The organism is Campylobacter concisus (assembly GCF_002913045.1).
Classification (GTDB): domain Bacteria; phylum Campylobacterota; class Campylobacteria; order Campylobacterales; family Campylobacteraceae; genus Campylobacter_A; species Campylobacter_A concisus_AP.
In genome coordinates, this window is sequence record NZ_PPAF01000041.1 from 1 (window position 1) to 181,955 (window position 181,955).

Annotated in this window: 177 protein-coding genes, 4 tRNA genes and 2 pseudogenes; 118 read left to right on the forward strand and 65 right to left on the reverse strand. The window is 37.2% G+C overall.

From position 1 onward, the window contains the following. Nucleotides 1-47 precede the first annotated feature (47 nt). The 3 genes from CYP43_RS08290 to CYP43_RS08300 all read left to right on the forward strand — a co-directional run bounded on the left by CYP43_RS08290 (nucleotide 48) and on the right by CYP43_RS08300 (nucleotide 397). A tRNA-Asp gene (locus tag CYP43_RS08290) sits at nucleotides 48-124 on the forward strand. A gap of 114 nt (nucleotides 125-238) precedes the next feature. Continuing rightward, nucleotides 239-314: transfer RNA gene (locus CYP43_RS08295), tRNA-Lys, on the forward strand. Between the two features lie 8 nt (nucleotides 315-322). After that, a tRNA-Glu gene (locus tag CYP43_RS08300) sits at nucleotides 323-397 on the forward strand. Nucleotides 398-952: 555 nt separating this feature from the next. On the opposite strand, the gene CYP43_RS08305 is transcribed toward CYP43_RS08300, so the two are convergent. From CYP43_RS08305 to rpsU, 26 genes are all read right to left on the reverse strand, one after another. Continuing rightward, on the reverse strand, nucleotides 953-3,328 hold the full coding sequence (locus CYP43_RS08305) for a tetratricopeptide repeat protein (RefSeq protein WP_103583351.1): 2,376 nt from the start codon (nucleotides 3,326-3,328) through the stop codon (nucleotides 953-955). Between the two features lie 22 nt (nucleotides 3,329-3,350). Next, nucleotides 3,351-4,841, reverse strand: a complete 1,491-nt coding sequence (gene nuoN, locus CYP43_RS08310; protein WP_103583224.1) for an NADH-quinone oxidoreductase subunit NuoN — start codon at nucleotides 4,839-4,841, stop codon at nucleotides 3,351-3,353. After that, complete coding sequence (locus tag CYP43_RS08315) at nucleotides 4,838-6,349, reverse strand: NADH-quinone oxidoreductase subunit M (protein WP_103583225.1); 1,512 nt, start codon at nucleotides 6,347-6,349, stop codon at nucleotides 4,838-4,840. The genes nuoN and CYP43_RS08315 overlap by 4 nt, the downstream gene beginning before the upstream one ends. Beyond that, nucleotides 6,349-8,187 (reverse strand): NADH-quinone oxidoreductase subunit L, encoded by a 1,839-nt coding sequence (gene nuoL / locus CYP43_RS08320; RefSeq protein WP_103583226.1) that lies wholly within the window; start codon nucleotides 8,185-8,187, stop codon nucleotides 6,349-6,351. The genes CYP43_RS08315 and nuoL overlap by 1 nt, the downstream gene beginning before the upstream one ends. A 3-nt stretch (nucleotides 8,188-8,190) precedes the next feature. Next, a complete protein-coding gene (gene nuoK, locus CYP43_RS08325; RefSeq protein ID WP_085657926.1) occupies nucleotides 8,191-8,493 on the reverse strand; it encodes an NADH-quinone oxidoreductase subunit NuoK in 303 nt (100 codons plus the stop codon). Next, a complete protein-coding gene (locus tag CYP43_RS08330) occupies nucleotides 8,490-9,026 on the reverse strand; it encodes an NADH-quinone oxidoreductase subunit J (protein ID WP_103583227.1) in 537 nt (178 codons plus the stop codon). The genes nuoK and CYP43_RS08330 overlap by 4 nt, the downstream gene beginning before the upstream one ends. Beyond that, on the reverse strand, nucleotides 9,019-9,666 hold the full coding sequence (gene nuoI / locus CYP43_RS08335) for an NADH-quinone oxidoreductase subunit NuoI (RefSeq protein WP_103583228.1): 648 nt from the start codon (nucleotides 9,664-9,666) through the stop codon (nucleotides 9,019-9,021). The genes CYP43_RS08330 and nuoI overlap by 8 nt, the downstream gene beginning before the upstream one ends. A gap of 8 nt (nucleotides 9,667-9,674) precedes the next feature. Beyond that, nucleotides 9,675-10,670, reverse strand: coding sequence for an NADH-quinone oxidoreductase subunit NuoH (gene nuoH, locus CYP43_RS08340; protein WP_103583229.1), 996 nt, complete (start codon nucleotides 10,668-10,670; stop codon nucleotides 9,675-9,677). After that, on the reverse strand, nucleotides 10,663-12,966 hold the full coding sequence (locus tag CYP43_RS08345) for an NADH-quinone oxidoreductase subunit G (protein ID WP_103583230.1): 2,304 nt from the start codon (nucleotides 12,964-12,966) through the stop codon (nucleotides 10,663-10,665). Before CYP43_RS08345 ends, nuoH begins: the two co-directional genes overlap by 8 nt. Beyond that, nucleotides 12,963-13,673: a hypothetical protein gene (locus CYP43_RS08350; RefSeq protein ID WP_103583231.1), complete on the reverse strand. Its 711-nt coding sequence runs from the start codon at nucleotides 13,671-13,673 to the stop codon at nucleotides 12,963-12,965. The genes CYP43_RS08345 and CYP43_RS08350 overlap by 4 nt, the downstream gene beginning before the upstream one ends. Beyond that, nucleotides 13,670-13,900, reverse strand: a complete 231-nt coding sequence (locus CYP43_RS08355) for an NADH-ubiquinone oxidoreductase subunit E family protein (RefSeq protein ID WP_072593998.1) — start codon at nucleotides 13,898-13,900, stop codon at nucleotides 13,670-13,672. The genes CYP43_RS08350 and CYP43_RS08355 overlap by 4 nt, the downstream gene beginning before the upstream one ends. Further along, the gene (nuoD, locus tag CYP43_RS08360; protein WP_103583232.1) at nucleotides 13,897-15,126 is read right to left on the reverse strand and encodes an NADH dehydrogenase (quinone) subunit D; all 1,230 of its coding nucleotides are present in this window, start codon (nucleotides 15,124-15,126) and stop codon (nucleotides 13,897-13,899) included. The genes CYP43_RS08355 and nuoD overlap by 4 nt, the downstream gene beginning before the upstream one ends. After that, nucleotides 15,123-15,881, reverse strand: coding sequence for an NADH-quinone oxidoreductase subunit C (locus tag CYP43_RS08365; protein ID WP_103583233.1), 759 nt, complete (start codon nucleotides 15,879-15,881; stop codon nucleotides 15,123-15,125). The genes nuoD and CYP43_RS08365 overlap by 4 nt, the downstream gene beginning before the upstream one ends. Continuing rightward, the gene (locus CYP43_RS08370; RefSeq protein WP_103583234.1) at nucleotides 15,878-16,390 is read right to left on the reverse strand and encodes a NuoB/complex I 20 kDa subunit family protein; all 513 of its coding nucleotides are present in this window, start codon (nucleotides 16,388-16,390) and stop codon (nucleotides 15,878-15,880) included. The genes CYP43_RS08365 and CYP43_RS08370 overlap by 4 nt, the downstream gene beginning before the upstream one ends. Then, nucleotides 16,372-16,761: an NAD(P)H-quinone oxidoreductase subunit 3 gene (locus CYP43_RS08375; RefSeq protein WP_103583235.1), complete on the reverse strand. Its 390-nt coding sequence runs from the start codon at nucleotides 16,759-16,761 to the stop codon at nucleotides 16,372-16,374. The genes CYP43_RS08370 and CYP43_RS08375 overlap by 19 nt, the downstream gene beginning before the upstream one ends. 105 nt (nucleotides 16,762-16,866) lie before the next feature. Continuing rightward, nucleotides 16,867-18,501, reverse strand: a complete 1,635-nt coding sequence (locus tag CYP43_RS08380) for a cyclic peptide export ABC transporter (protein WP_103583236.1) — start codon at nucleotides 18,499-18,501, stop codon at nucleotides 16,867-16,869. After that, nucleotides 18,501-19,865 carry a coproporphyrinogen III oxidase family protein gene (locus tag CYP43_RS08385; RefSeq protein ID WP_103583237.1) on the reverse strand — a complete coding sequence of 455 codons (1,365 nt, stop codon included), beginning with the start codon at nucleotides 19,863-19,865 and terminating at the stop codon, nucleotides 18,501-18,503. The genes CYP43_RS08380 and CYP43_RS08385 overlap by 1 nt, the downstream gene beginning before the upstream one ends. Before the next feature lie 184 nt (nucleotides 19,866-20,049). Then, entirely contained in the window at nucleotides 20,050-21,060 is a 1,011-nt protein-coding gene (locus CYP43_RS09410) for a hypothetical protein (protein WP_141089846.1), read from the reverse strand. Between the two features lie 29 nt (nucleotides 21,061-21,089). Continuing rightward, the gene (locus CYP43_RS08395) at nucleotides 21,090-21,881 is read right to left on the reverse strand and encodes a YegJ family protein (RefSeq protein ID WP_103583239.1); all 792 of its coding nucleotides are present in this window, start codon (nucleotides 21,879-21,881) and stop codon (nucleotides 21,090-21,092) included. Nucleotides 21,882-22,210: 329 nt separating this feature from the next. Continuing rightward, nucleotides 22,211-22,708, reverse strand: coding sequence for a YajQ family cyclic di-GMP-binding protein (locus tag CYP43_RS08400; RefSeq protein WP_103583240.1), 498 nt, complete (start codon nucleotides 22,706-22,708; stop codon nucleotides 22,211-22,213). A gap of 17 nt (nucleotides 22,709-22,725) precedes the next feature. Further along, complete coding sequence (locus CYP43_RS08405; protein WP_103583241.1) at nucleotides 22,726-23,484, reverse strand: hypothetical protein; 759 nt, start codon at nucleotides 23,482-23,484, stop codon at nucleotides 22,726-22,728. Continuing rightward, complete coding sequence (locus CYP43_RS08410) at nucleotides 23,484-24,419, reverse strand: D-2-hydroxyacid dehydrogenase (RefSeq protein WP_103583242.1); 936 nt, start codon at nucleotides 24,417-24,419, stop codon at nucleotides 23,484-23,486. The genes CYP43_RS08405 and CYP43_RS08410 overlap by 1 nt, the downstream gene beginning before the upstream one ends. Before the next feature lie 2 nt (nucleotides 24,420-24,421). Then, nucleotides 24,422-25,603, reverse strand: coding sequence for a glutathionylspermidine synthase family protein (locus CYP43_RS08415; RefSeq protein ID WP_103583243.1), 1,182 nt, complete (start codon nucleotides 25,601-25,603; stop codon nucleotides 24,422-24,424). Nucleotides 25,604-25,606: 3 nt separating this feature from the next. Further along, entirely contained in the window at nucleotides 25,607-26,224 is a 618-nt protein-coding gene (locus tag CYP43_RS08420) for a UPF0323 family lipoprotein (protein WP_103583244.1), read from the reverse strand. Continuing rightward, nucleotides 26,221-26,853, reverse strand: coding sequence for a DNA-binding protein (locus CYP43_RS08425; RefSeq protein WP_103583245.1), 633 nt, complete (start codon nucleotides 26,851-26,853; stop codon nucleotides 26,221-26,223). Before CYP43_RS08425 ends, CYP43_RS08420 begins: the two co-directional genes overlap by 4 nt. A 103-nt stretch (nucleotides 26,854-26,956) precedes the next feature. Continuing rightward, nucleotides 26,957-27,169, reverse strand: coding sequence for a 30S ribosomal protein S21 (gene rpsU, locus CYP43_RS08430; protein ID WP_009294994.1), 213 nt, complete (start codon nucleotides 27,167-27,169; stop codon nucleotides 26,957-26,959). Nucleotides 27,170-27,307: 138 nt separating this feature from the next. Between rpsU and ccoG the strand changes: the two genes are divergently transcribed. The 12 genes from ccoG (at nucleotide 27,308) to CYP43_RS08490 (ending at nucleotide 47,313) form a co-directional block, all read left to right on the forward strand. Beyond that, complete coding sequence (ccoG, locus tag CYP43_RS08435) at nucleotides 27,308-28,633, forward strand: cytochrome c oxidase accessory protein CcoG (protein WP_103583246.1); 1,326 nt, start codon at nucleotides 27,308-27,310, stop codon at nucleotides 28,631-28,633. 30 nt (nucleotides 28,634-28,663) lie between these two features. Next, nucleotides 28,664-29,290, forward strand: coding sequence for a TetR/AcrR family transcriptional regulator (locus tag CYP43_RS08440; protein WP_103583247.1), 627 nt, complete (start codon nucleotides 28,664-28,666; stop codon nucleotides 29,288-29,290). Between the two features lie 108 nt (nucleotides 29,291-29,398). Next, a complete protein-coding gene (locus tag CYP43_RS08445; protein WP_103583248.1) occupies nucleotides 29,399-30,559 on the forward strand; it encodes an efflux RND transporter periplasmic adaptor subunit in 1,161 nt (386 codons plus the stop codon). A 10-nt stretch (nucleotides 30,560-30,569) separates the two neighbouring features. Further along, on the forward strand, nucleotides 30,570-33,695 hold the full coding sequence (locus tag CYP43_RS08450) for an efflux RND transporter permease subunit (RefSeq protein WP_103583249.1): 3,126 nt from the start codon (nucleotides 30,570-30,572) through the stop codon (nucleotides 33,693-33,695). Beyond that, entirely contained in the window at nucleotides 33,685-35,067 is a 1,383-nt protein-coding gene (locus CYP43_RS08455; protein ID WP_103583250.1) for an efflux transporter outer membrane subunit, read from the forward strand. The genes CYP43_RS08450 and CYP43_RS08455 overlap by 11 nt, the downstream gene beginning before the upstream one ends. 16 nt (nucleotides 35,068-35,083) lie before the next feature. Next, nucleotides 35,084-35,311, forward strand: a complete 228-nt coding sequence (locus CYP43_RS08460; protein WP_021090435.1) for a hypothetical protein — start codon at nucleotides 35,084-35,086, stop codon at nucleotides 35,309-35,311. 93 nt (nucleotides 35,312-35,404) lie between these two features. After that, complete coding sequence (locus tag CYP43_RS08465; RefSeq protein WP_180998674.1) at nucleotides 35,405-36,058, forward strand: tRNA 2-selenouridine synthase; 654 nt, start codon at nucleotides 35,405-35,407, stop codon at nucleotides 36,056-36,058. Then, a complete protein-coding gene (locus tag CYP43_RS09575) occupies nucleotides 36,059-39,589 on the forward strand; it encodes an Mbeg1-like protein (RefSeq protein WP_180998675.1) in 3,531 nt (1,176 codons plus the stop codon). A gap of 2 nt (nucleotides 39,590-39,591) precedes the next feature. Further along, nucleotides 39,592-43,344 carry a hypothetical protein gene (locus CYP43_RS08475; RefSeq protein ID WP_103583252.1) on the forward strand — a complete coding sequence of 1,251 codons (3,753 nt, stop codon included), beginning with the start codon at nucleotides 39,592-39,594 and terminating at the stop codon, nucleotides 43,342-43,344. Between the two features lie 3 nt (nucleotides 43,345-43,347). Then, nucleotides 43,348-44,706: a thioredoxin reductase gene (locus CYP43_RS08480; protein WP_103583253.1), complete on the forward strand. Its 1,359-nt coding sequence runs from the start codon at nucleotides 43,348-43,350 to the stop codon at nucleotides 44,704-44,706. Between the two features lie 406 nt (nucleotides 44,707-45,112). Then, nucleotides 45,113-46,303, forward strand: coding sequence for a NifS family cysteine desulfurase (locus CYP43_RS08485; protein WP_103583254.1), 1,191 nt, complete (start codon nucleotides 45,113-45,115; stop codon nucleotides 46,301-46,303). A 17-nt stretch (nucleotides 46,304-46,320) separates the two neighbouring features. Further along, entirely contained in the window at nucleotides 46,321-47,313 is a 993-nt protein-coding gene (locus CYP43_RS08490) for an iron-sulfur cluster assembly scaffold protein (protein WP_103583255.1), read from the forward strand. A gap of 29 nt (nucleotides 47,314-47,342) precedes the next feature. Here the strand turns inward: CYP43_RS08490 and miaA are convergent, their stop codons facing one another. Beyond that, the gene (gene miaA / locus CYP43_RS08495) at nucleotides 47,343-48,218 is read right to left on the reverse strand and encodes a tRNA (adenosine(37)-N6)-dimethylallyltransferase MiaA (RefSeq protein ID WP_103583256.1); all 876 of its coding nucleotides are present in this window, start codon (nucleotides 48,216-48,218) and stop codon (nucleotides 47,343-47,345) included. Nucleotides 48,219-48,220: 2 nt separating this feature from the next. Continuing rightward, on the reverse strand, nucleotides 48,221-49,435 hold the full coding sequence (locus CYP43_RS08500; protein ID WP_103583257.1) for an FAD-dependent oxidoreductase: 1,215 nt from the start codon (nucleotides 49,433-49,435) through the stop codon (nucleotides 48,221-48,223). Nucleotides 49,436-49,537: 102 nt separating this feature from the next. Here CYP43_RS08500 and mqnP point away from each other — a divergent pair, with 102 nt between their 5' ends. The 24 genes from mqnP to CYP43_RS08620 all read left to right on the forward strand — a co-directional run bounded on the left by mqnP (nucleotide 49,538) and on the right by CYP43_RS08620 (nucleotide 66,571). After that, the gene (mqnP, locus tag CYP43_RS08505; RefSeq protein WP_430622342.1) at nucleotides 49,538-50,398 is read left to right on the forward strand and encodes a menaquinone biosynthesis prenyltransferase MqnP; all 861 of its coding nucleotides are present in this window, start codon (nucleotides 49,538-49,540) and stop codon (nucleotides 50,396-50,398) included. Continuing rightward, nucleotides 50,395-50,916, forward strand: a complete 522-nt coding sequence (locus CYP43_RS08510) for a hypothetical protein (RefSeq protein ID WP_103583259.1) — start codon at nucleotides 50,395-50,397, stop codon at nucleotides 50,914-50,916. The genes mqnP and CYP43_RS08510 overlap by 4 nt, the downstream gene beginning before the upstream one ends. A 9-nt stretch (nucleotides 50,917-50,925) precedes the next feature. After that, on the forward strand, nucleotides 50,926-51,432 hold the full coding sequence (locus CYP43_RS08515) for a DUF6115 domain-containing protein (protein ID WP_103583260.1): 507 nt from the start codon (nucleotides 50,926-50,928) through the stop codon (nucleotides 51,430-51,432). 138 nt (nucleotides 51,433-51,570) lie between these two features. Next, nucleotides 51,571-52,539: a GTP 3',8-cyclase MoaA gene (moaA, locus tag CYP43_RS08520; protein WP_103583261.1), complete on the forward strand. Its 969-nt coding sequence runs from the start codon at nucleotides 51,571-51,573 to the stop codon at nucleotides 52,537-52,539. Beyond that, the gene (locus tag CYP43_RS08525) at nucleotides 52,539-53,294 is read left to right on the forward strand and encodes a 7-carboxy-7-deazaguanine synthase QueE (RefSeq protein ID WP_103583262.1); all 756 of its coding nucleotides are present in this window, start codon (nucleotides 52,539-52,541) and stop codon (nucleotides 53,292-53,294) included. Before moaA ends, CYP43_RS08525 begins: the two co-directional genes overlap by 1 nt. Beyond that, entirely contained in the window at nucleotides 53,294-53,875 is a 582-nt protein-coding gene (locus tag CYP43_RS08530; RefSeq protein WP_103583263.1) for a 6-pyruvoyl trahydropterin synthase family protein, read from the forward strand. The genes CYP43_RS08525 and CYP43_RS08530 overlap by 1 nt, the downstream gene beginning before the upstream one ends. Continuing rightward, nucleotides 53,875-54,078 (forward strand): hypothetical protein, encoded by a 204-nt coding sequence (locus CYP43_RS08535; RefSeq protein WP_021090529.1) that lies wholly within the window; start codon nucleotides 53,875-53,877, stop codon nucleotides 54,076-54,078. Before CYP43_RS08530 ends, CYP43_RS08535 begins: the two co-directional genes overlap by 1 nt. A 161-nt stretch (nucleotides 54,079-54,239) precedes the next feature. Beyond that, entirely contained in the window at nucleotides 54,240-54,476 is a 237-nt protein-coding gene (locus CYP43_RS09580; protein ID WP_180998676.1) for a hypothetical protein, read from the forward strand. Further along, a complete protein-coding gene (locus tag CYP43_RS08545; protein ID WP_103583265.1) occupies nucleotides 54,477-55,133 on the forward strand; it encodes a 16S rRNA (uracil(1498)-N(3))-methyltransferase in 657 nt (218 codons plus the stop codon). It abuts the gene before it with no gap. 83 nt (nucleotides 55,134-55,216) lie between these two features. Next, a complete protein-coding gene (rpmE, locus tag CYP43_RS08550) occupies nucleotides 55,217-55,417 on the forward strand; it encodes a 50S ribosomal protein L31 (protein WP_002942443.1) in 201 nt (66 codons plus the stop codon). Nucleotides 55,418-55,420: 3 nt separating this feature from the next. Then, nucleotides 55,421-56,236, forward strand: coding sequence for a 16S rRNA (cytidine(1402)-2'-O)-methyltransferase (gene rsmI, locus CYP43_RS08555; protein WP_103583266.1), 816 nt, complete (start codon nucleotides 55,421-55,423; stop codon nucleotides 56,234-56,236). Between the two features lie 111 nt (nucleotides 56,237-56,347). After that, nucleotides 56,348-57,028: a TrmH family RNA methyltransferase gene (locus tag CYP43_RS08560; RefSeq protein WP_103583267.1), complete on the forward strand. Its 681-nt coding sequence runs from the start codon at nucleotides 56,348-56,350 to the stop codon at nucleotides 57,026-57,028. Further along, nucleotides 57,021-57,962 carry a phosphatidylglycerophosphate synthase gene (locus CYP43_RS08565; protein WP_103583268.1) on the forward strand — a complete coding sequence of 314 codons (942 nt, stop codon included), beginning with the start codon at nucleotides 57,021-57,023 and terminating at the stop codon, nucleotides 57,960-57,962. Before CYP43_RS08560 ends, CYP43_RS08565 begins: the two co-directional genes overlap by 8 nt. Then, nucleotides 57,956-58,738, forward strand: coding sequence for a hypothetical protein (locus tag CYP43_RS08570; protein WP_103583269.1), 783 nt, complete (start codon nucleotides 57,956-57,958; stop codon nucleotides 58,736-58,738). The genes CYP43_RS08565 and CYP43_RS08570 overlap by 7 nt, the downstream gene beginning before the upstream one ends. A gap of 9 nt (nucleotides 58,739-58,747) precedes the next feature. Beyond that, complete coding sequence (locus tag CYP43_RS08575) at nucleotides 58,748-59,956, forward strand: LL-diaminopimelate aminotransferase (RefSeq protein ID WP_103583270.1); 1,209 nt, start codon at nucleotides 58,748-58,750, stop codon at nucleotides 59,954-59,956. After that, entirely contained in the window at nucleotides 59,953-61,215 is a 1,263-nt protein-coding gene (locus CYP43_RS08580; RefSeq protein ID WP_103583271.1) for a homoserine dehydrogenase, read from the forward strand. The genes CYP43_RS08575 and CYP43_RS08580 overlap by 4 nt, the downstream gene beginning before the upstream one ends. A 1-nt stretch (nucleotide 61,216) precedes the next feature. Then, a complete protein-coding gene (locus CYP43_RS08585) occupies nucleotides 61,217-61,558 on the forward strand; it encodes a YraN family protein (protein WP_103583272.1) in 342 nt (113 codons plus the stop codon). 72 nt (nucleotides 61,559-61,630) lie between these two features. Next, a complete protein-coding gene (trxA, locus tag CYP43_RS08590) occupies nucleotides 61,631-61,945 on the forward strand; it encodes a thioredoxin (RefSeq protein ID WP_012001054.1) in 315 nt (104 codons plus the stop codon). Next, a complete protein-coding gene (locus CYP43_RS08595; protein WP_103583273.1) occupies nucleotides 61,945-62,391 on the forward strand; it encodes a hypothetical protein in 447 nt (148 codons plus the stop codon). The genes trxA and CYP43_RS08595 overlap by 1 nt, the downstream gene beginning before the upstream one ends. Before the next feature lie 9 nt (nucleotides 62,392-62,400). After that, entirely contained in the window at nucleotides 62,401-63,339 is a 939-nt protein-coding gene (locus tag CYP43_RS08600) for an NAD(P)/FAD-dependent oxidoreductase (protein WP_103583274.1), read from the forward strand. Between the two features lie 146 nt (nucleotides 63,340-63,485). Continuing rightward, nucleotides 63,486-64,256, forward strand: a complete 771-nt coding sequence (gene dapB, locus CYP43_RS08605) for a 4-hydroxy-tetrahydrodipicolinate reductase (protein WP_103583275.1) — start codon at nucleotides 63,486-63,488, stop codon at nucleotides 64,254-64,256. Beyond that, entirely contained in the window at nucleotides 64,249-64,467 is a 219-nt protein-coding gene (locus CYP43_RS08610) for a hypothetical protein (RefSeq protein ID WP_103583276.1), read from the forward strand. Before dapB ends, CYP43_RS08610 begins: the two co-directional genes overlap by 8 nt. Nucleotides 64,468-64,574: 107 nt before the next feature. Then, the gene (gene purF / locus CYP43_RS08615) at nucleotides 64,575-65,912 is read left to right on the forward strand and encodes an amidophosphoribosyltransferase (protein WP_103583277.1); all 1,338 of its coding nucleotides are present in this window, start codon (nucleotides 64,575-64,577) and stop codon (nucleotides 65,910-65,912) included. After that, nucleotides 65,909-66,571, forward strand: coding sequence for a hypothetical protein (locus CYP43_RS08620; RefSeq protein ID WP_103583278.1), 663 nt, complete (start codon nucleotides 65,909-65,911; stop codon nucleotides 66,569-66,571). The genes purF and CYP43_RS08620 overlap by 4 nt, the downstream gene beginning before the upstream one ends. Nucleotides 66,572-66,691: 120 nt before the next feature. On the opposite strand, the gene CYP43_RS08625 is transcribed toward CYP43_RS08620, so the two are convergent. The 8 genes from CYP43_RS08625 to CYP43_RS08660 form a co-directional block, all read right to left on the reverse strand. Then, complete coding sequence (locus CYP43_RS08625; RefSeq protein ID WP_103583279.1) at nucleotides 66,692-67,243, reverse strand: DUF2393 family protein; 552 nt, start codon at nucleotides 67,241-67,243, stop codon at nucleotides 66,692-66,694. Then, a complete protein-coding gene (locus tag CYP43_RS08630; RefSeq protein ID WP_103583280.1) occupies nucleotides 67,243-67,773 on the reverse strand; it encodes a DUF2393 family protein in 531 nt (176 codons plus the stop codon). The genes CYP43_RS08625 and CYP43_RS08630 overlap by 1 nt, the downstream gene beginning before the upstream one ends. Continuing rightward, the gene (gene hisIE / locus CYP43_RS08635; RefSeq protein WP_103583281.1) at nucleotides 67,763-68,497 is read right to left on the reverse strand and encodes a bifunctional phosphoribosyl-AMP cyclohydrolase/phosphoribosyl-ATP diphosphatase HisIE; all 735 of its coding nucleotides are present in this window, start codon (nucleotides 68,495-68,497) and stop codon (nucleotides 67,763-67,765) included. Before hisIE ends, CYP43_RS08630 begins: the two co-directional genes overlap by 11 nt. A 2-nt stretch (nucleotides 68,498-68,499) precedes the next feature. After that, nucleotides 68,500-69,612: a prohibitin family protein gene (locus tag CYP43_RS08640; protein WP_103583282.1), complete on the reverse strand. Its 1,113-nt coding sequence runs from the start codon at nucleotides 69,610-69,612 to the stop codon at nucleotides 68,500-68,502. A 16-nt stretch (nucleotides 69,613-69,628) separates the two neighbouring features. Continuing rightward, nucleotides 69,629-70,543 carry a branched-chain amino acid transaminase gene (locus CYP43_RS08645; protein WP_103583283.1) on the reverse strand — a complete coding sequence of 305 codons (915 nt, stop codon included), beginning with the start codon at nucleotides 70,541-70,543 and terminating at the stop codon, nucleotides 69,629-69,631. 105 nt (nucleotides 70,544-70,648) lie between these two features. Continuing rightward, nucleotides 70,649-71,290 carry a thiol:disulfide interchange protein DsbA/DsbL gene (locus CYP43_RS08650; protein WP_103583284.1) on the reverse strand — a complete coding sequence of 214 codons (642 nt, stop codon included), beginning with the start codon at nucleotides 71,288-71,290 and terminating at the stop codon, nucleotides 70,649-70,651. A 9-nt stretch (nucleotides 71,291-71,299) separates the two neighbouring features. Beyond that, nucleotides 71,300-71,797, reverse strand: a complete 498-nt coding sequence (gene bcp, locus CYP43_RS08655; protein ID WP_103583285.1) for a thioredoxin-dependent thiol peroxidase — start codon at nucleotides 71,795-71,797, stop codon at nucleotides 71,300-71,302. Next, the gene (locus tag CYP43_RS08660; RefSeq protein WP_021090801.1) at nucleotides 71,794-71,997 is read right to left on the reverse strand and encodes a tautomerase family protein; all 204 of its coding nucleotides are present in this window, start codon (nucleotides 71,995-71,997) and stop codon (nucleotides 71,794-71,796) included. Before CYP43_RS08660 ends, bcp begins: the two co-directional genes overlap by 4 nt. Nucleotides 71,998-72,111: 114 nt before the next feature. Between CYP43_RS08660 and CYP43_RS08665 the strand changes: the two genes are divergently transcribed. Beyond that, nucleotides 72,112-72,516 (forward strand): hypothetical protein, encoded by a 405-nt coding sequence (locus CYP43_RS08665; protein ID WP_103583286.1) that lies wholly within the window; start codon nucleotides 72,112-72,114, stop codon nucleotides 72,514-72,516. Here the strand turns inward: CYP43_RS08665 and CYP43_RS08670 are convergent. Continuing rightward, on the reverse strand, nucleotides 72,513-75,821 hold the full coding sequence (locus tag CYP43_RS08670) for a DUF748 domain-containing protein (RefSeq protein WP_103583287.1): 3,309 nt from the start codon (nucleotides 75,819-75,821) through the stop codon (nucleotides 72,513-72,515). The two genes, CYP43_RS08665 and CYP43_RS08670, sit on opposite strands and share 4 nt — an antisense overlap. A 172-nt stretch (nucleotides 75,822-75,993) precedes the next feature. Between CYP43_RS08670 and CYP43_RS08675 the strand changes: the two genes are divergently transcribed. The 24 genes from CYP43_RS08675 (at nucleotide 75,994) to CYP43_RS08790 (ending at nucleotide 97,910) form a co-directional block, all read left to right on the forward strand. Next, the gene (locus tag CYP43_RS08675; RefSeq protein ID WP_103583288.1) at nucleotides 75,994-77,526 is read left to right on the forward strand and encodes an ABC transporter substrate-binding protein; all 1,533 of its coding nucleotides are present in this window, start codon (nucleotides 75,994-75,996) and stop codon (nucleotides 77,524-77,526) included. A 12-nt stretch (nucleotides 77,527-77,538) separates the two neighbouring features. Continuing rightward, the gene (locus CYP43_RS08680) at nucleotides 77,539-78,477 is read left to right on the forward strand and encodes an ABC transporter permease (RefSeq protein WP_103583289.1); all 939 of its coding nucleotides are present in this window, start codon (nucleotides 77,539-77,541) and stop codon (nucleotides 78,475-78,477) included. Then, on the forward strand, nucleotides 78,474-79,274 hold the full coding sequence (locus CYP43_RS08685; protein ID WP_103583290.1) for an ABC transporter permease: 801 nt from the start codon (nucleotides 78,474-78,476) through the stop codon (nucleotides 79,272-79,274). The genes CYP43_RS08680 and CYP43_RS08685 overlap by 4 nt, the downstream gene beginning before the upstream one ends. Then, entirely contained in the window at nucleotides 79,271-79,942 is a 672-nt protein-coding gene (locus CYP43_RS08690) for an ATP-binding cassette domain-containing protein (RefSeq protein ID WP_103583291.1), read from the forward strand. Before CYP43_RS08685 ends, CYP43_RS08690 begins: the two co-directional genes overlap by 4 nt. Then, nucleotides 79,906-80,697: an ATP-binding cassette domain-containing protein gene (locus CYP43_RS08695; protein ID WP_180998677.1), complete on the forward strand. Its 792-nt coding sequence runs from the start codon at nucleotides 79,906-79,908 to the stop codon at nucleotides 80,695-80,697. The genes CYP43_RS08690 and CYP43_RS08695 overlap by 37 nt, the downstream gene beginning before the upstream one ends. 28 nt (nucleotides 80,698-80,725) lie before the next feature. Then, nucleotides 80,726-81,799, forward strand: coding sequence for an epoxyqueuosine reductase QueH (locus CYP43_RS08700; RefSeq protein ID WP_103583292.1), 1,074 nt, complete (start codon nucleotides 80,726-80,728; stop codon nucleotides 81,797-81,799). A gap of 150 nt (nucleotides 81,800-81,949) precedes the next feature. Then, entirely contained in the window at nucleotides 81,950-82,396 is a 447-nt protein-coding gene (gene fabZ, locus CYP43_RS08705) for a 3-hydroxyacyl-ACP dehydratase FabZ (RefSeq protein ID WP_021091063.1), read from the forward strand. Nucleotides 82,397-82,416: 20 nt separating this feature from the next. Then, nucleotides 82,417-83,205: an acyl-ACP--UDP-N-acetylglucosamine O-acyltransferase gene (gene lpxA, locus CYP43_RS08710; protein ID WP_084041622.1), complete on the forward strand. Its 789-nt coding sequence runs from the start codon at nucleotides 82,417-82,419 to the stop codon at nucleotides 83,203-83,205. After that, the gene (clpX, locus tag CYP43_RS08715) at nucleotides 83,205-84,437 is read left to right on the forward strand and encodes an ATP-dependent Clp protease ATP-binding subunit ClpX (protein WP_021090629.1); all 1,233 of its coding nucleotides are present in this window, start codon (nucleotides 83,205-83,207) and stop codon (nucleotides 84,435-84,437) included. The genes lpxA and clpX overlap by 1 nt, the downstream gene beginning before the upstream one ends. Nucleotides 84,438-84,446: 9 nt before the next feature. Continuing rightward, on the forward strand, nucleotides 84,447-85,484 hold the full coding sequence (locus tag CYP43_RS08720; RefSeq protein WP_021090637.1) for a rod shape-determining protein: 1,038 nt from the start codon (nucleotides 84,447-84,449) through the stop codon (nucleotides 85,482-85,484). Continuing rightward, the gene (gene mreC / locus CYP43_RS08725) at nucleotides 85,474-86,229 is read left to right on the forward strand and encodes a rod shape-determining protein MreC (protein ID WP_084109149.1); all 756 of its coding nucleotides are present in this window, start codon (nucleotides 85,474-85,476) and stop codon (nucleotides 86,227-86,229) included. Before CYP43_RS08720 ends, mreC begins: the two co-directional genes overlap by 11 nt. After that, nucleotides 86,229-89,489 carry a carbamoyl-phosphate synthase large subunit gene (carB, locus tag CYP43_RS08730; protein WP_103583293.1) on the forward strand — a complete coding sequence of 1,087 codons (3,261 nt, stop codon included), beginning with the start codon at nucleotides 86,229-86,231 and terminating at the stop codon, nucleotides 89,487-89,489. The genes mreC and carB overlap by 1 nt, the downstream gene beginning before the upstream one ends. Nucleotides 89,490-89,652: 163 nt before the next feature. Continuing rightward, entirely contained in the window at nucleotides 89,653-90,093 is a 441-nt protein-coding gene (locus tag CYP43_RS08735) for an isoleucyl-tRNA synthetase (RefSeq protein ID WP_085657831.1), read from the forward strand. A gap of 49 nt (nucleotides 90,094-90,142) precedes the next feature. After that, nucleotides 90,143-90,694, forward strand: a complete 552-nt coding sequence (locus CYP43_RS08740; protein WP_087578297.1) for a DUF507 family protein — start codon at nucleotides 90,143-90,145, stop codon at nucleotides 90,692-90,694. After that, nucleotides 90,694-91,812 carry a glutamine-hydrolyzing carbamoyl-phosphate synthase small subunit gene (gene carA, locus CYP43_RS08745; protein WP_103583294.1) on the forward strand — a complete coding sequence of 373 codons (1,119 nt, stop codon included), beginning with the start codon at nucleotides 90,694-90,696 and terminating at the stop codon, nucleotides 91,810-91,812. The genes CYP43_RS08740 and carA overlap by 1 nt, the downstream gene beginning before the upstream one ends. 1 nt (nucleotide 91,813) lies before the next feature. After that, on the forward strand, nucleotides 91,814-92,479 hold the full coding sequence (locus CYP43_RS08750) for a sulfite exporter TauE/SafE family protein (RefSeq protein ID WP_258032194.1): 666 nt from the start codon (nucleotides 91,814-91,816) through the stop codon (nucleotides 92,477-92,479). 81 nt (nucleotides 92,480-92,560) lie between these two features. Continuing rightward, complete coding sequence (locus CYP43_RS08755) at nucleotides 92,561-93,244, forward strand: response regulator transcription factor (RefSeq protein WP_021090989.1); 684 nt, start codon at nucleotides 92,561-92,563, stop codon at nucleotides 93,242-93,244. A 92-nt stretch (nucleotides 93,245-93,336) separates the two neighbouring features. Further along, the gene (gene ccoN / locus CYP43_RS08760; protein ID WP_035167282.1) at nucleotides 93,337-94,824 is read left to right on the forward strand and encodes a cytochrome-c oxidase, cbb3-type subunit I; all 1,488 of its coding nucleotides are present in this window, start codon (nucleotides 93,337-93,339) and stop codon (nucleotides 94,822-94,824) included. Next, nucleotides 94,824-95,489 carry a cytochrome-c oxidase, cbb3-type subunit II gene (gene ccoO, locus CYP43_RS08765; protein WP_103583295.1) on the forward strand — a complete coding sequence of 222 codons (666 nt, stop codon included), beginning with the start codon at nucleotides 94,824-94,826 and terminating at the stop codon, nucleotides 95,487-95,489. The genes ccoN and ccoO overlap by 1 nt, the downstream gene beginning before the upstream one ends. A 9-nt stretch (nucleotides 95,490-95,498) precedes the next feature. Then, nucleotides 95,499-95,708, forward strand: coding sequence for a cytochrome c oxidase, cbb3-type, CcoQ subunit (locus CYP43_RS08770; protein ID WP_021090915.1), 210 nt, complete (start codon nucleotides 95,499-95,501; stop codon nucleotides 95,706-95,708). After that, nucleotides 95,696-96,559, forward strand: coding sequence for a cbb3-type cytochrome c oxidase N-terminal domain-containing protein (locus tag CYP43_RS08775; protein WP_103583296.1), 864 nt, complete (start codon nucleotides 95,696-95,698; stop codon nucleotides 96,557-96,559). The genes CYP43_RS08770 and CYP43_RS08775 overlap by 13 nt, the downstream gene beginning before the upstream one ends. Beyond that, nucleotides 96,559-96,771: a DUF4006 family protein gene (locus CYP43_RS08780; RefSeq protein WP_021090794.1), complete on the forward strand. Its 213-nt coding sequence runs from the start codon at nucleotides 96,559-96,561 to the stop codon at nucleotides 96,769-96,771. The genes CYP43_RS08775 and CYP43_RS08780 overlap by 1 nt, the downstream gene beginning before the upstream one ends. 106 nt (nucleotides 96,772-96,877) lie before the next feature. Beyond that, nucleotides 96,878-97,447 (forward strand): hypothetical protein, encoded by a 570-nt coding sequence (locus CYP43_RS08785; protein WP_103583297.1) that lies wholly within the window; start codon nucleotides 96,878-96,880, stop codon nucleotides 97,445-97,447. Then, on the forward strand, nucleotides 97,440-97,910 hold the full coding sequence (locus tag CYP43_RS08790) for a FixH family protein (RefSeq protein WP_103583298.1): 471 nt from the start codon (nucleotides 97,440-97,442) through the stop codon (nucleotides 97,908-97,910). Before CYP43_RS08785 ends, CYP43_RS08790 begins: the two co-directional genes overlap by 8 nt. Nucleotides 97,911-98,032: 122 nt before the next feature. Here the strand turns inward: CYP43_RS08790 and CYP43_RS08795 are convergent, their stop codons facing one another. Beyond that, on the reverse strand, nucleotides 98,033-98,620 hold the full coding sequence (locus tag CYP43_RS08795) for a flavin reductase (protein WP_103583299.1): 588 nt from the start codon (nucleotides 98,618-98,620) through the stop codon (nucleotides 98,033-98,035). Between the two features lie 150 nt (nucleotides 98,621-98,770). Between CYP43_RS08795 and CYP43_RS08800 the strand changes: the two genes are divergently transcribed. The 6 genes from CYP43_RS08800 to CYP43_RS08825 all read left to right on the forward strand — a co-directional run bounded on the left by CYP43_RS08800 (nucleotide 98,771) and on the right by CYP43_RS08825 (nucleotide 106,716). After that, complete coding sequence (locus CYP43_RS08800; protein ID WP_103583300.1) at nucleotides 98,771-101,116, forward strand: PD-(D/E)XK nuclease family protein; 2,346 nt, start codon at nucleotides 98,771-98,773, stop codon at nucleotides 101,114-101,116. Continuing rightward, nucleotides 101,113-103,932 carry a RecB-like helicase gene (locus CYP43_RS08805; protein ID WP_103583301.1) on the forward strand — a complete coding sequence of 940 codons (2,820 nt, stop codon included), beginning with the start codon at nucleotides 101,113-101,115 and terminating at the stop codon, nucleotides 103,930-103,932. Before CYP43_RS08800 ends, CYP43_RS08805 begins: the two co-directional genes overlap by 4 nt. Nucleotides 103,933-104,012: 80 nt before the next feature. After that, nucleotides 104,013-104,441: a 50S ribosomal protein L13 gene (rplM, locus tag CYP43_RS08810; protein WP_002939292.1), complete on the forward strand. Its 429-nt coding sequence runs from the start codon at nucleotides 104,013-104,015 to the stop codon at nucleotides 104,439-104,441. A 2-nt stretch (nucleotides 104,442-104,443) separates the two neighbouring features. Further along, on the forward strand, nucleotides 104,444-104,833 hold the full coding sequence (rpsI, locus tag CYP43_RS08815) for a 30S ribosomal protein S9 (protein WP_021084780.1): 390 nt from the start codon (nucleotides 104,444-104,446) through the stop codon (nucleotides 104,831-104,833). Nucleotides 104,834-104,986: 153 nt separating this feature from the next. Next, complete coding sequence (locus CYP43_RS08820; protein ID WP_084041636.1) at nucleotides 104,987-106,003, forward strand: OmpA family protein; 1,017 nt, start codon at nucleotides 104,987-104,989, stop codon at nucleotides 106,001-106,003. A 74-nt stretch (nucleotides 106,004-106,077) separates the two neighbouring features. Then, entirely contained in the window at nucleotides 106,078-106,716 is a 639-nt protein-coding gene (locus tag CYP43_RS08825; protein WP_103583302.1) for an HAD family hydrolase, read from the forward strand. A gap of 212 nt (nucleotides 106,717-106,928) precedes the next feature. Here the strand turns inward: CYP43_RS08825 and CYP43_RS08830 are convergent, their stop codons facing one another. Next, nucleotides 106,929-108,053: an NAD(P)/FAD-dependent oxidoreductase gene (locus CYP43_RS08830; RefSeq protein ID WP_103583303.1), complete on the reverse strand. Its 1,125-nt coding sequence runs from the start codon at nucleotides 108,051-108,053 to the stop codon at nucleotides 106,929-106,931. Next, nucleotides 108,050-109,351, reverse strand: a complete 1,302-nt coding sequence (locus CYP43_RS08835) for an MFS transporter (RefSeq protein ID WP_103583304.1) — start codon at nucleotides 109,349-109,351, stop codon at nucleotides 108,050-108,052. The genes CYP43_RS08830 and CYP43_RS08835 overlap by 4 nt, the downstream gene beginning before the upstream one ends. Before the next feature lie 113 nt (nucleotides 109,352-109,464). On the opposite strand from CYP43_RS08835, the gene CYP43_RS08840 reads away from it, so the two are divergent. Further along, complete coding sequence (locus CYP43_RS08840) at nucleotides 109,465-110,106, forward strand: non-canonical purine NTP pyrophosphatase (protein WP_103583305.1); 642 nt, start codon at nucleotides 109,465-109,467, stop codon at nucleotides 110,104-110,106. On the opposite strand, the gene CYP43_RS08845 is transcribed toward CYP43_RS08840, so the two are convergent. Continuing rightward, the gene (locus CYP43_RS08845) at nucleotides 110,099-110,821 is read right to left on the reverse strand and encodes a tetratricopeptide repeat protein (protein ID WP_103583306.1); all 723 of its coding nucleotides are present in this window, start codon (nucleotides 110,819-110,821) and stop codon (nucleotides 110,099-110,101) included. The two genes, CYP43_RS08840 and CYP43_RS08845, sit on opposite strands and share 8 nt — an antisense overlap. A 102-nt stretch (nucleotides 110,822-110,923) precedes the next feature. Here CYP43_RS08845 and CYP43_RS08850 point away from each other — a divergent pair, with 102 nt between their 5' ends. The 4 genes from CYP43_RS08850 to CYP43_RS08860 all read left to right on the forward strand — a co-directional run bounded on the left by CYP43_RS08850 (nucleotide 110,924) and on the right by CYP43_RS08860 (nucleotide 116,336). Then, nucleotides 110,924-113,395, forward strand: a complete 2,472-nt coding sequence (locus tag CYP43_RS08850) for a DEAD/DEAH box helicase family protein (RefSeq protein WP_103583307.1) — start codon at nucleotides 110,924-110,926, stop codon at nucleotides 113,393-113,395. A 16-nt stretch (nucleotides 113,396-113,411) separates the two neighbouring features. Further along, complete coding sequence (locus tag CYP43_RS08855) at nucleotides 113,412-114,623, forward strand: saccharopine dehydrogenase family protein (RefSeq protein WP_103583308.1); 1,212 nt, start codon at nucleotides 113,412-113,414, stop codon at nucleotides 114,621-114,623. 535 nt (nucleotides 114,624-115,158) lie between these two features. Beyond that, nucleotides 115,159-115,359, forward strand: a complete 201-nt coding sequence (locus CYP43_RS09595; RefSeq protein WP_219808136.1) for a hypothetical protein — start codon at nucleotides 115,159-115,161, stop codon at nucleotides 115,357-115,359. 200 nt (nucleotides 115,360-115,559) lie between these two features. Continuing rightward, the gene (locus tag CYP43_RS08860; RefSeq protein WP_258032195.1) at nucleotides 115,560-116,336 is read left to right on the forward strand and encodes an MFS transporter; all 777 of its coding nucleotides are present in this window, start codon (nucleotides 115,560-115,562) and stop codon (nucleotides 116,334-116,336) included. 468 nt (nucleotides 116,337-116,804) lie between these two features. Here CYP43_RS08860 and CYP43_RS08870 read toward each other — a convergent pair whose 3' ends face one another. From CYP43_RS08870 to CYP43_RS08910, 10 genes are all read right to left on the reverse strand, one after another. Then, the gene (locus tag CYP43_RS08870) at nucleotides 116,805-117,350 is read right to left on the reverse strand and encodes a hypothetical protein (protein WP_103579711.1); all 546 of its coding nucleotides are present in this window, start codon (nucleotides 117,348-117,350) and stop codon (nucleotides 116,805-116,807) included. A 111-nt stretch (nucleotides 117,351-117,461) separates the two neighbouring features. Continuing rightward, the gene (locus tag CYP43_RS08875) at nucleotides 117,462-118,568 is read right to left on the reverse strand and encodes an NnrS family protein (RefSeq protein WP_103579766.1); all 1,107 of its coding nucleotides are present in this window, start codon (nucleotides 118,566-118,568) and stop codon (nucleotides 117,462-117,464) included. Then, complete coding sequence (locus CYP43_RS08880; protein WP_103583354.1) at nucleotides 118,561-119,250, reverse strand: ABC transporter ATP-binding protein; 690 nt, start codon at nucleotides 119,248-119,250, stop codon at nucleotides 118,561-118,563. Before CYP43_RS08880 ends, CYP43_RS08875 begins: the two co-directional genes overlap by 8 nt. Then, complete coding sequence (locus CYP43_RS08885; RefSeq protein WP_103583309.1) at nucleotides 119,250-120,047, reverse strand: ABC transporter permease; 798 nt, start codon at nucleotides 120,045-120,047, stop codon at nucleotides 119,250-119,252. Before CYP43_RS08885 ends, CYP43_RS08880 begins: the two co-directional genes overlap by 1 nt. Then, nucleotides 120,044-121,009: an ABC transporter substrate-binding protein gene (locus CYP43_RS08890; protein ID WP_103583310.1), complete on the reverse strand. Its 966-nt coding sequence runs from the start codon at nucleotides 121,007-121,009 to the stop codon at nucleotides 120,044-120,046. Before CYP43_RS08890 ends, CYP43_RS08885 begins: the two co-directional genes overlap by 4 nt. Before the next feature lie 11 nt (nucleotides 121,010-121,020). Then, a complete protein-coding gene (locus CYP43_RS09820) occupies nucleotides 121,021-121,203 on the reverse strand; it encodes a TonB-dependent receptor (RefSeq protein ID WP_234402266.1) in 183 nt (60 codons plus the stop codon). A 210-nt stretch (nucleotides 121,204-121,413) separates the two neighbouring features. Further along, complete coding sequence (locus CYP43_RS08895; protein WP_258032196.1) at nucleotides 121,414-122,874, reverse strand: TonB-dependent receptor; 1,461 nt, start codon at nucleotides 122,872-122,874, stop codon at nucleotides 121,414-121,416. Between the two features lie 240 nt (nucleotides 122,875-123,114). Beyond that, the gene (locus tag CYP43_RS08900; RefSeq protein WP_103583311.1) at nucleotides 123,115-123,576 is read right to left on the reverse strand and encodes a molybdate transport repressor; all 462 of its coding nucleotides are present in this window, start codon (nucleotides 123,574-123,576) and stop codon (nucleotides 123,115-123,117) included. 11 nt (nucleotides 123,577-123,587) lie between these two features. Beyond that, nucleotides 123,588-124,022: a molybdopterin synthase catalytic subunit gene (locus tag CYP43_RS08905; RefSeq protein ID WP_103583312.1), complete on the reverse strand. Its 435-nt coding sequence runs from the start codon at nucleotides 124,020-124,022 to the stop codon at nucleotides 123,588-123,590. A 1-nt stretch (nucleotide 124,023) separates the two neighbouring features. Next, the gene (locus tag CYP43_RS08910; protein ID WP_103583313.1) at nucleotides 124,024-124,245 is read right to left on the reverse strand and encodes a MoaD/ThiS family protein; all 222 of its coding nucleotides are present in this window, start codon (nucleotides 124,243-124,245) and stop codon (nucleotides 124,024-124,026) included. An 83-nt stretch (nucleotides 124,246-124,328) separates the two neighbouring features. On the opposite strand from CYP43_RS08910, the gene nspC reads away from it, so the two are divergent. Then, complete coding sequence (gene nspC, locus CYP43_RS08915) at nucleotides 124,329-125,468, forward strand: carboxynorspermidine decarboxylase (RefSeq protein WP_103583314.1); 1,140 nt, start codon at nucleotides 124,329-124,331, stop codon at nucleotides 125,466-125,468. Nucleotides 125,469-125,524: 56 nt separating this feature from the next. Here nspC and CYP43_RS09775 read toward each other — a convergent pair whose 3' ends face one another. Beyond that, entirely contained in the window at nucleotides 125,525-125,656 is a 132-nt protein-coding gene (locus tag CYP43_RS09775) for a hypothetical protein (protein ID WP_258032197.1), read from the reverse strand. A 150-nt stretch (nucleotides 125,657-125,806) separates the two neighbouring features. Beyond that, nucleotides 125,807-125,938: a hypothetical protein gene (locus tag CYP43_RS09780; RefSeq protein ID WP_258032198.1), complete on the reverse strand. Its 132-nt coding sequence runs from the start codon at nucleotides 125,936-125,938 to the stop codon at nucleotides 125,807-125,809. A gap of 290 nt (nucleotides 125,939-126,228) precedes the next feature. Here CYP43_RS09780 and CYP43_RS08925 point away from each other — a divergent pair, with 290 nt between their 5' ends. The 9 genes from CYP43_RS08925 (at nucleotide 126,229) to CYP43_RS08965 (ending at nucleotide 137,011) form a co-directional block, all read left to right on the forward strand. Then, nucleotides 126,229-127,176 (forward strand): formate dehydrogenase subunit gamma, encoded by a 948-nt coding sequence (locus CYP43_RS08925; RefSeq protein ID WP_103583315.1) that lies wholly within the window; start codon nucleotides 126,229-126,231, stop codon nucleotides 127,174-127,176. Between the two features lie 151 nt (nucleotides 127,177-127,327). Then, a complete protein-coding gene (gene yedF / locus CYP43_RS08930; RefSeq protein WP_084041655.1) occupies nucleotides 127,328-127,927 on the forward strand; it encodes a sulfurtransferase-like selenium metabolism protein YedF in 600 nt (199 codons plus the stop codon). Further along, nucleotides 127,924-128,946, forward strand: coding sequence for a selenide, water dikinase SelD (gene selD, locus CYP43_RS08935; protein WP_430622343.1), 1,023 nt, complete (start codon nucleotides 127,924-127,926; stop codon nucleotides 128,944-128,946). The genes yedF and selD overlap by 4 nt, the downstream gene beginning before the upstream one ends. A 93-nt stretch (nucleotides 128,947-129,039) precedes the next feature. Beyond that, nucleotides 129,040-129,669: an NAD(P)H-dependent oxidoreductase gene (locus CYP43_RS08940; RefSeq protein WP_103560518.1), complete on the forward strand. Its 630-nt coding sequence runs from the start codon at nucleotides 129,040-129,042 to the stop codon at nucleotides 129,667-129,669. A 146-nt stretch (nucleotides 129,670-129,815) separates the two neighbouring features. After that, nucleotides 129,816-133,910, forward strand: coding sequence for a diguanylate cyclase domain-containing protein (locus CYP43_RS08945; protein ID WP_103583316.1), 4,095 nt, complete (start codon nucleotides 129,816-129,818; stop codon nucleotides 133,908-133,910). Next, nucleotides 133,910-134,776 carry an ATP phosphoribosyltransferase regulatory subunit gene (locus CYP43_RS08950; RefSeq protein WP_021090725.1) on the forward strand — a complete coding sequence of 289 codons (867 nt, stop codon included), beginning with the start codon at nucleotides 133,910-133,912 and terminating at the stop codon, nucleotides 134,774-134,776. Before CYP43_RS08945 ends, CYP43_RS08950 begins: the two co-directional genes overlap by 1 nt. A 2-nt stretch (nucleotides 134,777-134,778) precedes the next feature. Then, complete coding sequence (locus CYP43_RS08955) at nucleotides 134,779-136,029, forward strand: adenylosuccinate synthase (RefSeq protein ID WP_103583317.1); 1,251 nt, start codon at nucleotides 134,779-134,781, stop codon at nucleotides 136,027-136,029. Beyond that, on the forward strand, nucleotides 136,026-136,448 hold the full coding sequence (locus CYP43_RS08960; RefSeq protein ID WP_103583318.1) for a flagellar export protein FliJ: 423 nt from the start codon (nucleotides 136,026-136,028) through the stop codon (nucleotides 136,446-136,448). Before CYP43_RS08955 ends, CYP43_RS08960 begins: the two co-directional genes overlap by 4 nt. Next, nucleotides 136,448-137,011 carry a MotE family protein gene (locus CYP43_RS08965; RefSeq protein ID WP_103583319.1) on the forward strand — a complete coding sequence of 188 codons (564 nt, stop codon included), beginning with the start codon at nucleotides 136,448-136,450 and terminating at the stop codon, nucleotides 137,009-137,011. The genes CYP43_RS08960 and CYP43_RS08965 overlap by 1 nt, the downstream gene beginning before the upstream one ends. 120 nt (nucleotides 137,012-137,131) lie before the next feature. On the opposite strand, the gene CYP43_RS08970 is transcribed toward CYP43_RS08965, so the two are convergent. Both CYP43_RS08970 and CYP43_RS08975 read right to left on the reverse strand, forming a co-directional pair. Next, on the reverse strand, nucleotides 137,132-138,133 hold the full coding sequence (locus CYP43_RS08970; RefSeq protein WP_103583320.1) for a TerC/Alx family metal homeostasis membrane protein: 1,002 nt from the start codon (nucleotides 138,131-138,133) through the stop codon (nucleotides 137,132-137,134). An 18-nt stretch (nucleotides 138,134-138,151) separates the two neighbouring features. Next, on the reverse strand, nucleotides 138,152-139,351 hold the full coding sequence (locus CYP43_RS08975; RefSeq protein ID WP_103583321.1) for a molybdopterin molybdotransferase MoeA: 1,200 nt from the start codon (nucleotides 139,349-139,351) through the stop codon (nucleotides 138,152-138,154). A gap of 135 nt (nucleotides 139,352-139,486) precedes the next feature. On the opposite strand from CYP43_RS08975, the gene yedE reads away from it, so the two are divergent. Further along, nucleotides 139,487-140,545 (forward strand): YedE family putative selenium transporter, encoded by a 1,059-nt coding sequence (yedE, locus tag CYP43_RS08980; protein ID WP_103583322.1) that lies wholly within the window; start codon nucleotides 139,487-139,489, stop codon nucleotides 140,543-140,545. Nucleotides 140,546-140,836: 291 nt separating this feature from the next. Continuing rightward, the gene (locus CYP43_RS08985; protein WP_103583323.1) at nucleotides 140,837-142,933 is read left to right on the forward strand and encodes a TonB-dependent receptor; all 2,097 of its coding nucleotides are present in this window, start codon (nucleotides 140,837-140,839) and stop codon (nucleotides 142,931-142,933) included. A gap of 87 nt (nucleotides 142,934-143,020) precedes the next feature. Here CYP43_RS08985 and CYP43_RS08990 read toward each other — a convergent pair whose 3' ends face one another. Further along, nucleotides 143,021-143,851: a peptidylprolyl isomerase gene (locus CYP43_RS08990; protein WP_103583324.1), complete on the reverse strand. Its 831-nt coding sequence runs from the start codon at nucleotides 143,849-143,851 to the stop codon at nucleotides 143,021-143,023. Nucleotides 143,852-143,921: 70 nt separating this feature from the next. On the opposite strand from CYP43_RS08990, the gene gltX reads away from it, so the two are divergent. From gltX to CYP43_RS09020, 6 genes are all read left to right on the forward strand, one after another. After that, entirely contained in the window at nucleotides 143,922-145,301 is a 1,380-nt protein-coding gene (gltX, locus tag CYP43_RS08995) for a glutamate--tRNA ligase (protein WP_103583356.1), read from the forward strand. After that, nucleotides 145,298-146,551: a malic enzyme-like NAD(P)-binding protein gene (locus tag CYP43_RS09000; RefSeq protein ID WP_087585442.1), complete on the forward strand. Its 1,254-nt coding sequence runs from the start codon at nucleotides 145,298-145,300 to the stop codon at nucleotides 146,549-146,551. The genes gltX and CYP43_RS09000 overlap by 4 nt, the downstream gene beginning before the upstream one ends. An 84-nt stretch (nucleotides 146,552-146,635) precedes the next feature. After that, entirely contained in the window at nucleotides 146,636-147,262 is a 627-nt protein-coding gene (gene upp / locus CYP43_RS09005) for a uracil phosphoribosyltransferase (protein ID WP_004317747.1), read from the forward strand. Between the two features lie 9 nt (nucleotides 147,263-147,271). Continuing rightward, entirely contained in the window at nucleotides 147,272-147,778 is a 507-nt protein-coding gene (locus tag CYP43_RS09010) for a ribonuclease domain-containing protein (protein ID WP_103583325.1), read from the forward strand. Beyond that, a complete protein-coding gene (locus tag CYP43_RS09015; protein ID WP_103583326.1) occupies nucleotides 147,775-148,047 on the forward strand; it encodes a barstar family protein in 273 nt (90 codons plus the stop codon). The genes CYP43_RS09010 and CYP43_RS09015 overlap by 4 nt, the downstream gene beginning before the upstream one ends. Next, complete coding sequence (locus tag CYP43_RS09020; protein WP_103583327.1) at nucleotides 148,044-148,733, forward strand: MqnA/MqnD/SBP family protein; 690 nt, start codon at nucleotides 148,044-148,046, stop codon at nucleotides 148,731-148,733. Before CYP43_RS09015 ends, CYP43_RS09020 begins: the two co-directional genes overlap by 4 nt. A gap of 31 nt (nucleotides 148,734-148,764) precedes the next feature. Here the strand turns inward: CYP43_RS09020 and CYP43_RS09025 are convergent, their stop codons facing one another. The 3 genes from CYP43_RS09025 to CYP43_RS09035 form a co-directional block, all read right to left on the reverse strand. Then, nucleotides 148,765-149,397, reverse strand: a complete 633-nt coding sequence (locus CYP43_RS09025) for a DUF6803 family protein (protein ID WP_072593896.1) — start codon at nucleotides 149,395-149,397, stop codon at nucleotides 148,765-148,767. Nucleotides 149,398-149,522: 125 nt separating this feature from the next. Further along, the gene (locus CYP43_RS09030; RefSeq protein ID WP_103583328.1) at nucleotides 149,523-150,236 is read right to left on the reverse strand and encodes a TorD/DmsD family molecular chaperone; all 714 of its coding nucleotides are present in this window, start codon (nucleotides 150,234-150,236) and stop codon (nucleotides 149,523-149,525) included. Further along, the gene (locus CYP43_RS09035; protein ID WP_103583329.1) at nucleotides 150,229-151,902 is read right to left on the reverse strand and encodes a 4Fe-4S binding protein; all 1,674 of its coding nucleotides are present in this window, start codon (nucleotides 151,900-151,902) and stop codon (nucleotides 150,229-150,231) included. Before CYP43_RS09035 ends, CYP43_RS09030 begins: the two co-directional genes overlap by 8 nt. Before the next feature lie 154 nt (nucleotides 151,903-152,056). Here CYP43_RS09035 and selA point away from each other — a divergent pair, with 154 nt between their 5' ends. From selA to CYP43_RS09115, 16 genes and pseudogenes are all read left to right on the forward strand, one after another. Then, nucleotides 152,057-153,382 carry an L-seryl-tRNA(Sec) selenium transferase gene (selA, locus tag CYP43_RS09040; protein WP_103583330.1) on the forward strand — a complete coding sequence of 442 codons (1,326 nt, stop codon included), beginning with the start codon at nucleotides 152,057-152,059 and terminating at the stop codon, nucleotides 153,380-153,382. Then, complete coding sequence (selB, locus tag CYP43_RS09045; RefSeq protein WP_103583331.1) at nucleotides 153,379-155,199, forward strand: selenocysteine-specific translation elongation factor; 1,821 nt, start codon at nucleotides 153,379-153,381, stop codon at nucleotides 155,197-155,199. Before selA ends, selB begins: the two co-directional genes overlap by 4 nt. Before the next feature lie 53 nt (nucleotides 155,200-155,252). Then, the gene (locus CYP43_RS09050; protein WP_103583332.1) at nucleotides 155,253-155,993 is read left to right on the forward strand and encodes a thioredoxin domain-containing protein; all 741 of its coding nucleotides are present in this window, start codon (nucleotides 155,253-155,255) and stop codon (nucleotides 155,991-155,993) included. Nucleotides 155,994-156,295: 302 nt separating this feature from the next. Continuing rightward, nucleotides 156,296-156,502 (forward strand): twin-arginine translocation signal domain-containing protein, encoded by a 207-nt coding sequence (locus CYP43_RS09055; protein WP_009294906.1) that lies wholly within the window; start codon nucleotides 156,296-156,298, stop codon nucleotides 156,500-156,502. A 77-nt stretch (nucleotides 156,503-156,579) separates the two neighbouring features. Further along, nucleotides 156,580-156,774 (forward strand): annotated as a pseudogene (locus CYP43_RS09905) (hypothetical protein); the annotation flags it as partial. A 60-nt stretch (nucleotides 156,775-156,834) separates the two neighbouring features. Beyond that, a complete protein-coding gene (locus tag CYP43_RS09065) occupies nucleotides 156,835-159,489 on the forward strand; it encodes a formate dehydrogenase subunit alpha (protein WP_430622344.1) in 2,655 nt (884 codons plus the stop codon). 11 nt (nucleotides 159,490-159,500) lie between these two features. Continuing rightward, nucleotides 159,501-160,061, forward strand: coding sequence for a formate dehydrogenase FDH3 subunit beta (fdh3B, locus tag CYP43_RS09070; RefSeq protein WP_103583334.1), 561 nt, complete (start codon nucleotides 159,501-159,503; stop codon nucleotides 160,059-160,061). Nucleotides 160,062-160,376: 315 nt separating this feature from the next. Next, nucleotides 160,377-162,317: an FTR1 family iron permease gene (locus tag CYP43_RS09075; protein ID WP_103583335.1), complete on the forward strand. Its 1,941-nt coding sequence runs from the start codon at nucleotides 160,377-160,379 to the stop codon at nucleotides 162,315-162,317. A gap of 20 nt (nucleotides 162,318-162,337) precedes the next feature. After that, entirely contained in the window at nucleotides 162,338-162,859 is a 522-nt protein-coding gene (locus CYP43_RS09080; protein ID WP_009294901.1) for an iron transporter, read from the forward strand. 51 nt (nucleotides 162,860-162,910) lie between these two features. Beyond that, on the forward strand, nucleotides 162,911-164,290 hold the full coding sequence (locus CYP43_RS09085; protein ID WP_103583336.1) for a Fe-S-containing protein: 1,380 nt from the start codon (nucleotides 162,911-162,913) through the stop codon (nucleotides 164,288-164,290). After that, the gene (locus tag CYP43_RS09090; RefSeq protein WP_103583337.1) at nucleotides 164,287-165,579 is read left to right on the forward strand and encodes an ABC transporter permease; all 1,293 of its coding nucleotides are present in this window, start codon (nucleotides 164,287-164,289) and stop codon (nucleotides 165,577-165,579) included. Before CYP43_RS09085 ends, CYP43_RS09090 begins: the two co-directional genes overlap by 4 nt. Continuing rightward, entirely contained in the window at nucleotides 165,566-166,708 is a 1,143-nt protein-coding gene (locus CYP43_RS09095; protein WP_103583338.1) for an ABC transporter permease, read from the forward strand. Before CYP43_RS09090 ends, CYP43_RS09095 begins: the two co-directional genes overlap by 14 nt. Before the next feature lies 1 nt (nucleotide 166,709). After that, nucleotides 166,710-167,399 carry an ABC transporter ATP-binding protein gene (locus CYP43_RS09100; RefSeq protein ID WP_103583339.1) on the forward strand — a complete coding sequence of 230 codons (690 nt, stop codon included), beginning with the start codon at nucleotides 166,710-166,712 and terminating at the stop codon, nucleotides 167,397-167,399. Continuing rightward, nucleotides 167,389-167,883 carry a TlpA family protein disulfide reductase gene (locus CYP43_RS09105; protein WP_021090806.1) on the forward strand — a complete coding sequence of 165 codons (495 nt, stop codon included), beginning with the start codon at nucleotides 167,389-167,391 and terminating at the stop codon, nucleotides 167,881-167,883. The genes CYP43_RS09100 and CYP43_RS09105 overlap by 11 nt, the downstream gene beginning before the upstream one ends. Nucleotides 167,884-167,891: 8 nt before the next feature. Beyond that, complete coding sequence (locus CYP43_RS09110) at nucleotides 167,892-168,470, forward strand: hypothetical protein (protein WP_103583340.1); 579 nt, start codon at nucleotides 167,892-167,894, stop codon at nucleotides 168,468-168,470. 29 nt (nucleotides 168,471-168,499) lie between these two features. After that, the gene (locus tag CYP43_RS09115; protein WP_103583341.1) at nucleotides 168,500-169,747 is read left to right on the forward strand and encodes a DUF2920 family protein; all 1,248 of its coding nucleotides are present in this window, start codon (nucleotides 168,500-168,502) and stop codon (nucleotides 169,745-169,747) included. A gap of 44 nt (nucleotides 169,748-169,791) precedes the next feature. On the opposite strand, the gene CYP43_RS09120 is transcribed toward CYP43_RS09115, so the two are convergent. From CYP43_RS09120 to der, 6 genes are all read right to left on the reverse strand, one after another. Beyond that, nucleotides 169,792-172,164 (reverse strand): tetratricopeptide repeat protein, encoded by a 2,373-nt coding sequence (locus CYP43_RS09120; RefSeq protein WP_103583342.1) that lies wholly within the window; start codon nucleotides 172,162-172,164, stop codon nucleotides 169,792-169,794. Next, a complete protein-coding gene (gene serS / locus CYP43_RS09125; RefSeq protein ID WP_103583343.1) occupies nucleotides 172,164-173,408 on the reverse strand; it encodes a serine--tRNA ligase in 1,245 nt (414 codons plus the stop codon). Before serS ends, CYP43_RS09120 begins: the two co-directional genes overlap by 1 nt. A 9-nt stretch (nucleotides 173,409-173,417) precedes the next feature. Continuing rightward, nucleotides 173,418-173,858, reverse strand: a complete 441-nt coding sequence (locus CYP43_RS09130) for a copper resistance protein CopD (RefSeq protein ID WP_103583344.1) — start codon at nucleotides 173,856-173,858, stop codon at nucleotides 173,418-173,420. Nucleotides 173,859-173,870: 12 nt separating this feature from the next. Continuing rightward, on the reverse strand, nucleotides 173,871-174,833 hold the full coding sequence (gene trpS / locus CYP43_RS09135; RefSeq protein ID WP_103583345.1) for a tryptophan--tRNA ligase: 963 nt from the start codon (nucleotides 174,831-174,833) through the stop codon (nucleotides 173,871-173,873). A 532-nt stretch (nucleotides 174,834-175,365) separates the two neighbouring features. Then, the gene (locus tag CYP43_RS09140) at nucleotides 175,366-175,887 is read right to left on the reverse strand and encodes a shikimate kinase (RefSeq protein WP_054196151.1); all 522 of its coding nucleotides are present in this window, start codon (nucleotides 175,885-175,887) and stop codon (nucleotides 175,366-175,368) included. Beyond that, nucleotides 175,868-177,256: a ribosome biogenesis GTPase Der gene (der, locus tag CYP43_RS09145; RefSeq protein ID WP_103583346.1), complete on the reverse strand. Its 1,389-nt coding sequence runs from the start codon at nucleotides 177,254-177,256 to the stop codon at nucleotides 175,868-175,870. The genes CYP43_RS09140 and der overlap by 20 nt, the downstream gene beginning before the upstream one ends. A 152-nt stretch (nucleotides 177,257-177,408) precedes the next feature. On the opposite strand from der, the gene CYP43_RS09150 reads away from it, so the two are divergent. The 9 genes and pseudogenes from CYP43_RS09150 to CYP43_RS09190 all read left to right on the forward strand — a co-directional run bounded on the left by CYP43_RS09150 (nucleotide 177,409) and on the right by CYP43_RS09190 (nucleotide 181,853). Beyond that, nucleotides 177,409-178,299 carry a DMT family transporter gene (locus CYP43_RS09150; RefSeq protein WP_103583347.1) on the forward strand — a complete coding sequence of 297 codons (891 nt, stop codon included), beginning with the start codon at nucleotides 177,409-177,411 and terminating at the stop codon, nucleotides 178,297-178,299. Between the two features lie 10 nt (nucleotides 178,300-178,309). Then, nucleotides 178,310-179,116: a 3-deoxy-8-phosphooctulonate synthase gene (gene kdsA / locus CYP43_RS09155; protein ID WP_103583348.1), complete on the forward strand. Its 807-nt coding sequence runs from the start codon at nucleotides 178,310-178,312 to the stop codon at nucleotides 179,114-179,116. Beyond that, nucleotides 179,106-179,435, forward strand: coding sequence for a DMT family transporter (locus CYP43_RS09160; protein WP_103583357.1), 330 nt, complete (start codon nucleotides 179,106-179,108; stop codon nucleotides 179,433-179,435). Before kdsA ends, CYP43_RS09160 begins: the two co-directional genes overlap by 11 nt. Next, on the forward strand, nucleotides 179,432-179,755 hold the full coding sequence (locus tag CYP43_RS09165) for a DMT family transporter (RefSeq protein WP_103583349.1): 324 nt from the start codon (nucleotides 179,432-179,434) through the stop codon (nucleotides 179,753-179,755). Before CYP43_RS09160 ends, CYP43_RS09165 begins: the two co-directional genes overlap by 4 nt. Nucleotides 179,756-179,765: 10 nt before the next feature. Then, nucleotides 179,766-180,236, forward strand: a complete 471-nt coding sequence (gene ribH / locus CYP43_RS09170) for a 6,7-dimethyl-8-ribityllumazine synthase (protein ID WP_103576413.1) — start codon at nucleotides 179,766-179,768, stop codon at nucleotides 180,234-180,236. Between the two features lies 1 nt (nucleotide 180,237). Beyond that, on the forward strand, nucleotides 180,238-180,633 hold the full coding sequence (gene nusB / locus CYP43_RS09175) for a transcription antitermination factor NusB (protein WP_021090843.1): 396 nt from the start codon (nucleotides 180,238-180,240) through the stop codon (nucleotides 180,631-180,633). Continuing rightward, on the forward strand, nucleotides 180,630-181,310 hold the full coding sequence (gene pyrF / locus CYP43_RS09180; RefSeq protein ID WP_103583350.1) for an orotidine-5'-phosphate decarboxylase: 681 nt from the start codon (nucleotides 180,630-180,632) through the stop codon (nucleotides 181,308-181,310). The genes nusB and pyrF overlap by 4 nt, the downstream gene beginning before the upstream one ends. 149 nt (nucleotides 181,311-181,459) lie before the next feature. Beyond that, nucleotides 181,460-181,656 (forward strand): annotated as a pseudogene (locus CYP43_RS09790) (helix-hairpin-helix domain-containing protein). Nucleotides 181,657-181,762: 106 nt separating this feature from the next. Continuing rightward, nucleotides 181,763-181,853, forward strand: a tRNA-Ser gene (locus CYP43_RS09190). Nucleotides 181,854-181,955 lie beyond the last annotated feature (102 nt).

Sequence of the window (181,955 nt, forward strand, 5' to 3'; positions counted from 1 at the left end):
AGGTGGATGTCATAAGTTCGAGTCTTATAGCGACCACCATTTTAGGTGCAGCGGTAGTTCAGTTGGTTAGAATGCCGCCCTGTCACGGCGGAGGTCGCGGGTTCGAGCCCCGTCCGCTGCGCCATCTCTAAACCTTAGTTTAAGGTTATTATAAATTTTCTTATTATTGAGTGATAAAATTTAGATTTTAAGATTATTAGTTCTAAAATTAGGCTTTATATTTTGTATTATGGTTTTTGCCTCGTTAGCTCAGTTGGTAGAGCATATCACTCTTAATGATGGGGTCGTAGGTTCGAGGCCTACACGGGGCACCATCCATTTTGGCCCATTCGTCTAGCGGTTAGGACACCAGCCTCTCACGTTGGTAACACGAGTTCGAGTCTCGTATGGGTCACCATTTTTCTAATCCTTTTTTCTTTTTAATTTGCTACACAGAAATTTTTATAGAAAATTTCTTAAAAATGTATACTTATTTGCTTGGCAAATTGCTATTAAAAACGTAAAAATCAATTTTTATAATATTGTGCTTAATGAGTGTGTATTAAGCGATAAATTCTAGAAGTTAGCTTGTAGTAAGCTAAAAAATCTTTATAAATATAATAAAAGTACATCATAGAAACGTGATTACATAGCGTTACAAGTTTTTTGCTTTGATCTACTGGGCAAAATTCATTAAGTATTTTTAATTTTTAAGCTTATAAATCGTAAAACAGCCTACATTTGTTAATAAAGAAAGGTGCTTAAAATTTAAGATCATACCAGCCAGGATTCATGCGTAAAAATATATTAGGGCTTAAGATAAAATATAGTTCTTTTTGTAATAAAGAGCATTTGATGGCAATATAGAAAATTAAATACGTAATTAAAGAAAGCTTGGCTTAAATAGCAAAAATAAAGCCTACTAATTTTAAACTTAAATATAAAACTAGCAAAACAAGCTATCTTTTTGTATTTAGTTTTTGCCTATCATATCAAGCTTAGCTTTGCAAGCATCTTTATACGGGCTTACAAAATTTGAGTCAGAGCACTCATTTAAATAAGGCCTAGCCAACTTAAACTGCTTTTGTCTTATATAAATTTCGCTTATCAAATTTAAAGCGTGTAAGCGATCTTCTGGCTCAAGCTTCATGTTTAGTATAAATTTCGCCTCGTCAAGTGCCTCACTTAGGTTATCTGTCTTTAGTGAAGCTTCTGAGTAGTTAAAATTTATCTTTGGTGAAAATGTATTTATCTTGGCTTTTGTTTGTAGTTCAAGAGCTTTTTTAGCATACGTTGTAGCGATGGCGTAGTCATTACTTTTCATCGCATAGTCACTTATAGCTGTATATGCTTCGATAATCTTAAAGTCTTGGCCTCTTAGCTGTTCGATAGCACTAATGGTTGAGATCGCCTCCGTAAAGCGTTTTAATGCAAGCAATGAGTAAAATCTGTCAAAAAGAGATGGTGTTGGATCTGAGTATTCGACTGATGAGCCAAGTGAAAGTGCGTCATTTGCAGCAATGATCGCATGCTCGTAGTCTTTATTTTTATATAAAATTTTGCTCAAATTTACCAGCCACTCGACTCTATCTTCTAAATTTTCATCTTTTGCATGAGCTTTTGCCAGCTCAAGTGCATCGTTGTAGCGGGCCGTTCTGTAATAGCAGTTAAAGAGCTTAAATTGCGGTAATGAGATTTTATTTATATCGTAGTTTTCAAGCAAATTTATAACAGCCGTGCAATCATCTTTCATAAAATACTCTTTTGTAAGCTCTAGCGCAGCCTCATTTATCAGCTCCATTGCCTTACTTAAATTTCCATCTTTTGCCATGGTTTTGTAAGATAGTGCATCGGAGAATTTACGCTCTTTAATATCCAGCTCAAGCTCGCTTATTAAAGCCTTTTGGCTAATATTTGTCCCAGCATATTTTTCAATTAGCTCTTTATATCTAGCATGAAGTGCAGTAGCATTTTTATCCTTTTCTTCAAAAAATAATCCATCTTTTGCTTTAGTCACATCATCGATATAATCACCATATTTAAACTCTGTCTCATATCTATTTAAGTATTCGTATGCTTTTTTCTCATCTTTTGTTTTGGCTAGATTTAGTGCTAAATTTTTTAAAGCAACTTCATAAAAATCTTTCGTCCTATCGCTATTATTTATCAAGATTTCATAAATTTTAGCAGCCACATCAGGCATATCTTTACTTGCAAATGTAGTTGCAAGATTCATTGACTTTGTTGGGTTGTTCATAAAAAATTTTTCATTCGCATTTGCGATTTTTAGTATGAATTTCTTTGCTTCATCAAATTTTTCTTTATCAATATTTGCATCAGCTAGGCTTAGTGCTGCTCTACTTGCAAGGTCGATGTCGTTTGTAGAGTAAAGCACTTTTTCATAGTCTTTTAGCGCTTCTTTTTGTCTGCCTATTTTATAGAGATAATCAGCGTAATCAAGCGCTGCAAGTTTCGTAAATTTTGAGTTTGCATGCTCTTCGTTTAAGATATCAAGCATATATTTTGCATCACTTGCAATGCTATCTTTTAGGTAGGCTCTAGCGATTAGATATAGCACTTCTGGATAGTTTTCATCAGATGGAAATTTTCTGATCCAAGCCCTACCTTCACTTACGATATCTTTTGGCTCAAGCTCTTCAAGCTCGCTTTTTGTTTCAAAAATTTTATCAAGCGCCCTTAGTCTGTAAAGTAAAAATTCGCTGGAAAAAAGACTCTTTGGGTGTCTTTTTATCGCAGTTTGAGTATCTTTTACTACGCTTTCAAAAGCGCCTTTTTCGTAGGCTCTTTTTATATTTATATAGATATCTATATCGTTGCTATCTAGTCCGGTAATGGGAGCTTTATTAAGATCTAGTGCCCCGATGCTGGGACTTAGCATATCTTTAAAGTCAGGGGCGAAGTTTAGCCCAGATCTCTTTTTGCTACTCTCTACCAAAGAGGTGTCGATGATGATGCTAAAGTGCTTTGAGATGCTGGTTCTTGGCGTGTCTTGCACGCTTGGATTGTTGTAAAGCTCAGTCTGAACGTTTAGTAACTTTGATGGTGCTTTTGGCATGATCACGATAAAGAGCTTGCCATCTTGCTTTTTGTACTTTATGTCCATTAGTGGTAGCGTCGTATCTTCGATGTTGGGCAAAATTCCATCATCGAGCATGCAGACATAACGCTTTGTATCATAGGCTAAAATTTGCTCCACACATTCAAATTCTTGCTCATCGCTTAGCTGAAGAACGCTATAAGGTTTATCGCCATTTGCGCCGCTATTTAGGCTAAGATTAAAAGCGGTTAGATAAAGCGGAAAAAATAAAATAATTAAGAGCTTTTTCATGCCGCAATTATAGTTAAATTTTCTAAAATCCTGAAGCAAAGACAAAATGCTCAATAAATTCCAAAATCGCCCCAGAAAACAAAAAAGCAAAGACTGTTCCGGCCACTGCGATGCCAACTATTACCTTTAGTGCCATCGAGATATTTGCGGTGTAGAGATTTTTATCTTTTACGATCGGCTCTTTTAGAAACATAAAGACGATTAGCTTTAAATAGTAATAAATCGCAATAGCAGAATTTATCATGATTATAACGCTAAGAACGACGTAATTAGACTTTATGAGCGATGAGATAAGCACCATCTTGCCCCAAAAGACGCTAAAAGGCGGAATGCCAGCAAGGGCGATCATGAAAATTCCCATTATCACGGCGTAGCTTGGCAAAATTTTAATAAGCCCTGAAAATTTCTCAAATGGATGCTTAAAACGCTTATCCCAGCAGACGACATCGTCGCACCTTGCCACCCAGAGCATAGAAAATGCGCCCAAATTTGCAAACAAAAACATGATCCAGTAGAAAAACAAGGCGACATTTGCCTCGTGAGAATTTGCCACAAGCGCGCAAAGCACGACACCAGCGTGAGCTATGGAGCTAAAGGCTAGCATCCTTTTAACGTCTTTTTGTACTAGAGCCATGATATTTGCAAGGCTCATCGTAAGCACGGCGATGATGTAAAGTAGGTCTTTTATCCACGAAATTTGCGAGGCTTCAAGCATGGCAAAGACGCGAAGTGCGACAATAAATGCCGCTACCTTTGGCACAATCGACATATAGCCTGCTAATGGGGCATTTGAACCCTCATAAACATCTGGTATCCACGTGTGAAATGGTATGAGTGAGAGCTTAAAACCAATGGCAGAGGCGATGAAAACGCAGCCTAATAAAATGATCAAATTTTGATTTAGGCTAAGATCTTTTATTATAACGCCGATACGAGCGATGTCTATTGAGTTTGTGGCTAGATAAAACATCGCTATTGCCATTGCAAAAAAGCCAGCTGAGAGCGAGCCCATAGCAAAGTATTTAATGGCAGCTTCTACGCTTTTTGCCTTGTTGTGAAGGGCGATTAGGGTGTAGAGGCAAAGCGAGCTGATCTCAAGGCCTAAAAAGATGATGAGTAGGTTATTTGAGCTCACCATAAATAAAAAGCCAGCGATCATAAACAAAAATAGAGCGTAATACTCATAAATTTTATACTCAAAATACTCTTTTGTGCTAAGTGCAAGCGGGATAAAAAGGGCTGAGGCGATTAGGATGATGACTTGAGAGATGACCGAAACTCCATCAACTAAAAGCATATCCCAAAAGCTAAGGCTAAGACCGTTAAAATCAAGTATTAGGCCCACATTTACAAATATTGCGATGATACAAAATACGCAGTAGAAATTTCTTGAGAGATCTTTTTTTATGGTGCCAACGATTAAGATAAAAAGCGAAAAGATTATCATACTAAGCATCGGAGCAACCGAAGATAAAGAAATTTCTTTAAGGTCTAAAAAGGCTATTTCGTTCATAGTTTGCTCCCGCCATTTAAAGATAAAATTTTATCCTTTGTGTCACTATTTATGGCTCTAGTTTGCATTTTGCTTATGATATTTTGCACGCTTGGCTCAAGCGGCTTTAGGATTAAATTTGGAGCGATACCAAGGGTGATGATGAGTAAGCAAAGTGGCACAAGAGTGGCTAACTCTTTAAAATTTAGATCCTTAAGGCTTAAATTTTTCTCCTTGCACTCGCCAAAAAAGACTCTTTTATAAAGTACCAGCATATAAACGGCGCCCACGATGATACTAAAACCACCAAGTAGCGCAAAGAACTTATTTAGCTTAAAGACGCCAAGAAGGCTCAAAAACTCACCCACAAAACCGATCGTTAGTGGAAGGCCGATACTTGCAAGCGTTGCTATAAAAAATATAAGCGCATACTTTGGCATCACCTTAGCAAGTCCGCCAAATTCGCAAATTTCTTTGGTATGAGCCCTCTCGTAGATGACGCCAACTAACAAAAATAGCGCGCCACTTACGATGCCGTGGCTTATCATCAAAAATATTGAGCCACCAAGGCCTATTAAATTTAGTGAAAAAATGCCAAGCATGATGACGCCCATGTGTGAAATGGAGCTATAAGCGATCACTTGCTTCATATCGCTTTGCGCGTAGGCAACAAGGGCTGCGTAGATGATCATAATGATGGCTATGACGCAGACAAAGCCGCTTAAAAGCAGGCTCGCATCTGGAAAAAGTGGAAGTGAAAATCTCACAAAGCCATAAGTACCCATCTTTAAAAGCACGCTAGCAAGCAGCACCGAGCCGATAGTCGGAGCCTGTCCGTGTGCGTAAGGTAGCCACGTGTGAAATGGAAATAATGGGGTTTTCACACCAAAGGCAAAGAAAAATGCTAAAAATAGCCAAATTTGAGCACTTTGCCCGATACCAAGCTTATACCAGTCAAGCAAGCTAAAGCTAAAAACGCCGCTTTTTTGATAGCACAAATAGCCGATAAAAATGATCGCTACTAGCATAAAGACAGAGCCCAAAAATGTATAGATGAAAAATTTGATCGCCGCGTAAATTCTATTTTTGCTACCAAATGCGCCGATGATGTAAAGTAGCGGTATGAGGCTAAGCTCCCAAAAGCTATAAAACAAGATCATATCAAGTGCGCTAAAGACGCCCATCATCGTGCTCTCTAAAAAGAGCACGCTAATAACAAGGTGCTTTAAATTTCCATCATCGCTAAGTGCGGCGATAGAGATGAAGCTCATAAATGCACTAAGTACGATAAGTGCTAGCGAAATGGTGTCGATGCCGACAAAATAGCTAATGTTAAAGCTTGGTATGAGTGGGACTTGATGCGTTAAAACAAAGTCATAACCCTGAAAATCAACATTGACGCAGATAAAAATGGCTAGTAAAAGCTCTATGAGAGCGATGCTTGCTCCATAAAATTTGATGCTTTTATTTTCTATCAAAAAGCCAAGTATTGCGCTTATTGCAGGGAAAAATATGATTACACTTAGCATTATTTGGCTCCGTTTAATAAAAATATAAAGCTTAAAAGCAAGGCAAATCCTGCAACCATAAATCTAAGCATGATGCTTAAGTCGCCACTTTGCATTTTGTTTGCTAAAAATGCAAATTTATTTAGCGCTGTTGCGACTAGATCGACACTACGATCGATTATCATCTCGTCAAATTTCTTACAAATTTGTGAAATTAACATATAGCCATTTATGAAAAATTTCTCGTAAAATTTTGGGATAAAGTAGGCATTTTGCAAAATTTTATAAATTCTGCTCTCACAAACACTCTCTTTAAAAATTTCTCTTTTATAGGCAAATATAGCAAAGCCAGCACTTGCTAGCACTAGGCTAAGTGTTAAAACGAGCAAGAAAATTTCACTACCGTGAGATAAATTTAGTGGAAAATCTTTTAAACTTTTTTCTAAAAACTTACTAAAGTTGCTCCAAAAAAAGCCACTTATGACTGAGAGAATTCCAAGTACGCCCATGCCAGCTAGCATATAGTTTTTAGCTTCATGCACGTGTTTCTCGCTCTTTGGCTTTGTAAAAAAGACGAGCATAACAAGCCTAAAGCTATAAAATGCCGTAAGTACAGCACCAAAGAGTAAAATGATCCATAAAAATTTATTTTCACTAAAGGCAACCTCTAAAATTTTATCTTTAGAGAAAAAGCCAGCAAATGGATAAAATCCAGCTAGCGCACAGCTTGCGATGATAGAAAGGAGTGCAGTTGGTTTCATAAATTTATAAAGTCCGCCCATTTTTTTGATATTTAGCTCATCATTCATCGCGTGCATGACGTTGCCAGCGCATAAAAAGAGAAGTGATTTGAAAAATGCGTGCGTGACAAGGTGAAAAAGTGCAATCTTATAAGCGCCAAGTCCAGCAGCTACGAACATATAGCCAAGCTGTGAGAGTGTCGAGTAGGCGACTATTTTTTTAAGGTCGTTATGCACAAGTGCGATGCTTGCTGCAAAAACCGCTACAAATGCACCAAGGCAGGCGATAAAGTGCGAGACTTCAGGCACGTTTGTAAAGATGAAATTTGCGCGTATGACTAGATAGACGCCAGCTGTTACCATGGTCGCAGCGTGGATGAGGGCAGAAACCGGCGTTGGGCCCTCCATGGCGTTTGCAAGCCAAGTGTGAAATGGAAACTGCGCGCTTTTACCCATAGCGCCTATAAAAAGAAGTGTGGCGATGATGCCTAAATTTAGCCCAGAAAGGTCGCTTCTAGCGTTAAAAACCTCGCTAAATTTAAGTGAGCCAAAGCTATAAAATATATAAAAAATGCCAACAAGCATGGCAAGGTCAGCCACTCTATTCATCACAAAGGCTTCGTTTGCAGCGACGTTTGCGCTAGGCCTTTTATACCAAAAGCCAATGAGTAACCACGAGCAAAGTCCAACACCCTCCCAGCCAATAAATAGCCCTATAAAGTTATCGCTTGAGACAAGGACGTTCATACAAAAGACAAAGAGCCCCAAGTAGCTAAAAAAGCGGTTAAAGCTCGCATCGTCTTTCATATAGCCAACCGAGTAGATATGCACGATGCTTGCGACCACGCCAACGGTGCTAAGCATAACAAGGCTAATGGCGTCGAGGTAGAAGCCAAAATTTAAATCCAAACCGCCAAAATTTATAAACTCTTTTAGTGATAAATTTAGAGGCTCATCTATGCCAAGACTGGCTGCTAGCATGAGTGAGGCAGTTGTGCTAATAACCATGAGAAGTGAGCAAAAAACACCAATTAGTAAATTTTTACTGCTATGCGAAAAAAGTCCAGAAACGATAAAGCTAAGAAGCGGGAAAAATAGTGAAATGCAAAATAAAGTCATCTCTTAGCCTTTCATATTTGTCATCGAATCTAGGCTAATGCTGCCAGTCTTTTTATACCAAAGCACGAGTAGCCCTAACCCCACAGCGACCTCGCTAGCAGCGATAGCCACTATAAAAAATGCAACTATTTGTCCAGTTAGATCAAAGTGGTATTTTGAGATAGCCGCGAGTGCGATATTTGCCGAGTTTAGTAAAATTTCACTTGAGAAAAATAGCATAATCAAATTTCTTCTTCGCATTATGCCAATTAGCCCTATGACAAAGACCAGACTTGCAAGGATGAGGTAGTGAGTAAGTCCTATCATAGCATCTCCTCTAGCGTATTTTGAGTATTTAGGTCTTTATGTATTAAGATAATGCCAGCAACCATTGCCACAAGAAGCATTACAGCACACATCTCAAAAGCGATCAAATACTTGCTAAAAAGTAAAATTCCAATAGCCTCGATATTGCCAAGCTCGCTAGCAATGGGACTTAATCCATCAAATTTTGCACCATAAATAGGTACTAAAAATATAAATATCAAAAGAAGCGCTATAAAGCTACTTAAAAGATAGATGGTGATCTTTGCTTTTTTGCTACTTTTTGGCTCACACTCTTTACTGCTATCAAAAAACATCATCGCAAATGCATATAAAACGACCACAGCACCTGTGTATACGATGATCTGCACTACGCCTAGAAATTCCGCTCCAAGTAAGAAAAATATAGCCGAGATAAAGACCATGCCAGCAGCCAAAGCTGAGACTGCGTTTAATGCGTTTTTACAAAATACGCTAAAAGAAAAGCTCACCAAAATCAAGGCACTAAAAAGATAAAATGCAAAGCTCTCATACATTTTTCACTCTTTGTAAATTTATATCGCTCATCGAATTTGTCTCATTTTCACTCTCGCTTATAAATGCATTTGGAGTCTTTTTGATTAAGCTGTCAGAATTTTCAGGAAGCGCTCCGTATCCTTCAAACTCGCTTTGATCTTTTAAAAATTTATCCTTTGTCAAAAACTCATCTTTTGTGCCAAATATAATCCTGCTCTCACTTGCGACTTCGTACTCTTGTCCGCAAACTATCGCAAGCTCAGGACAAACATCAGCGCAAAATCCACAATACACGCATCTACTTAAATTTATCGAGTAGCTTGCGACCTTTTTGCGCCCATCTTCGCCAAGTGAAGTCTTCATCGAAATGCAGTTGCTAACGCAAATTTTCTCACATAACCCGCACCCAATGCAACGTTCATTTTCACTTTCAACAAATTTTAAAAGCTTGTGAATACCCCTATATCTAGCGTTTAGCTGCATCTTTTGTATAGGGTATTTTAAAGTATGTGACTTACTAAAGAGCATCTGCTTTATCGTGACTTTTAGTCCGATCAAAAGATCAGGCTTAAATGTGATAGCGATGAAGTGCTTAAATTTATCAAACGTACTCTTTGGCTTTAACTTTTCATCTATTAAAATATATTTTTTCTCACTCATTTTTTGCCTTAGATTAGTAGTATAAAGCCAGTGATTACGATATTTAAAATTCCAAGCGGAAGCAAAAATTTCCAGCAAAATACACTTAACTGATCAACTCTTAAATGTGCCCATGAAGCCCTTACCCAAAGAAAAAAGAAAAAGACAATGCTTGATTTTAAGATGATCATCAAAGCACCTGGGATAAATAAAAATTCGTTAAATCCACCTAAAAATAAAATCGTAATGATGATGCTAGCAGCGATCATATTTGTGTACTCGCCGATGAAAAACATCGCCCATCTCATGCCGCTATACTCGGTGCCATAGCCTGCTACTATCTCTGTTTCGTTTTCTGTTAAGCAAAATGGCGTTCTATTGCACTCCACAAAGCTTGCTATTAAAAAGAGCAAAAAGGCAAGGGGCTGCTTGAATATAAGCCAGCCAAAAATTCCTTTTTGATAGTTGTTTATATCCACAAGTGAGAGTGAGCTAGTTACCATTACGACGCTTAAAAGAGCCATGCCAGCGACTATTTCGAAACTAAGAAGTGAGACTACTGCGCGAGCTGCGCTAATTAGAGCAAATTTATTATAGCTTGCAAGGCCAGCTGCAAGTGGCGAAAAGACGCAAACCGCTGCCACGCCAGCGATGTATAAAATACCAACATTTATATCTGAGAGAATCGGACGTAATGTATGTCCAAAAATTTCAAACTCAGGTAAAAATGGCACAGGCGCAAGCGCTGCAAATGCCGCGATAGCAGAGATGAGAGGCGCTATTAGAAAGATAAATTTATTTGCATTTGCTGGTACGATGTCCTCTTTTGTAAAGAGTTTTATCATGTCAGCTACTATCTGTAAAATTCCAGCTGGCCCTACCATATCAGGTCCAACGCGGCGCTGCATGTAGGCTAGTACCTTTCTCTCAGCATAAGTTGCTATTCCTGCAAGGCTTGCCATGACGGCTAAGATAACCACGGCTTTAATGATAGTGCTTAGCACAAAAAATAGTGTTTCACTCATTTTTTGCCTTTATGATTTTAACTGTGGCGTAGCTTTTGCCATTAAATATAATAACCCCCACATCAAGCTTATTGTCATAATCACCTAAATACGCACCAACTCCGCCAAGTTCGCTATCAAGCTCCACGCAAATGGCAAGCTTGTGCCCATCTTTTTCTAAAATAATCGCTTCATTTTGTGAAATTTCAAATTTAGCCATAAATTCGCTACTTGCATAAAGCTTCGCTCTTTTGGCTGTTTGCGTGGCATAGTTTGCAAAAAATGATGGCAAATTTATAGGATTTGCAAGACTTATAAGTACTTCGTCGCCTTTTAAATTTATACTCTTGCTATCTTTTAAAAGTGGCTCTATATCATCATTTGGCGTGAAATTTGAAATTTCAAGCTTATAGCCTCTGTGACTTGTGCCGTCATTTGCATAAAAATTTTCTAAATTATCAAATTTAATGCCTTTATAACCCTTTTCTTTTGGTAAATTTGGCGTGTAATCAATCGTATTTTTAGCCATTAACCCAAGTGCGTTTGCGATGTCGTTTAAAAAATATCCTTTGTGCGGTATCGCCACATTTGTTGGCACTAAGGCGTTATTTATGCTTGTAAATGTTCCTTCTTGCTGATTTAGCGCGCTAGCATCGATATCGCCTTCAAAAATACTAAATTTATAATCACCATTTTCGTTATAGCCAAGCGTCTTGCCAGGCTTTTTCTCGCTTGCAAGAGTGCAAATTTTAGCAACGCCAAGTGAGTTTGTGCGTGGTGGTATTAGCATCACACGAAACGGCGTAGCTCTAGTGATCACTCCAGTAAGTGCGGCTAGTAAATTCGCATTTTCATCCGTGTAAAAATCGCTTCCTAAAATGAGCGTAAAATTGCTTTTGCTATCACTTAAGGCCGGTACATCTAAGCCAAAATTTTCATCAAAATTTTCAAACTTTGATGTAAGTGTGCTAGGTAAATTTTCACCCCAGTTTTTAAGTATAAAAAGTAAAATTTGCTCTAATTTCCCAGCTTCATGCGTTACGCAAATAAAATTTTTAGAATATTTTTTAACGATCTCATCGGCTATGTGATGAAAGTAAATTCCAGCTGCTTTATTCATTTTTAAAGCGTTATTTAACTTAAAGCTTGTCACTGGGCTTTCGTGTCTTAAGAAACTACCAGCAGTGATGATAAAATCGCTATTTTTAATATCTTCATAGTCTGCGTTATATGAGCTAAGCCCACTAAATTCGCTAAATTTATTTAAAAATTTTTGATAATTTAGCGCCTCATTGTTTATTAGATTTAGATCAAATTTCTCTCTTAAACGCTCTAAAATAAGGGCCTCTTCGTTCGTGATAAAGCTATTAAATTTTATATTTTTGATCGCGCCATTTTTAATATTTAAAACAATCTCTTCAAATTTCTCTTCATTCTTACAGGCAAGCTCGTTGTGAAAGTCATAGCCAAACCTAACTGCTCCACTTATTTCGCCAAATGTAAAATCATTGCTGACGCGGTAAATTTGCTTACTTCTATCGCTAGTGCTCTTTTCTTTTACGTCATAGTAAATTAGCTCGCAATCGCTTTGATGTGGATTTGCTGCTGGGATAGGGTTTAGCTCCCAGATATTTGTGCTATATTGAAAATGCGAACTAATAAGCGCTCCAGTAGGGCAAACGCTGATACACTCGCCACAAAACGAGCAGTCAAGACTCTCGCCCACGCTTGGACCTATTAAGCTTTTTTGCATCTTGCTAAAGACCGCGTAGGCATCTTTTGGCATACTCTCTTTTAGCTCTTTTGGCACCTCAACGCCCCTTGGTACGGTCTTTAGTGCACTCTCTCCGATCCTATCCTTACAAACAGTGACACATCTTTCGCAGACTATGCAAAGAGCTGGATCGTAGTTGATTAGCCCCCATTTTTTATGCGGTTTGTGCGTGTCGGCGATGGCAAATTTTTGTTCATTTACCTTTAGATGTGTGGTTAAATTTTGTAGTTCACATTCGCCACTTTTGTCACAAACACCACATTGAATCGGATGATTTACGCAGTAAGTCTGCATGATTGCGTTTCGCTCAGCAATAATTTCTGGCGTGTTTGTGTAAATTTGCATATCCTCTTTTGCTTTGGCATTGCAGCTATAAACTACTTTGCCGTTTGTCTCGACCATGCAAAGCCTACAAGCAAGAGTTGGTGAGCAGCCGCTAAGATAGCAAAGAGCTGGGATATAAATTCCATTTGCTCTTGCGATATTTAGGATACTCTCGCCCTCATCTGCTTCTAAAATTTGATCATTTATGCTTATTTTCATTTACTAACTACTACTTGCTTAAATGCGTATCCATCAAACTCTTTTGCACCAAATATCGCAACTGTGCCTTTTAGCGAATGGTCTAGTTTAAATTTTGCCCTCACGCTAAAATCTTTTGCCTTAAGCTCTAATATATCGCCATCTTTTGCCTTTGCTACGATACCAAACTGCACACCGCCCACGATCTCATCGCTTGCGTTTTTGTTTAGATAAACGACCGCTCCGTCAAAATTTTCAAGCTCTTTTAGCTCGTCCACCTCTTTGATGTTTGCAAATTCTTTGACCTCGCTACCTGCTAAAACGACATTTTTGCCTAAAATTTCAAGTAACCAAAAGATCGCATCTTTATCTGGATGAGTAAAAAATGAATCATCAATAATGATATTTTTAACATCCTTTATCCACTCGCCAAGTTCCTCAAATTCCTCTTCACCAACATTGCACTCGCCACTTATCAGCCCATCATCAAGCTCGCTAAAAAACTCATCGCAAGATAAATTTGCGTATTTGCAAAGAAGAGCTAAGACGTAGCTTATTGAGCCTATTTCGCAGCGGATTAAATTTTCGCCGCCAAGCTCGCTATCTTCAATGCAAGAGATGTATTTAAACTCATGCTCTTTTATCTTTTTTGCTAAATTTTTATCGCTCAAGCTTAGTAAATTTGCAATGCTTAAGCTTTTGCCTGCTATTAAATCATTAAATTTCATATCTTGCCCTTTTTTATGGTTAATACCCAATCAACTTGGTTAAATTTAAGCGAGTTCATCACTTCGCAGTTTAGATTATAGGCTAAATTTACAGCCTTTGTCACACCACTAAAATCGCCTATCTCAAATAAAAATATAATCACTTCGCCAGCCTCGCTAGCCTTTATCTGCTGTCCAAGAGCGCTCAAAAACTCACTCTTTAAGTGTCTAAGATCGACCCTTCTCATCTATCGACTTCGCCTAAGATGATATTTGTGCTACCAATTATCGTAGCGACGTCAGCAACGTACTGGCCTACTAATAAATCTTCATAAATAGCGCAGTGCCAAAAGCTTGGCGTGCGAATTTTTAGACGATATGGGCTTGCGCTGCCATCTGAGTTTATATAAATTCCAAGCTCGCCCTTTGGCGACTCGCTAGCAAAGTAAATTTCACCTTTTGGTGGCTTTAGTCCCTGAGTTATTAGCACAAAATGCTGCATTAATGAGTAGTTTTGGCTCATTATCTGCTCTTTTGAAGCGCTTACGTAATCTGGCGCGTCGGCGATGATAGCGGGGCTGCTTGTTTGATACTTGCTAACGCACTGCTTTAAAATTTTCACGCACTCACGCATCTCTTTCATGTAAAGCAGATACCTTGCATAGCAGTCGCCATGTGTCGCATAAGGCACGTCAAAGTCTAGCTCGTCGTAGATGAGATATGGCTCCTCTTTTCTTATATCACGTGCGACGCCGCTTGCTCTTAGCATGACGCCAGAGCAGCCAGTACTAAGGGCTAGCTCTTTGCTAATTACGCCCACATCTACAAGCCTCGCTTGCCAAATTCTATTTTCGCTTAGCAGATCTTCGTAAAGCGTGATGTCGCTTGGAAATTTCTCACAAAATTTAAGCAGCTCCTCGCACCAGCCATCAGGCAGATCAAGCGGCACGCCACCAATCCTTATGGAGCTATGAGTTAGCCTTGCGCCGCAGTATTTTTCTATAAGATCAAGGACGTATTCGCGCTCTCTAAATGCGTATAAAAAGACGCTCATTGCCCCCACATCAAGGGCGTGCGTAGCTAAAAATAAAAGGTGTGAGCTGATGCGGTTTAGCTCCAAAAGCATCACTCTAATGATCTGTGCACGGCGAGGCACTTCGATACCGCAAAGCTTCTCCACGGCCGCGCAAAATGCGTAGTTATTCGCACTTGATGCGATGTAATCGACCCTGTCAGTTACTGGGATAAATTCCTGATAGGTCATATTTTCAGCCATTTTTTCAACGCCTCGGTGCATGAAGCCAACCTCTGGCATAGCGCGCACGACCTTTTCACCATCAAGCTCAAGCACAAGCTTTAACTGACCATGCGCGCTTGGGTGCTGTGGGCCAAAATTTAGTATCATCTTGCCGTCATTTTGCTCAAATTCTAAATTTTCAAAAAATGGTTTTAAGCGGTTTGGTGCCTGGCTCAAGGTCTTTCCTTTACTATCTGGCTCTGGTTAAATTTAGCCTTTTTGACAAATTTTACGCCACCTTCTTCTTGATACTCGTATTCTTCGCTAAACACCCTTGAAAATCCAAAGGTATCTTTCTCTTGAATATAAGCTGGATCGCGGTTCTCTTCGCCAATTTGCTCTCTAAGCTCGCGCCCAAAAATTTTATCCACCTCGTACCATTTGGCAGCCTCGTCGCCAACTAGCGGATAGCTTTTTAAGAGTGGGTGCGAGTGCCAGTCATCAGGCATGATGAGGCGCTTTAAATTTGGATGATCTTTAATGAGAACGCCGCTTAGATCATACATCTCGCGCTCAGCCCAGTTTGCGCTTTTATAAAGCTCGCAAACGCTTTTTAGCATTTCATCTTTTTTTACAAAGCATTTTACACGAGCGCGTCTATTTTTACTAATGCTAAGAAGCTGATAAAAGACTTCGTATCCACCTTTTTGATTTATGAAATCAAGTGCTGCAAGCTCACTAAGCTGTTCGTAACCAAAGCTTTTTAGTGTCTCAAGAGCTTTAAAATTTTCACTAGAATTTACATAAATTACAAGCTGATCAAACTCCACGTAGCTAGATAAAATTTGCACTCCGCTTTGCTCTAAAACAGCGAGTTCTTCGTCAAATTTAGAGCCACTTGCTGCTTCTTTTGGCGTCTGCTTGGCGATATAAAATTTCTCGCTATAGTACTGCTTTTTTTGCAGATCGTTTTTTGGCTTATACTCTCTCATATCTCAAGCTTTCTTGGCTTTTGTGCTCTAAATGCACTTTGTTTTCTTATCTTTTTTTGAAGCATCATAAGCGCGTATTGAAGCGTTTCTGGGCGAGGAGCACAGCCTGGGATGTAGATATCAACTGGTATTATTCTATCAACACCTTGAACGGTTGAATAGGTGTTAAACATGCCGCCAGTGTTTGCACAGCTACCCATTGAGATGACCCATTTTGGCTCAGGCATCTGATCATAAAGACGTCTTGTAAACTCAGCGTGTTTTTTAGTTAGCGTGCCAGCTATGATCATCACCTCTGAGTGTCTTGGACTTGCCCTAAAAATGGTGCCAAATCTATCAAAGTCATATCTACTAGCGCCACTTGCCATCATCTCGATCGCACAGCAAGCAAGCCCGTAGCTAAGTGCCCAAAGCGAGTTGCTCCTGCCCCACTGAACGAGCCTATCAACGGTTGTTAAAACGACTGGCAAGCCACCATTTGAAGCGTAATTTATCTGATGCTTTGCCATTTAAAGACTCCTTTTTGCCAAGCATAAGCAAAGCCGATAAGTAAAATCGCCACAAAAAGCAACATTTCGATTAGTCCAAAAATTCCAAGTAGCCTAAAATCCACCGCCCACGGATACATAAAGATGACTTCAACATCAAACAAAATAAATAAAATTCCATAAAAAAAGTAGTGGATATTTATCTTATTTGGCTGTTTTACGGTGGTTGGACCACACTCATAAAAGCTAAGTTTTAGACGCTGGGTATTGCGGTTGGCTAATTTTTTACTTATTTTTGAAGATAAGAATGTTATTAAACAAAATGAACAAGTCGCTAGTAAAAGTATGATAAATGCACCAAAATAGGTACTTTCAAGCTCTGAATGTGACATACTTTGCCTTTTTTAATTTTTAAGATTCTACTAAATTTAAATTTATTTGAGCTTGAAACGGCTTAAGAGTAGGGTGAGTATTGTGCTTTTGTGTAAAAATTACTCCTATTTTATCTTCTCAACTGCATCTTTTGCAGCACTTATTCGCTCACTCTCGTCTAGCTCACGCACAAAGCCATCTTTTACCAAGATGATCCTAGTTGCTACATCAAAATAGCTATCATCGTGGCTAACAGCGATTATGCTTATGCCCTTACTTTGTAAAAACGGCAAAATTTCTTTGTAAAATTTTCGTTTAAAGAGCGGATCTTGATCGGCCGCCCATTCATCTAGGATAAGGATAGAGCGGTGCTCTAATATGGCTATTAGTAGGCTTAGACGCTTTCGCTGGCCAGTTGAGAGTTGCGTGGTGCTAAGCTTATTATCTATGACACTTACTTTTTTGTCGATCTCAAGCAAGGTTAAAAGCTCGTCTATTTCGTTTTGGCTAGCAAAGCCATTATGAGAGAGCGTTTGCGAAAATAGATAAAAATCAGCAAAAATAGCGCTAATCTTTGCCTGGTAGCTTTGTAAATTTCCTTCATCTATCTTTGTGCTATCAAGGTAAATTTCGCCACTACTTGGGCGTATTAGCCCGCAAAGTAAATTTATAAGCGTACTTTTGCCACTGCCATTTTTACCGATGATAAATGTTATCTCACCGCGTTTGATCTCTAAATTTACATCTTTTAGGCTAAATTTGCCGTGAGCGTAATTAAAATTTATATCTTTTAACTTTATGTTTTGCCAATTATCGCTTAGGCTATCGTCAAATTTGAAGCCTTCCTTAAATTTATTTAGATTTAAACTCATGATCTTTTCTAAACTTACTTTTGCACTCAGCGCAGCCGGTATGGAGCCAACCATGCTCATAAATGAGCCTCTTAAAAATAGTATCGTTAGGCTAATGCTTAGTGCCGTTTGCAGGCTCGCCCAGTCAAATGCCACGCACAAAAATACACAAAGACCAACTGAGCCAAGAAGCATAATGTTTGTAAAATTATCACTTAATGCGTGATAAATATCGGCTTTTACCATATTTTGACGTTTTTTATCGCCTGTAAAATTTAACTCATCAAAGCAGACACTTGCCCTTGCCCTGTTTAAACTAAGCTCTCTATGTCCCTCTACGATATCGTCGTAGTGCTTTTGCAATGCGTCATCTTGAACTCTAGAATACTTGAAATAAAGATGAATTTTTTTCATAAAAAGCGTATTTATAAAAAGAGTCGCACCGATCCAAATGGATAAAAAGATAAAAATTTTTGGAGCGATTACACAAAGATAGATGCTAGCGCAGATGATAAAAACTAAGCTTTGTATAAAGCCAGTAGCACTCATAAAAGCAAATGTGATCGTTTTTATGTCATTGTTTAGACTAGCTATGATCTTTGCCTTGTCGATCTCATTTATCACGCTATTTGGCGTATCTAAAATTTGCTTTACACTTTGATATCTTAGCTCGTAGATAAATTTATGTCCAAAATTTGTAAGCGATATATTTGCGGCGATGGCGCTTATAAAAAATAAAAGTAAGACTGCTATAAATTTAATCGCAAGAATCGGATCAAATTCTTTTAAACTTACAAGTTCATTATTTATAAATGAAAGGGTCCAGACACCAAGTCCGCTAAATACGAGCGTTAATAACACTATTTTAGAAATTTGGTAGATATTTTTTTTGATTAAATTTGCAAGCATTACATCGCAGCTCGCGGCTGAATGATATTTGGCTCATACCTTTGTTCAGTATTTTCGCTCATTATGCGAAGCACCTTGCTTCTTTTTATCTTAGCGTCATCTTTAAATATCGCACGTACTTTGTCCATACCAGCGTAAAAATCACGCATAAGCACGATGCAGATATATTTGCCAAAAAATGTCGGCTTAATAATGCCATTTTCTTCATATACTGCATTTACAAGCTTAAGCAAGCTAAGCTCCATAAATAAGGCTTTGTTAATGTTTGTGCTATTTTCATCGTTATATCTTTTAATATCAACTCCGCCATCAAAAAGTCTTGTTAAAAACGTGTATTTAAGTCGCTCTTTCTTGCTAAAACCACATTTTGCGATGACCGGGCTTTGCCTATTTTTTATCCTTTTACCGTATTCAAGTAGATTAAACGCGTTTATTACAAGCTCACCGTTAAGAAAGCTAAATGCTCCGCTACCAACGCCAAGATACTCTAAATTTGAGCCAACATATTCGTCGCGAAGGTCAGCACTTTTTTCGTTTGAAAATGCCCAAGCATTGCTTTGTTTGTAGTTGCTTTTGCTAAATTCTTCAGTGATTATCTCATAGAATTCGCGCTCGTTATCGATGTTTGAGACGCCAAGCGAGCGAGCTATATTCTCTCTTGTTAGCTCTGATTTCATAAGTGGATAGAAGGTAATTTGTTGCGGAGAGATCGATTTTGCAGTATTTATGTCGTTTATTAGCTGCTCTTTTGTTTGATTTGGCAGGTTAAAGATGAGATCCAGGCTAATGACTGGGATCTTACCAAGAGCGAGCTCAAGTTTTCTTTTTACCTCCTTGGCTGAGCCAAATTTTTCATATCTGCCAACTCTTTTTAATGTTTCATCATCAAAGCTTTGTACACCCACGCTTAGTCGATCAATTAATCCATCAAATCTGGCTAAACTCTCGGGTGAGATGTGATTTGGATCGCTTTCTGCTGAAATTTCATCTATACTAAAAAGCTCTTTTGCAAGCTTAAGTGTTTTCTCAAGCTCAGGCTCATTTATAAGCGTCGTGCCACCGCCAACATAAAGTGAATCAAAGTCAAATCCAGCCTCTTTAACCTGCCTCATCTCCTCACGTAAATTTTCAAAGTAAATTTTTGCAAGCTCTTGTTCATAGTGGTACTTATGAAACGAGCAATATGGGCAGAATGTGTGACAAAATGGTACATGTGCATAGAGCATATACTTTTTGCCTTTTTTTGGAGTTTTGGTGTAGGTTGTGGTTAAAATGTCTATATTAAATTCATTATATAGTGATCTTTGAATAGAATTATGAGCGTAATTTACGGCAAAATTCTCGACAATATTTTTAAATATCATAACTAATCGCCTTAAATAAGTTTGGTTTTAAATTGATGTGTTAGGATAACTAACTTTTAATAAATTTAGCCTTGTGCTAAAGAAGATTTTGGCTTAGCCAGATAAATTTGGCCTATAAATTTTAATTTTTTGAATCCGCAAATTTCACGTATCGATCAAATTTTAGTCCCAAAACTTAAGGAAGTTACTCCTTGGCTCTTGAGATAATTTTGCTTGCATCAAGCTCAAATTTTACTCCATCTTTTGTCTGCAGATAATAAAATTTACCAAGAGTTGATAGGGCTTTTACATTATAAAGTTTTATAACTCCGTTTGTTTCGTTTTCATCATAATAAGTTTTACTATCATCACAATATATGCCATTTTTGCAAATTTTTTCTGGCAAAGCACCTGCTATACTTTTTTCAATAGATAAATATTTATATTCCATGTTAGTGATTTCAAATTTCTTTGCGATGTCATCCGCTAGATAAAAAAATATAACTATTGGACATAAAAACATTAAAATAAGTGAAATTTCCTTGTGCGTACCATCCTTATAAATACCTTCACAAAAACACAAAATACCTAAGCAAAAAAAGATATATGTAATGTAAATAAAAAATAGATTTACCACCAAAATAGAAATTAGATTAGTTTGAAAATTAGACAAAAATATTAAAATAAAAATATAAGCGAGCCACATTATCATGCAAAGAGCAAATACTCTTTCCAATATTTTTCCCTTGATCCATATTGTAATACACGATAACAAATATGATAATGCTAAAAAAACCATAAAAGTAAATAGTACGCCTTTTGCATCTATATAGAAAGCTATACTTATAATAAAAGTAGTTAATAGTGCTAGAGGAAATGATAAAGATAATAAAAAAAGTGAAAAATATTTACCATTTTTATATCTGAGGGAGTATCTTATATGTCCAGGATAAAGCATTATGGGCAATATAATAAAAATAGTAAAAATAGCTACAACAAAAAACAATAATGCTCCGACATGAAAAATATCAGAATTACTTAAAACTGGAAAATATCCAACAAAGAGACTAAAATATACAAAATAACAAATCATACTAGTTAAACTAACACCAGTTAGTATCAGTGGATGAAATTTTAAAAGAATTTCATTATGACTTTTTTGGTAAGTCTTACTAGCCCGCCTTTTTCTTTCATCTAAAATATCTTGATAACTCAATTTAAATCCTAAAATTTTATAAAAACTTGCTATTTAAGTACATTTTCGATTTCGCTCCAGCCCAAATTCTCAGCAAATTCAGCTGCCGTTTTACCACTTTTTGCGCGGGCATTTTTGTCAGCACCGTTTTCTAGTAAAAGATTTACAAGATTTAAATTTCCAGCGATCGCCTCGTTGTGAAGCTGCGTATAACCAAACTCATTAGCGTCTGTGACCATATTTGGGTGCTCTTTTATATATTGCTTTACTTGCTCATATGTATTTTTACTCATTGGATGCTCTATCAAATTTTCAGGGTGCTCCTTTTGCTCGTAAACTACCAAAATATCGTTAAAATCGCCAAAATCAAGCCCCCACGCTTTATCGTGCTCTTTTAGCTCTTTCTTTTGCATTCGTGAGCGCATCGCCTGCACGCTAAATCCGCCGTATGCGCGCCCGTCAATGGCAAAGAGCCAGTCGCTCATCTCATCTATCTTCGCGCTTACTTGATCGCCTACTTTCACGTTTTGCACGCTATCTGGCTCATTTACGAGCGTGCCATATATCGTTTCGCCGTCAAATTCCACATCGTCTATCCACATGTGTTCACCGACTTCTTCGCCATTTACGACATCTAGGAAGCAAATTTTTACCATTGCATAGTCAAGCATAGGTACGATCCTGTGGCGCTCCCAGTAAACCTCGCGCCAAAAATATCTAAAGCTCTCTCTGGCTTGCTCAAACGCACGCTGCATGTAGTCTTCGTCGCTACTTACAAAATAGATTGGCATTTGCTTGCCAAGATCTATTTGTTTACCGAGAATTTTCTTAAAAAAGCTCATTTTTTGTCCTTATTTTTAATTTTAGATAGATCAAATTTAAATAAAACGATAAGGCGAAATTTCACCCACAAATACGCCAAATTTTAGATACAAAAATCATGCGAAATTGCACAAATTTAGCCCAAAATACTGCGAAATTTTAAATGTAAAAGTCACGCAGCTATTTCACAAATTTAGCCTGCAAGTCTGCAAGATTTCACTATAAAAACCATACGATTATTTCGCAAAATTAGGCGAGGCGATTTAAATTTTTGTGACGGGAGTTACCGAGCTGGTAATGACCGAGCAAAAATTTAAATCAACGACGCATAATAAAGCGAAAAAGTGCGTTACTTTAGGTTTTTAAAGCTTATCGGAAGTTCTAAATTTAACCCCCTCACCAGCTTTATACACTCCTGTAGATCGTTTATGCTTTTGCTAGTCACTCTGATCTCTTCTCCTCTGATCTGTGCACTCACCTTGATCTTTGAGTCTTTGATGGCCTTGGTGATCTTTTTTGAGTTTTCACCATCAAGCGTGTCGTTTAGCTTTAGCGTCGCCTTTAAATTTCCACCACTCGCTGGCTCTCTTTTTGTCTCTGTGATCGCTACTGGCGGGATATTGCGCTTGATGAGTTTTGAGATAACTATATCTTTTAGTGCGTCGATCTTGTTATCGCTTGAGCTAAGAAGCGTGATAAATTTCTCTTTTTCATTTAGCTCGACTTCAGCCGCAAGCCCCTTAAAGTCATATCTTGCCGCGATCTCTTTTTTTGCCGTCTCAAGAGCGTTTTTAACCTCCATCATATCGACCTCAGCACTTATATCAAAGCTATGTTCGGTTGCCATTTTTATCCTTTCAAAATTTATTTAAATAGCCCTTTGATCTTCTCAAAAATTGACTTTTTGCCAGTCTCTTCTTGCCTTACTGCCTCTCCAATCTGCTGCACAGCAGTCTGTGCGTAGATGATAGCTCCCTTTGGATCGCAGTTAAAGAGGTTTGAATATGAGCTTGATTTGTTTAGATCAAGTGGATTTGGCTCCACGACCTCAGTGGCCTCGAGCAGGCCTGTTTCTAGCTCGCATGCGTAGTTTAGCGCATCTAAAAATGCAGGTAAATTTTGAGCGTAAAAGCCATCAATCGCCTCTTTTATTTCACCACCTGCTTCATAGTCAGCCTTTAGTTTAGCTACGTTTTTAGCGCTCACATAAGCGCCACAGCAGTAGTTTTCGGTGATCTCATTATAAATTTTGCCACTAAATTTATCCAAAAAATCGCTTGGTAAAATTTCTCGCCAGTTGCTGACGTAGTTTTTAAATTTCTCATTTTGCCGCGCCAAAGAGCTTAGCGATGTGCCACGAGTGTAGAAATACTTTCTAAAAAATCCTTGCGTGACAGCGATACAAAAGCCGTGAGTTTTGTTAAAAATTTCATCGTCTTTATATTGCAACGCAGCGTTTAGCGTATCTTTGTACTTTTGCGCGTAAAATTCCTCTACGCCAGCCTTGCTGGCAAGCGCTAAAACCTCGTCAAATTTACCAGCCCTTGCAAGCTCAAGTACCTCAAAATACCACTTTGAAATTTCATCTTCGCTAATGGCGTGATAGCTTATATCATAGCCCATTACTTGCTCTCATTGATGAAATTTTCGATGTTTGTGACAATCTTTGTGATGAGCGTCTTTCTAGCCTCCAAGCTACCCCATGCTACATGCGGCGTAATGAGTAGATTTTCTTTATTTTTTACATTTAAAAATGGGCTATTTTCACTCATTGGCTCGCTTTCTAAAACGTCGGTGCCAAAGCGTAAATTTCTCTCATCTATCGCCCTTGCCATCGCCGCTTCATCCACTATGCCGCCACGTCCTAAATTTAGCACTATTGCATCATCTTTTAGTAAATTTATCTCGTTTGCGCCTAGTAAATTTCTAGTTTTTTCATTTAGTGGTGCGTGGATGCTGATGATGTCGCTACTTCTTAGTAGCTCGTCTAAGCTTTTTTGCGCAAATTCGCTATTTTTATTTGCTCCGCTTGTCGAGTAGTAGCTCACATTTGCGCCAAATACACGTGCCACTGTCGCTACGCCGCGTCCTATCTCGCCAAGTCCGATGATGCCAAATTCTTTGCCAGCAATCTCGCTGATATCTGCGCCAAGATAGGTGAAAATTTCACTCTTCACCCACTCGCCACTTTTTACGTAGTGATCATAAAATTTGATGTGATTTGTTAGCTCAAAAAGCATCGCAAATGTGTGCTGCACGACGCTTGCGGTTGAGTAGCCAGCGACGTTTCTAACAGCTATATTTTTAGCTTTTGCATGCTCCAAATCGACATTATTCATCCCAGTTGCGCTTATGCAGATAAGCTTTAAATTTAGCACATCCATCACAGCTTTGTCGATGATGACCTTATTTGTAATGACGACATCAACGCCTTTTAGACGAGGTACGATCTCTTCGCTTTTTGTTTTTTGGTAGCTGATAAACTCGCCAAATTTCTTAAAAACACTAAGATCCACGTTTTCTCCCAGCGTTGCCGCGTCTAAACAAACGATCTTCATCTTTAGTCCTTAATGAAATGTCCTACAAATTTAGAGTAGTTATCTAAAATTTTGCCGCCCTTTCTATATCCAAGCGCACACGCTTCATAAGCGTAAAATACGCCTGCTTGGTAGTTATCGCCTCTCTCATCTTGGTTAAACTCGTAAAATTCTTGATAGATAGCTTTATTTGAGTCGTATTCGCCGTCATTACTTGCTATTTGTGCGCCGTTTTCATCGTGTATCGAGACGTTTGCGCCCTCTCTACCAAATACCGGCTTTTTCACATATTTTTTGCCTTTTAGTGGCTCATTTGATGTCTCAAGCAAGAGTGGATGATTTGGATAAAGGTCCCAAAGAATTTTTAAAATCCCCTTGCTTTGGAAAAGTAGCGTGTAGGCGGGATTTATGATGATGGCTTTTTGGTTTTTGATGATATTTGAAAGTATAAGTGCTAGCTCGCCTTCATCGATCGCTATGCTCTCCCAAGGTACGAGTTTAAACCAGTATTCGAAATTTTCATCATTTTTAAAAATACCCTCGTCATCGTTAAAAACGACCTCATCAACGTAAGCAAAGTCGGTTTTAAAGCCGGCCTCTTTTGCGATGTATTGTAGTAATTTCACGGTTTGCTCATCCTCGATACTGCCAGCGATAGAGCTAAAGAGTATTCCCCAGCCCTCGTAAACATCCTCGAAATTTACATTATCGTCGCCAAGCGTGATAAGGCGTTTAAAATTTTGTTTTAGAGCTTCGTAAAGGTTATTAAATTGCTCTGCTTCATCCATATGATTTAGCTTTAGCATCGCCCACTGAATGATCGCCGTCTCAAAGACTGCCGTTGGCGTATCGGCGTTAAATTCAATGAGCTTTATAGGCTTGCCATCAAGCCCGCCTGCAAGATCAAATCTACCATAAAGGTGCCAGTGAACGTCATTTTCCCAGCTTTTTTTGATACTATCAACGAGGTTAAATGGTATGCCTATCTCGTGAAAAAGGTTATTGTCAATGACGTACTGAGCGGCATTTACATACATATCGTATAACTCATTTGCCGCTTCATAGTAAGTATCCGCCTCGCTTGCTTTCACCTGTACGATCTCATCTGAGATGTATGAGCTGTTATCATTATCTGTATGCCACGCAAAGCCGATTTTTTCCATAAATTCGTTATTTAATGGCGTGATTTTTCTTAAATTTATCATTTTTCAGCCTCCAAAGCTTGATGAGCTAGAGCTTGATTTTGAGCCACCACCGAAAAATCCACTCTTGCCGCCACTGCTTCTTGCAGCAGAATTTGCTGCTTTTTGCTTGTTAAAGCTATCAACGCTTCTTGTGTATGCGCTTGGATTTTTGTAAGAATTTTGACGAGTAGCTTGGAAATTTTGATTTCCAAAAAGCTTGCTACCTATCCAGCTACCAAGTATCGCACCGGCTGCTGAGGCAAGTATCGTCTCACCAAGGCTTAGACCGCCACTACTTAGCTGTGCGTCGCTCGTTTTTGTTAAATTTGAAGTGCCATTGTCGATATTTGCGTTTGCTTGAGCTAGAAGTTTATCGATCTCGTCTTTGCTTAGCACACGCTCAGTGCCGTTGATATCTTTTAGCACAACTCTAGTTTCAGTACTTGGATACTCTTCTAAAATTTTATAAACTCCAGGTGCGCTCTCTTCGATGATGACAAAGGCACCATTTTTTTGTGCAACCTCATTTAATGCGTTTTCATCACCGCCATTGTCACTGCTGCAACCAGCAAGGCCAGCCATAACGATCGCACCAAATCCGCCTACCGCAGCATAAGTAGCTATCTTTTTAATGTGTTTCATATCTCTCCTATCAACTCTTTTAAATTTTTATGTCTTCTAACAAGTATCACGCCTCGTTTAAATTTTATAAATTTTGAGTGGTGTATCGCTTTTATTATCTTTTCACTGATTTTTTTTGTTGCCTTTGGCTTTAGATTTAGCTCCTTTAAAAATTCACTTAAATTTATCCATTTTGACTCATTTTCTATCTCGGCCTCTATCGCTTCATTATTTGGCATATCGTCATTTTTTTGTGTTAAAAGCGGCCTTTGCATAGCATTTAGAAACTGCATGAGTTTCTCATCTCTATCTTTATAAATTTGCAAAATCTCATTTTTTCGCTCGATTAGCATCTGCTCTTTTTCTTTAAAAAGCCTATCTTTATCGGCTTGCAAGTTTAAATTTAAGCTCTTTAGCTCGCTTAACTCATTTAGCAAATAATTTACAAACTCATCATTTTGGGATTTGGTTTTTATACTTTTTGGAGCGGATTTTGTGGCCTTTTCGCTACTTGGTTTTTCATCAAGGATGACAAATTTTGTGCCATTTTCAATGACTGTATTTATCGAACCACGGCGGATTCTATTATAGACTGCTTCTTTTGTTATGCCTAAAATTTCTGCAGCTTCGTTTATAGCTAGCTTTTGCATCGAATTTCCGTTTAAAATAAAATAAAAAATTTGCTTTGATTATAAAAAAATAAGGCTAAAAGAAGAGTTAAACAAAGAGAGCAAAGCCCTCTTTGTCTTGGTTTTAGAGTCTTGACTCGTAGCGTCTAAGCATATAAAGACGTTTAAGCATTTTCTTGCGAGCTGCAATTTTTTGTTTTTTGCGGATCTCAGTTTTAGGCTCAAAGAAGCGTCTAGCTCTTGCTTCAGTTACTACTAAGTTACGGTCAGTTTGTTTTTTAAACTTTCTGTAACCCTCGTCAAATGACTCGTTAGGATGTACCTTAATACCAGGCAACGTCCTCACCACCTTTCAGATTAAAATAAGCCGTGAGTATAGTTTAATTTTCATAAATTTAAGCTTTTAACTATTTTTTTTTAAAACTCTTTTAATGCCATAAGCTTTATAATCATAAAATTTCAAAAAAGGCTTATTATGTCAAAGGATTTTCATCTTAGCTACGCTAAGAGGCGTTACATTTTTTTCGCCTGTATTACGCTATTTGTCTTTGTTTTGCCATTTATCAGGATAAATGACGCGCAGCTATTTTTGCTAAGTTTTGATAAAAGTAGAGTTGATCTCTTTTTTACAAAATTTGATATGCAAGAGCTTTATTTGTTGCCATTTTTGTTTATCATTTTATTCTTAAGCATATTTTTTCTAACGACACTTGCAGGGCGCGTTTGGTGCGGTTGGAGCTGTCCGCAAACTATTTTTAGAATGATATTTCGTGACCTTTTGCAAACTAAAATTTTAAAGATCAGAAAAAATATCCAAAATAAGCAAAATGAGCCAAAAGGACAAATTTTAAAGCGTGCTTTAGCAGTTGGAATTTGGTGTGTTTTAGCTCTTGTTATTTCGGCAAATTTTTTATGGTATTTTGTGCCACCGCTTGATTTTTTTGCTTATTTAAAAGAGCCAAGCGAACATGGAGTTTTGCTTGCATTTTGGCTTGTTATCGCTATTTGGTTAGTTTATGATGTCATTATTTTAAAAGAAAATTTTTGCATTTATGTTTGTCCTTACGCTAGGGTGCAATCAGTGATGTTTGATAACGATACGATCCAAGTTATTTACAACCAAAAAAGAGGCGGCGTAATCTATAATGGAAAAGAAAAATTTAAAAAACCAAAAGAAGAGGGCGCGCTGTGTACTGGCTGCGAGGCATGCGTGAGGATATGTCCGACGCACATTGATATAAGAAAAGGTATGCAGCTTGAATGTATAAATTGTCTAGAGTGTAGCGATGCTTGCGCTAAAGTGATGAAGCATTTTGATGAAAGCTCGCTTATTGAGTGGAGAAGTATAAACTCTATAAAAGAGCAAAAAAGGGTCAAAATTTTACGCTTTAGAACGGTTGCTTATCTTGTCATTTTAGGCATTGTCTTAACAGCTGGGGTATTAATGAGTGGCAAAAAAGAAAGTATGCTTTTAAACATAAATAGAACAAGTGAGCTTTATAAAATTTTAGGCGAAAATGAAGTCGAAAATTCTTACGTATTTTTGGTGCAAAATACACAAAATAAAGAGCATGCCTTTTACTTTGAAGTAGATGATAAGAATATAGAAATTTCTCGTCCAAATAAGCCATTTATATTAAAAGCTGGCGCAAAACAACGAGTCATTGTCACGTTAAAATCAAAAAATGAAAATTTAAGCGATAAAGATCTTTTAAAACATATAAATATAAAAGCCTACGCCACTGACGAGCCAGCTATCAGCGTGCAAAGACAAAGTACTTTTATCTATCCTAAAAGATGATAAAATGGCAAAAATTTAATAGGAAGCAAGATGGCGATCTCAGAAAAGGGTAAAAAAAGATACAAACTTATCGTAAAAACAGCACTTGAGCTATTTTTAGAAAAAGGATACGAAAAGACAAGCTTAAGCGACATTGTAGCGATAAGTGGCGGATCGCTTTCTAGCATTTATACATTTTTTGAGAACAAAGAGGGGCTTTTTGAGGCGATCGTTGAGCAAGAGATAGATAGCCTTATAAAAGAGATCGATGAGAAAATAGATCTTAAAATTTCCCACAGCTTGGAGGAATTTTTAACCAAATTTGCAACCATAATATTTTCTATCGTTTGCAGCAAAAGGCATATCTCTCTTGGTAGGATAATGATGAGTGAGGGTTCTAAAAATGGCGGCAAACTTGGTAAGACATTTTTGGATCAAATTTTAAAAAAGATCGATCTTGTGCTTATAAATTTCTTTGAAAGAGATGAGATAAAAGCCAAGCTTGATTTAAAATTTTCAGCCAAATTTGCTGCAAAGTACTTTATACAAAGTGTGATTGGAGCTTATTACTATGATTCGCTTTTGATAAATGAAGAACCAAAGCTTAGTGAAAGAGAGCGTAAAAAGCATGTTGGCTTGTGTGTTGAGTTGTTTTTGAATGGAGTTAGTAAAAAATAAAATTGACTTTTTATTTGTTTTCTAATAGAATCGAGAACTTTAAATTTTTGTAACAATTATTATAAAAACTAAATATGATATTAAAATTTAAAATTAAGAGAGGTTTTTATGGCAAATTTTAAAAGTGCTCTTGTGCTTTCGGTTGCAGTTTTATTTCTAAGTGGTTGTTTTGAAAATAAAGAGAATAAAGCGGCAGCAGGTCGCCAGATGCCACTATCTCATGTGGATATTTTTATCGCACAAAAAACAGACATACCTATTAGTTTTGATTACACCGCAACGGTTGTAAGTAGTCAAGATGTTATTATCTATCCAAAAGTTGGCGGAACTATCATAAAGCAGTTTTTCAAGCCAGGAAGTAAAGTAAAAGCGGGTGATAAGTTATTTTTAATAGATCCAGAAAAATATCAAGCTAGCTTTGACTCGCTTGATGCCTCTGTTGGCGTAGCAAATGCAAATTTGAAAAATGCTGAGACTGAGTTTAAAAGAATTTCTGCCCTTTATAAGAAAAATGCAGTCTCTCAAAAAGACTATGACGCAGCAGTTGCAGCCTATGACATTGCAAATGCGAATTTAGTAAGCGCAAAAGCAAATTTAAAAAATGCAAAAATAGATCTTGGCTACACGACTATCATAGCGCCATTTGATGGCGTAGTGGGTGATAACCAAGTAGATGTTGGCTCGCTTGTCATAGCAAACCAAACAAAACTTGTAAGGCTTACAAAAATAAATCCTATTGAAGCAGAATTTTATATCGCTGATGTGGATAATCTAACTAGAAAGACAAATTTGGATAACGGCTCATGGCAGCAGCTAAATAGTGACGCTGTGTTAAGTGTCAATGGCGAAAATTTTAATGGTAAAGTAAATTTTATAGATAACGTCGTAAATACTGCAACTGGTAGCGTTTTGGCAAAGGCTAGTTTTGATAATAGTGAAGGTAAAATTTTACCAGGTGCGTTTGGTCATATAAAGATGAGCGGTTTTGTTCAAAAAAATGCCTTTAACATCCCGCAAGTTGCCCTTCAGCAAAGCGCTACAAACTCTTATGTTTTAGTCGTAAAAGATGGCAAAGTAAGCCAAAAAAATGTAAAAACAGGATATCAAACAAAAAATATGGTAGCAGTCACTGAAGGCCTTGAAGATGGTGATAAGATAATCGTTAATAACTTCCTTAAAATCGGAGTTGGTGCACCAGTTGAAACTGATAAAGACCTAAGTGCGGAATTTATAAACGGCAAAGATGTAAATGCTACAAGTAGCAAGTAAAGGCAGATAGATGTTTTCAAGATTTTTCATAAACCGCCCGATATTTGCAACTGTTATATCTATCATCATAGTTATAGCAGGTCTTATGGGTATCAAGGGGCTTCCTATAGAGGAGTATCCAAGTCTTACACCGCCTACTGTCTCTGTAAGTGCGACATATAGCGGTGCTGATGCGCAGACTATCGCCGACTCAGTCGCAAGTGCGATCGAAGATCAGATAAATGGCGTTGAAAATATGCTATATATGCAAAGTACCTCAAGCTCAGCAGGTACTATGAATATAAGCGTATATTTTAAGATCGGCTCATCGTCAAAACAAGCTACGATCGATGTAAATAACCGCGTACAAGCTGCTCTTTCAAGATTGCCTCAAGAAGTGCAAAATATGGGAGTAACGGTGCGTGAAAGAAGTGGCTCGATCCTTCAAGTTGTTGGCTTTACAAATCCAAATATGGATTTGATCGAATTATATAACTATGTAAATTTAAATATTGCTGATGAGATAAAAAGGGTTAGTGGTATCGGTGATACAGTATTGATAGGTACTAAAGAGTATTCTATGAGAATTTGGCTAAAGCCAGATAGACTAGCTCATTTTAAACTAACTCCAAGCGACGTTATCTCTCAAGTAAAAATTCAAAACTCACAATACGCCGCTGGTAAGATAGGCGAACAGCCATCGGATGGTGGTAATCCTTATGTTTATTCTGTTCGTACCGATGGACGTCTTAAAAATGCAGCTCAGTTTGGCGATATAATAATTAAAAGTTCCGATGGATCAGTGTTGAAGCTAAAAGATGTAGCTACCATAGAGCTTGGAGCAGCTAGCTATGCTAACGACGCGATGTTAAACGGCAAACCGGCTATTCCTCTTTTGCTATTTTTACAAAACGATGCGAATGCTCTTGCTACCGCAAATGCTGTAAAAGAAAAGCTTAACGAGCTAAAGAAAACTTATCCTGTTGGCCTAGAGCACACCATAGCTTACAATCCAACAGAATTTATAGATGTTTCAATTGATGAGGTTATAAAAACTTTCATTGAAGCGATGGTACTCGTCTTAATCGTAATGTACTTTTTCTTAAAAAGTTTTCGTGCGACTATCATTCCGATGCTTGCCGTGCCAGTATCTATCATAGGTACATTTGGCGGACTTTATGTGATGGATTTTAGTATAAATTTGATTACACTTTTTGCCTTAGTTCTTGCCATCGGTATCGTCGTAGATGACGCTATTATCGTCATAGAAAATGTCGAGAGAATTTTACATGAAGATAAAGAGATCAGCGTAAAAGACGCGACATTTAAGGCAATGGAGGAGGTGCAAACTCCGGTTATCTCTATCGTACTCGTGCTTTGCGCAGTTTTCGTGCCAGTCTCTTTCATGGAGGGCTTTGTAGGCGTTATACAAAAGCAGTTTGCGCTAACACTTGTTGTTTCTGTTTGTATCTCAGGCTTTGTTGCTCTTACACTTACGCCAGCACTTTGTGCGGTTATGCTTAAAAAGCAAGAGAGCAAGCCATTTTGGATAGTTCAGAAATTTAACGACTTCTTTGACTTTAGCACCAGACTCTTTACGGCCGGAGTGGCTAAAATTTTAAGGCATATTATTATTAGCTTTATTGTAATTGGTATTTTAGGATTTGCCACTTATAAGCTATTTGATGCTGTGCCAAAAGGGCTTGTGCCTTCAGAAGACAAGGGTGCTTTAATGGTTATCACCTCACTTCCACCTTCAACAAATATGCTAAAGACAAAAGAAGAAGTAGTCTCAATTAGCAACGCCATTTTAAGCAATCCAAATGTTGAGTTCACTATGGCTTTTGCAGGTTATGACATACTAGCTAGCTCGCTTAGAGAAAATTCAGCCGTTAGCTTTATAAAACTAAAAGATTGGAGTGAGAGAAAAGGCGCTAACAATGGAGCTGATACATTGGCTGGCCAGTTTAACGGTATGCTTTGGAGCTCAAAAAACTCAATGACATTCGTTGTAAATTTACCACCTATCATGGGTCTATCAATGACTGGTGGCTTTGAGATGTATCTGCAAAACAAAAGCGGCAAGAGCTACAATGAGATAGAAGCAGACGCTAGAAAAGTATCAGCAATAGCTAATGCAAGACCTGAACTAACAAATGTTAGAACCACGCTTGAGACAAATTATCGTCAGTTCAAGATAACAGTTGATAAAGAAAAAGCTAAATTATTTGGTGTAAGCGAGAGCGAAATTTTTAGCACGGTAGCAGCTACTTTTGGCTCTTACTATATAAATGACTTCAACCTTGCAGGCAAGTCCTACCGCGTATATGCAAGGGCAAGCGATAACTTTAGAAACAGCCCTGAGGATCTAAGAAAAATTTTTGTCCGCTCAAATGATGGCGGCATGGTGCCACTAAATTCAGTAGCAACACTTACAAGAACGATCGGACCTGATATCGTTGATAGATTTAACCTCTTTCCATCAGCTAAGATCATGGGTGATCCAAAACCTGGCTACACGTCAGGCGATGCGATAAGAGCGATCCAAGAGGTCGTAAATGATACGCTAAGCAGCGAGGACTACGCTATAAGCTGGGCTGGAACAGCGTATCAAGAGGTAAATTCTCAGGGAACTGGCACAGTCGCCTTTATCTTTGGTATGATCTTTGTCTTTTTGATCCTTGCTGCTCAGTACGAGAGATGGCTCATTCCACTTGCGGTTATCACAGCCGTACCATTTGCGGTATTTGGCTCATTGCTAGCAGTTTGGATAAGAGGCCTAACAAACGACATCTACTTTGAGATCGGACTCTTGTTGCTTATCGGTCTAGCGGCTAAAAACGCCATTTTGATCGTAGAGTTTGCAATGCAAGAGCGTGATAGCGGTAAGAGTATATTTGACTCAGCGATAAATGCGGCTAAACTTCGCTTTAGACCTATCGTAATGACATCAATTGCATTTACACTTGGCGTATTTCCTATGGTTATAAGCACAGGTGCTGGTGCAGCTTCTCGCCACTCACTAGGAACTGGCGTGGTTGGTGGTATGATTGCTTCTACTACGATAGCTATATTTTTCGTGCCAATGTTTTATTATTTGCTTGAAAATTTAAATGAAAAATACTGGAAAAAGGGAGCAAAAAAAGATGAAAAATAAAGCGTTTATACTTATAGCGGTGGCGTTTTTAACTGGTTGCTCATTTCGTCCAGATATGCCAAATGTAGATACAAATTTCACCTCAACATATACTTTCGAGACAAGCGATATAAGGGATCTTTGGTGGAGAGAATTTAACGATGAAAATTTAAATTCTCTAGTAGAAAATGCACTCGAGAAAAATACAAATTTACGTGTTGCTTATTTAAATTTAGAGAAAGCAAAGGCAAGCCTTGGCGTAGCTGAGGCAGATTTGCTTCCTGGTATAAATTTAAATGTAGGCTACGAAAAAGCAAAAAGTAGCGGTGAAACGTATACTAAACAACCACAAACTCGTTATAGAAAATCAGATATAAATTTAGGATTAAACTATGAGATTGATCTTTGGGGTAGAGTAAGAAATAATGTAGCTGCAGCTGAAGAAAGCCTAAATGCAACCAAATTTGACTACGATAGCGCGAGGCTAAGTATCAGCTCAAGTGTTGCAAAAAGCTACTTTGCGTTAGTTTCATTAAATATGCAAGAAGCTGTGCTAAGAGAGACTTTAAAAACTTATGAAGACACGCTAGCGCTTCGCAAAACACAGCTTGATCTTGGAAGCATAAATGAGATGACTTATTTGCAAAGCAAGGCAGCAGTAGAAAGCGCTAAGACCAATCTTACTTCTATATTAAATGCAAAGTCAAAAGCTATCACTTCACTAGCCATCTTGACTGGTAAAAGTAATAATGAAATTTTAAGTGGAGCTATTGCTAGCTCGCAAAATTTACCAGCTTCTCCCGAGATAAGTGCTGGCATTGGCTCTGAAATTTTGCTAAGAAGAAGCGACGTGGCAAAAGCACTGGCTGATTTAAAAGCTACAAATGCTCTTGTTGGTGTTGCAAGGGCTGAGTATTTTCCAAGCATTTCACTGACTGGACTTTTTGGCTTTTCAAGTATTGATTTTGAAAATATCTTTGTTGGAAATGCTAATACATGGAGTATAGGAGGCTCTTTAGCACAGAAAATTTTTGATTTTGGTAGGACAAAAAATAATGTCCGTGTTGCTGAAACAAATGAGCAAATCGCAGCTGTTAATTATGAAGCAGCGGTAAAATCGGCTCTTGGTGAAGTAAGAGATGCTCTTGTCTCAAGGCAAAATGCAAAAATTTCTTTGGAACAAGTGAAAAATTTGCTACAATCGCAGCAAAAAATTTATTCACTTGCCAAAGATCAGTATAACGCTGGCTACATTGGACATTTAGAGCTTCTTGATGCGGAGAGAAATTTGCTTCAAGCAAAATTACAAGACGTCTCAGCAAAGCTTGATGAGGTCGATAGTGCAGTCGAAGTTTATAGAGCTTTTGGCGGCGGTTTTAAGTTAGAAAAATAATTAAAAAGGAGAGCAATTGGGAACTAAGATATTAAATTTCTTGTTTTCTTGGGGTTTTTTTGTTTTTGCTATCGCTCTTGGCGTAGCATTATGGTTTGCGATAAATTACGTGGATACATTTAGGCTTGAGTCAAGCTTTTATGATATCGGCGAGATATTTATGATGGCAGCTGTTTTTTGTATTGCCTTTTATGTGATCGCAGCGATATTTGTTATTCCTATTAGAGCGATCAAAAAATCTTAATCTTTCATCTAAGGACAAAATCCTTAGATGAACTTCTTGACTTCATTATGTAAAATTCTTAGATTTTTGATTATTTATTTTAAAAATTTATTTATGAAATTTACCGCATTTATATTACTACTTCTAACAAGTATATTCTTAATAGCTTGCTCAGCTAATCAAGCAAACAAAAAGATAAGCAACTCTGAACTAGAAAACTTAGCTAAACAATATGGTGGAGTATATATATTTGATGAGAAATTTGAGAAAGAGATAGTGAGACAAGAACAAATAAGAGATAGTAAAAGAAAAGAAATTTTAGAGAGAATAAAGACAATACCTAATAAAAATGAAAGAAATCAAAAAATGAGAGAAATTTTAAAAACAGAGTTTTATGATAATCCAAAAATGGATCAAACCCTCTCAAATGGTAAAAAATACTACACTCGTTGGATAGATTATGAAAGAGATACTGGTAAAAAAGCAGAAGTACCTGAAAGCTATACGAATAAGATAAAAGAATTTATAGGAAATGATTTTTTAAAAGAAGAACCTAGAATTTACCCTAAATATATGTATTTTGATGGAAAAGAGATGAGAATTATAAAAATATATCTTTCATATACTTATATTGAAACCAAATATGGACTATTTGGTGATGAAGGTAGAGGTGTATCATTTACTAAAGAGTCTTTTGGTACAAAATCAGGAGATAATATTTTCTACTTAATAAACAACAAATTCATAAAAGCAAACAAGGACAAGTAAGTGCAAACTAAAAAATCAAATAAAGAGCTAATAAATTGCTTTAAAGACTATATTGATATAGCTGATGCAAGTTATGCAATGCTTCATAATGTATTTGAGAATGAAAGAAATGGACTTGATGAGCTTTATGATAAATTTGGTAAAGATAATGTTCCTGAAAATATTGTAAATTCTTATAGAGAAGATGAAAAGAAAAAGCCTATTTGGAGATATAAAGACAATATTAGAATAGGTGATATCTTGACTGAAGATGTTCGAGATAAAAATGATAATCTTATTAAAGAAGTCGGTAGCCCCACTGCTTATGCCCTTTGCATAGAAGCTAGATTTATGGCTGATAAAATAGTAAAAAAACCAATAGAAGAAGGAGATGAAAAAGAAGAAATTGTTGAGTTGTCAAATAATGTTAAGAATTTTATAAAAACATCTAAAACCAAGCCACCAAGAATTTTTTATACCCCCGAATCCCTCTCCCCTCGCACAAAACTTTTTGTTAATCGCTATGAGCTAGTAAAGCACATACCTAATCAAAAATCAGGTTTTAGCTCAACTATATTTTATGACACGCTTAAGTCAAACTATATCATAGGCTTTAGAGGAACAGAGATGAAAATGAATGATCTCTTAGATGATACCTTTATGGCTATCACATCAAGAGCGCTTATGCAAATATCTGCTTTAAAATCACTTCAATCCTCTATGCAAGAAGCTATAAATTCTCATAGTCAAAACTTAAGTGGTTTAGATAATGAAGGTGGTAATTCTTTAAATTTAGATAACACCGCCAAAGACATCATTCTATCAGGTCACTCATTAGGAGGTCATCTAGCTCAAATATATGCAGTAACCTTTAAAGATAGCGGAGTAAAAGAACTTTATACTTATAACGCTCCAGGAATTTATGGTGGTATATTAGCTTCAGCTTTTACTTGGAGCTTAAGGCTTCTTAGCTTTGTAGCTAAAGCCATAGCAAAAGGTGCAAGATGGATAGCAAGAGTCATAGACAAAGATGGCTTTATAGGAAAGATGGTAGGTTCGGTCTTTAACAAGATAAAAGGTATGTTTGGCTTTAAGGATGATAAGAGTAGCGTAGATGAATACGTAGATGTAGTTAAAAATAATGAACAAGCTCAAAAGACTCTTGCAGATAAAAAAGTAAGTTCTAATATAAATAAGGCGAGCAAAGAAAAAGATATAGACATAGAGATACATCACGTAGAGAGCGTTAAACAAAGTATCAATAGAGATGAAGATAGCTTTTCAAAAGATGTAGCTGTTTTAATAGAACCTACCTTTTCAGTCATATCTGATCTAGGCTATAAACTAGGCATAGATACAACTGGCGAAGTAAAGTATGAAAATACTGAGAATAGGCACTTGGTGAATATATTAATTAGATCTCACTTTTTAAAAGAGAGCGTTTTAGTTTTATATATGTTGTGCTATCTTTTAGAAAATAAAGAAAATGAAGTCAAGATAGAAGGCAAAGATATAGCTGAAGCACTTGATTATCTAAATGAATATATCCAGTCACTTAAATTTAAACTAAAATGCATAAGATCGAAGTTAAATTTAGATGTAAATATAGATGATATAAGCGATGCTTCTATGCTAGATACACCTTTATATATTTTTTATGCTTATTTAAATCTCTTTTACGAATATGGCAAATTTAGTGATGAAAATTTTAAGCAAGATATGGTTGGGTATATAATAGAAAATTTAGGCAGCAATATAGATAAAAATAGCAACAAAGAGGCACATCTAGTAAAGATACTAGATATAGATGATCTAGATAAACTAGATGCGACAAAGATAGTAAGTGATGCTAGAGCTGGCGATATAGATATGCTAGTGGCAATTTGTGCTTTGAATTTATTTGTATTTGAAAAAAAGATAGATGTAAATGAAATTGGCAAATACTTCTCTTATAGCAAAAACATCTATAAAAATATAACGATACTACGAGATAATAGAGTGGATATAGCAGAGGCTAGCATCTTTGTAAAAGATAGAATAGATATGCTAAAGAGCATAATAAATCTAAAATACGCGGATCTAGTAAAGCTAAAAGAAAATGAAAATTTTTTAGCTAGCATAGACTCTAAGGACATAAGCTCTAGCAATGAAGCCATAGTAATAGCTAATAATAAATCTGCTCAAAATAACGATGATGTAGCTTACAACAATAAAGTAGCAACCGATGATATAAAAGCTCTTATGAATGAGAGTGTAGGAAGTATCTTTTATAAAAACAACGATACCCTTAGTGTAAGTGCAGTGGATAAAAGTATAGTCGATGTTGAGGTATTAAAGGAGATATTTAAGCTAGATAGCAAAAATATGAATCAAAGAATATATCTAAACTCTGCTCTTTTATCTAAAGCCAATGAAGAGGAGGATTATCCACTTTATTTTAAAGACGAAAAATATAACAGTGATGAGAATATACCTCTAAATTTTACTCATCAGCCAAGAGATGAAGATAAAGATATAGGAAGGCTAAATGTTGCTTATAGAAATTCTCAAGCAAATATATTAAATTATTCACTATTAAATAAGAGTCTAAATATCGATCTAAAACCAATGAGCAAAAAGACTAAAGAGGCTCTTTCAAATTTAAATCAAAGGCAAAATTTACAAAAAGATAATCAATCTAAAGAAATTTCATCCACTGCAACTTCATGCCCTGTCATAGAAGACGACACTATCATTTGCCCACATGGTGGTCATGTGATCTTAAAAAGTAGGGCAGGCAGGAGCATAAGATCAGACGATCAAGGCGTGATACTCGATGTTGATTTTATAAACTCGCCGATAGTAGGCTGCTCGGCTAGGATTCCATGCGTCATAGTAGCTTATGTACCAAGATCAGCACTTAGTCTAAAAAGCATGAATGATCACTACGCTGTAATGCAAGATCTAGTGCCAAACTGCCTAAGCAACACCGGCTCTTTGCTAAGGTGCATAAAAAAAGAGAATAAACTAAAACTAGAGCATAGTTTAAGTAATCCTGGTATGCAAGATAGTAGCGAAGTAATAAAAGATATAAATTTAAATAATGCCTACATAAGGCTTCATATAAAATCAGCTCTTAATCAAACAGATAATCTTGCCGTTTGCATATATAAGTTAAATGATGTGGAATATAAAAACCAAGAGGGGTTTAAAGAAATGGAGCTAAATTTAGACGAAGGCTCTGATATAAAAGATAAGAAGCTAAAAGAGTATCTAAAGGCCCGATTTAGAGATGATAAATTTAGTATCTCATCATTTAACTTTAAATACTCGCTTATGAATAAAAATTTTATTTTTATTACCCCTAAATATACTGAGCCTATCTATAAAGATATGACGCTTCCTAAGAGCGGAATAGGATTTTTTCAATTTGTAGATGATATGAGTGACGATAACAATCTTATCTATATTACGCCAAGTAAGGCAAAAACAGTATGTATAAAATTTGCTTGTGGGTTAGATAGTGAATATAGCGATAATATAAATATAATTAAAACAGTAGTGGTGGCATAACGATGAATGATATAAATATAACCTACTCTTGCGAAGAGAGTTTAAAAAAGATAAAAGAGTACATGGCTGATGCAAAGAGCGTGACGCTTTATACGTCTAGTTTAAATTCTCTTGAGTCAAACTACTTTGGCAGTATGGCAGCCTTAATAAGAAATGAACTATCAACATTTCTAAATCCTCGTTCTTGGAAAGCAATTTTTTCTAAAGAAGATAGGACAATATCTATCGTTACTGATTTTTATATAGATAAAGAGAGTTTTAAAGATAACAATCTAGATAAATCAAGGGAATTTAAATATAGAGGAATTCCAGTAAAAGTAGTTCATAAAAAGAGTGCAGTTGATAAGTTCTTTGTAAATTTAAAGGAGAAGATCGATCCCATAAAAATTAAAACAGAAAAAATAAAGTATGGTCCAGGAAGAGAATATCAAGCTAGACCAGTAGAAAATTTTGCTGAAATGTTTGAATTTATAATATCTTATTACAACAAAAGCAAAGATGTTTTAAGAGAGTGTTTAAGTACTTTAAAAGACGATCTAATAAATGATGCAAAGCCTTTAATGTCTAATGAGGAGTTAAACGAAACTAAATTTGAAAGAAGCGTCAAAGAGTGTTTTGATGAGCTAGATAAAAATTTAAAAAATCTAAATGAGGATGATGGAGAATTTATTATAAAGCAGTTCATACTTTCTATATTAAGCCTTGTTGATTTGTCAGGTACAAAAGCAGTAGGAAAAAAATTAATAGGATGGGGTACTGTTGCTTGGGAACTTATTAATTTTTCCACTGAAGCATATAAGTATTATGACAATAAAGCATTTTATGGAGTATCTTTGCCTATACTAAGATTTTTTACATCTAGGTTTGCTTCTATTATAAATACCTTAAATATAAACTCAAATTGCAATGTATTGGTGTTCAAAAGTGATAAGAATTCTAAGGCTGGATTTTTTATAGACTTTACACATTTAAATTTAGACTATGTACCTTTTCAGATTAATTCAGTCGCAAAGGAGATAAACTGCAATGCAGATGAAGGATATAGCGTATATGGATATTTAGATGATGTATCAGTGTTTGAATATACTAAAGATGTTTGCTCTTACGATATCATAAATAAAAACTTAGGATTTGGCTCAAGTGATGATACGCTCTTTAATAGACTAAAAGAAGAGATAAAAAGTACAAATGCAAATTTAAATTTTATCTGTGCTTCAAATTTTAACTCTATAAAGTTAGCTAATCTAATAGCAGATAAATCCGATAAAAATAATACCTCAGTAAATGATGAGATGAATAGTAAAGACTTCTCAAATTTAAATAAAAACTATATCGTTCTTTCAAACTCCCCTTTTAGATCAAGTGCAGGATTAAGAGAGGAAGTTATTAGTAAAAGTCTTGATCAAACTATAAAAGATGATATAAATAGATCAAAAAGTAGCAACCTGGTAAAACAAAAATTTAGTGACATAAAGACTCTAAATCCAGTAAAAGACTATAGCAAATATAGTATAGATATAGATCAAAATAATGACAAATCAACTCTTTTGCTAAATTTATCTCCATTTGCAAGGATAGAAAAAAGCTATATAGATAACATTATAGAGAAAAAAGAAGCTAGTGATCGTAGAGCCAATCAAAGTTCTATTGGACTTTCACCAAATAAATCAAATAATGATGAGCTTTATAATGTGAATTTTTTACATATAAATGCTTATGCTAAGCAGCCAAACGATATGGAGAAGATAAAAGAAAATGAAAAAGCTTATATGGATAAGGTCACTCTAACTTTTAAAGATATTTTTGAAAAGATAAATAAAAATGTTTCTGAAAGAAGTTTTGACCCAAACTATCCTAGTGTAGATGATATGGTTAATATGAAAAAATACGAAGATGAAATGAATATAGAAGATGCTAAAGAACTTACAAGCGAAATAATCGATCGTATGCCAAAAGACCACTACTCTTTAACAGAAGTGCTCTCTATTGCCGTGGCTTACTTTATAATAACTAAAAGCTACCCAGGGGACCTGGTAAAGAAATCTGTTAGTAATGATGGGGAATATATAGAGATAGCAGAAAGAAAGATAAAGGTTATCCATAAAAACGCAACAATAAGACTTGGCGAAAAAGAGCAAGCTTTGTTTTTTTACAAAGATAGTATAAATGCAAATGTTGGTGAATATATTTGCATTGAAGAGTTAAGAGACTATATGGAATACTCAAAAAAAGGTAACGTAGCAAGTGTGGAAGAACTCTTAAAAGCAAATAATGAGAATAAACATGAGGTCATAGACACTTCTATCTTGGGGTTAAAGGAGCAAAAGCAGATAGAAGAGCTACTTGATAAACAAGCAAAAGAGATAGAGGATTGTTGGAAAAAGGACGATGCTATCTTGAAAAAGACTTTAAACATGCAAGATATCCCTTATGAAACCATAGAAAAAGATATGAAGAAGGAAGCTCCAACGCTTATAGTAAAAACCGCCATAGAAGGGCTATTTCCTTTTGCAGAGTACTTTAGTGAAGATGGTCAATCAAAAATTTATAATTCTATTGGTTCATTTATATTTGATCCAAATAAAAAAGAGGCAACAGATGAGCTTCTTGATGAGCTTGGTGTATTAAACATTGTAAGACAGTTATTTACTATGAATAATACTGAAAATGTGGATAAATTTATAAAGTATGTAACAAATTCTAAAACAAATGTTGAAATCCTAAGGAAATCAAAAGGAAATCTGCTTAAACAGGCTATTAACTCTGTAAAACTTCGTCTCCTAATAGGCCGCTATAACATAAGTATCATCTGGAATAGTATGAGAAGCTTTGCTTTTATGAAACAAACTTATATGTTTAACCCAAAAGATGTCGAAGCTATGAGAAATATGCTAAAAGGATATGGCAAATCACTAGGCAAAGATGTAGGAGTAGCTTTTCTTAAAGGTATGGTAGAACTTTATAAAACATCATATGAAAAACTAGAAGAGAACTACAACGAAATAATGCACACAAGATACACATATAAATTTAATGAAGCTTACGCACTAAATAATATCTCATATAAACCTATGTCTATAAAAGAAGCTTATGATAAAAATAGTACAAATAGCTATTGCTACTATCCAGTGATGATCTATCAAAACTATATAAGTCTAAATTTAAATAGACTATTTCTAGGAGCTAATATAAATAGTGGAGGATTAGACTATAACTCATTTATCTACTATGATATAAACAATAAACAAAGCAAACTCTCACATAACCTTGCTTCAAAGCTAGCACTAAATAACCTTAGTGCTTATCTATGTTTAGATGAACTAAGAGGAGCTGGCAATGAAGTAGATGCAAACTACTTTAATTATGCAAGAAGTAGATATATTAACTCTGATGTAGAGATAAGAGGATTAAATTTAGATGTTAAAGAGGAGAAAGAAATTTATAGTGTCTATAACAAAGATGACAACCAAGATGGATATAGTTTCTCTTCTGCTATAAAAGCCTATCAAAAAGCTGTTGAGATAATAAACAAATTTAAAAAAGGAATCTTTAACACCAGTGATGAAAACAATCATTCTAATCTCTCAAGAGATTTGGTAGAGGCTCTTGATACTATTGGCAACAATAACATAAAGGGTGTGTATGTGGGGTGTAAGGTCGATTTAAAAGATAAAGCTAAAGAAAATATCCCTCCTCGTCTAATCGGTCGTCTAGCCACCACCATAGTAATGGAAGATGGTCTATATATAGGATAAAAGATGAAGAAGATTATATTTACAGCTTTAGCTATCTTAGTAATAGCCATATCACTAATAGAAATAAATAAAAGAATAAATAAAGGAAATTTAATGGATAACAATAATACATATATAGTTATAGCTCCAAATGGAATGGAAATACCATTTGATAAAAATACAAATTTATCAGTCTCACCTCTTGATTATGGGAGTGAGACTATAGGTGTAAAAGAGCACTCCCAAATGCTCCTTCAAGCCCGCTCCATCCTAGACTCATCTCCATATAAAAACTATAAACCACTATACTATAACCCTAAACCAAACTCTCTAGGTCAAACAGACTATCTATCATTTAAACCATGGCTAGATATTAGCTATAAACCAAGCTCAACTAAACTATCTCCTTGGACTAAATCAGAAAAAGCTTACTATGAAAGCTTAAAAGATAAAAGAGATAGATATATCTATCTAGTAAAAAGAAGTAATCTAAAATGCACTATGATAGATATCCCTGAAGATGCAATAGCTAGAGTAGATAACAAAGGCAAACTAACTAAACCAGAATATGCTGAAATTTATGATGAAGTAAATGCTAATAAAGGTACATTAAAATCAATGCTCTTTTCTGCAGAGTGGGGAATATGTGCTGGCATACTTGGAAATCCTATGGGATTTTCACATGGAAATGAAGCAGGCTTTAAAGCAAGAGATTATCAAAGAATTTTCTTGGCAGCTCAGCTAGGAGTAGTAAAGGCTTTAGATTTTTTAGGTGATCTATTTGAATATCAAACTTACAATATAGGTCTAAACAAAAATTTACAAATGGCAGAAGAGTTTAGAAAACTATTTACTAATCCTCCACTAGATGAATATGGCATGATGCCTTATCTTGATGAAATAGTAGGTAATTACTTTGTAATGGATTTTAATAGGGACGGAGTAGCATTTGATCCAGAAGGAACAACACATAAATTTTTAAGAGAACTCGTAGAAGATAAAGGTGAGCTATTAGATCCTAGAGACTTTGACGCTAATAAAACAACGAGGGAGGAATTTATGTCATATCTCAAAAAGGAAATGCCACATTTTACAACTAGATTTGATAAAAAAGGCTTTCCAAATAAGATGACACAAAGAGACATAGACTTATACATCGACTCCACCCTTCTAGAAGCTAAAATAATGTCTCTAACTCCACCAGAAGGATATCCAAATGCACCATACTACAACACACCAGAAGAGCTAATAAGACTATATGAGGCTGGTAAATTAGATAAAAAGCTAAATCCTTTAATACCAGTAATGTATAGAGAAAGTTTTCCTGAAGATCTTAGGCAAAAGATATTAAGCTATGCTAAAGAGCATAATATAAAGGATTAAAGAATAAATTTAATATCTATGGCTCCAAACGGAGCCAAATATAAATATATTAAGCCACTACAATCAAAGATCTCTACGATAACCGGCCTAATAGAACTTTATAAAACCTCATATGAAAAACTAGAAGAAAACTATAAAGAGATAATGCATGTAGGCAATATGTTTGTCGCACTATTAACTTAAAAAAATAAATTAATTTTAGGAGATAATTGGACTTTTTTATAAGAAAAATCGCGAATAGCGATCTATACAAATTTTGATAAAGAATTTCAATATATTTTAATATCAAAATGAGCTAAATTTTGAAAAAATTAAAGCATATTTTTAAACTTGCTTTTAACTTTTTTGTTATAATATCCCATCAAAAATAAAAAGGATATTTTTTATCCTAATTAAGGTTTTAAATTTGAGAGTATATTTAGACAATAACGCTACAACAATGGTTGATCCTGAAGCTTTTGAGCTTATGAAGCCATATTTTTGTGAAAAATACGGTAATCCAAACTCGCTTCATAAATTTGGCTCTGAAACACATCCAGCTTTAAGAACAGCACTAGATCAGCTCTATGCCGGACTAAACGCAAAAGATAGCGATGACATCGTCGTTACCTCATGTGCAACTGAGAGCAACAACTGGGTAGTAAAAGGCATCTACTTCGATAAAATAGCAACTGGCGAGAAGAAGCGTATCGTAACAACCGCAGTTGAACATCCAGCTATTTTGGCAACTTGTAAATTTTTAGAAAAATATGGCGTAGAGCTTACTGTTTTAGATGTAAATAACGATGGCATAGTCACTCCGGAACAGCTAAGAGCTGTAATGGATGAGAATGTAGCACTTGTTTCTATAATGAGTGCAAATAACGAAACTGGCATGATCTTTCCTATAAAAGAGCTTGCTAGTATCGCTCATGAATACGGGGCTTTATTCCACACGGATGCGGTTCAGGCAGTTGGTAAGATAAAGATAAATGTCCAAGACCTTGACGTTGATTTTTTAAGCTTTTCTGCGCATAAATTTCACGGACCAAAGGGTGTTGGAGCACTATTTATAAAAAATAGTATGCCACTAAGTAGCTTACTTCATGGCGGCGAGCACATGGGTGGACGTAGAAGTGGCACGCTCGATGTTCCTGGCATCATCGGCATGGGTAAAGCACTTGAACTGGCAAATAAATTTATGGATTATGAGCACTCTCATGTTCGCCGTTTGCGTGATAAGCTTGAAGATGCAATTTTAAAAATTCCTGATGTTAGCGTTGTAGGAAAAAAAGAACAACGTGTGCCAAATACCATTTTGGCTTCTATAAAAGGCGTTGAAGGTGAAGCTATGCTTTGGGATCTAAACAAAGCTGGCATCGCAGCTTCAACTGGCTCAGCATGTGCAAGTGAAACATTAGAGAGTAACCCAATAATGGAGGCTATAGGGGCAGATAAAGAGCTAGCTCACACCGCACTTAGATTATCTCTTTCTAGATTTAATACAGAAGAAGAGATTGATTATGCGATCGAGCACATAACAAAAGCGGTAAATAGACTAAGAGATATCTCTAGTACATTTGCCTACGCCCCAGAATGGCATAAGAGCGGATTATAAAATTTAAAGGAAATAACATGGCAAAGAATAATTTGATCGGAGGCTCTATCTGGGATGAGTATTCTAAGGTAGTGCAAGATAGGATGAATAATCCTAAATTTATGGGAGAGATAACCGAAGAAGATGCTAAAAAGGCAAACGCAAAGCTTATTGTGGCTGATTTTGGTGCGGAAAGCTGCGGTGATGCGGTTAGGCTATACTGGCTTGTTGATGAAAAGACAGACAAAATAATAGATGCTAAATTTAAAAGCTTTGGCTGTGGCACAGCGATAGCTAGCTCTGATACGATGGCTGAGCTTTGTATCGGCAAAACAGTTGATCAAGCTGTCAAGATCACAAACCTTGATGTCGAAAAGGCTATGCGTGACAATCCAGAAACACCGGCTGTCCCGCCTCAAAAGATGCACTGCTCGGTTATGGCGTATGATGTTATAAAAGCAGCTGCGGCAAGCTATAAAGGCATAGATCCAGAGCATTTTGAAGATGAGATCATCGTTTGCGAGTGCGCTAGGGTAAGCCTTGGTACGATTAAAGAAGTGATAAGACTAAATGACCTTCACACAGTTGAGGAAATCACGCAATACACCAAAGCTGGTGCATTTTGCAAGTCTTGCGTAAAGCCTGGTGGCCATGAAAAAAGAGAATATTATTTGGTGGATATTTTGCGTGATACTAGGGCTGAGATGGAGCGTGAGAAGATCGAAGCTCAGGCAAATGCCCAAGCAAATCATACTTTAGGTGACATTAGCTTTGAAGATATGACGATGGTAGGGCAGTTAAAAGCGGTAGAGTCTGTCATAGATAAAGAAATTCGCCCAATGCTTGAGATGGATGGTGGAAATCTAGAAATTTTAGATATCAGAAATGATAACGGAGAAAATACTGATATTTATATCCGCTATCTTGGTGCTTGCTCGGGCTGTGCAAGTGGCTCAACTGGCACTCTTTATGCGATTGAAAATGTCTTACAAGAGAGCTTAAGCCCAAAAATTAGGGTAATGCCTATTTGATTTTATTAACTAGCCCTTGTGGGCTAGTTTTATTCTCTTAAGAATTTTAAAATTTCACTTCTAATTTGATTCAAATCACCCACAAATTTTTTTTCAAACTGCGAGCGATTAAAGGTTCGCTGACGTTTTGCTAACTGAGCCGTGTGCGTAGCTATGAGCTCTTTAAGCTCGTTTTGAGAAATTTCTTTATTTAAAAATTGCTTGCACTCTTTTAAACCTATTGATTTTAGTGGTTTTGGCTCACTTTTGTATTTATTAAACAAAAATTTCGCCTCATCTACGAGCCCGGCTTCAAGCATGCCTTTTGTTCTCTTTTTGATACGTTCTCTAAGCTCATCTTTATCCCATAAAATTTCAAATATCGCTAGCTCTTTTATGATGCTCTCTTTAGTATTTTCTCTTAGCCAAATGCTTGGGATTTGGCTACTAAATTTATAAATTTGATACCACTTTTCGAGACGATAAGAGTCGTTTTGGCTAAATTTACTTGCAAACTCAGGATCGATTTTTATAGCTAGTTTATAAATTTCTTCATTGCTTAAATTTAGCTCACATTTTGGCACATCTGGTGCAAGTCCGCTAAGCATTGATTTTAGATAAAAGCCGCTGCCTCCTGTAATGATGAGTGGGCAGTCTTGTGAGCGCGCAAAATTCTTTGCATTTTTATAAATTTCAAAAAATGCCCCAACGCTAAATTCTTCATCAGGATAAATTTCATCTACACCAAAGTGCTTTATAGTTTCAAGCTGCTCTTTATTTGGCTTTGCGCTGGCGATATCTATCTCTTTATAAAGTGCAAGCGAATCAAGACTTAAGATGACGCCATTAAGCTCCTTTGCAAGCTCAAATGCAAGATCGCTTTTGCCACTTGCCGTGGTGCCAATTATTGCAAATTCTTTAAACAAGTCTAGCCCTCGTAAAACGAGCTAAAGAGTAAAATTTCATCATTTTCCTTGTTATTTTTACCATCTTTTATAAGACTTGCCAAAACACCGGCAAAATACGGAGCAAAGCTAAGTTCATTTAGTCCATAAGCTTGGTTATAGATCAAGTTACTATATATGTTATCGCGTCCAAGAGCTGGCTTATCGTTTGAGCTAAGAAGCACGTAGTTTGCCCTAAAGCTAGGCTCTTTTAGCTCGCTTATGCCAAGATGTATCTTTAGCTCATTTAAAAATGCATTAATCTTTTCAGTTTTAACAAGCGTATCGATAGCGCCGACTTGTAAATTTGTAATAATCGTAACGCCATTTTTAGTTGGATAAATTTTGGCAAATAGATCATTTAAGATGATTGGTTTTTTAGGGATTTGTCCTTCGTTTAGGCTAAGATCAATGGTATAAAATTTAGCCAAAATCGCATTTATGCTCGTGCCTAGTTTATTTGAAAGCTCTAAATTTTTTGAAGCGATCACAAAGTTATCGGCCTCATATTCGCCGTTATTGCCGGTAGCTTTTTGCACTATTTGCCCTTGCGTTTTTAGCTCATAAATTTCATCATTTATAAATTTTGCTCCGAGAGAATTTAGCTCATTTATCAAAGCTTTTTTGAGCTCATTTGTGTCAATACTTGCGTTTTTGGCTAAATTTATAGCGCCTTTTATGTTTTTATTTATTAGCCCAAAATTTGTAAGCTCTTTATCTACGCTTAAAATTTCTTGCTCGCTATGGGCAACCTTTATCTCATCAAGCCTTTTTTTAAAGCTTTCGTCATTGCTAAAAAGTAGATAAACGCCGCTCTCATCGAAATTTATCTGCGGATATTTGTTGTTTAAATCTCTTAAAATTTCAAAGCTTTTCTTACCAAATTTTGAAAACAAAATTTGCATCTTTTTGTCGTGAGCTTTGGTTGATTTAAGTGTAAAATTTGTCATCCAAGCTCTAAAATTTTCATTTAAGCAAATACTTATATCAAGCTCGCTTTTTTTGCTAACTAGCCCCATAAATGAGCTAGATATCGCTCCATCTCTTGCAAGCGCTGTGGTGTTAAATGGGGTTAAAATTCCGCTTTCAAACTCATCTTTTTGGTTACTAATAACTAAAATTTCTTCGCCCTTTTTAGCTAGCTCAAGCGCCGTAAATAACGCACTAAAACCATCTCCGATAATCGCTATTTTACTCATCATAACCCTTCATTTTAAATTACTCTCGCAATGATAATATAAATTTAGATTTAAAGCAAAATGGTGTAAAATCAGGCACTTTTTAAAAAGATGGAAATTTATATGATTAAAAAGCTAAAAGATATCGCAGAACTCATCGTTTTTAAGCACTCGGTTTTTGCCCTGCCCTTTATCTTTGTGGCGATGATAGTTGCGAGCAAGATAGAAAATGGCTCGGCTTGGTTTGGCTTTAAACTGCTTATTTTAGGCACTATTTGCGCAGTCAGCGCTAGAAATTTCGCCATGGCGTTTAACAGATATCAAGACGAGGACATCGACAAGCTAAACCCACGCACCGCAAGCCGTCCAAGCGTAGATGGGCGCATCGGCAAGGGCAATATGCAGCTTTTCATCGCAGCAAACGCGCTTATCTTTATCATCTGCGCTTATTTTGTAAATTCGCTCGCATTTTGGCTAAGCTTCCCCATACTTGCCGTGCTTGGTGGATATTCGCTATTTAAGCGATTTAGCGAGCTAGCGCACTTGGTGCTAGGCCTTAGTCTTGGACTTGCTCCTATCGCTGGCGTGGTCGCAGTGAGCGCTGATATACCGCTTTGGAGCGTACTACTTTGCCTTGGTGTGACATTTTGGGTGGCTGGATTTGACCTGCTTTACTCGCTTCAGGATATTAAATTTGACCAAGAAAACAAGCTCTTTAGCATACCAGCCATTTATGGCGACAAGGCGACACTATTTTTATCAGCCATTTTTCACGCTCTAGCCTTTATACTTTGGCTACTTTTTGCTTGGGCGGCTGGGCTTGGAGCGATGGCATTTTTTGGCATTGTGGTAAGCGGCGTGATATTATTTTTCGAGCACAGGATCGTAAGGTGCGACTTTAGCAAGATAGATCGGGCGTTTTTCACGCTAAATGGCTACTTGGGAATTTTATTTTTCATCTTTGTTTGGATAAGTGTATTATGAGCGAAGTAAGGCTTTTTAAAGCGCCTCTTAGCATGGTTTATGAATGCGACAGAAGTGGGGATGAGAAATTTTTAAGAGAATTTAACTCTATCTTGCCAGGCGACGAGGATGCGCTTGGAGCGTGGCTAAAGCGTGCAAAATCACGCGGCGAGACCAAAGAGAGCGACCAAGTCTTGCTAACGCTTGTCATTGAGCTTCATAGAAAGATCGACGCGCTTAGTGATTATATAAAAAATGAGCACAAGCAGTATCTGTCACTAAAAGAGAGCGCAGATATCGATGAGATCGGCTTTACGCATATAAAAATAAGCGAAGATAAATTTAAAAAAGATGAAATTTACTACGCAAGGATCGCGATACCTATCTTTCCAAAGAGAAATTTGAGCCTTTATCTAAGGGCGCAGGATGAGAGGCTAGCAAAGATAGAGAACATGCACGAAGAGGACGAGGCCGACTGGAACGCTTACGTGACGGCTAGAGAGCGTGTGATGATAAGAGAGCTTAGAGCGAATTCGTAAAGGAAAAATATGGAAATTTATTTTTTTTTAGGCTTTGGTATCGTTTTGGCGATAATAGTAGCTTTGATGTTGATAAAAGATAGTGAGACAAATAAAAAATTTGCGAGATTTGAGCGAGCGATAGAAAGCGTTATGCAAGAAAATTTCAATCTAAAAAAGCAAATTTCAATGCTTGAGGGCGAGGCGTTTAAAAATAGTGAACAATATGAGCCACTTAAAAAACAGATAAAAGAAAATATTGATTTGCAAATAAATGAAAAGATTGTACCAATAATTCGTGCAATTAAGAGTATTGAGCGAGTAATTGATGATTTTGCAACAGAGCAAAAAGATAGGATAGTTAGTCTTGAAGAGAGAACAAGAGATATTAATAAAATCGCACCAAGCGTTATCAATGAAGAAGAGCAAATTTTAAAAATGTTTAAAGACGGGAAAAGTGCAGCGATGATCGCAAAGGACCTTCATGTTGGAATGGGGCGAGTCGAATTTGTGCTTAAATTTCATAAATTAGCCTAAATTTACAGGCTAATTTTAAAAAGACTAATCTACTCTTAAACTACAAAAATCGGCTTAAATTTTTATTTTGATTTAAATCTTTTAACATATAATTGAAAAAATTATAAAAAGCTCTAACCAAGCTTAAGAAGGTGCTTTATGCTAATCGATAAATATGGTCGGGTTGTTGATTATTTAAGGATTTCTGTAACTCAGCGTTGCAACTTTAGGTGTAGGTATTGTATGCCTACAACGCCATTTAGCTGGACGCCAAGAGAGAATTTATTAACCTTTGAAGAGCTATTTTTATTTGTAAAAGTGGCTATCGATGAAGGTATAAAAAAAATAAGAATCACTGGCGGCGAACCGCTTGTGCGTAAGGATTTGGACGTTTTTATAAAGATGATAAGTGATTATAATCCAGACATCGATTTAGCGCTTACTACAAATGGTTATATGCTTTCACATTTTGCCAAAAGGCTAAAAGACGCTGGACTAAAGCGCATAAATATGTCGCTTGATACATTAAATGAGCAAAAGGCTAAATTTATCGCACAAAAAAGCGTTTTACACGAAGTTTTAGCTGGCTTTGAAGCAGCTCATGATGTTGGATTAAAGGTAAAAATTAACACTGTCGCACTAAAAGGCGTAAATGATGATGAGCTTATAAATTTGCTTGAGTTTGCCAAATTTAGAGATTCTCAGATCAGATTTATTGAGTATATGGAAAATTCACACGCAAAAGATGATCTAAAAGGGCTAAGTAGCGATGAAATTTTAAAAATCATCTCACAAAAATATAATGTCACAAAAGATGGAAAACTACCAAATGCGCCTGCGTCTATTTATAGACTTGATGATGGTTATAAATTTGGTATCATAGATCCACACAAGCACGACTTTTGCGAGAGTTGCAACCGTATCAGGCTAAGTGCTGAAGGACTTTTGATACCTTGCCTTTACTTTGAAGAAGCACTAAGTATCAAAAAAGCAGTTGAAAAAGGTGATATCGTAGCTGCAAGTGAAATTTTAAGGCAAGTACTAGCAAACAAACCAAAAGAGAACAAATGGGCGATAGGTGCTAGCAATGAAACCTCTTCGCGTGCCTTTTATCAAACTGGTGGTTGATGAGCAAAGAGCTAGAGCTAGTTGAAGCGTTTTTAAGTATCCAAGGCGAGGGGGCTTACCAGGGCAGACTTGCCATATTTTTACGCTTTTTAGGTTGCAACCTAAACTGCTCTGGCTTTGGCGTGCAAACAAAGTCTTTAAAAACTGGCGAAAGCTTACTAGGATGTGATAGTATAAGGGCTGTTTTTAAAGGGCATTTTAATTATAAAATTTACAGCGTAGATGAAATTTTAAGCTTAGTTGATAACCTATGTAAAGGCTTATTGCAAAAACCGATCATTGTTTTAACCGGTGGCGAGCCGCTCATCTGGCATGAAAATGAAAATTTTATAAATTTGGTAAAGAAATTGCTTGAAGATTATGAAGTGCATTTTGAGACAAATGGCACTATCTTAATTGATTTTGCTAAATATGAAATTTATAAAAAATGCCATTTTGCACTTGGTGTAAAGCTAGCAAATAGCGGAGTTAGCGAGCAAAAACGTATAAATTTAGACGCTATTTTAGCTATTAAAAATAATGCAAGAAGTAGCTTTTTAAAATTTGTCCTCTCGCGCTTTGACAAAAGCGAGTTAGACGAAATTATAAATATAAAAAATCAAGTTGTTTTGCCGGTTTGGTGCATGGCAATAGGGGCGAATAAAGCTGAGCTTAACGAAAATGCTTTAAAAACAGCAGAATTTGCCATAAAGTATGGATTTAACTACTCAGAGCGTATCCACATCAGGCTTTGGAGCGATAAAGAAGGTGTTTGATGATTATTAGAAAGCTTTTTAGATTTGAAAATGCACATATTGTGAGATTTTGTAGCTCAAAGCGTTGTAGGACTAGCATCCACGGGCACAGCTATGTGGCTGAAATTTTACTTAGCTCAAATTTTCTTGATAACGCCGGCATGGTTTATGATTTTGGCTTAATGAAGCAAAACATAAAAACGATCATTGATAGTTTTGATCATGCTACGACAATATTTTCAGGCGATAATGATGAGTATAAAAATGATTTAAAAAAGCACTCAGCAAGATGGATCGAGATCCCGCTAAATCCAAGTGCAGAGCAGTTTTGCCGCATATTTTTTGTACTCATAGAAAGACTACTTGAGCTTAGCGTGATGAACAACGGCGAGCGTGAAGTGAAGCTTCATAGCATTATCGTGCATGAGACTGATACAGGCTATGCACAGTGCTTTAAAGAGGACGCCGTAAATGCGCAAATGGGCGAGATAAAGCTAGATGAGATCAAATTTTCAGACGCTATCATAGAAGAGTGGGAAGATAAAAATTTATTCGAGAAAATGAAAAATAGGTTAAAAATAGAAATTCCAAAGGACGTTTGATGAAAAAAATTATAACTTCTTTTTTATTTATAGCTGGTCTATTTGTAGGTTGTGGAGATAAAGATGAGGCTAAAAATGATATTAGTGAGCCAGTGCCGAGTGACGTGACCATAGCTCAACCAGACGCAAATGTCACAATCGATGAACAACTCCCACCTGAGCCAGTCGTCGAAGAGAACGAGCCTTCTAAAGATAAGAAATGAACGAACATCTCTCCTCGCTTTTTGCATACACTTTGCCTTTTCATGTGACATTTTTTTATGCGCTAGTTGCCTGTAATATACTTTATTTAATACTTACCCAGTTTAGCAGCAATAGTAAAAACTATGTGCTTCGTATAAGATATTTTTTACCGATTTATCATATGTTACTTAGTTTTCTTGTGCTAACCGGACTTATTTTATGGGCGTATTACGGATATGAGCTTAAATTTAATGCCATAAAAATGTTAATTATCTTAATAATTTTAATCGCACTTAGTGCCATAGGGTTTAAAAGGCTAAAAATTTATGCAGCTAATGGAGACTTAGAGAAATTTAAAAAATTTGCCCTTATTAAGGGTTTTTGTGATCTTGGTTTAGTCGTAATTGCAGGGATTTAGATGAAATTTTTATATGATAAAAATGCAGGTAATGAAAGCTTAAAGATAGTAAATGAAGCTTTTTTGCACCTAAAAGCTAGAAGAATGCAAGCTGGTGAGCGAATAAGCGTTAGAAATTTACGAGATTTTAAAGAGTATATTTATGAAATTGATGAGATTGATAGGCGAAGTGCGAGCTTAAGTCTTGTCTTTGTCAGCTTAAATGGCGAGCAAAAATTCGACTTTACGATCGCTTGGGCTATCGTCGATCCAAAAACGATCGAAAAGACATTGCCATTTTTAAATGAACTTGGCGTTGGTAAAATAGCTTTTGTCTATACTAAATTTTCTCAAGCAAATTTTAAGATAGATATTGAAAGGCTAAACTACATAAATGCTCTCTCTTGCGAGCAGTGCGGACGAACTTCACTAATGGAGTTTGAAGTTTATAAAAATTTGGACGAGCTAATGAGTGTTTATAAAAATGTCTCAGCTATAAATTTTGGTGGTAAAAGTTTAAATGAGAAAAAAGATGATGAGCTTTTAATAATCGGTCCAGAGGGTGGATTTAGCGAGGATGAGACGGCTAAATTTAAAAATAGCTACTGCCTAAATACTAAAAATATCTTAAGATCACAGACTGCGGTTATCTCAGTAGCGGCAAAATTCCTAGCTTAATTTATTTGATTTTTAGATTTCTTTTTATATAATCAGCAACTTTTAATGTAGATAATTAGCCCAAAAATAATAAAGGAAAAATGATGAAAAAAGATATCCATCCAGAATACGTAGATTGCACTGTAACTTGTGCTTGCGGAAACACTTTTAAAACAAAGTCAAACAAAAGCGAGATCAGAATTGACATTTGCGACAAGTGCCACCCATTTTTCACAGGCAGCGAAAAGATAGTTGATAGTGCTGGCCGTGTTGAGAAATTTAAGAAAAAATACGCTCAAAAATAAGCCTTGCTCTACTTTATTCCTACTCCAATAGGAAATTTAGAAGATATCTCGCTTCGTGCGATTAGAATTTTGCGTGAATGCGAGATAGCTATTTGCGAAGATACAAGAGTTTGCAAAAGCCTTATAAATCTGCTAAACGAACGCTTTGACGCAAGTATAAATATATCAAAATTTATTCCATTTCACACTCATAATGAAGATGACTTTTTCACAAATTTAAGTGATGATTTTTTTAGCAGAAATGTAGCCTACATGAGCGATGCTGGTATGCCAGGTATCAGCGATCCAGGCGTTAGCCTAGTAAGATACGCTCAAAAAAATAACATTGAATATGAGATTTTAAGTGGAGCAAATGCCGCACTTTTAAGTGTAGTCGCAAGTGGACTTTGTGATAAGGAATTTGTCTTTTTGGGCTTTTTGCCAAACACTGGTAGAGATAGAGCCCTCGCTATCCAAAATGCTCTAAATTTAGCTTATCCAGCCGTTATTTACGAAAGCCCAAAACGCATACTAGGCTTAGTACAAAGTATCACAAATCTAGAACCTGAGAGAGAAATTTTTGCCATAAAAGAGGCCACTAAAAAATTTGAGACTAAATTTAAAGAAAAGGCTCAAAATTTAGCTCAAATTTTAGAAAAAGCAAATTTAAACGGCGAGTGGGCGGTTGTCATCTCAAAAAGTGACAGAACAGCCACTCACAATATCACAAAAGATGAGATACTTTCGCTCGATCTTGCTCCAAAAGTAAAAGCAAAATTGCTTAACAAAATAACTGGAGAAGATGTAAAAAAGATATATGATGAGCTTATAAAAGCTTAAATTATAGGCTATAAAACTACTAAGTGATACTAAAACGAAAGTGTAAAATTTACTCTAGTTACATACAAAAATAAGTTAAATTTTAATTGACTTTAGCTACCATAAGTTACCATGATAATATACGGAAAACAACTATTTTTACATATTTTGAACAAGCGACCACAGATACTAGAAGAGATATATCTCTCAAAGGAGTGTGACAAAAAACTCTTCTCTAAAATTTGTGGCACAGGCAAAAAAATTATTCGCTTGGATAATCAAAAAGCACAGTCTTTAGCTCGCGGTGGAAACCATCAAGGTTTTTTAGCGAATGTTAGTGAGTTTGAATTTTCAGACATTGCTGGGCTTAAAAAGCTAAATTTTATCGCCATTCTTTACGGCATAAGCGATGTTGGCAATATCGGTGCTATCGCTAGAAGTGCCTATGCTCTAGGCTGTGAGGGTCTTGTGGTAGTGGCAAAAAGTATAAATATGCAAGGCGTTTTAAGATCAAGTAGTGGCGCTGCTTATGAGATACCAATAGCGATTTTTGAAGATGGGCTTAGTTTGCTAAATGAACTAAAGCAATTTGGTTTTAAAATTTATGCAACAGCAAGTAATGGAAAAAACGTAAAAGAGATGAAGTTTGCCGGCAAGAGAGCTTTGGTGATGGGCTCAGAGGGCGAAGGCATACCGCAAAAGGCTCTAGTAAAGTGTGATGAGTGTATTGGTATAAAGTTAAAAGAGGGCTGGGACTCCTTAAATGTAAGTGCAGCTTTTGCAATAATTTGTGACAGGATGATAGATGAGTGAATTAGAGAATTTAAAAGAGATAGGTATAAAGGAAATTTCACGTAAAACGCATATTGAGCCTACATTTTTACAATATATTTTTGATAAAAATTTTGAAAAATTATCACGTTTAAATATTAGGGGCTATGCCAAGATTTTGCAACGTGAATATGATGTTGATTTGAGCGAGTTACTCGCTGAATACGATGCCTTTATGCAAGAAAACACTCCAGATGAGAGTCACAAAACTAAAGTTACTCCAAAAATTTCTTCTTACACTCCAAAAGATATTACCATACAAAGACAAAGCGGTAGTGGCGGTGCTGGATTTTTATTTTGGCTCATCATTTTAGCTATTATTGCTGGTGGGGCATATCATTTTGATGCTTACAAATATATCGAGAATTTTTTATCGTTTTTAAATGATGAGAATAAAAGCGTGAGCTATTCGCAGTCAAGCATAGTAAATGAGGTGAAGAAAAATATCATCGATACAAATATCACCATCTCTCAAAATAGCCCTAAAATAGAGGCAAACGCATCAAACTTGAAAATTTCAGCTCCAGTTGAGCAAAATGTGACAACAAGTCCTGCAAACATGGAGCAAAACGCTGTTAAGCCAAGCATGGTGGCTCAGTCAGCTCCTAAGATAGAGCAAAACATTACAAAGCCACTAAATGAGGCGGTCATTACACCAAAACAACGCGTCTGGATAGGCATCATTAATCTTGAAAATGGTCAAAAAGTATCAAACGACACAAGCAAAAGCATAAATATAAATTTAGACCAAAGGCAGCTCGTAGTTTGTGGAAATGGCAACATTGAGCTAAAGATCGGCGATAAGGTGACAAAATATAATCCAAGCCGTCCAGCTAGATTTTTAGTAGAAAATGGAGAGATGAAATTTGTGAGCTATGATGAGTTTGTAGAACTTAACAAGGGCAAATCTTGGTAAGAAAAATAGCGATTTTCACCGCTTTTAGTGTATTTGCCTATGCTTTTAGCTTACAAACTAGTGCAAGTGCTTTAAGCAATGCTGAAAATGTGCAAATCTCTTTAGAAAATTTAGACCAAAATGGCTCACTCAATGTCAGTGAGCTAGTATCAAGATTAAAACAAAACTCAAGTTACGATAGCATTTCATTTGGTTCAAATAGTTTGAATTTAAAATTTATAAGTGAGCAAAAGGTTCCTTCTACATTATTTGTAAAATCAATAAATTCAACTCTAGACGATGCCAATATGAGTATTTCAAGGATAAATTCTCTAAAAAATGGAGATCAAATTTCTTATGGAATTTCGGCCATAAAAAATGGTGGAATAGATCCAAGTTTATTAAGCTTAGCACTTAGTCAAAGCGGTTTTAGAATTTTAGGATTTGATAGGGTTGATGGGAATTTAGAGATATTTTTAGATGCTCAGAATATGATTCTTAAGGCTACAAAGGTAAATTTTGACGAAGAGACACCACTTTTAAAAAGCGGTGGTACTTATTTTGTTGATGTTGAGGGTGCAAGTAGCCTGGACATCGCATCAAAAGAGTCAAATAGATGGATGCCACTTGTTAGAATTTATGATAAAAATTTAAATCAGATTGACTCTATAAAAGATGAGCAAGCAAAAACCGCCGTTTCTATAAATTTAGCAATAGGCGCAAAATACGCATTAATTAGCGATAATGTTGATATAAATAATATAAAAAATGAGATAATTATCAAGCTTATAAAATAGGAGTAAGCAGTGTTTGATGAGATAAGATTTAATACAATTGAGCGTTTGCCAAACTACGTTTTTGCCGAAGTAAATGCAATAAAAATGGCTGCACGAAGAGCTGGCGAGGACATCATCGACTTTTCTATGGGTAATCCTGAGGGCAGAACACCGCAGCACATTGTCGATAAACTATGCGAAAGTGCGCAAAAGGACAAGACCCACGGCTACTCAGCCAGTGCTGGAATTTACAAGCTCCGTCTTGCCATTTGCAACTGGTACAAAAGAAAATACGGCGTAAATTTAGACCCAGATACCGAAGCAGTCGCCACGATGGGTAGCAAAGAGGGCTTTGTTCACTTAGCTCAAGCCGTGATAAACCCAGGCGATGTGGCTATCGTGCCTGACCCTGCCTATCCGATACATACACAGGCATTTTTATTTGCTGGTGGAAGCGTGGTCAAAATGCCGCTTCATTACAACGATAAATTTGAGCTAGATGAGAATAAATTTTTTGAAAATTTGATCCAGACTATACACGCAAGTTCGCCAAAACCAAAATACGTAGTTGTAAATTTTCCACACAACCCAACAACTGTAACCGTGCAAAAGAGCTTTTACGAGCGTCTTGTGAGCATTGCAAAACAAGAGAGATTTTACGTTATTTCTGACATCGCTTATGCTGATCTTACCTTTGATGGCTACAAAACACCAAGCATCTTTGAGGTCGATGGTGCAAAAGACGTCGCAGTCGAGTGCTATACTCTTTCAAAGAGCTATAATATGGCTGGCTGGAGAGTTGGCTTCATGTGCGGAAATAAAAGACTTTGTGCAGCGCTTAAAAAGATAAAATCATGGGTTGATTATGGCATGTTTACGCCGATCCAGGTGGCTGCTACTGTTGCACTTGATGGTGATCAAAGCTGTGTTGAAGAGATACGCCAAATTTATGAAAAAAGAAGAGATGTGATGATAGAGGCCTTTGCTCAGGCTGGTTGGGAGCTTAAAAAACCAAGCTCTAGTATGTTTATCTGGGCAAAACTTCCACCAAAGGTTAGCCATCTGGGCAGCCTTGAGTTTTCAAAACAGCTTCTTACAAAGGCGTCAGTCGCAGTTAGTCCTGGTATTGGTTTTGGCGAGGGCGGAAACGACTATGTGCGTCTAGCTCTTATCGAAAACGAAAATAGAATAAGACAAGCAGCAAGAAATATAAAAAAATATTTGAAAGAATTTGAATGAATGTAGCGATATTGGGCGTTGGAACCGTTGGCGAGTCAGTTGCTAAAATTTTGCTAAAAAACAAAAAGCTAATCGCAGCAAGAAGTGGCGAGGAGATAGTGCCAGTCATCGGAGTGGTCAGAAATTTAAATAAAAAAAGAGACGTTGGCATCCCTTTGACTGACGATATAAATAGCGTTATAAACCGCGATGATATTGACGTTTTTGTCGAGCTTATGGGTGGTGTGGAAGAGCCTTTTAGGGTTGTGAGTGAAATTTTAAAGCGAAAAAAAGCAGTTGTAACCGCAAACAAAGCACTTCTTGCCTATCATAGATACGCCTTGCAAAATTTAGCCAAAAATATACCATTTGGCTTTGAAGCAAGTGTGGCTGGAGGCATACCGATCATTAGAGCCTTAAGAGAAGGCTTAAGCGCAAACCATATCGTTAGTATAAATGGCATACTAAACGGAACTAGTAACTTTATCCTAACCTCGATGATGGACGAGGGATCAAATTTTAAAGACGCTCTTAAAAAGGCGCAGGAGCTTGGATACGCTGAGGCTGATCCTACTTTTGATGTGGGCGGCTTTGATACGGCTCATAAGCTTCTTATACTGGCAAGCATCGCATACGGTGTGCATGGCGATCCAGAGGATATTTTGATCGAAGGGATACAAGGTATCACACCAGAAGATATTTTTTTTGCAAAAGATTTTGAATACTCAATAAAACTTCTAGCTATCGCCAAAAAAAGTGAGGGTAAAATCGAACTACGTGTACATCCAGCGCTTGTGCCACAAAATAAAATGATAGCAAAGGCAAGTGGTGTGACAAATGCGATCAGTGTCGTTGGCGAGGTCGTTGGTGAGACGATGTACTATGGACCTGGAGCTGGTGGCGATGCAACAGCAAGTGCGGTGATCAGCGATCTCATCGACATCGCAAGAGATAGTAAGTCGCCTATGCTTGGATATAAAGCACCGTTTGAATTAAATACGCTTGAGCTACTTGATCGCGATAGAATAAAGACAAAGTATTACTTTAGGTTAAAAGTCGAAGATAAAATGGGTGTGCTAGCAAAGATTACAAATTTGATGAGCGAAAATAACTTATCGATTGATAGCATACTTCAAAAACCAAAAGATGAGAGCGAATTTGCGGTATTGTTCTTTACGACACATACGAGTCTTGAGGCTGATGTAAGAAGGACAATTGAAATTTTAAAAGAGCAAGAGTATATAAAAGAAGAGCCATTTATGATGAGGATCGAGGAGTAGTTTGGGGCTAAAAGAGTATCTCTTCGGTAAAAGCTCAGAAGATAGGGCGTGTGATTTTTTACAAAAGCTTGGTTTTGTCATTTTAGAGAGAAATTTTCACTCTAAATTTGGCGAGATCGACATTATCGCACTAAGCAGTGATAAAATTTTACACTTCATAGAGGTAAAATCAACTAGCGGAGAATATGAAGCAGAGTATAGACTAAATAATGCAAAATATATAAAAATCTTAAAAACTATAAATTTTTATATGATGAAAAATGAGCCAAATAGAGATTTTCAAGTCGATTTGCTCGTTATAAAAAATGAAAATTTAGAACTAATAGAAAATATTAGTTTATAATAAAATTTATTATTTAGATAAAATTTAAATTTAATTTGTATAATTGCCACATTTTAAAAATAAGGAGAAAAAATGGGAAAATACATCGAACTTACAAAAGAAAATTTTGATGTTACAAAAGAAGGCGTTGCTTTAGTAGACTTTTGGGCTCCATGGTGCGGACCTTGCCGTATGCTAGCTCCAGTGATCGAAGAACTTGCTGAAGACTTTGACGGCAAAGCAAAAATTTGCAAGGTAAATACTGATGAAGTGCAAGATCTTGCAGTTGAGTTTGGCATCAGATCGATCCCAACATTGCTATTTTTCAAAAATGGCGAGCTAGTTGAGCAAATGGTCGGTGCGCAGTCAAAACAAGCCCTAACTGACAAACTAAATTCGCTTCTTTAATGAGCGAAAAAAGAAGAGGAAGCCTGCTTCCTCTTGCCTATATATTTGGTTCATTTTTTGGTGCAGCTATGATAGCGGCTGCATTTGCATATAGCAACTATCGTTTTTCACAATATAAATTTGTTGATTTTGCTAAGCTAGTTTTTTACGAAAAAAGCGAAATTTTCACTCCAAAAGAGCCAAAATACACGCTTTTAATCTTCAGTTCAAATCAATCAAAATTAGACGAAATTTTACCAACCAAAAATGAAACAGTTGTGGCGATCGATATCTTTCAAAAAAGATATGAGTCAAACTCAACACTAAAATACATAAGCTCAGATATTAATACAATTTTAGAGCTCATGCGAAATTTAAGCATTACAAAGCTTCCAAGTAGTGTTGAGATAGTTCATCAAAGGGGCGAAATTTATAAACAAAATTCGTCCATAAAAGTTTTAGAATAAAGGAAATTTATGCTTGATTTAGCGATCATCGGAGGCGGTCCAGCAGGACTAAGCGCCGGACTTTACGCCACTAGAGGCGGATTAAAAAATGTTGTAATGTTTGAAAAAGGCGAGCCTGGCGGTCAGATCACCTCTAGCTCAGAGATAGAAAACTACCCAGGTCAAAAAGCCCCTGGCGAGAGCGGTTTTGACTTTATGAGCACTTGGTGGAAGCAGTGCAGTGCATTTGGACTAGTTCATAAGTGGGCAAACGTCGTTGGTGTTAGAAAAAACAGCGACGGTAGCTTTGAAATTTTACTTGAGGGCGGTAAGAGCGAGCAGGCAAAGGCTGTCATCGTAGCAACTGGCTCAACTCCAAGACGTGCTGGCTTTAAAGGCGAGGATGAGTTCTTTGGCAAAGGTATTAGCACATGCGCAACATGCGATGGATTTTTTTACAAAAATAAAGAGGTAGTTGTCCTTGGCGGTGGTGACACAGCTGTTGAAGAGGCACTTTACCTGGCAAATATCTGCTCAAAAGTCTATCTAATCCATAGACGTGACGAATTCAGAGCGGCGCCAACTACGGTTGAAAAAGCTAGAAAAAATGAAAAGATCGAGTTTATAACAAGTGCGACGATAAAAGAGGCACTTGGCGATAAAATGGGCCTAACAAAGATCGTGCTTGATACCAAAAATGGTGAGCTCGTGCTTGATGTGCCGGGCATTTTCACATTCGTCGGACTAAATGTAAATAACGAAATTTTAAAAGATGAAAACGGCAAATTTATCTGCGAAATGGCTGATGGCGGACAGGTTAAGACAAACCTTAAGATGCAAACTAGCCTAAAAGGGCTCTTTGTAGCGGGTGACATCAGAGAGGACGCTCCAAAGCAAGTTATAGTAGCAGCAGGTGATGGCGCAGTGGCTGCACTTAGCGCTATGAGCTACATAGAAAGCTTGTATTAATACTAAAATTTAGCCAAATTTTTGGCTAAATTTTTCTTCTTTTTTTCTATCAAATTTTTGATTTTATACGTATTTTTAAAGCCTATTTGTAATCTATCTATAATAAATTTTATGTTAAATTTCAATCAAAAATCAAAGGATAAATTTTGGTAAAAATAGGCCTTTATGGTGCTAGTGGAAAGATGGCTCAAAGTATCATTTCTTGTTTAAAAGATGAAAAAGATGCTACTTTAGGCATCGCTTTTAGCCAAAAAAATCAGGTTGAAAATTTAAGTAGCGAACTTTTGACAAATGACTTTGCTAAATTTTTTGAAGGATGCGATGTGATAATCGACTTTAGTCAAAAAGAGGCGACCATAGCACTGCTAAACTACGCTAGAACTAATCCAAAACCACTAGTTATCGGTACGACCGGCTTAGATGATGACGAGAAAAATTTGCTCCACCTAGCATCAGGGGCTATGCCTATTCTTTACGCAACAAATATGAGTTTGGGTGTGGCTGTACTAAACCGCCTTGCAAGGATTGCTTCAAAAACATTAAGAGAATTTGACATAGAGATCGTAGAGCAACACCACAGGCACAAAAAGGACGCTCCAAGCGGTACAGCGATGACACTTGCAGGAAGTGTAGCTGAGACAAGAGATTTAAATTTAAAAGATGTTTTAGTGACTGGTAGAGCCGGTATGGTAGGGGCTAGGAGCAAAGACGAGATCGCAGTCATGGCACTTCGTGGTGGAGATGTGGTCGGTCGCCACACGGTTGGCTTTTATAATGACGGCGAGTTCATCGAGCTAAATCACACCGCAACGAGTAGGGCAACCTTTTCAAAAGGCGCGATCAGGGCTGCTATTTGGCTAAAAGATCAAAATAGTGGCTTATACTCGATAGACGATAGTTTAGGACTTGATGATTAAATTTGAGCTCGGTGATATAGAGAGCTATAGGCTAGAATTTGGTGATAAATTCTATCTGCCGGAGTGTGAAAAGCGTCAAAATTTAAGAACTGGCGATATAGTAAAGCTTATATTTAGATTTGAAGATGATGAGTTTGCTCAGGTTGAGCGCATGTGGGTGGTCGTTAGCGAAACAAATAACGGCGAATTTACCGGTATACCGGTATTTTAGACAATGAACCATTTATAAAAGGCTATTTAAATGCTGGCGATGAGATCAAGTTTAACTATAAAAATGTTCTTGAAATTTACAAAGATGATGAAAACTAAAGGAAAAAAATGTGTGCAATAGTTGGTATTATAAATTCTAAAGATGCAGCAAAGACTGCGTATTATGCGTTATTTTCTATGCAGCATCGCGGCCAAGAGGCAAGTGGTATTAGCGTTTGTGATGACGGAGAAATTTCTACTCACAAGGGTAATGGCCTAGTTACAGAGGTTTTTAATGAAGAAATTTTAAGATCGCTAAAAGGTGATATGGCGATCGGTCACAACCGCTATGCAACGGCTGGTAAAAACTCAGGTCGTGACGCCCAGCCAATAGCCGCTAACTACTCTTTGGGGCAGATTTCGATAGTCCATAATGGAAATTTGGTAAATAAAGATGAGGTTAGAGATGAGCTTATTAAGGATGGTGCGATATTTCAGACAAATATGGATACTGAAAATATCATCCATCTAATCGCAAGAAACCATAGCAAACACTTGCAGGACCGTATTATCGCGGCACTTGACAAGATAAAAGGTGCTTATTGTCTGCTTATCCAATCACGTCATAAAACCTTTGCCATAAGAGATCGCTGGGGTGTTAGACCACTAAGTCTTGGCAAGCTAAAAGATGGTGGATATATCGTAGCTAGTGAGACTTGTGCTTTTGACCTTGTGGGGGCTAGTTTTATAAGAGATATCAGGCCTGGTGAGATGATAGTCTTTGAACATGGAAAAAGTGAGTTTCAAAGCATTCAAATTTATGAGCCAGATCCTAGAGTTTGCGCCTTCGAGTATATATATTTTGCTCGCCCAGATAGTGTGATAGAAGGTAAAAGTGTCTATGAAGTTAGAAAAAAAATGGGTGAAGTACTAGCTAAAAAGAGCAAAATTAAAGCAGATTTTGTCGTACCTGTACCAGATAGCGGAGTGCCAGCAGCACTTGGGTATGCAAATGAGAGCAAGATCCCTTTTGAGCTAGCTATCACCAGAAACCACTATGTGGGTAGAACCTTTATCGAGCCAAGCCAAGAGATGAGGAATTTAAAAGTCAAGCTAAAACTTAATCCGATGTCATCGGTTCTAAAAGGTAAAAGTATCGTTGTTATCGATGATAGTATCGTTCGCGGTACTACTTCAAAAAAGGTGGTTGATCTTTTAAGACATGCGGGCGCTAAAGAGATTCATTTTAGAGTCGCATGCCCTGAGCTTAAATACCCTGAGCGATACGGTATCGATACGCCAAGCTTTGAAGAGTTAATAAGCTCTAAAAAAAATGCAGAGGAAGTAAGAGAATATATCGGTGCAGATAGCTTAGAATTTTTAAGCATAGACGAACTTAAAGAAAGTATCGGCAATGAGCGAAAATATTCGCTTGTAAGCTTTGATGGTGACTATTTCATAAAGTGAAAAATTTAGCCATTTTTTTGCTTGTTGCAATATTTTTTAGTGGTTGCTCACAAAAGAGTCCAAGCAAAAAAGATGAAATTTCTATTTACGTAAGCTACTATGAGATAAATGGCACAAAACAGCAGCTACAAATAAAAACCGTTCAAAATTTCGCAGAACAAAATGCTAGTGTGCCATTTTTTGGTGTAGTAAATTTTTTAGCAGAAGATAAAATTTTAAATGCTTATTCGCTTGCAAAGGGTACTATAAATGTACTTGAAGTAAATAATAGCTCTATAAATTTAAATAAATCAAGAGATATTCTAGCTTTAAAAAAAGCTAATGAGATAAAATTTTATGAGATAAGACCTGATGTGCTCGAGAGTGTTAAATTTAGCTCACAAAATAGTGTTTGCAGTGATTTTTTGTTACAAAAGCCAGTGTATGTAAATGTAGCAACAAATTACTATTTAAGAGATAATAGCTTTTTTGTAAGCATTATAGAAGCAAATTTCTTTTATAAAAAAGGTGCAAAGATCCTAAAAAAAGAGTTTGTTTATAATATAGCTGAGGCTAAAATCCTAGAGGAAGCAAAAGAATTTACACAAAAGACAAAGCAACTCTTTTTAAATGACCTACAAAAATTGGGAAGGCTACTTGATATACTTTGTACTTTTTAAATCTTTATCTTAAAAATTTGTGTTTATTGCAGATACTAAAAAGAAAAAATTAATATAAAATCAAACTAAGACTTAGCATTTTATCCTATGAAATTTGTGAAAATTTGCTTTAAATTTGACTTAGTAGCAATTTAGTTTTGTGATATTCATGCCGTTTTTAAAGTAAGGCGGATATGGCATATATACGGTAAATGGTGTGCTTTTTTGCTTTGGTAAATTTTTGGCTACATCAAATTTATATTCAACTGTATTTGGCCTCTCGTCCTTATCTGTGCCAAGAATCCATGAGAAAAATGAAAGCCCACTTGGTTTAAAAAATGCTTCACCGCCAAGGTCATTTTTATTTAGCGGTTGATTGATTAGTTTGACTGTCAGTGTGCAGTTGCTAATTGTAAATTTACCGATATTTCTCACTTGCCCCTTAAAAACAATACTCTCATTTCGCAAAATTCGCTCACTTTTTACATTTTCGAGCATACCTTTTTTTGTATATTTATCAAGCACTAGCATTAAAAAAACAGCAAGTGTGGTTGAGACTAGAATGTTTGTAAAAAATAGTGATAAAAATAACTTTCGCTCAGCCCTAAGTGAGAGAACAAGAAATAAAATGGAAAGCAGAGCAATCGCAAAAAGAACGATAATATGAACGATCGTAAAATATGCTGAGCTCATCAAAAACACTCCACTTTTTTAGAGATATTGTAGTCTATAAATGCGAAATCATTGACAAATTCTTTAACCTCAATGCTTTGCTTTGGTAAAAATTCCTCGTTTAAGATGATTCTTTTTCTAGCAAATGGATTAAGTGAGTTAAAAAAATCTTTCGTATTTTGTCTTGAGCTTAGATAGAAGTCAAGCTCGATTTTGCAGATACTAAGTACATTATTTGAATTATTTGTAATATTAAAATCAACCATTAGTGCATCGACATATTGAAGCTGTTTGGTGGTTATTTTGCTTATGCTAACTGGCCTTAAATTTTTATTTATATATTTGTTCGCGTAGTAATTACCTACAAAAAGTCCGAAAAAACCAGCCAAAATAAATAAAAATCCTATCTGCCACCATGATTTTATGGCGATAAAAATTCCTAAAAGTACGATTAGTATAAAAGCTAAAAATATCCAGCCATAGGCTAGAAAGTCAATGAGCTTTGCATTTTGCAATACAAAAAGTAAGTTGTGCTTAATGCTATTTAACATCTCGCGATCTTTTCTCTTCAATGCCGCTCATGCCAAAACGCCTTGCAAGTTCGTTTTTTACAGCATCTGGATGGATATTATGGGCCGAAAGTGTTACAAGTGCATGAAAGCAAAGATCAGCTGCTTCGTAGATTAGGTCATCTTTTGCTTTTTGCTCATCTTGCTTTGAGTTTTCTGCGAAACTAAGATCCTTTGCGGCCATTATAAATTCGCCAGCCTCTTCGCCAACTTTCTTTAAAATTTGATTTTCGCCTTTTTTAAAAAGACTTGCCACATATGAAGTCTCAGGGTTAGCATTTAGCTTTCTATCTTCTATCACATGGTAAAGCTCATCAAACACACCATAATTTATTTTTTTGACTTCAACTTTTGTATCTAAAATTTTGCCGTCATGCAAATTTATCTCATTAAAAAAGCACGACCTTGCTCCAGTGTGACAAGCAGCGCTTCCATTTTGAACCACTTTTAAAAGCAAAGTATCGTTGTCGCAGTCTAAAAAAGCAGCTTTTATCTCCTGAGTATTGCCACTTTCTTCACCTTTTTTCCAAATTCTATTTTTGGTGCGTGAAAAGTAGTGAGCGTAACGGCTAGATAGACTTAAATTTAATGCTTCTTCGTTCATGTAAGCAAGCATTAAAACTTCATTTGTGGCATGATCGCAAACCACTACTGGAAGCAATCCGCCAACTTTTTGCCAGTCTATACTTTTTGTTACGCTATTCATTTTTATCTCTCGCTTACTGAGCTAGCTCTTGCTTTATCTTTTGCGTCTAGCCAGATATTTGGCACAGCTCCGCCAGGTGTTAAGAAAATTTTAGCATCCTTGTTTTCTTTTAGAGCCTCGTTAAATTTGTTTTGCGTCTCGATCTGCTTTAAATTTAGTAGATTTTGATCGACACTTTTTGCGACCTCTTTGTTTGCATACGCAGTTGCGTCAGCCTCGATTTTAATGGCATCAGCCTTACCTTTTGCTTCAATGATCGCAGCTTTAGCTGTACCTTCAGCAAGTGCGGCTTGTTTTAAGGCTTCTTGATTTGCTCTTTCTACTTCGTATTTTGTTCTCTCAGCCTCTTGTTTTGCGATCTGAACACGCTCGATCTGCTCTTTTACCTTTGAAGGCAAGATAATTTCACGAAGCTGGACTGTTAAAAGCTCAACTGGCTTATTTGGCTGAGAGTCGATGTCTTTTCTTATGCCATCATCGATTTGTCTTGCTAGGTCGTTTCTCTTTGTTGGAAGCTCTTCTGCTGTGTATTTACCAGCGATACTGCGAACTACGTCACGAACGACAGGATCAACTATCTTGCTCTCCCAGCTAAGACCCCAAGAGGCGATAGTTTGTGGTGCGTTTTCTGGATTTAGACGGTATTGCACGGTAATATCGATGCTAACTGGTAAATTTCTAGCGTCCAAAACTGAGATAGAGTTTTTGCGTAAAATTCCAGCTCCTTGATAAGACTTTTGTAAGCTCTCGCCCATATCCTCGCCTGAAGTGTAGTTGATGATCCTAACTCTAGTATCAACTACTATGATGTCTTGGATAAATGGCAAAAAGAAGTGAAATCCTGGTTGCAGAGGATTTGGCTCATATTTACCCGCTGTGGCTTTGATGCCGACCTCGCCTGAGTGTATCACTTTAAATGGCTGAGTGATAGCAAGGATCGCGATAATGGCGATTATGATGTAGGCTAGTGCACCAAATTTACCAAAGCCACTTGGTATATTTGGCATTTTAAAATCCTTTTTAAAAGGTGGCTCTTTGTCGCTATTTTGACCTGAGCCCCTGTTGTCATTACCTGGCTTTTTTTTGTTGAAATAATCATTTAAATCAGCGGGCATTTCGTTCCTTTAAATCTTAAATATATGTTAAAAATGATTCGTATTTTTTGTTTAGACCATAAACTACGTCAAAGTAAGCTTTTTGTAGTCTCTTTGTCACTTCGCCTCTAGCGCCGTTGCCGATGATGCGGTTATCTATGCTATTTATCGGTGTTACTTCGGCCGCAGTGCCAGTGAAAAACGCCTCGTCAGCTGTGTAAGCCTGATCTCTTGTGATGCGCTCTCTTCTTACTTCGATGTCAAGATCGTGAGCAAGTCTTATGACTGTATCTTGAGTGATGCTAAGTAGGCTGTTGTCGTTTGGTGGAGTGATTAAAACACCATTTTCAACGATAAAGAAGCACTCGCCTGGACCCTCAGCCACAAAGCCTTCACTATCAAGAAGTAGCGCCTCGTCGTATCCAGCCTCTTTTGCCTCGTAGTTTGCCATTTGTGAGCTTAGGTAGTTTGAGCTAGCTTTTGCTCTGTTCATTTGAGCAGCAGGTGCGAGTTTGGCAAAGCTTGAAATTTTAACTCTAATGCCTTTTTCTAGGCCTTCATCGCCAAGATAAGCACCCCACTCCCATGAAGCGATAGCAGTTTGCACTGGTGCTTTTGTGTGAGCTACGCCCATTACGCCGTATCCTAAAAATATAAGTGGGCGGATGTAGACATTGCTGTTATATTTATTTGCGCGAAGTAGTTCGATCTGCGCTTTTTCAAGCTCTTCCTCAGTGTAAGGTACATTTAAAACAGTCATTTTTGCTGATCTTAAAAGCCTTTTTGTGTGATCTTGGAGTCTAAAAATAGCTAGACCTTTTTTTGTTTTATAAGCTCTTGTGCCCTCAAATACGGCATTAGCGTAGTGCAAAGAGTGAGTTAGAACGTGTACTTTTGCATCGTCCCATTTAACTAATTTTCCATCCATCCAGATAAATTCTGAAGCATTCATTGTTAAACCTTTCTTTTTTCTTAGAAATTTTGGTCTGAGTTTATCTAAAATTGCTTTAAATTTACATTTCTAAGACCAAAATTTGCAGATATTGCCCGCTAAAAACTACTTATCTAAAAGCTCTTGTACGATCTTTGCCATCTCATCGATTGATGAAGCTGCACTTAAATTTATTAAGTATTTGCCGCTTACTACAAAAGCTGGCACACCGCTGATACTTGCAACATCATAAGAGGCGAACCATGCGTCTAAAAGCTCTTTTGCTCGGTCGCTATTTAGTGCTTTTTCGTAGTCGTCCTTGCTCACGTGAGCTGCTTTAAGGGCTAAATTTATAAATCTCTCTTTGTCTTTGCCATCATCAAAATCATCTTTTTCATCATGTCTTGCTTTATAGATCGCAAATTTTGCTTGCTTAAATTTTGACTCATCGCTTAGTAGATCAGTGCCATTTGCCTCATCTATCGATATAAGAGCGGCAAAAATTTTACTTGCGGTCTCGCCAAGTTTGCCTTTTGTGCCTAGATGATATGGGATAAATTTCACATCTTCAAGCTTTGACATCAGCTTTTTTGTAATAGTCCGGTCAAATTTATAGCAGTGCGGGCAGTCATAGCTAAAGACCTTAACGACCGAGTTTTTAGGCACATTAAGCGGCTTTGCTAGAGTTTGATACTCCACGCCTTCAGTTAGTGCTGATAAATTTAGCGCAAAAAACGCACTTAAAATTAGCATTTTTATAAGCTTCATCTTTGCTCCTTATTTTGCTAGATCAGCTAGTACTTTTGCGGCGTGATCTTTGGCTTTTACGCTTTTATAAATTTTAACTATCTTGCCGTCTTTGCCGATCACAAAGGTGCTTCTAACGATGCCAAGATACTCTTTGCCATAGTTTTTCTTGACCTGCCAAACGCCATAAAGCTTTGAAATTTCTTTATCCTCATCGCTTAAGAGAATGTGCTTTAAATTTTGCTTTGCGATAAAGCCCACATGCGACTTCACGCTATCTGGGCTAACGCCTATGATAACGGTGTCATTTTTGATAAACTGATCGTAGTTTGCGCTAAATTCGCAAGCTTCAGTTGTGCAGCCTGGAGTGTTGTCCTTTGGGTAGAAGTAAAGCACTACATTTTTGCCTATAAAGTCCTTTAGTGCGACCTTTACGCCATCTTGATTTAGTGCTTCAAACTCTGGCGCCTTGTCACCAACTTCAAGTGTTATTTTTCGTTCAATATCTACTTTACTAAATTCGCTCATTTTATCCCCTTTCTCTTATCTTCTACGCTCTCGCCGCCTACACCGATATTGCTAGCATCGTGAGTTTCTATAAAAATCATAACCGCCTCTTTTTTCTTGCCAAGCACTCTTACAAGTGTTTCGGTTACTTCTTTAAAAACTTGATCTTTTTGCTCTTTTGTCGGCTCTGGGCCTGCTATTTTGATATTAACATAAGGCATTGTTGCTCCTTTTTAAGATGTAAAATATTAGCCAAAATGAGTGAAATTTCAGATTAAAGCCTTTATTTAAGAATTTGGCATTAAAATACAAAAACTTGTTACTAGGAGCGAAAAATGGACTACAACAAACATAACAAAGGCTTTGTTTGTTTTATGTATAGCTTTGGACGAAACAGGATAGTTTATGCTGTTTTGATGTTTTTAGTCATATTTTTGCTTGGTTTTTTGACATTTGGCTCAAGTGCTCAAGCTGACATTTTAAATTTACAAATAGCCCTTAGTGTCATGCTTTGCGGGCTTTTACTCATCCTTGTAAATCCAAAAATTTTTATCATTAAGCTAATTGGCTATTTAATTTCACTTGCTGGTGTTATGATCGCTCTTCACAATGCAAATTTACTAGGCGAAGGCTTTAGCTTATATTTTTACGCAAGCCTAGTTTTTGGCGCATTCATGATGCTTATGCTTCTTAGCTGGTTTGTTTACAACGCAAGAAGCAGCGAGATAAATGAAATTTAGTTTGCCACTCCCATAAGCACGCTTGTGTAGGTGTTTTGCTTAGGCTCTGAGCTTGTTGCATCATTTACATTTATGCGGCCAGTCTCAAGCCCAGCCTTTATGAGCGCTTCTTTTACCGCATTTGCACGCTCATTTGCAAGTTCAACTAGCTTTTCTTTATCCACTTCGATGGTTTTTATTGCCTCTTCTCTTAAGGCCTTATCGCTTTTATCTTTAGCGTTTGGAACGAGAGAATTTAGCACGGTAATATAATCTTTGCCGCCTGAGGCAATTATTTGATTTATCTTTTGATCAAGCTTTTTTTCTTTAAAGTAGAGCACATCTATTTCGGAGTAAGTAGGCGTGATGCTAAGTTTCATCATAGGCTTTGCAGTAGTTAATTTTATAAAATCAGCTATTTTTGGTGCTTCTGAGCTTATTAGCTCGCTACTTCCAGCAAGAAAATCGATAGAGCTTAGATCCTTGCTACCAAGCCCTAGAGCATTACCTAAAAATCTAAACGGAGCTAATGTAATGTCTGCAAAGAGCTTTTTAACAGCGGCCCAAATGACACCGCCATATTTAAAGTCAGGATCGTCTAAATTTCCCTCAACTGGCAGGTCGATGTTTATTTGATTATTTTGATCGCTTAATATCGATATAGCAAGCGAAAGTGGTAAATTTACAGCATCTTTTGAATCAACCTTTTCTCCAAGTGTGAGTGTGTCAAAATTTATAAGATTTGAGCCGTTTAGTTTTGAATCAACAACGCTATAATTTAGATTTAAATTTAACTTACCTTTTTTTATTTTATAGCCCAAAAATTGCCCACTATATGGCGTTATGTCGATTAGATCGATATCTTTAAAATCAAGCTTAATATCGGTATTTTGCTTTAACTCAAAAGGAAATAGTTTTGCTGTAATCTGAGAGAAGCCATTTTTGCCAACTACGCCTTTAAACTCACCCGAACTTGGACGTTTTTTATCGATGTCAGTTAGCTTGCCGTTTAGATTTGAAATTTTTGTAGCAAATGGCATAAATAGTGACGCATCTGAAAAATCAACCTCGCCGTTGTTAAGTGAGAAATTTTTGATACTAAAATTTAGCTCGTCATCTTTTTTAATAGCTGCCTTTTTGCTCTCAGTTTTTTGCTCACTTTGGGCTTTGCTTTTATCTTCTTTTACGATTTTGCTTAGATTAAATTCACGCTCTTTGCTTAGATGAGCCTTGATAAATGGTGAATTTAAAGCAACTCCAGTAATTTCAAGATTATCTTTAAAAAGTGAAATTTTATCTACATCTAAACTTTTAAACGCGATTAGCTTTTCTTTATTTTTATCATCTAATCTAATATCTTTTACACTAAGTTTTGCATCTGCTTTTATATCTTTTGCATAGTGAAGCTCGGCGTTTGCACTCATCTCTCCACTTGAAAGATCTGCCTCTAAAAATGGCTTTGCGTAGGCAAAATATTTTGGCAAATTTTTATCTTCAAGTTTGATTTTAGCAGTTATATCAAGTGGTTCAAGTTTGATCTTTGAGGTTAGGTCTAAATTTAGCTTTTGCGAGCTTTTCATATCCACTTTTGCGTCAAATGGCTTACTAAAATCGCTACTTAAATTTGCTATTTTTACAAATAAATTATCAAATTTATGAGCGATCTTCTCGCCTTCAAAAAGGTGTGTCAAAGCGATATTGGCGTTATTTACATTGATATTTTTTATGTCAAATTTAAACTCACTCTCTTTGCTTTTTGAAGCTGATGTATTCTCTTTTTTGGTTTTATTGCGATGATTGGCTGTTTTTGCCGGCTCTTTATCGCCAAGCCTAAGCTGGTTTATCGCGCTTAAGCCGCTATCATTTAACTCCGAGTTAAATTTTGGTCTATTTACATCGATATTCTCGGCACTCAAAGCCATATTTAAAATGTCAAATTTGATCGTTTTTGTAAGCACATCAGCGATATCTAAAATTTCTTTATTTTTTGCCTTTAAATTTATGCCATTTATACTAAGCTCATCAATAGTCGCAAGGCTTTTATTGATATCTTGAGCGAAGCTAATGTTTGAGATTTTAGTCCCTGCCACATTTGCATTCGCATTTTTACTAAGTGGGGCATTGATATCATCAAACGCTATTTTTTCAAGCGTGAGAGCTGTTTTGTTATTTGCTAAATTTGCATTTAAATTTGAGGCATTTATATCTTTTAGATTTACTAAATTTTTACTGGCTTCGTCTATTTTTAGGGTATTTGCATTTATGCTATTTAGTGCAGCTGTCGCATTTAGCTCACTTTTTTCATTTAAATTTGCTAAAAGCGAAATATCGTTTAAATTTAGCGATTTTAAGCTTGCTGTTATTGCATTCTTAAATGATACATCGCTTAAATTTATGGCATTTAACTCTAATTTAGCATCTATCTTGTCTGCTATTTTGCTTGATAGATCAAATTTTGGAAGCTCTAACTCACCAAGACTTAGTTCGTTTTTACCCTCATCTATGCTTAGTGATTTTATATTTAAAAAGCTATCCTTTAAATTTATATTTGTAGCGTTTTCATCGGCAATTAAAGCGTAATTTATTCCTAAATTTATGACCGCATTTTTAAGATTTAGTGTGTCGTTATCGATAAAGCTAATCGCCACTGGATCGATACTAAAATCCTTTATGCTGACGTTGCCCTCTATCTTTAGTGGATTTAGCTTGATATCGCCATTTAGATCGATCTTGTGAGCTAGAGTCGAGTTTGAGTCAAAAATATGGCTGCCTGCACTATTTTTCTTCGTATTTAGCGAGCTTAGCTCGTAGTTTATATCATCAAAGCTTACGTTAAATGGATTTGTGAGGTTTTGATCGCTATATGAAAATGAACCTTTGATGATTTTTGCGTTATTTAGGGCAAAATTTATAGAACTAGTACTGTTATCTTCGGTAGTTGCGTTATCGTTGCTTATAAAATTACTAAAGTTAAATTTTGAATTTTTATCTCGTAAAATTTTGACATTTGGCTCTTGAAGCCTAAAAATATCAACTTCAACTAATTTTTTAAAGATAGAAAATGGCTTTAGCTTGATGTCGATTTGCTTTGTGCTAAAAAGTGGTGAAGTAGTATTTAGCTCGGTATTTGTGGCATTTAGCTCGAAGGTAAATGGATTAAATTTAGCACTTTCCACAAAAAGCGTTGCGTTGTAGTCTTTTAGATATTTTGGAGCAATATTTTTAATGCCATAAGGTACTCCAAAAAATCCAAGAAGAGTATAAATAACTAAAAGTGAAACTACGCAGATGGCTGAAATAAGTGCTGTTTTTTTATTTTTATTCATTGTAAAATTTACCTTGTTATTATCTAAAATAGGGAGAGATTTTACTTCAAAAAAGGTTAAAAGATAGTTAGAAATTTAAAACTTCTATACTATAAATTTACATTTAGCTTAATAATACTTTTATACGATTCGTATTACTATGCAGAAATATTTTTAAACAAAGGGGATTGTGATGAAGAAAATTTTGCTTGTCTTTTTTTTGTTATTTGGCATTTTTTCTCATGCAAATGAAAATGCCGTTGTAGTCGCTATCGAAGAGCAAACACCTCGTATAAATCCACTTTACGACGAGGATCACGATCCTACGCTTTCACTCGTTTTTTCGGGCCTTACGAGCCACGATGAAAATAGCAACGTCGTGCCAGAGCTTGCGAAGTCTTGGCAGGTGAGCGATGACGGGCTGGAGTATATTTTCGAGCTAAGAGATGATGCCTTTTGGCATGATGGGGTAAAATTTAGCGCAAAGGACGTTAAATTTACTATCGAAGCGGCTCAAGATAAGAAGCTAAATGCGCCTGCTATCTCAAATTATGAAGTCGTAAAAAGCGTTGAAATTTTAGGGGATTATAAAGTAAAGATTACGCTTAATGAGCCGTTTCCGCCATTTCTTGACGCACTTAGTTTTGGTGTTTTGCCTGAGCACATTTTAAAAGGCAAAGATATCTCAACCGATAAATTTAACGAGGCTCCGATAGGAACTGGCGCATATAAGCTAGTAAAATGGAAAAAAGATGAGAGCTTGGAATTCGCGGCAAACGAGAAATTTTACAAGGGTGAGCCAAAGATAAAAAGGGTATTTTTTAAAATTGTTGGTGATGAAAATTTAAGGCTCGTTGGGCTTAAAAGTGGTGAGATCGACGTCGCACTCATCTCTCCAACTGGTGTAAATTTCATAAAAGATGATAAAAAACTAAGCTTGCTTAAGTTTAAAAGTGCGGACTATAGAGCTTTGATGTTTAACTTTGAAGATCCTCTTTTTCAAGATAAAAATGTAAGAATCGCCCTAAACTACGCGGTAAATAAAGATGAGATAGTTAAAAATTTATTTCACGGATATGCAAGTGTGGCGAACAATCCGATAGAAAAAAGCTTTGCAAATGACGGTGAGTTTAAATTTAGCTACGATCCGCAAAAGGCCAAAGAGCTACTTGAAAAGAGTGGCTTTAAGAAAAACAAGGCTGGCTTTTTCGAGAAAGACGGCAAGGAGCTTGGCTTTGATATCTACGCCTTTAATAACGACATCTTAAGGGTCAATCTAGCCAAAATTTTAAGCAGTGAGCTAAATAAATTTGGCGTGAGAGCCAAAGCCTACGCAAAGCCAAGAACAGCCTTTAGTATAAGCGAGGTTGATAGCTTTATCATCGGCTGGGGAAGTCCGTTTGACCCAGATTTTCACACGTATAGAATTTTTGGTGGACTTGCTGATGTGAGCATAAATGAAAATGGCTGGAATTTTAACCACTACAAAGATGCAAACGTTGATATTGCCCTAAAAAATGCAAGATATACAAAGGATGTGGAGCTTAGAAAAAAATACTACAAAGAATTTCTAAAAGCGCTTTTTGAAAATCCACCTTACATTTTCATAGCCTATCTTGACTATCCACTCGTCTTTAACAAGAAAATTTCAGGCATCAAGACGCAAATTTTGGGTCACCATGGAGCTGGATTTTTATGGAACATAAGAGAGTGGCAAGTAAAATAGCGGATAAAAACTTTGTTTAGAACCATTTTAAAAACAGCGATCTCAAGCCTTGGATTGCTGTTTTTCATCTCATTTTTTCTATTTTTGCTCATATATTTTTTGCCAGGAAACGTCACTGACGCGATGTTTTCAAGGAGCGAGGCGATAAATTTAGCCATAAAAGAGCAAATTTTAAGAAATTTAGGGCTAAAAGATAGCTTTTTCGTGCAGTATTTTAGGTGGCTAGCTCACTTTGTCGCAGGGGATTTTGGTACCAGTTTTGTAAGCGGGGCAAGCGTGTCACTGCTCATTAAAGAGCGGCTTTTAAACTCGCTTATTTTATTTTTTGCTTCGTTTTTTTTGATAACTCTTTTGTCCTTTTTATTAGGGCTTTTAAGTGCCATTTATAAGAATAAATTTGCCGATATTTTTATAAACTTTAGCTCCTTTTTGCTGGCATCACTACCACATTTTTACGTAGCACTCGTGCTGATAGCTATCTTTAGCGTCTATCTAAATTTGCTACCAAGTTCAGGTGCAAATGAGCTAGGATCTAGCGGAGTAGGAGCAAAATTTATCATCTTGCCAACGCTTGCCATCATCTTGCCACACCTTGGCGCAAATGTGAAATTTGTAAGAGACAGGCTAAATCAAAGCTTAAACGCTGATTTTATCCAGACAGCTCACGCTAGAGGTTTGGGGCGCGGCAAAATTTATCTCTTTGCCATAAAGCACGCAAGCACCGATATAGTCTATTATTTCGCAACCCTTGTGGCTGGCGTTTTTGCTGGCTCGTATGTCATTGAGAGCATTTTTTCATTTCCGGGCATAGGCAAACTTAGTCTTGATGCAGTCATCGCCAAAGACTATCCAGTCGCACTTGCGACCATTTTACTAACGGCTGTTTTTGTCGTTTTTGCAAATTTGCTAGCAAAAATTTTTGCCATCTTGGCAGATAAGAGAAATTTATGAGAAAAGTCATATTTTTCTTAGCCTGTTTTGTCTTTTTGGCACTTGTCACATTTGCCTTTGTGGCGCCATTTTTTTCTAAATTTGAGCCAAATTTTACTGACTTTATGGCGGTAAATTTAGCCCCAAGTAGCGAGCATATCTTTGGCACTGACATCCTTGGTAGGGATAATCTCATAAGAGTGGCCTACGCGCTTAAAAACTCGCTTCTTATCTTGCTTCTTGCTGGCTTTTTAACGACACTTTTTTCGCTCATATATGCCTATTTTGGCACGAGTAAGAGCAGGGTTTTCGAGAGCCTTTTTGATAAGGGGCTTGATGCATTTTTAAGCATCCCAAATATCGTTTTTATTATGCTTTTTAGCTCATTTAGTAATGGAGATATACTTATCACCTCTTTTATCATCGCCATTTGCTCGTTTATGCAGGGTGCAAAAGTTTTTATGCAAAATTTTAGACTTAATAAAAAGTGCGACTACGCCGAGCAAGCCATGATAAATGGGGCTAGCAAATTTAGCCTGATCTGCTTTGAAATTTTGCCAAATTTAAAGCATTTAATAATTAGCATCTTTGGCATAAACGCGATAAATGCGGTTGTCATGGAGGCTACGCTAGGCTTTTTTGGTGTGGGTAGTGACGCAAATAAAATAAGCCTTGGCATCATGCTAAATGAGAGTAAAGAGGCACTTTTTCTGGGCTCTTGGTGGATGGTGCTTTTCCCTGGTGTGACGCTCTTTTTGCTCATCCTAGCAACCTCGATCATCACGTCAAATTCAAAAAATGGCAATATAAAAATATGATAGAGATTAAAAATTTAAACGTTTTTTATAAGGATAAGAAGCTTTTGCGTGAGCTTGATTTTGCCATGAGTGAGGGTAAATTTATAGGTATCACTGGCGCAAGTGGCAGTGGCAAATCGCTCTTTACAAAGAGTTTAATAAGGCTTTTTGATGATGATTTTAGAGTGAGGGCGGATAAATTTAGCATTTTTAAAAAAGATATCTTAAAACTTAACCAAAATGAGCTAAAAGAGCACCGAAAAAAGGTCGCTGCGCTCATCTTTCAAAACTCAGTTGCCAGCCTTCATCCACTCTTAAACGTGGGCGATCACTTTAACGCCTATCTTGGTGGCGATAATAAATCAAATAAAGAGCTTGCATTTGCTTATTTTAGGGAGTTTGGGCTGGGTAATGCAAATCTCATCTGGCACAAATACTCATACGAGCTAAGTGGAGGCGAGGCGAGCCACGTGCAGATCGCTTTGGCGCTTTGTTTGAAGCCAAAAATTTTAGTATGCGACGAGATAACAAGCGGGCTTGATAGCATTAGCGCTAGCCACGTGGCGGGCATCTTAGAGAGCCTAAAAGGCAAGATGAGCGTCATCTTTATCTCGCATGATGAGGCGCTAACGAACTATCTTAGTGATGAGATTTGGCAGATGAGAGATGGGCAGCTAAATTTAAAGTAAAATGTGTGAAAATCAGGCTTGAAAACGTCTCAAAAAGTTTAAGCTTTAAGGAGCATTTTAACGCTAGAGCTGAAGTTTTGCACCTTTTGGAGGGGATAAGTTGCGAGCTTGATGATGGCGAAAATTTAGCCATTTTAGGTCAAAGTGGCAGTGGCAAAAGCACGCTTGCAAAGCTCATATCATTTAGTGAGCCAAAAAGTGGGGGCAAAATTTATATAAACGATGAGGAGATCACGGACAAAAATGAGCTCAAAAAAGATATCAGATATATCTTGCAAAACCAAAAACAAGCCCTAAATCCAGCGCTAAAAGTAAAAACCGCGATCGCCCACGTGAGGTCGTATCTTAAGCTTAACTTCAGCGAAAATGAGCTTAAAGAGCTTCTAGTGAATTTAAATTTAAAAGATAAAATTTTAGAAAAATATCCATCTCAGCTAAGTGGCGGCGAGGCGACAAGGGTTGGGATATTGTTAGCTCTTCTTTCAAAACCAAAAATCTTAATCTGTGACGAGATAACAAGTGGGCTTGATAACGAGACGAAGCAAAAGATCATAAATTTGCTTTTAAGCTTAGATGAAAAGATCAGCATTATTTTTATCACGCACGATATTTTAAGCGCGATGAAGATAGCACAAAAGGTGCTAATAATCGAGGCTGGCAAGCAGGTGGCGTGGGGTAAATTTGAAGATCTTGCAAGCCAAAATGTCCTTAAAAAATACCTTGATGCTGCAAAAATTTATAAAAATAATCTTTGATATAATGCGAGCAAAAAAAGGTTAAATTTTGCTAGTTCACATCTGCTGCTCGGTCGATAGCCACTACTTTTTAGGGCGCTTACGAAAAGACTTCCCAAATGAACGAATAGTCGGCTATTTTTATGATCCAAACATACATCCATATAGCGAATTTTTACTGCGTTTTGAGGACGTGAAGCGAAGCTGCGAGAAGCTAGGCATCGAGCTAATATGCGGCGAATACGACTATGAGGCGTGGCTTGGTGGCACAAAGGGGCTTGAAGATGAGCCAGAAAAGGGTAAAAGGTGCGAGTACTGCTTTGATTTTCGCATGAAAGACTCGGCTAAAAAGGCGCTTGAGCTAGGACTTAGTAAGATCACAACGACGCTTTTAATGAGCCCAAAAAAGGACTTTACTCAGCTTAAAAAGGCGCTTGATGAGGCAGTGGCTGGCTCAAATTTGGAGGCTGTTGCGGTTGATTATAGAAAAAATGGCGGCACAAGCGAGCAGTTTATCCTCGCTAAAAAAGACAAGCTCTATCACCAAAATTATTGCGGCTGCGTCTTTGCGCTAAAAAAACAGCGCGACTCGCAAAATTTGCCTCAAAGTGAGCTAATGAGCGAGCTACACGCAAGGGCGCTTTATGGTAGTATTGAAGCTAGGCTTGAGCTTTATAAAAAGGTGCGCGAGTGCGAGGCAAAGGGGGAGAAATTTCACCTTTTTAGAAGGCGATTTTTAAACTATAGGCTTTTGCGTGCTAGTGTTAAATTTGAAGGTCGTGTGACACCGAGCTACTTTGTGCTCTACTCTGGCTTTAAAAGAGAGAGCTTAAAGCTAAATGTGGAGCGTGACTGCGAGATGGACGATGAGCTAAAGGAGGGTGCGATATTTATGAGTATTGATCTCTTTAATAAATTTACAAATAGCGAATTTAAAAGCGTAGATGAGCTTTGTAAAAGGCCACTTGAGCTTGATGATGAGCTAAAATTTCGCCGTGATATGAGCGGGGAGTTTTCGCAAAATCCTATTATCATCTTAGACGAGGTCAAAAAGGGCAGCTACGAAATTTACGCAAAGGCTGTTTTTTACAACGATAGCGAAGAAATTTTGGTTTTAGATTAAAAGGTAAGTTTATAAAATTTATCTTAAAGCAGTGAATTAAATTTTTGCCACATAAGGCGAAATTTAGAGATTTTTAAAAGAGGCTAATAATTTTTTTCTTAGTATAAATTTGTTACAATCGCCACAAATTTACATTACTAAGGCTAAAACGTGATAGACGTCGTAGAAATTCAAAAAATTCTCCCACATAGATTTCCATTTTTGCTTATCGATAGAGTTGTCGAGCTAGAGCCAGCTAAGAATATCGTCGCTTATAAAAATGTAACCATTGGTGAGCCGATATTTCAGGGGCACTTCCCAGGTCACCCGATCTATCCTGGCGTGATGATCATTGAAGGCATGGCACAAGCTGGTGGCGTGCTAGCGTTTAAGAGTATGAGCGACGAGCATCAGGCTGGTATCGAGAATAAAGTGGTTTATTTTATGAGCATAGACGGAGCAAAATTTCGCCATCCTGTTCGCCCTGGAGATAGACTAGAGTATAGACTAAATGTGCTAAAGCATAAGGGAAATATTTGGGTGCTTGAAGGCAAGGCATATGTAGATGACGCACTTTGCGCCGAGGCTGAACTAAAAGCGATGATAGTAGATAAATAGGCTTTAAAAAAAGAGAGACAATGAAAAATATCCACCAAACAGCCGTTATAGAAGATGGAGCGATCATTGGAGATGACGCAAATATCGAGGCTTATGCATTTGTAAGTAAAGATGCGGTCCTTGGCAACAACGTCACGATAAAGCAAGGCGCAAGGGTGCTTGGCAAGACTAAAATCGGCGATAACTCTCGTGTATTTAGCTATGCGATCGTGGGCGATATCCCGCAAGATATCAGCTATAAAGATGAGATTGATACCGGCGTCATTATCGGCGAGCACGCAACTATACGTGAGTTTTGCACGATAAACTCAGGCACGCACAAAGGCGATGGTATAACAAGGATCGGTGATAATGCTTTTATAATGGCATATTCTCACATTGCACACGACTGCATAATAGGCAGTAACGTCATTTTGGCAAATAACGCAACCCTGGCAGGTCACGTCGAGCTTGGTGATTATGCTGTTGTGGGCGGTCTTACGCCAATTCATCAGTTTGTTAGAGTAGGGGAAAGCTGCATGATTGCAGGTGCAAGCGCGCTTAGCCAAGATGTAGTGCCATTTTGCCTAGCTGAGGGCAACAGAGCTTATATAAGAAGCTTAAATTTAGTTGGCATTAGGCGTAGATTTGACAAAGAGCAGGTTGAAGAGCTTGTTCGCGCTTATAAATTTTTGTTTAATCAAGGCATTAGCCTAAAAGATCAAGCAAACGAACTAATCGCAAAAACCAGCGATGAAAATGTTAAAAAAATGTGTAAATTTATATTAGAAACGACAAGAGGAATTCCGCTTGCAAAAGGAAGAGATTAATGGCTAGAAAGTGTAATTTTTGTGGCGAGGCTGAGTCTGCTGAGAGAAGATTACTCGCTGATATCGAAGGGAACGCCTATATATGCGAGTATTGTATCGCTGCTGCATACGATATGATACATGGAGATACTAGCGTAGAAGAGAGTAAAAATGACGAAACGATAGAGTATCAAAAGCTCACACCAAAGGAGTTAAAAGCGGTACTTGATAACTACGTGATCGGTCAAGATAGAGCTAAAAAGGTCTTTAGCGTCGGCGTATATAACCACTATAAGAGAATTTTTAAACAAAGCGACATTAAAGACGATACTGAAATTTCAAAATCAAACATCTTACTTGTTGGCCCAACTGGAAGCGGAAAGACGTTGATGGCTCAGACTTTAGCGAGATTTCTTGATGTGCCTATCGCAATTTGTGACGCCACAAGCCTAACTGAGGCTGGATATGTCGGTGAGGATGTTGAAAATATCCTAACAAGGCTCTTGCAAGCTGCAAATGGCGATGTTAAAAAGGCGGAGCAGGGCATTGTCTTTGTAGATGAGATCGATAAGATCGCTAGAATGAGTGAAAATAGAAGTATTACAAGAGACGTTTCAGGCGAAGGCGTACAGCAAGCGCTTTTAAAGATCATCGAAGGAAGCGTCGTGAACATCCCACCAAAAGGTGGCAGAAAGCATCCAAACCAAGACTTCATCCAGATAGATACGACAAATATTTTATTTGTTTGTGGCGGTGCATTTGACGGACTTCTTGATATTATCGAGAGAAGAGTTGGTAAAAACGTACTTGGATTTAATCAAGAAAAACGTGGCAAAAACGAAAAAGAAAATTTACTAAGCCTACTTGAGCCAGACGATCTTGTAAGATATGGCCTCATCCCAGAGCTTATTGGCAGACTTCACGTGGTAGCTACTCTAAATGAGATAACAAAAGAAGATATGGTTAAAATTTTAACCGAGCCAAAAAATGCGATATTAAAACAATACCAAAAGCTTTGTGCGATTGACGGTGCTACGCTTAAATTTGATGATGAGGCACTTGAAGAGATAGCAAGTCTGGCTATTGAGAGAAAAACCGGAGCTAGAGGGCTTAGAAGCATAATGGAAGAGCTTATGACAGACATAATGTATGAGCTACCAGAGTTAAAAGAGTATGATATTGTTATCTCAAAAGAGACTGTAAAAGATAAGGCAAAGCCAATTTTAATAAAGCACGATAAGAAAATAGCGTAAAGGAAATAGATGTTTTTAGATCAGGTTATAGGTTTTTTCTCAAGTGATATGGGCATAGATCTCGGTACGGCAAATACACTTGTTTTGGTAAAGGATAAAGGCATAATAATAAACGAGCCTTCTGTTGTTGCAGTAAGGCGTGAGAAATATGGCAAACAAAAAATTTTAGCGGTCGGACATGCTGCAAAAGAGATGGTAGGAAAAACTCCAGGCGATATCGAGGCGATAAGGCCGATGAGAGATGGCGTTATTGCGGATTTTGATATGACTGAGCGTATGATACGCTATTTTATAGAAAAGACTCACAAAAGAAAAAGCTTTCTACGCCCAAGGATCATCATCTCAGTTCCTTATGGGCTAACCCAGGTCGAAAGAAAAGCTGTTAGAGAAAGTGCTTTAAGTGCTGGAGCAAGAGAAGTATTTTTGATCGAAGAGCCAATGGCAGCAGCAATCGGTGCAAATTTACCAGTTCGTGAGCCACAAGGCAATCTAGTAGTTGATATCGGTGGCGGTACGACCGAGATAGGTGTTGTCTCGCTTGGCGGCCTAGTTATTTCAAAATCAATCCGCACAGCTGGCGATAAGATTGATATTAGTATTGTTAATTACATAAAAGAGAAATATAACTTACTAATAGGCGAGCGAACTGGCGAGGAGATAAAGATTGCCGTAGGTTCTGCTGTACAGCTTGAAAAAGAGTTAAGCGTAGTAGTAAAAGGTCGCGACCAGGTAAGTGGTCTTTTGAGTAGAGTCGAGCTAACAAGCGAAGATGTAAGAGAGGCGATGAGAGAACCACTAAAAGAGATCGCAGATGCGCTTAAAACTGTGCTTGAGATGATGCCACCTGATCTTGCTGGCGATATCGTGGAGACTGGTATCGTACTAACTGGCGGCGGAGCGCTTATTAGAGGACTTGATAAATTTTTATCTGATATCGTTAAACTTCCAGTTTTTGTAGCAGATGAGCCACTCCTTGCGGTTGCTAGAGGAACGGGCAAGGCACTTGAAGAGATTGGGCTTTTACAACAGCTGACAAATGAAGAGTAAGATTGTTCTTTTTGTTTTTATAGCATTGCTTGCTACGGCCTCAGTTTTCAAGGGAGAAATTTTAAGTAATCTTTCTATTGGGTTTAGTAACTATGCTACAAATTCATACGACAATTTTGCTAAAAGTGTGAAAGACTATATAAACGAATATTTTAGGCAGGCTAGCGAGATAGAAAAACTAAGAGCGCAAAATGAAGAGCTAGAGCGCTCAGCCACACTTCTTTCTACTTTTGCAAACGAGCTAAATCAAATTTTAAAAGATAAAAACTCGACTGCCTACGCCCCAGCCGTGAAGCTAGTAAAAGGGCTTAGCTACGTTCATATCGGGGATTATAATAAAATTTGGATAAGCGAGTTTGAAGGATACGACCCAAATAAAATTTATGGGCTCATCTATCAAGGAAATAGTGCTGGCATCGTCATCGCAAAAGATGGTAAGCCACTAGCTTACTTGCAAAATGACCCAAAAAGTATATTTGCAGTTTATATAGGAAATGACAAAATTCCAGGCGTCGCGCATGGAAATCAAGGCCAAATAATGGTGAAATTTATCCCACAATGGCTCAGCCCAAAAGAGGGCGACGAGGTCTTTACGAGCGGGCTTGACGGGATATTTTTTAGTGGGGTGCCAGTAGGGCGCGTGAGTAAAATTTTAAAAGAGAGCTCCTATCAAAGCGTGATAGTTGAGCCCTATGCAAAGCTAAACATACCAAACTACCTATACGTTGTAACAAAGGAAAAATGATGCCAAAAAGAACAGATATAAATACCATTTTGCTAATCGGCTCAGGCCCTATCGTCATCGGTCAAGCCTGCGAATTTGACTACTCAGGCACACAAGCAGCCAAGACGCTAAAAGAGCTTAGATACCGCGTAGTGCTTATCAACTCAAACCCAGCCACCATCATGACTGACCCAAATTTTGCCGATGCAACGTATATAGAGCCGATCACAAAAGATAGCATTTTAAAGATCATCGAAAAAGAAAATATTGACGCGATTTTGCCAACGATGGGCGGACAAGTAGCGCTAAATGCTGCTATGGAGGTCTTTGAGAGTGGTCTTTTAAAGGACGTAAAATTTCTTGGTGCAAACCCAGAAGCGATAAAAAAGGGCGAAGATAGACAAATTTTTAAGGCTACCATGCAAAAGATCGGCATGGATCTGCCTGAGAGTAGATATGCTTATAACATGGACGACGCGCTAAATGCAGCAAATGAGATAGGCTTTCCGCTCATCATAAGAGCTAGCTATACGCTTGGTGGTGCAGGAAGCGGCGTGGCTTATAATATGGATGAGTTTAAAGAGCTAGCCAACACCGGCCTTGACGCAAGCCCAATACATGAAATTTTGATAGAAGAGAGCTTGCTTGGCTGGAAAGAGTACGAGATGGAGGTCATTAGAGATAGAAATGACAACTGCATCATCGTCTGCTCGATCGAAAATTTCGACCCAATGGGCGTGCATACAGGCGATAGCATCACGGTTGCACCAGCACTCACGCTCACAGATAAAGAGTATCAAGCTATGCGTGACGCTAGCTTTGCCATACTTCGCGAGATCGGCGTTGATACGGGCGGCAGCAACGTGCAGTTTGCTATAGATCCAAAAACAGGCCGCATGATCGTTATCGAGATGAACCCACGCGTTAGCCGAAGCTCTGCACTTGCCAGTAAAGCCACTGGATATCCGATCGCAAAGGTAGCCACACTGCTTGCAGTTGGTTTTAGCTTAGATGAGATCAAAAATGACATCACAGGCACACCTGCTAGCTTTGAGCCGGTGATTGACTACATAGTGACAAAAATTCCACGTTTTACATTTGAGAAATTTCCAGGATCAAACCCATATCTAGGCACTGCGATGAAGTCAGTTGGCGAGGTTATGGCCATTGGCAGGACATTTAAAGAGAGTATCCAAAAGGCGCTTTGCAGTCTAGAGCGCGATCTTTGCGGATTTAACAGTCTTAGCCTAGAGAAAAACGCTTTGATTTATGGCATCAGAAATGCAAATGAGCAGAGAATTTTATATCTAGCGCAAGCTTTTAGAAATGGCTTTAGCGTGGCCGAGGTACATGAGCTTAGCAAGATCGATCCTTGGTTTTTAGAGCAAATTTATGAGATAGTTAAATTTGAAGATAAGATCGACATGGATATCTTAAACAACGAAGAGCTGCTACGAGAGGCCAAAAGCATGGGCTTTTCAGACAAGATGATAGCTGTGCTTATAAATGAAAAAGACGATCTTGAGCTTAGCCAAAATGATATATACTTTGCTAGGCAGAAGCTTGGCATCGAGCTTGAATACAACGAGGTCGATACTTGTGCAGGCGAGTTTAAGGCACTAACGCCATATCTCTACTCATCTACAAATATCACTAAATTTCCTAAAAAAGAGCTTGCAAAAGACGCTAAAAAGGTGATGATAATAGGCGGCGGTCCAAACAGGATCGGCCAGGGCATAGAGTTTGACTACTGCTGCGTGCATGCAAGCTACGCCCTAAGAGACCTTGGCATAAAAACGATAATGTATAACTGCAACCCAGAAACCGTCTCAACCGACTACGACACGAGCGATATTTTGTATTTTGAGCCGATCGATTTTGAGCACGTTAGATCAGTCATCGAGCGTGAAAAGCCAGACGGCGTGATCGTGCATTTTGGCGGCCAAACTCCGCTTAAATTTGCAAAACGCCTAAGCGTGATCGGCGCTAAGATCATCGGCACAACCGCAAGAGTGATCGACGTGGCCGAGGATAGAAAGAAATTTAGCGAATTTATAAATAAAATAGGCGTCCTTCAACCTAAAAATGACACCGCCACTAGCCTAGAAGAAGCTTTGCAAAAGGCCGCGACTATTGGCTATCCAGTGCTTGTTCGCCCAAGCTACGTCCTTGGTGGCAGGGCGATGAGAAGGGTGCATAACGAGAGCGAGCTAAAAGAGTATATGAGCGAGGCGGTAAAGGTTAGCAACCACTCGCCAGTGCTACTTGATAAATTTTTACAAGATGCAAAAGAGCTCGACGTAGACGCGATATGTGACGGCAAAGAGGTCTATATAGGCGCGATAATGGAGCACATCGAGGAGGCCGGAATTCACTCTGGTGACTCAGCTTGCATATTGCCACCGATGAGTTTAAGTGCAGAAATGATAAAAAAAGTGGAGAAGCAAACCAGAGATATCGCTCTAAATTTAGGCGTTGTCGGTCTTATGAATATCCAGTTTGCTATCTATGAAAACGAGCTTTATATGATCGAGGTAAATCCTCGCGCAAGCAGGACCGTGCCGTTTGTGAGCAAGGCTACTGGCGTGCCTATGGCAAAGGTAGCGACAAGAGTTATGTGGCAGGGAAATTTACGTGAGGCTCTTAAATTTTATGATGATTACAAGGTTGTTTATGAAGATGGCGATATCCTAAAACCTCGTGTTAGCTCGCATATTTGCGTAAAAGAGTGCGTGTTGCCGTTTAATAAGCTAAGCGGCGCCGATCTCATCCTTGGTCCTGAGATGAAGAGTACGGGTGAGGTCATGGGTATAAGCCACGATTTTGCAAGCTCATTTGCAAAGAGCCAGATCGCTGCAAGCAACACTTTGCCAAGCAAAGGCAGGGTATTTTTAACGCTAGCTGACGCTGATAAATCTTACGCGCCTGATCTTGCAAGAGAGCTAATAGCGCTTGGCTTTAGCATCATCGCAACTGGCGGCACGCATAAAATTTTAAGCGAAGCTGGCGTTGAGGCTGAGTTTGTCTATAAGATAAGCGAGGGCAGACCAAACGTCGAAGATAGGCTTAAAAACGGCGATATCGCACTTGTTATTAACACAAGCGATACAAAATCAAGCGTGGATGATGGCAAAAAGATCCGCCAAAATGTGCTTAGATTTAAAATTCCATATTTTACAACGATCCGTGCAGCACTCGCTGCCGCTAAGTCGCTAAGCTCAGTTCAAACTGGCAAAGCACTTGAAGTAAAAAGCTTGCAAGAGTATTTATCTAAAAAATAATAAATTTAAGGCAGTTTAGCTTATAGCTAAACTGTTTTTAAAGTATTGCTGGAAGCAGTAGATGTCTATGTATGGCATTTTGCTTTGAATTTTAGTCTAGCTTTCATCAATCTAGTAATATTAAAGCTTATGTTTAATATAATCTCACTCAAAAGGAGAGATTATGAAAATTTTAAATGCTTTTTTTACGGGTATTATATTTGTCCTTGCTCCTATTTTTACGCTATTTGTTGGAATTTACAACAACTACTTTTCTTACTATGGCATAAGCGAGTATTTTAATGTTATTTTTGTTGATAACGTGCCTTTCTTATGGCTTTTGCCTGTATTTTTTATATTTGGGTATTGCTTTTTTTACGCGCCTTTTAGAAAAATTTTTAGAGCTTTTTATTTAGTTTTGCTGATAGTTTGTGCTTTTAGTTGGTATCCTGACTTTGGACGCACTTTAGGAGAGAATTATTTTATGAGCAAATCGCTATCCTTAGATATCTCATCAAATTTAGAAAATGAGCAAAAGACTGATGGAAAGATACTTTATGATGGACGAAGAGAAATTTATTTTTTAAGAAGCGATAATAATAAAGTCGTTAAAATTTCAAAGTAAAGTTTTACCTTTATTTAGTTAAAATGGCATAAAAATTTAAAGGTTTAAAATGCGTTTAAAACTCCCACACGTTCCGTATATTTCACATAAAATAGCAATAGATCTTCTAAATTGTGGTTTCGTAAGACTAAATAAAGGCATTGAGCCAATCGTAGCAAAAACAAGTGAAATTTTAACAGTCGATATTCAAAAAGAAAGAGCTTTAGATGAGCGAGTAAATGAGCTTTTGGAGAAAAATGAAGACGAGATGCAAACTATGCAAATTGACCGCAAAAATATGTTTTGGCTCGTTAAAAAGAAGCTCGCAGGTGAATTTGATGTAATTTTAACCCATGAAGATAGATTTAGCAATATTGCTCACAAAGTGCTTGAAACTATTTGGAAGAGCGGTCTTGTTGATTATAATGTATCTGAAAATCGCGTAAAAAATGTGATTTATAACTCAATAGATGAGTACTTAAAAAGCTATGAGAAGATAGAAGATGATGTTTATGAAATGATACAAAATTATAAACATAAGCTAATCCCAGGAACTGATGAATATGATCTTGTCTTTGAGCGTTTGTATCAAGATGAGCTTAAAAAAAGAGGCATGCTTTAATGAAAGCTTACATTTATATTGAAAATGGTGTTTTTTTAGAAGCAAAAGCTTTTGGGGCTCACGGTGAATGTGCTGGCGAGCTCGTTTTTAATACCTCGATGACTGGCTACGAAGAGATCATGAGCGATCCAAGCTATGCTGGTCAGTTTATCGTCTTTACGATGCCAGAAATAGGCATAGTAGGTATAAATGAAGACGATATGGAGAGTCTTAGGATTCATGCAAGTGGCGTTATAATGAGAAGCTACAATGAAATTCCATCAAACTACCGCTCGCAAAAATCTTTGGGAAAATTTTTCGAAGAGCAAGGTAAATTTGGCGTTTATGACGTTGATACTAGATACCTCACAAAGATGCTACGCGATGAAGGTGCCTTGATGGCTTATATCTCAACGCAAATAAGTGATAAAGACGAGCTAAAACGCAGGCTTGAAAGTAGTGGGCGTATCGAAAATATAAACTACGTAAAAACAGTTAGTGCGATGGATGAATATGAGCACAAAAAAGGCGCTTGGGATAGAAATTTAAAGTCATATAATCCGCTAAAAAGTATTGGCAAAAAGATAGCTGTTTTTGACTTTGGCGTAAAGAGAAATATCTTAAACGAGCTATGTGAAACTGGTCTTGAAGTCATCGTCGTGCCACACGACACTAAGGCTGAAATTTTGATAGAAAAATTTAAAAATGGCGAGATAAATGGGGTATTTTTATCAAATGGTCCTGGTGAGCCAAAAAATTTAAAGGCCGAAATAGGCGAGATTAAAAAGATGATTGAGGCTAGGATACCTATATTTGGCATTTGCCTTGGACATCAATTACTCTCAAACGCCTTTGGATACGAGACATATAAGCTTAAATTTGGTCAGCACGGAGCAAATCACCCAGTGCTAAATTTAGAGACAAAAGCGATCGAGATAACAACACAAAATCACAATTACAACGTACCTGAGAGTATCGCAGAAGTAGCTGTTGTGACTCATAGAAATTTATTTGACAACACGATCGAGGGTGTGAGATACAAAGACTATCCGATCTTTTCGGTCCAGCACCACCCAGAAGCAAGTGGTGGTCCAAGCGAGAGTAAATATATATTTAAGCAGTTTTTAGAAATTTTATAAGATGCAAAACATAAACCTTTACATGATTGTCTCAGTTGCATTTTTAAGTAGCTTTAGTCATTGTGTAGGTATGTGCAGCGGATTTTTGAGCTTACAGACTCTATTTTTTAAAGGTAAGAATAAAATAGAAATTTTAATGCTAAGTACGCTTTATAGTCTATCTAGAATTTTTGCTTATGTAGTTTTAGGAGCTTTATTTAGCGCCTTTGGAGCTGTTATTAGCTTTAACATGCAAGCAAGAGGCGTGATATTTTTCATAGTTGGCCTAATGATCGCGTTTATTGGTATTGCCTTGCTTTTTAGGGGTGAGCTTTTAAAATTTGTAGAGAATCAAAAGGCGCTTAATTTTGTAGTAAGAATTGCAAAAACAAGGATTCAAAAGAAAAATTTAGCAAATTTTTTATTACTTGGTTTTTTAAATGGCTTTTTGCCTTGTGGTGTGGTTTATTATTTTTTGGCACTTGGGATTTTAAGTGCAAATTTTATTGATTCAGCTTTTATAATGCTTGTATTTGGTCTTTGTACATTGCCAGCCATGCTTTTAGCTAGCTTTGTATTTGGGATTTTAAATGAAAAATTTAAAGACATAATGTTTAAGATCTCAGCTAGCATAATGATAATAAATGGAATTTATCTATCATTTTTAGGATATAGAGCAAATGCCTAAGATAGTTAAAGTAAGAGAGATAATTGTTAATTGTGTCAAAATTTATAAAGTTTGATAAATATAACCAAAAAGGAAGAATAAATGAGCAAGATTCTTAATAATCTAACCGTTCTTATCGTTGAAAATGAGGGAGATGGTAAAAAAATAGTACAAGAAGTTATGCGAGATAAATTCGAAAAAGTTATCACTGCTCAAAATGGCGATGAAGGACTTAAGAAATTTAAAAAATATAATCCAAATATGGTTATAACAGATGTTTTTATGCCTATAATGAATGGTCTTGATATGGCTAAAAGCATTAAAGAAATTTCAAAAGATACACCTATTATAGTTTTTAGTACAAATAGTGAAAAAGAAACACTTCTAAAAGCGATAGATGTTGGTATTGATAAATACGTTTTAAAGCCGATTGATCTTGATGATTTTTTAGTTACGTTAGAAAATGTCGCTAAAAATAAGATAGAAACAGCAAATATTATTCAGGTTACAAATGGATATAGTTTTAATAAAATAAAACGTGTGCTTATCAGAGATGGTGTTGAAATTTCTCTTACAAAAAAAGAGCTTGCATTTATATCTTTACTCATAAAAAGACTTGGTACGCTTGTGCTTCATGATGAAATAAAAAATGTTGTTTGGGTTGGCGAGAGTGTGACAGAGGCTGCTATTAGGACCTTTGTTAAACGTGTTAGAGATAAAGTCGGTAGTAATTTTATAAAAAATGTTCCTGGACTTGGTTACAAAATAGATAGAAGACTCTCTTAGTAAAAGATAATTTATATTAATTAAGTCTTTTTATAGTTTTTCTACTCTAAAATAACCGAAAATTAATATAAATTTAACTAGGAGGAAAATTTATGCGACCATCCCAGTTGCTACATTATGATTATAGTGTGGCAAAACTCTTTATGTTTTCCACGATATTTTTTGGTATTGTTGGCATGGCTATTGGTGTTTTGGTGGCTTTTCAGCTTGCCTGTCCTGATCTAAACTATATAGCTGGTGAGTATTCGGCATTTGGTAGATTGCGTCCTCTTCATACTAACGGTATCATTTTTGGTTTTATGCTCTCTGGTATATTTGCCACTTGGTATTACATAGGACAGCGTGTTCTAAAAGTATCAATGAGCGAATCTCCGTTTTTGATGTTCATTGGTAAGCTTCATTTTTGGCTTTATATACTTGTTATGATTCTAGCTGTTGTGACACTTTTTATGGGCGAGAGTACATCTAAGGAGTATGCCGAGCTTGAGTGGCCACTAGATATCGCAGTAGTAGTAGTCTGGGTGCTTTGGGGCGTAAGTATATTTGGACTTATTGGTATACGCCGTGAGAAGACACTTTACATCTCAGTTTGGTATTACATTGCTACATTTCTTGGTGTTGCTATGCTTTATCTATTTAATAACATGGAAATTCCAACAAGACTAGTCAGCGGATATGGCTCATGGCTACACTCAGTTTCGATGTATGCTGGCTCAAATGATGCTTTGGTTCAGTGGTGGTACGGTCACAACGCAGTTGCATTTGTGTTTACGGTAGCGATCATCGCTCAAATTTATTATTTCTTACCAAAAGAGAGCGGTCAGCCAATATTTTCTTATAAGCTTTCGTTATTTTCATTCTGGGGCCTTATGTTTATATATCTTTGGGCTGGCGGTCACCACCTAATATATACTGCTGTGCCTGATTGGATGCAGACTATGGGTTCGGTTTTTTCTATTGTTTTGATTTTACCTTCTTGGGGTTCAGCTATTAATATGCTTCTTACAATGAAAGGCGAATGGACACAACTTCGCGAGAGCCCGCTTATTAAATTTATGATTCTAGCTTCAACTTTTTATATGTTTTCAACTCTTGAAGGCCCTATCTTAGCTATTAAATCTGTAAATGCACTAGCTCACTATACTGACTGGGTGCCAGGACACGTACATGATGGCGCACTTGGCTGGGTTGGTTTTATGACTATGGCAGCACTTTATCACATGACGCCACGTGTCTTTAAGCGTGAAATTTATTCAAAATCCTTAATGGAAGCTCAATTTTGGATACAAACAACAGGTATTGTTTTATACTTTGCTTCGATGTGGATTGCTGGTATTACGCAAGGTATGATGTGGAGAGCGACTGATAGCTATGGAAATTTACTCTACTCATTTATTGATACTGTTGTAGTGCTTATACCTTATTATTACATTAGAGCTATTGGCGGACTTTTGTATTTGATTGGCTTTTTGATGTTTGCTTACAATATCTACAAATCAACTTCTGCTAAAGCTATTTTGGCAGAGCCAAAAAGTGCAACGCCTATGGGCGGTGCTAAAGCCAATGCGGAGGTGATGTGATGTTTGCTTGGTTAGAAAAAAATCCATTCTTTTTTGCAGTTTGCGTCTTTATCGTCATAGCTTATGCTGGTATGGTAGAAATTTTACCCGACTTTGCAAATAGAGCTAGACCACTCGAGGGCACAAAGCCTTATACGGTTTTAGAGCTTGCTGGAAAAAATATATATATACAAAATGGTTGCAATACTTGTCACTCACAGATGATACGTCCGTTTAAAGCAGAGACTGATAGATACGGCATGTACTCGCTAAGTGGTGAATTTGCTTATGATCGTCCTCATCTTTGGGGTTCAAAAAGAACGGGCCCAGATCTTATGCGTGTGGGTAATTATAGAACGACAGATTGGCATGAAAATCATATGTTAAACCCAGCCTCTGTTGTGCCAGGCTCGATCATGCCGGCATATCCATTTTTATTTAAGAAAAATGCTGACATAGAGACTGCTTACGCTGAAGCACTAACTGTTAAAAAGGTCTTTAATACGCCTTATGATGAGAAAGATATGCCAGCTCTTGGCACTTTTGAGCAAGCAAATGCTAACGTGAAAGAGCAGGCTGCAAGTATCGTTGAAAATATGAAAGATGAGCAAGTAAAAAGTGCTTTTGCAAAAGGTGAAATTCGCCAGATCGTGGCACTTATCGCCTATCTAAATAGCCTAAAATAGGAGTTAGTAATGGATATTAGAGAACTTCAAGCTTATGGCTATTTTATTTTGACAGCATTTTTAGCTATCACTTTGTACGCTTATTTTTTTCATCTTTACAAAAGCGAAAAGCAAGGTAGAAGAAATTATGAGAAGTATTCAAGATTAGCCCTAGATGATGAGATCGGAAGTAAAATTTTAGAGCAAAAGGCTACAAAGGAGAGCGTATGCAATGGCTAAATTTAGAAGATAATATAAATTTACTTGCGTTAATAGGTGCCATCTTAATTATCGTACTAACTGTCGTTGTAGCTGGCAAGTATGTTGGTCAAATGAAAGTTAAAAAAGATGAAAGCGTAGAGCTTAGTGAGCACAACTGGGACGGAATAGGCGAGTATAAAAATCCAGTTCCATTTGGTTGGGCGGTAGTTTTTTTACTAACTCTTGTTTGGGCGATCTGGTATTACTTACTTGGTTATCCACTAAATTCTTACTCACAAATCGGTGAATATAATAAAGAGGTAAAAGAGGCAAATGCTAAATTTGAAAAAGATTATGCAAACCCAAGCAAAGAAACGCTTCATGCTATGGGAGAGAGCGTATTTTTGGTGCAATGCTCAGCATGTCATGGCATCACAGGCGATGGCATTGGTGGTAAAGCTGCAAATTTACAAATTTGGGGTAGCGAACAAGGAATAATTGATACGATACTAAATGGCTCAAAGGGGCTTGATTATCCTATGGGTGAGATGCCAGCAGGGCTAGCTGATGCTGATGGAGCAAAGGCTATCGCAGCTTATGTTGCAAAAGAGATAAGTGCTATAAAAAGTACAAAAAATGAAAATTTAGTAGCTATGGGAAAAGAGCTTTACGCAGCTTGTGCAGCTTGTCACGGAGATGATGGCAAAGGCATGGATGGTATGTCGGCTGACCTTAGTAAATATGGCTCAAGTGAGTTTATAGTAGATGTACTAAATCGTGGTAAAAACGGCAACATTGGTGTTATGCCTAAATTTAATGATGGCAGGCTAAACGAGATACAACAAAAAGCAGTTGGCGAATATGTCATATCGCTATCAAAGGGCGAATAATGGAAAATAAAAATAGAAACATCTTTGCTTTAAATGGTATTAGTGGTTATTTGGTGGCAGTTTTGCTTTTGCTATCTATCCTTGGCGTACTTACTTATATTGGTATTGGCTTGCAAAAAGATGTAGCAACCAAGCCTTACTCATTAAAAGATGCAAGTAGCATTGAGATGAAGAGCGTTGATAACGCTAAACACGTCATTATAAAGGAGTAGTGATGCTAGGCATAATAGAAAAAGCCATAATCTTGCTGATAGTTGTTGCAGGAGCTATTTGTGCGTGGTCAGTGCTAACATCAAACCACCTTTTTGTAGGCTAGGTGTGAGAAAATTTATACTCATTTTTATATTTTTGCTCTCGCAAAGTTTGGCTTTGGGAGCAAATTTTGTGATAAATAATGATGAAATTTTAAGCCAAAAAGTAAGTGTAAAGCTAAATGAGATCGGCAGTGAGCTTTATGCAAAAAGCGGTATAAATTTAGTAGTTGGCATATATAAAGATGGCGAGCTAGAAGCTCTTTTTAAAGAGCAAAATCTTAGCTTGCCTTATGCTTTTTTACTGCTTATAAAAGATAAAAAGAAAGTAGAAATTTTTGCCGATGCTAATACTTCAAAGCTTTTTAATAAAGAACAAATTTTAAGTGTAAATCCAGAGTCAGGAACGATAATTCCTATTTTGGTTTCTAAAAATGGCAAAGATGTCTATAACGCTGCTATATTAAATGGCTACGCTGATATTGCCGAACAAATCGCATCTAGATTAAATTTTCAGCTTGAAAGTAGTGTTGGAAATTCAAATAAAACTACATTAAATTTTTTAAGATTTTTCATCTATGGTTTGGTTGCATTTTTTATAATTGTTGTCTTTTATAAAAAGGTAAAAAATGGATAAAAAAACCTTTTGGCCTTATGCTATTGTGCTTAGCTTCATTGCTATCATTATCGCTTGTGCAGTAACGATCATCATAGCACTGAAACATCCAGTTGAGATGGATAGCTCCTATATGCAAAGCTACCAAAATGTCGATGAAAACATAACCTTTATCAAAGAGAGTGAAAAACGCTTTGATGAGAAATTTGATCTAAAATTTGAGCCAGATTTTAATGCCCTAAATGCTAAGTTTAAATTTCATCTAACTCCCCAAAAAGGAGAAGTCTCAGCTTTAAAATATGAAATTTTACTCACTCGCCCACAGACAAATAAAGAAAATAAAATTTTAAGAGCTTCATGGCAAGAAAATGATCTAGTAAGCGAAGAAACAAGTCTAAAAGAAGGTAGATGGCAACTACTTTTAAGGCTAAGTGACACTAATGATACAAGGTATTATAAATTTGATCTTAATGTCACAAAATGATCTTAAAATCGCAGCTTTGGTATATGGAAAAGATTTCAAAGCTGGGCTTAAATTTTAATAAACTAATCTTTTGGCTAAATTTAAAACCAAAATACTAAGTTTTTATCAAATAAAACTATAAATCAAATCTCTTTAAATCCAAAATTTAATCCCAAACGCTCGCAAGTGCCGACATATTCTTTAAATTTATAGATTAATGGATGCCATTTTTGCGTATCTATCTTTTCATCTTTTAGTAAATTTTCATCTACAAAAATGCATGTAATCTTGCAAGTAACGATGCTAAACCACTCTTTTAACTCTATCTTTTCTACAACCGTTTCTATCTGTATCTTACACTCTTTTATCCTGACGGTTTTTGCATTTATGCCAGGCTCTTTGCTGAGATTTGCTGCCTTAAATTTGTCGTGCTCGTAGATGTAGCCAAGATTCTTTTTTTCTTCTGGTACTTCACTATCACCAGTTAGTTTTTCCATTTTTTGCACAGCTTCTAGCAGGCTTTCATCACATAAATTTAGCGTGATATCTGAACCATTTTTGATATTTTTAAAGCCTTGATTTTCAATGCCTATGCCAAGCACCACTGTATTTCCTAACGTCCAAGAAGATGAAAGCACCGTGATATCATCGTTTGCGTTTTTATCTTTTGTGGTGGCTAGCAAAACCGGAAAGCCGTAGTAAAAACCTTGTCTGTTTAACTCTTTATGCATTTTTGCTCCTTTTTTGTGATTGTAGCTTTTGGCTCTTTAAGGCTTAAAATTTTAATGTATTTAGATAAAAATTTAAAGCTTTACCTAAGCGTAAAAAGCGCTCTTTTATAAGCATTTAGCTATCATTGCTTAAAAATTTAAGAGAGAAAAATGTATAACCTAAACCAACTTTTTGTCTTTACGAACTCGCGTAAGATTCGTGAGTTTAATGCAAGTTTTAATGATGAGTTAATCCCAAAAAGCCTAAGCATTGCTGAGTTTTATAAAAAGGTAGTTTATGTAGATGGTAGGTTTGAGATTGATAGCACCTATGCTTTAGTGCTTATGAATAGAGCCTGTGCCAGTGTCAAAAAGGCAAACTCGGTTCTTAAAATTCCAACTGAGTTTTTTGAATTTTTAAAAAATAATGACTATCTTTTTTCGTTTTTTAAAGAGCTAGCTATCAGCAAAAAGAGCATTAAAGAGATCAAATTTAACGATATTTACGCTAATTTTGATGAGCATTTAAATATACTTGAAGCGGTTTTAAAAGAGTATGAGAGCTTGCTTGGTCAAGAAAATCTCTACGATGATATAACCTTGCCAAAAATTTATAACATAAATGAAGCTTACATCAAAAGCTTTAGTGAAATTTCACTGCACATAGATGGAATTTTAAGTGAGTTCGAGTGGGAAATTTTAGAGAAAATCTCAAAGCTAACTACGCTAAAAATTATCTTTCAAACCAGTGTTTTCAACACAAAGCTAATCAATAAAATAAAGCAAATTTCAGCTATTAGTGAGATTGAAAATTACAAAAAATATGAGCTAAATTTAAAGACAAATGAGCTAATTTGCTTAGAAAATATCAAAAAATTTGAGCCAGTCTTAGAGAAGCGATTTGCCACTAGAAGCCTGCAATGTGCCTACGCTATAGCAAAGGCGAGCGAGTTTGTGCGTGATGGAATAAAGCCTGAAAACATCGCTGTTATATTGCCAGATGAGAGTTTTAGTGAAATTTTAAGGTTGCATGATAGCAATAAAATTTTTAACTATGCTATGGGCGAGAGCTTTAAAAATACAAAATTTTATGAGACACTTTTTTACATTACAAGAGCGATAAACGAAGAGGCAAGACCGGTTTTTGATCAAAGCAAGTGTGAGAGCTACGAGGAGCTTGGCTTTATCTTGAGCACGCTTGGCGTAAGTGAAGAGCTTTTTAATAAATTTAAATCAAGCTATTTTGATCTTTGCGATTTTGCTAAATTTAAAGAGCTAATAGATGAGCTTTTAATGCTTGAAAATGAGCCAAGATGCGAAGAGAAGCTTGCGCTTGAGCTTTTTAGGGTTGAGAATTTATGTAGGTATTTTAGCTTTAGCTTAAAGCAGTTAAGTGAAATTTTTTTGCTAAATATATCATGCCTTAGCATCGATGATGTGGGCGGTGGAAAGATCAGTGTCGTGGGCATGCTAGAGAGCCGTGGAATGAAATTTGATGGTGTGATCATAGTTGATTTTAATGATAACTTCATCCCAGCAAGAAGCACAAATGAGATGTTTTTAAACTCAAAAGTAAGGCAAAAAGCTGGGCTTATAAGCTACCTTGAGCGTGAAAATTTGCAGAGATTTTACTATGAAAGTCTTATAAACAATGCCAAAAAGGTCGCCATAAGCTGTATTTTAAATGAAGAGAGTATTCCTTCAAGATTTTTAAAAAATTTCAAAACAATAAAAGACGAGAAATTTAGTGACGAGGCGTACTTAAAATTATTTTTAAAAGGAAGTACAAGCCTAAATTTAAGCGATGATGAGATCATTTTGGAGCATGATTTTTTCACTAAACCGCTATCATTTTCTACACTAAATTTATTTCTAACTTGCCCAAGAAAGTATTATTACGCAAAGATAGCTGGTATAAAAGGAGCAAAAGCCATAGCAACTGAGCCAGGATCTAAGCAAGGAAATAGCGTGCATAAGGCGCTTTATGAATACTACACAAGTGATTTTTATAGACAAAAAAATACCTTTGATTTGGCTATTTTTAAAGAAATACTTGCAAAGCAAGATTTTTCTTCGCTTGAGCTTGAGATTTGGTCGCAGAAATTTAAAGAATATGCAGAGTTTGAAAATGAACGTTTAAGTGCTGGCTTTAGAGTGCTTGAGTGTGAAAAAGATATAGAGAGCGATTTTTGTGATGTAAAGATAAAAGGCATTATCGATAGGATCGATGCTAGCCCTGATGGTGAGCCTTTTATACTTGATTATAAAACTGGTGAGACAAATGCGAACTCACTTCAGCTTGCATTTTATGAAGCACTTTACGGTAGCGAGGTAAAAAGTGCTTACTTTGCTCTAAAAAATGAACCTGTGCTTATCAGCTCGAAAAAAAGTGTAGATGATCTAAAGGCCGAGATAGAAAATCTAAAGAGTATAAATAACACTAAGATAAATTTTGAAAGAAAGAGCGGAGCTTGTAAATTTTGCGAGTATGCCATACTTTGTAGGAGAGAGTTATGAAAGATTTTTTAGCCCTAAAAGCAAGTGCTGGAAGCGGGAAAACATTCGCTTTAAGCGTTCGTTATATCGCTTTGGTGCTTAGAGGCGAAAATATAAACGAGATCATCGCTCTAACCTTTACCAAAAAAGCGGCCAATGAGATGAAAGAGCGCATAATCGCAACTTTTTTGGACTTGCAAAACAAAAAAGACGAGCTTGATAAGCTTTGCAAAGAGCTTAGTTTGAGCCAAGATGAGGTCATAAAAAGACGCGATGAGAAGCTTGATAGGTTTTTGCAAAGTGAGCTAAAAATTTATACATTTGATGCATTTTTCTCTGGAATCCTAAAGAAATTTAGTCAAAATTTAGGGCTTAGTCCTGATTACAGTGTGCAAGATAGTCTGCAAGATCTGGCGTGGAAGAAATTTGTAAAAGAGGCAAGCAAAGATCAAAAGCTTCTTAGTGAGCTTGCACTCATGATGATCATCTCAAGCCAAAAAGAGGCGAGTTTCTCACAGACTTTGGCTAAATTTTATGAGAGTTTTGGCGGTGAGCTAAAAGATAGTGGTGCAGGCTATCCAGATGATAGTAAGGTAAGGGCGGCGCAAAGGGCGATAAATGAGTATATAGCCTTGCAAAATGGTGCTAGTGATACGGCCAAAAAGACATTTAGTGAGCAAAGTTTGTTTGAGCTTTTTAAAAACAAGGTCTTTGAAAGAGAGAGCCTAGATTACCGCACTTTTAGCAAAATTTACACAAGTGAGCTTGATAGGCTCTTTTTTGAGCTAAAAGAGGCAGCAAAAAACTACATTTTAGAGGTCGAAAAGTATAGGCTAAGTGGCTTTAGCAAGCTATTAAAGCTTTATAAGGCGTCAAATTTGGAGCTAAACAAAGAGATAAATGCGCTAAGCTTTGCTGATATAAACAAGCTGGTTTTTAAGCTTTTGGTGCAAAGCTTAGACAAAGAGGCGCTTTATTTTAGGCTCGATGGCAGGATAAATCACCTCTTAGTCGATGAGTTTCAAGATACAAACGTGATCCAGTACGAGATCATCTTGCCGCTCATCGCTGAAATCGTCTCCGGATACGGACAAAACGGGCTTGGAAGCTTCTTTTACGTGGGCGACACGAAGCAGAGCATCTATAAATTTAGAGGTGGTAAAAAGGAGCTTTTTGACAAGCTAGGAGATGATTTTAGTCAGATAGATATAGAAAATTTGCCAAGCAACTACCGCAGTTTAAAGGCTTTGGTGAAATTTAATAACGCCGTTTTTGAAGAAATTTATCATAGATATGGGCTTAGCTTTGAGCCACAAGAGCCAGCTAAAAAAGATGAGACGCTAAGCTATGAGGTAAGTGGTGAGTGCGACTATTTTGAAGTAGAGAAGGACGACTACGGCTACTTGCGTGTGCTAAGTGATGAAGATATCGCAGGTGCGGTCGTTTCGCAAGCAAGTGACCTTTTAAAAGCTGGCGTAAATGCAAGCGATATAACCGTGCTTTGCTGGAAAAATAGCGACATTAGCCTCATCTCAGAAGTGCTTAGTAGCGCAGGGATAAAAAGCGTCAATGAAGGCACTTTGGAGCTAAAAAGAACGCCACTTGTCGCTGCGATCATCGAATATGCAAAATTTTGTCTATTTAAAGAAGAAATTTATGAGAAAAATGTAAAAGCGCTAGTAAATACAAATGTCAAAAAACTAAATATAAAGCCAGAAGTGAGCGCTACAAATAGCCTATTTTACCTAGCTAAAAATTTAGGCATAAGCATGGCTGATGTTGATATCTTGAGGCTATTTGAGCTAAGCGCGGGGTATAAAAATTTAAGTGATTTTATATTTAACCTTGAAAACTTTAGCTCTAAAATCAGCCCAAAAAGCAGCGACGGCGTGAGAGTGATGACCGTGCATAAGTCGAAGGGGCTTGAGTTTGCTCACGTCATAGTTTGCGACATGATGGGCAAGGGCAGGGGCGATGACTCAAATTTCATCACCGAATACAGCGAAAAGGGCGAGTGGATCGTAAAGAGTAAAATTTCAGGTAGAGAAAATTTTGATAGCGACTATGCAAGTGTTTTAGAGCAGATGAAAGAGCTTGAAAAGCAAGAAAATATCAATAAAATTTACGTCGCTTTCACAAGGGCAACAAAGTCGCTCATCATCATCAAACAAGCCGTACCAAGCGGAACAAGCCCAAGCTTTTTCTCGTTTTACACAAGAAGTGACAAGAGCGAAGCAAATGACTATCTTGATCTAAAAGAGTTTAGCTTTGGCAAAATTTTACCTAGTAAAACTGAGCAAAAAGAGCTAAAAAAAGATGAAAAAATGCCTGAAATTTTAAGGATAGAGAGGCAAGAGGTTGAGGTAAAAGAGCAAAAGACGAGTGGTAAAAATTTAAGCGCGATATATTTTGGTCTGGCGTTTCACTATCTGCTTGAGATGAGCGAGAAATTTGATGAAATTTCACTAGAAAAAGCTAAAAATTTGATGCTAAATAAATTTCATAAATTTTTGCCACTTGAAGCACTTGAGGATGCCTTTTCTAGGGCAAAAATGCTTATAAGAGAGCCAAAATTTATAGAGTGCATAAAAGGCAAAGAAATTTACAAAGAGCAGCCGTTTAAAGTGAAAAATGAGCTAAAACAGATGGACCTTTTTTGCTTTAATGAGCGTGAAATTTGCGTGATTGACTATAAAACGACAGATAAAAATATTGAGGAAAATAAAAAACAAGTTGGAGAATACAAAGAGGCATTAAGTAAATTTTATCCAAAGCATAGTATAATCGCCGTCATCTTCTACGCTCTTGGTGGAAAAATTTCATATATTGAAGTTTAAATGCTACTTAATTTAAGCTTTATAAAAGCATTGTTTAAATACAATCACAACTCAAAAATTAACTTGGCAAAGGTAAGAAAATGACAAAAATAACAAAGCCAAACGAAGTTAAACGAGACTGGATCGTTGTTGATGCAGCTGGTAAACGTTTTGGTAGATTGCTAACTGAGGTAGCAACTATACTTCGTGGCAAAAACAAACCATGCTTCACGCCAAACGTAGATTGTGGCGACTATGTTATCATCATAAATGCTTCAAAAGTAGAATTTACTGGTAATAACAAAGCTGAAGATAAACTTTATCACAGACACTCAGGATATTTTGGTAGCGTAAAGAGCGAGAAATTTGGCGATTTGATAGCAAATAAGCCAGAAAAACTATTTAAATTAGCTGTTCGTGGAATGCTTCCAAAAACTAAACTTGGAAGAGAGATGATAAAAAAACTAAAAGTTTATGCTGGCAGTGAGCATCCTCATACGGCACAAATAGCTAAAAAAGAAGGAAAATAATTATGGCAAAAGTTTATGCAACTGGTAAAAGAAAAACTGCCGTAGCAAAGGTTTGGATAAAAGCTGGAAGCGGTAAAATCGTAGTAAATGGTATGGATCTTAATACTTGGCTTGGTGGACATGAAGCTATAAAGCTTAAAGTAATTCAGCCACTTCTAGTTACTAAACAAGAGAGTTTAATAGATGTAGTAGCTACAACTTTAGGTGGTGGTTATTCAGCACAAGCCGAGGCTTTAAGACACGGTATTTCACGTGCTTTAGCTGATATGGATGCTGATTTTAGAGCAGCACTTAAACCAAAAGGCTTGTTAACTAGAGATTCTCGTGTTGTTGAACGTAAGAAATTTGGTAGAAGAAAGGCAAGAAGAAGCCCACAATTCTCTAAACGTTAATGAATTTTTGCAAGTGCTTTTGCATTTGCAAAATTTAAGTTGTGTAAATTTCAAATTTACATTATTAATTAAATTATGATTTAGAGTCGGTTAAATTTTATTCAGTTAAAATGTAACCACTTTAAAATAAATCCTAAGAAAGGAATTCTAAATATGAAAAAGATTGCTTTAGCTATGGTTGCCGCAACAGCGGTTTTTGCGTCTAACGCAGCATACAATTATGAAGTTACCCCAACTATTGGTGGCGTTCACCCAGAGGGAAATTTACGTGTAAAAGACCACAACTTCGTTGGTGTTAGAGCTGCTAGAAATCTTGAAGATTTTTTCTTTGATCAAGTAGAGCTTGGTGTTGATTACACTCAAAAAGCAAAAGAAAAAACAGGTAGCTTAACAAGAGAAGGAAGAGTTCTTAGATATCATGCAAATCTTGTAAAAGATATAGTTGATTTTGGCCCAGTTAGTCTATATGGCTTAGTTGGCGCTGGATATGAAGATGTTCCAGCTATTTTTGTTAAAAATGAAGATGGCGGTTTTGGCCAATATGGTTTTGGCTTAAGATATCAAGTAACTGATAGATTTGCTCTTAAAGCAGAAGCAAGAGACGCTATCAAATTTGAACATGCTGATCATAACCTATTCTATTCACTAGGCTTTGGTATCGGTCTTGACTCAAAAGCAGCTCCAGTTGTGGCAGCAGCTCCAGTTGCAGCAGCAACTCCAGCAGCAACTCCAGTTCTTGATGATGATAATGATGGCGTGCCAAATGATATAGATCAATGCCCTAACACTCCAGCTGGCGTAGTTGTTGATGAAAGAGGATGCGAGAAAGTTATCGTTCTTAGAGATCTAGATGTTAACTTTGCATTTGATAGCTACAAAGTTGGACCAAAATATGCAGCTGAGATCAAAAAAGTAGCTGACTTTATGGGCGAACACCCAGATTATAAAGTTGTACTTGCTGGTCACACTGATAGCGTAGGTGCAGAAGCTTATAACCAAAAACTATCTGAAAAAAGAGCAAAAGCAGTAGCTGATGTTCTTGCTGGCTATGGCGTAAGCGAGGATAAAATTTCAACAGTTGGCTACGGTGAGCTTAAACCAATTGCTACAAATAAAACTAAAGAAGGTCGCGCTCAAAATAGACGCGTTGAAGCTACTTTCAATAAATAATCTTATTATTCAAAGTTACTTCTTTTAGGGGCTTAGCTTCGGCTAGGCCCTTTTTTATTTCTGCGGAGAAAATGATGAACAAAACCATACTTTTTGATTTAGACGGTACACTTATTGACTCAACTTCTGCTATTTTAAAAGGATTTGATAGAGCTTTTTTATCTCATGGCAAAAAAGAGCCAGACCATAATGCATTAAAGTCTTTGGTTGGTCATCCGCTTGAAATAATGTTTGAAAGACTTGGTGCAAGCAAAAATTTAATTGATAGCTATATAAAAGAATATAAAGCTTGCTACGAAAAAATTTATCTTGATGAGACAGTACTCTTGGATTATGCAAATGAAGCATTGAAGGAGGCAAGTAGCTTTGCTGACGTTGGTATAGTTACTACTAAAACTTCAAAATTTTCTATTATCTTGCTTGAGCATTTAGGGGTTATGAAATATATAAAAACTGTTATTGGAAGAGACGATGTTGCTAATCCAAAACCAAATCCAGAGCCAATAAATTTGGCTTTAACTAGACTTAATAAAGATAAAAATAATGCATTTATGGTAGGTGATACCATTATGGATCTAATGGCTGCACAAGCCGCTTTTATTACAGGCGTGGGTCTAACTTGTGGATATGGTCAAAAGAGTGATTTAGAGAAATTTAGTAAACATATTTTTTCAAATCCATTTGAAGCTGTTAGCTTTATAAAAGAAGTTTGATAATCTAATATTCCCGAGCTGCTTATACTTTAAAGTAAATTTAACCTAATGTTTAGCTTGCTTGGCTATAAAATTTACTCCAAAATCTTTTTAAAATATTTTAAATATCTAAATTACTCTAAATAAATTTGCTTTAAAAGCCTACTTTCATAGTAAATCTATCTTATTTAAAATATGAAAATTTGTCTAAAAGTTAGCTAACTTCTAGGAGATCATAGATTTAAGACCCTAGCCACCTTTAGAGCGCTTGCAAATGCAAAATGCAAGTTATATCCGCCAAGCATGCCAGTGATGTCCAAGACTTCACCAACAAAATAAAGTCCCTTAACGTTATAAGCTTGTAAATTTTCATCTAAAAATTCACTCTTTATGCCACCTTTTGTAACTTCCGCTCTTTCAAAGCCAAATGTCCCGGCTGGGGCAAATTCATAAGCAAAAAGCCTTTTTATGATTTGTCTCTCTTCATCGCTAAATTCATAAAAGGCTCTATCTTTTAAGCCAAAATTTTTTAAAAACTCCAGTACAAATCTCTTTGGTAAGGGCAAAACCGAGCTAAGCTGCTTTTTGCCATTTATTAAATTTTTCTCATTAAATTTGGGTAAAAAATTTATACAAATTCGACCTTTTTGCCAAAATAACGAGGCGTTTAGTATCGCTGGTCCGCTTATGCCTCTATGTGTAAAAAGTAAGTCTCCACTAAATTTATGGCTATTTATCTCCACATCTGCGTTTAGGCTAACGCCACTAAGTTCTTTAAACCAAAACTCATCTTTTTGTACGCTAAATCCAACAAGTGCAGGCAAAAGAGTTGATGTTTCAATGCCAAAATCATTTGCTATTTTATAACCAATGTCGCTTGCGCCAAGGGCTTTATAACTTAGTCCGCCACTTGCGATGACTAAATTTCTAGCTCTAAATTTCTCATCTTTTGTCAAAATTTCAAAAATTTCATCTACTTTTTTAGCACCAAGAACTTCTTCGTTGTAAAAAATATCCGCTTTCTGTCTTTTCAAAAGCACGTTTAAAACGCTCTTTGCACCGCTATCGCAGAAAAATTGATTTTGCTTTTGCTCACTAAATTTAAGCTCGCTAAAAAATTTTAAAACTTGATCTGGAGTCAGTACTTTTAAAATTTGCTCTATAAATTTTTGCTCTCCAAGATAGTTTTTAGCGCTTACAAAGCGGTTTGTGATGTTGCATCTACCTCCACCACTTGCTAGGATTTTTTTACCAGCGATGCTATTTTTCTCTAAGATGGCAACTTTTTTACCCTTTAAATTTGCTCCTAAAAAGAGCCCACTAGCACCAGCGCCAATGATTATGACGTCGTAGATCAAAATTTCAAGCTCTCTTTTAAAGCAGCCTCGCTTGTAAGGCGAGAGTCAAATTTTATCACTTGATTTTTCTCGTTTTTGTAATAATCGACTACACCTTTTTGGCTATTTAGTAACTCTAAATTTAAGCTTACTTCAGGGCTTAGATAGATATTTTTAAAAATTCTTGGATCGCTTAGGCTAAAGAGTAAAATAAGCCATATCACGCAAAGCACCACGCAGATGACGGCTAGTACTTTAAAGCCAAAGGCGTGCAAGATATACCCACCAAATGCACCTCCAACAAAGCTTCCTAGATAGCCAAATGAATTAAATACACCAAGGGCTGAGCCTTTTTGTGAGGATTTTACAAATTTTGTCGCAGTTGATTGCATGATGGGCTCGTGAAGGTTAAATCCTATAAAAAATATAGCAACTCCCAAAACGAAGATAAAAAGTGTAAAGCTAATGGCAAAAATAGTGTAGGTTAGAGCAAAAAGTAGCGTACCAGCTATCAAGATGACCTTGCTAAGTCCCTTACCATCGCCAAGGGCACCAGCTAGCCCCATAGCCAAAAAGCCAAGCACGGCGCCAAGTGTATAGACCTTGTAAAGCTCGCTACTCTCGTAGCCATACTCTTTTACTAAAACGATAGGGATCACCAAAAATGCGATGCTTGCTAGCATTTTTTGCATGAAAGAGGTGAAATTTATGATCATGTAGTCTTTTTGTAAAAACAGCTTACCAAATGGCACTTTTTCACTTTTAGCACTCACTTTTATCTCCTTTGGCACAACAGTGTAAAGAAGTACAATGCAAAGCAGGCTAAGAGTGGCACTTAGATAAAAGAGGCTTGAAAGCCCATAGTCTTTGGCAAGAAGCGGCCCAAGCACCATAGAAAGTGTGAAACTAAGCCCTATAAAAGCACCCATTATCGCCATGGCTCTTGAGCGTTTTTCTTCTGTTATATAGTCACTTATCATCGCAGTTGCAACTGCTCCGATAGCACCTACGCCTTGTAAAAATCTACCAAATAGCATGATAAAAATATCGCTTGTAAGTGCACAAATTATTGAGCCGATGATAAAAACCAAAAGTCCGATCGTTAATGTTTTTTTGCGTCCTATCCTATCCGAGAGCGCTCCAAAAGGCACTTGAAATATCATCTGCGAGATCGCATAGACGCCTACTATTAGCCCTACTAAAAACTCGTTTGCTCCGCGTAAATTTAAGGCATAAAGGCTAAGCACTGGCAAAACTATAAAAAGACCTAAAAATCTGCTTGCTATGATAAAAGATAGTGGTAAAACGCTTTTTAACATAAAATTTTCCTTATTTTTAAAAGGACTAAGTTTATCATTTTAACGCTAATTTAAATTTAAAAATTTAATCTATTTTTTTGTAAAATACGCCCAAAAATCAAGGAGCTCTTGCAATGAAGATCGTGCTTGCGACGTCAAATTTAGACAAAGTAAAAGAGATAAAAGAGTTTTTAAAAGGCTATGAAATTTACGCCTTAAGCGAGGTTGTAAAGCCATTTGAGATCGTTGAAGATGGTAGCAGCTTTCAGCAAAATGCACTCATAAAGTCAAAAGCTGTTTTTGCAAAGCTTAAAGAGCAGGGGCTTGAGGGCGAATTTATTGCACTTAGCGATGATAGTGGCATTAGTGTGGATGCACTTGGTGGCGAGCCCGGGATCTACTCTGCGCGCTATTTTGACCTTGATGAAAATGGCAAGGTATGCGGCAAGAACGCAGATGACGCAAACAACAGAGCAAAGTTAATTAGCAAGCTAAAGGCGCTAAATTTAGAGAGTTCACCAGCTCATTACACCGCCTGTATCGCTATTAGCTCGAAATTTGGCGATTACACGACGCATGGCTTTATGTATGGCGAAGCGATAGATGAGGAGCGTGGTACAAATGGCTTTGGCTACGACGCGCTCTTTATCCCAGATGGCTTTACTAAGACGCTTGGCGAGCTAGATAATGAGACAAAGCTTAAAATTTCTCACCGCTCAAAGGGGCTCGATCTTGCAAATTTCGTATTAAAAAGTCTAAAGAAAAATTTTAGTTAAGCTCCTTTAGCCTCTTGCTGGCTCGCTCCAAAAGATCCGGTGCGCGAGGGTTTTGCTCTTTGCCTTTTAAAATTTCAAGCACTTTTTTGTAGTTTTTGGCAGCTTCGTCCTTTCTTTCAAGCTTTGCTAGGTCGTTAGCGACTTCTATTAACAGCTCTGATCGCACAAGCTCGTTGCCACTTAGATCTGGCGTGATATCAAGTAAATTTAATGCTAAAAGGTGGTTTTCATAGGCTTTGTCAAAGTCGTTTTTCATGTAGTAGGCATTTGCGATGCCTTTTATGCAGATGAGTTCGTCGTGCATCGGAGTATCTGGCGTGGCGTCATAAATTTTTAGAGCTTCTTGAAAATTAGCAAGCGTCTCGTCGTATCTGCCAATGGCCTTTTGAGCCGCACCTAGGCTGTGATAAGAGCGCGCTAGCAGAAGTTTGTCACTCCCATTTGCCGCGAGCTCTAGGGCTCTTTGTGAGAGCTCTAACGCCTTTTGTGGCTCTTTATTTATCATACGCATGCTGGCACCATTTATGAGCGAAGTAATCGCCTGCTGGGCATCGCCAGCCTTTAGGCATGCCTCGCTTGCTTGCGTGGCTAAATTTATAGCGCGAGTTAAATTTTTATCACTTTTATAAAACTCATTTACGCTTTCTTGCACCAGCTCGTCGCAGCTACTTGCAAAGAGGCAAATAGGCGCTAAAAATGGTAAAATTTTCTTCATCTTTTTACCTTTAAATTTTTGCCTTATTTTACATTTTAAAGCGAGAAATTTATATTAACTTTGATAAAATCAGTAAATATCTGTTTTTAACAAGGAGAATATATGGCTAATTTTGCAAAGTATATAAAACAGGATAAAAATAATAAAATAATAGACCCAAGTAAAATTTTTACATCACTACCACAAAAACATTATCAATATTTACGTACTCCACAAAATGATGTCATTGAAAAATGGTTTAAACGAAGAGATGAGAGTGCAATAATTATAAAAATGAATACTGGTAGCGGTAAAACATTAGCAGGTCTCCTTATATTGGAGAGCTGTTTAAGGGAAAATAAGGGGCCTTGTGTGTATGTTGTTCCTGATAATTATCTAATAGAGCAAGTTAAGAAGGAAGCAGATATATTAGGGATTCGAACAACTACAAATATTGATTCCATTAACTTTGAAACCTCAAAGGAAATTTTAATTTGCAATATATATCAACTATTTAATGGACAAAGTAAATTTGGAATTAGAAAATCTGAAATTGAAGTCGGTAGTATAGTTATCGATGACGCACATGCTTGTATAGATATTATAGATAAGCAGTTTGCTATAACGATTACAAAGGATAAAAATAAAAATTTATATGATCAAATTTTTGGACTCTTTATTAACGATATTGGAAATCAAAGCCAGTCATTAGCAATAAAACTTAAATCAAATGAACCTAATGCTATGGGACTTGTCCCTTTTTGGAATTGGCAAAAAAAATATCAAGACGTTTTTAAATTTATAATAGAAATTGGAGATGATGATTTAAAGAAATTCAATTTAAAATTATTAGAAGAGAATTTTGAATTATGTAGATGTGTGATTAGTTCAGATAGAATCGAGATAGTACCTCATATTATTCCTATACAAGAGTTTGTATCTTTTGAGAAAGCTAGGCGCAAAATTTTTATGACAGCGACACTTGTGGATGATAGTATTCTCTCAACTCATTTTAATATAGATGAAAAATATTTAAATACTCCAATTACTCCAAAAATGGTAAATGATATTGGTGAACGTCTTATTTTTGCTCCGCAAATAATAGATCCAGAGATAACAACGAAAGATATTCAAGAAATGTTGCAGAATTTGGTTAATGAGTTAGGATGCAACATTTCAATAATTTCACCATCTTTTCAAAAGAGTGAAATATGGAAAAATATGGCAACTAGAATATCTGATAAAAGCAATATTGTAGAATGTGTAAATGAACTTAAAGATAAAAATTTAAAAAGCAATATTGTTGTTTTTGTGAATAGGTATGATGGCATAGATTTGCCAAATGATGCTTGTAGAATTTTATTAATAGATGGATTGCCAAAGGCGCAAAGGCTAATAGATCAAATAAATGAGAGCTATTTGCAAGGAGATGATGATAGAATATTAAACCAAAAAATACAAAAAATTGAACAAGGAATGGGTAGAGGGATAAGGTCTAATTCTGATTACTGTGTTGTATTGTTACTGGGGTCTGATTTGGCTAAAGTGGCCGCAATACATAAACATAAATTTTCGGAGGCAACAAGACATCAATTTGAATTATCAGAGGAGATAATGGAAGATTGCAAGGGTTTAGAGGACATCCAAACAACTATTTCACAAGTGTTGCAAAGAGACAAGAATTGGATACAAGCACACATTGATAGAATTTCAAATATAGAGTTCAAAGTAAACTGCTTAAATACTTTTTTTATAGAATTGCGAAAAGTTTACAATCTTGCTATTAATAAAAACTATAAAGTAGCACAAGAGATTTTAGAAAGTTATATAAACAAATTACCACAAGAGGATAAAATCTTTATAGGCTATGCAAAACAGATTCTTGCAGAATATACAAACTTTATAGATCCAAGTAAAGCACAAGAAATTTTAAGGTCTGCATGCAATCTAAACAATCAAATTTTAAAACCGATTAGCGGAATAGAATATAGTAAAATTTCTCAACAAAAAAACCAGGTGGACAATATAATTAACTATATATCCTACTTTACAAATATAAATGACTTAATAATAGAAGTTGATGAAATTTTATCTTATTTAAATTTTACAAAAGATACCTATGAGAAATTTGAAGATTCAATTAAAAGAATTGGTTCAGCATTAGGTTTCTATTCACAAAGACCGGATAGAGAGTATAAATGTGGTCCTGACAATTTTTGGGCAATTGATAATAGATATTTTATAATAGAATGTAAAAATGGTGTAATAACAGATACTATTTCAAAAAGCGATATAGAGCAGATAACCTCGTCCACTAGCTGGTTTAATCAAACTTATCACATTAAAGATAAAAATAACTATTTTTCTATTTTGATTCATCCAAGCAACAAAATATCACAAGATGCATTTTCTAATGAAAAAATAAGAATCATAACAGATAAAAATTTGCAAATTTTTAAGGAAAATATTAGAGGTTTTTTTAATTCAATAAAAAATAAATCAAGCGATAACAAAGCTATTGAGAAGCAATTAAAACACTACAAGTTAGAACCGCTTTTAATAATTGATAATTATACAGAAGATTACAAAAAATAATTTTAAGGAGCCAAAAGTGTCAAATATCTTAATTATAGGCGCGGGCGGCGTGAGCCAAGTCGCGACCGTAAAATGCGCGATGAACGCGGACGTTTTTAGCAAGATCACCCTTGCTAGCCGCACCAAAAGCAAGTGCGACGCGATCGCCAAATTTATAAAAGACCGCCTAGGCGTTGCTATCGGCACCGCCCAGATCGACGCGGACGATACCGACGCCGTGATCGCGCTCATCAAAAAAACGGGCGCCGATTTGCTTTTAAACGTTGCGCTGCCCTATCAAGACCTAACTCTCATGGACGCGTGCTCTCGCGCCGGCATCCCATACATCGATACCGCAAACTACGAGCACCCCGACACGGCGAAATTTGAATACAAGCTGCAGTGGGCGAAGGACGAGGATTTTAAAAAGGCGGGCACCATGGCGCTTCTTGGCTCTGGCTTTGACCCAGGCGTGACAAACGTATTTTGCGCCTACGCGCAGCAAAATCTCTTTGACGAGATCCATGAAATCGACATCCTAGACTGCAACGCAGGCGATCACGGCTATCCGTTTGCGACAAATTTCAACCCAGAGATAAATTTACGTGAAGTGAGCGCAAAAGGTCGCTACTGGGAGCGCGGCGAGTGGAAAGAAACCGAGCCGATGGAAATAATGTTCAAATGGGACTATCCGAAAGTCGGTGTCAAGGACAGCTACTTGCTCTATCACGAGGAGCTAGAAAGCTTAGTAAAAAACATCAAAGGGCTAAAGCGAATCCGCTTTTTTATGACCTTTGGACAAAGCTACCTCATGCATATGAAATGCCTAGAAAACGTCGGCATGCTGCGCATCGACGAGGTTGAGCATAACGGCGTGAAAATCGTGCCGATACAGTTTCTAAAAACTCTACTGCCTGATCCTGCGTCGCTAGGCCCTAGAACGAAGGGTAAAACCAACATCGGCTGCGTGATCCGCGGGCTCAAGGACGGCAAAGAGCGTCAAGTCTACATCTACAACGTCTGCGACCACGAGACTTGCTACGCCGAGACGGGCGCGCAGGCGGTGAGCTACACGACGGGCGTGCCTGCGATGATCGGCTCGATGATGGTAGCAAAGGGCATTTGGAGCGGAAAAGGCGTATTTAATATGGAAAATTTTGACGCCAAGCCTTTCATGGACGAGCTAAATAAGCAGGGCTTGCCGTGGGAGATCATCGAAATGAAGCCAGGAGAAAGATACGAAGTCTAAATTTAGGCTTGTCTTTTTCTACTTATACTTCGTTGGTTTTAAATTTTGCTCGGTCATTACCCACTCGGTAACTCCCGTCACAAAATTTAAAACCGCCTCGTCTAAGCGAAAAATACTTCACCTGATTTTTATTAAATTTAATCTTGGGACGAAATTTACTTCTTCTGTTTAGATACGAGCATAGCGATGTAGAAAACATTTAAAATCATCTCGCGATACTTTGCCTTATAATCTTGCATTTAAATTTTACTCGGTCATGTATTTTATGTACACTCCCGTCGTAAAATTTAAATCCGTCTTGATTAAGGCAAAAATACCGCGCCTTGCTCTGTTGTATTTAAATTTCTAGTTTAAATTTTGCACCGCTAGCATTCAAATTTTACATCAATTTTAGTTTAAGCTTCCACGCCAAAAAGCGTTTAAATTTAGCTATAATCGTGCAGAATTTATCAAAACAAATTTGAGTAAATTTAAAGCTTCCAATCTCTAGTCGCGCAAACCCTACGCCCACCCAAATAATAACAAAAGGGAAAATTTGAACTCTTCAAGAACTTCACTATCTTTTTTAGTCGTGCTAAGCGCGCTTATGGCGTGTACATCGCTATCTATGGACGTATATCTGCCCGCTATGCCTACGATGGAGCGACAGTTGCATGGCGATGCGGAGCTCACGATAACGGGCTTTTTGATCGGCTTTGCTATAGCGCAGCTCGTATGGGGGGCCTATCAGCGATAGGACTCGGCGTAAAATCCCGCTTTTTATCGGTATGGCGCTCTTTGCGATCGGATCAGTAGGATGTGCGATGTCGGGCACTATGCTGCGCCCTTTTCTGGCGCGTGTTTCAGGCTTGTGGGCGCATGCGTAGGACCGATGCTAAGCAGGGCCAAAGCCATAAAATGCGGAGCGATCTTTTCGGTAGCTCGCAGGCCGCACAGATGCTCTCTACGCTGGTTATCATCATGGCGATAGCGCCGATAGTGGGTCCGTTATTGGGTGGCACGATACTGGAGTTCGGCTCTTGGCACGGGATATTTTGGCTGATGGCGCTAGCTAGCGCGATTATGTTTGCGATGATTTTTTCTCTACCGGAGACCTTGCCGCCGCAAAAGCGCTCCACAAAGCCCATCGTATCGTCTTTTAGAAACTATCTAATATTATTGAAAGACGCCAAATTTATGCGCTACACTCTTAGCGTGACGTTTGCTTGCGTTGCCGCCTATGCCTTTATCACGGGCTCATCGTTTGTATATATCGATTATTTCGGCATTCCTAGCAAATACTACGGATTTTTATTCGGCATAAACATCGTGGGCGTCATGGCGCTAAGTTTCGTAAATAAAAAGCTGGTAAAGCGCTATGCGCTAAACCGCCTGCTCATAGTCTCCACGCTCGTTGCCACGCTTGCTGCCTGCGTGCTGTTTGCGTTTGCGTTTTTCAAAACGGGCGGAGTTCTTGGCGTGATAATCCCGATGTTTTTCGTTTTTAGTATGAACGGCATCATCGCTTCTTGCTCAAATGCCGCCGCTCTTGATAGCGTGCCACAGGAGATGAAGGGCTCGGCCGCTGCACTCATCGGCTCGTTGCAATACGGCAGCGGCATCCTCTCATCGGCGATGCTTGCGGCGTTTTCTGTGGGTACGCCGCGAGTGATGTCTTGGATAATAGCTCTGTTTGTTTGGCTAAGCGCGCTCGCGGCGTATTTTAATAAATAAATTTAGCCTTGCGGTTTTGACTCAAATTTTAATCAAATTCGCAAATTTCGGTCACCAAAGCCACAAATCAAATTTGACGCCGACGGGCCTAGCCAAATTTTACTTTTTCTTATTTTCGCTTTTTTGCGCGTTTAGCGCCTCAAATTTCTGCTTTAAAATTTTAAAAACCTCGTGCTTTAAGAGTTCGTATTTGTCGTATATCACGGCGTTATCATCGCCGCTAGGCTACATGAGGCCATATGCTAGCCTGCCTTTTTTTAAATTTTATGTTTGAAACACTAATTTTGCGCTTGGCGTCTATCTCGGGGATACCGATTTCGTCGATATCTTTAAAATAAAATTTCGCATTCTTGCCGCCTTTTTGTATGAAAAATCCGTTGTCTTCGATTTTTCGGTATCACGGAATAAGAAACTAGGATAAAGAGGTAATTTCGGCGCAAGCTAACTTACTGGCACCGAAATTGAAAGTTATTTTATCACCGCTTCAAAGCCAACATCTACATCTGGATAGCTCTTTCCGCCATGAAATGGTTTAGCGGCAGTGGCAAATTTATCAAAGCTTTCATTTAGCTTCAAATCATTTACAAGATCAACTGAAAATTTTGCCATTAGCTTGCCATTTTGTAATTCATATTTTGTTTTAAAAGTTTTTGAATTGCCATTTATACTAAGCTCAACATCCATTTCTCCGGCTTTATCATCGCCATTTACTGCTACGATCTTACCATCTACTGCCTTGCCATCGAAAATAATGCCAATCCTTTTATCGCGGTCAGGTAGCTTTGTGTCGATATCTTTTGGCTCAAGCTTAAATTCAAAGCTCTTTAAAAAATCAGCAAAATTTGCATTTTCTTGACTTTTAAAATTTATCGTTTTAAAAGTACCTGGTACGGCTGTCTTATTTGCTAGCTTGTAGCCAGTAAATGTTACCTTTGGTTCACCTTCTACGCTAAATGCAAGAGCTGAAACTGCAAAAAATGAAGCTGCTAAAGCAACAGAAGTAAGTTTGTTCATAAAGTATCCTTTTTATAATATTGATAATAAATATCGCAAATTATATACCCACTTACTTCAAAAAAGACTTAAAAACTCTTTTTAATTAATGAATAAATTTTTAATATCTTTTTACTCTGGATCATCGCTAAAATCGTTATCTCTAAAGATCACATAAAAATTTATGAGCCAAAAAACAAAAGCAATTATTATGAGTGTTGCTGGTAAATGAATATAAAAGCCACTCCAAAAATAAGCCAAAATTCCTCTACTAATGCCAGCTAAAAGAACTAAAATAAAAGCAATTCTACTAAGGCGTAAAAACTCAAGCTCTTGTCCGCTGTGACGAAGTCCTGCGACATTAAATATAAGCATCACGCTAAAAATTACCGCATTTATCGCTATTAGATGCATAAAATTTGTTTCAAGATGGAGTTCAAAAATACCGCTAAAGCCGATCCCTAAAAATCCAATCGCTAAAAATAGCTGCATAAAATAGTATAAAAGCACAAAACTATGCCTAAAAAGCTCTTTATAATGCCATTCTTTAAGCTTTGCAAGTACCGCACTTCCACAAGCTATCGCAGCATAATAGACACCTAAGCTTGCTTCAAAAAATATATTTAAAAGTAAAAAGGCACAAACGCAGCAAATAGCGATATTTTTATAGATAAAATTTGGCACAAAAACAGCTTCATCCATGCCTTTTTCTCTTTTTAACGCTTCTTTTCCAAGCACGACACTAACGCGGTAAGAGATGAGTAAGATAGCGATTATGTGAATAAAAACTTGTAAATTTAGAAATTTTTCGTTGCCGCTTATTAGATAATAAATTTCAAAGCCTAAAATGCCAAACAAAAAGCCAAGTACGCCAAATTGATCATCGTTTTTATCCTGCCAGATCATATAAAGGCAAAGCAAAACCAAGTAAAGCCAAAAAAGAGCGATAAGGCAGTGTGCTAAAAATAGGCTAAAAAATGCCAAGATAAAGCTTATAAAAAAGAGTGAAAATAATATATAGGCGTGTATTTTTAGAGATGCTTGAAAATTTGTCCAATCAGTTAGTCCAGTTAGCAAAAATCCAGCATAAGCAAGCGCTAAAAAGAGTTGCAAAAATATAAATTTATGTAAGCTCACAAAATCAGTTGGAGTAAAAAACACACTAGCACCAAGCACCGCACAGGCGGCACTCATTAAGAAAAATATTCTCATAGGATGAGTAAAAAAGTTATTAATCATAATAAATTTGCCCTTTGAAATTTTCATCTATCATCTTGCTAATAAACGTAAAATCGCGCTCTTTAAAATTTTTGTCTATTTCAAGTTCTCTTTGTATGACTGCGCCTTTACTTGATAGGAAATAAATTCTATTTGACATCTTTACGGCCTCCATTCTATCGTGTGTAACGAGAACTACGCTCATACCTTCACTTACTCTTTGGCCAATAATTTCAATTAAAATTTCTTTCATATCATAATCAAGCCCAGAAAAAGGCTCATCCATCAAAAGTAGATCAGGTTTTGTCACAACCGCTCTTACGAAAGCGACCCTTTGTCTCATACCGCCGCTTAGCTCACTTGGGTATTTTAAAGTATCCTTTTGGCTTAGCCCAACCTTTTTAAAAAGCTCTAAAACAGCGTTAATGTCTGGTTTATCCATAACTAAAAGCACATTTTCAAGAGCATTTTTCCATGTTAGCAGGCGATTTTCTTGAAAAAAATATGTAGTCTTTTTAAAGTTATTAAAAATTTTTCCTTTTCTAGGCTCATTTAGTCCGCTAATAAGTCGAAGTATCGTCGTTTTGCCACATCCTGATGGCCCAAAAAGCGTCACTACCTCGCCACCTTTTACATTTAGGCTAAAATTCCTTACGACCTTATCTCTTAAAATTTCATACTCTACATTTTTAAGCTCAAGCATCATCTTCTCCAAGGCATCAAAGCTATTTTTAATGGCTCGATGATGAGGTATTCAAAAAGCATGATAAGAGTGATGCTTAAAAGAACATACGCCATTACCTCGGTTGTTTCAAGCATCGCTCTTGCATTTGCTATCTTTGCTCCCATGCCGTTATTTGCACCTAGTAGCTCAGCCATTATGACTATCTTTACACCCATTGCGACAGCTACGCTAATAGAGCTTATTATGTAGCTCGTAAGATGTGGGATGTAAAGGTGTCTTATTTTTTTTAAAATTCCTAGATTATAAGCGTCAAACATCTCTTTTAGCTCCTCATCTACGCTACTCATAGCAACTGCTGAGCTTGCAAAAGTAAGTGGTAAAACGGTTATAAAGATAGTAAAAACGGTGCTAAAATTTCCAAATCCAAACCAAAAAATAGCAAGTACTATCCAAATAATTGGTGGCATTGATAAAAGCAAGGTGATAACAGGCTTTACAAAGGCTGCAAAACTTTTAAAACTACCTGCTATTAGCCCTAAAAATATACCAAAAAATGTTGCCGAGCAAACTCCGATCAGTGATCTGCAAAGCGTTATATTTATCTCGCTGTTTTTGTAATCTTTTAAAATTTCACAGGCTTTTAAAAATACATCTTTTGGTGGCGGAAGCAAGAGTGGGGAGCTAAACTCGCTTCCCACTTGCCAAATGGCTAAGATCAAAAAAACTACGGCAAATCCGCTAAATCCGCCCCAAAAATAGTCAATTATCTTTAAAAAGCTTGAGCGATCTTTTTTGATGCCATCAATTAGTATCATAAAAATAGACCTTTATCTGGCATCTTGCCGCCTAGAAATTTTGGATTAAACTGATAAATTTCTTCAAAAAATGCCATGATCTCATTTTGTAATTCATTTGCTTTTGTTACTGTTAAATTTGCCTTATCAAAAGCATTTGCAAGTGCTACTTCTGGAGCTGGTAAGTAGCTTGAACCTATCTTTGCTGCACTTTGTTTATTCTCAAGTATCCATGAAAGTGCATTTTTAAGATCGCTATGAAGCGTGTCAAATAGACTTAAGTTTTTCTCATAAAAGCCTCTTTCTACGATAATGCCTGCCATTGGGATTATTGGCTTTGTACCAAAGCTCTCGCCCCAAATTTTTGGAAAATCAACTGAGTAATGCACGCTAACGCCTGCTTTTTTACCACGCAAAATAGTCGCTTCACCAAGAGGTTGTGGGACTATTAAAATGTCAAAATCTTTTTGTAAAAATAAAAGCAAAGCCTCAGGTGGCGTTGCTGTATAGGTGATGTCTATCTTGTTAACGTCTATGCCTCTTTTTTTGCAAAGCGCTCTTAGGACAAGATCAGGCATGTCGCCTCGAAATGGCATGATGAGCTTTTTGCCTACAAAATCCTCTAAATTTTTGATCTTTTCATCCTTAACCATAGCGTTCATAACGCCAAGGGTTAGTAAATTTAACATCGCAAAATCAAGCCCTTGATTTCTTAAATTTGCAGCGACATTTGATGGTGACATCGTGACTTTAATATCCCCACTAGCGACACCTGCACGAAGCTGATCTGGTGTTTTCCAGATATTTAGGCTTACATCATAAGTTTTGTTTAACTCGCCTTGCAGTGCAGCAACCGCCATGATAACGCTTGGGATCGCTGGTGCACCCCACATAGTAAAGCTCTCTTTTGCAAATAAATTTGGTGCAAATGCACTAACGCCTAAAGCTGCGCTAAGTCCTAAAAATTTTCTTCTATTTAACATCTTTTTCTCCTTTAAAAACTGCTGTGAAAGCTAATGAAAAATGTCCTGCCAGGGGCATGAACGACTACCGGATCAAGTGCTGCTACGTGATCGCCACTGATAAATTCTGCATAATCTTTGTCAAATAAATTTGCTACGCCAAATCTTATGCCAACTTTGTTTTTAAACTCTACGCCGCCATAAAGATCAAGCAAACCAAATCCTTTAGCGGCCTCTTTTTTGTCGATGCCTAGACCATTTTGCTTGCTAAAATCGCCTCTAGTTTGCTTTGAAACTAGTCTTAGTGCAGTGCCAAGGTTGTAGCTACCAAAGCTTGCATAGTCTTTGTAGTCAAATGCAAAATTTGCCTCAAAAGGCCTTATTTGATAAAGCGGTCTGCCATCGGTTTTGTTTTGTCCGTAGTTTTAGTAAAGTGAGCTTTTTAAGCCAAAGTGCCTTGCAAAGCTATATTCTGTATTGAAATTTACACTATAAAGCGTTGCATCAACGTTTCTTGAGATGACAGCGTTTTTATTTAGTTGCATCGCAGCTTTTGAGTGGCGTCTATCAAAAATGATCAAATTTTTAACGCTATCAGCGATGAAATGTCCTCCAAAGCTAAATGCATCTTTGTTTTGAAGTGAGTTTAGGTATTCTTTGTAAAACTCACTGCCAAATTTAAAGCCAATAACCGCTCTATTGTGCCTTTCTGGCTCTAAATTTGGATTTGCTATCCAGCCATTATCGCCTGCACCATAAAGTGCATTAAAACGCTCCATATTGCTTGGCAAACGAGATAAACTCTCAAGCTTTGCAAAGTAGCTATCCTTGTCGTTTGGCGTAAATTTATATTTCAAACTTGCACTAAAAGCGTCTTTTTTGATCTTGTCACTTACGTCCTCACCGTAAATTTGACGAACTAATTTGCGAGTGGTATTAGGTGCGGTCGAATTTCGCACAAAAAATTTAGTGTCGATGCCATTTAATTTACTTCTTTGCTCTTCATATTTTAAGGCAAGAGAGGCTTCGTTTGCTTCATTAAATTTATAAGCAAGTGTGTCAAAGAACATAAATTTATCATTTCTAACATCAGCAAATCTATATCCGTTAAAGACCCAGTTGCTGCCTTGTTTCATGTATCTTTTGCCGTCATGTTTATCTTTTTCAAAGCCAGCGCCTATTTGATTGTGAAAGCTTGCAAAGTCAGCGTCATACTTTAAATTTGTCTCAAATATATTTCTCTTTAAATCCACTTTTACATTTGGAGTGTCATCTCTTAGATGAAAATTATCAGCTTTCCGCTCAACCTTTTTTAGGATAAATTCAAAATTTAGTGTATTTGAAAGATCTTCCTCGCCTAATCTAATATTTAGCTTGCCGACTTTTCTTGTCGTTTTAAAGGCATCCATCACGTGCTCTGGCTGCTTGTCTTTATCGATATTATCCCTTAAAAACGTAAGCCTAAGCTCGCTAAGATCATTTGGCACGAAACCTAAGATAGCGCTTTGGCCTTGCCTATTGTAGCCATAGTCCCATCTTTTGCCACTTCCATCTTTATAATTATTTGCTTTGGTAAAATTTGCATTTAAAATGGTATAAAAATTTGCGCCGCGATATTTAAAAAGCGATGAATTGTAAAAGCTTTTGCCATACATTCCAGCTGAGATATGAAACATACCAGCTGAGCTGTCAAGCAAATTCGTAACAAATGGATATTCGCTTCTTTGAGTGCGGTCAAACTGATTTTCTACAAAGGCGCTTTGTGCAACGTTTGGCGTAATGACTGGTGGCGGAGCAAATTCTCTAATAGGCTTTATAATGTCTAAATTTGCTTCATTTGCTAGAAGCAGTGATGAAAGAACTGCTAGGCTTAAAATGGGCCTCATGTAAACTCCTTTTAAAGATATAATTATGATTTCTTTTATCAGAATTGTAGTAGTAAAAGCCTTTATAAAAGTTGATGTAAGTCATCTTTTAAATTTTTAATCCATAATTACGAGCTTATTGTAGATAAAATGCTTAATTTTATTTTTGCAAGAGTAGCTAAATGGTGTAAATTTAATGTGAAAAAATGTATAAAATTTTGATAATTGTTATATAAAATTTTAAATCGTAGGTCGATTTAATTAGGCTCTAAAATTATTAAGCCTATCTCTTAGCTCTTTTGAAATTGTAAATTTTGAAAGTTCATATTTATCAAAAATGATGATCAAATCATCACCTAGTGGTTGCACTAACCCAAAGCAAGCATCTCTATCAAGACGGTTTTTCTTAAATTTTACGCTTAAAGTTTCAACCTTTTTCTTATCACCAAAACTCTTAATGGCGATTTCATCGATATCCTTAAAGTAAAATTTTATGCTTTTTGAGCCTTTTGTAATGATAAACCCATCATCTTCAATACGTAAAAAGTTGTTTTGAAAAATTTTTCTAACACAAAAGAACGCTGAGAGAGCGCCAATAATGATGCCAAAGAGAGACGCTGTGCCAAGAGCTAGATAAAAGTAGCCAACGATGCTAAAGGCAAAAAGCCCAAGCCCAAAGGCTAGCGCCCAAAAAACATCTTTTTTACTCTCTTTTGTTATCATCATTTTTCCTTTTAAGCTAAAATTCCAGCACCATTTATCGCTTGGCTGCGCTCTTTTGCATAAATTCTCTTGCCATTTATCACGTCATATTTCCAGATCGGCGCATTTGCCTTAAAGTCCTCGACAAACTCGTTTATAAGCCTTAGCGCGACCTTTCTTTGAGGGCTCACAATGCCTGCTACATAAGAGCTCATATGCACAGCTACATCGCCTTTTGAGTGAGCAAAGAGTACGTAGGCATTTTCTTTTTTTGCCCGCTCCTCCCAAGCATCAAGCCATTTTTTAAGGATCGGCTCATAGATATCAAAGCTAAGCGCCGAAATGCCACCTTCCTCTCTTACGATCCCAACAAAAGTGATGAGTGCACCGCAGTTTTTATCCTTAAAGCGTTCATACCACTCGTTTGTGATGCTTTGAACGTCCAAGCTTCCGTCATAAATTTGCATCTTAGCCTCCACAAACTGGTGGCAATATAGAAATTTTATCGCCTGATTTAAGAGCAAAATTTATATCACTTACGATCTCGTCATTTACGGCAACCGCACAGATATTTAGCCATTTTTTAAGTTCTTCTTTTTTGCTCAAAGCCGCTTTTACATCACCTAAATTTTTTGCCTCTACTTTTATATTTTCAAGCCCGATAGGCCCAAGAAATTCGATCTCTATCACGTTTTATCCTTTGAGATTTTTGCTGATTTTACTTAAAAATAAATTTAGATATACTTATTTAAAAATTTAAAAAGCGAGAAAAAATGAACGAAATTTTAAAAAATATAAAAACCCCAGCCTACGTATGTGAAGAGGCAAAAGTACGTAAAAATTTAGAGCTTTTAAAATACGTCAAAGAGCAAAGCGGAGCTAAAATTTTAGTAGCACTTAAGGGCTTTGCATTTAGCGGAGTGATGGATATGGTGGGCTCTTATCTTGACGGTGCGACTTGCAGTGGGCTTCATGAGGCAAAATTTGCAAACGAATACGTAAAAGGCGAGATTCATACTTATAGTCCAGCCTTTAAAGATGAGGATTTTGATGAAATTTTAAAAATTTCAAAGCACATTACTTTTAACTCTTTTGCTCAGTGGCAAAAATTCAAGGGTATTGCCCTGCAAAATGGCATCATCTGCGGACTGCGGGTAAATCCAGAGGTCTCGCTAGCACCGACTGATAGCTACAACCCATGCGGTAAATTTAGTAGACTTGGCATCACGAGAGCAAATTTTAAGCCTGAGCTTCTTGATGGCATCACTGGGCTACATTTTCACGCGCTTTGCGAGGAGAGTGCGAGTAGCTTGCAGACTGTGTTAGAGGCATTTGAAAAGAAATTTGGCGAGTTTATCCCAAAGATGAAATGGATAAATATGGGCGGCGGCCACCACATCACGAGGGCCGATTATGACGTGGAGCTACTTATAAAGATAGTTAGGCGCTTTCGCGAGAAGTACGGCGTAGAGGTCTATCTGGAGCCTGGTGAGGCGGTTGGCTGGCAAACTGGCTTTTTGATAAGCAGCGTGCTTGACATCGTGCATAACGAAAAAGATATCGCCATCCTTGACACTTCGGCCGAGGCTCATATGCCTGATACTGTGCTCATGCCTTACCGTCCAGCCGTTAGAGGTGAGAGTAAAAATGGCAAATTTGCTTATAGATTTGGCGGTAATACCTGCCTAGCAGGTGATATAGTAGGGCTTGAAGCGGGCGATGCAGAGTATAAATTTGATAGTGAGCTACAAATTGGCGACCGAGTCATCTTTGAAGATCAAATCCACTACACCATAGTGAAAAATACGACGTTTAATGGTATAAAACTACCTGATTTAGTGCTTTTAAAAGAAAATGGCGAAGTTAAAATGATCCGCGAATTCGGATATGAAGAGTATAAACGCAGAAATTAATCACTGGTGTTTTGGCCAGCTTTTGGCTGCTAAATACTGAGAATGTTTTACACGGATTAGTATCCATAAATTTTGGCAAATTTATCTATATTTTCACTCTTTTGCCAGTTGTATTTGGTTTTATTTGCGATATTTTGAGCTAATTCTTTACCGAAATGATCACTGATAAAGCCAAGAGTCATATCCATACCAGTGGCCACGCCTGAAGCCGTGTAAAATTTATCATCTTTTACCTAGTTGGCGTGTAATTGTCACTACAGCCTTGCCGCAACTTTTTACCCGCTCAAATGATCTTTTATTTGAGGTAGCCTTTAAGCCGTCAAGCACTCCAGTGCGAGCTAGCAAGGCTGAGCCAGTGCAGACACTAAGGCAAAAATTTGAAGCCAGAATATACTTTTTAAGATACGATATAAACTCGTTGCCATTAGATCAAGCGCCTCATAATCATTAAAAAGATAAAAGAGGTTCATTTCTCTGCCTTTTGGATAGAAATTTTTAAAATTATTGGTGTTCTCGTTTAAATTTTAAAAGCAAAATCTGAAATAATTTTTAACTATAAAATAGGATGAATTTAGATTTAATATTCTTATAAAAATTAACAAAACTTAAATGTTTTTTATAAAATTTTTAGTAATCTTTTTTGCTAAGGTTTGCTTGTGATTAGCTCTGATATAATAGCGACCAAAATAGCGTAGCTATGCGATTTAACGTATTTAACCAATACTTAAATTGTTTAAGCTCAAACTCATAAAGGACTACAATGACGAGAATTCTTACTCTGCTTTTTACATTATTTGTAACAGCAATGGCAACTCAAGGACCAACTGGCGTCAATCAATATAATAGTGCCATTTGGGCGGCTGAAAGGATAGAAAATATCAAGCCATACGAACAAGGTTTGGGGCCGATATTTACTTTTATCCAAGGTAATGATTATTTTGCAATAGCAGCACTTTCTATCATTTTGGCTGTTGTTGGAGCATTTGCATTACACTTTTTAATCATTGGACCAAAACATTTTAGTCATGATGGTAAAAAGGTGTTTGCTTTTTCATTGATCATACGTATAGCTCATGGTTTGGCAGCGATCTCATGGATCATTTTAGTGCCAACTGGTATCATCATTATGTGGGGTGCAGAGCTTGGTGGTGGAACATTTGTGCGTTTCTGTAGATACTTGCACGATACAGCAACTGTGATCTTTGCTGTTTCTGTGCTTCCTATGTTACTTACCTGGACAAAGAGAATGCTTCCAGCAATTTATGATATCAGATGGATGATGATAGTTGGTGGCTATTTATCAAAGAAAAAGAGACCTGTTCCAGCTGGTAAATTTAATGCTGGTCAAAAAGCATGGTACTGGATCGCTATCCCTGGTGGTATCGTTATGATAATTACTGGTGCGATTATGTATTTTACGGACTTCAAAGAGCCAGCGGTTGCTTCTTGGTTTGGTCTTACACAAATTGATCTTTTAAGATACAGCGTAATTATCCATAATTGTCTTGGCATCGCATGTGCAGTATTTTTCTTAGTTCATATTTATATGGCAGCTATTGCTATTCATGGTGCTATTTGGTCGATGATTACTGGATATAAAGAGGAAGAAGAAGTTTATGTTCTTCATCACTACTGGTACCAAGAGCTCGTTAGAGAGAATAAAATTCCAGTATCTGATTATGAAAAGTCTTATACAAATTTAAAATAATTAACTTTACTCTGACCTTGCTAGTAAGCAAGGTCAAAGCTCTCTTTTATCGCATATTTATACATTAAAATTTTTAAAATAATTAATATTTTTTTGGCTATAATCCAAACTAGTTTCAAGGTTTGAAATACTAATTGCAAAAGGAAAAATCATGACAACAATTGATTGTAGAAATTTAGAGTGTCCAAAACCAGTCATAATGACAAAAAATGCACTTGATAGTTTAAGTGAAGGCGAAAGCTTAGAAATTTTGGTAAATGCACTAGCCCCAAAAGAAAATATTTCAAGATTTTTAAAAAATCAAAATATAAACTTTAGCCTCGAAAGCAATGGCAACGAGACTAAAATTTTAGCTACAAAAGGCAAAAATGCGCTTGAGCTTACAAATTTTGATGAGTTTGTCTGCGACATAACACCAAAAAATAATAAAGTACTCTATCTGAATGAAGAGCGCGCGGGAAGTGGCGAAGTAGGAATAAATTTACTATCAAAATTCTTAGGAGCATTTCTTCAAGTTGAGAAAAAACCAAAGATAATAATCTGTGTAAATAACGCTGTAAAGATGACTACAAACCGCTCACACCCAAGCTTTAAGCCGCTTAAAGATCTTGAAGCTGCTGGTGTTAAAATTTTAAGCTGCGGAAGCTGCTTGGAGGCTTATAAGCTAGTAAGTGATCTTGCGATTGGCGAAATTTCAAATGCTTATGAGATCATCGACATACTCTCAACTCACGAGCAAATCAAATTATGATCTATCACGACAAAAAGCTTACGCAGTTCGTTAGAGCCGCTGGTTGAGCTGCTAAGCTTGACCCGTCGGGTCTAAACAAAACGATTAGTAGTTTAAATTTATCTCATCCAAATCTGCTCTCAAGCACCAATTCTAATGAGGATGCGAGTGTCTTTAAAATTTCAAATGATCTTGCACTTGTTCAAACGCTTGACTTTATAACGCCTGTGGTAAATGATCCTTTTATTTACGGTCAAATCGCTGCTGCAAATAGCCTAAGCGACGTCTTTGCAATGGGCGGCGAGGTGATAAATGCTCTAAATATCGTAGGCTTTGATAGTTGTAACTTGGCACCTGAAATTTTAGGCGAAATTTTACAAGGTGGAGCCGATAAAGTAAAAGAGTGTGGCGGTATAATCGTTGGTGGGCATACGATCGAGACACAGCAGATGTATTATGGGCTTAGCGTCACTGGAAGGGTGCATCCTGATAAATTTTGGGCAAATAATACAGCCATAAATGGCAATGTTTTGATACTTACAAAGCCCCTTGGAAGCGGTATTTTAAGTACAGCAATAAAGGCTGATTTATTAAGCATGGAGCAAATAAAAGAGGCTGCAACTATCATGGCACAGCTAAATTTTTATGCATTAAAGGCACTTGATGGCATCAAAGTATACGGCGCTACTGATGTGACTGGATTTGGCTTTTTGGGGCATTTAAGCGAAATGTTAAATGAAAAGATCAGTTTTGAAATTTATGAAAAAAATGTGCCAATCATTGCAAGCGCAAAGGAATTTGCAGATATGGGCATTATTCCAGAAGGAAGCTATAAAAACCGCGAATTTGCAAAGCATTTTGTAGATAAAGAAGCTGACATTTTACTATTTGACGCACAAACTTCAGGTGGGCTTTTGCTAGCAGTTGGCGAAAAGGACGCGATGCTCGCAGTAAAACGCTTAAAAGAAATAGGTTATGAAAGCTCGGCTATCGTTGGCTCCGCGGTATCAAAGAGCGAGTTTGGTATATTTTTAAGATAAATTTTTAAAAATAGCATGCTATCTCATTGTGTTAGTGAAATCTTTTAATTTACTTAACCATTCTATAATTTCAAAAACTACAAAGGAGAGATGATGAATTATCTTGAAATTTTAAAATTTCGTCATGCTTGCAAGGTTTTTGACGAAAGCAAAAAAATCGGTGCTGGAGAGTTTGATTTTATACTAGAAGCTGGTAGGTTAAGCCCTAGTTCAACTGGCCTTGAGCAGTGGGATATCTTAGTCGTTCAAAATAAAGAGCTTAGAGAAAAAATAAAAGCTCTTTCATGGAATCAAGCGCAAATCACATCTTGCTCACATTTAGTTGTCGTTTTAGCTAAGATCAAAGAGGTAAAATTTGGAAGCACCTACGTTAATAAAATAATCGCTAGAAATACCAACAAAGATCCTGAAGCCATTGCTGCAAGGCAAAAATTTTATCATGACTTTTTGCTAGCAAATTTTAAAAATGATGATGAGCTAACATTTCAGTGGTCGCATGAACAATGTATGATAATTGCCACAAATATGATGAATGCAGCTGCAAGTTTGGGCATTGATAGTTGCCCGATAGAAGGCTTTGATAGACATGCTTTAAATGAACTTTTGGGACTTGATGAGAGCTTTCAAAGAGTGGCTATCATGGTGCCATTTGGCTACCGCCTAAATCCACAACCAAAAAAACTTCGCAGAGAAATTTCTGATATTGTTACTTGGATCTATTAAGATATTTGAGCCAAATTTTAAATAAATTTTTGGCTCAATTTTAAATAAATCAATAAATTCTAAATAAATACTTACCTTTATAAACCCAAATCAAGTAAAAATGGGATAAAATCAGAGCCAAAACCTAAACTAACGAGGTGTCTATCGTGCTTGAGAAACAAAAAACCAGCCTTCAAATAGTAAAAATGTTTTATACAAAGGCTATTTTACTTCTACTCTCATTTATATTTTTAGCATTATTTGTAGTTTGTGCCGGTACGAACGATATAAAGTATGATCTTAGCTCAACTAATTCGAATATAAAATCATCAATCTCAAATAGCTTTTTTATAATAAAAAACGATCTATTTTTAAAATCAAAAATGGTTGAAGCAGGTCTTAGCGATATGCTATTTGATAAAAATTCAACAAAAAACGATCTTTATATATCTTTTTATGTTTTTGATAAAAATAGAAATTTACTCTATTCAAAGAGATTTTTAGGTGCTGATGACATAGCCGAAAAGGATCTATCTTGGCTTAGTTTAAACGAGGCAGATGCTGGGAAATTTACAGTATCAGATCGAGTTTATAAAAATAATCGTTTTAGAGATATTTATGCATCTTATGGACTAAAAAATGGAGGCAGCATTTTAGTTCAAATTGATATAAAATTTTTACAAAGCTACGCTACTGTAGATTACGATGAGAAAAGCAAAACTTATGCTTATTTGGTGGATAAATATGGAAATTTATCAAGAGATGAGTTTTATAAAAAATTTGATGAATCGATGTTTTTGCCTTATGTGAGTCTTGGCGACGAGTTTAAAGAGGATAAAATAATATTTTCTTTAAGCCATATGAGCTTTTATCTCATAAGCTATATGCCAGAGTATAAAATTTTTGTTATTACCGCTTCAACGAAGCATTTTCATATCTTTATGCAGTTTGTGTTATTTTGGCTATCGATCTTTTGTTTTATATCTTCTTTGATTTTATGGGTTAGAGATGTGAAATTTATAAAAAATAGAATAATGCCAGCTTTAAAAGAGGTAAGAGATACTTTAGATGGCAATGAATATGAGATAAGACGAAGCCTTAATGTAACAGAATTTGAAGATATAAAAAATGGAATAAACAAGCTAAAGATAGAAACCAAAAAAGCAACTGATGGGCTAGAAGAATACAAAAGTAGATTTGGCTATATTTTTGAGCAAAGCTTTTTGAAAATAGTAGTTTATGATGCTTATAGCGGCGATATTATTGATGCTAGTAATGCATTTTTGTCTTCCATTGGCTACACAAAAGATGAGATTATAGAGCTAAATTTAAATGATTTAATAGATGGTGATTTTGCATTGTTTATGCAAATGAAACAAGACGCTCAAAATAGCGATATGAGTTTTAAAATCAAGCTAAAAACAAAAGATGGCGGCACTAAAGATGGATTTTTACAAGAGTCGCAGATCGAGCTAAGGGATTCTAGGCTAAATTTTATGCTTATACACGAGCTTGACGATGAAAAATTTACGAAAAAGGATAACGAAGCAATAAATGATTATTCGTTTTTATCGCCAAATGTAATAGCAGAAGCATTAAGCAGCGATCCATTTTCTATCGTAAGAAGTACTCAAAATATCGATAGCGTCTTTAAAGTCCCGCAAGATAAGAAGCTCATAAATTTAAAAAATCTAATAAGCCCTGAAAGTTTAGATGAGTTTGCTGTAAATATTTCTAATGAATCTAAAAAATTCTTTGAAAAAGGTAGCAAAAATAGCGAGATAAATCTCGTAGCCAATATGCAAACAAATGAAAACAATAAAACGCCATTTAAGATAAAAGTAAAATTTATAGATAATGGTGCTGACAAAGAGCAAAAAATCATCTACTTTTTTAATGACCTAAGCGATATAGCAAAGTTGCAAGAAAAATATGATGCTGAATTAAAATATTTTCAAAGCATACTTTGGGCAAGCCAAGTGCTTGTCTTTTCATGGGATAAAAAAAGCGACACCCTTTATATCCCAAATGCTATTGCTAAATCGCTTGGATATGCATTAAATGGGGATATGAGTATAAATTTTGAACGTGCAAAAACTATATTTGTAGATGAATTTGTGAGCTTTAAGGACTTTTTTGACCTTATAAAAAAAGGTGAAGTATATGATGGCGAAGTGCGTTTTTATAGGGCTGATAAAGAGATTATTTATGTAAGGATTAGAGCAAAAGCAATAGCTTTTTATGATGGTGAAGCAAGCGTCATAAAGGGCACAATGCAAGATCTTAGTGTGCAAAATAGCTTTTTTTCTTATCAAGACCTTTTAGCAAAAATTTTCTCATACGCAAAAGAGCAGATTATTATGCTTGATGATGAGTTTAGGATCATAGATGCTAATGACGCTTTTTTCGATACGCTTGATATTTCTAGAGATAAAAATTTTATAGAGAAAATTTACTCAAAAGATATAATAAATTTTAAAAACGGACTAAAAGATATTAAAGATGAAATTTTAAATTCACTTAAAATAACTGGCTTTTGGCAAGGTCTTATTCATGATGTTCGAAGCAGAAATAGACTCGAAGTCATAAGTATAAGCAAGCTTTTAAACGCGTTTGGCGATCAAGAGGGATATATTTTGTTGGCTTCAAGCGCAAATGATGATTGCTACAATAAAGAGTATCTCGAATTTATCGCATATCACGATACGCTGACTGGGTTACCAAATAGATTTTTGCTTTTTAATAAGCTAGAAAATCTGCTAAAACAAGCGAAAAAAAGCTTAAAAGTAGCAGCTTTTTATGTCGATTTTGATAATTTTAAATCGATAAATGATGGATATGGACATCAAGTAGGCGATAAAATCCTAATAGAAATTTCAAAAAAAATAGATGAAATTTTCCCAAAACAAGGGATATTTGCAAGAATAGGCGGGGACGAGTTTATAGGTGCTATGCCTTATGAAAATTTGGGAGAAATTTACGAAACTGCTGAGAACATCTTAAGAGTGGGTCAGGGTAAAGTTTCTATTGATGATGACGAGAAAAAACTTAGCGTAAGTATTGGCATTAGCTTAAGTAGCGATGCACTTAGTGTTGATGATCTAATTGAAAGAGCTGATTGGGCTATGTATCAAGCAAAGCTTAATGGAAAAAATAAATATTATGTATTTAATTCGAAAAAAGATACGTACTTTAAAAATGAATATAGAGATGACTCAAAGATCATTGAAGCTATCGATGCTGGCGAGATGTTCTTGCTTTATCAGCCTGAGATTGATATAAAAAGTGGGGAAGTTAGCAGCTTTGAGGCATTTATTAGATGGAAAAATGGCGATAAGATATTAAGGCCATCAGACTTCTTGCCACTTGCAAAAGGCTCAAAAGCAGTTGTTGCTATCGCATTATTTACACTAAAAGATGCTTTAAAAGCTAGGGCTGTATGGCTAAAAGAGGGGATAAATGCAAAAGTTAGAGTAAATTTATGCATTAAAAAGCTAATGACTTCTGATTTTTTTGAGAAATTTAGAAAGCTTTTAGAAGATGAGCAGCTAGACGCTAATGGTCTAATCATAGACATCGTTGACTCTGCAAGTGGCGTAAATTTAGATGATGTTGTTAGATATATCGATGCTTATAAGGAGCTAGGCGTTAGCTTTTCACTTGATGATTTTGCATCTTATTCGGGCTCGGTAGAAGCTTTAGGTATGTTAAAAACAAATAGATTTAATATAGATAAAAGATTTTGCAAACAGATTTTTGATTCAGTAGAAGCGCTAAAGACCATACGCATGATAAAGTATGTATCAGATACATTTGATTTTGATGTCATGATAAAAAATTTAGAAGATAAAAGCATGCTTGAAATTTTTGTTGGATTTGGCTTTAGTAGATTTCAAGGACGGCTTTTTGCGCCAGAGCTTAGCCTGGATGATGTGCTTAAATTTAAATTTGCTTTATCATCTCCGCTAAATGTAAGAAATTTTCAAGATGATGAGAACTACAATATGCTTTGCAAAATAGTAGGTACAAAAGAGCTTATGACTCGTTTGATAAATTTGCTTAAATGCGATGAAAAAGTAAGTGAAAAATTAAAAAGCGAAATAGCAAATCAAGTAGATGATATCAGAACAATAAATGAAAAATTAGCTGAAATTTTAGATACGATCCTTGCAAAAATAGACAAAGAAAACGTAATAAATTTAGCTAATGAGGCAATTTTATTATGCGATAATGATCTAAATTTGAGTGGAGCGAATAAATAATGAATGAAAATGCTTTAAATGTTTATGAGCACGAAATCCCAAATGGAAGCAAACTATACTTTGCCAGTAGCGCAAAGCTAAAGAGGCAGATCGAACAAAAAGCTAGTGAAATTTTAGAAAATGAAGGCTTTAGCGAGATCGTAACGCCATTTTTCTCATATCATCAGCATTTAAGTGTAGATGCGACAAATCTTTTGCGTTTTAGCGATAGCCTAAATCACGAAATAAGTCTAAGAGCTGATAGTACGGTAGATACTGTAAGGATCGTACTTAGAAGGCTAAAGGCAAATGAATCAAAAAGATGGTTTTATATCCAGCCAGTCTTTCGCTATCCAAGCCAAGAAATTTATCAAATCGGAGCCGAACTAATCGGTGAAAATGATGTTTTAAAAAGCATAAATATCGTAGCAAAGCTTCTTAATGAGCTAAAAATGGATACATTTTTGCAAGTGAGTAATATACAAATTCCAAGGGTAATTTGTGAAATTTTAAGCGTGCCTATTGAAATTTTTGAAAATGGACAAATGGAAAAAATTTTATCTCAAAATGTTCCATGGCTAAGTGCTCTTGCTCTTTTAAAGTCAGTTGATGAACTGGATGAAGTGATTAAAATTTCTCCAAGCAAGCTAAAAGAACCGCTTGAAAATTTGAGGAATTTAGCCAGCGCTTTAGAATATAAAAATTTAAGAATAGTTCCGCTATATTACTCAAAAATGAGATATTACGATAGTTTATTTTTTAGATTTTTAAGAAATAACAGCATAATAGCAAGTGGCGGTAGCTACGAAATAGACGGAAAAATAAATAGTGGTTTTGCTGTTTATACAGATGCATTGATAGAAGAAAAAATTAATTTAAGGAAGTAAGAATGAGAAAGGCTGATTTAGTAGTTGGAGTTCAATGGGGTGATGAGGGTAAAGGCAAAATAGTTGATATGCTAGGACTAAACTATGATATGATCTGTCGCTCACAAGGTGGTCATAATGCTGGCCATACGATCTGGGTTGATGGCGTTAGATACGCGCTTCACCTTGTTCCAAGCGGAATTTTGCATAAAAATATTATAAATATTATCGGCAATGGTGTTGTTGTTTGCCCAGAAGTATTAATCACCGAAATGGCTCAGTTTGAAAATTTAGAGGGAAGGCTTTATATTAGTGATAAAGCACATTTAAATCTAAGCTACCATAGTCAAATCGATCAAGCAAAAGAGAGACTAAAAGGCGAAAAAGCGATCGGTACGACTGGAAAAGGCATTGGACCAACTTATGCTGATAAAATAAGTAGAAGTGGCCACAGAGTAGGCGAACTACTTGAGCCGGAGCGTTTGTGCGATGCTTTGATGCATGATTTTGAGACAAACAAATGTGTATTTGACGCGCTTGGTGTAAAAATTCCTAATGAAAATGAATTGCTTGAAGAGCTAAAAAGATATAAAGAGGTTTTGGCTCCATTTATCACAAATACTACAAACCTAGTGTGGAAGGCACTTGATGAAAATAAAAAGGTATTGCTTGAAGGCGCTCAGGGCACACTTCTAGATATCGACCACGGCACATATCCATATGTAACTAGCTCAAATACCATAAGTGCAGGTGCTTGCACAGGTCTTGGACTAAATCCAAAAGAAATCGGTGAAGTAATAGGCGTCATAAAGGCCTATACGACTCGTGTTGGCTTTGGCCCTTTCCCAACAGAAGATAAAGGCACGAGTGGCGATAAAATGTGCGATATCGGTAAGGAATTTGGCACGACTACCGGCCGCCGCAGACGTTGTGGTTGGTTTGATGCTGTGAGTGTAAAATACGCATCAAGGCTTGACGGCGTCGATACTTATGCACTTATGAAGCTTGACGTTCTTGATGGATTTGAAGTGGTAAAAATTTGCAAAGCTTATCAATATAATGGTGAAACTATTGACTATATGCCAACAGATCTTGAAAACGCAACTCCTATTTACGAGGAACTTGCAGGCTGGGATAGTGTAAAAGGTATAAGCAAATATGAAGATTTGCCAGCAAACGCAAGAGCTTATATTGAGAGAATAGAAGCGCTAACTGGCGTAAAGATCGGCTATATCTCAACAAGCCCTGAAAGAAGCGATACGATCATTAGATGAAAAGCAAATTTACCTCTATCGTCCGTGTAAAAAAACAAGAGATGGATAAGGTAGAGGCAAAGCTTGCCGTTGCTAGGCTTAACGTAAGAAATTTTGAAGAAAATTTAGTGCATTTAAGAGCAAGGCTTGAGGAGTTTTGCTTGCCAAAAAGTGGCAATATAGGCGAACTAAAGGAAAATTTAGAGTTTATAAAGATAGCAAGGCAAGAGTTAAATGCCTGCAAAGAGAGCCTTGAGATAGCTAAAAAAGAGGTTTCGCATTACGAACATAAATATAAAAATGCAAATTTAGAGTACGAAAAGATGAAATATCTAGAAAAAGAAGAGTTTAAAAAAGAGATAAAACGCATACAAAAGGCCGAAGCACTTGCACTTGACGAGTTTACAGTGATGAAATTTACAACTAAGAGCGAGTTGTGATGAGAGCGGTTTTATTACTCTTAACTATTTTAAATTTTGCATTTTGTTTTGAAGTACCAGTTGACTGTACGCAAATTTTTGAAGCTAGAAAAGAAGAAATTTTAAAGGAACTTGAGATCATAGATGAACAGCGCCAAGCTTTAGAGGTATTTCGCGCAAGCTCGGCAGCAGCCTATGAAGAAAATAATAAAAAGCTTGCCAAAAAAGAAGCTGATCTAAATGCGACAATGAAAGTGATCGAGCAAAAACGCAAAGAGATCGATGAAGTGGTCGCCAAAAATGAGAAAATTTTAAAAGAACTTCGCACAATGACTAGCGATAAAGTCAATGAGTCGTATTCTAAGATGAAAGATGGCGCGGCAGCTGAGGTACTCTCTAAAATGCCTAGATCAAACGCAGCCACCATACTTTATGCTCTTGATGCCAAAAAGATATCAACTATCATGGCAAAAATGGATCCAAAAGTAGCATCTGAGATCACCACTTTGCTTCAAAAAGGGCCACCATTCGCTGATGAAAAAGGCGATATGCCAACTCCAGCCGGTAGTATAAATATACAGTAATCAATCTTTTACACAAACAAGTAAAATTTTAAAGAATTTAGACACCAAACATAAAGCACTATGCTTATAATTTTTTAATTTTAAGCTTGCCTAACTTTAGCTTGTATACTTTTGTGGTAACTATTTTTTAATCAAGCTTGCTACGACCCCAACTCCAAGAATGGCTAGAATGATAAAAAGGCTAATTTGTGCAGAAATTTCAAAACCATGATGAAAGATATGAGCAGTCGCATTTAAAGCCAGCTTTGCTGCTATAAAAAATAAAAGCACGATCACAGAAATTTCTAAATACTTTAAAAAATTTTTGAGTGCTTCAAGCACAAAATAAAGCGTTCTTAGCCCAAGTATCGCAAATATCATCGCTGAATAAACAATCACAGGATCTTTGCTCACAGCAATGACGGCTGGAACGCTATCAAAAGCAAATATTACATCGCTTAGCTCAATCACACAAAGACACAAGAATAAAGGTGTTGCTATCCAAGTGGCTTTTAGCCTTAAAATTTGATCGTTAAGAGTAGTTTTTTGACTATCTGAAATTTGTTTAGAAATTTTGCTAAATTTAACAAAAAAACTATGTCCAAAAAGCTGTGGTAAAACCGGAAAGAAGCGGTAAACTGCTCTATAAGCTATGTGGTTTGAATAATCTTTTATATCTTCATCACACTTATCTTTTTTTATCATCATTACAGCACTATATGCGACTATTGCTGCAAATATTAGCTCCATCCAAGGTGAGATAGCAAAAAGTATCGTACCTATGGCTACAAAGATGAGCCTAAATATCATAGCTCCTATAACGCCAAAGTAAAGCACTCTATGGCGATAAATTTCAGGTATCTTAAACCATGAAAAAATCGCCATCATCACAAAAAGATTATCTACTGAGAGCGACTTTTCTAGCGCATATCCTGCAAAATAAAGACTTGCTATTTCACTGCCTCGCTCAAAATATAAATATATACCAAAAAGTACTGAAACTCCTATCCAAAAGATAGACCAAATGCCAGCTTGTTTTAGTGAAATTTTCTCATCATGTTTATGAGCAAAAAGATCTATTCCAAAGGCAAGTGATGCCATTATAAGAAAAACTATAATTGTTTGAATTTCTAACGCGTTCAACTTTTATCCTTAAAAATTTTAACAAGGCATCATCAAGATTTCTACTATCTCTCCTTTTTTGAGAAATTCTTTATCCATTGGGATCATTAAAAGTGCGGCTTTGTTTGTTAAATTATTTACGATCGCTGAACTGCCAAGCTTTTTGCCGTCTAAATTTACAAAAATTTTGCCCTCACGGTTTTCTAAATTTACAGCTGTAAATTCTAAAAACGGCGAGCGTTTTTTATAGTCTTCGTCCATTATCGCCGTGATCTTTGGCTCTTCTTGACCAAACCACGCATTTATTAGGACCCTTACGTAAAGCACACACATAACCATTGCCGAGTATGGAAATCCAGGTAGCGCAAAGATATATTTATCGCCTGACTTTGCCACTCTGATATGACGACCCGGTTTTATGGCAGCACCTTCGATGATAAGGCTAAAATTTTCATTTAAAGCGCCTTTTACAAAGTCATAATCCCCCATACTTATGCCACCAGTCGTCACTAATATATCAGCTGATTTTAGTGCGTTTATGATCGCTTTTTCGACAAGCTCGGCCTTGTCTTTTACGATCTCACAAAGGACCGGCTCTGCGCCCATTTTGCGTATCTGCATAGCGATGCCTACGTGATTTGAGCTGTGAATTTGTGCTGGATTTTCTAATGGCTCGCCAAGGTCTTTTATCTCGCTGCCAGTTGCTAGTATCGCCACTCTTGGGCGTATGAAAACGCTTACGTGAAAGACACCAAGCTCAGCAAGAAGTGCTATCTCGGAGTAGGTTAGACGTGTGCCTTTTTTGATCAAAATTTCACCTTTTTTGTAGCTTTCTCCTACTTCGCGCACGGCAAAACCCTTTGACACACTCTTTTTGATAAGTATTTTTGATCCGACAACCTCGACATTTTCTACCGGCACAAGAGTATCAGTGCCTTCACTCATTAGTGAGCCAGTGAAAGTTTTTACACATTTACTACCCTCTATGACTAGTCCTTTGTCGCTTCCAGCAGGCAGGTCTGTGATGAGCTCAAGCTCGCTTAGGCCATCTTTAAAGGCAAAAGCGTATCCGTCCATCGCTGAAACCGGCTTTGCTGGGTAATTTTCGGCAGCTGTCACGTCGTAGGCGATATTTCTATCAAGTGCGTCCGTGATGGCTACTTTTTCGACCTTTTCCCACGCATTGATTGTATCTTTTAGAATTTTTAGGCTATCTGCGTAACTCATAAAATCTTTCATTTTTATCCTTTTTTATGAAATTTTTGCATATTCTATCCATTTCGCTCTTAAAAAATTAATCTTTGTTTTATTTAATGATTATTAAAATGTCGTTTAAGAAATCAGTTTGATTTTACCCTATACACAGGAATATTCATGAATAAAACAGTGCTTTACATCATTGCAGGTGCAAGCTTAGGCATTCTTGGCCCAGTGCTTGTTTATTTTGGCAACCCAGCAAACATGGGCGTTTGTGCGGCTTGCTTTTTAAGAGATAGCGTAGGTGCTCTTGGCTTTCACCAAGCTAAGGTCGTGCAGTATCTAAGGCCAGAAATTTTAGGTCTTATCATCGGAGGCTTTCTAGCAAGTATGCTTTGGAGTAGAAATTTCACTCCAGTATCTGGCAGTGCAGCATTTTCTAGATTTTTTCTAGGTGTGTTTGCTATGATTGGTTGCCTTATCTTTTTGGGTTGCCCATGGAGAGCGTTTTTGCGCCTTGGCGGAGGAGATATGACTGCTATTGCTGGTTTTGTCGGTCTATTTGCTGGTGTTTTTGTTGGACGATTTTTCAAGAAAAATGGTTACGTCATACCTGAAAATGATGCCACTACAAAACCAGTTGCCTTTTTACCATTAATTATTGCTGTTTTACTTTTAGCAGCCCTTGTTTTTGGTTTAAAGCTTGGCGATAATGGTGCATTATTTAGCTCAGAAAAAGGCCCAGGCTCACAGCACGCAAATATCTTTATCTCACTTATTTGTGCCATTGTTATTGGCTTTTTTATGCAAAGAAGTAAATTTTGCTCAGTTGGAGCGATCAGTAAAGTTTTCGAACGTGATTTTTCGATGTTTTATGGCATTGTATCTATCATCGTTTTTGCAAGTATCACAAATTTAGCTCTTGGGCAATATAAATTTGGCTTTGAAGCTCAACCTATCGCTCACAATGACGTTCTTTGGAATTTCCTTGGCATGAGCTTGGCTGGTCTTTGCTTTAGCCTAAGTTATGGCTGCCCAGGCAAACATTTAGTGCAAATGGGAGCTGGAAATTTAAGCTCAGCTGTATTTGTTTTAGGCATGGGAGCAGGCGCTGCGATAAGCCATAACTTCATACTTGCAAGCTCTGGAGCTGGCATCACTCCTTATGCTCCATATGCTGTAGCGATCGGCTTTATATACGCTATTTACGTTGGATTTTTCACTAAAAAAGCTTAACTAAATTTGGCTGCTTTTGCAGTCAAATTTACTCACTTTTTATATCTATCACCTCATCAAAAAGTTCAAAAAGCTCGCGTTGATGTGTGATCATTAAAATACTAGCCTTAATCTAAAATTTTTTAGCGGCAATAGTAATGCATTTTGTTTTAAGATATGGCAAACGATAATTCTAAATCGAACTAAATTTTAACAATGAATTAGCAAAGTTTAATAAGTATCAATATAACGTAAATATTTTAAGCTATTTTGATATAGAATATCGATTTTAATTTTATCTAAAGGAATTCTATGAAATTTAGCATACTTGCTTCATCACTGATCTTTAGCTCGCTGTGGGCTTTAGATACAAATAACAGTGATTATTCAGTTGTTTTACCAACTATCGAGGTGGAAGGTATCTCGGAGCAAAATACCCTAAAAGGTTATATCGCGTATGATAGTGCGGATATCAATAGAAATGGACTCAGTAACAAAGAGACGCCACAAACTATCGAAAATATAGATATACAAAAGAACAGAAACTACGGCACAAATGATCTCTCAAGTATCCTAGAAGGAAATGCTGGTATTGATGCAGGCTATGATATGAGAGGCGAGAGCATCAAGATAAGAGGCTTTAGTGTTGATGGTGGCGATATATATAGAGATGGTGTTAGAGATTCTGGACAGATAAGACGCAGTACAGCAAATGTTGAGAGAGTTGAAATTTTAAAAGGGCCAGCTTCGATCTTATATGGAAGAAGCGATGGCGGAGCAGTTGTAAATCTAGTTAGTAAGAAGGCAAATTTTATGCCTGTTTATAAACTCTCAGGAAGAGTTGGTAGTTGGAGTAGATATGGTGGTGGTATCGATATAAATCACGTAGTAAATAATCAACTAGCTGCAAGGCTAACGACTGATATGGAGCGTGGAAAATCATGGAGAGAGGGCGTAAAATATAAAAATTTTATGGTAAGTCCAAGCATTATCGTGACAAATGATGGCGGAACGGTAAGCTTTGAGGCGCAATACACATATGATAATGCTTGGCGTGTACCTGATAGAATGCCAACAAAAAGTGTCTATGACAAGCTTAGTATCGACTATACAAAGGGATTTTCTCATGATGGAGACTTTGTTGAAGATAAGCTTCATTTCTTCCGTACCGAGCTAAATGCAGAGTTAGTAAAGGACATGAATTTAAAATGGGTTTTTGGTTATAGAAAAGCTAGTCAAAATTTTGACCATTATTTTAGTGGTACCATCATGCCTGGAAATAGACTAAAGCAAAACTATGCTAAACAACAAACTGATAATGACACACTATCAAATGCTATAACACTTACAAAGGAGCTTGAATTTACAAGATTTAAGCATAATCTTACTTTTGGATATGACAACAGCGTAGAAACTCGCCATCCAAGGCTTTGGTTTGATAGTGCAAAAAATGTAACTATAAATCCATATGCATCAAGATCAAGTTGGGGTAGTGTGGGCTACATACCACTTAATACTGACAATAAGCATAAAGCTATAAATAATGGAGTATTTCTCGAGGATCTAATAAGCTTAGACGACAAATATAGGCTACTTCTTGGTGGAAGGCTTGACTTTTATAAATTTAAAACAAGAAATATTGCAGATATGACAAATAGCTACAAAGGGCACTCTTTTAGTCCAAGAGTTGGCTTGCTGTGGGACTTTTTACCAGAGCATACCGCATATGCTTCATACTCAAAGAGTTTTGCCCCATACGGTGGTCGTGGAAATATAGGTATAAGTATAGGCGATACAACGATGCTTGATCTAAAACCACAAAATAACGAGCAATATGAAATCGGCTTAAAAAGCACATGGGCTGATAATAGATTTAGTTCAAACTTAGCGATATTTCAGATCGAGCATAACAATATAAGATATAGACCAGATCCTATAAATGATCCATATACTTGGGCGCAACGTGGTAAAGAGCGAAGTCGTGGTATAGAGCTAAATATCTTGGGTAAAATTTATGAAAATTTATATCTAAGAAGCTCTCTTGGATATATGAGAGCTATTATCGCAAGTGATAAATCAAATCCATTAAGTGAAAGACTTAGTCTAAACAATACAACCAACTGGCAGGGCAATGTTTTTTTAAGATATGCTAAAAACGACAAATGGTATGTCGAAAGTGGCGTAACAGGATACTCTAAACGATATAGCTACCGCACAAGTAATGGTAGAGTCACAGACGAACATCTTCCTGGTTTTGCTAGATTTGATGCAAGTGCTGGATATAACTTTAACGAACATGCTCAAATAACATTAGCAATAAACAATATCCTAAATAAAAAATACTGGCGTTCTGATTCAAGACCAGGTGACGAGAGATCGTTCATGATAAATATGCATTATACGTTTTAACTAAATTTACACCGCTTTCTTTAGTGGTGTAATAATGTGGTATAGAATTTGAATTAGATGTAGCCGCCAAATGACGGCTAAGAGAAGTTATCTTAAAATTTGAATCTTTGCTTTTGCACGGAGTTTATCAAAATAATCAGCCATAAGTTTTTCTTGCTCGCCTTGATAAAGCTCGTTTATAACATTATCCTTAACATCTGCAAAGCTTGGAGTGTATGAGCCTATTTTCTCTTTTACATAAAACATATCAAAACTATCAGCGCCTTGTAGTATTTGGGTAAATTCGCCATTATTTGTGCCAGCTATGATAGCTGCTAGTCTTGGATCTATGCTTTGATAGTCTAAACTAAGCTCTTGTGTTTGCACATTGCTAAGTAGCGAAGGACTCGTTTTTTGATCTTCTAGTTCTTCAGGATTTTTTGCCCTATAAAGGACCACTCTTGCTGTACTAAAGACCTTAAATTTATCAGGATTAGCGTCAAAATACATCTTTGCTTTTTGCTCATTTACATTTTTGCCAGCTTCAGCCAAGATACTTTTATAAAGCTTTTCTTGAAGCATCTTTTTTTCTATGTTGTTTTTAAACTCCAAAAAGTCCATGCCTTGAGCTTGGATAGAGCTTCTAAACTGCGAGTTTGTCATGCCATTTTGTTTTGCGATCGATTCGATTCTATCGTTTAGCTCAAATGGCGTTACACTAATGTTTAAATTTTTTATCTGAGCATCTTCGAGCCTATCTCTTATGAGTAAATTTAAAGCATCTTGTTCGCTAGCTCTTATCTGTTCTTTCAAGCTATAAACTTCATAAAGCGTGATTGGTTCGTTCTCTACAATAGCTGCGATACCGTTTATCATCTGAGCCGAATATAAATTTAAAGCACTTAGCATGCCAGCAGCCAAAAAGAGCAATTTTTTCATAATAAAACCTTTATTTAAGTATTTAGTAAATATAATTTTGGGCAATTATAACATAAAAATAAGGCACAAAATGATAGTTACTAGATTTGCTCCGTCGCCTACTGGTTACCTACATATAGGCGGACTTAGGACAGCCCTTTATAATTATTTATACGCAAGAGCTAATAATGGAAAATTTTTACTTCGTATCGAAGATACTGACTTAAAACGAAACTCAGAAGAGGCCACGCAAGCCATAAAAGAGGCATTTGCTTGGTGCAAGCTTGATCACGACGGCGAAGTGACATATCAGTCAAAGAGATTTGATCTTTACAAAGAGTATGTTAAAAAGCTGCTTGATGAGGGCAAAGCCTATAAATGTTACATGAGCAAGGACGAGCTTGAAGAGCTTAGAGCTAGCCAAGAGGCAAGAAAAGAGCGTCCAAAATATGATAATAGATATAGAGATTTTACTGGCACGCCTCCAGCTGGCATCGAGCCAGTCATCCGTATCAAAGCCCCACTTAGCGGTGAGATCGTCATACATGATGGTATAAAGGGCGAGGTCAAATTTAAGGTTGAAGACATATTAGACGACTTCATCATCGCAAGAAGCGACGGCACACCGACTTATAACTTTACGGTTGTGATAGATGACGCACTAATGGGCGTAACAGACGTCATCCGTGGTGACGATCACCTCTCAAATACTCCAAAACAGATCGTTCTTTACGAGGCACTTGGCTTTAAGGTACCAAAATTTTATCACGTAGCTATGATAAACGGAGAGGATGGTAAAAAGCTTAGCAAAAGACACGGCGCAACTGACGTTATGGAGTATAAAAAGATGGGCTACCTGCCTGAAGCGCTCTTAAATTTTCTCGTTCGTCTTGGCTGGAGCCACGGCGATGATGAGATTTTTACTATTGAAGATATGCTTAAATACTTCAATCCAAACGATATCAACAAAAGCTCAAGCACTTACAACGCTCAAAAGCTTGACTGGCTAAATTCTCACTACATCAAGACCTTGCCTTACGAGAGACTAGCGCATGATATGCTTGAGTTTGGCGTTGATTTTAAGGCTTTGGTAAAGGGCGAGCTACTGCTAAATTCGCTCCGTGAGAGATCAAAGACATTAATTGAAATGGCAAATAGCGCAAATGCGATCATCAACTCTCCAAAAAGCTACGATGAGAAAGCTTGGGCTAAATTTATAAATGAAAATAGCAAAGAAATTTTGGCTAAATTTGCTCAAATTTTAGACCGTGACCTTGACTCTAAGGGCTACGAGGAGCTAACTAATAAATTTTTAGAGCAAAATGGCTTAAAGCTAAAAGACCTAGCTCAGGCTCTAAGAATAGCGCTAACTGGCTCAAGCGTGAGCCCAAGCATCTTTGAAGTGCTTGAAGTAGTGGGCAGTAGCGAGACGAAAAATAGAATACAAAATTTATTAAAGGAAGAAAAATGACACATGTAACTAAAGAAGAAGCACTAAACTACCACATAGGCGGTAAGATCGAGATAAAGGTAAAGACACCTTGCGAGACGTCAAGAGACCTTTCAATGGCCTATACACCAGGTGTTGCAGAGCCTTGCAAAGAGATAGAAGCTGACAATGAACTAGCTTATAAATATACAAATAAAGCAAATCTAGTAGCCGTTATCACCGATGGTACGGCTGTCCTTGGGCTTGGCGACATCGGTGCGATCGCTGGCAAGCCAGTTATGGAAGGAAAGTCAGTTTTATTTAAAAAATTTGCAAACGTAGATGCCTTTGACATCGAGCTAGACGAGCATGATCCAGATAAGATCGTTGAGATTTGCAAGGCCCTTGCTCCGACATTTGGCGGTATAAATTTAGAAGATATCCGTGCTCCAAAGTGCTTTGAGATCGAGAGAAAGCTTCAAGAAGCAGTTGATATTCCTGTAATGCACGACGATCAGCACGGCACGGCGATGATAACAAGTGCTGGCATGATAAATGCGATGGAAATTTCTGGCAAAGATATATCTAAGATAAAAATCGTAGTTAGCGGCGCAGGCGCAGCTGGCATTGCATGCGCGAAGATGTATAAAGCGCTTGGTGCAAAACACATCGTTATGATAGATAGCAAAGGCGTAATTCATTCAAAAAGAACAGACCTAACACCTGAAAAGGTAGAGTTCGCGCTTGAAACTGAGGATAGAACTCTAGCTGATGCGATGAGGGGTGCTGATATGTTTTTAGGTCTTTCTAAGCCTGGTGTTCTTACAAAAGAGATGGTTGCTTCAATGAATAAAGAACCTATCATCTTTGCTTTGGCAAACCCAGTGCCTGAAATTTATCCAGAGGATGTTGAGGCTGTAAGAAGTGACGTTATGATGGGTACAGGCAGAAGTGACTATCCTAACCAAGTAAATAACGTGCTAGGTTTCCCATTTATCTTTAGAGGTGCGCTTGACGTTAGAGCTAAAAAGATCACTGAAAATATGAAAATGGCTGCAGCTAGAGCGCTTGCACAACTTGCAAAAGAGCCAGTGCCAGCTGAAGTTTTAAAGGCAAGTGGCGTTAGTGAGCTAAAATTTGGCAAAGAGTATATTATCCCAAAACCATTTGACAAACGCGTGCTAACAGCGGTTGCTCCAGCAGTTGCAAAAGCTGCGGTTGAAGATGGCGTGGCGAGAGTAAAAGATTTTGATGTTGAGGCTTATAGAGCCAAACTTGCAAAAGGATTTTAAATTTTAGCCCAATCTTGGGCTAAATTCTTTTCTTGGCATTTTGTAAAGATAAACCCTATAAAAACAGTAAATTTAAGGATAAAAATGCAAAACGTTAAACTCATCTCGCACCCACTGATCGAGCATAAATTAACCATTCTACGTGATAAAAACACCCAACCTTTTCAGTTTCGTATGCTAGTTGATGAGATCAGTTATCTTATGATATTTGAAGCGACTAGAAATTTAAAAGTAAAAGATGTAAAAGTCCAAACTCCAGTTGCGGTGGCAGATGCAAAAAGGCTTACTACAAAGGTGATGATATGCCCTATTTTAAGGGCCGCACTTGGCATGCTTGATAGCGTTTTTACCATCATTCCAGATGCAAGTGTGGGCTTTTTGGGTTTTCAGCGAAACGAAGAGACCGCTCAGGCTGAGTTTTTCTACGCAAAGCTTCCAAAAGACGCAAAAGAGCGCATGGCGATCATCATCGACCCTATGTTTGCAACTGGTGGCACGGCGATAGATGCGGTCAAATTCTTGCGTGAAAAGGGCGTTAAGGAGATCAAATTTATCTCTATCATCGCTGCTCCTGAGGGGTTAAAGAGATTTAGCGAAATTTATCCAGACGTCGAGGTTTATACGGCATCGATTGACGAGAAACTAAACGAGAAAAACTACATCGTTCCAGGTCTTGGTGACGCTGGCGATAGAGTTTTTAACACGCTTTAAGGGCTAAATTTGAATAAAAGACTTTTGCCAGCCTTAGTCGCCTTTATCATTGCTATTATTGTTGGCACTTTTTTCTTTTCAAATAATGGTAGTGAAGCAAATAAAAACGCTCAAATTTTACTTGAGCAACTAAACAAAGAGGGGCAAAAGAGCCAAAATCTTGCAGAAAATGGCTCATACACCTCAAAAGATGAGGTCGCTCTTTATATTTATAAATTTAACAAGCTACCAAAAAATTTCATAACCAAAAAAGAGGCACTTGATCTTGGCTGGGATGCAAAAAGCGGAAATTTATGGCAGATAAGCGGTGGCAAAAGTATCGGTGGAGATAGATTTTCAAACAGAGAAAAGAGGCTACCTGAAGCTGATGGCAGAAAGTGGTTTGAGTGCGATGTAAATTATAATGGTGGCAGGCGCGGCGCTGAGAGAATTTTATACTCAAACGACGGACTTATCTACTACACGCCTGATCACTACGAGCATTTTTACCTGCTTTATGAAAGGAGGACGCAATGAAAATCGTGATCTTAGATGCCAAAAAGATGCTCGAAAAAGAAAAAATGTATGAGCATTTTGCTAAGAAATTTGACCTGCCAGAGTACTACGGCAAAAATTTAGACGCGCTCTTTGACTGCCTTTGTGAGATAAATGAGCCAACGCTTATAAAGCTAAAAAACGAAAATGTTTTAGATGGTGCCACAAAAGAGAGCTTAACCCAGCTATTTAGCGACGTTTGCAACGAAAATGAGCTAGTTAAATTTAAGCTTGTAAAAGATGAAAAATGATATTTGGAAAGATTGATTATCTAAATTTACTCCCATTTCACGTATTTTTAAAATCAGCCCCACTAAGCTCTCAGATAAAAAAGGCGATCGAGTTTAAAAAGGGCGTGCCAAGCAAGCTAAATAGAGCCCTAAATGCCAGAAAGATCGATGCTGCAGTTATCTCAAGCATAGCAAGCAAAAAGGCAAATTTAAAGAAGCTAAATTTTGGAATAGTCGCCAAAAAAGATGTAAAAAGCGTGCTTGTTCGCAAAAACTCAGCCCCAAAGCCAGATCCTGCCTCAGCTAGCTCAAACGCCCTAGCCAAGGTGCTTAAACTAAATGGAGAGGTGATCATAGGCGACAGGGCGCTAAAGGCATACTTAAGCGAGGGCAAAGAGTGCTTTTATGACCTTGGTAAAATTTGGTATGAAAAGACAAATTTGCCATTTGTTTTTGGTAGATTTTCTTACGTAAAAAATGGCTCGTTTTACAAAAAACTGGTCGCAAAATTTTTGCAAAAAAATGTAAAGATCCCAAACTATATCTTGGCTAAGTACGCTAAAAGTCGCGACATAAGCGAGCAAGATATCAAGTGGTATTTGAAATTTATAAGCTACAAAATAGGCCCAAAAGAGCAAAAATCACTCAGAAAATTTTTTAAAGAAAATAGACTATTAAAAGTAGCAAAAAGAATTAAATTTTTATAGCTTCTTAGCAGCTGCCAAGAAGCTATAAAATTTAGTGATGCATGTGCATATTAGTTGAGTTATCATCACTCATATTTTGCATCATCATATTCATATGCATCTCACCCATATTTTGCATCATCTTGTGGTGATCGTGCATTGGCATATCTGCTGGCATGTTCATTGGCATATTCATATGCATACCCATCTCACCGTTTTCAGCCTTGTAGCCAGTTATGGTAGGATCAACCATGCCAAATATCATTGCGACGTGTGCGACGATCAAGGCAAATATGAGTAGGAAAAAGTGAAGCTTTAGCTTTGCCTTTTCGCTTGCGTTTTTGTAGATCAAATTTAGCTCTAAAAGCGCGATGCCAAGAAGTGGTATGACGCTGATGAGATATGAGTAGACAGCGATGACATCGGCATATCCACGCCATTTTATACTTGGATAAATTTTTGCCATAAAATAGATCACAAGAGCTGTAAAATAGACCCCAAGCACTATGCCAGCAAATTTGCCAACAGCCTTATAGCCAGCATTTTTACCGCTATCCATGTGATACATAGTGAGAAACTCCATCGCCACTAAAAGCTCCGTAAGCCCCACAGGTATCACCATGAAGAGGATTAGATTGTAAGGTTGATTGAGCGATAAAAGCTCCATGTAGTGTGTCATTACCATTGTAAGTCCTTTGTAAAAAATTTAAAGAAGATTAACGCCAAATTGCTAATAATTATAAAATATCAAGATAACAAATTTAAGCGGATGTTAAATTTACTCCTAGCTTGGCTAAGAGTAAATTTAAGCTAGTCTTTAAACTCGTGTGAGATGACTGGAGAAAATTCTTCCCAATGAAGTTTGGTTTTAATAGTTGGCATCTTGCTTTGATAAGGCTCTTTTTTAAGCGCAGCAACCGCGACGCTATCGCCTTGTGGCTTGGCTGGTGCTTCTAGGCTTAAAACGGCTCTTTCAAGCTCGATGAAGTCTTTTAAGATGAGCGCATAGGAGCGGAAGAAATTTGCATTTTTATGAGCCAAAAGTAGCGAGCCAAACTCATCTATAAATAAATTTAAAGTCTCGCCAAAGAGCTTGTCACTGATATTTTTCGCGCCGTTAAATTCATCACTTAAAAATGTTGCCATCGCTAAAAATATAAAGCCAACATAGTCCTCGCTATCCTTGCAAAGCTCCTTATCACGCCTATATGGGCTAAGCTTTAGGCAGTGTATCACCCTAAGTCTAGCCGCGCCGTTATCTCTACCCTCTTCATAAAATGAGGCGCTTAAAGGGATATTTGTAAAGCCAAAAAGAACGTCATTTTGCTCGCTTGTAAGCTCATCAAAGCTAAATTTATCTAAATTTGCAAACGCCTCTGCGCTTTGCTTGCTCAAAGGATTTTGCGCTAGGTAGCTAAGCTGCTCCTTCCACCTAGCAAATCCATCATCACTGGTGTGAAAAAAGAGTGGATATGCCAAAAATTCGTAAAAATATGACCTTGCTTTTATGATGTTTTTATCCATTTAATAAATCCTCTTTCATCGCATTTAGCTGGGCTTGCACCATGATCTTTGCCTTGCAGTCAGCGCAGCAGTAAAGTGACTTGATCTTGGCTCTGTCGTTGCCAAAACGTGGCTGCATGATCGATGCGATCTTCTCGACCGCCTTTTTAGTCGCAAACTCTTTTCCGCACTCAACACAGGCAAAAAGCTCATCTCGTGCCAGCTCATTATATGTAAAAAACTCAGGCTTAAGAGAAATTTTTCCAACTTCAAGGCTTATGGTGTCTTTTTCAGCACAGCTTAGTTCGCAGTATCCACAAGCTGTACAGACGCTTGGATTAAATAAAATCGAATTTGTCTTTTTATCAGCTACTAGCGCACTTACGTTACAAGCACCAACGCAACTTAGACAAAGTGTACAGCTATCAGTGTTTATCTTGACATCGCCATATCTTATCATCTCGCCGCTTTTTATCACGCCAAGATCCTCGCTGCCTACTAAAAACTCGAGCCTTTTTGCAAAAATTTCTCTTTTTGGCAAGGCATATTCGTTTATCGTGTGTTGTGAGTCAGCTATAAATTTTGCCTTTTTGAGCGCATCTTCAAGCTCATTTTTATCTTTAGCGTGATAGATCGCCGTTTCTTTAAATTTAAGCTCATAAATTTGATTTAAGATGCTAATGGCGTCTTTTTCGCCTTTGCCAAGAGTTTTGCTAAATAAAATCACACTCGCACCACTTTCTTGAAGCAATGTAAGTAGATGCGCTTGATTTAACATATGTGGTGCTAATATGAAAAAAGGTAGGACATTTTCAGGTAGGCTTATATTTAGCTCGTCTAAATTTATTTCATTAGAAATTATTAGTGGAATTTTACTTTTATAAAGCTTGGCGATAGTGGCAAATGAGTTTTGTGGCATAAGTGTAGAGTCAAGAGATCCGCTAGGGCAGACGCTAATGCAGTTACCACAATTTACGCAATCGATTTGTGAGAAAACAAGATGCTTTGTCTCGTCTTCTTTTAAAATGGCTACAGTTGGACAAACATTAACACAGCGTCCACAAATTTCATTTCGTCGTTCGTGATATTGACAGATCGAAGAGTCATATTGAGTTAGGCTTTTGTACTTAAATTTTGGAGTTTTTTCATTTAAAATTTTAAGTACAGCTTCATCTTTTAGCCCAGCTATTTCGTAACAGCCGCTTTGCTTTAGCATATAATCTCTTGCGTTTTCAACCAAGAAAAAGTCACAATCGACCTCAAATTCGTCATTTGCTCTAAGTATCAAAACACTAAGTTCGCCAGCTGCTCCATAAATAAATTTTACTTCAAAGTGCGTGAGTTCAATGACTTTATAGCCATTTTCTTTTAATAAATTTGCTAGCTCCTCACGGCCTGAGTTGCTTACTATTACGACATTTTTGCCGACTTCTTTTTCGTAATCAACATCCTTTGCCATGTCAAATGCAGTTGCTCTTGCTTCATAAAGTAAAAGTGTATTTTTAGCCTTTTCTAATACGCTTGCGGTTGTATTTTTTAGATAAAAATTTATCTCAGATGCGGTAATGTTTGCTTTAAGCTTTGGCGAGTTAGAAACTAAATATTCTTCCTTTTCGTTATTTATTTCTATCTGTTCATTTAGCATTAAAGTATCGTCAAAATCGTTATAAAAGCCAAATTCTTTCATAGTTTCTCCTATTATCAAAAACAGGCTTATTTTAATATTAATGGGATTAATGGACTCTGAATTTTATATGTTCCTTTTTGCTCTAAGGTTTAATTTATAATATTTTTTATGTTAAAATCACGGCTTGGTAAAACTAACTTACTAGGAGCACGAATTGAGCGATTTAAGAGATATCCCACAAGTTGATAAAATCATAAAAAACGAAGCATTTTCAGGATTTGATATAAATTTAGTCACATTGCTTGCGAGGCAAATTTTAAATGAAGTTAGAGCTAAAATTTTAAATGAAAATGCAAATTTTGCGTTGCAAGAAATAATAGATTTAATCCTAAACGAATATCATAAATTTAATAAATCAAGCCTTCAAAGAGTGCTAAATTTAACTGGTGTAACCATTCACACAAACCTTGCTAGAAGCGTAATCGATAAAGAAATTTTAAGCCGAGCGACGCCAATTATTACAGGATATTCTAACCTTGAATATAACCTAGAAACGGGCAGTCGTGGTAACAGATATGACTATATAGGCTCACTCATAGCAAGAGCATTTGGCTTTGAAGATGCCATCGTAGTAAATAACAACGCAAGCGCTGTATTTTTGGTGCTAAACACCTTTGCAAGAGGCAGAGAAGTCGTCGTTAGCAGAGGCGAACTAGTCGAGATCGGCGGTAGTTTTAGAGTGCCAGAAGTTATGGCAAATGCGGGCTGCTTTTTGAAAGAGGTTGGCACGACAAACAAAACTAAGCTAAAAGACTACGAAGAGGCAATTAATGAAAATATGGCGATGCTTGTAAAGGTTCATCGCTCAAATTTTGACATTGTGGGTTTTAGCGAAGAGGTTACAGCAAATGAACTAAGCAAATTGGCATGTGAGCAAAATTTGATAGATTATTTTGATCTTGGCAGTGGATTTTACGGAAATTTGCCGTTTAACTTAGATAAAAATGAGCCAGATCTAAAAAATTTAAAGGATGTTTCGCTAGTTAGCTTTAGCGGTGACAAACTCCTTGGTGCAGTGCAGTGCGGCATAATAGTTGGCAAAAAAGAGCTCATCGCAAAGCTTAAAAAAAATCAGCTTTTAAGAATGCTTCGCGTCGATAAAGTGATCATCTCGCTTTTGGCTGAGAGCATGAAAGCTTATTTAAATAAAGAATTTGAGCTAATCACAACACAAAAACTACTTCACAAAAGCGTAAAAGAGCTTGAAAACTTAGCAAATTTTATAAATAAGAATCTAAAAACATCGCTAGAAATCGTTCGCACACAAACCTTTGTAGGAGGCGGTGCGATGCCAAATAAAAAAATTCCAAGCGTGGCTTTGGCGGTTAGTGGAGATGCAGTTTTAAATGAGCAGAAATTTAGGCAAAAAAAGGTAATCGGCCGCATAGAAAATGATAAATTTTTGCTTGATTTAAGAACGCTTTTAGATGAAGATGTAAATGAACTAATAAAAATAATAAATGAAACGGAAGAAAAATGAGTTTAATAATAGGAACAGCAGGGCATATCGACCACGGCAAAACCGCACTTATAAAAGAGCTAAACGGCTTTGAGGGGGATAATCTTGAAGAGGAGAAAAAGCGTGGCATAACGATCGATCTAAGCTTTTCAAATTTAAGTAAAAATGATGAAAATATCGCCTTTATCGATGTGCCTGGGCATGAAAATCTAATAAAAACGATGATAAGTGGCGCATATGGCTTTGATGCGTGTTTGTTTGTTGTGGCGGCAAATGACGGGCTTATGCCTCAAAGCTTAGAGCACCTTGAAATTTTAAATCTCCTTGGCGTGAAATCTGTGATCGTGGCACTTACAAAGTGCGACCTCGTAGATGAAGCGACTATAAATTTAAGAAAAAAAGAGATAAGAGAGGAAATTTCTAAATTTAAAAACCTGCAAATTTTAGAAATTTTTGCCGTTAGTATAAAGGATAAGGCAAGTATAGATGAGCTTAGAAACTACCTCTTTACACTAAGGGCTAAAAAACGCGAAGAAGATGGCGTTTTTAGATACTACATCGATAGGGTCTTTAGCCTTAAAGGTATCGGTAACGTCGTAACTGGCACCGTGATAGAGGGAAGCGTTAGTAAAAATGAGAAGCTTTTTAACTACGACGCTGGCAAAGAGGTACTCGTAAGAAGTGTGCAAAGCCATGATGAATTTGTGGATCGTGCAGGTGTTAGTAGTCGTGTGGCACTAAATCTAACTGGCATAGAGCTTAGTGAGCTAAAAAAGGGGCAGCTACTTAGTAAAAAGGGCTTTTTTAGAGGTTTTAGAGAGATAGACGCGGTCGTAACTGCTAAAAATCTCATTCACTCTCAAAGTGTAACATTTTGTGTGGGCGCTAAAAATGTCCCTGCAAAGGTGCTAATACTAAGCCAAAAAGATGATAGCTACTTTGTTACTTTTAAATTTCAAAGCGATATGTTTTTGAAATTTGACGAGACTTTTGTGCTTATCTCAGATGCACGAGTGATAGGAGGTGGCAGAGTGCTAAATCCTGTGCTTGAGCCACTAAAAAAAGCTGGCAAAATTCTCTTTTTGGCTGCACTTTTAAAGCACGATTTTGTGGAGGCATTTTCTATACTTAAAGAAGCTCACAAAAATGGCTTTGGCATTATCTCGTCTTATCAAAGATTTGGCCTAAGTCACGAAGAGGCCGTAAATGTGGCCAAAAAAGTCTCAAACGTCTTTGTCGATGAAAAAGCTTTAAATATCTACGATCTAAGCGCGGTTGAGCGGATAAAGTCTGTGGTTAAATTTATGATAGAGAAGAATGAATTTGCTGTTTTCTCAGCTCAAAGTATAAGCCTAAAGCTTGCTTGGGCTAGTCAAAATTTGGCTCAAAAAGCACTTGATGAGCTTGAAAGTATAAACTTAATCTCTAAAAATGATGGCGTCTATACAAAAAAAGGCGTTGATATAAGCAAACTAAAAGTAAGGCTTGAAGAGAAAATTTATGAAATTTTAGAAAGCGGAAAGCTAGCTCCAACGGCACCTTATAATATATATGATGAGCTGGAAATAGATAGGCTAAGTGGTGATAATGCACTTAAAAAACTAACTGCAATGGGCAGAGTTGTAAGGCTGGAGCATAATCTTTTTATCACTAGAAATTCGCTAAAAATGGCACTTGATAAGCTAAGAGAGATCATCAAAAATCAAGGCTTTGTAAATGTTACAAACGCCAAGGATGTACTAAATTTAAGTAGAAAATATGTAATCGCTTATCTTGAGCAACTTGACCTTGAGAGTGACATAATGAAGCAAGGAAATGATAGAGTCTTTCGTGGTTAGTATTCATTTACAAAAAGTAAATATAATCCGCCAAATTTTTAAAAAGGAAAAAAATGAAAAAAGTGGTTTTGGCCTCAATAATAGCGGCAACTAGCCTAATGGCAGCTAGCAATAAGCAAATAGAAGATTTTTACTCAGAAGTTTTTAAAAATCAAAATATCGATGGTGTTAATGTAAAAGTCGTAGAACGCACTAAAATTTTAGATGATATAGAAAAAGTAAGCTTAAAATTTAGCAAAGGAGATATGTCTCAAGAAGATGTGACTTTTGTTAAGGGCGATCTTATGTTTCCTGATGTTGTAAATTTAAAGGAGCAAAAGTCTTATTTAGCTGAAGAAAAAAAAGTAATCGCAGAAAAAGCAGCACTTGATTTAGTAAAATCACTAGCTAAAATTTATAAAAATGAAGACAAGGCAAATGTTGTAACTCTTGGCAATGATAGCAAAAAGCCAACTCTTATCATGTTTTCAGATCCTGAATGCCCATATTGTAGAGCCGAGCTAGCAAAGATCGAAACAACGTTAAAAGACAATAATGTTGAAATTATCTTAACTCCAGTGCATGAATTATCGTCTTTGCAAAAAAGTGCTTTGATCTATAAAGATATAAAAAATGCGAAAAGTGATAGCGATAAGGTTAAAATTTTAAGAAAGTATTTCTCTGAAGATTATAACGTAGATGAAAAAAATGTTAGCAAAGAAGAGAGCGACAAGATAGATACTTTACGTAAAAAATATTTCTCAGCTGGCGTTAGATCAGTGCCATTTATAATAAATAAAAGTGATTTAAAATAATCTTTTCTAGGGAGCTCTCCCTAGAATTTATACTTTAAATTAGCCTTTCTCTCAAAATTCATAAAAGTTAAAATATTAAATATATTTTCTTATATTTTTAACAATAACTTAACATATTTAATTAAAGCTTTATATTTACTTTGATTATCTTGCAATTATGCTAAATTTGCAGAGTTTAAATCTAGGCTATAAAAAGCCCTGAAATAGGCCTTGCAATATTTTAGAATTTCTAAAGTTGCAAATTGTGAAGACCAATCAAACCAAATTCTCAAATTTTTAAGTTTGAGAGCTAAGGAGAAAAAATGCAAGGATCAAGAAGAGATTTTCTAAAAAAATCTCTAAAAGTCGGTGCTGCCGGCGGTGTACTCGCAGTCTCAGCCGTAGCAAAAGTGACTAGTGACGACTTAGCTCCTGATGACAATGGTGTCGTCGTTGGCAAGTCAAACAAAAAAGAGGTGCTTTATAAAAAAAGCAAGAACTGGGAAACCTACTATAAAATCGCTTACTAAGGGAGAAAACCATGAGTGATGCACGTATAGGAAGACGTTCATTTTTAAAGCTAGCCGCACTTGGTGCTGGAAGCACAATGGCTTTTGGAGAAAATGAAACGATAAGAAAAGCAAGTGATGAGGAGATAAAAAATCCTTTCCCTGGCTCAAAAAAGGTTAGAACGATTTGTTCTATTTGCTCAGCAGGCTGTGGTATCGAGGCTGAGGTAAAAGATGGTGTTTGGGTTCGTCAAGATATGGCGATGCATCATCCGATATCTCAGGGCTCACACTGCTCAAAAGGTATCGATCAGATCGATCTTACACACAGCAAACAACGTATCAAATATCCTATGAAAAAAGTTGATGGTAAATGGCAAAGAATTTCATGGGATCAAGCTGTAAATGAGATCGGCGATAAGATGCTTCAGATCCGCAAAGAAGATGGCCCTGATAGTGTTGTTTTCTTAGGATCGGCTAAATTTAATAATGAGCAAGCATATTACTTTAGAAAATTTTGTGCATTTTGGGGTACAAACAGTAACGATCACGTAGCAAGAATTTGACATAGCGCAACAGTCGCCGGTGTGGCGAATACTTGGGGTTATGGCGCGATGACAAACCACTTTGGAGATATGGCTGCGAACTCAAAATGTATATTTATCATTGGAGCGAACCCAGCTGTGGCGAACCCAGTTGGTGGCATGAAGCACACTTTACAAGCAAAAGATAGAAACAATGCAAAAGTAATTGTAGCTGATCCAAATTTTACAAAGACAGCTGCACATGCTGATCTTTATTTGAGGCAAAGATCAGGAACTGATATTGCACTTGTTTATGGTCTTATTCATATCATTCTTAAAAATGGTTGGGAAGATAAAGAATTTATAGAAAATAGAACTTACGGTATTGATGAGATAAGAAAAGAGGCTGAGCACTGGACACCAGAGGTTACATCTGATGTTACTGGAGTACCAGTTGATAAACTACTAAAAGCTGCAGATATACTAGCTCATACAAAACCGGGTACTGTTGTTTGGGCTCTTGGTATAACTCAACACTCAGTTGGTACATCAAATACAAGAATTTTACCTATCCTTCAACTAATTCTAGGAAATATGGGTAAAGCAGGTGGTGGCTGTAATATTATTCGTGGTCACGACAATGTTCAAGGCTCAACTGATATGTGTAACCTTTCAGATAGCTTGCCAATGTATTATGGCTTAACTGATGCAGCATGGAAATATTACTGCAAAGGCTGGGGCGTTGATTATGATGAATTTATTAAACGCTTTGCAGTCTCAACAAAAGAGCCAAAACAAGGTGGCGCTCCTGTTAAAAACACAGTCTTTGAAGAGTATTATTACCACGATCCTAAACATCCAGAAGATAGAAACTGGAGAAACGAAAAAGGCTGGTCACTTTCAAAATGGTGGCAAGGCGTCTTGAAGGAGGAGAATACATTTAGTAGTGGTGCATTGAGAGTTCTTTGGGTTCAAGGAACTGGTCTAACGTCTATGGCGCACCTAGCTAAAATTCAAGAAGCAGCTTCAAAACTAGATATGATCGTTGTAGCTGAGCCATTTGTAAATGAAATTTCTATCCTTTCAGACAGAAAAGATGGCGTTTATATCTTGCCAGTAGCAACTGCATTCGAAAATGAAGGTCACTTAAGCGCAACAAATCGCTCAGGTCAATGGAGAACAAAAGTTGTTGATCCACTTTATGAGAGCAAGGGCGATCACGAAGTAATGTTCTTGTTTGCTAAGAAATTTGGTTTTTACGATGAATACGTAAAAGGCATGAAAATGGGTATCGTAGATCGTGAAATAAAACAAGTAAAAGATGACTTTGTATGGCCTGATGATGCGACAAATGAGATAGCAAGGATTGGAAATTCTATAGGTTATGGTGGTAGAACAGCCGAGATGTTTAGACGCCATCAAGCAAACTGGGATAAATTTGATCCAGATACGCTAATAGGTATTGGCGGTGAAGTCAAAGGCGAATACTACGGTAAACCATGGCCAGCATGGGATGAAAAACACCCTGGAACACCAATACTATATGATATGAGCAAGCCTTATGTTGAAGGTGGTTCAGGCTTTAGAAATCGCTTTGGTCTAGAGCATAATGGCGTTAGTCAGCTAGCTAGCGAAGAGACAACACTTGTTGGCTCAGCTATAAAAGGTGGCTATCCACAAATCACAAAAGAGAATATAGAAAAAGTCTTAGGCATAACTCTAACTGAAGAAGAGAAAGCTAAGATGGGGCCAAGCTGGAGTATGGATTATAGTGGTATTATCTTTGAAAAATGCCGTGAAAAAGGTGTTGTACCTTATGGTAATGCAAGGGCAAGAGCTATCGTTTGGGAATTCCTCGATCCTATTCCAAAACATAGAGAGCCTGTTCACTCACCACGCTGGGATCTTGTTCAAAAGTATCCGACATTTGAAGATCAAGCTAGAAATTTCCGTGTTTCTACTAAGTTTAAGTCAGAGCAACAAGCAAAAGATTGGTCGAAAGAATTTCCAATTGTGTTTAGTACGCAACGTGTCGTAAATCTAAGTGGTGCTGGTATGATCGAAAGAACTAGTAAATATCTATCAGCTATTACGCCAGAAATGTTTGCTAATGTTAATCCAGAGTTAGCTTTAAAATATGGCATAAAAGACCGCGATATGATGTGGATCCACAGCCCACAAGGCACAAAGATCAAAGTAAGATGCTATCACAGCCAGATGGTAACTCCAGATAGAATTTGTATGCCATACAACTTCGCTGGTATTATGCAAGGCGTTGATCTTTCAGCTCGCTATCCAGAGGGCACTAAGCCTTATGTTATTGGTGAAAGTTATAACACTGTTACTAACTATGGATTTGACCCAGTTACTCAAATTTCAGAGTTTAACGCAGGTCTTTGCCGCATAGAGAAAGCTGAGGAAAATACATTTAAAACATCGTTTTTCCATGAATATGGCGAGAGAGATGCCATGGGTAAAGAGTAAGGAGGAATAAAATGGCAAGAATGAAATTTTTCGTAGATACTGATAGATGTATTAGTTGTTATGGTTGCCAAGTTGCTTGTTCTTCTGCTCATGAACTTCCAGTGGGAATTTATAGAAGGAAGGTCATTACACTTCACGATGGTATCGAAGGTAAAGAGGTTTCAACTACCATTGCATGCCAACACTGTACTGATGCACCTTGTGAGCAAGTTTGCCCAGTTGATTGTTTCTACATTAGAGCTGATGGCATCGTGCTTCACGATAAAAATATATGCATAGGCTGTGGTTACTGCTTATATGCTTGTCCATTTGGTGCGCCGCAGTTCCCTAAAGACGGGGCATTTGGCGTAAAAGGCGTAATGGATAAATGTACTATGTGCGCAGGCGGTCCAGAGCCAACTAACTCACACGAGGAGAGAGAGCTTTACGGTCAAAATAGAATGGCTGAGGGCAAAGTTCCTATGTGTGCGGCTATCTGTTCTACAAACGCGCTTTTAGTTGGCGACGCTGCTGAGGTTTCAAATGTATATCGCAAACGCGTTATGCTAAGAAATACAGGACTAAACGTATAACACTAAGGAGGGCGCTTGCTCTCCTTTTAAATTTATAAAATTTAAATTATTTTTATGATTTTTATAATCTAAAATTTCATCAATAATTTTTCTTATCTATTGAAATTATCAAAAATATATAACTTTTTTATATCGATATGAAATTTTACTCTAACCCTCTAAAGCCCTAAATTTATGTAAAGTTGATTATTAGATTGTAAAAAATATTATTTATACTTTCAATTTACATTCTTTTATGATAATCGTTTTTATTTTAATTAAAGTAAAACCTTGGTAATATCTCGCTTTAAAATAATCTCACAGGTGGTTTAATTAATGAATAAATTTTTTAAATTTATGCTTATCATGCTACTGCCTATCTGGCTTGTAGCAAAAAATGACGACTACACACAAGTCGCAGCTCAGATAAAAGAGTCATTACAAAAAGTAATAACAGAGTATAGAGCGGGCAATGTTGAACAAGCGGTTAGTGATACTCAAAATGCTTATTTTGGCTTATTTGAAGATGTCGAAGCTGGCATCAGAATAAATTTAGGTCAGAAAAAAGCTTACTCAATGGAGAAGCAGTTTGGCGAGATCAGAAAGGCGATAAAAGCAGGCGAAGCGCCAGATGATGTGCAAAAAAGAATAGATCAGATAAATAGCGAGATCGCTGAAGTTCTACCAGTTATCTTAAAAGGACATAGACTAGTTGGTGAGTATTCAGACAGCCCAGCTCAAGCTGCTACAACTGATTATGATACTTCTAAATTTATCCCTGAGTGGAAAGTGGCATTTGCAAATTTATCAGCTGATCTAGATAAAGCAATAGCAAGCTACGAGAGCGATAAACAAGATGATGCTAAAAGTGCTATCCAAGATGCTAAATTTACAGACTACAGAAATACTCAACTTGAAATCGCTATTCGCCAGCATATAGAAAATGGTAAAAGCATAGATGCTGATATCCAAAGAAAGATGGGCGAAGCGATCAGCGGCATCACAAATGGTATAAGCAAAGATGATTTTAAAACTAAGCTAGATGAGATCAAAAAGCTAGCTTATGACGCTGTCTCAAAACTCCCAGCAGATACTGCAAAACTAGCAAAAGTTGATATGAGTGATGTAGAAGCAGCTTCTGAAGAAGATAGTGGTACAGATTATACCAAAGTCGTTCAAAACATAAACGACAAAATTCAAGCTGCTATCACACTTTATAAAAATGGTGATGTAAAAAAAGCTATGGGCGATATCCAAGACATCTACTTTGATGAGTTTGAAGGTAGCGGTATGGAGAATAAAGTAGGCGCAATAGATGTAAATTTAAAAACAGCTATTGAAGCTACATTTGGCAATCTTGTAGCCCTTATGAAATCAGGTGTAGACGAAAAAACTCTTCAAGAAAGCGCAAGCAAGATGTCATCTCAGCTAGCAGCCGCACTTGAAAAAACTAGCGGTTCAAGCTCACCTTGGACGCTATTTATCTGGGCGCTAACTATAATCTTAAGAGAGGGCTTTGAAGCTCTTATCATCGTTGCAGCCGTCGTTGCATATCTTGTAAAAACTGGCAATGCAAAAGCTATGGGTAAGGTCGTATATAGCTCAGTTGGCGTGGCTGTCATCTTAAGCTTTGTCATGGCGTGGATCATGAACGTCATCTTTGGCGAGGCAGCAGGTCAAAAAAGAGAGCTTATGGAAGGCATCACAATGCTTGTTGCAGTGGGACTTCTATTTTATGTTGGTTTCTGGCTTCTTTCAAATGCTGGCGCTAAAAAATGGAACGACTACATCAAATCACATGTATCTGAGTCTATCTCAAGTGGCTCAAGTACAGCGCTTTGGTGGACTGTATTTTTAGCAGTATTTAGAGAGGGTGCTGAAACTGTACTATTTTATCAGGCACTTATTTTTGGAGCTAAAGATTCAGCTGGTTACTCGATGATTGCAGCTGGCTTTGTGATAGGACTTGTCGTTCTTTTAATAGTCTATTTCTTATTTAAAATTTTTGCTGTTAAAATTCCTATTAAACCATTTTTTATATTTACGTCAGCGATCATCTTTTATATGTCGATCGTCTTTGTTGGCAAGGGTGTTGGCGAACTAGTTGAAGGTAAAATTTTCATCCCAACTATCATAAAAGGACTTAGCTTCCCTGACTGGATGAGAGACTGGCTAGGACTTCAGCCATATTACGAGAGCTTAGTGCCTCAAATCATTATGGTGCTTGCCCTAATTATAGGCATTGTTATCATGAAATCAAAACAAAATAAAAAATAATCTTATTTAAAGGAGAGAATATGAATAAAATTCTTAGTTCAGCTCTAGCACTTAGTCTAGCAGCTGGTTTTGCACTTGCTGGAGAGCACCCAATTGGCGAGCCTGTAGAGGCTAATGGAATGGAGATAGCTGCTGTTTATCTAGAGCCAATCGATATGGAGCCAAAAGGCGTTGATCTAGCTCCAAGCCTAGCTGACCTTCACTTAGAAGCTGACATCCACGCTGTAAAAGGCAATAAAAACGGCTTTGGCGAAGGCGAGTGGATCCCATATCTAAAGATCAACTATGAGCTAAAAAACCTTGATAATGGTAAAACTAAAAAAGGTACATTTATGCCGATGGTTGCAAGTGATGGCCCACACTACGGTGCTAACGTAAAAATGGATACAGGTGTTGGTAACTATGAGCTTAAATTTCACATCGACAATCCAGAAAAACAAGGCTTTGGTCGCCACGCTGACAAAGAGACTGGTGTTGGTAAATGGTTTGAGCCTTTCACAACAACTTATAAATTTCAATGGACAGGTGGTCCTGTTAAATAATCACTTTGGGGCTTTCTCGCCCCTTTTTAAAAATTCTCATAGGGTTTAGTTATGTCAATTTACTTCTATCAGGTCTTTTTAGCCCTCCTTGGATTTACGCTTTTTGCTGCCTTAAATAACAATGGCAAAAGTTTAAAAACGATCTTTTTACCGTCATTTCTTGGCGTTGTTGCTGGTGTGCTTATCTTTAAAGCTGCTCGTCATGCGCTTATTGATGATCAGTTTAAAATTTTCATAGATTCTGTGACACTAGTTTTTCTACTCATTAGCATTTTATGGATATTTTTCGAGCTTAAGATAGCAAAAATTGTAACGTTTTTTATTTTAGGCATCGGCTTTGGCTTTGGCTATAGTTCAAGCAGTGTGTTATTCCCGCTATTTGGTAGCGAACTGCTTGACACGCTTTCAGTCATAAGCTTCTTTTTGATGATCTTTGCGATGATCTTGATACTATTTTTATTTTTCTTCATTTCAAATTTAAAAGCAAGCATCCCATCATCAATAGCTAAAATTTTAGCTCTTATCACATTAGTATTTTTACTAGTTGATAGAAGCTCACAAACTGCACTTGAGCTTTTACGTGCAGGCGCTTTAAAGATAAGTAGCGAGCTAAATTCTCAAATTTTATCTATCAGCGCAAAAGGCATCTACGTCACAGAATTTAGTGCCTATTTTTACATAGTAGTGATCCTTCTTTTATGCATCATCGCGCTTTGCTTTGTGCCAAAGAGTATCGATAAGAGCACGTTTGGCTCTATCAAATACCGCTTTACAAAAGCCATTAGAGAAAATGTCTTTGACAATGCAAAATTTGCATTTTGCAGCGTTTTAATAGCGCTTGGATTTTCACTTTATTTTGATCTTTACGCATCTCGCCCACCTCAAATTTCAGAGCCGGTCTTGGTTGAGCCAGTGGGAGATAAATTTATATTTGATGTTGATATGCTAAAAGATAATGAACTTCACAGATTTGCCTACATCACAGATGAGGGTAAACAGATAAGATTTTTCTTACTAAACCGCTTTAGTGACCGCCCATCTCCAGTCATCGTCTTTGACTCGTGTATGATCTGCGGCGACATGGGCTATATCAAGAAAGGAAATGACCTTATTTGTATCTCTTGTAATGTTAGAATTTTCTTGCCGTCAGTTGGCAAAGAGGGTGGTTGTAACCCGATCCCTATGGCATTTACCTTTGATGGTAAAAATATCATAGTTGATTACAAAACGATCGTCGCAGGGGCAAACTACTTCAGCAAGGTCGTCGAAAAGATGGTGCTTGACCCAGTTAGTCGCAAAAAGGTGAGCAATCTTGATTCAAGATCATATTTATACTACGGACGCACATATTTCTTTGAAAATAACGAAACTCAGGCGAAATTTGAAGCAAATCCAGAAAAATATGTAGAAACAAATGGAACGTTAAAATGAAAAATATGCAACTAAGAATGATAAAAAGCTCGATCACGGGCTCAAAGGTGCAAAAGACGATGGCCTTTATCACCATACTACTAGCTGCTCTTTTAATAGCTTGCATGCTAAACATTACGCTAAAAATCGGCGATCAAGTAGCAACCGAGCTTAGAGGATATGGCTCAAATATCGTTGTTTTGCCACGAGGTGAGAGCTTAAGTATCGAGATCGAAGGTAAAAATTTCACTCCACTAAAATCACAAAATTTACTTCCAGAGGCTGATATCTATAAGATAAAAGAGATCTTTTGGAGAAACAATATCGTTGCTTTTGCGCCATTTTTAGAAGCAAAGGTTAAAGATGAAAAAGGAATTGAATTTGCCTTTGAAGGAACCTATTTTGATAAAAATATCGGACTAAAAGATGAGCCAGAATTTAGCACAGGCGTTAAGAGCTTGTATGGATTTTGGGGCGTTGAGGGTGTTTGGCCAAAAGATGAAAGTATAGATGAAATTTTAGTGGGAGATGAGCTTGCAAAGGCTAAAAATTTAAAAGTTGGCGACAAGCTTAGCCTTGTGGGCAAAAATGGCGCAAGAGAGGTTAAAATAGTTGGAATTTTAAAAGGAGCTAGTGACGAGACGCATAAGCTAGTTGGCTCATTAAAGCTTGCTGGAGATCTTTCAGGTCACGCTGGCTCATATACAAAGGCTGAAGTTTCAGCCATGACGATCCCAGAAAACGACCTATCGCTAAAAGCAAGAAGAAATTTAGACAACCTTGATAGCGCAGAGTATGACAAATGGTACTGCTCAGCCTACGCTGGCTCGATCGCATTTCAGATAGAAGAAAATTTACCAAATGTTAGCGCAAAGGCAAGCCTTCAAGTAAGCGATGCAGAGAGTAACATAGTAAAGAAAATCCAAAGCCTAATGGGCATCGTTAGCATCATCGCTCTTGTGGTTTCAGCCATCGGCATAACATCGCTAATGACAAGTGAAATTTACCGCCGTAAAAAAGAGATCGGTCTTTTAAAAGCCATAGGTGCTAGTAACTTTGAAATTTACGCCCTTTTTGCTAGTGAAAGCCTAGTGGTGGCATTTTTCGCCGGTATCACGGGAGCCTTTTTAGGATACGTGCTAAGCTACGTGATGTCTTACATCATCTTTTCTCACGGCATAGGCATAGCGTGGATCGTGTTACCAATTAGTGTGGCGTTTGCCCTGCTCATCTCAGTTGTTGGCTCACTAATGCCAATGAGAAACGTCATAAATTTACTACCTGCGGAGGTGCTATATGACCGCAAATAGCAAATTCTTTTACAATACAATTTATAAAAGTTTAAAAAACGGCTCATCAAGAGTAATGGTCATCGTGATCTCTATCTTGCTTGGAGCATGCGTGTGTGCTGCGTTTGTCAATGTCTATCTTGATATCGACTCAAAGGTCTCACGCGAGCTAAAAACTTATGGTGCAAATATGATCTTTGCTCCAAAAGATATGGCCTCAAGCGATGATATGAGTGAAAAAACTTACAATGAGATGATCGCTAAAGTACCAAAAGATAAGCTCTTGGGCGAGAGCGGTTATCTCTTTGCTCAGGCAAATATCGGTCCAACAAATGCTATCGTCATGGGAACAAAATTTAGCAATCTAAAAAAAGTTAAACCATTTTTAGATGTTAGAGATGGAACGATGATAAATGTTGATTTTGACGATAAAAACGTGCTAATAGGCGTTGATCTAGCTCGTCAGGCTGGCTTTAAAGCAGGTGATGATATAGAAATTCGTGCCATTGGCTCAAATGAGAGCATAAATGTAAAGATAAAAGGCGTAGTTGCAAGTGGTGACAAAGAGGATGCGCTTTTAATCACGTCACTATCTTTGGCTCAAAAAATTTCAAATAAAGCTGGCAAAATAAACTATGCTGAAGCTGTTGTGCTTGGTAACTTTGATGAGATAACATCGCTTGCAAAGACTATAAGCAACGAAGAAATAGCTGCAAAACCAGTGGCAAAGGTCTCAAAGTCTGAGGGCTATATTTTGGAGAAAATAAAGCTATTAATGGCACTTGTTAGCCTTGTTATTTTGCTCATTACTTCAATGTGCGTAAACACAACGCTTAGTGCTATCTTGCTCTCTCGCTCAAAGGAGATCGCACTTCTTAGAGCCATAGGTGCAAGCAAAAAGGATGTACTAAAGCTATTTGGCTTTGAAACATTTGTGACAGCGCTCATCTCAGCATTAGTTGGTGCATTTTTAGGATATTTACTAGCTCAAATTTTAGGTTATGCAATATTTGATTCTAGTATTGATTTTAGAATTTTAAGCATCCCAGTAGCTGTAGTCATTTCGCTCATATTTGCAGCGATTGCAGCGTTTTATCCGATCAAACGGGCACTTAATAACAAAATGGCAGATACATTAAGAGGAGAATGATATGCAAAATGCATTAGAATTAAAAAATATTTGTAAAATTTTTGGCGATGTTAAAGCACTTGATGATATAAATTTTGAGGTTAAAAAAGGTGAGTGGGTCAGCGTCATGGGGCCAAGTGGTAGTGGTAAAAGTACGCTTGTGAATATTCTCTCTCTTATGGATACTCCAAGTAGTGGAATTTATATGCTTGGTGGCGATGATGCGAGCAATCTAAATGCCGATGATACGCTTAAATTTAGACGCGAAAAGATCGGCCTTATCTTTCAACAGTTTCACCTAGTGCCATATCTTAGCGCGCTTGAAAACGTGATGATTGCGCAGTATTATCACAGCTCAGTGGACGAAGAGGACGCTAAAAGAGCTCTTGAGGCGGTTGGTCTCTCTCACAGGCTCACTCATAGACCAAGCCAGCTAAGTGGTGGCGAGCAGCAACGTCTTTGTATCGCGCGTTCACTCATAAACGACCCTGAAATTTTAATAGCAGATGAGCCAACTGGTAACCTTGATGAAGCAAATGAAAGAGTTATACTTGATCTATTTTGCAAGCTAAGAAAAGATGGCAAGACGATACTTCTAGTAACTCACAACCCTGATCTTGGCGAGTATGGCGATAAGATCGTCTATCTAAGACATGGTAAGCTAGAGAAAATTCGCACTATTGAAAACCCAAAGGTGCCAAATGAGATATAAAATTTTATTTTTATGTCTAGTCTCAGCCCTAGTTATGGGCTGCGTCAAGCAGTATGAGAAGCATCACATTACGCTAAATGACTCAAGCGGCATTGATACGCAGTTTTTTCCAACAGAAAAGAGGCTAAAGATAGGCGATAAGCCATATATGCTATTTTTCTTTGGTACGGACTGCGGAGTGTGCAAGGCTGCTATACCTGATCTAAATACACTTGAAAAAGAGTATGGTAAAGAGGTTCAATTCATTGGTGTTTTAGGACCTAGTAAAGGCTTTGATAAAGATATTGAGCTTTTAAAAGAGCACAACATCACCTTTAAAACTACGAGTGACAAGGTTTCAGTTGATTACTTTAGTAAGGCAGTTGGTGGCGTCATGGGCGTGCCAGTTATCTATTTTTTTGATAAGGATGGTAAGATGCGATCAAAATTTATCGGTCTTACACCAAAAAGTGTACTTGAAAGTGCTATAAGATCGCTCTTGTAGGAGTGAATATGAAAAATTTCTTTTTATTTGTCTTAGCGGTATTTTTTGTTGGATGTGCTAGTAGCACTCCAAATATCTCGGTCAAAACGAGTGATCCAATATTTTTTACACTTAATGAAACAAACAAAAGCATCTATGTAAATTTTAAAAATAGCGCGACCGGACAAGATGTAAATGCTGAAATTTTGAGCGAATTTATAAAGGCTGGCTTTAGAAATGAGCCAAATATTAATAATGCCGATTTTATCATACTTGGCGATGTGCAAAGCTTTTCTAGGATAATAAAAAGAGATCCTAGATTTTCAATGGGCATGGGATATGGCTTTGGTAGACCAAGCTTTGGTTTTGGCTACTCGATGTTTTTCCCATTTGGCTATTACGATGATGATGATTTTAGTACGAATAGCTATACTTATCATATGCAAGTAAGCGTGCTAGTGCGTCCAAAAAATGGTGGCGAAAAGGCGACAAATATCTCACTTATGCAAGCTGGCAATGTCTATTCGCCAAGCTACATTTGGCCGTTTTTTAAAGAACGCCTAGCAAAACAGATCGTTAGCTTTTTTTATAATGTCTCGCAAAAATAGGAGAAATTAGTAAATTTAAAAGGATTTAAATGCTAGTTGATGAAAGCTATGAAATTTTATCTTGTGATGATATTGAACTTGGTATAAAAAGAAGCTCTCCTCTCTCCTTTTATTCCTGTTATGACAATGTCAAGGATGCAAAAGCTCTTTTGGTAATTATCCCTGGGCTTGGAGAAGACTCTGACCTTGGATATAGAGCTAATCTTATTCGAACTATGGCAGAGACTTATGATGTTGCATGTATTAGTGTGGATTATCACTGCATAGGCAACCGCCCACAGCTTGGGGCGAAATTTGGACTTGATGATATAGATCGCGAAATCTTAACAAGAGAACTATTAAGCATAGGTATAAATTTACCAATTGATCTAAAAAGTATCGACTGCCACGAGAAGGTTGATTTGCTGCTTAAATTTCTCAGCAAAGAGATTACTATTCGAAAAGAGAGAGGTATTTTACCGGCTGATTTTAGACTAAATGCTAGCATTACGATGGTGCCAACAAAAAATGAATATCAAAATTTTGGCGTTATGCAAGCAATGGATGTGCTAAATGCTGTGCTTTATACAAAAAAATATATAAATAATGCCAAATTTGAACATCTGCCAGTGATAATGGTAGGCAGCTCACATGGTGGATATCTGGCACATATGTGTGCTAAGATCGCTCCATGGCTAGTTGATGCCGTGATAGATAATAGCTCTTATGCCATATTTTTATGGCGTCTTATCGGCTTTGGTAAAGAGATAAATTTTACTAACTATTTTTGTTTTGGCACTGACACTTTGTATCAAAATTTATATATTTATTTTTTTGATAAGACCTACTGGACACTTAATGAAAAATCACCATACTATTTTATTGACGCAAGAGAAGAGATAAGAAACATCCTAAATTTGGATCATTTAAATGTTCAAAGCAGCTATAAAAAGCCAATTTACGTGAGCTATCACTGTATTTGTGATAAAGAAATAGCTCCAGCAAAGGATAAAATCGAGCTTTACGAGGCTCTTAAGAAGCTAAAATTTGACGCGACGCTTCATATGGTAAAAGATGAGAGTGAGGTTGATGGCAAATTTATAAAGTCCATAACGCATGGCATGGGGATGTCTTATAAACTACTTTTACAAAAAGAGCTTCCCAGTATGATGGAGAAAATTTTATCTCAAAAAAATAAAAAGAGCAGCAAGAGTATTGAGTATAAATGCGGCGATACGATCTATAAATTTAGTGAAGTCTTAGATCAAATAAATCTTGAAATTTTAGATATTGCTTAGTATTTAAAATAGTTAAAACTAGGTGCATAAAGACCTAGTTTTTATCAGTCATTATCTATCTCAAAGTCGTAAAATTCGCTTTCATACTCAACATTTCCTATTTTGCTGTATTGTATAAGAGCTGCTTTTATATTATCTATCTGCTGATACATTAGGCCAAGAGCTATTCTATTTTCGATAGCACTAGCATCATTTAGTTTTGTTAGCTCTAAAAGTGCGATCGCGTTTGATACTTTTCCAGCTCCTGTCGCAGCCACAGATGCTAAAAACAATGTGCCAGCGTCATTTACTTTAAACTCATCGATTGCCTGATTATAAAGTTTATAGCTCTCCTCAAAATCGTTTGTAAAGATATCGACATAGGCTAGAGTTTGGATTAAATTTATATTCTTTGGAGCATTTTTTAGCTCAGCTCTTAACTTATCACGCTCTCTTGTAAGTAAGCCTGAAATTTGAAGTAGCTTGATGTATTGCTTTTTGATGATATCAGCGCCGTGATAGAAAGCGTTTGAATCAAGCTGCTTGCCATTAAAGTGAATTTGTATCGCTTTTGCATACTCTTTGACATTTTGCTCTTTGTTTTTCGAGATGAAATTTAAGATATTTGCAATAATATCATTTGGCAAAATTTTTAGTAGTTCATCAGCTTTCTTTGCCATTAGCTCGTCATTGTTTGTTACTTTTGCGATGATGATATCAAAGGCTAAATTTAGCATTGCCTGCTCTTTTGGCTCTTCAAGCCACCTTATCATCGCACTTTGGTTGCCGCTAATCAGGCTTAGAAGCGAGGCATATAAATTTACAGGCTTTAAACTCTTGTCATTTTCTAAATTTTCGCCGATCTCTTCAATGAGTTTTGGGTTTAAATTTCTATTTATATCTAGACAAATCGCCCCAAAAATACCTGCAAGATGGTTATTTACATCTTGATGATAGCTTGCTATGAAGTGCTTTGCTGCAAGGCTAAAATTTCCAAGCTGAGCGTAGCTTAAGGCGAGGTTGTATTGTAAGATAGAGTGATTTGGATAAGTGCTAGCTAGCTCTTCAAACTCTTTATTCGCTTCTTTTAAGCGGTAGCTTAGTGCTTTTGCGATAGCTTCGCTAAGTTTTGCATTTACTTTTGAAGCAGCTGCACTTTGACTAAGATAGTCATTTGCTGCTGAAGTGTCGTCTAAAAATACGCTAACACCACCTTTTCTTATCTGCTCAATACTCTGTTTTGCATCAAAGACCTTGTAAGGTGCGAAGTAAAAAAGGGTCTCATAGCGCCTTGTTCTATCAAAAAACATATCATCACTAAAGTGCGCCTGAGCTAGGCTGACATCAAAAAGATCAGGCTTTAGTATCGTTTTTATCTTGTAAATTTTGCTTGGCAAAGAAGCATTGTAGTCGTAAACATCTTTGATAAATGCTGCTGCATCGCCGTAGTCAGAAGTTTTTAGATCAATTAGCGCCTCAGTCATCTTGATAAGATCGATATTTGGCGTATTCTTAGAAGCTTTTGTTAGATAATCCCTTGCCTTGTCATATTTGCCAAGTCTTGCGTAAAGTTGAGCTAGAGTGAAGTCAGCCTTAAATGCCTTTTGGCTCTCAAGTTTGGCTATTGCTCTTTCATCATCTCCAAGGAGTGATAAAATTTTTGCACTTAAATACGCATACTCATTTTTATAATCCGCAGTATTTGGATGAGAAAGTGCTTGAAGCGCCTCGTAATAGTTGCCTTTATAGTAGTTTATAAGCGCGTAGTAATAGCTATAAAGTGGCGAGTTGTTTTCATACTGTAAAAATGAATCTGCAAGTCCTATATAGTAGTTAAAATTTTTAGTGTTATTTAGCTCAAGCGAGCAAACGGCAGCATTTATCGCACTAACCGCTGTGTTTTCTCTATCGGTTATAGCTTTGTTAAAAGATACGATCGCCTCATCACATCTTTCTTGTTTCATCTGCGAAACACCGAGGTTGTAGTTTGAGAGAGACTGGTTATAAACAGCTATGTTTTCATAAATTTTTAACGCTTCAAATTTATTGCCACGCTCGTAGAGCTGATTGGCTTTATTTATCATTTCATCGATCTTTGAAGTGCCAAAATTTTGCGTTTGGTAGTTGTTTTCTATATTTTTTACGATACTTGCAGCATCTATGTTCTCTTTTTTGTCTTTCTTTAGCAAGATAACTAGCAAAACCACTATCAAGATGATAAGTACTAGAGCGACCACGCCTGCTATTATAAAGAGCTTTTTATTGCTCTTTTTTACAGGGATTGGCTCCGGGATGCTCTCGTCTTGCAGCACACCCTCACTTGCGATACTCTCAAGTGAGACGATCTCTTCAGGCGCTTCGGCTTTTGCCTCTTCAGGTGCTTCCTGCTCTGCTTGCTCGCCAGGTGGTTTTAAAACTACAACCTCTTCTTCAGCCACTACATATACCTTTTAAGAACTTCTGGAATTTCGATAGTGCCATCTGCCTTTTGGTAGTTTTCCATGATGGCAATAAGCGTCCTACCCACAGCTAGACTTGAGCCATTTAGCGTATTTACAAGCATATTTTTCTTGCCATCTTTAAAGCGAATTTTTGCACGCCTTGCTTGAAAATCACGAGTATTGGAAATAGAGCTAATCTCTCTATATTTACCTTGACCAGGTAGCCAAACCTCAAGGTCTATCGTCTTTGCCGCGCTAAAACCAAGATCGCCACTGCAAAGAAGCATATGGCGGTGAGGAAGTCCAAGGCTAGTTAGTAGATCGCTTGCGCACGATACCATCTCATTTAGCACGTCTTCGCTTTGATCAGGCTTTGTGATACTTACTAGCTCGACCTTTTCAAACTGGTGCTGGCGGATCATACCTCTAGTATCACGTCCTGCTGAGCCTGCCTCTTGGCGGAAGCATGCTGAGTAGCAAGTCATCTTTATAGGCAGCTGCTCGGCTTCAATGATCGTGTCATTGTATAAATTTGTCACAGGCACTTCGCTAGTTGGGATGAGGTAGAGATCCTCGTCACGCACTTTGTAAAGATCCTCTTCAAATTTAGGCAGCTGACCAGTACCAAAAAGTGTGTTTGAACTTACTAGATAAGGGACATTTACAAGCTCAAAGCCTCGCGCGCTATTAAAGTCGATCATGTAATTAACAAGCGCTCTACTTAGCCTTGCTCCCATGCCGCGAAGCACGGTAAAGCGAGATCCTGAGAGCTTTGCACCCCTTTCAAAGTCAAGCCAACCAAGGCTCTCACCTAGCTCCCAGTGCTCTTTTGGTGTAAAGCTAAATTTAGTTGGCTCAAGCACCGTTTTTATGCAGATATTATCGTCCTCGTCCTTACCAAATGGCACATCATCATCGGTGATATTTGGCACGTTAAATGAAATTTGCTCAAGCTTTTCTTCATATTGTTTAACGATCTCATCAGCATCAGAAAGTGCAGCTTTATTTAAATTTAGCTCATTTTTTAGCTCACTTACGTCTTCACCGGCTCTTGCCTTTATGCCAAGTTCTTTGCTCTTTGCGTTTTGGATCGCTTGAAAATTTTCAAGTGCTTTGCGCTTTTGTTTTAGCTCGTTAAAAGTTTGTAAAAGCTCGTCAAGTAGCCCAGCTTTTACATTTTTGCCCTCAAGTTTTTTTACAAATTCATCGTAATTTGTCTCGAGTAGTTTTAAATTTATCATCCTATATCCTTAAACCATAAACATAACTTTTGCAAAAAGTACGATAAAAACTGCCGCTGTTAGCGCAAATGGGTGGATGTTGCCAAGTGGGCTAGGGCGTTTAAATATAAATTTGCAGCTTAAATTTGTTATAACCGCAGCTACAATTAACATCGCTAAGAAAAATTTAATCATAAAAATGATTTGTAAATTTGTCTCAAAGTAGCCTCCAGTCTTTGATCCGACCCAGTTACTCATCATCATGCCTCCAGTTAATACCAAAAGCAAGATACAAAGTGGCATTATCTTAATAGCAACTGATCCGATAGCTTGTTTTGCCTTTTGAGCAAGCTCAGGTGGCATTTTTTTACAAGCTGCCTTAAAAATGATTACATCAAAAAAGAGGTAACCAACAAAGATGATTGCACAAAAAAGATGAACTATCTGTGCGTATGGATATAAATTTTGCATATTTTTCCTTTATTAATAAATTCCGACTGCTTCACGAACTTTTTTTATTGTTGTTTGAGCAACATTACTTGCCTTTTTGGCTCCTATTTCTAAAATTCCAGACACTTCGTCAGGATTATTTTGATAATGCTCAAATTTCTCTCTCGCATCTTTAAAATAGTCCCAAATAAGCTCATTTAGATAAGCTTTAAAGTGCCCATGACCCTCGCCGCCACGCTCATATCTAGCTTGCAGTTCACGCTGCCCACTCTCGTCTAAAAAGAGCTTAGCTATGTTGTAAACATTGCAGTTTTGCCACTGTTTTGGCTCTTCAAGTGGTGTGCCGTCAGTCACTATGCTTGAAATTTGCTTTTTAAGTGTTTTAGCATCGGCAAAGATGTAGATTGTATTGCCGTAGCTTTTGCTCATCTTTTCGCCATTTGTGCCAGGCACGGTGGCGACGTTTTCATCGATCTTTGCCTCAGGCAGTGTAAAAATCTCGCCATGTTCATTGTTAAATTTTATCGCGATATCACGAGCGATCTCGACATGTTGGATCTGGTCTTTGCCCACAGGTACAACCTGCGCATTATAAAGCAAAATGTCAGCTGCCATCAAAACTGGATAGCTAAAGAGTCCGTGGTGCGAACTAAGACCTTTCGCGACTTTATCTTTGTAACTATGTGCGCGCTCAAGAAGCCCCATAGGCGTGTGCTGGCTTAGCACCCAGTAAAGCTCAAGCACGTCTTTAACGTCACTTTGCACCCAAAATATACTTTTATTTGGATTGATACCAAGTGCCAAAAACGCACACGCGGCCTCAAAAGTGTTTTGCTTTAGGGCTTTGGCCTCGCTAAGGCTCGTCATCGCATGGTAGTTTGCTATAAACATAAACATCTCATTTTGCTCTTGCATATCAACCATCTGCTTTATCGAGGCAAAGTAGTTGCCAAGGTGTAGTTTGCCAGATGGTTGAAGGCCAGTTAATACTCTCATCTTATCCTTTCAAATTTTGGCTTTTTCTCGTGAGCGCTTTTGATAGAGATTTGAAATTTTAAGCTTTTGGCAGACTATGTGTCTAGCCTCGGCTTAAAATTTCTACACAACTATCAAAATCATCTCACGATACTTCGCTAAAAATACTTTTTAAATTTTAACGTTACATTAGAGTTTTTGTATCTAATCTAATCTTAAAATTTAACTGGCAGATTATGCGTCTAGCCTTTGCTTAAAAACAAATTTTTACCTCGCCTAAACAAAAAATCTTTGTCAAAACGTTTAAATTTTTAACATCACGTTAGACTTTTTAGTCTAGCTTAATCTTAAAATTTTTATCACACAACTCTCATCGCTTTAGCATTGCGAACAAAGTGAAGCAAAAAAATATCTCACGATACTTCGCCAAAATTTCTAACTACAAAACGTTAAATTTATTTCAAACATTTCAAATTTTAACACCACGCCAGATAGCCATCTAGCCTGATCTTAAAAATTTATCGTTACAAGCAGCAATCACGCTACTTTACAACTAAATTTTTAAAAGCATCCTTATCTCTTTTACGATCTGCTTTGGAGTTTTACCCTCGACTTCGACGATGTAATCAGCCTTTTTCTCATAAAGCTCCTCTCGCTCTAGATGCAAAGCTTCAGCTCTTTTTAGATCGCTTAAAAGTGGGCGTTTGGCGAGTTTTTTCTCGCTATTTTTACTATTTTTTAGTCTTTGCATGATCGCATCAAAACTAGCTTTTAGATAGATCACGGTACCAATTTTTTTTAAATTTTTAACCTTTGCAAAGCCTCCACCTGTTGAGATAATTGCATTTTTGACATTTGTTGCTAGAAATTTGGCAAGATCTTTTTCAAGCTGCCTAAAATGCTCCTCTCCGTATTCTTCAAAGATAGCTTTTATCTTCATATTTTGTGAGCTCTCTAGCAGGTCGTCGCAGTCAAGGTTCATCGTCTTTAGTGCCTTGCTTAGTGCCCTTGCAGTCGTACCTTTGCCAACGCCCATAAACCCTATCAAAACGATATTATTGTTCTTTGTTTTCATCGCTCTCTCCACGTTTTTTAGGGATTAGCACGATAGGCACGCCAGTTAGGTTAAAGCTTTCTCTAAGCTTATTTGTTAAATAGCGTTTGTAGCTAAAGTGCAAGCACTTTGGGCGGTTCATTATAAGTGCTATCATGATAGGTGCGGTCTTAAACTGCACTGCGTAGTAAATTTTCACAACTCTGCCTTTATCTCGTGGCAGTGGGTGTGCCTTGGTCGCTTCGCCAATCACTTCGTTTAGCTTTGAAGTTTGGATTTTTTGGGTGTAGTTTTTGTAAATTTCAATGATAAGTGGATAAATTTTATGCACTCTTTTGCCGCCCAAAGCCGAAACGCTGATGATCGGCGCGTATGAGAGAAATTTAAACCTATCCTTTATCTCTTTGCAAAGCTCGTCAAATTCTTCGCTGCTTTTATCCCATTTGTTTAGCACGATGATGACGCCAAGCTCAAATTTCGAGGCGATGCCAGCGATGCGCTCATCAAGCTCGGTTAGTGGCTCAGAGCTATCAAGTACGAGTAGAGCTACGTCCGTCTCTTCTAAAATTTTCTCAGTTCTATTTAATGCGTATCTCTCGATGCCTTCGATCTTGCCACGCTTTCTAATACCTGCAGTATCAACAAACTCAAAAACTCTGCCATCATGCTCGTAAATTTCATTGACTGGGTCAATCGTAGTGCCTGCGACATCGCTCACAACGGCGCGACTCTCTTTTACAAGGGCGTTTAGAAGTGAGCTTTTGCCGACATTTACGCGGCCTATTATGCCAACTCTTATATTTTTGCTCTCATAGTCTATCTCGTCGCTTAGCTCGCCCTCGTCGTTATAGTTTTCTAAAAAATCATCAAAATCTTCACTCGTATCGGCCTTTATCTGCACTTTGTCCTCTATGTGCTTTACTAGCCACATGCTAAGCTCATCTATGCCTGTGTTGTGGCTTACGGAAATTCCAAAGGAATTTTTCGCGCCAAAGCTTATAAATTCCCACTCCCTTTGTTCGTCTTTTTTACTGTCAATTTTATTGATGACTAGAGCGATTGGTAAATTTAGCTTGCTAAGCTCGTAAAAAATGGTTCTATCCTCGTCATCTGGCATCATTTTGCCATCGACCATGTATAAAATGACGTCTGAATTTCTAGCCTCTGCTAAGGTCTTTGCTTTTACATTTTTAAAAAGCTCGCTACTATCATCAAGGCCACCACTGTCGATTAAAATGCACTCTTTGCTCTCAACCTCGATCTTAGCTTTTTTCGTATCTCTTGTCGTGCCGCTAACATCACTTGTTATAGCGATACGACGACCAGCTAAGCGGTTAAAAAGTGAGCTTTTGCCGACATTTGGCTTGCCTACTAATATTACTTTTTGCAAATTTTGTCCTTTTCGTGATGGCTGATTATACAAATTTTTGACTTATATAAAGTATAAAAATTTGCTTAAAAGCGCCAAAATAAAAGAAAAAATCAACCAAAATTTAAGCCACTTTTCATTAAAATGGCTACTTTAATTTTAAAGGTCTTGTGATGTTAAAAAGGTTTTATATTTCGCATCTTGGCATTTTTTATATGCTCTTTGCTTGCTTTATGTTTGCTGTTACTGGCGCATTTGCAAAGTATCTTAGCAAGGATATGCCATCTATCGAAGTTGTATTTTTTAGAAATCTAATAGGTCTTTTTATCGTCATTTATGCCATTTATAGATTTCCATTTAAGCAAGCCGGCGGACATTTTTTCTTGCTGATGTTTCGTGGTTTTGTGGGCACGGTCGCACTTTTTGCTTTTTTTTACAATGTCGCTCATGTAAATTTGGCCACAGCTTTTACATTTCAAAAGACAAATCCAATCTTTACAGCCATCCTCGCAGCTTTTATTTTCAAAGAGCGTCTAAGCTCACTTGGCTGGTTTGCTGTATTTTTGGGATTTGGTGGAATTTTGCTTGTCATCCAGCCAAATTTAGGCATAAGCAAGACTGATATTATCGGTGTTTGGAGTGGCCTTGGTGCGGCGATAGCATACACAAGCGTAAAGGAGCTAAACAAGAGTTACGGCACGAACGTTATCGTGCTAAGTTTTATGCTTTGGGGCTCGTTTTTGCCACTTATTTGTATGGGTTTGGCAGAATTTTTCACCTATGAGCCACTTGATTTTTTGTTTTCAAAATTTAGCATACCAAGCTGGTATAACGTTGTTTTTATCTTGCTAATGGGGCTTAGCGGATATTTTTTTCAGTCGTACATGACAAAGGCGTTCGCGGTTGGTAAAAAGGCTGGTGTGATCGCTGCGGTTAGCTACGCAGACGTTATTTTCACGCTTATAATTGGCTATTTTATGGGCGATGCGTTACCAAATCACCTAGCACTTATAGGTATCATACTTGTCGTGGTTAGTGGAATTTTAGTTGTGAAAGAAAAATAAAGGAGAAAAAATGATACTAATAGCAGGGCCTTGCGTCATCGAGAGCGAGCAGCTTGTCTTTGACGTGGCAAAAAGGCTAGTAAAATTTAACGAAGATAAGCGGATAGATTTTTATTTCAAATCAAGCTTTGACAAGGCAAATCGCACGAGTATAAGCTCGTTTCGCGGGCCCGGACTTGAAAAAGGGTGCGAAATTTTAGCTAAGGTAAAAAAAGAATTCGGTTTTAAAATTTTGACCGATATTCACGAGAGCTATCAGGCTAGTCCTGTAGGCGAGGTCGCGGACGTGCTGCAAATACCTGCATTTTTATGCCGCCAGACCGATCTGCTCGTGGCTGCGGCTAAGACAAAATCGGTCGTAAATATCAAAAAAGGGCAGTTTTTAGCGGCGTCTGCGATGAAGCATTCGGTCAAAAAAGTGCTAGAAACGCGCGGCGTAAAGGGCGAGGGATACGAGGTCGCTAAACAAAACGGCGTATGGCTAACGGAGCGAGGCAGCACCTTCGGCTACGGAAATTTAGTCGTAGATATGCGAAATTTGGTGCTAATGCGCGAATTTGCGCCGGTGATTTTCGACGCGACTCACAGCGTGCAGATGCCGTCGGCTTTGGGTGAGAAAAGCGGCGGGGACGCGAGATTCGTGCCGTATCTAGCGCGAGCTGCGGCGGCTGCTGGCGTGGACGGATTTTTCTATGAGACGCATATTAATCCTTGCGAGGCGCTTTGCGACGGGCCGAATATGCTAAATTTGGACGAGCTAGACGCAAATATCGCTCAAATTTTTAAGATAAAGCAAGCTCTTGGCGATGCAAACTAAGGGATTTTTGTGGGTATTAGGCGGCGCGGTCGCCGAGTGCGGCTGGGCGTACGGACTAAAACACACCCAAAGCGCCGTAGAATTCGCGCTTACTGCCGCGTTAGTCTGCGTTAGCTTCGTGTCGTTTATAAAGGCTTTAAAATATATCCCCATTAGCGTCGCGTATACCGTATTCGTGGGGCTTGGAGCGTTTTTTATCGTGGCCGCCGAAAGCGTTAGCGAATACACCTCAAGCGGCCAGGCGCCCGATCCCTTGCGGCTATTTTTCATAGCGACGCTAGTTGCGGGCGTGCTAGGACTAAAAAGGCTAAAATCTTGATACACGTTTTAGCTCTTTTGGCGGCCGGGTGCTGCGAGGTTTCGGGCGTGTTTTTTCTAACCAAATTTCAAAAAAGCGTCGGCGTGAAAAAAGCGGCGAATTTTTTGATTTTAACCGCAAATTTCGCCCTTTCGCTCTGGCTTTTGAGCTACGCGATGCAGGCGATGGCGATGTCGGTAGCATACGCGATCTGGACTGGTATCGGAGCGATCGGAGCCGTGGGCGTCGGAGTGGTTTTTAACGGCGAAAAAATGAGCGCGCAAAAGACGTTTTATCTATCGCTAATAACGCTAAGCGCGGTAATGTTAAAGATAATCTAAAGGAGAAATTATGAAAATAATCGAAGGAAATTTGGCTTTAAAAGGCGGCGAGAAGATCGCTATAGTGGGCGCGAGATTTAACCACATCATCACTGATAGGCTGGTCGAGGGCGCGAGGGACGCGTTTTTGCGCCACGGCGGCGATGAGGCGAATTTGAGCCTCATTTTGGTGCCGGGCGCGTTTGAGATACCGATGGCGCTAGAAAAGGCGCTAGCTAGCGGTAAATTTGATGCGGTTTGCTGCGTGGGGGCGGTGATCCGCGGCTCTACGCCTCACTTTGACTACGTGAGCGCCGAGACCACCAAGGGCATCGCAAATGTCACGCTAAAATACGGCAAGCCTGTGACATTTGGCGTGCTAACGGTCGATAGCATCGAGCAAGCCATCGAGCGAGCGGGCTCAAAGGCCGGAAATAAGGGCTTTGAAGCGATGACGGGCGTAATCGAGATGCTAAGCTTATATAAAAATTTGGAGGCGTAAAATGGCGACTCGTCATCAGGTTAGGCAGGCCGTCGTTTCGCTACTATACTCAAACGAGATAAATCCGGTAACTGCTGCATTTGAAGAGGAATTTTTAGAAGAGAAAAAGATAAGAAACGAGCGAAAAAGTGAGGCGCAGCAGACTTTTAAAGAGGTGCTCGCAAATAAAGAAAAACTAGATGAAATTTTAAAGCCATATCTAAAAGACGGCGATTTTAGCAAGGTTGGTGCGACTGAGCTTGCCATTCTTAGACTTGGGCTTTATGAGATGAAATTTAGCCAAACTGATAAGGCTGTCATCATAAACGAAGCGATCGAGCTTGCGAAAGAGCTTGGAAGTGATCAGGCGCCAAAATTTATAAACGGCGTACTTGATAAGCTAAAGGGCGATCTGTGAGGCTCTGCGTCGCACTTGATATGGCTAGTCGTGAAGAGAATTTAGCCCTTGCTAGCGAGCTAAAAGGGCTTGATCTTTGGCTAAAAGTAGGGCTTAGAAGCTATCTTAGGGATGGGGCAAAATTTATAGAAGAGTTAAAAGAACTTGGAAATTTTAAAATTTTCCTCGATCTAAAGCTCTATGATATCCCAAATACGATGGCAGATGCGGCTGAAGTCGTCTCAAAAATCGGCGTAGATATGATAAATGTGCATGCTAGCGCTGGTGAACGCGCGATGAAGACAGTTATGGATAGGCTAGCTGGTCTTGGAAGCCGTCCTTTGGTGCTCGCAGTATCGGCACTTACTAGCTTTAGTGAGAGCGAATTTGACGCTGTTTATAACGATACGATCGCAAGAGCTGTTAGAAAATTTAGCCAGATGAGTTTTGAAGCAGGACTTGATGGAATGGTCTGTTCTGTTTTTGAAAGCAAGCTCATTAAAGATGTAACAAATGAAAAATTTATCACTCTTTGCCCTGGCGTTAGGCCTTTTGGAGAGAGTGCTGGAGATCAAAAAAGAGTAGCAAACTTAGTGAGTGCAAAGCAAGAGGGTAGCGACTTTATCGTTGTTGGTAGGCCGATTTATGAAAATGCAAATCCAAGAGAAATTTGTGAACGAATTTTGGAGCAAATTTAAAATTTGAGCTTATGTAAAGATGTTTTAATCATAGTTTTTATACAAAAATTTTTATAAAATGCCGCATGTTGCACAAAGATGATGTCAAAGCGAGATGGAGGGCTAAATTTGGGTGATTTAAAATCCTCTATATTAGCTAAGCGACAGAGGTGGATCTGCTGACACTCGCTACACCAATATCGCTTCCCTAAAGGATACGGATCCGGACGAGATGTTTGAGCGCATAAAGGTGCTCGGACGCGGTGGCGATAGGTGTATCCTCTATGTTTACCGTATGGTTTGCTACTATGCAAATACGCCGCACCCAGACAAAGCCAAGCTAAAATGGTGGCTTTGGAAGGACTAAATTTATAAATTTTTGTTTTAAATTTTCTATCTGAGGTCTGCAACTGTGAAATGTAAATTTAAGCAAGATATCAGCGGCGTTCAATTATAATGCGATTTCTTTTTATGGACAGATGGGTGAGTGGCTGAAACCACACCCCTGCTAAGGGTGCAGCTCTTAATCGGGGCTCGAGGGTTCAAATCCCTCTCTGTCCGCCACTGCTTATAGATAATCATAAATTTTATTATTGTTTAACATTATTTTTTGAATATCTTTATATAAAATTTTCTGCGTTAGAAAATTGCTTAACTGTATAAGTA

Coding starts and splice junctions, on each gene's coding strand:
- CYP43_RS08445 (WP_103583248.1), top strand. CDS start 29,399: ATGGCAAATTTTAAAAGTGCTCTTGTGCTTTCGGTTGCAGTTTTATTT.
- CYP43_RS08925 (WP_103583315.1), top strand. CDS start 126,229: ATGACGAGAATTCTTACTCTGCTTTTTACATTATTTGTAACAGCAATG.
- rpsI (WP_021084780.1), top strand. CDS start 104,444: ATGGCAAAAGTTTATGCAACTGGTAAAAGAAAAACTGCCGTAGCAAAG.
- CYP43_RS09090 (WP_103583337.1), top strand. CDS start 164,287: ATGAAAAATATGCAACTAAGAATGATAAAAAGCTCGATCACGGGCTCA.
- CYP43_RS08535 (WP_021090529.1), top strand. CDS start 53,875: ATGAAAAAAATTATAACTTCTTTTTTATTTATAGCTGGTCTATTTGTA.
- selB (WP_103583331.1), top strand. CDS start 153,379: ATGAGTTTAATAATAGGAACAGCAGGGCATATCGACCACGGCAAAACC.
- CYP43_RS09095 (WP_103583338.1), top strand. CDS start 165,566: ATGACCGCAAATAGCAAATTCTTTTACAATACAATTTATAAAAGTTTA.
- mqnP (WP_430622342.1), top strand. CDS start 49,538: ATGATTAAAAAGCTAAAAGATATCGCAGAACTCATCGTTTTTAAGCAC.
- CYP43_RS08475 (WP_103583252.1), top strand. CDS start 39,592: ATGAATGATATAAATATAACCTACTCTTGCGAAGAGAGTTTAAAAAAG.
- CYP43_RS08880 (WP_103583354.1), bottom strand. CDS start 119,250: ATGCTTGAGCTTAAAAATGTAGAGTATGAAATTTTAAGAGATAAGGTC.
- rpmE (WP_002942443.1), top strand. CDS start 55,217: ATGAAAAAAGATATCCATCCAGAATACGTAGATTGCACTGTAACTTGT.
- CYP43_RS08800 (WP_103583300.1), top strand. CDS start 98,771: ATGTATAACCTAAACCAACTTTTTGTCTTTACGAACTCGCGTAAGATT.
- CYP43_RS08755 (WP_021090989.1), top strand. CDS start 92,561: ATGAGCAAGATTCTTAATAATCTAACCGTTCTTATCGTTGAAAATGAG.
- CYP43_RS09075 (WP_103583335.1), top strand. CDS start 160,377: ATGAATAAATTTTTTAAATTTATGCTTATCATGCTACTGCCTATCTGG.
- CYP43_RS08410 (WP_103583242.1), bottom strand. CDS start 24,419: ATGAAGATCGTTTGTTTAGACGCGGCAACGCTGGGAGAAAACGTGGAT.
- CYP43_RS08315 (WP_103583225.1), bottom strand. CDS start 6,349: ATGCTAAGTGTAATCATATTTTTCCCTGCAATAAGCGCAATACTTGGC.
- CYP43_RS08775 (WP_103583296.1), top strand. CDS start 95,696: ATGCAATGGCTAAATTTAGAAGATAATATAAATTTACTTGCGTTAATA.
- trxA (WP_012001054.1), top strand. CDS start 61,631: ATGGGAAAATACATCGAACTTACAAAAGAAAATTTTGATGTTACAAAA.
- CYP43_RS08750 (WP_258032194.1), top strand. CDS start 91,814: ATGCAAAACATAAACCTTTACATGATTGTCTCAGTTGCATTTTTAAGT.
- CYP43_RS08395 (WP_103583239.1), bottom strand. CDS start 21,881: ATGAGCTTTTTTAAGAAAATTCTCGGTAAACAAATAGATCTTGGCAAG.
- CYP43_RS08545 (WP_103583265.1), top strand. CDS start 54,477: ATGAAATTTTTATATGATAAAAATGCAGGTAATGAAAGCTTAAAGATA.
- CYP43_RS09580 (WP_180998676.1), top strand. CDS start 54,240: ATGTTACTTAGTTTTCTTGTGCTAACCGGACTTATTTTATGGGCGTAT.
- CYP43_RS08610 (WP_103583276.1), top strand. CDS start 64,249: ATGATTAAATTTGAGCTCGGTGATATAGAGAGCTATAGGCTAGAATTT.
- CYP43_RS08805 (WP_103583301.1), top strand. CDS start 101,113: ATGAAAGATTTTTTAGCCCTAAAAGCAAGTGCTGGAAGCGGGAAAACA.
- gltX (WP_103583356.1), top strand. CDS start 143,922: ATGATAGTTACTAGATTTGCTCCGTCGCCTACTGGTTACCTACATATA.
- ribH (WP_103576413.1), top strand. CDS start 179,766: ATGAAAATAATCGAAGGAAATTTGGCTTTAAAAGGCGGCGAGAAGATC.
- CYP43_RS08600 (WP_103583274.1), top strand. CDS start 62,401: ATGCTTGATTTAGCGATCATCGGAGGCGGTCCAGCAGGACTAAGCGCC.
- CYP43_RS08720 (WP_021090637.1), top strand. CDS start 84,447: ATGTTTTTAGATCAGGTTATAGGTTTTTTCTCAAGTGATATGGGCATA.
- CYP43_RS08330 (WP_103583227.1), bottom strand. CDS start 9,026: ATGTATGAGAGCTTTGCATTTTATCTTTTTAGTGCCTTGATTTTGGTG.
- nuoL (WP_103583226.1), bottom strand. CDS start 8,187: ATGACTTTATTTTGCATTTCACTATTTTTCCCGCTTCTTAGCTTTATC.
- CYP43_RS08630 (WP_103583280.1), bottom strand. CDS start 67,773: ATGTTAAATAGCATTAAGCACAACTTACTTTTTGTATTGCAAAATGCA.
- CYP43_RS08355 (WP_072593998.1), bottom strand. CDS start 13,900: ATGAGAAGGGTCGATCTTAGACACTTAAAGAGTGAGTTTTTGAGCGCT.
- CYP43_RS08595 (WP_103583273.1), top strand. CDS start 61,945: ATGAGCGAAAAAAGAAGAGGAAGCCTGCTTCCTCTTGCCTATATATTT.
- CYP43_RS09030 (WP_103583328.1), bottom strand. CDS start 150,236: ATGGATAAAAACATCATAAAAGCAAGGTCATATTTTTACGAATTTTTG.
- CYP43_RS08975 (WP_103583321.1), bottom strand. CDS start 139,351: ATGAAAGATTTTATGAGTTACGCAGATAGCCTAAAAATTCTAAAAGAT.
- nuoN (WP_103583224.1), bottom strand. CDS start 4,841: ATGAACGAAATAGCCTTTTTAGACCTTAAAGAAATTTCTTTATCTTCG.
- CYP43_RS08415 (WP_103583243.1), bottom strand. CDS start 25,603: ATGATAAATTTAAGAAAAATCACGCCATTAAATAACGAATTTATGGAA.
- CYP43_RS08885 (WP_103583309.1), bottom strand. CDS start 120,047: ATGATACTAATTGATGGCATCAAAAAAGATCGCTCAAGCTTTTTAAAG.
- CYP43_RS09110 (WP_103583340.1), top strand. CDS start 167,892: ATGAAAAATTTCTTTTTATTTGTCTTAGCGGTATTTTTTGTTGGATGT.
- CYP43_RS08985 (WP_103583323.1), top strand. CDS start 140,837: ATGAAATTTAGCATACTTGCTTCATCACTGATCTTTAGCTCGCTGTGG.
- CYP43_RS09780 (WP_258032198.1), bottom strand. CDS start 125,938: ATGAACCTCTTTTATCTTTTTAATGATTATGAGGCGCTTGATCTAATG.
- CYP43_RS08305 (WP_103583351.1), bottom strand. CDS start 3,328: ATGAAAAAGCTCTTAATTATTTTATTTTTTCCGCTTTATCTAACCGCT.
- CYP43_RS08740 (WP_087578297.1), top strand. CDS start 90,143: ATGCGTTTAAAACTCCCACACGTTCCGTATATTTCACATAAAATAGCA.
- ccoO (WP_103583295.1), top strand. CDS start 94,824: ATGTTTGCTTGGTTAGAAAAAAATCCATTCTTTTTTGCAGTTTGCGTC.
- CYP43_RS08940 (WP_103560518.1), top strand. CDS start 129,040: ATGAATTATCTTGAAATTTTAAAATTTCGTCATGCTTGCAAGGTTTTT.
- CYP43_RS08825 (WP_103583302.1), top strand. CDS start 106,078: ATGAACAAAACCATACTTTTTGATTTAGACGGTACACTTATTGACTCA.
- CYP43_RS08650 (WP_103583284.1), bottom strand. CDS start 71,290: ATGAAGCTTATAAAAATGCTAATTTTAAGTGCGTTTTTTGCGCTAAAT.
- CYP43_RS09080 (WP_009294901.1), top strand. CDS start 162,338: ATGAATAAAATTCTTAGTTCAGCTCTAGCACTTAGTCTAGCAGCTGGT.
- CYP43_RS08565 (WP_103583268.1), top strand. CDS start 57,021: ATGAGTGAATTAGAGAATTTAAAAGAGATAGGTATAAAGGAAATTTCA.
- ccoG (WP_103583246.1), top strand. CDS start 27,308: ATGTCAAAGGATTTTCATCTTAGCTACGCTAAGAGGCGTTACATTTTT.
- CYP43_RS09160 (WP_103583357.1), top strand. CDS start 179,106: ATGCAAACTAAGGGATTTTTGTGGGTATTAGGCGGCGCGGTCGCCGAG.
- CYP43_RS08735 (WP_085657831.1), top strand. CDS start 89,653: ATGAAAATTTTAAATGCTTTTTTTACGGGTATTATATTTGTCCTTGCT.
- CYP43_RS09140 (WP_054196151.1), bottom strand. CDS start 175,887: ATGAAAACAAAGAACAATAATATCGTTTTGATAGGGTTTATGGGCGTT.
- CYP43_RS09150 (WP_103583347.1), top strand. CDS start 177,409: ATGTTAAAAAGGTTTTATATTTCGCATCTTGGCATTTTTTATATGCTC.
- CYP43_RS08790 (WP_103583298.1), top strand. CDS start 97,440: ATGGATAAAAAAACCTTTTGGCCTTATGCTATTGTGCTTAGCTTCATT.
- clpX (WP_021090629.1), top strand. CDS start 83,205: ATGGCTAGAAAGTGTAATTTTTGTGGCGAGGCTGAGTCTGCTGAGAGA.
- CYP43_RS08400 (WP_103583240.1), bottom strand. CDS start 22,708: ATGGCAACCGAACATAGCTTTGATATAAGTGCTGAGGTCGATATGATG.
- CYP43_RS08965 (WP_103583319.1), top strand. CDS start 136,448: ATGAGAGCGGTTTTATTACTCTTAACTATTTTAAATTTTGCATTTTGT.
- CYP43_RS08645 (WP_103583283.1), bottom strand. CDS start 70,543: ATGAATGCTTCAGAATTTATCTGGATGGATGGAAAATTAGTTAAATGG.
- CYP43_RS08900 (WP_103583311.1), bottom strand. CDS start 123,576: ATGATAACAAAAGAGAGTAAAAAAGATGTTTTTTGGGCGCTAGCCTTT.
- CYP43_RS08345 (WP_103583230.1), bottom strand. CDS start 12,966: ATGAAAATAAGCATAAATGATCAAATTTTAGAAGCAGATGAGGGCGAG.
- CYP43_RS08820 (WP_084041636.1), top strand. CDS start 104,987: ATGAAAAAGATTGCTTTAGCTATGGTTGCCGCAACAGCGGTTTTTGCG.
- CYP43_RS09115 (WP_103583341.1), top strand. CDS start 168,500: ATGCTAGTTGATGAAAGCTATGAAATTTTATCTTGTGATGATATTGAA.
- CYP43_RS08515 (WP_103583260.1), top strand. CDS start 50,926: ATGGAAATTTATTTTTTTTTAGGCTTTGGTATCGTTTTGGCGATAATA.
- CYP43_RS08640 (WP_103583282.1), bottom strand. CDS start 69,612: ATGCCCGCTGATTTAAATGATTATTTCAACAAAAAAAAGCCAGGTAAT.
- CYP43_RS08675 (WP_103583288.1), top strand. CDS start 75,994: ATGAAGAAAATTTTGCTTGTCTTTTTTTTGTTATTTGGCATTTTTTCT.
- CYP43_RS09015 (WP_103583326.1), top strand. CDS start 147,775: ATGAAAATCGTGATCTTAGATGCCAAAAAGATGCTCGAAAAAGAAAAA.
- CYP43_RS09085 (WP_103583336.1), top strand. CDS start 162,911: ATGTCAATTTACTTCTATCAGGTCTTTTTAGCCCTCCTTGGATTTACG.
- CYP43_RS09130 (WP_103583344.1), bottom strand. CDS start 173,858: ATGCAAAATTTATATCCATACGCACAGATAGTTCATCTTTTTTGTGCA.
- CYP43_RS08465 (WP_180998674.1), top strand. CDS start 35,405: ATGAAATTTACCGCATTTATATTACTACTTCTAACAAGTATATTCTTA.
- CYP43_RS09025 (WP_072593896.1), bottom strand. CDS start 149,397: ATGGTAATGACACACTACATGGAGCTTTTATCGCTCAATCAACCTTAC.
- CYP43_RS08450 (WP_103583249.1), top strand. CDS start 30,570: ATGTTTTCAAGATTTTTCATAAACCGCCCGATATTTGCAACTGTTATA.
- CYP43_RS09775 (WP_258032197.1), bottom strand. CDS start 125,656: ATGGATATGACTCTTGGCTTTATCAGTGATCATTTCGGTAAAGAATTA.
- nusB (WP_021090843.1), top strand. CDS start 180,238: ATGGCGACTCGTCATCAGGTTAGGCAGGCCGTCGTTTCGCTACTATAC.
- CYP43_RS08870 (WP_103579711.1), bottom strand. CDS start 117,350: ATGAACAAACTTACTTCTGTTGCTTTAGCAGCTTCATTTTTTGCAGTT.
- bcp (WP_103583285.1), bottom strand. CDS start 71,797: ATGAGCGAATTTAGTAAAGTAGATATTGAACGAAAAATAACACTTGAA.
- CYP43_RS08950 (WP_021090725.1), top strand. CDS start 133,910: ATGAATGAAAATGCTTTAAATGTTTATGAGCACGAAATCCCAAATGGA.
- nuoK (WP_085657926.1), bottom strand. CDS start 8,493: ATGATAGGACTTACTCACTACCTCATCCTTGCAAGTCTGGTCTTTGTC.
- nspC (WP_103583314.1), top strand. CDS start 124,329: ATGAACGAAATTTTAAAAAATATAAAAACCCCAGCCTACGTATGTGAA.
- CYP43_RS08835 (WP_103583304.1), bottom strand. CDS start 109,351: ATGTTAAAAAGCGTTTTACCACTATCTTTTATCATAGCAAGCAGATTT.
- purF (WP_103583277.1), top strand. CDS start 64,575: ATGTGTGCAATAGTTGGTATTATAAATTCTAAAGATGCAGCAAAGACT.
- CYP43_RS08560 (WP_103583267.1), top strand. CDS start 56,348: ATGATAATATACGGAAAACAACTATTTTTACATATTTTGAACAAGCGA.
- carB (WP_103583293.1), top strand. CDS start 86,229: ATGCCAAAAAGAACAGATATAAATACCATTTTGCTAATCGGCTCAGGC.
- CYP43_RS08670 (WP_103583287.1), bottom strand. CDS start 75,821: ATGAATAAAAATAAAAAAACAGCACTTATTTCAGCCATCTGCGTAGTT.
- CYP43_RS08875 (WP_103579766.1), bottom strand. CDS start 118,568: ATGATTAATAACTTTTTTACTCATCCTATGAGAATATTTTTCTTAATG.
- CYP43_RS08530 (WP_103583263.1), top strand. CDS start 53,294: ATGATTATTAGAAAGCTTTTTAGATTTGAAAATGCACATATTGTGAGA.
- CYP43_RS08490 (WP_103583255.1), top strand. CDS start 46,321: ATGGCAAAGAATAATTTGATCGGAGGCTCTATCTGGGATGAGTATTCT.
- CYP43_RS08685 (WP_103583290.1), top strand. CDS start 78,474: ATGAGAAAAGTCATATTTTTCTTAGCCTGTTTTGTCTTTTTGGCACTT.
- kdsA (WP_103583348.1), top strand. CDS start 178,310: ATGATACTAATAGCAGGGCCTTGCGTCATCGAGAGCGAGCAGCTTGTC.
- CYP43_RS08365 (WP_103583233.1), bottom strand. CDS start 15,881: ATGAGAGAGTATAAGCCAAAAAACGATCTGCAAAAAAAGCAGTACTAT.
- CYP43_RS08625 (WP_103583279.1), bottom strand. CDS start 67,243: ATGAGCTCAGCATATTTTACGATCGTTCATATTATCGTTCTTTTTGCG.
- CYP43_RS08380 (WP_103583236.1), bottom strand. CDS start 18,501: ATGCTTGCAAATTTAATCAAAAAAAATATCTACCAAATTTCTAAAATA.
- CYP43_RS09050 (WP_103583332.1), top strand. CDS start 155,253: ATGAAAAAAGTGGTTTTGGCCTCAATAATAGCGGCAACTAGCCTAATG.
- CYP43_RS08895 (WP_258032196.1), bottom strand. CDS start 122,874: ATGAGGCCCATTTTAAGCCTAGCAGTTCTTTCATCACTGCTTCTAGCA.
- carA (WP_103583294.1), top strand. CDS start 90,694: ATGAAAGCTTACATTTATATTGAAAATGGTGTTTTTTTAGAAGCAAAA.
- CYP43_RS08350 (WP_103583231.1), bottom strand. CDS start 13,673: ATGAAATTTAATGATTTAATAGCAGGCAAAAGCTTAAGCATTGCAAAT.
- CYP43_RS08510 (WP_103583259.1), top strand. CDS start 50,395: ATGAGCGAAGTAAGGCTTTTTAAAGCGCCTCTTAGCATGGTTTATGAA.
- CYP43_RS08580 (WP_103583271.1), top strand. CDS start 59,953: ATGAATGTAGCGATATTGGGCGTTGGAACCGTTGGCGAGTCAGTTGCT.
- upp (WP_004317747.1), top strand. CDS start 146,636: ATGCAAAACGTTAAACTCATCTCGCACCCACTGATCGAGCATAAATTA.
- CYP43_RS08795 (WP_103583299.1), bottom strand. CDS start 98,620: ATGCATAAAGAGTTAAACAGACAAGGTTTTTACTACGGCTTTCCGGTT.
- CYP43_RS08375 (WP_103583235.1), bottom strand. CDS start 16,761: ATGTCACATTCAGAGCTTGAAAGTACCTATTTTGGTGCATTTATCATA.
- CYP43_RS08525 (WP_103583262.1), top strand. CDS start 52,539: ATGAGCAAAGAGCTAGAGCTAGTTGAAGCGTTTTTAAGTATCCAAGGC.
- hisIE (WP_103583281.1), bottom strand. CDS start 68,497: ATGAATAGCGTAACAAAAAGTATAGACTGGCAAAAAGTTGGCGGATTG.
- CYP43_RS09105 (WP_021090806.1), top strand. CDS start 167,389: ATGAGATATAAAATTTTATTTTTATGTCTAGTCTCAGCCCTAGTTATG.
- CYP43_RS08420 (WP_103583244.1), bottom strand. CDS start 26,224: ATGAAACACATTAAAAAGATAGCTACTTATGCTGCGGTAGGCGGATTT.
- nuoI (WP_103583228.1), bottom strand. CDS start 9,666: ATGAGTGAGAAAAAATATATTTTAATAGATGAAAAGTTAAAGCCAAAG.
- CYP43_RS08845 (WP_103583306.1), bottom strand. CDS start 110,821: ATGAAGAAAATTTTACCATTTTTAGCGCCTATTTGCCTCTTTGCAAGT.
- rplM (WP_002939292.1), top strand. CDS start 104,013: ATGACAAAAATAACAAAGCCAAACGAAGTTAAACGAGACTGGATCGTT.
- CYP43_RS08405 (WP_103583241.1), bottom strand. CDS start 23,484: ATGGGCTATGATATAAGCTATCACGCCATTAGCGAAGATGAAATTTCA.
- fdh3B (WP_103583334.1), top strand. CDS start 159,501: ATGGCAAGAATGAAATTTTTCGTAGATACTGATAGATGTATTAGTTGT.
- moaA (WP_103583261.1), top strand. CDS start 51,571: ATGCTAATCGATAAATATGGTCGGGTTGTTGATTATTTAAGGATTTCT.
- CYP43_RS09055 (WP_009294906.1), top strand. CDS start 156,296: ATGCAAGGATCAAGAAGAGATTTTCTAAAAAAATCTCTAAAAGTCGGT.
- CYP43_RS08455 (WP_103583250.1), top strand. CDS start 33,685: ATGAAAAATAAAGCGTTTATACTTATAGCGGTGGCGTTTTTAACTGGT.
- ccoN (WP_035167282.1), top strand. CDS start 93,337: ATGCGACCATCCCAGTTGCTACATTATGATTATAGTGTGGCAAAACTC.
- CYP43_RS08665 (WP_103583286.1), top strand. CDS start 72,112: ATGGACTACAACAAACATAACAAAGGCTTTGTTTGTTTTATGTATAGC.
- CYP43_RS08960 (WP_103583318.1), top strand. CDS start 136,026: ATGAAAAGCAAATTTACCTCTATCGTCCGTGTAAAAAAACAAGAGATG.
- CYP43_RS09035 (WP_103583329.1), bottom strand. CDS start 151,902: ATGAAAGAATTTGGCTTTTATAACGATTTTGACGATACTTTAATGCTA.
- CYP43_RS08425 (WP_103583245.1), bottom strand. CDS start 26,853: ATGCAAAAGCTAGCTATAAACGAAGCTGCAGAAATTTTAGGCATAACA.
- CYP43_RS08385 (WP_103583237.1), bottom strand. CDS start 19,865: ATGATATTTAAAAATATTGTCGAGAATTTTGCCGTAAATTACGCTCAT.
- yedE (WP_103583322.1), top strand. CDS start 139,487: ATGAATAAAACAGTGCTTTACATCATTGCAGGTGCAAGCTTAGGCATT.
- CYP43_RS08955 (WP_103583317.1), top strand. CDS start 134,779: ATGAGAAAGGCTGATTTAGTAGTTGGAGTTCAATGGGGTGATGAGGGT.
- mreC (WP_084109149.1), top strand. CDS start 85,474: ATGAAGAGTAAGATTGTTCTTTTTGTTTTTATAGCATTGCTTGCTACG.
- CYP43_RS08780 (WP_021090794.1), top strand. CDS start 96,559: ATGGAAAATAAAAATAGAAACATCTTTGCTTTAAATGGTATTAGTGGT.
- CYP43_RS08370 (WP_103583234.1), bottom strand. CDS start 16,390: ATGGCAAAGCATCAGATAAATTACGCTTCAAATGGTGGCTTGCCAGTC.
- nuoH (WP_103583229.1), bottom strand. CDS start 10,670: ATGAGTGAAACACTATTTTTTGTGCTAAGCACTATCATTAAAGCCGTG.
- CYP43_RS08860 (WP_258032195.1), top strand. CDS start 115,560: ATGCTCTCTACGCTGGTTATCATCATGGCGATAGCGCCGATAGTGGGT.
- CYP43_RS08850 (WP_103583307.1), top strand. CDS start 110,924: ATGGCTAATTTTGCAAAGTATATAAAACAGGATAAAAATAATAAAATA.
- CYP43_RS08890 (WP_103583310.1), bottom strand. CDS start 121,009: ATGTTAAATAGAAGAAAATTTTTAGGACTTAGCGCAGCTTTAGGCGTT.
- CYP43_RS08440 (WP_103583247.1), top strand. CDS start 28,664: ATGGCGATCTCAGAAAAGGGTAAAAAAAGATACAAACTTATCGTAAAA.
- lpxA (WP_084041622.1), top strand. CDS start 82,417: ATGAAAAATATCCACCAAACAGCCGTTATAGAAGATGGAGCGATCATT.
- CYP43_RS09020 (WP_103583327.1), top strand. CDS start 148,044: ATGATATTTGGAAAGATTGATTATCTAAATTTACTCCCATTTCACGTA.
- yedF (WP_084041655.1), top strand. CDS start 127,328: ATGACAACAATTGATTGTAGAAATTTAGAGTGTCCAAAACCAGTCATA.
- CYP43_RS09000 (WP_087585442.1), top strand. CDS start 145,298: ATGACACATGTAACTAAAGAAGAAGCACTAAACTACCACATAGGCGGT.
- trpS (WP_103583345.1), bottom strand. CDS start 174,833: ATGAGAGTATTAACTGGCCTTCAACCATCTGGCAAACTACACCTTGGC.
- CYP43_RS08770 (WP_021090915.1), top strand. CDS start 95,499: ATGGATATTAGAGAACTTCAAGCTTATGGCTATTTTATTTTGACAGCA.
- CYP43_RS08500 (WP_103583257.1), bottom strand. CDS start 49,435: ATGAGTAAAATAGCGATTATCGGAGATGGTTTTAGTGCGTTATTTACG.
- CYP43_RS09100 (WP_103583339.1), top strand. CDS start 166,710: ATGCAAAATGCATTAGAATTAAAAAATATTTGTAAAATTTTTGGCGAT.
- serS (WP_103583343.1), bottom strand. CDS start 173,408: ATGATAAATTTAAAACTACTCGAGACAAATTACGATGAATTTGTAAAA.
- CYP43_RS08480 (WP_103583253.1), top strand. CDS start 43,348: ATGAAGAAGATTATATTTACAGCTTTAGCTATCTTAGTAATAGCCATA.
- CYP43_RS08990 (WP_103583324.1), bottom strand. CDS start 143,851: ATGAAAAAATTGCTCTTTTTGGCTGCTGGCATGCTAAGTGCTTTAAAT.
- CYP43_RS08840 (WP_103583305.1), top strand. CDS start 109,465: ATGAAGATCGTGCTTGCGACGTCAAATTTAGACAAAGTAAAAGAGATA.
- CYP43_RS08690 (WP_103583291.1), top strand. CDS start 79,271: ATGATAGAGATTAAAAATTTAAACGTTTTTTATAAGGATAAGAAGCTT.
- CYP43_RS08905 (WP_103583312.1), bottom strand. CDS start 124,022: ATGCAAATTTATGACGGAAGCTTGGACGTTCAAAGCATCACAAACGAG.
- CYP43_RS08660 (WP_021090801.1), bottom strand. CDS start 71,997: ATGCCTTATGTTAATATCAAAATAGCAGGCCCAGAGCCGACAAAAGAG.